This is a genomic window from Cryptosporangium minutisporangium (genome assembly GCF_039536245.1).
Lineage (GTDB): Bacteria > Actinomycetota > Actinomycetes > Mycobacteriales > Cryptosporangiaceae > Cryptosporangium > Cryptosporangium minutisporangium.
Genome location: NZ_BAAAYN010000012.1, coordinates 57,672 through 252,930, shown reverse-complemented (window position 1 = coordinate 252,930; position 195,259 = coordinate 57,672). Strand labels below are relative to the sequence as shown.

Annotated in this window: 181 protein-coding genes and 1 pseudogene; 76 read left to right on the top strand and 106 right to left on the bottom strand. The window is 70.9% G+C overall.

Features of this window, described 5'->3' with window-relative positions:
• The coding region (locus ABEB28_RS10815) for a DivIVA domain-containing protein (protein WP_345727876.1) at positions 1–652 on the bottom strand (652 nt) is incomplete at its 3' end.
• A gap of 434 nt (positions 653–1,086) precedes the next feature.
• On the opposite strand from ABEB28_RS10815, the gene folP reads away from it, so the two are divergent.
• The gene (gene folP / locus ABEB28_RS10810) at positions 1,087–1,899 is read left to right on the top strand and encodes a dihydropteroate synthase (RefSeq protein WP_345727889.1); all 813 of its coding nucleotides are present in this window, start codon (positions 1,087–1,089) and stop codon (positions 1,897–1,899) included.
• Here the strand turns inward: folP and ABEB28_RS10805 are convergent.
• The 9 genes from ABEB28_RS10805 to dapE form a co-directional block, all read right to left on the bottom strand.
• Positions 1,896–3,146 carry an MFS transporter gene (locus ABEB28_RS10805; protein WP_345727875.1) on the bottom strand — a complete coding sequence of 417 codons (1,251 nt, stop codon included), beginning with the start codon at positions 3,144–3,146 and terminating at the stop codon, positions 1,896–1,898. The two genes, folP and ABEB28_RS10805, sit on opposite strands and share 4 nt — an antisense overlap.
• Positions 3,147–3,286: 140 nt before the next feature.
• Positions 3,287–5,122 (bottom strand): HEXXH motif domain-containing protein, encoded by a 1,836-nt coding sequence (locus ABEB28_RS10800; RefSeq protein ID WP_345727874.1) that lies wholly within the window; start codon positions 5,120–5,122, stop codon positions 3,287–3,289.
• Positions 5,119–6,363, bottom strand: coding sequence for an FxsB family cyclophane-forming radical SAM/SPASM peptide maturase (locus ABEB28_RS10795; RefSeq protein WP_345727873.1), 1,245 nt, complete (start codon positions 6,361–6,363; stop codon positions 5,119–5,121). The genes ABEB28_RS10800 and ABEB28_RS10795 overlap by 4 nt, the downstream gene beginning before the upstream one ends.
• A 65-nt stretch (positions 6,364–6,428) precedes the next feature.
• A complete protein-coding gene (locus tag ABEB28_RS10790; protein WP_345727872.1) occupies positions 6,429–6,560 on the bottom strand; it encodes a hypothetical protein in 132 nt (43 codons plus the stop codon).
• Positions 6,561–6,632: 72 nt separating this feature from the next.
• Entirely contained in the window at positions 6,633–6,761 is a 129-nt protein-coding gene (locus ABEB28_RS10785; protein ID WP_345727871.1) for a hypothetical protein, read from the bottom strand.
• 536 nt (positions 6,762–7,297) lie between these two features.
• The gene (locus ABEB28_RS10780; RefSeq protein WP_345727870.1) at positions 7,298–10,285 is read right to left on the bottom strand and encodes an AfsR/SARP family transcriptional regulator; all 2,988 of its coding nucleotides are present in this window, start codon (positions 10,283–10,285) and stop codon (positions 7,298–7,300) included.
• A 268-nt stretch (positions 10,286–10,553) separates the two neighbouring features.
• Complete coding sequence (locus ABEB28_RS10775) at positions 10,554–11,165, bottom strand: LOG family protein (RefSeq protein ID WP_345727869.1); 612 nt, start codon at positions 11,163–11,165, stop codon at positions 10,554–10,556.
• Complete coding sequence (locus ABEB28_RS10770; RefSeq protein ID WP_345727868.1) at positions 11,166–11,954, bottom strand: LOG family protein; 789 nt, start codon at positions 11,952–11,954, stop codon at positions 11,166–11,168.
• A gap of 132 nt (positions 11,955–12,086) precedes the next feature.
• Entirely contained in the window at positions 12,087–13,148 is a 1,062-nt protein-coding gene (gene dapE, locus ABEB28_RS10765; protein ID WP_345727867.1) for a succinyl-diaminopimelate desuccinylase, read from the bottom strand.
• 33 nt (positions 13,149–13,181) lie between these two features.
• On the opposite strand from dapE, the gene dapD reads away from it, so the two are divergent.
• A complete protein-coding gene (gene dapD / locus ABEB28_RS10760; RefSeq protein WP_345727866.1) occupies positions 13,182–14,177 on the top strand; it encodes a 2,3,4,5-tetrahydropyridine-2,6-dicarboxylate N-succinyltransferase in 996 nt (331 codons plus the stop codon).
• A gap of 155 nt (positions 14,178–14,332) precedes the next feature.
• On the opposite strand, the gene dapC is transcribed toward dapD, so the two are convergent.
• Both dapC and fdxA read right to left on the bottom strand, forming a co-directional pair.
• Complete coding sequence (gene dapC / locus ABEB28_RS10755; protein ID WP_345727888.1) at positions 14,333–15,448, bottom strand: succinyldiaminopimelate transaminase; 1,116 nt, start codon at positions 15,446–15,448, stop codon at positions 14,333–14,335.
• Positions 15,445–15,771, bottom strand: a complete 327-nt coding sequence (gene fdxA / locus ABEB28_RS10750; RefSeq protein ID WP_345727865.1) for a ferredoxin — start codon at positions 15,769–15,771, stop codon at positions 15,445–15,447. The genes dapC and fdxA overlap by 4 nt, the downstream gene beginning before the upstream one ends.
• Positions 15,772–15,902: 131 nt before the next feature.
• Here fdxA and ABEB28_RS10745 point away from each other — a divergent pair, with 131 nt between their 5' ends.
• Positions 15,903–16,874, top strand: a complete 972-nt coding sequence (locus ABEB28_RS10745; protein WP_425558933.1) for a GNAT family N-acetyltransferase — start codon at positions 15,903–15,905, stop codon at positions 16,872–16,874.
• A gap of 78 nt (positions 16,875–16,952) precedes the next feature.
• Here ABEB28_RS10745 and ABEB28_RS10740 read toward each other — a convergent pair whose 3' ends face one another.
• The 3 genes from ABEB28_RS10740 to mshB form a co-directional block, all read right to left on the bottom strand.
• Positions 16,953–17,483: an acid shock protein gene (locus ABEB28_RS10740; protein ID WP_345727863.1), complete on the bottom strand. Its 531-nt coding sequence runs from the start codon at positions 17,481–17,483 to the stop codon at positions 16,953–16,955.
• 82 nt (positions 17,484–17,565) lie between these two features.
• Complete coding sequence (locus ABEB28_RS10735; RefSeq protein WP_345727862.1) at positions 17,566–18,006, bottom strand: hypothetical protein; 441 nt, start codon at positions 18,004–18,006, stop codon at positions 17,566–17,568.
• A 13-nt stretch (positions 18,007–18,019) separates the two neighbouring features.
• Entirely contained in the window at positions 18,020–18,895 is an 876-nt protein-coding gene (mshB, locus tag ABEB28_RS10730; RefSeq protein WP_345727861.1) for an N-acetyl-1-D-myo-inositol-2-amino-2-deoxy-alpha-D-glucopyranoside deacetylase, read from the bottom strand.
• A gap of 124 nt (positions 18,896–19,019) precedes the next feature.
• On the opposite strand from mshB, the gene ABEB28_RS10725 reads away from it, so the two are divergent.
• Positions 19,020–21,146, top strand: a complete 2,127-nt coding sequence (locus tag ABEB28_RS10725; protein WP_345727860.1) for a S9 family peptidase — start codon at positions 19,020–19,022, stop codon at positions 21,144–21,146.
• A gap of 124 nt (positions 21,147–21,270) precedes the next feature.
• Here the strand turns inward: ABEB28_RS10725 and ABEB28_RS10720 are convergent, their stop codons facing one another.
• The 6 genes from ABEB28_RS10720 to typA form a co-directional block, all read right to left on the bottom strand.
• Positions 21,271–22,272, bottom strand: a complete 1,002-nt coding sequence (locus tag ABEB28_RS10720; protein WP_345727887.1) for an ABC transporter ATP-binding protein — start codon at positions 22,270–22,272, stop codon at positions 21,271–21,273.
• A gap of 29 nt (positions 22,273–22,301) precedes the next feature.
• Positions 22,302–23,375, bottom strand: a complete 1,074-nt coding sequence (locus ABEB28_RS10715) for an ABC transporter ATP-binding protein (RefSeq protein ID WP_345727859.1) — start codon at positions 23,373–23,375, stop codon at positions 22,302–22,304.
• A complete protein-coding gene (locus ABEB28_RS10710) occupies positions 23,372–24,361 on the bottom strand; it encodes an ABC transporter permease (RefSeq protein ID WP_345727858.1) in 990 nt (329 codons plus the stop codon). Before ABEB28_RS10710 ends, ABEB28_RS10715 begins: the two co-directional genes overlap by 4 nt.
• 74 nt (positions 24,362–24,435) lie before the next feature.
• Complete coding sequence (locus ABEB28_RS10705) at positions 24,436–26,166, bottom strand: ABC transporter substrate-binding protein (RefSeq protein WP_345727857.1); 1,731 nt, start codon at positions 26,164–26,166, stop codon at positions 24,436–24,438.
• Positions 26,167–26,276: 110 nt separating this feature from the next.
• Positions 26,277–27,359 (bottom strand): ABC transporter permease, encoded by a 1,083-nt coding sequence (locus tag ABEB28_RS10700; RefSeq protein WP_345727856.1) that lies wholly within the window; start codon positions 27,357–27,359, stop codon positions 26,277–26,279.
• Positions 27,360–27,730: 371 nt separating this feature from the next.
• Positions 27,731–29,623 carry a translational GTPase TypA gene (gene typA / locus ABEB28_RS10695; protein ID WP_345727855.1) on the bottom strand — a complete coding sequence of 631 codons (1,893 nt, stop codon included), beginning with the start codon at positions 29,621–29,623 and terminating at the stop codon, positions 27,731–27,733.
• Between the two features lie 185 nt (positions 29,624–29,808).
• Between typA and ABEB28_RS10690 the strand changes: the two genes are divergently transcribed.
• The 5 genes and pseudogenes from ABEB28_RS10690 to ABEB28_RS10670 form a co-directional block, all read left to right on the top strand.
• Positions 29,809–30,099: a 4a-hydroxytetrahydrobiopterin dehydratase gene (locus ABEB28_RS10690; protein ID WP_345727854.1), complete on the top strand. Its 291-nt coding sequence runs from the start codon at positions 29,809–29,811 to the stop codon at positions 30,097–30,099.
• A 291-nt stretch (positions 30,100–30,390) separates the two neighbouring features.
• The gene (locus tag ABEB28_RS10685; RefSeq protein WP_345727853.1) at positions 30,391–30,726 is read left to right on the top strand and encodes a hypothetical protein; all 336 of its coding nucleotides are present in this window, start codon (positions 30,391–30,393) and stop codon (positions 30,724–30,726) included.
• A gap of 86 nt (positions 30,727–30,812) precedes the next feature.
• The gene (locus ABEB28_RS10680) at positions 30,813–31,655 is read left to right on the top strand and encodes a hypothetical protein (RefSeq protein ID WP_345727852.1); all 843 of its coding nucleotides are present in this window, start codon (positions 30,813–30,815) and stop codon (positions 31,653–31,655) included.
• A gap of 5 nt (positions 31,656–31,660) precedes the next feature.
• Positions 31,661–33,697: a fumarate reductase/succinate dehydrogenase flavoprotein subunit gene (locus ABEB28_RS10675; protein WP_376981962.1), complete on the top strand. Its 2,037-nt coding sequence runs from the start codon at positions 31,661–31,663 to the stop codon at positions 33,695–33,697.
• Positions 33,697–34,473: pseudogene (locus ABEB28_RS10670) on the top strand (succinate dehydrogenase/fumarate reductase iron-sulfur subunit); the annotation flags it as partial. The gene ABEB28_RS10675 and the pseudogene ABEB28_RS10670, both read left to right, overlap by 1 nt.
• A gap of 68 nt (positions 34,474–34,541) precedes the next feature.
• Here ABEB28_RS10670 and ybiA read toward each other — a convergent pair.
• Positions 34,542–35,102 carry a riboflavin biosynthesis intermediates N-glycosidase gene (ybiA, locus tag ABEB28_RS10665; RefSeq protein ID WP_345727850.1) on the bottom strand — a complete coding sequence of 187 codons (561 nt, stop codon included), beginning with the start codon at positions 35,100–35,102 and terminating at the stop codon, positions 34,542–34,544.
• A 54-nt stretch (positions 35,103–35,156) separates the two neighbouring features.
• Here ybiA and ABEB28_RS10660 point away from each other — a divergent pair, with 54 nt between their 5' ends.
• Entirely contained in the window at positions 35,157–35,909 is a 753-nt protein-coding gene (locus ABEB28_RS10660; protein WP_345727849.1) for an endonuclease V, read from the top strand.
• A 38-nt stretch (positions 35,910–35,947) separates the two neighbouring features.
• Positions 35,948–37,906 carry a CpaE/TadZ family protein gene (locus tag ABEB28_RS10655; RefSeq protein ID WP_345727848.1) on the top strand — a complete coding sequence of 653 codons (1,959 nt, stop codon included), beginning with the start codon at positions 35,948–35,950 and terminating at the stop codon, positions 37,904–37,906.
• 8 nt (positions 37,907–37,914) lie between these two features.
• On the opposite strand, the gene ABEB28_RS10650 is transcribed toward ABEB28_RS10655, so the two are convergent.
• Both ABEB28_RS10650 and ABEB28_RS10645 read right to left on the bottom strand, forming a co-directional pair.
• Positions 37,915–38,382 (bottom strand): SRPBCC family protein, encoded by a 468-nt coding sequence (locus ABEB28_RS10650; protein ID WP_345727847.1) that lies wholly within the window; start codon positions 38,380–38,382, stop codon positions 37,915–37,917.
• A 1-nt stretch (position 38,383) separates the two neighbouring features.
• Positions 38,384–38,851, bottom strand: a complete 468-nt coding sequence (locus ABEB28_RS10645) for a (deoxy)nucleoside triphosphate pyrophosphohydrolase (protein WP_345727846.1) — start codon at positions 38,849–38,851, stop codon at positions 38,384–38,386.
• A 165-nt stretch (positions 38,852–39,016) separates the two neighbouring features.
• Here ABEB28_RS10645 and ABEB28_RS10640 point away from each other — a divergent pair, with 165 nt between their 5' ends.
• Together ABEB28_RS10640 and ABEB28_RS10635 are read left to right on the top strand one after the other, a co-directional pair.
• Entirely contained in the window at positions 39,017–39,388 is a 372-nt protein-coding gene (locus ABEB28_RS10640; protein ID WP_345727845.1) for a thioredoxin family protein, read from the top strand.
• Positions 39,389–39,529: 141 nt separating this feature from the next.
• Positions 39,530–40,801, top strand: coding sequence for an EAL domain-containing protein (locus ABEB28_RS10635; protein ID WP_345727844.1), 1,272 nt, complete (start codon positions 39,530–39,532; stop codon positions 40,799–40,801).
• Positions 40,802–40,815: 14 nt separating this feature from the next.
• Here the strand turns inward: ABEB28_RS10635 and ABEB28_RS10630 are convergent, their stop codons facing one another.
• From ABEB28_RS10630 to ABEB28_RS10590, 9 genes are all read right to left on the bottom strand, one after another.
• Positions 40,816–41,922 (bottom strand): DNA alkylation repair protein, encoded by a 1,107-nt coding sequence (locus ABEB28_RS10630; protein WP_345727843.1) that lies wholly within the window; start codon positions 41,920–41,922, stop codon positions 40,816–40,818.
• Positions 41,923–41,959: 37 nt separating this feature from the next.
• On the bottom strand, positions 41,960–42,610 hold the full coding sequence (locus ABEB28_RS10625) for a TetR/AcrR family transcriptional regulator (RefSeq protein ID WP_345727842.1): 651 nt from the start codon (positions 42,608–42,610) through the stop codon (positions 41,960–41,962).
• Positions 42,611–42,612: 2 nt separating this feature from the next.
• Positions 42,613–43,494, bottom strand: a complete 882-nt coding sequence (locus ABEB28_RS10620; RefSeq protein ID WP_345727841.1) for an SDR family NAD(P)-dependent oxidoreductase — start codon at positions 43,492–43,494, stop codon at positions 42,613–42,615.
• Positions 43,495–43,526: 32 nt separating this feature from the next.
• Positions 43,527–43,931, bottom strand: coding sequence for a YciI family protein (locus tag ABEB28_RS10615; protein WP_345727840.1), 405 nt, complete (start codon positions 43,929–43,931; stop codon positions 43,527–43,529).
• A gap of 19 nt (positions 43,932–43,950) precedes the next feature.
• Entirely contained in the window at positions 43,951–44,337 is a 387-nt protein-coding gene (locus ABEB28_RS10610) for a VOC family protein (RefSeq protein WP_345727839.1), read from the bottom strand.
• A 110-nt stretch (positions 44,338–44,447) separates the two neighbouring features.
• A complete protein-coding gene (locus tag ABEB28_RS10605; RefSeq protein ID WP_345727838.1) occupies positions 44,448–45,212 on the bottom strand; it encodes a class I SAM-dependent methyltransferase in 765 nt (254 codons plus the stop codon).
• A gap of 46 nt (positions 45,213–45,258) precedes the next feature.
• A complete protein-coding gene (locus tag ABEB28_RS10600) occupies positions 45,259–46,089 on the bottom strand; it encodes a metal-dependent hydrolase (protein ID WP_345727837.1) in 831 nt (276 codons plus the stop codon).
• 137 nt (positions 46,090–46,226) lie between these two features.
• Positions 46,227–46,736 carry a methylated-DNA--[protein]-cysteine S-methyltransferase gene (locus ABEB28_RS10595; RefSeq protein WP_345727836.1) on the bottom strand — a complete coding sequence of 170 codons (510 nt, stop codon included), beginning with the start codon at positions 46,734–46,736 and terminating at the stop codon, positions 46,227–46,229.
• Positions 46,737–46,749: 13 nt separating this feature from the next.
• A complete protein-coding gene (locus ABEB28_RS10590; RefSeq protein WP_345727886.1) occupies positions 46,750–48,225 on the bottom strand; it encodes a DNA-3-methyladenine glycosylase 2 family protein in 1,476 nt (491 codons plus the stop codon).
• Between the two features lie 104 nt (positions 48,226–48,329).
• Here ABEB28_RS10590 and ABEB28_RS10585 point away from each other — a divergent pair, with 104 nt between their 5' ends.
• Positions 48,330–49,235 (top strand): alpha/beta hydrolase, encoded by a 906-nt coding sequence (locus ABEB28_RS10585; protein WP_345727835.1) that lies wholly within the window; start codon positions 48,330–48,332, stop codon positions 49,233–49,235.
• 147 nt (positions 49,236–49,382) lie between these two features.
• Entirely contained in the window at positions 49,383–49,571 is a 189-nt protein-coding gene (locus tag ABEB28_RS10580; RefSeq protein WP_345727834.1) for a hypothetical protein, read from the top strand.
• Between the two features lie 10 nt (positions 49,572–49,581).
• Here ABEB28_RS10580 and ABEB28_RS10575 read toward each other — a convergent pair whose 3' ends face one another.
• Positions 49,582–50,250, bottom strand: coding sequence for a response regulator (locus ABEB28_RS10575; protein WP_345727833.1), 669 nt, complete (start codon positions 50,248–50,250; stop codon positions 49,582–49,584).
• Complete coding sequence (locus ABEB28_RS10570; RefSeq protein WP_345727832.1) at positions 50,247–52,265, bottom strand: sensor histidine kinase; 2,019 nt, start codon at positions 52,263–52,265, stop codon at positions 50,247–50,249. Before ABEB28_RS10570 ends, ABEB28_RS10575 begins: the two co-directional genes overlap by 4 nt.
• Before the next feature lie 103 nt (positions 52,266–52,368).
• On the opposite strand from ABEB28_RS10570, the gene ABEB28_RS10565 reads away from it, so the two are divergent.
• The 4 genes from ABEB28_RS10565 to ABEB28_RS10550 all read left to right on the top strand — a co-directional run bounded on the left by ABEB28_RS10565 (position 52,369) and on the right by ABEB28_RS10550 (position 58,095).
• Positions 52,369–53,334, top strand: a complete 966-nt coding sequence (locus tag ABEB28_RS10565; protein WP_345727831.1) for a CPBP family intramembrane glutamic endopeptidase — start codon at positions 52,369–52,371, stop codon at positions 53,332–53,334.
• An 11-nt stretch (positions 53,335–53,345) separates the two neighbouring features.
• The gene (ychF, locus tag ABEB28_RS10560; protein WP_345727830.1) at positions 53,346–54,431 is read left to right on the top strand and encodes a redox-regulated ATPase YchF; all 1,086 of its coding nucleotides are present in this window, start codon (positions 53,346–53,348) and stop codon (positions 54,429–54,431) included.
• Between the two features lie 74 nt (positions 54,432–54,505).
• Positions 54,506–56,278 carry an ABC transporter ATP-binding protein gene (locus ABEB28_RS10555; protein WP_345727829.1) on the top strand — a complete coding sequence of 591 codons (1,773 nt, stop codon included), beginning with the start codon at positions 54,506–54,508 and terminating at the stop codon, positions 56,276–56,278.
• A complete protein-coding gene (locus ABEB28_RS10550) occupies positions 56,275–58,095 on the top strand; it encodes an ABC transporter ATP-binding protein (protein WP_345727828.1) in 1,821 nt (606 codons plus the stop codon). Before ABEB28_RS10555 ends, ABEB28_RS10550 begins: the two co-directional genes overlap by 4 nt.
• A 27-nt stretch (positions 58,096–58,122) precedes the next feature.
• On the opposite strand, the gene ABEB28_RS10545 is transcribed toward ABEB28_RS10550, so the two are convergent.
• Entirely contained in the window at positions 58,123–58,932 is an 810-nt protein-coding gene (locus ABEB28_RS10545) for a MurR/RpiR family transcriptional regulator (RefSeq protein WP_345727827.1), read from the bottom strand.
• 191 nt (positions 58,933–59,123) lie between these two features.
• Between ABEB28_RS10545 and ABEB28_RS10540 the strand changes: the two genes are divergently transcribed.
• Positions 59,124–60,272 carry a DNA recombination protein RmuC gene (locus tag ABEB28_RS10540; protein ID WP_345727826.1) on the top strand — a complete coding sequence of 383 codons (1,149 nt, stop codon included), beginning with the start codon at positions 59,124–59,126 and terminating at the stop codon, positions 60,270–60,272.
• Positions 60,273–60,301: 29 nt separating this feature from the next.
• On the opposite strand, the gene ABEB28_RS10535 is transcribed toward ABEB28_RS10540, so the two are convergent.
• The 3 genes from ABEB28_RS10535 to ABEB28_RS10525 all read right to left on the bottom strand — a co-directional run bounded on the left by ABEB28_RS10535 (position 60,302) and on the right by ABEB28_RS10525 (position 63,522).
• On the bottom strand, positions 60,302–61,885 hold the full coding sequence (locus tag ABEB28_RS10535; RefSeq protein ID WP_345727825.1) for a methyl-accepting chemotaxis protein: 1,584 nt from the start codon (positions 61,883–61,885) through the stop codon (positions 60,302–60,304).
• Between the two features lie 106 nt (positions 61,886–61,991).
• Entirely contained in the window at positions 61,992–62,963 is a 972-nt protein-coding gene (locus tag ABEB28_RS10530) for a 4-hydroxy-3-methylbut-2-enyl diphosphate reductase (RefSeq protein WP_345727824.1), read from the bottom strand.
• 151 nt (positions 62,964–63,114) lie between these two features.
• Complete coding sequence (locus ABEB28_RS10525) at positions 63,115–63,522, bottom strand: hypothetical protein (RefSeq protein WP_345727823.1); 408 nt, start codon at positions 63,520–63,522, stop codon at positions 63,115–63,117.
• Between the two features lie 221 nt (positions 63,523–63,743).
• Here ABEB28_RS10525 and xseA point away from each other — a divergent pair, with 221 nt between their 5' ends.
• A complete protein-coding gene (gene xseA / locus ABEB28_RS10520; RefSeq protein WP_376981225.1) occupies positions 63,744–64,994 on the top strand; it encodes an exodeoxyribonuclease VII large subunit in 1,251 nt (416 codons plus the stop codon).
• A 73-nt stretch (positions 64,995–65,067) separates the two neighbouring features.
• Here the strand turns inward: xseA and ABEB28_RS10515 are convergent, their stop codons facing one another.
• Complete coding sequence (locus tag ABEB28_RS10515; RefSeq protein ID WP_345727822.1) at positions 65,068–65,787, bottom strand: hypothetical protein; 720 nt, start codon at positions 65,785–65,787, stop codon at positions 65,068–65,070.
• Between the two features lie 197 nt (positions 65,788–65,984).
• Here ABEB28_RS10515 and ABEB28_RS10510 point away from each other — a divergent pair, with 197 nt between their 5' ends.
• The 3 genes from ABEB28_RS10510 to ABEB28_RS10500 all read left to right on the top strand — a co-directional run bounded on the left by ABEB28_RS10510 (position 65,985) and on the right by ABEB28_RS10500 (position 68,751).
• Positions 65,985–66,176, top strand: coding sequence for an exodeoxyribonuclease VII small subunit (locus tag ABEB28_RS10510; RefSeq protein ID WP_073258836.1), 192 nt, complete (start codon positions 65,985–65,987; stop codon positions 66,174–66,176).
• 197 nt (positions 66,177–66,373) lie between these two features.
• Complete coding sequence (locus tag ABEB28_RS10505) at positions 66,374–67,081, top strand: response regulator transcription factor (RefSeq protein WP_345727821.1); 708 nt, start codon at positions 66,374–66,376, stop codon at positions 67,079–67,081.
• A 110-nt stretch (positions 67,082–67,191) separates the two neighbouring features.
• The gene (locus ABEB28_RS10500; RefSeq protein ID WP_345727820.1) at positions 67,192–68,751 is read left to right on the top strand and encodes a sensor histidine kinase; all 1,560 of its coding nucleotides are present in this window, start codon (positions 67,192–67,194) and stop codon (positions 68,749–68,751) included.
• On the opposite strand, the gene ABEB28_RS10495 is transcribed toward ABEB28_RS10500, so the two are convergent.
• Complete coding sequence (locus ABEB28_RS10495) at positions 68,733–69,380, bottom strand: TetR/AcrR family transcriptional regulator (protein ID WP_345727819.1); 648 nt, start codon at positions 69,378–69,380, stop codon at positions 68,733–68,735. The genes ABEB28_RS10500 and ABEB28_RS10495 overlap by 19 nt on opposite strands.
• A gap of 112 nt (positions 69,381–69,492) precedes the next feature.
• On the opposite strand from ABEB28_RS10495, the gene ABEB28_RS10490 reads away from it, so the two are divergent.
• From ABEB28_RS10490 to ABEB28_RS10475, 4 genes are read left to right on the top strand one after another with little or no spacing between them, the layout of a single operon-like run.
• Complete coding sequence (locus tag ABEB28_RS10490) at positions 69,493–70,236, top strand: ABC transporter ATP-binding protein (RefSeq protein WP_345727818.1); 744 nt, start codon at positions 69,493–69,495, stop codon at positions 70,234–70,236.
• Entirely contained in the window at positions 70,233–70,964 is a 732-nt protein-coding gene (locus ABEB28_RS10485; RefSeq protein ID WP_345727817.1) for an ABC transporter permease, read from the top strand. Before ABEB28_RS10490 ends, ABEB28_RS10485 begins: the two co-directional genes overlap by 4 nt.
• Positions 70,965–71,019: 55 nt before the next feature.
• Positions 71,020–71,943, top strand: a complete 924-nt coding sequence (locus ABEB28_RS10480; RefSeq protein WP_345727816.1) for an ABC transporter ATP-binding protein — start codon at positions 71,020–71,022, stop codon at positions 71,941–71,943.
• Positions 71,940–72,734 carry an ABC transporter permease gene (locus ABEB28_RS10475; protein ID WP_345727815.1) on the top strand — a complete coding sequence of 265 codons (795 nt, stop codon included), beginning with the start codon at positions 71,940–71,942 and terminating at the stop codon, positions 72,732–72,734. Before ABEB28_RS10480 ends, ABEB28_RS10475 begins: the two co-directional genes overlap by 4 nt.
• A 204-nt stretch (positions 72,735–72,938) precedes the next feature.
• Here the strand turns inward: ABEB28_RS10475 and ABEB28_RS10470 are convergent, their stop codons facing one another.
• Positions 72,939–73,232: a GlsB/YeaQ/YmgE family stress response membrane protein gene (locus tag ABEB28_RS10470; protein WP_345727814.1), complete on the bottom strand. Its 294-nt coding sequence runs from the start codon at positions 73,230–73,232 to the stop codon at positions 72,939–72,941.
• Positions 73,233–73,481: 249 nt separating this feature from the next.
• Entirely contained in the window at positions 73,482–74,078 is a 597-nt protein-coding gene (locus tag ABEB28_RS10465; protein WP_345727813.1) for a DUF4245 domain-containing protein, read from the bottom strand.
• Between the two features lie 213 nt (positions 74,079–74,291).
• On the opposite strand from ABEB28_RS10465, the gene glpX reads away from it, so the two are divergent.
• Positions 74,292–75,338, top strand: coding sequence for a class II fructose-bisphosphatase (gene glpX, locus ABEB28_RS10460; RefSeq protein ID WP_345727812.1), 1,047 nt, complete (start codon positions 74,292–74,294; stop codon positions 75,336–75,338).
• Entirely contained in the window at positions 75,335–76,348 is a 1,014-nt protein-coding gene (locus tag ABEB28_RS10455; RefSeq protein WP_345727811.1) for a carbohydrate kinase family protein, read from the top strand. Before glpX ends, ABEB28_RS10455 begins: the two co-directional genes overlap by 4 nt.
• Positions 76,349–76,399: 51 nt before the next feature.
• Here ABEB28_RS10455 and ABEB28_RS10450 read toward each other — a convergent pair whose 3' ends face one another.
• Positions 76,400–77,587, bottom strand: a complete 1,188-nt coding sequence (locus tag ABEB28_RS10450; RefSeq protein WP_345727883.1) for an RtcB family protein — start codon at positions 77,585–77,587, stop codon at positions 76,400–76,402.
• Between the two features lie 382 nt (positions 77,588–77,969).
• Here ABEB28_RS10450 and ABEB28_RS10445 point away from each other — a divergent pair, with 382 nt between their 5' ends.
• Entirely contained in the window at positions 77,970–79,622 is a 1,653-nt protein-coding gene (locus tag ABEB28_RS10445; protein WP_345727810.1) for a fumarate hydratase, read from the top strand.
• A gap of 16 nt (positions 79,623–79,638) precedes the next feature.
• Positions 79,639–80,697 (top strand): winged helix DNA-binding domain-containing protein, encoded by a 1,059-nt coding sequence (locus ABEB28_RS10440; protein WP_345727809.1) that lies wholly within the window; start codon positions 79,639–79,641, stop codon positions 80,695–80,697.
• Here ABEB28_RS10440 and ABEB28_RS10435 read toward each other — a convergent pair.
• The 3 genes from ABEB28_RS10435 to ABEB28_RS10425 all read right to left on the bottom strand — a co-directional run bounded on the left by ABEB28_RS10435 (position 80,694) and on the right by ABEB28_RS10425 (position 84,233).
• Positions 80,694–81,266 (bottom strand): Uma2 family endonuclease, encoded by a 573-nt coding sequence (locus ABEB28_RS10435; RefSeq protein WP_345727808.1) that lies wholly within the window; start codon positions 81,264–81,266, stop codon positions 80,694–80,696. The two genes, ABEB28_RS10440 and ABEB28_RS10435, sit on opposite strands and share 4 nt — an antisense overlap.
• A gap of 115 nt (positions 81,267–81,381) precedes the next feature.
• Entirely contained in the window at positions 81,382–81,996 is a 615-nt protein-coding gene (locus ABEB28_RS10430; RefSeq protein ID WP_345727807.1) for a Uma2 family endonuclease, read from the bottom strand.
• A gap of 140 nt (positions 81,997–82,136) precedes the next feature.
• On the bottom strand, positions 82,137–84,233 hold the full coding sequence (locus tag ABEB28_RS10425; protein WP_345727806.1) for an HNH endonuclease signature motif containing protein: 2,097 nt from the start codon (positions 84,231–84,233) through the stop codon (positions 82,137–82,139).
• Between the two features lie 119 nt (positions 84,234–84,352).
• Between ABEB28_RS10425 and ABEB28_RS10420 the strand changes: the two genes are divergently transcribed.
• On the top strand, positions 84,353–85,744 hold the full coding sequence (locus tag ABEB28_RS10420; RefSeq protein WP_345727805.1) for a class II fumarate hydratase: 1,392 nt from the start codon (positions 84,353–84,355) through the stop codon (positions 85,742–85,744).
• Between the two features lie 70 nt (positions 85,745–85,814).
• Here ABEB28_RS10420 and ABEB28_RS43095 read toward each other — a convergent pair whose 3' ends face one another.
• The 6 genes from ABEB28_RS43095 to ABEB28_RS10390 all read right to left on the bottom strand — a co-directional run bounded on the left by ABEB28_RS43095 (position 85,815) and on the right by ABEB28_RS10390 (position 94,702).
• A complete protein-coding gene (locus tag ABEB28_RS43095; RefSeq protein WP_425558936.1) occupies positions 85,815–86,507 on the bottom strand; it encodes an aggregation-promoting factor C-terminal-like domain-containing protein in 693 nt (230 codons plus the stop codon).
• Positions 86,508–87,885: 1,378 nt separating this feature from the next.
• The gene (gene fabG / locus ABEB28_RS10410; protein ID WP_345727803.1) at positions 87,886–88,644 is read right to left on the bottom strand and encodes a 3-oxoacyl-ACP reductase FabG; all 759 of its coding nucleotides are present in this window, start codon (positions 88,642–88,644) and stop codon (positions 87,886–87,888) included.
• Positions 88,645–88,827: 183 nt separating this feature from the next.
• Positions 88,828–90,282 carry an RNA 5'-3' helicase PhoH2 gene (gene phoH2 / locus ABEB28_RS10405; protein WP_345727802.1) on the bottom strand — a complete coding sequence of 485 codons (1,455 nt, stop codon included), beginning with the start codon at positions 90,280–90,282 and terminating at the stop codon, positions 88,828–88,830.
• A 268-nt stretch (positions 90,283–90,550) separates the two neighbouring features.
• A complete protein-coding gene (locus ABEB28_RS10400) occupies positions 90,551–91,750 on the bottom strand; it encodes a PucR family transcriptional regulator (protein ID WP_345727801.1) in 1,200 nt (399 codons plus the stop codon).
• Positions 91,751–91,966: 216 nt separating this feature from the next.
• A complete protein-coding gene (locus ABEB28_RS10395; RefSeq protein WP_345727800.1) occupies positions 91,967–92,734 on the bottom strand; it encodes an isoprenyl transferase in 768 nt (255 codons plus the stop codon).
• 129 nt (positions 92,735–92,863) lie between these two features.
• Positions 92,864–94,702 (bottom strand): phosphoenolpyruvate carboxykinase (GTP), encoded by a 1,839-nt coding sequence (locus ABEB28_RS10390; RefSeq protein ID WP_345727799.1) that lies wholly within the window; start codon positions 94,700–94,702, stop codon positions 92,864–92,866.
• A gap of 407 nt (positions 94,703–95,109) precedes the next feature.
• Between ABEB28_RS10390 and trhA the strand changes: the two genes are divergently transcribed.
• The gene (gene trhA, locus ABEB28_RS10385; protein WP_376981231.1) at positions 95,110–95,784 is read left to right on the top strand and encodes a PAQR family membrane homeostasis protein TrhA; all 675 of its coding nucleotides are present in this window, start codon (positions 95,110–95,112) and stop codon (positions 95,782–95,784) included.
• A 154-nt stretch (positions 95,785–95,938) separates the two neighbouring features.
• Here the strand turns inward: trhA and ABEB28_RS10380 are convergent, their stop codons facing one another.
• The 4 genes from ABEB28_RS10380 to ABEB28_RS10365 all read right to left on the bottom strand — a co-directional run bounded on the left by ABEB28_RS10380 (position 95,939) and on the right by ABEB28_RS10365 (position 101,845).
• Complete coding sequence (locus ABEB28_RS10380; protein WP_345727798.1) at positions 95,939–96,565, bottom strand: hypothetical protein; 627 nt, start codon at positions 96,563–96,565, stop codon at positions 95,939–95,941.
• 161 nt (positions 96,566–96,726) lie between these two features.
• A complete protein-coding gene (locus ABEB28_RS10375; protein WP_345727797.1) occupies positions 96,727–99,018 on the bottom strand; it encodes an asparagine synthase-related protein in 2,292 nt (763 codons plus the stop codon).
• Positions 99,019–99,182: 164 nt separating this feature from the next.
• A complete protein-coding gene (locus tag ABEB28_RS10370) occupies positions 99,183–101,150 on the bottom strand; it encodes a thioredoxin domain-containing protein (protein WP_345727796.1) in 1,968 nt (655 codons plus the stop codon).
• Positions 101,151–101,209: 59 nt separating this feature from the next.
• Positions 101,210–101,845, bottom strand: coding sequence for a TetR family transcriptional regulator C-terminal domain-containing protein (locus tag ABEB28_RS10365; protein ID WP_345727795.1), 636 nt, complete (start codon positions 101,843–101,845; stop codon positions 101,210–101,212).
• A gap of 78 nt (positions 101,846–101,923) precedes the next feature.
• Between ABEB28_RS10365 and ABEB28_RS10360 the strand changes: the two genes are divergently transcribed.
• On the top strand, positions 101,924–102,322 hold the full coding sequence (locus ABEB28_RS10360) for an ester cyclase (RefSeq protein ID WP_345727794.1): 399 nt from the start codon (positions 101,924–101,926) through the stop codon (positions 102,320–102,322).
• A gap of 17 nt (positions 102,323–102,339) precedes the next feature.
• Here ABEB28_RS10360 and ABEB28_RS10355 read toward each other — a convergent pair whose 3' ends face one another.
• Entirely contained in the window at positions 102,340–102,774 is a 435-nt protein-coding gene (locus ABEB28_RS10355; RefSeq protein WP_345727793.1) for a hypothetical protein, read from the bottom strand.
• 116 nt (positions 102,775–102,890) lie between these two features.
• Here ABEB28_RS10355 and ABEB28_RS10350 point away from each other — a divergent pair, with 116 nt between their 5' ends.
• From ABEB28_RS10350 to ABEB28_RS10340, 3 genes are all read left to right on the top strand, one after another.
• Positions 102,891–103,592, top strand: a complete 702-nt coding sequence (locus tag ABEB28_RS10350; protein WP_345727792.1) for a phosphatase PAP2 family protein — start codon at positions 102,891–102,893, stop codon at positions 103,590–103,592.
• 38 nt (positions 103,593–103,630) lie between these two features.
• Complete coding sequence (locus tag ABEB28_RS10345; protein WP_345727791.1) at positions 103,631–103,897, top strand: hypothetical protein; 267 nt, start codon at positions 103,631–103,633, stop codon at positions 103,895–103,897.
• Positions 103,898–104,189: 292 nt separating this feature from the next.
• On the top strand, positions 104,190–105,527 hold the full coding sequence (locus ABEB28_RS10340; protein ID WP_345727790.1) for an MFS transporter: 1,338 nt from the start codon (positions 104,190–104,192) through the stop codon (positions 105,525–105,527).
• A gap of 44 nt (positions 105,528–105,571) precedes the next feature.
• On the opposite strand, the gene ABEB28_RS10335 is transcribed toward ABEB28_RS10340, so the two are convergent.
• Positions 105,572–106,768, bottom strand: coding sequence for a 4-hydroxybenzoate 3-monooxygenase (locus ABEB28_RS10335; protein WP_345727789.1), 1,197 nt, complete (start codon positions 106,766–106,768; stop codon positions 105,572–105,574).
• 231 nt (positions 106,769–106,999) lie between these two features.
• On the opposite strand from ABEB28_RS10335, the gene ABEB28_RS10330 reads away from it, so the two are divergent.
• The 8 genes from ABEB28_RS10330 (at position 107,000) to pcaC (ending at position 113,669) form a co-directional block, all read left to right on the top strand.
• Entirely contained in the window at positions 107,000–107,821 is an 822-nt protein-coding gene (locus ABEB28_RS10330) for a CoA transferase subunit A (protein WP_345727788.1), read from the top strand.
• Entirely contained in the window at positions 107,818–108,570 is a 753-nt protein-coding gene (locus tag ABEB28_RS10325) for a CoA-transferase subunit beta (protein ID WP_345727787.1), read from the top strand. The genes ABEB28_RS10330 and ABEB28_RS10325 overlap by 4 nt, the downstream gene beginning before the upstream one ends.
• A 94-nt stretch (positions 108,571–108,664) precedes the next feature.
• Positions 108,665–109,843, top strand: a complete 1,179-nt coding sequence (locus ABEB28_RS10320) for a thiolase family protein (RefSeq protein WP_345727786.1) — start codon at positions 108,665–108,667, stop codon at positions 109,841–109,843.
• Between the two features lie 9 nt (positions 109,844–109,852).
• The gene (pcaH, locus tag ABEB28_RS10315; protein ID WP_345727785.1) at positions 109,853–110,617 is read left to right on the top strand and encodes a protocatechuate 3,4-dioxygenase subunit beta; all 765 of its coding nucleotides are present in this window, start codon (positions 109,853–109,855) and stop codon (positions 110,615–110,617) included.
• On the top strand, positions 110,614–111,183 hold the full coding sequence (gene pcaG / locus ABEB28_RS10310) for a protocatechuate 3,4-dioxygenase subunit alpha (protein WP_345727784.1): 570 nt from the start codon (positions 110,614–110,616) through the stop codon (positions 111,181–111,183). Before pcaH ends, pcaG begins: the two co-directional genes overlap by 4 nt.
• Positions 111,173–112,516: a 3-carboxy-cis,cis-muconate cycloisomerase gene (gene pcaB, locus ABEB28_RS10305; RefSeq protein ID WP_345727783.1), complete on the top strand. Its 1,344-nt coding sequence runs from the start codon at positions 111,173–111,175 to the stop codon at positions 112,514–112,516. The genes pcaG and pcaB overlap by 11 nt, the downstream gene beginning before the upstream one ends.
• On the top strand, positions 112,513–113,295 hold the full coding sequence (gene pcaD, locus ABEB28_RS10300; protein WP_345727782.1) for a 3-oxoadipate enol-lactonase: 783 nt from the start codon (positions 112,513–112,515) through the stop codon (positions 113,293–113,295). The genes pcaB and pcaD overlap by 4 nt, the downstream gene beginning before the upstream one ends.
• A gap of 26 nt (positions 113,296–113,321) precedes the next feature.
• A complete protein-coding gene (gene pcaC / locus ABEB28_RS10295; RefSeq protein WP_376981229.1) occupies positions 113,322–113,669 on the top strand; it encodes a 4-carboxymuconolactone decarboxylase in 348 nt (115 codons plus the stop codon).
• Positions 113,670–113,713: 44 nt separating this feature from the next.
• On the opposite strand, the gene ABEB28_RS10290 is transcribed toward pcaC, so the two are convergent.
• Complete coding sequence (locus ABEB28_RS10290; protein WP_345727780.1) at positions 113,714–114,490, bottom strand: IclR family transcriptional regulator; 777 nt, start codon at positions 114,488–114,490, stop codon at positions 113,714–113,716.
• A gap of 128 nt (positions 114,491–114,618) precedes the next feature.
• Here ABEB28_RS10290 and ABEB28_RS10285 point away from each other — a divergent pair, with 128 nt between their 5' ends.
• The 4 genes from ABEB28_RS10285 (at position 114,619) to ABEB28_RS10270 (ending at position 120,401) form a co-directional block, all read left to right on the top strand.
• Positions 114,619–116,214 (top strand): AMP-binding protein, encoded by a 1,596-nt coding sequence (locus tag ABEB28_RS10285; protein ID WP_345727779.1) that lies wholly within the window; start codon positions 114,619–114,621, stop codon positions 116,212–116,214.
• On the top strand, positions 116,215–117,894 hold the full coding sequence (locus ABEB28_RS10280; protein ID WP_345727778.1) for a CocE/NonD family hydrolase: 1,680 nt from the start codon (positions 116,215–116,217) through the stop codon (positions 117,892–117,894).
• Positions 117,895–117,987: 93 nt separating this feature from the next.
• On the top strand, positions 117,988–118,554 hold the full coding sequence (locus ABEB28_RS10275) for an NADPH-dependent FMN reductase (RefSeq protein ID WP_345727777.1): 567 nt from the start codon (positions 117,988–117,990) through the stop codon (positions 118,552–118,554).
• A gap of 131 nt (positions 118,555–118,685) precedes the next feature.
• Positions 118,686–120,401: an MDR family MFS transporter gene (locus ABEB28_RS10270; RefSeq protein ID WP_345727776.1), complete on the top strand. Its 1,716-nt coding sequence runs from the start codon at positions 118,686–118,688 to the stop codon at positions 120,399–120,401.
• On the opposite strand, the gene ABEB28_RS10265 is transcribed toward ABEB28_RS10270, so the two are convergent.
• The 4 genes from ABEB28_RS10265 to mca form a co-directional block, all read right to left on the bottom strand.
• Positions 120,388–121,638 (bottom strand): L,D-transpeptidase, encoded by a 1,251-nt coding sequence (locus ABEB28_RS10265; protein WP_345727775.1) that lies wholly within the window; start codon positions 121,636–121,638, stop codon positions 120,388–120,390. The genes ABEB28_RS10270 and ABEB28_RS10265 overlap by 14 nt on opposite strands.
• A 213-nt stretch (positions 121,639–121,851) precedes the next feature.
• Positions 121,852–124,191: a putative bifunctional diguanylate cyclase/phosphodiesterase gene (locus ABEB28_RS10260; protein ID WP_345727774.1), complete on the bottom strand. Its 2,340-nt coding sequence runs from the start codon at positions 124,189–124,191 to the stop codon at positions 121,852–121,854.
• A gap of 1,355 nt (positions 124,192–125,546) precedes the next feature.
• Entirely contained in the window at positions 125,547–125,867 is a 321-nt protein-coding gene (locus ABEB28_RS10255) for a hypothetical protein (protein WP_345727773.1), read from the bottom strand.
• A complete protein-coding gene (mca, locus tag ABEB28_RS10250) occupies positions 125,864–126,727 on the bottom strand; it encodes a mycothiol conjugate amidase Mca (RefSeq protein WP_345727772.1) in 864 nt (287 codons plus the stop codon). The genes ABEB28_RS10255 and mca overlap by 4 nt, the downstream gene beginning before the upstream one ends.
• Positions 126,728–126,977: 250 nt before the next feature.
• On the opposite strand from mca, the gene ABEB28_RS10245 reads away from it, so the two are divergent.
• From ABEB28_RS10245 to greA, 3 genes are all read left to right on the top strand, one after another.
• A complete protein-coding gene (locus tag ABEB28_RS10245) occupies positions 126,978–127,379 on the top strand; it encodes a DUF4307 domain-containing protein (protein ID WP_345727771.1) in 402 nt (133 codons plus the stop codon).
• Positions 127,380–127,622: 243 nt separating this feature from the next.
• Positions 127,623–128,765 carry a hypothetical protein gene (locus ABEB28_RS10240; protein ID WP_345727770.1) on the top strand — a complete coding sequence of 381 codons (1,143 nt, stop codon included), beginning with the start codon at positions 127,623–127,625 and terminating at the stop codon, positions 128,763–128,765.
• A gap of 351 nt (positions 128,766–129,116) precedes the next feature.
• Positions 129,117–129,617 carry a transcription elongation factor GreA gene (gene greA, locus ABEB28_RS10235; protein ID WP_345727769.1) on the top strand — a complete coding sequence of 167 codons (501 nt, stop codon included), beginning with the start codon at positions 129,117–129,119 and terminating at the stop codon, positions 129,615–129,617.
• 24 nt (positions 129,618–129,641) lie between these two features.
• On the opposite strand, the gene ilvA is transcribed toward greA, so the two are convergent.
• Positions 129,642–130,910, bottom strand: coding sequence for a threonine ammonia-lyase (gene ilvA, locus ABEB28_RS10230; protein WP_345727768.1), 1,269 nt, complete (start codon positions 130,908–130,910; stop codon positions 129,642–129,644).
• 265 nt (positions 130,911–131,175) lie between these two features.
• Here ilvA and ABEB28_RS10225 point away from each other — a divergent pair, with 265 nt between their 5' ends.
• The 3 genes from ABEB28_RS10225 to ABEB28_RS10215 all read left to right on the top strand — a co-directional run bounded on the left by ABEB28_RS10225 (position 131,176) and on the right by ABEB28_RS10215 (position 135,771).
• Positions 131,176–132,138 (top strand): anti-sigma factor RsbA family regulatory protein, encoded by a 963-nt coding sequence (locus tag ABEB28_RS10225; RefSeq protein WP_345727767.1) that lies wholly within the window; start codon positions 131,176–131,178, stop codon positions 132,136–132,138.
• A gap of 154 nt (positions 132,139–132,292) precedes the next feature.
• Positions 132,293–133,747, top strand: coding sequence for a sigma 54-interacting transcriptional regulator (locus ABEB28_RS10220; protein WP_345727766.1), 1,455 nt, complete (start codon positions 132,293–132,295; stop codon positions 133,745–133,747).
• Between the two features lie 17 nt (positions 133,748–133,764).
• Positions 133,765–135,771: a vWA domain-containing protein gene (locus ABEB28_RS10215; RefSeq protein ID WP_345727765.1), complete on the top strand. Its 2,007-nt coding sequence runs from the start codon at positions 133,765–133,767 to the stop codon at positions 135,769–135,771.
• Between the two features lie 135 nt (positions 135,772–135,906).
• On the opposite strand, the gene ABEB28_RS10210 is transcribed toward ABEB28_RS10215, so the two are convergent.
• Complete coding sequence (locus ABEB28_RS10210) at positions 135,907–136,425, bottom strand: hypothetical protein (protein WP_345727764.1); 519 nt, start codon at positions 136,423–136,425, stop codon at positions 135,907–135,909.
• Positions 136,426–136,691: 266 nt separating this feature from the next.
• Here ABEB28_RS10210 and ABEB28_RS10205 point away from each other — a divergent pair, with 266 nt between their 5' ends.
• On the top strand, positions 136,692–137,243 hold the full coding sequence (locus tag ABEB28_RS10205) for a DUF2269 family protein (RefSeq protein ID WP_345727763.1): 552 nt from the start codon (positions 136,692–136,694) through the stop codon (positions 137,241–137,243).
• On the opposite strand, the gene ABEB28_RS10200 is transcribed toward ABEB28_RS10205, so the two are convergent.
• The 3 genes from ABEB28_RS10200 to yczE are packed head-to-tail and all read right to left on the bottom strand — an operon-like array spanning position 137,218 to position 140,310.
• Positions 137,218–138,579 (bottom strand): amidase, encoded by a 1,362-nt coding sequence (locus ABEB28_RS10200; RefSeq protein ID WP_345727761.1) that lies wholly within the window; start codon positions 138,577–138,579, stop codon positions 137,218–137,220. The two genes, ABEB28_RS10205 and ABEB28_RS10200, sit on opposite strands and share 26 nt — an antisense overlap.
• Positions 138,576–139,718, bottom strand: a complete 1,143-nt coding sequence (locus ABEB28_RS10195; protein WP_345727760.1) for a cystathionine gamma-synthase — start codon at positions 139,716–139,718, stop codon at positions 138,576–138,578. The genes ABEB28_RS10200 and ABEB28_RS10195 overlap by 4 nt, the downstream gene beginning before the upstream one ends.
• Positions 139,719–139,728: 10 nt before the next feature.
• Positions 139,729–140,310 carry a membrane protein YczE gene (gene yczE, locus ABEB28_RS10190; protein ID WP_345727881.1) on the bottom strand — a complete coding sequence of 194 codons (582 nt, stop codon included), beginning with the start codon at positions 140,308–140,310 and terminating at the stop codon, positions 139,729–139,731.
• 142 nt (positions 140,311–140,452) lie between these two features.
• Here yczE and yczR point away from each other — a divergent pair, with 142 nt between their 5' ends.
• The gene (yczR, locus tag ABEB28_RS10185) at positions 140,453–141,886 is read left to right on the top strand and encodes a MocR-like transcription factor YczR (RefSeq protein ID WP_345727759.1); all 1,434 of its coding nucleotides are present in this window, start codon (positions 140,453–140,455) and stop codon (positions 141,884–141,886) included.
• 87 nt (positions 141,887–141,973) lie between these two features.
• Positions 141,974–142,669: a peptide-methionine (S)-S-oxide reductase MsrA gene (gene msrA, locus ABEB28_RS10180; protein ID WP_345727758.1), complete on the top strand. Its 696-nt coding sequence runs from the start codon at positions 141,974–141,976 to the stop codon at positions 142,667–142,669.
• A gap of 56 nt (positions 142,670–142,725) precedes the next feature.
• Here msrA and ABEB28_RS10175 read toward each other — a convergent pair whose 3' ends face one another.
• Both ABEB28_RS10175 and ABEB28_RS10170 read right to left on the bottom strand, forming a co-directional pair.
• Positions 142,726–143,157, bottom strand: coding sequence for a type II toxin-antitoxin system VapC family toxin (locus ABEB28_RS10175; protein WP_345727757.1), 432 nt, complete (start codon positions 143,155–143,157; stop codon positions 142,726–142,728).
• The gene (locus tag ABEB28_RS10170) at positions 143,154–143,336 is read right to left on the bottom strand and encodes a hypothetical protein (RefSeq protein WP_073258907.1); all 183 of its coding nucleotides are present in this window, start codon (positions 143,334–143,336) and stop codon (positions 143,154–143,156) included. Before ABEB28_RS10170 ends, ABEB28_RS10175 begins: the two co-directional genes overlap by 4 nt.
• 595 nt (positions 143,337–143,931) lie before the next feature.
• On the opposite strand from ABEB28_RS10170, the gene ABEB28_RS10165 reads away from it, so the two are divergent.
• Complete coding sequence (locus ABEB28_RS10165) at positions 143,932–144,702, top strand: HAD family hydrolase (RefSeq protein ID WP_345727756.1); 771 nt, start codon at positions 143,932–143,934, stop codon at positions 144,700–144,702.
• A 161-nt stretch (positions 144,703–144,863) separates the two neighbouring features.
• On the opposite strand, the gene ABEB28_RS10160 is transcribed toward ABEB28_RS10165, so the two are convergent.
• The 8 genes from ABEB28_RS10160 to ABEB28_RS10125 form a co-directional block, all read right to left on the bottom strand.
• Complete coding sequence (locus tag ABEB28_RS10160; RefSeq protein ID WP_345727755.1) at positions 144,864–145,274, bottom strand: hypothetical protein; 411 nt, start codon at positions 145,272–145,274, stop codon at positions 144,864–144,866.
• Positions 145,275–146,092: 818 nt separating this feature from the next.
• Positions 146,093–146,362 carry a hypothetical protein gene (locus ABEB28_RS10155; protein WP_345727754.1) on the bottom strand — a complete coding sequence of 90 codons (270 nt, stop codon included), beginning with the start codon at positions 146,360–146,362 and terminating at the stop codon, positions 146,093–146,095.
• A 483-nt stretch (positions 146,363–146,845) separates the two neighbouring features.
• Positions 146,846–147,154, bottom strand: coding sequence for a YciI family protein (locus tag ABEB28_RS10150; RefSeq protein ID WP_345727753.1), 309 nt, complete (start codon positions 147,152–147,154; stop codon positions 146,846–146,848).
• Positions 147,151–147,636 carry an SRPBCC domain-containing protein gene (locus ABEB28_RS10145; protein ID WP_345727752.1) on the bottom strand — a complete coding sequence of 162 codons (486 nt, stop codon included), beginning with the start codon at positions 147,634–147,636 and terminating at the stop codon, positions 147,151–147,153. Before ABEB28_RS10145 ends, ABEB28_RS10150 begins: the two co-directional genes overlap by 4 nt.
• On the bottom strand, positions 147,626–147,958 hold the full coding sequence (locus tag ABEB28_RS10140; protein WP_345727751.1) for an ArsR/SmtB family transcription factor: 333 nt from the start codon (positions 147,956–147,958) through the stop codon (positions 147,626–147,628). The genes ABEB28_RS10145 and ABEB28_RS10140 overlap by 11 nt, the downstream gene beginning before the upstream one ends.
• Positions 147,949–148,305 carry a VOC family protein gene (locus tag ABEB28_RS10135; protein ID WP_345727750.1) on the bottom strand — a complete coding sequence of 119 codons (357 nt, stop codon included), beginning with the start codon at positions 148,303–148,305 and terminating at the stop codon, positions 147,949–147,951. Before ABEB28_RS10135 ends, ABEB28_RS10140 begins: the two co-directional genes overlap by 10 nt.
• A gap of 72 nt (positions 148,306–148,377) precedes the next feature.
• Entirely contained in the window at positions 148,378–149,877 is a 1,500-nt protein-coding gene (gene rox, locus ABEB28_RS10130) for a rifampin monooxygenase (RefSeq protein WP_345727749.1), read from the bottom strand.
• A 214-nt stretch (positions 149,878–150,091) separates the two neighbouring features.
• Entirely contained in the window at positions 150,092–151,516 is a 1,425-nt protein-coding gene (locus tag ABEB28_RS10125) for an aminotransferase-like domain-containing protein (protein WP_345727748.1), read from the bottom strand.
• A gap of 64 nt (positions 151,517–151,580) precedes the next feature.
• On the opposite strand from ABEB28_RS10125, the gene ABEB28_RS10120 reads away from it, so the two are divergent.
• Together ABEB28_RS10120 and ABEB28_RS10115 are read left to right on the top strand one after the other, a co-directional pair.
• The gene (locus ABEB28_RS10120; protein WP_345727747.1) at positions 151,581–152,681 is read left to right on the top strand and encodes a pyridoxal phosphate-dependent aminotransferase; all 1,101 of its coding nucleotides are present in this window, start codon (positions 151,581–151,583) and stop codon (positions 152,679–152,681) included.
• A gap of 89 nt (positions 152,682–152,770) precedes the next feature.
• Positions 152,771–153,229, top strand: a complete 459-nt coding sequence (locus ABEB28_RS10115) for a DUF4440 domain-containing protein (RefSeq protein ID WP_345727746.1) — start codon at positions 152,771–152,773, stop codon at positions 153,227–153,229.
• A 97-nt stretch (positions 153,230–153,326) separates the two neighbouring features.
• Here the strand turns inward: ABEB28_RS10115 and ABEB28_RS10110 are convergent, their stop codons facing one another.
• The gene (locus ABEB28_RS10110) at positions 153,327–154,004 is read right to left on the bottom strand and encodes a TetR/AcrR family transcriptional regulator C-terminal domain-containing protein (protein ID WP_345727745.1); all 678 of its coding nucleotides are present in this window, start codon (positions 154,002–154,004) and stop codon (positions 153,327–153,329) included.
• Between the two features lie 121 nt (positions 154,005–154,125).
• Between ABEB28_RS10110 and ABEB28_RS10105 the strand changes: the two genes are divergently transcribed.
• From ABEB28_RS10105 to ABEB28_RS10095, 3 genes are all read left to right on the top strand, one after another.
• Positions 154,126–154,644, top strand: coding sequence for a hypothetical protein (locus ABEB28_RS10105; protein WP_345727744.1), 519 nt, complete (start codon positions 154,126–154,128; stop codon positions 154,642–154,644).
• 145 nt (positions 154,645–154,789) lie between these two features.
• Complete coding sequence (locus tag ABEB28_RS10100; RefSeq protein WP_345727743.1) at positions 154,790–155,224, top strand: DUF1579 family protein; 435 nt, start codon at positions 154,790–154,792, stop codon at positions 155,222–155,224.
• A 17-nt stretch (positions 155,225–155,241) separates the two neighbouring features.
• Positions 155,242–155,637, top strand: coding sequence for a RidA family protein (locus tag ABEB28_RS10095; protein ID WP_345727742.1), 396 nt, complete (start codon positions 155,242–155,244; stop codon positions 155,635–155,637).
• Positions 155,638–155,643: 6 nt separating this feature from the next.
• Here ABEB28_RS10095 and ABEB28_RS10090 read toward each other — a convergent pair whose 3' ends face one another.
• Both ABEB28_RS10090 and ABEB28_RS10085 read right to left on the bottom strand, forming a co-directional pair.
• Entirely contained in the window at positions 155,644–156,612 is a 969-nt protein-coding gene (locus tag ABEB28_RS10090) for an ABC transporter permease subunit (RefSeq protein ID WP_345727741.1), read from the bottom strand.
• Positions 156,609–157,445, bottom strand: a complete 837-nt coding sequence (locus ABEB28_RS10085; protein ID WP_345727740.1) for an ABC transporter ATP-binding protein — start codon at positions 157,443–157,445, stop codon at positions 156,609–156,611. The genes ABEB28_RS10090 and ABEB28_RS10085 overlap by 4 nt, the downstream gene beginning before the upstream one ends.
• Positions 157,446–157,564: 119 nt before the next feature.
• On the opposite strand from ABEB28_RS10085, the gene ABEB28_RS10080 reads away from it, so the two are divergent.
• Positions 157,565–158,668 (top strand): sensor histidine kinase, encoded by a 1,104-nt coding sequence (locus ABEB28_RS10080; RefSeq protein ID WP_345727739.1) that lies wholly within the window; start codon positions 157,565–157,567, stop codon positions 158,666–158,668.
• Positions 158,665–159,312: a response regulator gene (locus ABEB28_RS10075; RefSeq protein ID WP_345727738.1), complete on the top strand. Its 648-nt coding sequence runs from the start codon at positions 158,665–158,667 to the stop codon at positions 159,310–159,312. The genes ABEB28_RS10080 and ABEB28_RS10075 overlap by 4 nt, the downstream gene beginning before the upstream one ends.
• Here the strand turns inward: ABEB28_RS10075 and ABEB28_RS10070 are convergent.
• Positions 159,305–159,727, bottom strand: a complete 423-nt coding sequence (locus ABEB28_RS10070; protein ID WP_345727737.1) for a MarR family winged helix-turn-helix transcriptional regulator — start codon at positions 159,725–159,727, stop codon at positions 159,305–159,307. The genes ABEB28_RS10075 and ABEB28_RS10070 overlap by 8 nt on opposite strands.
• A gap of 51 nt (positions 159,728–159,778) precedes the next feature.
• Here ABEB28_RS10070 and ABEB28_RS10065 point away from each other — a divergent pair, with 51 nt between their 5' ends.
• On the top strand, positions 159,779–160,435 hold the full coding sequence (locus ABEB28_RS10065; protein WP_345727736.1) for a TIGR03086 family metal-binding protein: 657 nt from the start codon (positions 159,779–159,781) through the stop codon (positions 160,433–160,435).
• Here the strand turns inward: ABEB28_RS10065 and ABEB28_RS10060 are convergent.
• Positions 160,414–160,929, bottom strand: coding sequence for a CGNR zinc finger domain-containing protein (locus ABEB28_RS10060; protein ID WP_345727735.1), 516 nt, complete (start codon positions 160,927–160,929; stop codon positions 160,414–160,416). The two genes, ABEB28_RS10065 and ABEB28_RS10060, sit on opposite strands and share 22 nt — an antisense overlap.
• Positions 160,930–161,071: 142 nt before the next feature.
• On the bottom strand, positions 161,072–162,643 hold the full coding sequence (locus ABEB28_RS10055) for a dolichyl-phosphate-mannose--protein mannosyltransferase (protein ID WP_345727734.1): 1,572 nt from the start codon (positions 162,641–162,643) through the stop codon (positions 161,072–161,074).
• A gap of 187 nt (positions 162,644–162,830) precedes the next feature.
• Here ABEB28_RS10055 and ABEB28_RS10050 point away from each other — a divergent pair, with 187 nt between their 5' ends.
• The 3 genes from ABEB28_RS10050 to ABEB28_RS10040 are packed head-to-tail and all read left to right on the top strand — an operon-like array spanning position 162,831 to position 164,787.
• Entirely contained in the window at positions 162,831–163,556 is a 726-nt protein-coding gene (locus ABEB28_RS10050) for a DUF4142 domain-containing protein (protein ID WP_345727733.1), read from the top strand.
• Positions 163,553–164,308 (top strand): class F sortase, encoded by a 756-nt coding sequence (locus ABEB28_RS10045; RefSeq protein ID WP_345727732.1) that lies wholly within the window; start codon positions 163,553–163,555, stop codon positions 164,306–164,308. The genes ABEB28_RS10050 and ABEB28_RS10045 overlap by 4 nt, the downstream gene beginning before the upstream one ends.
• A 56-nt stretch (positions 164,309–164,364) precedes the next feature.
• Positions 164,365–164,787 (top strand): VOC family protein, encoded by a 423-nt coding sequence (locus tag ABEB28_RS10040; protein ID WP_345727731.1) that lies wholly within the window; start codon positions 164,365–164,367, stop codon positions 164,785–164,787.
• 4 nt (positions 164,788–164,791) lie between these two features.
• Here ABEB28_RS10040 and ABEB28_RS10035 read toward each other — a convergent pair whose 3' ends face one another.
• The 3 genes from ABEB28_RS10035 to ABEB28_RS10025 form a co-directional block, all read right to left on the bottom strand.
• Positions 164,792–165,613, bottom strand: a complete 822-nt coding sequence (locus ABEB28_RS10035) for a DUF1206 domain-containing protein (RefSeq protein WP_345727730.1) — start codon at positions 165,611–165,613, stop codon at positions 164,792–164,794.
• Between the two features lie 106 nt (positions 165,614–165,719).
• Positions 165,720–166,826, bottom strand: a complete 1,107-nt coding sequence (locus ABEB28_RS10030) for a hemolysin family protein (protein ID WP_345727729.1) — start codon at positions 166,824–166,826, stop codon at positions 165,720–165,722.
• A 1-nt stretch (position 166,827) separates the two neighbouring features.
• On the bottom strand, positions 166,828–168,156 hold the full coding sequence (locus tag ABEB28_RS10025; RefSeq protein WP_345727728.1) for a hemolysin family protein: 1,329 nt from the start codon (positions 168,154–168,156) through the stop codon (positions 166,828–166,830).
• Positions 168,157–168,349: 193 nt separating this feature from the next.
• Between ABEB28_RS10025 and ABEB28_RS10020 the strand changes: the two genes are divergently transcribed.
• Positions 168,350–169,108: a DUF4253 domain-containing protein gene (locus tag ABEB28_RS10020; RefSeq protein ID WP_345727727.1), complete on the top strand. Its 759-nt coding sequence runs from the start codon at positions 168,350–168,352 to the stop codon at positions 169,106–169,108.
• A gap of 4 nt (positions 169,109–169,112) precedes the next feature.
• On the opposite strand, the gene ABEB28_RS10015 is transcribed toward ABEB28_RS10020, so the two are convergent.
• The 4 genes from ABEB28_RS10015 to ABEB28_RS10000 all read right to left on the bottom strand — a co-directional run bounded on the left by ABEB28_RS10015 (position 169,113) and on the right by ABEB28_RS10000 (position 172,887).
• Entirely contained in the window at positions 169,113–169,409 is a 297-nt protein-coding gene (locus ABEB28_RS10015; RefSeq protein ID WP_345727726.1) for a hypothetical protein, read from the bottom strand.
• A 178-nt stretch (positions 169,410–169,587) separates the two neighbouring features.
• Positions 169,588–170,943, bottom strand: a complete 1,356-nt coding sequence (ggh, locus tag ABEB28_RS10010) for a glucosylglycerate hydrolase (protein WP_425558935.1) — start codon at positions 170,941–170,943, stop codon at positions 169,588–169,590.
• A gap of 572 nt (positions 170,944–171,515) precedes the next feature.
• Complete coding sequence (locus ABEB28_RS10005; RefSeq protein ID WP_345727725.1) at positions 171,516–171,914, bottom strand: hypothetical protein; 399 nt, start codon at positions 171,912–171,914, stop codon at positions 171,516–171,518.
• 67 nt (positions 171,915–171,981) lie between these two features.
• Entirely contained in the window at positions 171,982–172,887 is a 906-nt protein-coding gene (locus ABEB28_RS10000) for an aminoglycoside phosphotransferase family protein (protein WP_345727724.1), read from the bottom strand.
• Positions 172,888–173,022: 135 nt separating this feature from the next.
• Here ABEB28_RS10000 and ABEB28_RS09995 point away from each other — a divergent pair, with 135 nt between their 5' ends.
• Both ABEB28_RS09995 and ABEB28_RS09990 read left to right on the top strand, forming a co-directional pair.
• Positions 173,023–173,667, top strand: a complete 645-nt coding sequence (locus tag ABEB28_RS09995) for a pentapeptide repeat-containing protein (protein WP_345727723.1) — start codon at positions 173,023–173,025, stop codon at positions 173,665–173,667.
• A gap of 58 nt (positions 173,668–173,725) precedes the next feature.
• Positions 173,726–174,589, top strand: a complete 864-nt coding sequence (locus ABEB28_RS09990) for an RDD family protein (RefSeq protein WP_345727722.1) — start codon at positions 173,726–173,728, stop codon at positions 174,587–174,589.
• On the opposite strand, the gene efeB is transcribed toward ABEB28_RS09990, so the two are convergent.
• From efeB to ABEB28_RS09950, 8 genes are all read right to left on the bottom strand, one after another.
• Positions 174,586–175,962, bottom strand: a complete 1,377-nt coding sequence (gene efeB, locus ABEB28_RS09985; RefSeq protein ID WP_345727721.1) for an iron uptake transporter deferrochelatase/peroxidase subunit — start codon at positions 175,960–175,962, stop codon at positions 174,586–174,588. The genes ABEB28_RS09990 and efeB overlap by 4 nt on opposite strands.
• Before the next feature lie 54 nt (positions 175,963–176,016).
• Positions 176,017–177,159 (bottom strand): iron uptake system protein EfeO, encoded by a 1,143-nt coding sequence (gene efeO, locus ABEB28_RS09980; RefSeq protein WP_345727720.1) that lies wholly within the window; start codon positions 177,157–177,159, stop codon positions 176,017–176,019.
• An 84-nt stretch (positions 177,160–177,243) separates the two neighbouring features.
• Positions 177,244–178,191: an iron uptake transporter permease EfeU gene (gene efeU / locus ABEB28_RS09975; RefSeq protein ID WP_345727719.1), complete on the bottom strand. Its 948-nt coding sequence runs from the start codon at positions 178,189–178,191 to the stop codon at positions 177,244–177,246.
• A 353-nt stretch (positions 178,192–178,544) separates the two neighbouring features.
• Positions 178,545–179,816, bottom strand: coding sequence for an adenosylhomocysteinase (locus tag ABEB28_RS09970; protein WP_345727718.1), 1,272 nt, complete (start codon positions 179,814–179,816; stop codon positions 178,545–178,547).
• Positions 179,813–181,612 carry a DUF2142 domain-containing protein gene (locus ABEB28_RS09965; protein WP_345727717.1) on the bottom strand — a complete coding sequence of 600 codons (1,800 nt, stop codon included), beginning with the start codon at positions 181,610–181,612 and terminating at the stop codon, positions 179,813–179,815. The genes ABEB28_RS09970 and ABEB28_RS09965 overlap by 4 nt, the downstream gene beginning before the upstream one ends.
• A gap of 142 nt (positions 181,613–181,754) precedes the next feature.
• Positions 181,755–183,491: a DUF2142 domain-containing protein gene (locus ABEB28_RS09960; protein ID WP_345727716.1), complete on the bottom strand. Its 1,737-nt coding sequence runs from the start codon at positions 183,489–183,491 to the stop codon at positions 181,755–181,757.
• A 207-nt stretch (positions 183,492–183,698) separates the two neighbouring features.
• Positions 183,699–185,162 (bottom strand): adenosylhomocysteinase, encoded by a 1,464-nt coding sequence (gene ahcY, locus ABEB28_RS09955; RefSeq protein WP_345727715.1) that lies wholly within the window; start codon positions 185,160–185,162, stop codon positions 183,699–183,701.
• A complete protein-coding gene (locus ABEB28_RS09950; RefSeq protein WP_345727714.1) occupies positions 185,159–185,683 on the bottom strand; it encodes a MerR family transcriptional regulator in 525 nt (174 codons plus the stop codon). Before ABEB28_RS09950 ends, ahcY begins: the two co-directional genes overlap by 4 nt.
• Before the next feature lie 184 nt (positions 185,684–185,867).
• Between ABEB28_RS09950 and ABEB28_RS09945 the strand changes: the two genes are divergently transcribed.
• A complete protein-coding gene (locus tag ABEB28_RS09945; RefSeq protein ID WP_345727713.1) occupies positions 185,868–188,567 on the top strand; it encodes an RNA polymerase sigma factor in 2,700 nt (899 codons plus the stop codon).
• Positions 188,568–189,210: 643 nt separating this feature from the next.
• Here the strand turns inward: ABEB28_RS09945 and manA are convergent.
• From manA to ABEB28_RS09915, 6 genes are all read right to left on the bottom strand, one after another.
• Complete coding sequence (manA, locus tag ABEB28_RS09940; protein WP_345727712.1) at positions 189,211–190,404, bottom strand: mannose-6-phosphate isomerase, class I; 1,194 nt, start codon at positions 190,402–190,404, stop codon at positions 189,211–189,213.
• Positions 190,388–191,380, bottom strand: coding sequence for a cation diffusion facilitator family transporter (locus ABEB28_RS09935; RefSeq protein ID WP_345727711.1), 993 nt, complete (start codon positions 191,378–191,380; stop codon positions 190,388–190,390). Before ABEB28_RS09935 ends, manA begins: the two co-directional genes overlap by 17 nt.
• Complete coding sequence (locus ABEB28_RS09930; protein ID WP_345727879.1) at positions 191,377–192,447, bottom strand: SIS domain-containing protein; 1,071 nt, start codon at positions 192,445–192,447, stop codon at positions 191,377–191,379. Before ABEB28_RS09930 ends, ABEB28_RS09935 begins: the two co-directional genes overlap by 4 nt.
• 65 nt (positions 192,448–192,512) lie before the next feature.
• A complete protein-coding gene (locus tag ABEB28_RS09925) occupies positions 192,513–192,734 on the bottom strand; it encodes a Trm112 family protein (RefSeq protein WP_345727710.1) in 222 nt (73 codons plus the stop codon).
• A complete protein-coding gene (locus ABEB28_RS09920) occupies positions 192,731–194,119 on the bottom strand; it encodes a phosphomannomutase/phosphoglucomutase (RefSeq protein WP_345727709.1) in 1,389 nt (462 codons plus the stop codon). Before ABEB28_RS09920 ends, ABEB28_RS09925 begins: the two co-directional genes overlap by 4 nt.
• A gap of 111 nt (positions 194,120–194,230) precedes the next feature.
• Complete coding sequence (locus ABEB28_RS09915; protein ID WP_345727708.1) at positions 194,231–194,587, bottom strand: DUF3499 domain-containing protein; 357 nt, start codon at positions 194,585–194,587, stop codon at positions 194,231–194,233.
• 124 nt (positions 194,588–194,711) lie between these two features.
• Here ABEB28_RS09915 and ABEB28_RS09910 point away from each other — a divergent pair, with 124 nt between their 5' ends.
• Entirely contained in the window at positions 194,712–195,176 is a 465-nt protein-coding gene (locus tag ABEB28_RS09910) for a metallopeptidase family protein (RefSeq protein WP_345727707.1), read from the top strand.
• The last annotated feature ends 83 nt before the right edge of the window (positions 195,177–195,259 follow it).

The following is a 195,259-nucleotide window of genomic DNA, read 5'->3' as shown; positions in this document are numbered from 1 at the left end:
GCGCGCGGGCGTCGGCGCGGGCGACGGCGGCGAACTCGGCCGCTGCGGCCGGGTCGGCGGGTACCGGGTCGGTGGGCTCTGTTCCCGTGGGCACCGTGCTGGCCGGTGGCGTGTCGGCGCCTTCGGCGGCGGGAGGGCCCTCGGCGGCGATCTCGCCGTCGGCGGACTTCGCCGACGCCGTGGCGGGCTTCACCGAGCTCAGCACCGACTCGCCGGGCTCGGGCGTGCCGTCCACCGACCCCGCGACCGCGTCCGCAGGCGGTGCGGTCGGGTCGGCAGGCGCTTCGGCACGCTCCTCGGCGTCCCAGGGGAACGCAAACGGGCGCTCGTCCTCCTCCTCGTCCGCGGCGGCGGAGGTGGCGAGCTGGTCCTCGAGGTCGATGATCCGGGCGTGCAGGAAGTCGAAGTCGTCCGCGACGCGCCGCAGGATCTCGTCGACCTGGTCCATCCGGTAGCCCCGGATTGCCGTGTCGAACCGTAGGTCCTCGACGTCGGCCCGGTCGAGCGGCCGGTCAGCGGGCAGGTCGAACGGGACGCCGTCCGGCCGCGGCGGGGTCAGACCACGATCACGACCCAGCGTGAACGCAGCGGCACCGAACACGATGCCGGACAGGACGATCGCGGCCACGACGATGAGGAGGAAGCTTCCCACCCCCGCATGGTGACACGTGCGTCACAGCGGCATGCAGCCAGACGCGAATCCCCCGCAATCAACACGCCGCAGCGGCACACAAGTTGAGCAAGGCCAGACGCGAATCCCCGCAATCAACACGCCGCAGCGGCACACAAGTTGAGCAAGGGCAGACGCGAATCCCCCGCAATCAACACGCCGCAGCGGCACACAAATTGAGCAAGGCCAGACGCGAATCCCCCGCAGGTTGAGCTCGGGGAGACGCCGATCCTCGACGGGCCAGGGACGGAGGACGGGGCCGACGGGCGGGGCCGGTGGCGCGCACGCAGAATGAGGGCGGGGTCGCCACCGTGCGGCGTCACTGCCGCTCGACGTCGAGAGGCTCTACCCACGGAGGAGGGGGCGTGCCACTACGGCTCGGCCGCCAGGTGTTCGCCGACACCGAGCTGCTGGTGATGGCCATCGTCAACCGCACGCCCGACTCGTTCTACGACCGCGGGGCCACGTTCACCGACGAGGCCGCCCTGGCGGCGGTCGACGCGGCGGTGCGGGACGGTGCCGAGATCGTCGACATCGGGGGTGTGAAGGCCGGTCCCGGCGACGCGGTGGACGCCACCGAGGAGGCCCGGCGCACGGTCCCGCTGATCCGAGAGGTGCGCGCCCGTTACCCCGAGCTGGTGATCAGCATCGACACCTGGCGGGCGGAGGTCGGCGAAGCAGCGGTGGAGGCCGGCGCGGACCTGCTCAACGACACGTGGTCGGGCGCCGACCCGGCCCTCGCGACGGTCGCCGCGCGCACCGGTGCCGGGTTGATCTGCTCGCACGCGGGCGGCCTGACGCCACGCTCGCGTCCGCACCGGCCGAGCTTCCCGGACATCACCGCGGACGTGGTGAGCACGGTGACCCGGCTCGCCGAGCGGGCGGTGGAGGTCGGCGTGCGGCCGGACGGCATCCTGATCGACCCCGCCCACGACTTCGGGAAGAACACCTGGCATTCGCTGACGCTCACCCGCGAACTCGAGGTGCTGGTGGCGACCGGGTGGCCGGTGCTGGTCGCGCTCTCCCGCAAAGATTTCGTGGGCGAGACGCTCGACCTGCCGCCTGCGGACCGGCTCGAAGGCACGCTCGCGGCCACGGCGGTCAGTGCTTGGCTCGGCGCCAGGGTGTTCCGCGCCCACGACGTACGGGCGACGCGACGGGTGCTCGACATGGTCGCGTCCATCCGCGGCGCCCGCCCCCCAGCATTCACCCGCCGAGGCCTCGCCTAGCCCGCCGTCACCGGTGCGACGGCCGCCGGAATGCGACGCAGTCGCGCGGTCAACAGCACGGCCCATCCCGCCCCGACCATGGCGAGCAACGTGAGCGACCCCTGGGCACCGAACACCGGCAGCGCGTATCCGGCGGCGAGGCCACCGAGCGGCACCGCTCCCATGGAGAGCGAACGGTCGACGCTGATCACCCGGCCGAGCAGGTCGGGGGGCACCGCCCGCGCCTGGTAGTTGGCCATCGCGACGTTGGTGTGCGCGGCGATCAGCCCGTAGACGAGGAACGCCGCCACCAGCGCCACGCCTCGATCGGCGAACGGCAGACAGCTCGCGAAGCCGGCCCAGGCCCACGCGACGGCCGTGAGCACCTGCCGGACGCTCCGCCCACGCAGCAGCGTCGGTGCGACCAACGAGCCCAGCACCCCGCCGCCGCCTCCGGCAGCCATCACCAGCCCGATGAACCACGCGGGAAGGCCCTGGTGAACGGCGCGGGCGATCACCACCAGGCCCACAGCTTGCATGAGAAAGTTCTGCAGCGAGTCATGGGCGATCGCGAGACGGATCAGCTGGTGCCGGCGTACCCAGGCCAGGCCGACACCCAAATCCGCCCGCAGCCGCGCGAGCGACATCGCGCCGGACTGCTCGGCACCTGTCCGCGTCGGCCCCCGCACGAACCCCGCCAGGACCGCCGCGGTCAGCGCGGCGACGACGTTGACGACGAACGGCAGGGCCCGGCTCAGCCCGTACAGCAGCCCTCCCAGCGGGCGCCCGACCAGCATCGCGAGGTGGAATCTCGCCTCGTTGCGGGCGATCGCGCCGGAGAGTGCCTCCGGTGGAACGAGCCGGGGCACCAACGCCGCCTCGGTCACCGCGTAGAGGGTCGCGCACGTGCCGTCGACGAACGCGACGATCGGGATCAGCAGCGCCCAGTCGTGGCCGGTGAACAGCATCAGCGGCAGCACCACCGCGGCCGCGCCGCGGACCGCCGCGCTGACGACGAGCACGATCCGCCGATCGAGGCGGTCCGCCAGTACGCCCGCCGGGAGATAGAGGAGCGTGGCAGGCAGCATCCCCGCGAACACCACCCAGCCGGCGAACACCGCGGACTCGGTCATCGCGAGGGCGAGGAGCGGATAGGCGAAGATCGTGCCGAGCCCGCCGAGCTGGGTGAGCGTGGTTCCGACCCACAGCAACCGGAAGTCCCGCCGCCAGGACGGCGCGGGGCCGGCCGCGTCGCCTCCCGGCTCCATCCCGCTCGCCGAAGGCCCGCTCGCCGAGGGCCCGCTCGCCGAGGGCCCGCCTGTCGAAGGCCCGCCTGTCGAAGGCCCGCTCCCGGACACTCCGCTCCCGGACACTCCGCTCCCGGAAAGCCCGCTCTCGGTGCGGCCGCTCATGAAAGGAGCAGCGCGAGCCGTCGCGCGGTCTCGTACGGCGACAGCACGACGGTATCGGCGACGAGCGCCTCGTGGACCGCGGCGACCACCTCGGGACGCGCACGCAGGAAGTCCGCGGCCGGCCCTGGCCGAGTGTGCGGATAACAGTGCACGAGCCCCACCCACGCCTCCCACACCGGGCGCCCCTCCGCGACGTCGTCCTGCAAGATCTCCGCCTCGTAGAGTCCTTCCGCGGTGGCGTAGTCACCGACCAGGCACGCCAGGTCGGCCTCCGACGCCTGGAACGCATCGTCGTCGGCCTGTGCGCCGCTCCGGAGCCGTTCGTAGAGGTCGGGGTGGGTCACCCGCGCGTACATCAGCCGCAGCCGGGCGCTCCACTCCCCCGTGCGGCCGTCCCGGCGGGCTCGGACGTCCACCGACGCCCCCAACGGCGCGACCGGCTCGACGCGCACCGCGGCCGCCAGCCGCTTCGCGTCCTCGGGCTCGAGGCGCATGTTGCGCAGGCGCCACCCGATCCGATGCTCGAACCGAGCGTCGCCGGCGAGTTCGTCGGCGCCATCCGGCACCGGCTCCCCCGCCCACTCGGCGAGCCGACCGGAGATCAGGTCCAGGAAGCGTCGGCCCTCGTCGTTGGCCACGCCAGACCGCGTCAGCTCGGCAGCGGCCTCCTCCGTCTGCTGGCGCCAGCGGACGAACTCCATGTGAGCGAACGTCGTGTCCTCCCCAAGGGCGGACCGGCGGTGGACCCGCCAGAAGTCGGCGACGCCCAGGTGCGCGTAGACGCCTTGCAGAACGGCCCCGAACGGACGCGGATCGTCCCGCCACGGCGCGTAGAACCACTCGTCCGAGTCACTGCGGTACAGCGCCCGGGAGTCGAGGAGTGCGGAGAGCTTGTTGTGCTGGAACTCGTGGATCAGGGTCAGCGCCAGTCCAGCACCGTCGGTGGGCGGCGTGGTGACCACCGACCCGAACGCGTCACCGGCCGTAAGGCTCGAGCTGCGCCCGCCGCCGAGCGGAACGAGCGGCACCAGGCTCTGCAGGCCGGCGCGTAGCCCTTCGGCATACGTCGGATGGTCGGCGACCAGCAACCCCCAGGCCTCGTCGAAGGCGCGCTGCCAGTCCGCTACCTCCGCCGGATCGAGCCGAGGGGCGAGATCGCGGGTCGGTCCGCAGGTCCGCGCAGGATCCTGATCGTCGAGTGCCACATCGAGGGCAGTCCCGTGCACGGCGCGCAGCCGCCGGATCGGCAGCCACCTGGCGGTCTCCTCGGAGAGGTCGGCGGGCAGCGGAATCTCCGTGCTCCCGTCGGTGATCCGGCGACCGGACGCGTCGACCCGGAGAATCCATGCCGGGGCGGCCTCTGCCGCGGGCGGCAGCACACACGTCCCGAGAGTGGGCAGGAAGACCCGATCCGCACGGGCGCGCAGCGGCACCGTGGCGTCGACACCTGCCCGAAGCACGGCCGAGGCCGCCAGCCCCGGGAGGTACTCCGGCTGAAGGTCCGCCCACGTGGCCGGGCGCTCGGCGTCGAGTCGGCGTAATCCGTTCGCGAGCCAGGCGCCGACGTGCGGGTAGAGCAGGAGCGCCGCTACCACTCGCGGGTGCGTCTTCTGCACGGTGAGCAGCGTTGCGTAGCTTTCGTCCGGGTAGGTCTCCCGCGTGATCTGCGGGTCCACGCCACGAGCCCGTGCGACGAGCGCTCGCAGGCGAGCGGTGCGCAGCCGGAGCTGGGCGGAGTACAGCCGGTTGATCGAGGCCGTGACGTCGGTCCCGGCGGCCAGGGTGACGACCAGATCGTCGGTCGACGAGGCGGCGTGCGTGGGGACGCTCATGACGGGGTCTCCCTCCGTGCAGCGCGGAGATCGGTTTCGACCCGGCTCTTGATGTGCGTGATCAGGCGCATCAGGTCCGGGCAGTAGACGGAGCGGTGTCGGAAGCCGGAGTGCTCGCGGTAACGGTGCGTGTAGTCGCCGCCTCCGCAGACGTCGCGGAGCGAGCACGACCGGCAGGTGGCACCGAGCGCCTCGACGCCGATCTGACGGGCCACGATCGAGGGATGCACGAGCGCCTCGTCGAACGTGTTGTCGATGACGTTGAGGCCGGTTTCCGGCGCCCCCGAGTAGGTGCTCTTCAGCGTGTCGACCTGCTGGAGCGTGCCGTCGGTCTCGATCACCAGCAGTCGGATCGCCGAGAGCCCGACGTGTTCGGTCACGGCGGTCCGGCCGAGGAGCAGCCGGATGATCGCGGTGAACAGCCGGACGGGCGTCGTCGGGTCGCCGCCGCCGTACCACTGCTCGAAGATCGGGATCAGCCAGTCCGCGTACGGCGTCGCGGCGGGATCGGGCGTGCGCCCCGGCGGCGGCGTCGCCCAGTTTCCGTGCGGCAGCAGGAAGTCGACCTTCGGGGGCTCCCACGAGGCGAGTTCACGGTAGGTGGCGAGCGGGTCGTTGGCGACGTCGATCGTGCAGAGCAAGCCGCTGAACAGCGGGCGGTACGCGTCGGAGGTCAACCGGCGCAGGCCCTCGGCGACCCGGTCGTAGCTGCCGCGGCCGCTCGCGTATCGCCGGTGGCGGTCCTGGCCGTCCTGGCCGCCGTCCAGACTCACGCCGACCCGGATGCCGTACTCGGCGAACAGGTCCAGGAACTCCGGGCTCAGCAGAATTCCGTTCGTCTGCACACCGATCTCGAGCCGGGCGGAACCGACGGCCGCTCGCGCCAATCGAGCGAAACGGCGGATCGCGGCACGGCCGGCGAGCAGCGGCTCACCGCCGTGCAGGACGACGTGAACCGCACGAAGGTCGTGTGCCGCGACGTGTTCGCCGATCCGGTCGCAGACGTGTCCCATCACCCGGTCCGGCATGACCGCCGGCTGCGCTCGCCAGCTCTGGTCGGCCATCTCGTACATGTAGCAGTAGTCACAGGCGAGATTGCAGCGGCTGTGTACCTTGACGACGAATTCCTGGAAAGGGAGCGGCGTCCAGCCGGCCCGAATTCGCCCGGCGACGTCCAGCGAATCCATCGGCCATTCACCGGCCGAATGAGGCGGGGCCTGCGCCGATTCGATCACGGCCATTCGATGCTCCTCGGGTGATTCGGTCGAGCTCGGGCGCGCGTCGCGCCCGAGCCCTTGATGGCCGATCAGACGAAACTGCTGAATGCGACGTGCACCTGCTCGATGCTCGCCGGGCCCTGCATCTCGGCCAGCTCGCCGGCGAGCGAGGCCGGAACCTCGTCGAGTCGGACGTCTTCGATGAATTCGAGATCCAGCATTCGATACTCCTGACGTGAGGCGATTTGATTCGGGTCGTCCAGCGCCTGGCCGTCAGCCCGCGCCGGCCGCTGTCACACGAAGCTTCCGAACGCGACCCACTCGGTCTGCTCCCGCACCTGGTCGACGGCGCAGAGCTCCTCGGCCAGGCTGGCCGGGACCGCCTCCAGCTTCACGTCCTCGACGAACTCCAGATCCAGCATTTCTCCACCTCCTTCCGGACTGAAAATTCTCGCGATTCGAATACTCGAAAGAGTTCGGGAATCGCCTTTCGCGGTGCAACTCCGCAGCATCGGCGGAGACGGTGGGTAACGCTAGCCGGATCGGCGGCGATGTAAAGAGCTGTGCGGCCTATTCGGAGAAGCTGAAACTATCCCCGAATCAACTGGCGCGCATACGGTGAGTCTTTCTGCTGGTCGGAACGGCGCGCCCCGTTCCCAGGACTCAAGTCTTAACGCGGCGCTGCGCCAAAGCTGAAAGCATGCTGAAAGAATCCTGAAGCCGGATACCTCTTCAACCGCCAGAACGATTCGCCTAGCCTCGATCGTGGGCGGGGCCGACTTCTGCCCCGTCTCTTCAGTCGCCGTCCAGAGGAGAGCGAATCATGGCCGGAAAGATCAAATGGGCCGCCCGCGCGCTACTCGTGGCCGTGTTCGTGGCAGTGCCGGTGGTCACGACCGCCGAACCGGCGTCGGCCCCTCTTGGACCGAACAAATGGTCCAAGCCCTTCGAATCCCCCTCACGCAACTGAGACTTCGGCCGACCCACGCAGGACCGTCCTGGCGAACCCGTTCGCCGAGGGGAAGCTCTTCATCGCGCCGGCCCGCACAGCGTCCCTGGCACCGCGCGTCCCCAGCGCCCGTTCGCAGGCCGTCAGGACGTCGGCTCGCAGCGTCTCGTCGCGTGGAGACCGGACGAGATCGGCTGCGGTCCGCACCGCGTCGGCGGCTCCCAGCAGGACGGCGGCATCCCGCGCGCTGTTCTGGCGGGCGCAGACGGCGGCCAGAACATCCAGATCGTGTGCGACAGCCCACGGATGCCCGATCTGCGCATGCCGATCGAACGCTTCCTCGGCAAAATCGGCGGCATCCGACCGGGCACCTCTCCGATGCACGGCGTCCGCCAGCAGCACCGCGGCCCGCGCGGCCTGCTCATCGCTCTCCTGGGCGCGGAAGACGTCGAGGGCAGCGGTCAACTCGTGCTCCGCCTCCTGATGGCGACCGTCGCTCAGCAGCGCCTCACCGATCAGCAGACGAGCGTCGGCCTGGCCGCCCTCGTCGTCAGCCGCCGCGAAAGCACGCATCGCGTCGGTCGCCCAGCGCTCGGCGTCCTCGATCGAGTTCGCCGCCAGCCAGTTGTACGCCACCGAGAGGCCACAGCGGCCGACCGCGTGCGGATCTCCGAGATCAGCGGCGAGGCGCCAGGCCTCGTTCGCCGCCTCCACCGCGTCGGCGAGGTCGCCCGCCTCGTGTGCGATGTCCGCCTGGTGCTGCAGCGCCCTCATCCGACCGGCGCGATCGCCGAGCAGATCAGCCGTCGCCTCGGCTGCGCGGGCGTAGCGCAGTGCCTCGGGTAGCACCAGGTACGACGCGATCACGGCCGCCGACAACTGGACCGGCAGCAACGATTCCGGCGCGAGGGGCGCGGCCGCAGTGGCCGCCGCGGACAGCACGCGCCGGTACCACTCCAACCCGACCTGGGGTGTGTTCGCCCAGTACCAACCGAGGTCGGCCGCCAGGGCCATCGCGAGGTCGAGCCGGCCGGAGCGTACTGCTTCGTCGAGCGTGACCCGCAGATCCTGCCGCGCGTCGTCCAACCGTCGGCACCACAGCATCCGGTCCGGGCCGTGCCGGGCCTCGGCCGCGCGGGCGACGAGATCCCGGAGGTAGTCGCTGCGGCGCGCGACCGCGTCGGCGGTTTCACTCTCCGAGAGGATCGATCGTCCGAACTGACGGACCGATTCGAGCATGCGGTACCGGCTCTCCCTGCCGGACACGTCGGCGATCACCAGGGAGGCGTCCACCAGGGCGTGGAGGACGTCGAGGACCGGAACGTCCGGTGGAGCGACGGCCTCGGCAGCGCGAAGCGTGAACGTGTCGGTGAACACGGCCAGCCGCGCGAACAGCATCCGTTCGTCGGGTGTGAGGTGCGCGCTCGCCGCCGTGAGCGCTGAGGAGAGCGACTCGTGACGGTCATCCGGTCGGCGGGAGATCGACCGCAGCGTCTGCAACTGGTCGCTGAGTCGCTCGACCAGCTCGGCCGGGCTGAGCACCTGGGTCCGGCTGCCGGCCAACTCCAAAGAGAGCGGGATGCCCTCGACGAGACGACAGATCTCGGCCACGACGGGCGCCATATCGTCGGTGAGCACGAATCCGGGTCGGAGTGCGCGTACGCGGGCGCAGAACAGGGCCACCGAGTCGACCCTCTCGATCTCCGCTGCGGTCCCGCTGTGCTCGGACGGAACCGCGAGAGGCGCCAATCGAATCGTCACCTCGCCTGCCGCGTGCAGCGGGCGCGTGCTCGTCGCGAGCACGCGCAGCGTCTCGTCCTCCAGAAGCTCGTCCCACAGCTCGACGCAGGCCGCGGCGACAGGATCGCAGTTGTCGAGCACCAGCAGCGCGGACGTGCCGAGCAGCGAGTACCGAATGCGGTCGACCGCCGGACGACGAATCACGGCCGCCGGCTGCGGCCCGAACGCGTCGGCCACAGCCGCAACGACCTCGGAGGGCTCGGCGACCCCGTCCAACCGGACGAACAGCGGACGGACCGATCCGGCTGCGGAGATCCGGGCTGCGACTTCCGCCGCGAACCGCGATTTGCCCACGCCCGGTGGCCCGGTGATCGTGACCAGACCGGGCTGGGCGAGCAGGCCCAGCGTCTCGGCGAGTTCCCCGGCCCGCCCGACGAAGTCGGCCGCTTCGCGCCCGACGACCCGGCCGATGGGGCGCGGCACTGGCGGCAGCGGTTCCGGCGGATCGTCCGCGAGGATCGCCCGGTACATGCGTGTCAGTCGGACGCCGGGCTCGACGCCACGGTCGCGCACCAGCCGGTCACGGAAGTCGGCGTAGACGGCCAGGGCCTCGATTCGCCGTCCCTCGTTCTGAAGCGCGTGCATCAGATGCCGCGTGAGCTGCTCGTCCAGCGGGCGCGTCCGCACCAGATCGCTCAGTTCGGCCGCCAGGCCGGGCGTGCCCAACGCCAGCTCGGCCGCGAACCGGTCGCTGAGCGCTCCGACCCGCGCGGCATCCATCGCGCCTGCGAACGCGGCGTACAGCGGCGTCCCGCGGAGATCGGCCAGCGGCGGACCCTGCCAGAGCGTTAGCGCTTCGGCCAGCGAAGCCGCCGCGGCCTCCCGGTCGCCGACGCGCCCGCTGCCGCGCGCCCGGTCGGCGAGAAGCTCGAACCGCAGCCAGTCCACCTGCTCTGGCCGGCCCGACAACCGATAACCGCCGGCTAGGCGGTCGAGACGAAACGGCCGCCCGGCGCTCTCCAACGCGCGGCGGACGCCGGAGAGGTACACCTGCACCGTGTTTCGGGCCGTCGCCGGGGGGTTCGCGCCCCACACGTCGTCGATCAGCTGCGTGGCAGGGACCGCGTGGTTGAGCCGCAGCCCGAGCGCGGCCATCACCACACGACTCTTCGTTCCGCCGAGTGGACGTTCGGAGTCCGGGGAGAGCAGGCTCACCGGTCCGAGTAGGCGTAGCGCGACGGACTTCGGTACGACCACGGGTACATCGTCTACAACGGAGTGAGTCCGAGGCAGCCAGTTCCGCAAGTTCCGTCATGAATTCGGTCGAACCGCGCGCCTGGGAACCAGGTGGCCAACGGCGGGACATGAGGCGCGCGCCGGGAGCCTGCCTACGGCGGGGTGGGCGGGCACGGGCGGACGCCCTACGGCGGGGCGTGGGCGGGCCCTGCCGGGGGACGCGAGGCGCGCGTCGGGAGCCATCGCTGCAGGAGCGGGCGTGCCTGCGGTGGTTCGCCGGGCGGCGTAATCAGTCTTGGACGCGGACCGGGGCAGACGGGCCCGCCTCGACGCGGGTCGCGTGGGCGATGCCGTCCTCGATCGCGTCGAAGGCGGCGGGTACCGAGTCCACGACCGTGAGCAGCGCGAGCGCCTCGGGGCGCACGAAGCCGCGGCCGGCCAGGTCGGTCAGCCACCCGAGCAGGCCGTCGTAGAAGCCCTCGGGGTCGAGCAGCACGACGGGTTTCGCGTGCATGCCGAGCGACCGGGACGTCCAGACCTCGAACACCTCTTCGAGCGTGCCGATCCCGCCGGGCAGGCCGAGGAACGCGTCGGCGCAGCCGTCCATCGCGGCCTTCCGCTCGCGCATCCCCGTGGTGACGATGAGCTCGTCGGAGTCGAAGTCGGCGATCTCCCGGCTGCTCAGCGCCTCGGGGATGACGCCGATCGTGCGTGCTCCCCCGGCTCGGGCGGCCGCCGCGACCGCACCCATCATCGAGACCCGTCCTCCGCCGGACACCAGCACGTGGCCGCGCCGGGCCAGCTCGGTGCCGACTTCGGCAGCGAGCGCGACGTGGCGGGGGTCGATCGACGTGGAGGACGCGCAGTAGACGCAGACCGCCGCCGGTCGAGACGAATTCACTCAGGCCTCCACCGGAGCTTCGTCGGCGCCGGTGGCCTGGTCCGCCGAGAGGGTCTCCGCGGACAGCACGGCGGCGACCGCCTCGTCGATGTCGTCGGTGAGCTGGATCAGGTCCAGATCTTGCTCGGAGATCTTGCCGTCGGCGAGCATGCTCTGCTGCAGCCAGTCGACCAGGCCACCCCAGTACCGGGTGCCGATCAGGACGACCGGGAACCGGGTCACCTTCCGGGTCTGCACCAGCGTGAGGGCCTCGAACAGCTCGTCCAGGGTCCCGAACCCACCGGGGAGCACGCAGAACGCCTGGGCGTACTTCACGAACATCGTCTTCCGGGCGAAGAAGTACCGGAAGTTCACGCCGACGTCGACGAACTCGTTGAGCTCCTGCTCGAACGGCAGCTCGATACCGAGACCGACGCTCACCCCGCCGGCCTCGCTCGCGCCCTTGTTCGCGGCCTCCATCGTGCCGGGGCCGCCGCCGGTGATCACCGCGAAACCGGCGCGGACGAGGGCATGGCCGAGCTGCTCGGCGAGCGCGTAGTCGGAGTGGTCGACGGGGGTCCGGGCGGAGCCGAACACGCTCACCGCCGGGCCCAGCTCGGCGAGCGCGCCGAAGCCCTCCACGAACTCCGATTGGATCCGCAAGACCCGCCACGTGTCGGAGTGGATGAAGTCCGCACGGCCGCTGCGGTTGTCGAGCAGCCGCTGGTCGGTGGTGCTCGTGGACGACCGCCGACGGCGGAGCGTGACCGGGCCACGCTGACGGTCGGGTTGCGGCACGGCGCCGGTCATGAGGCGTTCTCCACTGAGTTCCCCGAGGACGGCAGGAGCATCGCAGCGAGCGCTGGCGAGCGAGGAGCGCAGCGGAGCAGGGCGCCGGGGCACACGGTCATGCCGGTCACGGTATCCCGCAATCGGCGAACGCTAACCGGCAGTGAGGTAGCGACGAAGTGCCGCTGCGGCATCCGTGATCTTTCGGACGTCGACGTACTCGCCAGCCTGGTGCGCCAGGTTCGGGTCACCAGGGCCGAAGTTGACCGCGGGGATGCCGAGACCGGCGAACCGGGCCACGTCGGTCCACCCGAGCTTCGCCTGGACGGGGACCTTCAGGGCATCGACGAAGTTCGCCGCCGCCGGAGAACTGAGGCCCGGCAGCGCCCCGGGTGAGGAGTCGGTGATCGCGAGCTCGTAACCGTCGAACACCTCGCGGACGTGCTGCTCGGCGCCCTGTTCCGTGCGGTCGGGCGCGAACCGGTAGTTGACGGTGACGTCACACCGATCCGGGATGACGTTGCCTGCCACGCCACCCTCGATGCGCACCGCGTTGAGGCCCTCCCGGTAGACGAGGCCGTCGATCTCGACCGTGCGCGGTTCGTACTTCCCGAGGCGGGCGAGGATCTCGCCCGCCGCGTGGATCGCGTTGACGCCGAACCAGCTGCGGGCGGAGTGGGCGCGCTTGCCGCTGGTGGTGATCTTGGCTCGCAGCGTCCCCTGGCAGCCGCCCTCGACCGTCCCGTCGGTGGGCTCGAGCAAGATCGCGAAGTCGGCGGCCAGCCAGTCCGGGTGGTTGCGGCCGACCCGGCCCAGGCCGTTCTTGACCGCCTCGACCTCCTCGTTGTCGTAGCAGACCAGCGTCAGGTCGTAGGCAGGGTCCGGGATCGTGGCGGCCAGGTGGAGCAGCACCGCGAGGCCGCTCTTCATGTCGGAGGTGCCGCACCCGTAGAGGAGATCTCCGTCGCGCCGGGACGGCACGTTGTCGACGATCGGCACCGTGTCGAGGTGACCGGCGAGCAGGATGCGGTGTTTCCTGCCGAGATCGGTGCGGGCGACGACCGTGTCGCCGTCGCGGGTGATCCGGTAGTTCTTCACGCTGTTCAGCGCGGCTTCCACCGCGTCGGCGAGTGGGCCTTCCGCGCCGGAGACCGAGGGGAAGTCGACCAGGGCAGCGGTGAGGGCGACCGGGTCGCCGGCGAGATCCAACGTCACGGCCCGACATTAGCTCTCGATAAGGTGGACGCCGTGAGCATCTGGGGAGTGGGCCTGGCGACCGAGTTCGCCGGCCAGATTCTGGACGTGTGGTTCCCCGCAGGGAAGTTGGGGTTGGGCGCTCCCGGGGTATCAGACCTTGCGCCCGGCGTCGCGCGGCTGGATAAAGACACCGCCCAGGGAGAGGCCGCACTGCGAACTAAAGAGCTCTTGGGCTCTGAGTTGGCTGGTGCGGTTGGGTGGGACCCGCTGCGCGGCGTCGAGGTCGTCGCGGTGTCCGTCGTCACCGACCTGAACGCCGCGCCGGCGGACGCCGCGGACGCCTACCTGCGTCTGCACCTGCTGTCGCACCGACTGGTCCGCCCCCACGGCGTGAACCTCTCCGGGGTCTTCGGGGTGCTGGCGAACGTCGCGTGGACGTCGGCGGGGCCGGTTCCGGTGGCGGAGGTCGAGTCCGTCCGGGCACGGGCACGGGCGGCGCGGACGCACTTCGAGGTCTACGGGGTCGACAAGTTCCCCCGCATGACCGACTACGTGGTGCCTTCCGGGGTCCGGATCGCGGACGCGGACCGGGTGCGGCTCGGTGCTCACCTGGCGTCCGGCACCACGGTCATGCACGAGGGCTTCGTCAACTTCAACGCGGGCACGCTCGGGAACTCGATGGTCGAGGGCCGGATCTCGGCCGGGGTCGTCGTGGGCGACGGATCCGATGTCGGTGGTGGCGCGTCGATCATGGGGACGCTGTCCGGCGGCGGCACGACCGTGATCACGGTCGGCGAGCGGTGCCTGTTGGGCGCGAACTCGGGGCTGGGCATCCCGCTCGGCGACGACTCCGTGGTCGAAGCGGGGACGTACATCACCGCCGGGTCGAAGGTGACGCTGCCGGACGGCTCGGTCGTGAAGGCTGCGTCGCTGGCCGGTGCCGACGGGGTGCTGTTCCGCCGCAACTCGGTGACCGGGGCGCTGGAGGCGGTGCCGCGGGCCGGCCGGAGCTGGGGCGGGCTCAACGAGGCACTGCACCAGAACTGAGCGCGGGGCTTCCCGCGCCGGGCTCGGCGCGGGAAGCGGGGCGCCCGCGCGGGGCGCGGGGCGCGGGGCGCCCGCGCGGGCCGCGCTCGTTTACGCCAAATCCGCCTCCACGCGCGCTGTGGAGGCGGATTCGGCGTAACTGGGCGTGCGGGCGGTCAGGGAGTAAGGCGCTTGACCGCGGCGGCGACGCGCTCGTCGGTCGCGGTGAGCGCGACCCGCACGTGGTGTGCACCGGCCGGCCCGTAGAACGCGCCCGGCGCGACGAGGATGCCGCGGTCGGCGAGCCATCCGACGGTGTCCCAGCACGGCTCGTCCCGGGTGGCCCACAGGTACAGCCCGGCCTCCGAGTGGTCGATCCGGAATCCGGCGGCGACCAGCGCCTCCCGCAGAGCGACCCGACGCAGCGCATACCGATCGCGCTGCTCGGTGACGTGTGTCACGTCGCCCAGCGCCGCCGCCATCGCGGCCTGCACCGGCTCCGGCACGATCATCCCGGCGTGCTTGCGCACCGCCAGCAGCTCGCCGACGATCGCCGGATCACCGGCGACGAAGCCGGCTCGGTACCCGGCGAGGTTCGAGCGCTTCGACAGCGAGTGCACGGCGAGCAGGCCGGTGACGTTCCCGTCGCTGACCTCGTCGGAGAGCACCGAGACCGGCTCGACCTCCCAGCCGAGCTCCAGGTAACACTCGTCGGAGATCACGACCGCGCCACGCTCGCGAGCCCAGGCCACCACCTTGCGCAGGTGCGCCACGCCGAGCACGCGTCCGGTCGGGTTCGACGGGGAGTTCACCCAGATGGCGGCGACCCGGCCGGGCCCGGCGGCCACCGTGGCGTCCGACCGCACGCCGACCGCGCCCGCCAGCCGGATGCCGACGTCGTACGTGGGGTACGCCAGCTCGGGGAAGAGCACGGTGTCCGACGGCCCGAGCCCGAGCAGCGTCGGGAGCCAGGCCACCAGCTCCTTCGAGCCGATCGTGGGCAGCACCCCGACCTCGGCGGAGCACCCCAGCCGGTCCGCGGCCCAGCCCTGCACCGCGCCGCGGAGCGCCGAGTTACCAGCGGTCAGGGGGTACCCCGGTGCGTCGGCTGCCCCCACCAGAGCAGCCCGCACCACCGCGGGGGTCGGGTCGACCGGTGTCCCGACGGACAGGTCGACCAAGCCGTCCGGGTGTTCACGCGCCCGTCGCCCATAGGGCGCCAGCGTGTCCCACGGAAAATCGGGCAGCGACGCGGACAGTGCCCGCGTCGCTGCGGCCGCGTCCGTGCTCAGTGCCCCTCACCCATCGGCGGGAGCGCCGCGACCAGCGGAGCGTCGTGCTTGATCAGCCCGAGCTTGGACGCACCGCCCGGCGACCCGATCTCGTCGAAGAAAACGACGTTGGCGTTGTAGTACTCGCGCCACTCTTCCTTCACGTCGTCCTCGTAGAAGATCGCCTCGACCGGGCAGACCGGTTCGCAGGCGCCGCAGTCAACGCACTCGTCGGGGTGGATGTAGAGCATCCGTTCCCCCTCGTAGATGCAGTCGACGGGGCACTCCTCGATGCACGCCTTGTCCTTGACATCGACGCAGGGCTCGGCGATGACGTACGTCACGTAGGTAGTCCTTCCAGGCGCGGTGGCGGCTTCGCCTTTGGATCATTACGACAGAACCAACTCAGACGAGGTACCGCCTTAGCGGTATCTAGTATCGCTGGCTGCTGTTCGGGAATGCAGAGGTGGGTCAGATGTCGCTCCGCCCGACGGACGTCGGCCACCGTGTCGTCGTACGCAGAGTCCTCACCACTCCCAGCGCCGATCGACCGCAGTACGGCGACGTTCTCGGGGAGCTTATCGAGCTGGACGCAGAACGCCAGCGGGTAGTGGTGAGAACCGCAGCAGGTGACACGGTGGCCGTGGCGGTGGCAGACGTCGTGGCCGCCAAACGCATCCCGCCGCGGCGTTCCCCCCGGGTTGCCCGCATCGACGACCTCGAGCTGGAGCGGATCGCGTCGCTGGGCTGGCGCGGGCTGGACACCGCCGAGCTGGGCGAATGGCAGCTGCGGGCGGCCGGTGGGTGGACCGGACGGGCGAACTCGGTACTGCCGCTCGGCGACCCGGGATCGCCGCTCGACGACGCGCTGGCGTCCGTGCGGGAGTGGTACGCCGCCCGGGACCTGCCGCCGACGATCCAGCTGCCGTTGCCGGCCCGGGACGACCTGCGGCGGGCGCTGGCCGAGCGCGGCTGGACCGACCGGTGGGGTGCGCTGGTGCTAGTGGCGAGGGTGCGGGCGCTGCGGGCGGCGAACCTGTCGGTGCCGGGTCTCCCGCCGGTGACCGTCGCCTCCTCCCCCGACCCGGGATGGTTGGCGGCGTACCACTACCGGGGTGGTGGCGCACTCCCCGCTGTGGCCCAGGAGGTGCTGCGCTCGGGCACCGCGCCGGGATTCGTGGCGCTGCGGTTGGACGGGGCGCCGGTGGCGATCTGCCGTCTCGCGCTGGACGAGGGGTGGGTCGGGATCACCGCGGTCGAGGTCGACCCGGCGCACCGTCGGCGCGGACTGGCCACCCACCTGCTGGCCGGCGCCGTGGAGTACGCCGCCGAGCACGGCGCCGAGGGCGTCTACCTGCAGGTCGACTCGGACAATGCCGGAGCGCTCGCGATGTACGAGAAGCTCGGGTTCACCCACCACCACACCTACCGCTACTACCGGCCTTAGTGGGCGGCCCGCCGAGAACGACGCTGACGCGCGAGCGCGCCTCCTTATGACGCAACGACGTCGGCGGACTCCAGGTCCCTACGAACGCTTCGCGGACGTGCGCTTCTTGGCCGGCTGGGCCTTTTTGGCGGGCTTGGTCGTCGCCTTGCCGGGGCGGGTTGCCTTCGCGGGCAGCTTGACCTGCGACGCGTAAGCGCCCCACGCGCGGCTCTTGGGGTCGAGCCCGAACGCGATCGCGAGCAGCACACCGATCGCGCCGCCGACGACCAGCGCCCCGACGCACACCAGCAACTGGATGATCCACTGCCCGGCACCGGATCCGAACGGCGTGCCGCCGGAGACGAACGGCCCGACCACCGTCACCACCAGCGACGCGATCAGGATGTCGAAGAACAGGTCACCTGCGGTGACCGAGAGCAGGTACCGACGCGCGGTCAGGAACCCGGCGACCGCCACCACGAGCCCCATGCCGACGAGCGACGTCAACGCGGTCGTGAACTCCACGTCCTCGCTGGCGCCGTTGGCCAGCCGCAGCACCAACCGCGCGGCGAAGTTCACCACGACCAGCACCGCGACGACGACCCCGATCCGGGCCCACCTGTTCCGCACTTCCGACCTCCCACGTACCTCTACCGCGGGAACGGTAGGACATCACCACACCACCGCGTGCAGCCATTACCTAAATGAACGCCTATCCAAGTGAGCGTCGTGGTCGCGACATCGCCATGCTCACGGCCACCGTGCCGACGATCGCCAGCAGCCCCAGCAGCAGAACGCCGTATCCGACCCAGGTGCCCGGCACGACCAGGTCGCCCTCCGCCGTCGACGACGAGAGCGGCCACAGCACCAGGAACCAGGCGAGCGCGGGTACCGCCGTCGCGCCGGCGATCCCCGATCCGTAACGGGTGATCGTCACGCCGAGGACGACGCCGGCCACCACGATGACCCAGCTGATCGGTATCAACGTTCCACCGAGGCGGAACGGCGTGAGAAACGCGGCGATCACCTCGGTGGTCACCGTGATCACGGTTCCGACCAGCACCGCCGCGATGCGTAGGGCCCACTCGGCGACGGCGTCAGGCCCAGGGCCGGCGGCGGGTGCCGTGACGCCGGGAGGGGCGGGTGTCGTCACACCGGGAGAGTACTCACAGCCCCGCGAACAGATCGTCCTCCCACCCGTGCGGATCGGTGCCCGGACCGGCCTCACCGACCGCCCGGATGTAGTACTCGACACCGACCGGCTCCACACCCAGGTTCTCGGCGAGCACGTGCAGCCAGGTCCCGGGGTCGACCTGGGTCGCGTGCGCGCGCATCGCGGCCCGCTTCGCCTCCGCGTACGCGGAGGCGTCGATGCGAGCGCCCAGCTTCTCGTCCGGGGTGACGAACGGGAGCGCGTCGACGTCGCGCTCGCCGGCGAACGGGTTCTCCGCGGAGGTGGCGAACCGCTCGATGCCGCGGGCCAGCAGCGACCGGGGCTCGCTCGGCCAGTACACCTTGCGCACCCGCCAGGCGTCGCCGTCTTCTCCCGGCTGCGAGGCCAGCTCGATCGCGCGCATCGTCACGCGGTGGGCCTGGATGTGGTCCGGGTGTCCGTACAGTCCGTCCGGGTCGTACGTGACGACGACCTGTGGCCGCACCTCGCGGATCACCGCCGCCAGCTCAGCCGCCGCCACCGAGACGTCGGCCCGCCAGAACGCCCGCGGGTGATCGTTCTGCGGCGTGCCGATCATCCCGCTGTCGCGGTATCGCCCGGTGCCGCCGAGGAACCGCTGGTCGGTGACGCCGAGCGCGTCCAACGCCTTGGCCAACTCGCCGATCCGGTAGCCACCCAGCTGGTCCGCCTGATCCGACGCGAGCCCGGCCAGCGACGGCACGAGCACCTCGCCCTCCTCGCCGAGCGTGCAGGTGACGAGCGTGACGTGCGCACCTTCGGCCGCGTACCTGGCCATCGTGGCGCCGGTCGTGATCGTCTCGTCGTCCGGGTGCGCGTGCACCAGCAGTAGGCGGCGGCTCGGGATCATGAGGTCGACTCCGGAGTGAGCATCGTAGGGAGCCCTAGCGACGTCGGCCGGGGCGCATAGCCATGCGTCCCAGCGTACGGGCGCGCGGGGGGCCCACCCGAGAGCCGAGTGGCAGGATGGCGGAGTGAGTTCGCGCACCGTCGAGACCGATCCGGGCACGTCGTTCCCCCGCCTGGCCGCCCGGACCCGCACCTTCACCCTTGGAGCGCCGCGCACCGTCGCCGTCTCCCGGGACGGGGAGCGGGTCGTCTTCCTCCGCTCGTCCGGCCCGACCGATCCCGTGCACGCGCTCTGGGTGCTCGACACCGGGAGCGGCAGCGAGCGGATCGTGGCCGACCCCCGCGTCCTTCGCGACACCGACGAGGAGAACCTCCCGCCGGAGGAGAAGGCGCTGCGCGAGCGTCGCCGCGAGGCCGGCGGCGGCATCGTCTCCTACTCCACCGACGAGGACACCCGGATCGCGGTGTTCACGCTCGGCGGGAAGCTGTACCGGATCGGTCTGCTGCCCGGCGACGACCCGACCCCGGTCGAGCTGCCGGTCGCGGGACCCGTGCTCGACCCGCGACCGTCGCCGACCGGCGACCGGGTCGCCTACGTCACCGGGGGCGCACTGCACCTGCTCGAACGCTCCGCGGACGAGTGGACGGACCGCACGCTGGTCGCCGAGGACGGGGTCACCTGGGGCGTCGCGGAGTTCGTCGCCGCCGAGGAGATGAACCGGTTCCGGGGCTACTGGTGGTCGCCGGACTCCGAGCGGATCCTCGCCGCCCGGGTGGACGAGTCCCCGGTGCGCACCTGGTACATCGCCGACCCGGCCCAGCCCAGCCGGGAGCCCACCGCGATCCGCTACCCACAGGCCGGCAGCCCGAACGCGCGCGTCTCGCTGCACGTGGTGCCGATCGCCGCCGAGGCCGCGCGACTCGACCTCACCTGGGACGCCGACGCGTACCCCTACCTCGTCACCGGCGGCTGGGACGACAGCGGCTGCCCGCTGTTCACGGTGATGGATCGTCGCCAGACCAGGGCGCTGGTGCTCGGCGCCGACCCGGACACCGGTGAGCTGACCACGCACACCGAGGCGGCGGGTTCCCCGTGGCTGGAGCTCCTGCCGGGTACCCCGGCGTTGCTGGGTGACGGTCGGCTGGTGCTCGGCTCCGACGAGGGCGACGCTCGGCGGCTGGTCGTCGGCGGCGTGCCCGTCACCCCAGCGAGCCTCTACGTGCGGCGGTACGTGGGCCAGGACGGCGACGACGTGCTGGTCGAAGGCACCGAGGACGCCCCGGAGCAGAACGACGTCTACCGGGTGGGCCCGGACGGCACCGCACGCAAGGTCACCGAGGGCGCCGGGTGGTTCAGCGGCGTCTCCGGCGGCCCGACCCGGGTGGAGATCCGGCGGACGCTGGAGACGGCCGGCGTTACCTACGTCGTCCGCCGGGAGGGGCAGCCCGACCAAACGCTGGAGTCCTTCGCGGCCACGCCGCCGTTCCTCGCTGCCCCGACGCTCAGCCGGGTGACCGACCGACGGCTACCGGCGGCGGTGCTCTACCCGCGCGATCACGTGCCGGGCACCCGGCTCCCGGTGCTGATGGACCCGTACGGCGGTCCGCACCATCAGGAGGTGATGGCCGCCGGGACGATGTGGCTGGAGCCGCAGTGGTGGGCCGACCAGGGGTTCGCGGTGGTCATCGTCGACGGCCGCGGGACGCCCGGCGTCGCACCTTCGTTCGAGCACGCGATCCGTCTCGATTTCGCGGGGCCCGTGCTCGACGACCAGGCCGACGGGCTGCTGGCCCTGGCCAAGGAGCATCCCGACCTCGACCTGGGACGCGTGGGGATCCGCGGGTGGTCGTTCGGGGGGTATCTGGCGGCGCTGGCGGTGCTGCGGCGCCCGGACGTCTTCCACGCCGGGATCGCCGGGGCGCCGGTGACCGATTGGGTGCTCTACGACACGTTCTACACCGAGCGGTACCTCGGGCTCCCGGACGAACAGCCGGACGCCTACCGCCGCTCGTCGCTGATCGCCGACGCCGGGAAGTTGGCCCGGCCGCTGATGATCGTGCACGGACTCGCGGACGACAACGTCGTGGCCGCGCACACGCTGCAGTTGTCCTCGGCGCTACTGGCCGCCGGCCGCCCACACGAGGTGCTCCCGCTGACCGGCATCACCCACATGGCAACCGACGAGACCGTCAAGGAAAACCTGCTGCTGCTACAACTCGACTTCCTCCGCAAATCGTTGGCGGCCCGCTGAGAACGACGCTGACAGGCGAGCGCGCCTCGTTATGACGCAAGCCAAATGTCACGGCCTCGACGCGCTCGACTGCCAGACCCGCCCTCAACGGGCTCCACGTCAGAACGATGAGCGCCTGCGGCGCTCAGGTCTCTGGGAAGTGGCAGGCTGCCAGCGAGCCGCCGCGCTTGGGGGTCAGCGGGGGCACCTCCTGGGCGCACCTGTCCTGTGCCTTCCAGCACCGCGTCCGGAACCGGCACCCCGATGGCGGGTCCAGCGGCGTCGGTACGTCGCCGGCCAGCCGGATCCGCTTCGAGTCGACGTTCCCGATCTTCGTCACGTCCGGAACCGCCGACAGCAGCGCCCGCGTGTACGGGTGCGACGGCCGCTCGTAGATCGCCTCCCGGTCGCCGACCTCGACGATCTTCCCCAGGTACATCACCGCGATCCGCTGGGAGAAGTGCCGGACCACCGCGAGGTCGTGCGCGATGAACAGGAACGCCAGGTCCAGCTCGCTCTGCAGCTTGCGCAGCAGGTTGATGATCTGCGCCTGGATCGAGACGTCGAGCGCGGACACCGGCTCGTCGGCGACGATGAACTGCGGCTCGACGACGAGCGCCCGAGCGATACCGATCCGCTGCCGCTGGCCGCCGGAGAATTCGTGCGGGTACCGGTTGTAGTGCTCCGGGTTGAGCCCGACCAGTTCGAGCATCTCCTGGACGCGCTTCTTCCGCCCGCCCGGCGGGTCGATGTTGCTGACGTTCAGCGGCATCTCGACGATCCGGCCCACCGTGTGCCGCGGGTTCAGCGACGAGTACGGGTCCTGGAAGATCATCTGCATGTCCTGACGCAGGTGGCCCAGCGCCCGGCCGCGTGCCTTGGTGACGTCCTTGCCCTGGAACATGATCGTTCCGGCCGACGCCTCGAGCAACCGGATCACCATTCGTCCGGTCGTCGTCTTGCCGCAGCCGGACTCACCGACCAGCCCGAGCGTCTCGCCGGCGCTGACGTCGAAGTCGATGCCGTCGACCGCGCGGACCAAGGCCTTGCCGCGTCCGAACCCACCACCACCGACGGGGTAGTGCTTGGCCAGGCCACGGACCGAGAGCAGCGCGTCCTTCGCGGGAGGGCTGGGCTTCTCGGTCACCTTCGCGTCCTCCGCAGCAACAGCCTTGTTCACAGCGCCACCCCGGCTTCCGCAATGTCCCGCTGGTAGATCTCGCGCCGACGATCGGCAGGCAGGTGGCAAGCGACCGAGTGCCCGGCGTCGTCCAGCACGGGCAGCAGCTCGGGGACGTCGGTGAACGACCGGTCGCCGTTCTGCCCGGCGTACGGGCAACGGGGGTGGAACGCGCAGCCCGAGGGGCGGTTCAGCAGGCTGGGCGGGCTGCCCTGGATCGGGAGCAGGTCGGCTTCGGCGTCGCCGTGCAGCGACGGCACCGAGTTGAGCAGGCCCCAGGTGTAGGGGTGCTGCGGATGCCGGAGTACCTGCTCGACGGAGCCCTTCTCGACCGCTCGCCCGGCGTACATCACCAGCACGTCGTCCGCGACCTGGCTGATCACTCCGAGGTCGTGCGTGATGATGACGACCGCCGAGTTGAACTCGCGCTGCAGGTCCTCGAGCAGGTCGAGGATCTGCGCCTGGACGGTGACGTCCAGCGCCGTGGTGGGCTCGTCGGCGATCAGCAGTTCGGGGTCGTTGACCAGCGCCATCGCGATCATTGCGCGCTGGCGCATACCGCCGGAGAACTCGTGCGGATAGCTGTCGACGCGCTTGTCCGGGCGCGGGATCCCCACTCGGTCGAGCATCTCGATCGCGCGTTGGCGGGCGGCCTTCTTGCTCGCGTCCGGGTGATGGATCCGGTACCCCTCCACGATCTGGCGGCCCACGGTGTAGAAGGGGTGCAGCGCGGAGAGCGGGTCCTGGAAGATCATGGCCATCGTCCGGCCGCGCAGCTTCCGGACCTCCTCCTCCGGGCAGCCGACGATGTCGCGTCCGCCGACCGAGATCTGCCCGGTGATCTTCGTCCGGTGCAGGTCGTGCAGGCCCATCACGGCCATGCTGCTGACCGACTTGCCGGAGCCGGACTCGCCGACGATGCCGAGCGTCTGCCCGCGACGGACGCCGAACGAGATGCCGTCGACGGCACGGACCACACCGTCCGGCGTCTCGAAGCTGACGTGCAGGTCGTCGACCGTGAGGAAGTCGTCCTCGACCGACGGGGCCTGCGAAGAATCAGTAGTGGTCATCCGAGCCTCACCCGCGGGTCGATGGAGGCGTACAGCCCGTCGACGATGACGTTCGTCGAAACGATGAAGAACGCGGCCAACAGCACGGTGGCCATCACGATAGGCAGGTTGAGCTCCCGTGCGGCCTGGGTGGCGACGAAGCCGAGTCCCGGCATGCCGAACACGTTCTCGGTGATCACCGCGCCGCCCAGCGAGGCACCCAGGTCGAGGCCGAAGATCGTGACGATCGGCGTGATACCCGCACGGAGCGCATGTCGCAGATGGACCTGGCGCGGCGGCAACCCCTTTGCTCGGGCCGTCCGGACGTAGTCCTCGGACAGCGACTCGAGCATCTGGGCACGGGTCAGTCGGGCGTAGATCGCGGAGTTCAGGAGCGCGAGCGTCGTCCAGGGCAGGATCATCCCGACGAACCACTTCCCGAGATCCTCGAACGGGCTGACGTACTCGGGGGTCGGCAGCCACTTCAGCGTGTACACGAACAAGATCTGCAGGAGCAGACCGACGAAGTAGATCTGCATCGACGCGCCGGCGAGCGAGAAGCCGATCGCCGTCTTGTCGATCCAGGTACCACGGCGGAGGGCTGAGATGCAGCCGAGCGAGACGCCGAGCAGCGCCCACATGAGCACACCGCCGAGCACGATCGAGAGGGTGACCGGAAGCGCCCGAGCGACGATGCTGGTCACCGCTTCGCTGCTGCGGAACGACCAACCGAGGCAGGGCGCGTCGCACTCGATCGCGGTGTCGCCCTCACCGATCGTCCGGCCGGTGACGATGCCCTTCATGTATTCGCCGTACTGCTGCCAGACGGGTCGGTCCAGACCCAGCTGCTCCTCGATGTTCTGCACCTGGGAGGGGCGGCAGTCCCGCCCGCACTGCAGCTCGGCCGGGCTGGTCGGAACCGCGAAGAACATGAAGAACGTCACGACGCTCACGCTGAACAGCGTCAGGAGCGCGAGTGACCCTCGCCGCAGGATGAACCTGGCCACGTGTCTCTCCCAGCCGGGTGCTCCGGTCGGCCGTCAGCGCGACGACCGACCGGAGCAGTGGTGACTTACTTGACTTACTTGACGTACAGGTTGTTCAGACCCGAGTTGCCGTACGGCGCGCTCAGGTAGATACCGCCGATCTTCGAGCCGTACAGGGTCGTCTGCTTGTCGTAGATGACCGGGATGGCCGGCGCGAGGCGGGTCATGATGTCCTTGTCCAACTCCGCCCAGGCCTTGTCGGCCTCGGTCAGGTCGGACAGGCCGAGGATCCGATCGATCTCGGCATTGACCTTCGGGTCGTCCAGGTAGGAGTAGTTGTTGTTGCCCTCGGGCACGATCCGGTCGCCGTCCCAGAGCGGCGGGATCACGGTGCCGCCACCCGGCCAGTCCGAACCCCAGCCGGACATGTACATGTCGAACTGGTTGTCCTTCTTGCCGATGACTGTGTAGTACTGGTCCTCGTCGACCGGCTGGATGTTCAGGTTGACGCCGACCTGCTGGAAGCTGCTCCGCAGGAACGCGGCGATCGCCTGGTTGCGCTCGGTGTTCCGGTAGGCGTAGGTGAGGTTCAGCTTCTTGCCGCCGAGCAGTTCCTTGGCCTTCTCGATGTTGCCGTTCGTGCCACCGTCGTAGGCGTTGTACTTCTGGTAGCCCGAGGTGGTCGGCGACAGCAGCGTCGTGCCCGGGTCACCGGCGTAGGAGCCCCAGACCTTGAGCATGCCCTGGCGGTCGATCGCGTAGTTCAGGGCCTGGCGGACCTTGAGGTCCTTCACCCGCTGGGTGTTGAAGTTGATCAACCAGACGAACTGCGTCGGACCGGTGAGGATCCGGCTCTTCGCGCTCGTGTCGGCGATCGCCTTCGGGTAGACGCTCGCCGGGATCGTCATGTCCTGCATGGTCAGCGCCGCCTGGTTCGCGCCCTGGTCGGCGATCAGCAGCTCACTGGCCTGCTCGGCGCTGCGGGTGAAGTTGATGACGTACTGGTCCGGGTAGTTGTGCCGGATCGGGTCCGTCTTCGGGTCCCAATTCTCGTTCCGCACCAGCGTCATCTGCTGGCCCCGGCGGTACTCCTTGATCTTGTACGGACCGGACGAGAACGGCCGGTTGTCGTACTGGACCTTCGTGTCCTTCGCCTTCGGAACCGGCGACACCGTGGTCATCGCCGCCAAGAACGGCGTGTCCGCGTGCGGCTCCGGGAACTTGAAGATGATCGTCTTCGCGTCCGGCACCTCGACGTTCGGCGGAATCTGCGCGCCGCCGTCGTAGGGCCCCTTGTACTTGGCGTTGTAGTCCGCGTCGCCGGCCAGCCACTGCTGAGCGTAGTGCGGGCCGTTCGGCAGGTCGGGGCTGAACGAACGAGCGATGCCGTACGCGACGTCCTGCGCCGTGATCGGCGTTCCGTCCTCGTACTTCAGGCCGTCCTTCAGCGTGTACTTCCAGGTCTTACCGCCGTCGGACTCCTCGCCGGTGTTCGTGGCGAGGTCACCCACGACCTCCAGCTTGCCGTCGCCGTTCTCCCGGTACTGGGTCAGCGTCCGGTAGAGCAGGTTGGTGCCGGTGGTCTGCGCAGGCACGACGTAGTTCTGCTGCGGGTCGAGATGCTCGAAGTCGCCGCTGGTGTAGATCGTGACCGTGCCGCCCTTCTTGGCGCCGGGCACCTCCGGAGCGGGTCCGTCGGAGTTCTCCGCGAGCGTGGCGGTCTGCGTCGACGCCTCGGTCTGGTCTCCGGTCCCGTCGTCCTCACCGGTGTTTTTGCTGCATCCGGCGGCGGCGAGCGCCACCGCGAGGATGCTGACAGTCAGCATCCGTACTGGTCGTCGCACGAGTACCTCTCTTCTCCCAAGGGGCGCCCTTGAGCGGCCGTCCGTGGATCGGATCGTTCGCTCGAACACTGGGTTGGGCCCGTAACGACCGGTCATCGCGCAGACCGGGGATCTAGTGCGTCGCGCAGCGAGTCACCGAAGAGGTTGAACGCCAGCACGAGCAGGAACAGGGCGATGCCGGGGAAGAACGCGTACGCCGGGTCGACGGACACGTACCTGGTGGAGGTGAAGATCATCCGTCCCCAATCCGGCACCGGTTCGGTGACACCGATCTGGAGGAAGGACAGGGCCGCCTCGGTGGTGACGTACTGCGGCACGGCCAGCGAGAACGTCACCAGGATCGGTGCCCACAGGTTAGGCAGCAACTGCCGAAAAATAATGTGTCGAGTACCGGCGCCGGCCGCGCGGGCCGCGTCCACGAACTCTCGTTCGCGCAGCGAGAGAACTTGGCCTCGAACGAGGCGACAGGTGCTCATCCAACCGAACGTCACCAGCACACCGATGACGACGTAGATTCGCGTTTCAACGCTCGGTTGTTTCTGTACGGAACCGCTGATCAGCGTATTAATGATCGGTACAGCAGCCAGGCAGAAGATGATGAACGGAAACGCCAGCATCAAGTCGGTGACCCAACTGATCACCGAGTCGACGACGCCGCCGAGGAAACCCGACACCAGGCCGAGGATCACACCGATCACGGTGCTGCAGACTGCAGCCGCCAACGCGATCCCGAGCGAGGTACGGGCTCCGTACACCAGCTGGACGAAGATGTCCCGCCCGAGCTGCGGCTCCAGACCGAACCAGTGGTCACCGCTGACGCCGCCCAGATACCCCAGCGGGAAGCCCAGCGAGTCGAGCTTGTTCTGGAAGAGCTGGTCGCGATTAATTCCGTAGGCAGACACGATGAGGTCTGCGAAGATCGCCACCAGAAGGAAGAACGCCAGCACGATCGCGCTGGCGATCGCGACCTTGTCGTGGCGCAAGCGGGCCCAGGCCAGCTGGCCGGGAGACCGCCCCCGGACGTCGGAGGACTTGTCCCCTGGCTTGCTCGCGCCCGGCTCGGCCGCGTCGACCGGCACGAGGACGGCCTCCGTGTCGAGCGGCAGGACGGGACCGGAGCCACTCAGGCTGCCCGCACCGTCCGTCGAGGGCCGATCGCCGCCGACATGGCTCATCGTTGGCGTTCTCCTTCCTGCTGAGCTGGCGAACCAGCATCGGCATGGCGGCCCGTGTGGGCGCGGCTAGGCAGACGACCCGCAACGGTCGTCCGCTTGTGACGTGCACATGCCGATCTGCGCCGCCCGCCGAAAAGCTACGCGAATGTTCATAACGGCGAGGCGGCATGCGCCGACAATCGTGTAACAGCTCAATCACGAGCGCAGCGGCGATGACATAGCAGGGCGGAGTACTGCTCCGCATTTAACAGGAGTATCAATTAGCTAACGGGCGCCCCTGAACACACGACAGCCCCGAGCCAACCGGCCCGGGGCTGTCGTCACAAAAATCACTCGGCGTCACCTGAATCACTCCGGTGACACGGGCAGAATCACGCTGGCGGGTTGGCCCACTTGCGCCGACCACGGGTCTTCTCTCGCTCGTGCGCGGAGAGGACGACCTTGCGAATCCGCACCGTAGCCGGGGTGACCTCGATGCATTCGTCCTCGCGGCAGAACTCCAGCGCCTGCTCCATCGACATCTGCCGGTGCGGGATCAACGGCACCAGAACGTCACCGGAGGACTGACGCATGTTCGTCAGCTTCTTCTCCTTGGTCGGGTTGACGTCCATGTCGTCCGCCCGGGAGTTCTCGCCGACGATCATTCCCTCGTAGACCTCGGTGCCGGGCCCGACGAACATCGTGCCGCGTTCCTGCAGGTTGGCGAGCGCGAAGCCGGTGGTCGGCCCGCGCCGGTCGGCGACCAGCGAACCCGTGGGACGCGTCCGCAGCTCACCGTGCCACGGCTCGTACTTCTCGAAGACGTGGTGCAGCAGGCCGGTGCCCCGGGTGTCGGTGAGGAACTCGGTACGGAAGCCGATCAGGCCACGCGCCGGCACGAGGTACTCCATCCGCACCCAGCCGGTGCCGTGGTTGACCATCTGCTCCATCCGGCCCTTGCGCAGGGCCATCAGCTGCGTCACCACCCCGAGGTAGTCCTCCGGGATGTCGATGGTCAGCCGCTCCATCGGCTCGTGCACCTTGCCGTCGATCTCCCTGGTGACGACCTGGGGCTTGCCGACGGTGAGCTCGAAGCCCTCCCGGCGCATGATCTCGACCAGCACCGCGAGCTGCAGCTCACCACGGCCCTGCACCTCCCAGGTGTCGGGCCGCTCGGTGCTCAGCACGCGGATACTCACGTTGCCGACGAGCTCCGCATCCAGCCGGCTCTTCACCAGCCGCGCGGTGAGCTTCTTGCCGCTCTCGCCGGCCAGCGGGGAGGTGTTGATACCGATCGTCATCGAGATGCTCGGCTCGTCGACGGTGATCACCGGCAGCGGCCGGGGGTCGTCCGGGTCGGCGAGCGTCTCACCGATCGTGATCTCCGGGATTCCGGCGATCGCGATGATGTCACCGGGCCCCGCCGACTCGACCGGACGCCGCTCCAGCGCGTCGGTCATCAGCAGCTCGGTGATCTTGACCCGCTCGATCGACCCGTCGGCGCGGCACCAGGCCGCCTGCTGGCCCTTCTTTATCGTCCCGTTATGTACGCGGCACAGGGCCAGGCGGCCGAGGTACGGCGACGCGTCGAGGTTGGTGACGTGTGCCTGCAGCGGGACGTTCGGGTCGTACCGCGGCGCCGGAATCGTCTCCAGGATCGCGTCGAACAGTGGCTTGAGGTCCTCGGCGTCCGGCAGGCTCGCGTTGGCCGGACGTTCCATGGAAGCCCGGCCGGCCTTCGCGCTGGCGTACACGATCGGGAACTCGATCTGGTGCTCGTCCGCGTCGAGGTCGAGGAACAGCTCGTAGGCCTCGTCGACGACCTCGGCGATCCGGGAGTCCGGACGGTCGACCTTGTTCACCACCAGGATCACCGGCAGCTTGGACTCGAGTGCCTTGCGGAGCACGAATCGGGTCTGCGGGAGTGGGCCCTCGCTGGCGTCGACGAGCAGCAGCACGCCGTCGACCATCGAAAGACCGCGCTCGACCTCGCCACCGAAGTCGGCGTGGCCCGGGGTATCGATGATGTTGATCGTGGTTTCGCCGTACTTCACCGCGGTGTTCTTCGCGAGAATCGTGATGCCCTTCTCGCGCTCGAGGTCCATCGAGTCCATGACGCGGTCGTCGACGTCGCCCTGCTCCTTCTGGTGGGCGCTGAACGCGCCGGACTGCCAGAGCATGGCGTCGACCAAGGTCGTCTTGCCGTGGTCGACGTGCGCGACGATCGCGACGTTGCGCAGGTCGTCGCGGCGGGAGAGCACCGTGTCGTCGGAGTGGGCGGGCATGGCGAGGTCGCTCCTCGGTTGCATTGGTTGCGCCCGCGACTCATTGACACCGGGCCACCGTTCATTCTACGGGGCGCCGCAGTGCCGCCCCGACGACGCTGTTCGGCTGCCCGACGTCCGGACCGAGGGAACGGAAACCCTGACCAGGGGTTGCCCGCCGCGCGTGGGAGGTCCACGGTCGGACCATGGCTGACATGACCCTCAGTGCGGACGAAATCACCGCGGGGCTGACGGAGTTGCCCGAGTGGAGCGGTGACACCAGCGGGATTCGGCGGACGGTGGAGGCGGCGAGCTTTCCGGCCGCGATCGCGCTCGTCGACCGGATCGCGGTCGTCGCCGAGCAGCGCGACCACCACCCGGACATCGATATCCGCTGGCGGAAGGTCACGTTCGCGCTCGTGACCCACTCCGCAGGCGGCGTCACGGCGAAGGATCTGCAGCTCGCCGCGGAGATCGACGCCTGCGTCGAGACCTGATCGCCGGAGACGTCGATCCCGATCCCGGCGACGTGGATCCCGGAGACGTAGATCTCAGTACCGGAGCCGACCTCCGGGTCACCGATCGAGCCGGGCCGATAACGCGCCGACAACGGACTCGGCACGATTCAGCCCGATCCGCGGCACGCCGGTTTGGCCCAAACGCTTCCCGTGTGGCATGGATCACGGCAGACTGCGCGTACGTAGGGTCGACGCGCTGTCGACGCCGAGTGGGCTGCTGGACGCCCGCTACGTCGGGCTGCGCGCCGAGGCGCCACGGAGGTGGTCACGATGTCGGTGCGTGAACGCGGAGCGGGCCAATCGGCCGGAGGAGGGTCGACTCAACTCGACCCGGACCTCGCCCAGGTCCGGCGCGCGTTGGTCGAGCTCGAACGGGCGGTCGGCCACCTCAAGGCCCACCACACCGAGACGCTCGGCGTCCGCCGACTGGTGAGCGACGTCCGCCGCTTGATCGAGGACCTCGACGAGATCGGCGACCTGCCTCCCGCCCCCGCTGCGGACGACAGCGAGCGGCGCCTGCACTACGTCTCCGATACGCCGTACCCGCCTGACCTCTGGCGCGACTGCGACGACGAGGGCCTCGGCGGCCGCGGTAGGCACAGCTGAACATCCCGAATACGCGGTTCCCCCGCCCGGGCCGACCCTCGGCCCGGGCACACCCATGATCCCCGCACAGGAGAGCCACCCCAGGCATGAGTGCACCCCCCATACCCCCAGCTTCCCCAGCCAGTGGAACAGCCCCTCCTGGTGATCAGGCCCGAGCGCGCGCCAAGATCGGTGTCCGCACGCTCCGGACCGACCGATGGTGGCTGGCGCCGCTGCTCACCGTGCTCGGCCTGGTCGCCTGGCTGGCCTACGCGGTCACCAGGTCGTTCATGCAGGACTTCTACTGGGTGGCCGACTACCACTACCTGACGCCGTTCTACTCGCCGTGCGTCTCGAACGGCTGCGTCCCCGAGGCAGCGCACTTCGGCCGGGTGCTGCCCGACGTCTGGTGGCTCCCCTACGCCGCGTTCAGCCTGCCGTTCCTGCTGCTGTTCCGGCTGACCTGCTACTACTACCGCAAGGCGTACTACCGGTCGTTCTGGCTCTCGCCGCCGGCGTGCGCGGTGTCCGAGCCGCACCGGAAGTACACCGGTGAGACGCGGTTCCCGCTGATCGGCCAGAACCTGCACCGGTACGCGTTCTACGCGGCCTTCCTGATCTCGATCATCAACACCTGGGACGCGATCCTGGCGTTCCACTCGCCGGGCGGCGGCTTCGGCTTCGGGCTCGGCAACGTGATCCTGCTGGCCAACGTCGTCTTGCTCTGGGCGTACACGCTGTCGTGCCACTCCTGCCGGCACATCGTCGGCGGCCGGCTCAAGCACTTCTCCAAGCACCCGGTCCGATACCGGGCCTGGACCTTTGTCTCGCGACTCAACGCCCGGCACATGGCCCTCGCCTGGATCACGCTGGCATCGCTCGCGATCACGGACTTCTACGTGATGGCGGTCTCGGCCGAGTGGTTCTCCGATCTGCGATTTGTCGGGTGAGTGCGATGACGGACATCGAAAGGCACAACTACGACGTGGTCGTCGTCGGCGCCGGTGGCGCCGGGCTGCGGGCCGCGATCGAGGCCCGCCAGCAGGGCATGCGAACCGCGATCATCTGCAAGTCGCTCTTCGGCAAGGCGCACACGGTGATGGCCGAGGGCGGCGCGGCGGCCGCGATGGGCAACGTCAACAGCCGCGACAACTGGCAGGTGCACTTCCGCGACACGATGCGCGGCGGCAAGTTCCTCAACCACTGGCGGATGGCCGAGCTGCACGCCCGGGAAGCGCCGGAGCGGATCTGGGAGCTGGAGACCTACGGTGCGCTGTTCGACCGCACCAAGGACGGCAAGATCAGCCAGCGGAACTTCGGTGGTCACGAGTACCCGCGGCTGGCTCACGTAGGTGACCGCACCGGCCTCGAGCTGATCCGGACGCTGCAGCAGAAGATCGTCAGCCTCCAGCAGGACGACCAGCGCGAGCACGGCGACGCCGAGGCTTACCTGCGGGTCTTCCACGAGGTCACGATCACCGCGCTGCCCAAGGACGGCGACCGGATCGCCGGCGCGTTCGGGTACGCCCGTGACGACGGCCGGTTCATGCTGTTCGAGGCGCCCGCCGTGGTGCTGGCCACCGGCGGCATCGGCAAGTCCTTCCAGGTCACCAGCAACTCGTGGGAGTACACCGGTGACGGCCACGCGCTCGCGCTGCGGGCGGGCGGCACGTTGGTGAACATGGAGTTCGTCCAGTTCCACCCGACCGGGATGGTCTGGCCGCCGTCGGTCAAAGGCATTCTCGTGACCGAGTCGGTCCGGGGCGACGGCGGTGTTCTGACGAACTCCGAAGGCAAGCGCTTCATGTTCGACTACATCCCCGACGTGTTCCGCGACAAGTACGCGACCACCGAGGAGGAGGCCGACCGCTGGTACGCCGACGCCGACAACAACCGGCGCCCGCCGGAACTGCTGCCGCGTGACGAGGTGGCCCGCGCGATCAACTCCGAGGTGAAGGCCGGGCGCGGCTCCCCGCACGGTGGCGTCTACCTGGACGTCTCGAAGCGGCTGCCGGCAGACGAGATCCGCCGCCGCCTGCCGTCGATGTACCACCAGTTCAAGGAGCTGGCCGACGTCGACATCACGGCCGAACCCATGGAGGTGGGCCCGACCTGTCACTACGTGATGGGTGGGGTCGAGGTCGAGCCGGACACCGCGGCCGCGGTCGGCGTCGCCGGCCTCTTCGCGGCCGGCGAGGTGGCCGGCGGCATGCACGGATCCAACCGGCTCGGCGGCAACTCCCTGTCCGACCTGCTGGTCTTCGGACGCCGGGCCGGTGCGGGAGCGGCGGCCTACGTGGCGGGCCTGGAGGGCAGGCCGTCCGTGGTCCCGGACGACGTCGACGTGGCGGTCGAGTTCGCGCTGACGCCGCTCTCCCGGGAGGGCGGCGAGAACCCGTACAAGGTGCAGACCGACCTCCAGCAGACGATGCACGAGCTGGTCGGCATCATCCGCAAGGCGCCGGAGATCCAGCAGGCACTGGACAAACTCACCGAGCTGCGCGAGCGGAGCGAGGTGGTGTCGGCGGCCGGCGGGCGGACGTACAACCCGGGCTGGCACGTCGCGCTCGACCTGCGCAACCTGCTCGTCGTCGCGGAGTGCGTGGCGAAGGCCGCCCTGCTGCGGGAGGAGAGCCGCGGCGGGCACACCCGGGACGACTTCCCGGAGATGTCGGCGGAGTGGCGGCAGCGCAACCTCGTGTGTGCGCTGACCAAGGAGGGCTCCGGAGTGACCGTCCGGGAGCAGCCGCTGCCGACGATGCCGGTGGAGCTGCTCGGGCTCTTCGAGCGGAAAGAGCTGGCGAAGTACCTCACGGAGGAGGAGTTGTCCGTGCTCGCCTCGGAACCGGACGCACCGCCCGCCGTCGTCGCGGCGGCACGTCAACCCGCCGACGACGAGTCGCGGGACTCGTCGCCCACGACGGTGGCGGACGACCGAAGCACCACCGGGGACACGGTGGGCAGGAGCCACTCCGAGGGGAGCAGGGGCTGATGGGGTACCAGGCGCATTTCCGGGTCTGGCGCGGCGCCGGTCGACCCGACGAGACGATCAGTGCCGACGAGGCCGACGGGCAGCTGCACGACTACCAGGTCGAGGTCAACGAGGGCGAGGTCGTCCTCGACGTCATCCACCGGCTGCAGGCCACGCAGACGCCGGACCTCGCGGTGCGGTGGAACTGCAAGGCGGGCAAGTGCGGCTCGTGCTCGGCCGAGATCAACGGCAAGCCGCGGCTGCTGTGCATGACCCGGATGACGACGTTCGCCGAGGAAGAGACGGTCACGGTCACGCCGATCCGGACGTTCCCCCTGATCCGGGATCTGGTCACGGACGTCTCGTACAACTACGAGAAGGCCCGCGAGCTGCCCGCGTTCGCGCCGCCGCCGGGCGTCGCGCCGGGCGAGTACCGGATGGCACAGGTCGACGTCGAGCGATCGCAGGAGTTCCGGAAGTGCATCGAGTGCTTCCTCTGCCAGAACACCTGCCACGTCGTCCGGGACCACGACGAGAACAAGCCGGCGTTCGCTGGGCCGCGGCTGTTCATCCGGGCCGCCGAGCTGGACATGCACCCGCTCGACGACCGGACGGACCGCAAGGAGTTCGCGCAAGCCACGCAGGGCATCGGCTACTGCAACATCACCAAGTGCTGCAGTGAGGTGTGCCCGGAACACATCACGATCACCGACAACGCGATCATCCCGATGAAGGAACGCGTCGTCGACCGCAAGTACGACCCGATCACGTGGCTCGGCTCGAAGATCGGCCGCCGCAAGGGCTGAGTGGGCCGCGGATTTACGCCGAATCCGTCTCCACGGGTGCCGTGGAGACGGATTCGGCGTCATTTCGCGGAGAGTTCCGCGCGGACCTCCATCAGGGCGAATCCGAGGAGGTTCAAACCCCGCCACCGGGACGGCACCGCGGCCCGCGGATCGTCGTCGGCGAGCCCGATCCCCCAGATCCGGTCCAGTGGGCTGGCCTCCACCAGCACGCGGTCGCCGGTACCGACCAGGTACTCGGCCAACGCCGGATCGCTCCCGAACTTCGCCCGGTTGCCGGCGACGACGATCTCGAACCGGTGCGCCTTCCAGGTCGCGTCGTCGAAGTTGCGGACGCCCTGGCCGAGCTTCTTCACCAGCACCGGGTGGTCCGCGGCGAGGATTCGGTCGAGCGCCTCGTCGTCTGAGAACAAGCGGGCCTTTCCAGCCATCATCCAGTGCTCAGCGCTGCCGTACTCCACGCCGTCGACCGTGAACGCCTGCTGCCACCACTGGCTCAGGCATCCCGGGCCGGGGCGTCCAGCGGGGCCGGGCAGGGCCTTCCAGAAGTACAGGAAGTCCACTGCTTCGCCGGTGGCCTCGCGCTCGGCGAGAGCATTCAGGTAGTCGGCAGGGGTACGCACGTCCGAAACGGTGGCAGAAGCATGCGGCGGTCACCAGCGAAATAGCCTGGGGCGATGCGCGTGGAGCTGCCCGTCGACTGGCCGACGACCGAGACCGCGGCACTCGCCGTGCAGGACGCCTTACGCGGCCGGGTGGATCCCACCGGAGCGGTCGACGCGCGCCTGGTAGCCGGGCTCGACGTCGCCTATGACACCGGCTCGGACCAGATCGCCGGCGCAGCCGTGGTGGTCGACGCCGCGACGCTGGCCACGGTCGCCGAAAGCACGGTCGTCGGGCGGGCGACGTTCCCTTACGTTCCCGGGCTGCTGGCCTTCCGGGAGATCCCGGTTCTGCTGGCCGCGCTGGCCGATCTCCCGGTGACACCGGATCTCCTGGTCTGTGACGGCTACGGGCTCGCGCATCCCCGCCGCTTCGGGCTCGCGTGCCACCTGGGCGTGCTCACCGGGGTGCCGGCGTTCGGCGTCGCGAAGACCCGGTTCGTGGGGGTCGAGGCCGCGACGCTCGGCGCCGCCCGCGGCTCGACGACCGACCTGGTCGACGGTGGCGAGGTCGTCGGGCGGGCGGTTAGGACCCGGGACGGCGTCAAGCCGGTGTTCGTCTCGGTCGGGCACCGGATCTCGCTGGACCGGGCGTGCCGCGCGACGCTCGACCTGACCAGTGGATACCGGCAGCCGGAGACGACCCGACGCGCTGACGCCGCCTGCCGCGCCGCGCTCCGGGCAGCACTCGGGACGACTGGCGGTGCGACGCTGGAGGCCGGGAGCGAAAACGGCGGGCCCGGCCACTCGGTCGGCTCGCCTGGTTAGTCTGAGTCCGTATCGGAGAGGACGGAGAGACCCGAGCCGTGGTGAGTTCCCAGGACGCGCGGCAGGACTGGCAGGGCACTGTCCTGCGAGACCTGACGACCGACGGCGCGAACGGCCAGCACAGCGACGTTCCGTTCCCCCCTTTCCCCGTGGCCGGGCCGGCGGGTGGGCCGACGAATCCGGACGACCCGATCGAGTCCGACGATTCGACCGCGACCCAGGTCGTCGACCCGACCGCACTCGGGGTGACGCTGCCGATCCCGATGCAGCCACCCGCGGCCCCCGCGTCACAGACGCCTACTCCGCCGACGCCGGGCGCACCTCCCGCGGCGAGCGGCGAGCCGACGCCGGGCACGCAGAGCCCGGCGGGCACCCAGAGCCCGACGGGTGCGCAGACCTCGACGGGTGCGCATCCGGTTACGGGTGACGATCTGGCCGGGGAGCCGGCGACGACGGCCCTGGATCCCACGGACGCGACGCCACCGGGGACGCCGTCCGCGCCGTTAACCGCCTTCCCCGCTCCGCCTCCGTACGAGCCGGCTCAGCCGCTCCCGGAGGTCCCGCACGCTCAGCCGTTCCCGCAGGCCGAGGGGTTCCCCTCGGCGCCTCCGCAGGCCCAGCCCCTGCCGCAGCCGTTCCCACCGGCCCAGGCGGTGCCGCAGGCCCAGCCGTTCCCAGCGGCCCAGCCGTTCCCCCAGGCCCAGCCACAACCGCAGGCCGCCCAGCCGTTCCCGCAAGCCCAACCGGGCGAGTACCCGCCGGCTGCTGCCCCGCCGACCGGCTACCCAGCCCAGCAATACCCGCCGTTCCCGGCTGCGCAGGCCCCAGGAACCCCGCTGCCCGGGACCCTGCCGCCCGGAACCCAACCACAGGGAACTCAGCCGCCGCCGTACCCCGCGGGCCAGTACCCCGGCGCCCCGACCTACCCCGGCTACGCCGCGCCGCCTCCGGCCGCCGCGCCTCCGGCCGCCGCGCCGCCCGCGGCCGGTCCGCTCGCTGCAGCGGGTCCGCCGCCCGCGGCGAACGCGCCCGCTTACTCCGCGGCGCCCGGGCAACAGCAGCCGTCCAAGGTATTCGGCCCGGACGCGACCCCGGTCCCCCAGGAGTGGACGCCCGACGGTCTGCTGCGCATGCCCGACCACGCCGACAACCGGCTCCAGCGGCTGCGCACGAGCGTCCGCGGAGGCGGCGGCTCCGCTCGTGCCCGAGAAGCCGCCGGGCTGGCGCGCGAGCTGAGCCAGCCGGTCGCCACCGGCCGCCGCATCGCGGTCCTCGGGATCCGCGGCGGCTCGGGCAAGAGCACGGTCGCCTCTCTGCTGGTCAGCGCGTACGCGACGCACCGCGGTGACCGGGTGCTCGCGGTCGACGCCGACCCGGACCTCGGCTCGCTCGGCCTCCGCCTCGGCGCGAACTCCCCGACGTCGCTCGCGAACCTGGGCAAGGTGCCCCGGGTCTGGGCGACGCTCGACGACGCGGAACGCTGCCTGGGCCGGAGCCAGTCCGGCGCCTGGATCCTCTCCGGTGAGCGCGGTTCGGCCGCACCCGAGATCGTGCCGCCCAATGCCTACCTGGGCGTCCTGCACGGCATCAGCCGATACTTCGCGGTCACGGTCGTCGACGCCGGAGCCGGCATGGTGACGCCGCTCAATCAGTCGGTACTCGCCGACGCCCACGCGATCGTTCTCGCGACACCGGCGAGCATCGACGGTGTGGTCAGCGCGCGCCGAGCGCTGGAGTGGATCCGCGAGTGGGGACCGCACCGGCTCCCGCAGACGCTGATCGCGCTCACCGCGATGTCGCCCCAGGCCGCGGAGATCGACCTGAACCGCACCGCGGAGGCGTTCGCGCCGTACGGCGTCGTTCCTGCGCTCCTGCCGTACGACCGGCACCTGGCCACCGGGTCGACGATCGAGCCGTGGCGGCTCGGCGAGCGCACCCGCAACGCCGCGGTCCAGCTCGCCGCTGCGGCCCTCGCCAAGGCCCGCGCGCTCCCTTAGCCCGGCGGCTACAGCGTCGTCGCACGCACCTCCGCACGACGCTTCAGGTGCGTGTTCCGTGCGGTCAGGATCGACAGCAGCTGACGGCGGACGGCGATCTCGTCCGCGAGCCACCCGACGGGCCCGAGCGGCGACGCCCAGACGATCCGGTCGGTCATCAGCGTCCCGGCGCCGGTCTCGGCGAACACGTGGTCGTGCCGCAGCGAGCGGAACGGCCCACGGACCTGCTCGTCGGTGAAGCCGTGAGGCGCGTCGACACGGGTCACGCGGGAGTCCAGCGTCAGCCGGAGGCCGAAGTGCCGCGCCTGGAAGCAGACCAGGTCGCCCAGCTCCAGCCGGCCGGTCACGCGTCCCGGCGGCACGACTCGCTCCGCCGTGTGCGCCAGTGCGGCGGTGTGCTCCCGGACGTCCCGGGCCAGGTCGAACACCACGGCGGCCGGGGCGTGGATCAGCGTGGTCGTGCAGAGAACGGGCACGTCACCGACCCCACGAGCCCAGACGGGCCCGGAGCTCGTCGATCAGCGGTGCGTCGGCAGGCAGCCAGGCGACGTCGTCCAGCTGATCGGCGCCCAGCCAGCGCAGCTCCGCGTGTTCCAAGGCGGTCGGCTCACCCGCGGCGAGCCGCGCGATCCAGACCCGCAGCACCCCGCGGTCGCGCTGCAGCGGCAGGTCGGGCCCGAGGCGGTCGACCAGCTCGACTTCGACGCCGAGTTCCTCGCGGCACTCACGGACGATGGCCACTTCGTCGCTCTCGCCCGGATCCACCTTGCCGCCGGGGAACTCCCAGCCGCCGGCCAACGCGGGCGGCTCCGCACGCTGTGCGGCCAGGACCTGCCCGAGGTCGTTCACGATCGCGGCGCCGACCACCGTCAGTGAACTCTCTTCGACCGACGTCTGCTGAGGTCGCTTACCCTCCGAGAACGTCGGAGGTTGAAAAGAGTTCATCGGGCAGGTGAGACCGGTGGGAGGGGGGTGGACACCGCTCCAGCCTGCCAGAGGTTCCGGGCACGCCGTGCGGGGGCACTCCCCAAGAAGGCCGCGCAGTCGGAAGGTTCTGACCGACTGCCGCGTTGTTCGGAACGGAACGGCGCGACAACCGAGGGAGACACGATGGCGACGGTGGAGCTGACCACCGAGAACTTCAACGACACGCTGGCGCGCGACGGGATCACGCTGGTCGACTTCTGGGCTTCCTGGTGTGGACCGTGCCGGCAGTTCGCGCCGGTCTACGAGAAGGCCTCCGAGACGCACGAGGACATCGTCTTCGGAAAGGTCGACACCGAGGCGCAGCAGGAACTGGCGGCGGCGTTCGACATCCAGTCGATCCCCACGCTGTTGGTCGTCCGCGACCGCGTCGTGCTCTACGCCCAGCCGGGCGCGCTCCCGGGTGAGGTGCTCGATGACCTGATCGGGCAGGCACGGGCCGTCGACATGGACGAGGTGCGCCGCCAGGCGGCCGACACCGAGGCCAGCCAGGCCTGACCGGCGCCCCGACCTGAGAGTCGCGGACCTGGAGTCCGCAACTCTCAGGTTTTCTGTTTCCGGCCCGATGGGTTACCCGAGGTGTCCACCACGGAGACCAGGCGGAGGCCGGATGCACGACGTGGGTGAAGAGTCCGCCGAATGAGCACCGAGCTGGTCACAGGGCTCACGGGCGGGACTGACTACGACCCGCTGGACGACGCCGCGTCCTGGTGGGGCGGCCAGAAGAGCCGGTCGCGCCCGACGATGCCGCCTGACCCCGCAGAGGTCCGGCGGCAGCTGGCGTGGCGCCGGGCGATCCACGGGGTGCTGGCCGATCCGGACCAGATCCGCGTGGTGTTCCAGCCGATCGCCGACCTGGCGCGCGGAACGGTCGCCGGATACGAGACGCTGGCGCGGATCGACGTCGCGGTGCCCGGCATCGGTGACCGCCTCTCCCCCGACCAGTGGTTCAGTGCCGCCGAGGAGAACGGGCTCGGACCCGCGCTGGAAGGCGTCGTCATCACGCGGGCGTTGACCCGGCTCGGCGAGCTGCCGCCGAACGCGTTCCTCACCGTCAACGTCAGCCCGCACCTGCTCGGCACGCCGGAGCTGGACGAAGCGTTCGGGAGCGTTCCCGAGCTGTCTCGCGTCGTCGTCGAGCTGACCGAACACGTCGCCTTCGGCGACCTGGAGTCGATCACGGCCGAAACCCGCCGTCTGCGTTCCGCCGGTGCACTGATCGCGGTGGACGACGCGGGAAGCGGCTACGCGGGCTTGCAGCAGATCTTGGAGCTCCGCCCCCAGCTGGTGAAGCTGGACCGGGCGCTGGTGGCCGGGGCCGACCGCGACCCGGCGCGGGCTGCGCTCGCCGAGCTGCTCGGCCAGTTCGCCGGGCGCCTGGACGCCTGGCTGCTGGCCGAGGGCATCGAGACCGTGGGTGAGCTGGCGACGTTCTGCCGGATGGGCGTTCCGCTCGGCCAGGGATGGCTGCTGGGCCGCCCGGCGGATCGGATGATGCCGCTCGCCGACGAGGTGCGGGCACGGGTGCTGGCGGAGACGACCCGCGTCGCGGTGACCGACGCGATCGCGAGCGTGATGCTGAGCAAGGTCACGGTGACCACGGTGGACCGGGTCGAAGAGATGACGACGACGGAGCCGGCGGTGGTCGTGGACCGCTCCGGGGCGCCGGTCGAGATGCTGGCGCCGGATCCGAGGGACGGGGTGCTGCGGCGGTTGCCGGTGAGCCTGCGCGTGCTCGCCTCGGACGCCGCCGACGACGTGCTGCTCCGGGCGTTGACCCGGTCGGCGGCGCACCGCTTCGACCCGGTGGTCTGCACCGACTCCTGGGGCCAGGTGATCGGGCTGGTTCTGGTCGACGAGCTGACGCGTCACGTCGTCAGCTCGCGCGCCGCGAGCCGCACCAGCAGCTGAGCGCGCGGACGCCGTCATCCTGCCGGCGTCCGGCTCAGCGTGAACTCGCTCCGGCCGGCGACGATGCCGTTGAGCTGCAACTCGATCGCGTGCACCCCGGGGTAGTAGCGCCGCGTCGTGATCTCGCGGAACGAGTGGTCGCGGGAGATCTGCCGCTGCTCACCCGGGGCCAGCGTGGCGGTCGTGAGCTTGAACGTCTTGCCCGCGAGCCGTCCGTTGGCTTTCCGGTGGTGGACGATGTAGTCGACCGCGACGACGGCCGGCTCCGTCGCGGTGTTCGTCACGGTCGCGGTGAAGTGCACGGTGCCGCCGAACGGGACCTCGACCTCTGCGAGCGTCGGCCCGACGACGTCGAGTGTGGCTTTCGGGGTGAATCCCAGCAGCGCGAGCGCGCCCGGATGCCCCTTCTTCACGAGCGTCCGGAGGGCGTGCCGCACCAGCCGACCGGTGTTCGCGTCGGGCGCTGCGAGCCAGGCCGTCGCGGTCTCGACGACGAGGTCCGGATGCTGGCGGCTCACGTCGTTCAGGTGGTTGGCGACCGAGCGGCGGACGTACTCGCTCTCGTCGCGGTAGAGCGCCGTCAGGACCGGCAGCGTCGCCCGCGGCCTCGCCAGGATCGCCGGCACCCGTTTCGTCCAGGGCAGGAACGGCCGCGTGCCTTCCGACGCCAGCCGCCGCACGTGCTCGTCGGGGGACGCCGTCCACGAGTGGATGACCGGCAGCGCTCGGTCTAGGTCGTGCGCCAGCAGCGCGCGGATCGCGAACTCACTGGTCAACTGCGGTGTGAGCTCGGCGAGCAGCGCGAGTGCGTCGTCGAAGGCCGCGCCGTCCTCGGCTAGTGCCCTGGCCACCACCGCCGTGGTCACCGGCCAGATCAGCCAGCCGGTGAACGGTAGCGCGCCGTGCCGAGCCGCCCGAATCGTGGCCGCGAACGCCTCGTAATCGCCCGGTAGGTCGGCGAGCAGCGCGTCGCGGATCAGGTCGCTGCGCTCCCGCAAGGGCAGGCCGCCCAGGTCGACCGCACGGAGCGCGGCGAGCGGGTTGCCCGGCACCACCGCCGCCAGGGCGTCGGTCAGCGCGGCGAGAGCGGGCTCGCCCAGTAGTTCGTCGGCGAAAGGCATCGCGGTTCTCCCGATTCCGAGGCACCGCGATCCTGACCTAGGGGTGCGACAATTCCGGCTCGGGATCAGGCTCAGACTCTGGCGGAGGCTCGGCCGAGACACGGACCGACTGCCAGATCCGGTCCGGCAGTACCCGGATCGCCTCGTCGAGATCGAGCCCGGGAACGCCGGCCAGATACCGCCGCGCGGTCTCGGCGACCGGGCCGATGATCAGCATCTCCAGCAACGCTTCGGGCAGGTCGACGATGCGTCCGGCGCGGACGTGCGGCCGGGCCCACTCGAAGATCGGCTCGATCGCGGGCTTCTTCGCGGTGGCGACGGTCTCCGCGTGCGCGGCCAGGTAGCCGGAGGCCGACGACGCGTGGATGAAGCGCGCCGCGGCCGGTTGCTCCGCGACGAACGTCAGGTAGGCCGCCGCGATCGCCCGAACCCCCGCCCGTGCCGTGCGAGCCGTCACCAACGGCGCGGCGACCGCCTCCAGCAGCGCGACCATGCAGCGGGAGTAGAGCGCCGCGGCCAGGCCGTCGGCGCTCCCGAAGTGGTGGTACAGGCTGCCCAGGCTGACCCCGCTCGCCGCACTGATCGCCTGCACGGTGAACTGCTCGGAGCCACCCTCTTCGTGCACGGCCAGCGCCGCGTCCAGCAACCGCTGTGCGGTCTCGGCGCCGCGCTGCTGCTTGGGTGACACCGTCAGTTCGCCTCGGAGGCCGAATCCGGGAGTAGCGGTGCGCAGCCGGTCAGTGCGGCGGCCTGCGCCCAGACCCGCTCGGCCAGCGCCCGGTCGGCGGCCGGCCCCGCGAGCGGCGTCAGCTCGTCGAGGACGTAGTACCCGCCGGTGCCCACCGGCTCCGTCACGAGGCGGACGATCGGCCGCGCGCCCTCCTCGGGGGACGCCCACCGCCGCTTCGCCAGCCTCAGCACCAGGCCGAGGGGGCCGGAGCGCGCGCCGAGCCCGGTGCGGATCACTCCGGGATGGACCGCGTTGATCGTCACGCCCCGGTCAGCCCACCGCTGGGCGAAGAGCGGCAGCGTGAGGACGTTGCAGAGCTTGGTGTCTGCGTAGGTACGGAAGCCGCTGAAGTCGGCGCCGACCGGCGTGCGCTCGAGATCGACGCGTCCCTTGACGTAGATCCCGGCGCTGACCTGCACGACGCGGGCCCGGGCCGCCGCCAGCTCCGCCTCCAGCAGGTGGTTGAGCAGGAACGGCGCCAGGTGGTTGACCGCGAACGACTCCTCGACGCCGTCCGGGGTCAGCACCCGCCGGGACGGCCAGAGACCCGCGTTGTGCACCAGGACGTCCAGTCGCGGACAGGCGTCCCGGATCGCGTCCGCAGCCGCCCGGACGCCGTCCAGCGTGCCGAGGTCACCGACCACTGCCACCGGCAGCGGACCGGCAGCCACGCGAGTCAGTGCCGCCACCGCAGCGGCACCGCTCGCGGCTCCGCGGGTGACCAGCACCACGCGGTAGCCACGGCGTACGAGTTCTTCGCTGACGGCGTACCCGATCCCCCGGTTGGCTCCGGTGATCGCCACCGTCGGGACATCGCCGGCTGACAGAGCGTCCTCGACCATGAGGGGACCGTACGCGGGAACAGAAAAAGTTTCTAGAAAATCTTTCCGATCTCCCCCGACTCCCCGGCCAGGGGACGGATCTCGATCGCCGCGAAGCGGGCGTCGGGGATGCCGGACACGATCTCCGACGCCCGCTCCGGGCTCTCACAGTCCACGACCACGTACCCGGCGAGGTGCTCCTTGGTCTCGGCGTACGGCCCATCGGTCACCAGCCGGACGCCGGCGCGCACCCGGACCGTACGAGCGCTCGCCGGAGCGTCCAGCGCAGCACCGCCGAGGAGTTCCCCCGACTCGACGATCTCTCGCCCGAACACGTCAGCGCGCTCGGCGACCTCCGCACGCTCGTGCGCAGGCAGCGCCCGGAACCGTGGGTCGCGCAGGTAGGCCGGATGCCCCCAGGGCTCCGGGTTGCTGTAGATCAGCACCAGGTATTTCATGGATCCCCTCGCCGGGCTCCTACGCCGTCGGGCCCGCGACGCCGACCAGGTTGCCTTCGGGGTCGGTGAAACGCCCGACCGTGAAGTCTCCCCGAGCCGGCTCCGGGCCGAGGACGCGGGTGCCGCCGAGTCGCTCGGCCTCGCGCAGCGCCGCCTCGACGTCCGGGACCGCTACGTAGAACAGCACCGCCGGTCGGTGGCCCGGGCCACCGCCGACCCCGCCGTTGATCCCGGCACCGTCGCCGGTCGTGCTGCCGTCCACGAAGCCGTACTCCCCCGGCGCCGACACCTTCTCCGTGGTCGCATCGCCGACCCCGAACTCCCAGTCGAACAGCTTTCCGTAGTAGTCCCGGAGTGTCGCCGGGTCGGTGCCGAGGATCTCGAAGTGCACTACCGCGCGTCCCATGCTGGTCCTCTCCGCGCCGTCGCATCGGCGCTCTGCCGCGGCGCCGGATGGCGCCTCGACCGGGAGTCGGAGCCGAGGCGCCGTTCTCGACATCCCGGGACCGCGAGTTGTCAGAGCCGCGGCGCCCCAGGCTTCACCGCGACGAGGCGCAGGCGGCGGTAGTCGGCCCACCAGGCGCCGTTGCGCCAGAGCGTGTCGCGCACGCGGTCCTCCAGCGCCGGGAGGAACGTCGCCTCGTCGACGCCGTCCAACAGGAACGACGCGAACATCCGCAGCCAGTTCGCCAGCCCGGCGCTGCCGTCCAGAACCGTGGGACGGTCGAACAGCCAGGCGGAGCGCACCTCCAGGCCAGCACCTTCGACGACCGTCGCGTACTCGCCGACCGTCGGGTAGTACCAGGGCAGCGGCGCGGCGGGCAGCCCGGCTTCGGCCCGGACCTCCTGGGCGGCCCGGATGATCGTTCCGACGTTCCCGGCGCCGCCGAACTCGGCGACGAACCGCCCACCGGGACGCAGCGCCCTGGCCACCGAAGCCGCGACCCGCTCCGGCTCGGGCACCCAGTGCAGTACGGCGTTGGAGAACACCGCGTCGTAGTGGTCTTCGGCGGTCAACTCGCGGGCGTCGGCCACCGCGAAGTACGGGAAGTCGGGGTACTTGTCGGTGGCTCGCGCGATCATCTCCGCGCTGGCGTCGACGCCGTCGGCGACGACCCGCCGCGACCGCAGCAGCGCGACGTGGTCGCCGGTGCCGCAGCCGAGGTCGAGCACGCGCTCCCCCGGCAGCGCAGCCAGCAGCTCCAGCAGGTCCTGCCCGTAGGAGGCGACGAAGCCGTGGTGGCGGTCGTACAGCGCGGCGTCCCAGGTCTGCGTGCTCATGCCTCCGACCTTAGTCCCCGTCTCACGATACAGGAAGGTCTTCCCACTATGTGGATGAGGCGAGGTGGCCGAGAACGCGGCTGAGCAGCGCCGCGACCCCGGGCACACTGATGATCACGCCGAGCACGGCCAACACCGTGAACGCCGGCACCAGCACCGTGCGCTCGACGGTGCCACCGGCCCGGACCGCGATCCGGTCGGGCATACCGATCTCGCGCCAGCGCTCGCCGCGGATCGGCACCGGCCAGAGCACCGGACACCCGGCCTTGGTGATCATGTCGCCGAACGTGTGCACCACGCACCCGATGCCGACCGAGAGCCCGAGCAGCGGGTACCCCCGGCCGGCCGGCAGCGTGTCGATCGCCACGTAGGCGGCCGTCGCCGACAACGCGGTGACCAGAATCCACCCGGACGCCTTCGCCGCGTCGGCCATCAACCCCCGGATACCGAGCCCGAAGAGGAAGAACAGCGCGATGGCCACGGCCGTCTTGCCGTAGCTCTCGGCCAGGTAACCGACGCCGGCGCCGAGCGCTCCCGCGAACAGCCAGGTGTGGGTGAACGTCCGGTGGCCGTTGGATCGCTTGCCGTCCCGTTTGGACCGCGTCAGCTTGTAGATACCGAGTGACAGCTTCTCCACGCACTCCGCGAGGAACAGCGAGACGACACCGAACGTGCGGGCGACGGTCGCACCGCCCTTGTTGCGGGTCACCTTGCCGGACGTGTCCAGGTCGGGCAGTAACGCGGCCCCCGCGCAGGCGACCGTGTAGGTCGTCAACTCGATCGGAGACTGCATGTACCCGCCGAGCTGGGCCGCCACCGCGGAGCCGACCAGCCAGGCGGCGGCTCCGGAGATGGCATGGGTGGGCCCCATGACCATGCGCACTCACTTTCCACTGTGCACTACCTAGACCCACGGTAGATCCTGGGCGAAACCCGCACAGTGAAGCACGCAGCGTTCAACGAACCGGACAGCGACACACTGTTCTTCGCCGGAAAGGCACCCGGGGCGGTTCGTCAGCCGCGGCCATCGGCCTCGTGATCGAGCAGCCAGCGCTTGATCTGGACGCCCCATCGGAACCCGCCGAGGCTCCCGTCCGACCGCAGGACGCGGTGGCACGGAACGAACAACGCGGCCGCGTTGCGTGCACACGCCGACGCGGCGGCCCGCACCGCCAACGGATTCCCGGCGAGCTCGGCGTACTCGGTGTAGGTCACCGGCTCGCCCGGCTGGACCCGCCGCAGGACGTCCCAGGCAACGAGCAGGAACGGCCCGGACAGCTGCCGGACGGGGATCGGGTCGATCGCGGTGACGTCGCCCTCGTGGTACCGCAGCACCGCCTTGGTGACGTCGCCCAGCTCGCTGCGGGGCGACGGATCGAGCGGCCGGAGCGTGGGGTGGATGACACCCATCAGGTCGTCGATCGTGCTCGTCCAGCCGCTGGCGAGCACGGTGCCACCGGACTCGATCGCGGTGAACGGGCCGATCGGGGTGTCGACCGTGGCGTAGTAGGTCGGCGTGGACATCAGGTCAGTCCTTTCAGGAGGAGAGAGCATCGGACTCGGACCGCCACAGGTGCAGGACGGCGTAGGACCGCCAGGGACGCCAGCGGTTCGCCCACTCGTCGAGTCCGCGGGGGGAATCCGGCAGGCCCAGGTGAGCGGCGGCGCGCCGCACGCCCAGGTCGCCGGAGAGGAACACGTCCGGAGCGCCGGTGGCACGCAGGGCGATGTAGCCGGCGGTCCACGGCCCGATGCCGGGCAACTCCTGCAGCGCGGCCATCGCGTCCTCCGGATCCGTGCCGGCGTCGAGCACCAGGTCGCCGTCGGCCAACGCGGTGCAGAGCGCGATCAGCGTCGTGGCCCGGCTGGTCGGCATCGGCAGCGCCGCCGGGGTCAGCTCGGCGAGCGCGTCGACGCTCGGGAACACCCGCGCTCCGGCCGGCCCGTCGTGCCCGTCGAGCAGCGCCGGTTCGCCGTAGGCCTCGGCCAGGCGCCCGGCGATCGTGCGCGCGGCGGCCACCGAGACCTGCTGCCCGAGGACGGCGCGGACCGCGATCTCCGCTCCGTCCACCGCGCCGGGCACCCGGAGGCCCGGATGGTCGGCGACCAGCGGACCGAGCACCGGATCGGCGCCGAGCGCGGCGTCGACCGCCATCGGGTCGGCGTCCAGGTCGAGCAGGCGGCGGCAGCGCTGCACAGCGGTGCCGAGGTCGCGAAGGTCGGCCAGCGTCAGGTCGGCGCGGACGTGCCCGGCGGCCGGCGTCAGGGCGACCGTGCCGACACCGTGCGGTAGCCGCAGCGTCCGCCGGTACGTGTCGCCCTCCACCTCCTCGACGTGGGGCACCGCCCGCGCGCCGAGGAACGCCCAGAGCGCCGCCGCGTCGAACGGCTCCCGGTAGGCCAGCCGCAGCGTGATGGTGCCCGGCCCACCGCCGGACGCGACCTGGCTGCCTGTCGAGCGGCGCTTGGCGCGCAGCGCACTGGGCGTCGCCGCGAACACCTCCCGGATCGTGTCGTTGAACTGCCGGATGCTGTTGAACCCGGCGGCGAACGCCACCTCGGCGAACGGCAACGTCGTGGTCTCGATCAGCGTGCGGGCGATCTGCGCCCGCCGGGCCCGCGCCAGCGCCAGCGGGCCGACGCCGAGCTCCGCGATGAGCTGGCGGTGGAGGTGGCGGGCCGAGTAGCCGAGTCGCTCCGCCAGCCCGGTGACGCCGTCGCGCTCGATCACTCCGTCGCCGACCAGACGCATCGCGCGCCCGACCAGGTCGGCCCGGAGGTTCCAGTCGGGTGAGCCGGGCGCCGCGTCGGGGAGGCAGCGCAAGCAGGCACGGAAGCCGGCCCCCTGCGCCGTCGCCGGGGTCGGGTAGAAGCGCACGTTGGCACGCTTCGGGGTCATCGCAGGGCAGCTCGGGCGACAGTAGATGCCGGTAGACGTCACCGCCAGCACGAACTGCCCGTCGAACCGTGCGTCGCGGCTACGGGCGACGCGGTAGCAGAAGTCGGGATCCAGTAGAGCGGTCACGAGTCCGATCCTGCCCCTCGGACGCCCCGCTAGCTGGCGGGAATCGGACCTGTTGATAACCGCGGGTTGCGCGGGCTGCGATCCTGAGCGACGTGACACAGGCGGCATTCGAGTTCCACAGCGACGGGTTGGCCCTGGCCGGCGTGCTCCGGGTCCCCTCCGGCGCGGCACCGGACGGCGGCTGGCCGGCGCTGGTGTTCACCGGCCCGCTCTCCGGTGTGAAGGAGCAGGTCGTCGGCGGCTACGCCGAGCGGCTGACCGCTGCGGGTTACGTCACGCTCGCGTTCGACCACCGCAACTTCGGTGGCAGCGAGGGCGAGCCCCGCCAGCACGAGGATTCGGCGGGCAAGCTGGCCGACCTGCGCGACGCGGTGAGCGCGCTGACCATCCACCCCGCGGTGGACGCCGACCGGATCGGCGCGATGGGCATCTGCCTCGGCGGTGGGTACGCGCTCCGGTTCGCCGCGTTCGACCCGCGCGTCCGGGCGGTCGCCTGCGTCGCCGGTGGGTACAACGACCCGGCCGCGATGCGGGCCGCGATGGGCGCCGACGGGTACCGGGCCCAGCTCACGCGCTTCGCCGAGGTCGCCGGTGAGCAGTACCGCACCGGGCAGGTCCAGTACCTCGCCGCGGTCTCCTCGGACGAGACCGAACCGGCGGTGATGGCCGGCGCGGAGCCGTTCGCGTACTACGGCACCGAGCGGTCGGCCAGCCCGGGCTGGGCGAACCGGCTGACCGTGCTGACCGTGCGCGAGTTGATCACGGTGGACCTCGCGGTGGGCGCCGACTTCCTCGGACCGACACCGCTGCTCGTCGTCCACGGCACGACCGACGCGTTCTGCTCCCCGGACGGAGCGCGCGCCGTGTTCGAGCGGGCTACCGGACCGTCCGAGATCCTCTGGCTGGACACCACCAACCACATCGACCTCTACGACCGCCCGGAGTACGTCGATCCGGCGGTCGATCGCGCCGCCGAGTTCTTCGCGGCGCATTTGTAGACGAGTCGGGTGAGTTCCCCCTACGGCTGTGACGATTGTCCGCCAGATGGCTGACAGCATTCAGCTGTCAGGGGCGGCACAATAAGAGTTGCCGGAACACTCAGGCAGGACCCAAATCCTGCATTCCTCCGGGGGGTGGGATCGACCATGACGCTGGCGAACGCATCTACCGCCGCTCTCGGCGTCCGACCCGGCGACCACGCCGGCCCGGTCGACCTCGACCTTCCCCCGATTCTCACGCGCGCTGTCGACTGGGCGAAGCAGCGCCGCCGCCGCCGGTACGTCGCCGCCGTGAAGCGCCGGCTGCGCCGCTACGACCCGCCCGCCGGTCGCTGACCCCGGCCCGTCAGCCGGGTCGGCCCTTCGCGCGTACCACCCCGAGGTCGTAGGCGAGGATCGTCGCGCGCACCCGGTCACGGACACCGAGCTTCGTCAGTACCGCATTGACGTGCGTCTTGACGGTGCCGACGCCCACCCCGAGCTGCTCGGCCAGTTCCGCGTTCGACAACCCGGACGCCAGCAGCACGAACACCTCTCGTTCGCGGCTCGTCAACCCGGCCAGCGTCGCCTCGGCCTCCGGGCCGGGCGGCGGACCACCGTCCGCGAACGTGGCGATCAGTCGCCGGGTCACGGTCGGCGCGAGCATCGCCTCCCCACCGGCGACCAGCCGGACCGCCGCCAGCAGCTCCTCGGGCTCGGCGTCTTTGAGCAGGTACCCGGCGGCACCGGCCCGGAGTGCCTCGTAGACGTAGGCGTCCAGGTCGAACGTGGTGAGGACGACGACCGCGGGCGCGTCCGGACGGGCGGTCAGCAGCCGGGTCGCGGTGAGGCCGTCCATGCCGGGCATCCGGATGTCCACCACGACGACGTCCGGCGCGAGCGACGCGGCGAGTTCGACCGCGGTCGCCCCGTCCCCCGCCTGCCCGACGACGCTCAGGTCCGGCTCCGCCTCCAGGATCGCGACGAAGCCCGCCCGAAGGACCGGCTGGTCCTCCACCACCAGAACCCGGATCACGCCGGCACCGCCGTGGAGGCTCCCGCCGACGCCTGCCCGATCGGGACCCGGACCGCCTGGCCGACGCCGCCCGGCGGATCGAGCGTGGTCAGCAGCGTCCGCATCGCGCCCAGCGCGGCCCGGGCAGCGGCCAGCACCTCGTCCGGATCCCCTTCCTCGGCGGCGGCCACCACCCGCTCGGTGTGCTGCAGCACCTGACGTCGCAAACCGGCGACCAGCCGGGCCCGCTCGGCCCTCGCCTCGCTCTCGGCGGCGGCGACCGCTGCGGTGACCGCCGAGTGCTCGCGGCGCACCACGCCGTCGCGCCGCAACCGGACCGCGAAGCCCACCGCCCAGACCAGGGCGACCGGCAGCGCCAGCAATCCGCCGAGGAGCACGGTGACCACGAGCACGGCGGCCGGATCGGCGCGCTCCCCGTCCACCGTCCAGCCGTCGTCGGCCGCGATCCCGGCCATCGCCGCCACGGTCAGCACCGCGCAGCTCGCCGGGACCACGAGCAGGCTCGGCCATCGGTGCCGGGCGTGGGCGGCCACCGCGTAGATCGCAACGACCTCGGCGCAGAGCGCGAACACCATCGCGGCCGCGAGCTTGTCGGGCACCCCGCCGCCGGTCACCCACAGCGGCCAGAGTCCGCACGTCGCGAACACGGCGGCCCAGGTCAGCCAGGGTGCGTGACGGCGCCAGAGCAGAGGTAGCGCGTGGACGACCAGCAGGAGGGCCGGCCAGGTCCACAGGGCGGCGGGGTCGGCCGCCCAGGACTCTTCGTCGGGCATGACGAGCGCGCCGAGGGTGAGCGCCAGCAGCAGAACGACGACGGAGACGTCGACCAGCGGAGTGCGGTGTGCGCTCCACCAGCGTGCACCGGCCGGACCAGCTCCTCCCGCGGTCGGCAGCGTCGCGGCGACCCGCCAGCCGCCGTCCGCGCCCGCCCCGGCGGTCAGGCTGCCGCCGAGCGCGGTGGCCCGCCGCCGCAGGCCGATCAGCCCACGGCCGGACCCGATCCCGCCGGCCACCCCCGCGGCACCCGCCGCCCCGGCGGCGCCGTTCTCGACCACGATGCCCAGCTGCGGAGCGTCCCCCGGAGAAGAAGTAAGGGTCAGCCGGACGCTGACCGCGGCACCGGGCGCGTAGCGCATCGTGTTGGTCAGGGCCTCGCGAACGATCGCGTACGCCGCCTCGGCGACCGCCGGAGGCAGACCGTCGAGGTCCGGAGCTTCCACCGTCACGCGCTGCCCGAGCTGGGTGAACGCGTCGGTGAGCTCGGCCAGGCGGTCGGTCAGCCGTCCGTCGGCCGGCACCGGGCCCGCCTCGGCGAGCAGTCCGCGCAGATCGGTCAACGCGTCGCGGCCGGTGTCCGCGGCCGTCGCGAGGCTCTCGGCGAGCAGCTCGGGCCGGCTGCTCGCCAGCCGCCGTGCCGCGTTCACCGTGACGACGATCGACGTCAGGTGATGCGCGCTGACGTCGTGCAGCTCGGCGGAGAGGCGGCGGCGCTCACCGTCACCGGCCTCCCGGCGGGCGGTCTCGGCCTGGCGCAGCGCGTCGGCCGCGGCCTGCCGCCCGGCCAGCCACTGCCGGCGGGCCAGCCCGAGACCGGCAGCCACCACGTACCCGACCACGGTGAGCCCGGACTCGACCGCCCACTCGCCGCCGACGCCGTACTCGGCGAAGCCGATCCCCACCTGCCAGCCGGCCAGCAACCCCAGCGCCGCCGACGTGAAGCGCGGCGCCCTCACGGCGACCGAGTAGAGCGCGATCAGGTCGGCGATCGCGATGAGCATCGGCGCGTCGGTGGGCGTCGCGATCACCGCCACCGTGATCCCGCCGACGACCCCGGCGAGCGCGGTCACCGGGCGGCGGCGCCGCAGACCGAGCGCCCCGGCGGCACCGAGCGTCGCCAGCACCCCGACGGTCGTCGCCACCGGACCGGCGACGGCCGGATCGCCCGGGAACACGCTCCCCGGCCACCAGGCGAACTGCGCGGTGGCCAACAGGATCGGGAGCAACCAGGTCTTCATCGGCACCGACGATAGGGGTTCCGGCCGACTCTATCGCTGGGTAGAGACGGGGATCCTGCTCGCAGCCGACGAGATTCCACCGCGCCGACCGGACGCTGGACGCATGCTGACACCCCCTCTTCCGCGGACGCCTTACGACCGCCTCGCGCGCACGGCGACGAACCGGTGGTGGAAGACGCTTCTCGGGTTCGTGCTGGTCCCGGTCGCCTACGCGCTGATCGTGCTCTTCGGCGCACTCGCGGTCGTCGTTCCGTTCGCGCTCGCCGGCCGGGAGGATCCGCCGGACGTCGGGCCGCTCGCCGAGTTCGCGTTACTGCTCGGCTCGATCGTGCTCCTCCTGCCGCTCGTCCTTCTCGCCGCCTGGTGGACGCAGGGCCGCCGACCGGGAACGCTCTCCTCGGTGCGTGGCCGGATGCGCTGGCGCTGGCTGCTGGGCTGCGCCCTGCTGGCGGTGCCCGCGACGCTGCTCTCGCTCGGGCTGGCGCTCGGTCTGTCCGCGCTGAGCGGCGTCGAGGGCGCCGAGGAGTACCGGTGGGTGGGCTGGGCGACGTTCGGCCCGGCGCTGCTCGTGGTGCTCGCGCTGGTGCCGCTGCAGGCCGCCGCCGAGGAGTACCTGTGCCGGGGCTGGCTGCTGCAGTCGGTCGGGGCGTTCGTCCAGTGGCGGTGGGTCGCGGTCGGCGTCCAGACGCTGGTCTTCGCCCTGCTGCACGGCGTCGGAACCCCCTGGGGCTTCGCCGACCTGGTGGTCTTCGGTGTGGTCACCGGCTGGCTGGCGATCCGGACCGGCGGCCTGGAGGCCGGCATCGCGCTGCACGTGGTCAACAACCTGCTGGCGTTCACCCTCACCGTGAGCGCGGTGGGTGGCCTGGCCGCCGACGAGACGGCGGCCGACTCCGGCTGGGAGCTGGCGGTGGCCGACATCGTGGTGGTGATCGGGTTCGGACTGCTGGTGCGGTGGCTGGCGACCCGCTTCCGGGTCGAGACCGTGGCCCGCGGTGAGGTGGAGCTGGCGACGCCGGTCGCGGTCTCGGGCCATCCGCGTGGCGTGGGTCCCGGCGCCGCCGCGTAACCTTGGTCGACGTGAGCCTTACGCTGGGTATCGTCGGTCTGCCGAACGTCGGCAAGTCGACCCTCTTCAACGCCCTGACCAAGAACGACGTCCTCGCGGCGAACTACCCGTTCGCGACGATCGAGCCGAACGTCGGCGTGGTCGGCGTGCCCGACGAGCGCCTCGGCGCGCTGGCGAAGATCTTCGACTCGCAGAAGATCGTCCCGGCCGCGGTGAGCTTCGTCGACATCGCCGGCCTGGTCCGTGGCGCCAGCACGGGTCAGGGCCGGGGCAACGCGTTCCTCGCCAACATCCGCGAGGCCAGCGCGATCTGCCAGGTCATCCGCGCGTTCAGCGATCCGAACGTCGTCCACGTCGACGGCAAGGTGAGCCCCGCCGACGACATGGAGACGATCAACACCGAGCTGATCCTGGCCGACCTGCAGACGCTGGAGAAGGCGATCCCGCGGCTGGAGAAGGAAGCCCGGATGAAGAAGGACCGGGTTGCGGTCCTGGAGGCCGCGCGCGCGGCCTCTTCCCTGCTGAACGAGGGAACGACCCTCTACGCGGGTGCGTCCGGCGCCGGCATCGACGTGGCCCTGCTCCGCGAGCTCAGCCTGCTGACCACCAAGCCGTTCCTCTACGTCTTCAACGTCGACGAGGACGAGCTGGGCAACGAGGCGTTCCTGGACGAGCTGCGGGCCCTGGTGGCGCCCGCCGAGGCGGTGTTCCTGGATGCCAAGATCGAGTCCGAGCTGATCGACCTCCCCGAGGACGAGGCGCGCGAGCTGCTGGAGTCGGTCGGGCAGAACGAGCCGGGCCTCAACCAGCTGATCCGGGTCGGCTTCCGCACGCTCGGCCTGCAGACGTACCTCACGGCCGGCCCGAAGGAGGCCCGCGCCTGGACGATCCCGATCGGAGCGACGGCGCCGGAAGCGGCGGGCGTGATCCACTCGGACTTCCAGCGGGGCTTCATCAAGGCCGAGGTGGTCTCGTTCGACGACCTGGTGGACGCGGGGTCGATGCAGGAGGCGCGGTCGCGGGGCCGGGTGCGCATGGAGGGCAAGGACTACGTCATGCACGACGGCGACGTGGTGGAGTTCCGCTTCAACGTGTAGTGGGGGTCGGCGGGCGCCGTTGGGCGCCCGAAAACCATTCCGTTACTCGGTGACCCCCCGCCTATCGTCGGGGAATGCGCGCCGACGTGGGGGTGGCTCGGCCGGCCGCTAAGCCCCTGAAAACGCTGTTCCGACTCCGGACGTTCGCCCGTCCGCATGCCCGGAGCCTGCTCACCATGCTCGCCTGCGCCGCCCTGGGCCAGGCCTTCATGATCGTCGCACCGCTGCTCACCCAGCGTCTGATCGACGGACCGGTCGGGCACGGCACCACCGACGGCCTGGTGCTCCTCGCCGGGCTGGCGCTGCTCGCCAGCGTCGGGGTGATGGTCAGCGATTACGCCGGCCGCCGGGCGCACGCGACCGGCTCGATCGGCGTCGAGACGGCGTTGCGCACCGCGCTCTACGCGCACCTGCAGCGGCTCCCGCTGGCGTTCCACGAACGCTGGCAGAGCGGCCAGTTGCTCTCCCGTGCGACGTCCGACCTGCGGGCGGTCGGCAGCTTCCTGGCGTTCGGCTCGGTCTTCATCGTGCTGCAGGCAGGCACCTTCCTCGGCGTCTCGACAATCCTGATGACGATCCACTGGCAGCTGGGGCTGCTGGTGACCGCGGGCATGCTCCCGGTGATGGCGCTGACCTACGGGCTCAGCCGCGCCTACATCCCGCTGTCCCGCCAGCTCCAGGACGACGTCGGCGACCTCACCAGCCTGGTCGAGGAGTCCGTTCTCGGGTTCCGCACGGTCCGGGCGTTCGGGCGGCACCGCTTCCTGAACCAGCGTTTCGAGGACGCCGCCCGCACGGTCCGGACCACCGGTCTCGCCCAGGGCCGGGTGATCGCCTGGTCCTGGCCCGCGATCGAGGCGGTCCCCGGGATCCTGATGGCCGCCGTGCTCCTCGGGGGCGCGTACGCGGTGGCCGGCGGCTCGATGACGATCGGCGAACTGGTCGCGTTCATCGGCCTGCTCACGTTCGCGATCTGGCCGCTGGACTCGCTGGGCTGGCTGCTCGGCGAAGCCCAGCAGGCGGCGACCGCGGCGCAGCGCGTCTACGAGATCTTGGACGCCGAGGTGACCGTCGTCGACCGGCCGGGTGCCCGCACCATCGAGAGTCCGGTGGGGCGCCTCCGGTTCGAGGGCGTCGGCTTCCGGTACCCGGCCGAGGACTCCCCCGTGCTGCACGACGTCGACCTGGAGGTCCGGCAAGGTGAGACGCTCGCGTTGGTCGGCGCCAGCGGCTCCGGCAAGTCCACGTTGACGCTGCTGGTCAACCGCCTCTACGACGTCACCGAGGGACGGATCACCCTGGACGGCGTCGACATCCGGGACGTGACGCTGGAGTCGCTGCGCACCCATGTCAGCGCCGCGTTCGAAGACCCGACGCTGTTCTCGGCCAGCGTCCGGGAGAACGTCACGCTCGGCCGGCCGGGCGCCACCGACGAGGAGGTGGCCGACGCTCTCCGGATCGCTCAGGCGGAGTTCGTCCACGATCTGCCGTGGGGCCTGGACACCCGGATCGGGGAGAAGGGACTGTCGCTCTCCGGCGGGCAGCGGCAGCGGCTGGCCCTGGCGCGGGCGGTGGTCGGCCGGCCGCGCGTGTTGGTCCTGGACGACCCGCTCTCGGCGCTGGACGTCCAGACCGAGGCTCTGGTCGAGCAGGCGCTGCGCACGGTGCTCGCCGGTACGACCGCGCTGCTCGTCGTCCACCGACCGTCGACGGTCGCGCTTGCCGACCGGGTCGCCCTGGTCGACGACGGCACGGTCGTGGCGGTCGGGACGCACGAGGAACTGCTCGCCACGGAGCCCACGTACCGCGATCTTCTCGACACCGGACTACAGGGAGTGTCTCAGTGAGTAGCACCGACGCCTGGCACGGCGTCGCTGCCGAGCAGGTGGACGAGGTGCCGGACGAGGCCGGTGTCCGGTTGCGGCGGCGGAGCCGGGCGCTGCTCGGCAGCCTGCTCCGGCCGTACCGGGGTCGGCTCGCGATCGCCTCGCTCCTGCTGATCGTGCAGAACATCAGCGGTCTGGCCGCCCCGTACCTGATCAGCGTCGGCATCGACGCCGGCCTGCCACCGCTGGTGGACGACGGCGACGGCAGCGTGATCCTCGCGGTCGCGGGCGCGCTGCTGGCCGCCACCCTGATCGAGTACGTCGCCCGGCGCATCTACCTGGAGTTCAGCGCGCGGATCACCCACGGCATCCTCTACGACCTGCGGCGACGTGCGTTCGCGCACCTGCAGCGGCTATCCCCGGCGTTCCACGAGCGCTACACGTCCGGCCGGGTGATCTCCCGGCTGACCTCGGACGTCGACGCGCTGACCGACCTGCTCGACGGCAGCCTCGACGACCTGGTCATGCAGGTCCTGAACGTGCTGGCGATCGGCGCCATCCTGATGGTCCTGGACTGGCGGATGGGCCTGCTGACGCTGGTCGCCTTCCCGTTCCTGGCGCTGGTCATCGGCTGGTTCCGCCGCCGCTCGGGCCCGGCGTACCGGCGCACCAGGGAGAGCGTCGCGCTGGTCATCGTCCACATCGTCGAGACGCTCGGCGGCATGCGAGCAGTGCAGGCGTACCGTCGGGAGCCGCGGAACGACGTCCTGTTCGGCGGCCTCGCCGGCGCCCTGGCCGACGCCGACCGCAAGGTGCTGCGGCTGCTGGCGGTCTTCGTCCCGAGCGTATACGGGGTGTCCGCCGCGACGACCGCGCTGGTGCTGGGCGTCGGCGGCTGGCTGGCGGTGAACGGGAGCCTGCAGGTCGGCGTGCTGGCCGCGATCCTGCTTTACGTCCGCCGGTTCTTCGATCCGATGGAGCAACTGTCGGTCTTCTACAACAGCCTGCAGGCCGCGACCGCCGCCCTGGAGAAGATCTCCGGTGTGCTCGAGGAGCAGTCCGAGCTCACCCCGCCCGCCGATCCGGTACCGCTGCCTGCGCGGAACGGCCGGGGCCGCGAGCTGGAGCTGCGGGACGTCCGGTTCGGCTACCGCGGGGACCGACTCGTGTTGCCGGGTCTGGACCTGACGATCCCCGCCGGGCAGACCGTCGCGATGCTGGGGGCGACCGGCGCGGGCAAGTCCACGATCGCCAGGCTGCTCGGCCGGTTCTACGACCCGCTCGCCGGGTCGGTCCGGTTGGACGGCGTCGACCTGCGAGAGGTGGACGAGGACGCGCTCCGCGCGGCGATCGTCACGGTGACCCAGGAGAACTTCCTGTTCCGCGGGTCGGTCGCCGACAACATCCAATTCGGACGCCCGGACGCGAGCCGCGCGGAGGTGGAGGCCGCGGCGGCGGAGGTCGGGGCGGAGCGCATGATCCGCGCGCTCCCGGCTGGCTTCGATACGCCGGTCGGGCAACGGGGCACGCGGCTGTCCGCGGGGCAGCGGCAGCTGGTCGCGTTCGCCCGGGCGGTGCTCGCCGACCCGGACGTGCTGATCCTGGACGAGGCCACATCCTCACTGGACATCCCGAGCGAACGCGCGGTGCAGCAGGCCCTGCGGACGCTGCTGGCCGACCGGACCGCCGTGATCATCGCCCATCGGCTCTCGACCGTGGAGATCGCCGACCGGGTGCTGGTGCTGGACGGCGGACGGATCGTCGAGGACGGCCCGCCGACGGACCTGCTCGCCGCGGAAGGCCGATACGCGGCGCTGCAGGAGCTCGCCACCCGCTGAGCGACCCGGCTCGCTCAGCGGGTCGGGTCACGGCGCGTCCAGCTCCGTGGCGAGGGCCTCCGCCTGCTCCATCCGGTACGCGCCCTCGGGGCCGAGCCGGTCGAGAACGCCGCCGGCGATGGCCTCCACCAGCGCGACCGCGGGCGTCAGGGCCCGCGGCGACGCGTCGCTGGGAAGCACCACCTCGGCGTGCGCGGCGGCCGGTGACAGCCCGGCGGCGGTGAACAGGACGACCTTGGCGTGCTGCCGGGCGCCGTAGCGGGCCAGCGCCGTCACGGCCGGCTCGTAGGGCGGCAGGTCGAACACGACCAACACGTCCCGGCCGGTCAAGTCGGTCAGCGTGGTCACCGGTGGGCTCCCCACCAGATGGACACCCGGCCGCACCGTCGCCAGCAGCTGGTGGAGGTACCCCGCCAGCAGCGACCCCCCGACGACGTACACCTGACGACGGCGGTCGGCCAGCAACTCGACCGCCTCCGCGACGTCGTACGGCGGCAGTCCGACCACCGAGCGCACCATCGCCCTGGCGGCCGCGTTCACCGACTCGAGCAGCGGCGTGTGCCGGTTGGTGGGTATCCGGTCGACGACGGTCGTCTCGGTGCGCAGTCCGCGCTGGAAGTCCGGAAACCCTTGGAAGCCCAGCCGGGTGGCGAAGCGCACGACGGTCGGCCCACTCACCCCCGCTCGGGTGGCCAGCCGGGCCACCGTCTCGAAGCCGGCGGCCGGGTAGTCCGCCAGCAGCACCCGGGCGACTTTTCGTTCCGCCGGGCTGCACTCGCCGAGCCGCTGTCGTATGACATCGGCCAGCGTTTCGTCCGTCACTGGTTGTTCGGTCACGACGCCTCCCCCGCGTCCGGTGATCGATCAGCCGTGGGTGTCCCCCGACAACCGTCGGCTGCACTGCCCCCGTCTCTCTCTGACGGACGAAGGATTCTTAACAGCATTTATCGGACGTTTGAGCGAGAATCTGTCGCTGGGAATGGCGTGCCGAACGCGGAACCACGGGGCCGATGAGTCACGATGCGCTCATGTCCACCGCCACGCTTCTCGGCTTGATCGTCGTCGCGCTGGTGTGCCTCGCTGCCGGCGCCGCCGCGGGTTGGTTCGCCGCCATGGCGCGGAACGCGGCGGAGGTCGCCGGACTACGCGCCACAGTGGAGGCATCGCGGGCGGGCGAGGAGCGGCTGGAGCAGGCGCTGCGGGCGGTGTCCACCGAGGCGATCGAGCGGAACAACGTCGCCTTCTCGCAGTTGGTGAATCCGATCCGGGAGAGCATCGCGAACGTCGAGCACACCGTGGTGGAGCTGGAGCGCGACCGCGCGGTCGCCCACGCGGCGCTGCGCGAACAGGTCAACGCGATGCAGCAGACCTCCGACAAGCTGCGGGTCGAGACCGGCCAACTCGTCTCGGCGCTGAAGGCACCGCAGGTCCGCGGACGCTGGGGCGAGCACCAGCTCAGGCGGATCGTCGAGGTGGCCGGGATGGTCGAGCACTGCGACTTCGTCGAGCAGGCCGTCTCCAGCACGGAAGACGGCGTGCTCCGCCCCGACCTGGTCGTGACGCTCGCCGGCGGCAAGAGCGTCGTCGTGGACGCGAAGGTGCCGTTCGCCGCCTATCTGGAGGCGATGGAGGCCCGGGACGAGCGGGACCGCTCCGCCCGGATGCAAGCGCACGCCCGGCACCTCCGGACGCACGTCGACCAATTGGCGGCGAAGGCGTACTGGCAACGGTTCGAGCCGACGCCGGAGTTCGTCGTGTTGTTCGTCCCCGCCGACACGTTCCTCGACGCCGCCCTCCAGCGGGAACCCAACCTGCTGGAGCACGCGTTCAGCCGGAACATCGTCGTGGCGACGCCGTCGACGCTGATCGCGCTGTTGCGGACGATCGCGTACACGTGGCGCCAGGAGGCACTGGCCGAGAACGCGGCCGCGGTGCACGCGCTGGGCCGGGACCTCTACCAGCGGTTGTCCACGATGGGCGGCCACGTGGACAAGCTGGGGACCGCGCTCTCCGCGGCGGTCGCCCGGTACAACGACACGGTCGGGTCGCTGGAGGCCCGAGTTCTGGTGAGCGCGCGGCGGTTCACCGATCTCCAGGTGGCCACGAGCGACATCACACCGCCGCGGCAGGTCGAGGCGGTCCCGCGCGCACTCCAGGCCCCCGAGCTGGTCGACTGACCGGCGCCTCGACCACTACCACTCGACCACTACCTACGGAAGCCCGCGACCAGACGCTCGAGCTCGGCCGCCATCCCGGCGAGCTCACCGGCGGACGAGCGCGAGCCGTCCGCCTGGCCGCTGATCGCGCCCGCGGTGTCGGCCACGCCGCGGATCGTGTCCGCGATGCTCATCGTGCCGGTCGCCGCCTCGGCGACGCTCCGGTTCATCTCGGTCACGGTCGCGCTCTGCTCTTCGACCGCGGCGGCGATCGTCGTCTGGAACTCGTTGATCTGACCGATGACCTCGGCGATCTCCGCGATCGCGGCCACCGCGCCCTCGGTGTCGGTCTGGATCGCCGCGACCCGCTGCGCGATGTCGTCGGTGGCCCGGGCGGTCTCCTGGGCGAGGTCCTTGACCTCGCCGGCCACCACTGCGAAGCCCTTGCCCAGGTCACCGGCTCTGGCCGCTTCGATCGTGGCGTTCAGCGCCAGCAGGTTCGTCTGCTCCGCGATCGACGTGATCACCCGGACGACTTCGCCGACCTGAGCGGAGGACGAGCCCAGCCGTTCGACGGTGTCCCGTGCGCCGGCCGCGCCCCGGACCGCCGACGAGGCCACGTCCGCGGCGCGGGCCGCGTTCTGCGCGATCTCCTGGATCGAGACACCCATCTGCTCGGAGCCGGCGGAGACCGCCTGCACGTGCGCGGACACCTCCTCCGCGCGGCCCGCGACCGATCCGGCGGCGGACGCCGCCGCGGAGGCGGACGCGCTGATCTGCTCCCCGGAACCGACCAGGTCCGACGACGAGGTGGACAACCGATCCGCGGAGGTGGCGATCGACGCGGCGATACTCGCGACGTTGCCGACGGCTCGGTCGAGTTCGGCGCCGAGCCGGCCGAACTCGTCGCGTCCGGTAAGCGCGGCCCGCCGGGTGAGATCACCACCGGCCATGCCGACGACGACGTGCTCGATCGCTCGTAGCCGTCCGACGACTGAGCGGATCAACGTCGCCGCGACCGCGAGCACGGTGAGGGTGAGGAGGATTCCGGTCACCGTGATCGCGATCAGCGCGGATCGCCGGGCGTCGTCCACGCGCTCGGCGTCCCGGTCCGCCTGCGCCTCGACGCCGTCGGCGACCTCCGGGAGCGCCTGCTCGACCTCGGTGAAGGCGGTGGTGAACGCGGGAAGCAGGGCCTGGGCTCCGGCTCGGCTGGTGCTCGCCGCGGCCAGCACGGCCTCGGCGCGCTCGGTGTACGTGTCGATCGCGGTCAGCGACCGTTCGGCGGCGGCGGTGACGGCCGCGGACACGTTCGCGTCCCGTACCTGCTCCACCAGGCTGCGGAGCTCCGCCGCGTGGTCGGCGAACTCGGTACGGACGTCGGCCAGGTTCGCCTGCGGGTCGACCAGCGCGAGCAGGACGTCACCGCGGATCGCGTCGTGGTCCATGTCCGCCTGGAGCGTGGCCCGGGTGAGCGCGTTGGCGGCCAGCACCCGCTCGGCCGAGTCGTGCGCCACCGAGAGGCCGTGCACACCGGCGATCCCGACGCCGATCGCGCCCACCACTGCGAGGGCACCGAACGCCGTCAGCTTCTGACCGACCGAACGATCCGCGAAGAAGGAACGCAGTGACATGCGAGCGGCCTTCCGAGGCGCGAGAGTGCGGTCACTCCACAATCGGCCACGGATCGATGCGTCTGAGCCGTTCCGGCCCAGCCGACCGAGCGCCGCTCGGAGACGGCTACGCCGTGGGGAGGCCGGCCGCCTTGAGGTCGCGGCGCAGTTCCTGCGGGAGCGAGAACGCCAGCCGCTCCTGCGCCGACAGGATCTCCTCGACCTCACCGTAGCCGCGCTCGGCGAGCCACCCGAGCACCTGGTCGACGAGCTCCTCGGGCACCGACGCGCCGGAGGTCAGCCCGACCGTGGTGACGCCCTCCAGCCACGCTTCGTCGATCTGGTGCGCGAAGTCGACCAGCCGGGCGTCGTTCGCGCCGGCCTGCTTGGCCACCTCGACCAGGCGGACCGAGTTCGACGAGTTCGTCGACCCGACGACCAGCACGAGTTCGCACTGCGCCGCGATGTCCTTGACGGCCTGCTGCCGGTTGGAGGTGGCGTAGCAGATGTCGTCGCTCGGGGGAGACTCCAGCAGCGGGAACCGGGTCTTCAGGCGATCGACGGTGGTCATCGTCTCGTCCACCGACAGCGTCGTCTGGGAGAGCCACACGACCTTCGACTCGTCACGCACAGTGACGCTCGCCACGTCCTCCGGCCCGTCGACGAGGTGGACGTGGTCGGGCGCCTCACCGCTGGTGCCGATGACCTCTTCGTGTCCCTCGTGGCCGATCAGCAGGATGTCGTAGTCCTCTGCGGCGAATCGACGCGCCTCGTGGTGCACCTTGGTCACCAGCGGGCAGGTGGCGTCGATCGACTTCAGGTTGCGCGCCGCGGCCTCCTGGTGGACCACCGGCGCGACGCCGTGTGCGGAGAAGATCACCGTGGCGCCTTCCGGCACCTCTTCGGTCTCTTCGACGAAAACAGCGCCGCGCTTCTCCAACTCGGCGACCACGTGCCGGTTGTGCACGATCTGCTTGCGCACATAAACGGGCGCACCGTACAGCTCGAGCGCTTTCTCCACCGTGACCACCGCCCGGTCGACACCGGCGCAATAGCCCCGGGGCTTGGCGAGCAGGACGCGCTTGGCGGTCGAAGTCATGACCCCATGGTAGGCAGCAATAAACAGTGCGACAGCAGAGCGCCCCGACCACCTCGTGAGGTGGCCGGGGCGACGCTGGCGCCGAACCCGGTCGGGCCGCCACCCGGGCGGGATCGGTCGCCTACTTCATCGACGCTGCGGTGACGCAGAATCAGTCCTCGACGTAGAGCGCCCAGACGCCGTACCGGTGACCCCAACGGTCCCAGTCGTGGCCCCAGTTGCCCCAGCGGTTGTGCCGGTCCCAGCCACGGCGCCACTCGTTGCTGCGCACGCAGACGTAGTCGTCGCCGCGGTCCCAGCGGGTCTGCCACCGGCCGGCGCGCTCGCAGCCCCACCGGCTGTTGTAAAGACCGCGGAACTCCCAGCGGTTGTCGTCCCAACCACCCCAGCGGTTTCCGTGACCACCGTGACCGTGATTGGCGTCGCGAACCGCCTGGTTCTGCTGCGTCGCGCCCTGCGTGGTGCCGGCTGCGGCCGGGTTCGCCATGCCGAGCACGGCGCCCGAGGCCAGCGTCAGTCCGGCCAGCATGACCGCGGTCCGGCGGATCGTGGTTGTCATGTCAGTGCCTCCCTTGGTTGTTGCGGCAGAACGGAGCTAATCAGACAAAAAGTACTTTCAGGGAGTTTTTGCGTGGTTTTCTCCAGCACTAAGGGCATTTCGGCAATGTTCCGCCTTTGAGGACTAATCACACTTAACCGTTCGGATGATGTCGCCCTATCCGGGTGGACATGGGCGTTTGAGGCGGACGGTGGAGGGCGGTAGCCCCGTAGGCTCGCGGCGTGACCGAAGCCATCACCCCTCGGAGCACGACCGCACCGCGCACGCCGCAGAGCTCCGCCGAGGCGCCGTGGCCGGTGCGCGTCGTCAGCATGAAGATCGGGCAGTGGGTCGCCCGGCTCGGCGACGTCTGGGTCGAAGGTCAGATCGCCCAGGTCTCCCGACGTCCCGGCGCACCCACGGTCTTCCTCACTCTGCGTGACCCTGCGGCGGACATCAGCGTCCCCGTCACATGCGCGCGCGTGGTGTACGACGCCGTCCAACCGCCGCTGACGGAGGGCGCCCGGGTCCTCGTCCACGCGAAGCCCGACTACTACCTGCAGCGGGGGTCGCTCTCCCTGCGCGCCACCGAGCTACGAGCGGTGGGCATCGGCGAGCTGCTCGCCCGGCTGGCGCGCCTCAAGGAGTTGTTGGCCGCCGAGGGGCTCTTCGCCACCGAGCGCAAGCGTCCGCTGCCGTTCCTGCCGGGAACGGTCGGGCTGATCACCGGCCGTGCGAGCGCGGCCGAACGCGACGTCCTGGAGAACGCACGACGTCGCTGGCCTGCGGTGCGGTTCGCAGTGCGTCCGGTCGCCGTACAGGGCACCCAGGCCGTTCCGCAGATCCTCGACGCTCTGCGCGAGCTGGACGCCGACCCGGAGGTGGACGTCATCGTGCTCGCACGCGGCGGCGGATCGGTGGAGGACCTGCTCCCGTTCAGCGACGAGACGCTGTGCCGGGCCGTCTTCGCCTGCCGGACGCCCGTGGTCAGCGCGATCGGCCACGAGCCCGACACGCCGCTCGTCGACTTCGTTGCGGATGTCCGCTGCTCGACGCCGACCGACGCCGCGAAGCGGGTGGTGCCCGACCTGACCGAGGAGCGACAGCGCATCGACGCCGCCCGGCAGCGGCTGCTGCGCTGCGTGGTCTCCCGGCTGGACAGCGGGCAGCAATGGCTCGACGGCATCCGGTCGCGGCCGGCGTTCGCGCAGCCGACCGTGCTGGTCGACCAGCGCGAGGCGGAGATCGACGAGCTGCGGGAGCGGACCAGGCGCACGCTCGGGCACCGGCTCGACGCGGCTGGGGCGGAGCTGAGCCAGGTACGGGCTCGCATCCGAGCACTCTCCCCGCAGGCGACGCTCGACCGCGGTTACGCGGTGGTCCAGCGGGCCGACGGCGCGGTGTTGCGCGACGCCGCGGACGCCGCACCCGGCGACGAGCTCCGGCTGCGACTGGCGTCCGGCGAACTGCCCGCGGTGGTCAAGGAGCACTGAGCCGCCGACGGCCGCGCGGCCCCGGCTGTCCGAGGCCGCGCGACCGGTCATGGCGCGCGTGTTCGCCGGACGGTCAGCGCTCGTGGAAGTCCACGCGCGCGACCGGCTGGCCGGTCCAGAACCAGCGGGTGCCGAGCGCGCGGTCGAGCAGTTGCTCGCCGTCGCGGGTCAGCCGGAGGACGACGTCACGGTCGTCGGCCGCAGGCACGGCACCGCCGGTACCGCCTTGCCGGGCCCCATCGCGGTCACCGTTCCGGCCCCGGTCACCGTCCCGGTCACCATCGCGGTCCCGGTCACCGTCCCGATCCCGGTCACCGTCCCGGCCCCGGTTCCGGTCGTCGATGCTGAGCAGCGTCACGCGGTCCCGGCCCACGCTGAAGCTGACCGTGTCCCGCCGCAGGTCCACCGCCGGCCGGGACAGGAACAGGTCGGGCCGACGCGCGGTGTCGAGCAGCACACCACCCCGGTGCTCGAGCACGTCCGGCCGCGAACTGCGCGCGACGCGGAACGTGATCCGCAGATCGTCGCCGCGACCGCGCTGCTCGGCGTCGACCGCCCGCACCCGCACACCGAGCCGGATGAGCTGGGCGACCACCGAGCGGTCGAACGTCACCTCGGTCCGCACGACTCGGTTCCGGGCAGCGGGCTCGCGGTCGAGCTGAGGTGCGGCGTCGGCCAGTGCCGCGCCCGTGGGTGCGGCACTGGCCGGTGCCGCGGTGCCCATCACCCCTCCGGCGCCCAGCACCGCGACCGCGGCGAGGCCGCCCGCGAGGGCGCGAGTTCGAGTACGCATGAAGACTCCTTCCCTCGGCCGGCGCCGACTTCCTCAGCCGCACCGGCCACGGATCGTCAGCGGCACACATCTTCGCGAAGGTGATGTCCGAGCCTTTATGACACATTCACGATGAAAGCACTTCATTTGGAAAACCATCCCTCGGGTCGAGGTACGCCGCCTGGTCGACGCTCTCGCCGAGCCCTACGCTTGCGGCCATGGCGGAACGGCTGAGCTACGAGGACGCCCGCGCACAGCTCGTCGAGGTCGTGCAACGCCTGGAGGCGGGCGGCACCACTCTCGAAGAGGCACTCGCGCTCTGGGAGCGCGGCGAACAGCTCGCCACCGTCTGCCAGGAGTGGCTCGACGGCGCTCGCGCCCGCCTGGAAGCGGCCCGCGCGACGGACTGAACTCTGCCGAGTTCGTCCACCGCAACTCTCACAGCTCGGCCACAGATTGGGCACAGCAGTCGCTCAGGGTGCCTGGTCATCGTTGCGGACATGACGACGAAGACGCTCCACGCGATCCGGTCGGGCACGGCGTCCGGCCGAGCGCGGCACGATGTCCTTGCCTGCCACTCCGCTACTCGCGTGTCAGGCTGGACAGCATGAGCGAGCGTCCCGGACAGCGTCGAGTCCTCGTCGTCGACGACGAGGAGAACGTGTCGCACCTGGTGTCCACCGCGCTCCGGCTGGACGGTTTCACCACCGTGGTGGCCGACACCGCGCCCGGTGCCCTCGCCGCCGTGGCGGAGCACGACCCGGACTTGGTGGTCCTCGACATCATGCTGGGCGACGCCGGCAGCATGGACGGCGTCGGTGTCCTCCGCCGGCTCCGGGAGGCCGGTGCCGACGTCCCGGTGATCTTCCTGACCGCTCGGGACGCCAGCGGCGACGTGGTCGCCGGACTGCGCGCCGGCGCCGACGACTACGTGGTCAAGCCGTTCCGGGTGGAGGAGTTGCTCGCTCGGGTGCACGCCGTCATGCGTCGCTCGGTCCCGGACCCGACCCGTTCCGCGACCCTGAAGGTCGCCGACCTCGAGTTGGACGAGGAGAGCCGGGAAGTCCATCGGGCCGGCCAGGAGGTGCACCTGACCGCCACCGAGTTCGAGTTGCTGCGATACCTGATGCGGAACGAGCGCGTCGTGGTGAGCAAAGCGCAGATCCTCGAGCGGGTGTGGCGCTACGACTTCGGCGGGCAGTCGAACATCGTCGAGCTGTACATCGGCTACCTGCGCAAGAAGATCGACAACGTCGAGCCGCGGCTGATCCACACCGTGCGCGGCGCCGGCTACGTGCTGAAGGCGCCTCGATGACTTCCCGACTGGTCGGTCCGGCCGGTCACCCACGACGAACATCCTGAGGCGGCACCGCCGCCGAACATCCTGAGGCGGCACCGCGCCGCGACGACGACCGGAGGCCGGCGATGACGCGATGGTCACTGCGCACCCGCCTGGTGGCGGTCGTCGTCGCGGTGACGATCTTCGCCCTCACCGCCGGCGGCGCCGCGACCTGGCTCGCACTCCGCGCGTACCTCTACAACCGCATGGACGACCAGGTCCACAGCGCTAGCCGCGGCTACGCCATGGCCATGGACAAGACGATCGCCAAGGGCATCCCCAGCAACAGCACACTCGACTTCCGAGACGACGGACCCGGCCCGGCCATGGGCCATCCCGGTTCGGCGATCCGCGTCTCCCTCCTTCAGCCGGACGGCTCACCAGTGTTCGCGGACATCACGTCCACCAGCGCGTTCGGCTCGACGCGGAGCATTCAGCTCTCGCTCTCCGCCGACGACGTGGCCGAGCTGGTCGATGTCGCCGAGACGACGGACGACACCCGAACACTTCAGACCACCGACGGTCAATCGATGCGGGCGATGGCCCAGCCCGTCAGCGACGACTACATCCTTCTCACCGGGCTCTCCACCAGCGAGACCGATGCCAGTCTGAACCGGCTGCTCTTCCTGGAGCTGGCCGTCGGCGGCGCCGCGGTCCTGGCGGCGATCGGGCTGGGCACGTACGGCGTCCGTCGCGAGTTGCAGCCGTTGACACGCGTGAGTCGCACCGCGCACGAGATCGCGGAGAACCTCAAGTCGCACGGCAGCGGCCTGGAGCGGCGCGTGCCGGCGAGTGACCCGCGTACCGAGGTCGGTCAGCTCACCGAGGCGGTCAACACGATGCTGACCGAGGCACAGGTCGCCTACGCCCAGCGCGTCGAGAACGAGAATCGGATGCGCCGCTTCCTCGCCGACGCCTCGCACGAACTCCGAACGCCGCTGACCTCGCTGCGCGGCTACGCCGAGCTGGAGCGGCTCCGCGCCGGGACCATCGGCGCCGAGGACCCGGCCGCGACCCAGGACGCCCTGCGCCGGATCGAGACCGAGGGCGACCGGATGGCCCGACTCGTCGACGACCTGCTCCTGCTCGCCCGCACGGACCAGGGCTCGGCCGCCCCGCAGCTCGGGCCGGTCAACGTCGACGAGCTGCTCGACGAGGCCGCCGACCGCGCCGGCGCCGCACACCCCAACCGTCCGTTCGTCGTGGACACGGCGAACACCGGCCTGGTGCTGGTCGGCGATCGCGAGGCGATGCTGCAGGTGCTCGGCAACCTGCTGCGGAACGCGGCGATCCACACGCCCGGGCCGCGTCCGATCCGGCTCGGCGCCCGGCCGGACGGCACCTCGGTGCTGCTGCTCGTCGCCGACGAGGGCCCCGGCATGACGCCCGACCAGGCCGCGCACGCGTTCGAGCGGTTCTGGCGGGCCGACTCCGGCCGGACCCGTGCCACCGGCGGCAGCGGACTGGGCTTGGCGATCGTCCACGCGCTGGTCACCGCCCAGCACGGCTCGGTCGGCATCACCAGTGACGTCGCCACCGGCACGACGGTGCTGGTCCGGATGCCGGGGCTGGTCGACGACGGTGGCCGCCTGGTGCGCCAGCCCGCCATCGACGCGTACCCCACGGACTACGGCCGCACCCCGTAATCGGCGGGCACACCGTCCTCGATCAGGTCGAACGCGCGCCGGTACGCCTCCGCGGCCCACTCCTGGACGGCGGCGAACGGCTCACCGTCGAGTAGCCGGCGGCGCGCCTCGCCGACCACTGCCTCTCGGCTGCCGACGACGAGGCCGGCCACGACCAGCGGCAACGGGTCGTCGGGCCCGGCGTCCGTCTCGGCCGCGAGCGTCCGCGCGAGCGCGGCCAGGCTGCGCTCCCCCAGCTCCCGTTCCCGGGACCGCAGCGAGGGCGCGGCGTCAACCAGCCGGAAGAAGTCCACCGCGCCGTCCCAGATGCCGGTCGTCCAGTCGTCGGACGCCACCCCCTCGACCATCGCCCGCCGCAGCGCGCCCACCGCGCTCTCGCCGGGCCGCCGGTTCCGCACGATCGCGGCGAGCAGGTCCTCCACCTCGGCCTGCCGGTCGAAGAACAGGTCTTCCTTGGTCGGGAAGTAGTTGAAGACGGTGTTGACCGAGACGTCCGCGGCCCGGGCGACCTCGGCGACCGTCACGCGGTCGAAGCCACGCTCGGCGAAGAGCCCCATCGCGATGTCGGCGATCAGCAACCGGGTCTGCGCCTTCTTGCGCTCACGCAGGGAGGAACCACCAGCGGCCATACGCAAACGATAGCAAGCCCATTTTTGGTGTGGTTGCAAAATTGGTGTCACTCTGTTTTTCTGGGTCGCGCGCCCGGCAGTCGGCCGGGCGCCCTCCAGACAGGGAGACGCGATGCTGACCGTCCGCGGTTTGCGCAAGGACTATCCGGGTCCGGTCACCGCCGTCCGGAACCTCGACCTGGACGTCGGAGCCGGCGAGATCGTCGGGCTGCTCGGGCCCAACGGCGCCGGCAAGACGACCACGATGCGGATGCTGACCACGTTGCTGCGCCCCACGTCCGGTACCGCGACGATCGCCGGGGTCGACCTGGTCACCGACCCGGCCGGCGTCCGACGCCGGATCGGTACGGTCGGCCAGGGCGGGAGCACGGATCCCACCTTCACGATCCGCGAAGAGCTGGAGCTGCAGGGCAGGTTGCACGGCCTCTCCGCCGCCACCGCTCGGGCCCGGGCCGACGAGCTGATCGAACGGTTCGACCTCGGCTCGTCCGACGGTGGGGACCGCCCGACCGGCCGGCTCAGCGGCGGCCAGCGCCGACGCCTGGACGTTGCCCTGGGCCTGGTCCACCGGCCGACGGTGCTCTTCCTCGACGAGCCGAGCACCGGTCTCGACCCCCGCAGCCGCGCGACGCTGTGGGACTCCGTCCGCGCGGTTCGCGACGAGGGCACGACCGTCGTCCTGACCACGCACTACCTCGCGGAGGCGGACGCCTGCTGCGACCGGGTCGTCGTCATCGACGCGGGCCGTGTCGTCGCGGACGGCACGCCCGCCGCACTGAAGAGCGAGGCCGGCGCGAACTCCACCCTGGACGACGTCTTCCTGGCCCTCACCAACCGCACGGAGGAGCTGGCATGACCGCGACCTGGCTGATCTTCCGGCGCCACCTGCGACAGACCATGCGCACGAAGATCGGCGTGCTGTTCGGGGTCCTCCAGCCGATGCTCTACCTGCTGTTCTTCGGCCCGCTGCTGGACGAGCTGGGCGGCGGTTCGTGGCAACTCGTCGTCCCAGGGCTACTGGTCCAGCTCGTACTGTTCTCAGCCGGTCTGGCGGGCTTCGGGATCGTGTTCGACGCGCGGTTCGGAGTCCTCGACCGGTTGCGCGCCACGCCGGCCAGCCGGTTGGCGCTGTTGCTCGGCCGTGTCCTGCGGGACGTCGTGGTGCTGCTCGTCCAGGCCGCGCTGATCGTCCTGGTCGGACTGGTCCTGGGCTTGCGCGCTCCGGTGGGAGGGGTACTTCTCGGGCTGTTGCTGCTCGTTCCGCTGGCCGTGGGCGCCGCGGCCGCCTCGTACGCGGTCGCGCTCCTGCCGGACGCCACCGAGCTGTTCGCACCGCTGATGACGACGGCCGTGGTCCCGCTGGTCCTGCTGTCCGGCGCGTTCCTGCCGATGACGCTCGGCCCGCGGTGGCTGGACGTCCTGTCCCGACTCGACCCCTTCCGCTACGCGGTGGACGCCCTGCGGGACCTGTTCGCCGGCCGGTACCTCACCGGCCCGGTCCTGCTCGGCACCGCGGTGACGCTGGGGCTCGCCGCTGCGGCGACCGCGCTCGGCGTCCGCGCGTTCCAGCGGGACGCAGTCTGACCAGCGGCTGGGAATCCCGTCGAGAATTGTCGGGGTTCGTGCATACCGTGTAGCCGTGTCCCAGAGCGAGAGCGATCCCCCCGCGATCGAATTGGCCGGTGTCGTCAAACGATTCGGGGCGGTGACCGCGGTGAACGGTCTCGATCTGACGGTGCCTGCCGGGATCTGTCTCGGCCTGCTCGGCCCCAACGGTGCTGGAAAATCCACGACGATGCGAATGCTCACCGGCCAGGCCAGGCCCGACGCCGGTGACATCCGCGTCCTCGGTTACCGAGTGCCCGCCGAGTCCAAACACGCCCGCGCGCTGATGGGCGTCGTCCCGCAGCTCGACAACCTCGACACCGAACTGACCGCCCGGGAGAACCTCTCGGTGTTCGCCCGGCTCTACCGGGTGCCCGGGGTTGAACGGCGGGTCGCGGTCGACGCCGCGCTCGCCCTCGGGCAGCTCGTCGACCGGGCCGACACCAAGGTCGACGAACTCTCCGGCGGCATGCGGCGGCGGTTACTGATCGCACGTGGCCTGGTCCACCGGCCGCGGCTGGTCCTGCTCGACGAGCCCACGGTCGGGCTGGATCCGCAGGTCCGGCAGGAACTCTGGGGGCTGATCGACCGGCTCCGCCGGGACGGCACGACCGTACTGATGTCGACGCACTACATCGAGGAAGCCGAGCGGCTCGCCGACGCGGTCGCGGTGATGAGCGCCGGCCGGGTCATCGCGCAGGGCTCACCGGCGGACCTGCTCGCCGGCCACGCCGGGCGGTCGGCGGTGGAGTACAACGGGCCGCCCGACCGACTCAGCGAGATCGAGCGGATCGCGGCCGCGGCCGGCATGCCGACGCGCCGCACCGGGCCGAGCGTCTCCGTTCTCCGCGCGGAGGAGATGCCGCCGTCGGTCGCGGCCGCTCTCGGCCCCGGCACCCCGCGGCCGGCGAACCTCGAAGATGTCTTCGTCACGCTGACCGGGGAGTTCGTCGCATGACCACCCCACCACCCCAGCAGCGGTTGCGGTTCATCGAACCGGCGGCCCTGATCGGCGTCCTGGTGCACGACCTCGCGGTCTTCCGCCGCTACTGGCTGTCCACCACGTTCTCCTCGGTCGTGGAGCCGACGATCTACCTGCTCGCGTTCGGCTTCGGCTTCGGTTCGCTGGTCTCGGTCGTCGGCGGCTACCGGTACCTCGACTTCCTGGGCACCGGGGTGGTCGGCACGGCGGTGCTGTTCACGTCGGCATTCGCCGGGATGTTCCAGACGTTCGTCCGCCGAACGTTCCAGCACACCTACGACGCCGTGCTCGCCACCCCGGTCGACGTGCACGAACTCGTCTCCGGGGAGGCGCTGTGGATCGGTGCGAAGGCGGCGGTCTACGGCTGCGCCCCGCTCGGCGTCGCGGTGTTGTTCGGGCTCCGGCCTTCGCCGACGGTCGTGCTGGTCCCGGCCATCGGGTTCGTCACCGGGCTGGGCTTCGGCCTGTTCGGGATGTGGATGTCGGCGCTGGTGCCGAACATCGACAGCTTCAACTACATCATCTCGGCGGTGCTCACGCCGCTCTTCCTGGTGGCTGGCACGTTCTTCCCGCTGAACACCTTGCCGCCCTGGGCCCACACCGCCAGCCAGCTCAACCCGCTGTACCACTGCGTCGAACTCGTGCGTCACGCGGTGTTCAATCGACTCAGCCTCAATGACGTCGGGCACCTGGCCGCATTGGCGTTTTTCGCCGCGGCCATGTGGGTAGGGGCTGTCGTATTTCTCCGTCGAAAGCTGATCGACTAAAACAATTCATCGCGATTACCACTCGCCTCCCGACCCAAACGTCAGGCAATTCTCCGGCAGGTCACAATCTGGAGTAGGTCGGTTCTCGATCTCGTTCCATTCATGACCGACTCGGCGCCGGGGGGGCACAGCACGGAACGCGGCTGGGGCCGCTCCCCCGAGGGGGAGCGGCCCCAGCCGCATTCAGATGGTGAGTCGCTGAGGTCAGCGAACCAGCGGGCGACGACGACCGCTGCTCCGACCGTAGAAGCCGGCGACCAGGGCGACACCCACGGCGGCCAGCACAACCTGAACGGCCAGCTCACGCCAGTCGATGCCGCTCGTGGCAGTCGGGATGCCGATCGCCCGGGCGAGGGCGGTGCCGAGGAACGCCGCGATGATGCCGACGAGGATCGTCAGCCAGATCGGCATGGCCTGCTTACCGGGAACGACGAGCCGGCCCAGCACGCCGACGATGGCACCGATAATCAGCGCGGTGATGATGCCGGTGATGGTCATGGCTACTCCCTTTACTCCCTGGAGGTTTTCGCTCCCTGTCGGGTTGGCGTTGACCATCTGATGCCCGGGGGGCCGACTTCTCACACACGCGACCCAAGAAATTTTTGTGCGGAGGCTCTGATCGGAATTGCGGTAGGACCCTTTTCCCTGGTTGCGCGGGAGTGCCGCGCGACCGGCAGTTGCCGTGGGCAACAGTAAGGGTCGCGACGACCATTCGGGCAAATAACCGACAATCGTCGCAAATAACACCTACTGCAGGGAGCGGATCATCGTCCGAGCGGTGTCCAGCGACGCGTCACCCACGACGACCACCGTGACGTCCGGCTCGATCAACACGAGGGCGTTCTCCTTGCCCTCCCGGGCCGTGTACCGGGTCCAGCTCTCGCCCTCGATCTGCTCGACCCCAGCCGGCGCACCCCGGTCGATGATGCCGGTGATCAGCGTGTCGGCCGCCGCATTGCTCTGGACGAGCTGCACGTAGCGATCGTCCGGGGTCGAGTAGCTCACTCGGATCGTGAACCGCCCACCGGCGGCCGGGTTGTAGGCGGCGGCGGTCGGCCGCCAGTCGGAGAGCCCCTGCGGCTCGCGGACCCGGAAGGCCTTCTGCTCCCGCGCGGTCTCGTAGACCCGGCTCGGGTCGACGGTCGGCGAGTCCGACGCCTTGGGCTGGCAGAGCGCGACGAGCGTCACCAGCGGGATGACCAGGATCCCGAGGGCGATGGCGAGGTTGCGGACGGTGGCGTCCGCCCGGGTCGCCTTCGGCGGCGGCACGCTCGACCCCGCGTCGCTGCTCATCCCGACCGTGACATGGGTGGGCTCGGGAGCCGAGTCCACGATGTCGGCCATCCCACGGTCATTCCCCGCGCCGCCACTGCTCATATGCCTATGGTCGTACACCCGGTCCGAACCGCCACCCCCGGCACCCGACGGACCGTCTGAATCGAAACATTCGTGCGTTGTTCGTGGCCTACACCACCCCAAGCCCGATACGTCCCGGTGGTGTCACCTCGTTCTGCCAGGATGAGGGCCCACTACCGGGCGTCCGAGCGAGGAGCACCCATGTCGGTTGAACTCGGAAAGCAGCCTCAGAGCCCGAACCCGCAGGCGCCGGACCGGAACCTCGCACTCGAGCTGGTCCGTGTCACCGAGGCCGCGGCGATGGCCGCCGGCCGCTGGGTCGGCCGCGGCGACAAAAACGGCGGCGACGGCGCCGCGGTCGACGCGATGCGCCAACTGATCAACAGCGTCTCGATGCGGGGCGTCGTCGTCATCGGCGAGGGCGAGAAGGACAACGCCCCCATGCTCTACAACGGCGAGGAGGTCGGCGACGGCACCGGCCCCGAGGTCGACGTCGCGGTGGACCCGATCGACGGCACCACGCTGATGGCCAAGGGCATGCCGAACTCGATCGCGGTACTCGCGGTGGCCGAGCGCGGCGCGATGTTCGACCCGTCCGCCGTCTTCTACATGGAGAAGATCGCGGTCGGCCCGGACGCGGTCGGCGTCGTGGACATCAACGCGCCGATCAGTGAGAACATCCGCCGGGTCGCCAAGGCGAAGCGGACCGGCGTCCGGGACGTCACGGTCTGCATCCTCGACCGCCCACGCCACGAGAAGCTCGTGCACGAGATCCGGCAGACCGGTGCCCGGATCCAGTTCATCTCCGACGGCGACGTGGCCGGCGCGATCTCCGCCGCCCGTGAGCAGACCGGCGTCGACCTGCTGGTCGGCATCGGCGGTACGCCGGAGGGCATCATCGCGGCCTGCGCGATGAAATGCCTCGGCGGGGAGATCCAGGGCAAGCTCTGGCCCCGTGACGACGAAGAGCGCCAGCGGGCGATCGACGCCGGCCACGACCTCGACCGGGTTCTCACCACCGACGATCTGGTGCGCGGCGACAACGTCTTCTTCTGCGCCACCGGCGTCACCGACGGGGAGCTGCTGCGCGGCGTCCACTACCGGCGCGGCGGCGCGTCGACCGAGTCGCTGGTGATGCGGTCGCGCAGTGGCACGATCCGGACCGTGGGAAGCTGGCACTCGCTGACCAAATTGCGGGCATACTCGCTCATCGACTTCGGACATCGCAGCGACGACGAGGACGAGTGACGACAAACGCACCCGGCCGACTGACTCCACTCACAGTGGTCATCGGCGAGAACATCGTCGACCTGGTTCCGGACCAGGCTGACGGCGAAGACATTCCGTACCGCGCGCGGGCGGGCGGCAGCCCGGCCAACATCGCGGTCTCACTGGCGAAGCTCGGCTCCCGGGCGGCCCTGGCCGCCCGGGTGAGTCGGGACGTGTTCGGCGCGCGCATCCGCGCCCGGCTGGCCGATGCGGGCGTCGACGCTCGCTACCTGGTCGACGCCGTCGAACCGTCCTCGCTCGCCGTCGTGACGTTCGACGCCGAGCGCCGGGCCAGCTACGACTTCTGGCTCAACGGCACGGCCGACTGGCAATGGCGCGACCGCGACCTGCCCAACCCTCTCGACGACGAGGTCGGCGCCCTGCACATCGGGTCGCTCGCGGCCTACCTGTCGCCGGGCGCCGAGGTGATCGAGAAGCTGGTCGCGCGGGAGGGCTACCGGGGCCGCGTCACGTTGAGCTTCGACCCGAACATCCGCCCGACGATCGTCGCCGCGCCCGACGGCTCGCTGGACGCCGCCAGGGCCCGCACCGAGCGGCTGGTGCGGCTCGTCGACGTGGTCAAGGTCAGCGACGAGGACCTGGGGTGGCTCTACCCCGACGTACCGGCCGAGGATGCCGCGGCCGAGTGGGCGGAGATCGGCCCGGCTCTGGTGGTCGTGACCCGCGGCTCGGAGGGTGCGCTCGCGATCGGTCGGGCGGCCACCGTGACGGTCCCGGCGCCGGCGGTCACGGTCGCGGACACGATCGGGGCCGGTGACTCGTTCGCCGGCGCCCTGCTGCACGCGCTCGACGTCCGCGGCCTGTTGGGCCCGGGAGGTGCGGACCGGATCGCCGGGCTCGACGCCGACACCCTCGCCGCGGTGATCCGCACGGCAGCGACGGCTGCGGCCCTGACCTGCACGCGGGTCGGAGCCGTGCCGCCGACGGCCGAGGAGCTGGAAGCCGCCCTCAAGGAGTTCAGCGGCTGACCCATTCAGGGCTGACCGGGGCCCCGCCCTTCGGCGGGGCCCCGTGCCTCCTCAGCCCTTCACGCAGACCACCTGCTTGAGGTGGGCGACGACGTCGACGAGGTCGGTCTGCTGCGCCAGGACCGCCTCGACGTCCTTGTAGGCGCCGGGGATCTCGTCGACGACGCCGGCGTCCTTACGGCACTCGACGCCCGCGGTCTGGGCGGCCAGGTCCGCAGTCGTGAACATCTTCTTCGCCTTGTTCCGGCTCATCCGCCGGCCGGCACCGTGCGACGCGGAGTTGAACGCCTCGGCGTTACCCCGGCCGCGGACGACGTACGAGCCGGTGCCCATCGAGCCCGGGATGATGCCCAGGTCACCGGAGCCGGCCCGGATCGCGCCCTTCCGCGTCACCAGCAGGTCCACGTCGCCGTACCGCTCCTCGGCCACGTAGTTGTGGTGGCACGAGATCGGCTCGTCGAAGCTGACCTGCGGGAACGTCTTCCGGACCACCTGCTCGAACAGTCCGAGCATCAGCGCCCGGTTGCGCCGCGCGTACTCCTGCGCCCAGTACAGGTCACGCCGGTAGGCCTCCATCTCCGGCGTGTTCGCGAGGAACACCGCGAGGTCCCGGTCCGGCAGGTCGGCGTTGTGCGGCAGCTTGCGGGCGATCGCGATGTGCCGCTCCGCCAGCTCCTTGCCGATGTTCCGCGACCCCGAGTGCAGCATCAGCCAGACCCGACCGTCGGTGTCCAGGCAGACCTCGAGGAAGTGGTTCCCGCCGCCCAGCGTGCCGAGCTGCTTCCCGGCTCGTGTCCGCAGCTGCGACACCCCGACGTGCAGGTCGTCGAAGCCCTTCCAGAACGCGTCCAGGCCCTTCGTGTCGACGCCGCGGACCCGCCGCGGGTCGACCTGGTCGTCGTGCGTGTGGAAACCGACCGGGATCGCGTCCTCGATCGCCCGGCGCAGCGGACCCAGGTCGTCCGGCAGATCCTCGGCGGTCAGCGAAGTCCGCACCGCGGACATCCCGCAACCGATGTCGACGCCGACCGCGGCCGGCGAAACGGCCTGCCGCATCGCGATGACCGAACCGACCGTCGCGCCCTTACCGAAGTGCACGTCCGGCATGACCGCGACGCCCTCGACCCACGGCAGCGCACCGATGTTCCGAAGCTGCTTCGCAGCCTCCGGCTCGATCGTGTTCGGGTCCGTCCAGACCTTGACCGGCGCCCGCGTACCGGGCAGCAACGTGTACATGATTTCTCCTCTGCAGGTCGCGGGTTCCCCGCGGGTTACGACTTATGCGGACGCCACGGAGCCGGCCATCGGCGCGTCAGCGCCTGGCCGCCCGTCGGCGAGGGATGTCAGCGAGTGGGTTGGGAGTACCTGCCGAGCAGCGGGCAGCCGACGGTGCGGGCGTACTCGCCTCGCCAACCGTTCGGCATTCGCATCGCGCTGCTCCTCGTCAGGTCTTTCGCCGCGGTCCTGCGGCGGGAGTGCCCAGTGTGAGTGCCCAGTGTGAGTCGTCGGGCTGGCTCGGCGCGAGCGCTTTTCGGGTGGCGCAGTTCACTGCCCGGCACTCCCAGCGCCGGGGCGCGAGAAATTAACCTTGCGGCAACTCCCCAACGCCGCGAGGTTCCCGATGCCTGACTTCCGCTACTCGGATCTGCTCCCGCTCGGCCCGGACGAAACCACGTACCGGCTGCTCACCCGGGAAGGAGTGGAGCAGATCGACGTCGCAGGCGAGCCGTTCCTCCGAGTGGCGCCGGAAGCGCTGAGCACCCTGACCAAGGCCGCGATGCGGGACATCGCGCACTTGCTGCGCCCGGCCCACCTCCAGCAGCTGCGGAACATCCTGGAGGACCCGGAGGCCTCCGGGAACGACCGTTTCGTGGCGCTGGACCTGCTGAAGAACGCGAACATCGCGGCCGGTGGCATCCTGCCGATGTGCCAGGACACCGGCACCGCGATCGTCATGGGCAAGAAGGGCGAGCGCGTCCTCACCGGCGGCGGACCGATCGACGGCGAGGCGATCAGCCGGGGCGTCTACGACGCGTACACCGAGCTGAACCTGCGGTACTCGCAGCTCGCTCCGCTGACGATGTGGGACGAGAAGAACACCGGATCGAACCTGCCCGCGCAGATCGAGCTGTACGCCGACGGCAAGCCGAACGAGTACAAGTTCCTGTTCATGGCGAAGGGCGGCGGTTCGGCCAACAAGAGCTTCCTGTACCAGGAGACCAAGGCCGTCCTGAACCCGACGCGGATGATGCAGTTCCTGGAGGAGAAGCTCCGCTCGCTGGGCACCGCGGCCTGCCCGCCGTACCACCTGGCGATCGTCGTCGGCGGCACCAGCGCCGAGTACGCGCTGAAGACCGCGAAGTACGCCAGCGCGAAGTACCTCGACTCCCTGCCCACGTCCGGGTCCCTGTCTGCGCACGGCTTCCGCGACCTGGAACTCGAGTGGCAGGTGCTGGAGCTGACCCGGAAGTTCGGCATCGGCGCGCAGTTCGGCGGCAAGTACTTCTGCCACGACGTCCGCGTCGTGCGCCTCCCCCGCCACGGTGCCTCCTGCCCGGTCGCGATCGCGGTCTCCTGCTCGGCCGACCGGCAGGCGCTGGGCAAGATCACCGCCGAGGGCGTGTTCCTCGAGCAGCTGGAGACCGACCCGGCGCAGTACCTGCCCGAGACCACCCACGACGACCTGGACTCCGAGGTCGTGCAGATCGACCTCAACCGCCCGATGGCCGAGATCCGTGCGGAGCTCTCCCGGTACCCGGTGAAGACCCGGCTCTCGCTCACCGGCCCGCTGGTCGTCGCCCGCGACATCGCCCACGCGAAGATCGCCGAGCGCCTCGACGCCGGCGAGCCGATGCCGGAGTACCTGCGGAACCACGCGGTGTACTACGCCGGCCCGGCGAAGACGCCCGACGGCTACGCGTCCGGATCGTTCGGGCCGACCACCGCGGGCCGGATGGACTCCTACGTCGAGAAGTTCCAGGCGGCCGGCGGGTCGCTGGTCATGCTCGCCAAGGGCAACCGGTCGAAGCAGGTCACCGACGCGTGCAAGACGTACGGCGGGTTCTACCTCGGCTCGATCGGCGGTCCGGCCGCGCGGCTCGCGCAGGACTGCATCACCCACGTCGAGGTCCTCGAGTACGCCGAGCTCGGCATGGAGGCCGTCTGGAAGATCGAGGTCCGCGACTTCCCGGCGTTCATCGTGGTGGACGACAAGGGTGAGGACTTCTTCGCCGACACCACGAAGCCGGTGCTGACCATCGGACCTCGGGTCTGAGCGCGGGGCCCTGGACGTGGCTGACCTGAGCCGTCTCCGCGCCGAGTCGCAGTTACTCGGCGCGGAGCGGGCCACTGACACCGCGGGCGTCGTCGCGCGTCTGGGGGCACTGCAGGCCCAGGACTTGGCGGCGACCGCGCTCGCCGTCCGGGCGCGCACGTCCGGGCTGACCGCTGACCAGGTCGACCTGGACGGCGAAGGGTTCGTCCGGACGTGGCTGATGCGCGGGACGCTGCACGCGGTCGCCGCGGACGACGCCGGTTGGATGCTCGACCTACTGGGGCCGGTGAACCGAGCGAAGGGCGCACGGCGCCGGACCCAGCTGGGCCTGGACGACGAGCTGTGCGAGCGGGCGGTCGAGGTGCTGCCTGCGGTACTCGCGGACGGGCCGCTCGGGCGCGCGGAGGTGGTCTCCCGGCTCGCGTCGCACGGCGTCGAGATCAGCCCGGACGGCCAGGCCGCGCCGCACTTGCTGGGATACGCGGCGTCCCGCGGGGTGCTCTGCCTCGGACCGGAGCTGGGGCGCGGCAAGGCGACGTACCGGTTGCTCGAAGCGTCCTCCGAGCTGTCGCGGGAGGAAGCGCTGGCCGAGCTCGCCCGCCGCTATCTGCGCGGCCACCAGCCCGCCGGGCCGGCCGACTTCGCCGCCTGGTCGGGACTGAGCGCCCGCGACGCGAAGGCCGCGTTCGCGTCGCTCGACTCCGAGATCGTCCCGCTCGGGCCGTTCTGGACCCTCGGTGCGGCGGCCGAGGTGCCGTCTCCGGGCTCGATCCGCTTGGTCGGTCATTTCGACCCGTACCTGCTCGGCTACGCCGACAAGACCGCTGTCGTGCCGTCGGAGTACGTCGCCCGGGTGCGGACCGGCGGAGGCTTCGTGACGCCGACCGTGCTGGTCGACGGTGAGGCCGTCGCGATCTGGCGTCAGAAGGGTGCGGCTCTGACCGTGGAACCGTTCGAGCCGTTGGCGGACGACGTCCGAGCCGCCGTCGAAGCCGAGGTGACCGACATCGGCCGGTTCCTCGACACACCCGTCCGCCTGCAGATGGGGCACGGGCACCTGGGTGACGCGAACTAGGCGTCCGGATCGATGAGGTCCGCCAGGTCGACCGAGAACGGAAACGGCTCGGTCACGTCGATCCGCGGCCCGCGGGAGACCTCGACATAGGCGCCGTCCTCCAAGCGGTGGACGACCGCGATCAGCTCAGGCTCCAGCTCGATCCGCCAGTAGTACGGGATCTTGTAGTCGGCGTAGGGGATCGGCTTGAGCCTCCGGTCGTTCGCGCCGCTGGTCGGTGACTCGATCTCGATCGCCGCCGCGAGATCGTCGGCGAGATAGAGGCGGCGCTCGCTCGAGACCCCTGCGCGGACGATCAGGACGTCCGGGATACCGGTGGTCTGCTCACTGAGCTGGACGTCGACGGCCTGGTTGATCGTGTAGCCGTTGGCGCGTGCACTGGAGAGGCGGCTGATCAGCATTCCAGCAAGGGACTGGTGCCAGCGTGAGGCAGAGGGCGACACGGTCAGTGCTCCGTCGGTCAGCTCGATCCGGTAGGGGGTACTCCGGCATCGCGAGCAGATCCGCAACGGTAAAGCCGCCCGGGGGCATCTGGATGCTGAGGACGGGCTGGCCCTCCCCAGTTTCATCCTGCGTCAACACGGCCTCATCGTTGCACGCGGCGGGACGACGACGTCCTCCGTGCCTTCGCGTGCCTTGGTCTAACGCGGTGGTGCTCATCGGGTCAGCCCTTCCTGGTCGGGTTCAGTGCTCGCGCTTGGCCCGGTCGCGCTTGGCCCGGTCGCGCTTGGCCCGGTCGCGATTGGCCCAGTGGGGTAGGAGAGCAGCCAGCTCCAGGCGGAACGGGAACGGCTCCCGGACGTCGATCTGGCCTCCTCGGTAGGTCTCGGCGAACGTGCCGCCCTCGAGCCGATGGATCACTGCGACGAGTTCGTCGTCGCCCTCCACCTCGATGCGCCAGTAGTGCGGGATCCCGTAGCGCGCGTAGAGCGCCGGGCGGGTGATGCGCTCCTCGACGTGAGTCCCCGGCGACTCGATCTCGACGGCGAGCACGACGTTGCCCGGCGAGAACCAGCGTCGATCCGGCGCCGGCGTCCGCAGTACGACGACGTCGGGGATCCGGGTCAGCGAGGCGTCCAACCGAATCTCCGTGCCCCAGGTCGCACCGATCCCCGGTGGCGCCGCCTGGTCCAACCGCAGGCAGAGGGCACCGGCGAGGTACTGATGCAGCCCGGTCGGCATCGGACTGATGCTCAGCGTCCCGTCGGTGAGCTCCACCCGGACCAGCCCTTCGGGCATGCCATCGAGGTCGTCCAGCGAGAAGCCGCCCTCCGGCATGACCGGAAACGATGCCAACATTCCTGTTCCTCCCCCGCTCGACCAACTCATTGGCACGAGTGTTCCAGCTCAGCGCTCCCCGGGCAAGGACGACCGCCAAAGAGCACGCCGAATGCCGGGCCCACGTGCTGCTGTGTGGGCCCGGCCGACGCCCGTGCCGCTCAGAACGGCGGCAGGTCCTCCGCGCCCGGCGCGACCCCGACCGGCGCACCGTCGAGGCCCAGCAGGTCCGGGGTCAACGGCAGGTCCGGGGTCAACGGCAGGTCCGGGGTCAACGGCAGGTCCGGGGTCAACGGCAGGTCCGGGGTCAACGGCAGGTCCGGGGTCAACGGCAGGTCCGGGGTCAACGGCAGGTCCGGGGTCAACGGCAGGTCCGGGGTCAACGGCAGGTCCGGGGTCAACGGCAGGTCCGGGGTCAACGGCAGGTCCGGGGTCAACGGCAGGTCCGGGGTCAACGGCAGGTCCGGGGTCAACGGCAGGTCCGGGGTCAACGGCAGGTCCGGGGTCAACGGCAGGTCCGGGGTCAACGGCAGGTCCGGGGTCAACGGCAGGTCCGGGGTCAACGGCAGGTCCGGGGTCAACGGCAGGTCCGGGGTCAACGGCAGGTCCGGGGTCAACGGCAGGTCCGGGGTCAACGGCAGGTCCGGGGTCAACGGCAGGTCCGGGGTCAACGGCAGGTCCGGGGCCAACGGCAGGTCCGGGGTCAACGGCAGGTCCGGGGTCAACGGCAGGTCCGGGGCCAACGGCAGGTCCGGGGTCAACGGCAGGTCCGGGGCGCTCTGGGTCGTCTCATGCCGTGGTGCCTCGACGGTGTACCCGTGTCCGGCCGGGCTCGTCCAGGTGCAGGTCCCGGTCTCGCTGTCGTGCCGGAGCTGCCAGCCACCTTCGTCCTTCGCGCGGTGATGCCGGCGGCACAGCGGAACCAGATTGGCCGCGCTGGTGGGACCCCCGTCGATTCGGCGGACGTTGTGGTCGAGGTCGCAGCGGTACGAGGGCTGCGAACAGCCCGGGAACATGCAGGTGGGATAGGTCGCGCGCACCAGGTCGGCGAGTTCGGCGGACGGTCGGTACGTCGCACGCCCGAGGTCGGTGACGACGCCCCGGTGGTCGGTGAGCCACTTCTCCCAGCGTCCCGTGGCGGCCAACTCCCGGACGATCGCCGGCGGCACCGGGCCGTAGCCGGTGAGGTCGCCGGGTAGGTCGGTCGCGCCGAGCACCGTCGAGAGCGGCGCGACGAGCGCGACCCGGGGTGGCGCGGCACGCCTTCCGCTCAGCAGCGCGGCCCGAAGCTCGTCGGGATCGCGCTTCCGGTCCTGCGACCCGAACCCCGCATCAGACGGCCCGGGGCCAGCTGCGCAGGCATCGGCTGTGCCGGGGTCGGCTGCGCTGGGAGCGCCGGGGTCGGCGTCGGCGAGGTCGGCGTTCCCGGCCGCGGGGGTCACGGGAGTCGGGCTGTCCGTGGGAAGCAGGCCGGTCGTGACCGTGAAGATCCCCAGTTCACCGAGGGCCACCAGCGCGTCCGCCCGGCGTTGATCGATCGTGCGCTCGTCACCGCGGACCGCGGTGCGGCCGGCGATCCGGTCCAGCGCGACGCGTACCTGCGCGGCCCCGTCCGCCGGGAGGAACGCACGCAGCTCCGCCATCGCGTCCGGCAGCGGCGTGAACTCGACCCGGCGCCCGGCGCGGGCCTTACGGTGCCGTCGGTCGGCGCCGTCGGGGTCGGCCTTGATCACTTCCTTACGCGCGCGACGGGCCACTTGTGCTGCGGTCTTGTCCTCAGCAGCCGTCAGGAGCCGCGTCTCCGCGTCGGTCGCGTGATCGTCGTCCAGAGGCTCGAGACCCTTCACGATCTCCGCGGCGTGCCGGTAGGTGATCCGACCCTCGGCCAATGCCTGACGGGTGCGGAACAACCGCGTGTTCAGTACGCGGGCGACGTCGATACGTTCGGCCGCCGCCTGATTGGACCAGCGCAGTGCCGCCGCGACCTCCTCCCGACCCCAGTCCTCCTCCTCTCCCGGAGCGAGCCGCGAACCGGCCACCGCGAGGACCGCGGCGTTCAGCCGGGAATCGACCCAGGCGGCGACCCGCTGCCAGGCCTTCACGACGAGCACCTGCTCGGACGCGTCGGGCAGGATCTCCGGAACGCCCACCGCGTCCACCCGTCGGCGTGGCTCCGGCTGTAACGCGGCCAGGACCGCGACCAGCTCCGGCCCGACCGGAACTCCGTTGAGCTGCGAAAACACCCCGTGATCGGTCATGCCGAAACTCTGAACCCCGCCTACGACAAAACCCGCGCCGCCGGAGCCGTCCTGGGGACAAACGCGATTCACACCGGTCCACTGCGGCGCACCGGGCCCGAAAGGCGTAGGTATGACGTATGAGCGAGAGCGAATACCGGATCGAACACGACACGATGGGCGAGGTCCGGGTCCCGGCCGCGGCGAAGTGGCGGGCCCAGACCCAGCGGGCGGTGGAGAACTTCCCGATCTCCGGCGCGCCGCTGGAGCCGGCGTTGATCGCCGCGCTCGGCCGGATCAAGGCGTCGGCCGCGCGGGTCAACGCGCAGCTGGGCGTGATCGACGCGGACCTCGCCGAGGCCATCGCCGCCGCGGCCGAAGAGGTCGCAACCGGGCGCTGGAACGCGGAGTTCCCGGTCGACGTGTTCCAGACCGGCTCGGGCACCTCGAGCAACATGAACACCAACGAGGTGATCGCCACCCTGGCCACCGAGCGGCTGGGGAAGCCGGTCCACCCCAACGACCACGTGAACGCGTCCCAGTCGTCGAACGACGTGTTCCCGTCGTCGATCCACCTGGCCGCCACCGGCGCGGTGTCGGACGACCTGATTCCCGCGCTGGAGCACCTGGTCGCGTCGCTGCGGCGCAAGCAGGTGGAGTTCGCGGAGGTGGTCAAATCCGGCCGCACCCACCTGATGGACGCCACGCCCGTCACGCTCGGCCAGGAGTTCGGCGGCTACGCCACTCAGGTGGAGCTGGGCGTCGAACGGCTCCGGTCCGCGCTGCCCCGGCTGGCCGAGCTGCCGCTGGGCGGCACCGCCGTCGGCACCGGCATCAACACTCCGCCCGGGTTCGCCACCCAGGTGATCGCCGACCTCGCCACCCGGACCGGCCTGCCGGTCACCGAGGCGCGTGACCACTTCGAGGCACAGGGCGCCCGGGACGCGCTGGTGGAGGCCTCCGGCCAGCTCCGGACGATCGCGGTCGGCCTGGTGAAGATCGCCAACGACCTGCGCTGGATGGGCTCGGGACCGCGTGCGGGTCTCGCCGAGATCGCGCTCCCCGACCTGCAGCCGGGCTCGTCGATCATGCCCGGCAAGGTCAACCCGGTCATCCCCGAGGCGGTCGCGCAGGTCGCCGCCCAGGTGATCGGCAACGACGCGACGGTGACGTTCGCCGGTGCGTCCGGATCGTTCGAGCTCAACGTGATGCTGCCGGTACTGGCGCGGAACGTCCTGGAGTCGGTGCGCCTGCTCGCGAACGTGTCGCGGGTGCTCGCCGACCGCTGCGTGGACGGCATCGTGGCGAACGTCGAGCGGTGCCGGGAGTACGCCGAGTCGTCACCGTCGATCGTGACGCCGCTCAACCGGTACCTCGGCTACGAGGAAGCCGCCGCGATCGCGAAGCAGGCGCTGAAGGAGCGCAAGACGATTCGGGAGGTCGTCGTCGAGCGTGGCCATGTCGAGTCGGGCAAGGTCAGCGAGAAGGAGCTGGACGCCGCCCTCGACGTCCTGGCGATGACCCGGCCCTGATCAGCCGGGAGCCCCGCCTCGCAGTGCGAGGCGGGGCTCCGAGGCCGAGGCGGGGCTCCGAGAACCGTGCTCAGTACCAGCCGTTGGCCTGCGAGTGCGACCACGCGCCGCACGGCGTGCCGTACCGGTCCTTGATGTAGCCCAAGCCCCACCGGATCTGGGTGGCCGGGTTGGTCCGCCAGTCACTGGCGACCGTGGCCATCTTGTTGCCCGGCAGCGACTGCGGGATGCCATACGCCCCGGAGGACGGGTTCTCGGCGGTGGTCCGCCAGCCGCTCTCCTTCATCCAGAGCTTGTCCAGGCAGCTCATCTGGCTGGTGGAGAAGCCGTACTCGGAGAGCAGCGCACAGCCGGTCTTCTTGTTGCCGCTGTAGTTGTTGCAGTCCACCGGAGCGCTCGGCACCGGGTCGCCCGACGAGCCGGTCGACTCGGACTCGTCGTCCGACGCGGCGCTACGTTCCGCGCTGCGGGACGCACGCTCGTCCTCGGCCCGCTCGGCGTCCTCGGCGGCCTTCTTCTGCGCCGCTTCCGCCTTGTCCGCCGCGCGCGACCGGGCGGCGTCCAGGGCCTGCTGCTGCGCCTGCTTCTGCTGGATCTCGGCGCCCACCGGCTTGTCCTGCTCGGTGCCGGTGTCCGGGGGCGGCGTCGCCACCGTTACCGGGACGTCCGCCTTGAGCTCCTCCTTGACCTGGACCGTGTCCGGGTCGGTGTCCCGGAGGACCGTCACCGCCACCCCGATCGCCGCCGAGAAGACGAGCACCATCACCGCGGCGATCCGCAGGATCAGGTGCTTGCGCGGTAACGATCGCTTGGGGTCGGCCGGAGGCGCGATCGGCACCTCGGCGTCTGCGGCCGCCTGGAGGCGCTCGGCGCCCCTGAACTCGGTGTCGGCGTCCGGCCCGTACCCGGCCGGACGACGCTGGCCGGGGATCCCGTAGGCGGGCGGCACCGGCGGGAGCGCACTGGTGCGCGCCGGGGGGAGCTGCGCGGTGTCGTCGGCGTCCCGGCTGGACTCCCGGTAGGGCACGCCGGCCGCGGCCCGGAGCGCGTCCGCGTCCCAGGCGCTGCCTTCCGCGCCTCGGCCCACGCCCCACGGCTTCGCGTCCCAGGACGGTGTCTCGTCCTTCGGGCTCTCGAAGTTCCGGCCGCCGAAGGACGGTTCCTCGTAGTTGCGCCCGCCGTAGTTCGCGCGGTCGTAGTTGACGCCGCCGTACCCGTCGTAGGACTCGGCCGACCGGTCGTCCTGACGCGGCGGCGCGTAGCCGTCGACGGTCTCCTGCTCTCGCCAGGAGAAGCTGCGTGCCGCGGCGCCGTCCCGGCTGTCGGTCTCGCTCGACCGGCCCCACCAGTCGACCGACGGGGCCGGGTTCGCCGACATCGAATTCGGGGGCGTCTGGATCGGCGCACCGGCGGCCGGCGTCGCCGCGGTCGGCTCGTCGAACGAGTCGGCGTACCGGCGCCGAGCGCGCGGAGCCCAGTCGTCCGGGCGCTGGTAGGTGTACTGCTCCGAACCGGCGTAGTCGCTGGAGTGGGACCCAGAGCGTGGCGCTCCCGGCCGACGCCGGCCGGGTAAGTCGTCGCCCTGATCGCCGGAGGTGTCCTCCGGACCGTCCCATCCCCCTGCGCCGTACTCCTGATCGTCACGGAGGCGGTAGGTCATCGGCGCTGGCCCGTCCCCCGGTCCTCCGGTGCCTCGCACCGGAGGTCGTCACCGTCCAGGTGGCCGACGACTCCGGCCCTCCCGGCACCGGCCAGTAGGGAAAGTCCTGGCGCTGTCAACTGGGCGGGCAGTAAGCCCGTGCCCGGCAGCGCTGCATTCATGAGCACCTCTCGCGTCAGGTCGCGCCTCGAACCCCATCTGTCCGAGAGCTCGTCCGTCGCCCCTTGCACACTTCGAGCGAACGTACCGGACCTGGAGCCACGCGATCCTCGGCTGTGGCCACCTCTATACGTCTCTTACTGCTGCCTTAACAGTCCGTGGCGAGATGGTGTCGGCTATGCGAGATGCGGGGTGATTTCTCCCCCTGGTCGCGGCCATCCGGTGACCTGCCTCACCGAGGTCACCGGGGACTGGATCGAAACAGCGCCGCGCGGCCCCCACCGTAGGGAGCCACGCGGCGCGAAAGCCTTCAGACGAACGGTCAGTCCTTCGGACCGCCCGCGACGTAGATGACCTGACCGGAGACGAACGACGCGTCGTCGCTGACGAGGAACGACACCACGCCGGCGATGTCCTCCGGCACGCCGGGACGGCCGACCGGGATCATCGACGTCGCCGCCTTGATGAAGTCCTCGAACGGGACGCCGACCCGGGCTGCCGTCGCCGCGGTCATGTCGGTCTGGATGAAGCCCGGCGCGATCGCGTTCGCGGTGACGCCGTACTTGCCGAGCTCGATCGCGAGGGTCTTGGTGAAGCCCTGGAGGCCGGCCTTCGCGGTCGAGTAGTTCGCCTGGCCGCGGTTGCCGAGCGCCGACGTGCTCGACAGGTTGACGATCCGGCCCCACTTCTGCTCGACCTGGAACTTCTGCACGGCCCGGGTCATCAGGAACGCACCACGCAGGTGGACGTTCATGACCGCGTCCCAGTCGCTGTCGGACATCTTGAACAGCAGGTTGTCCCGGAGGATGCCGGCGTTGTTCACCAGGACGGTCGGCGCTCCGAGGCCGTCGACGACTTGCTGGATGCCGACCGCGACCTGCTCCGAATCGCTGACGTCGGCACCGACCGCGAGGGCCTTGCCACCGGCGGTCGTGATGGCGTCGACCGTGTCCTTGCACGCGTCCGCGTCGAGGTCGACAACGCCGACCGCGAAGCCGTCGCGGGCCAGGCGGATCGCGGTTGCGGCACCGATCCCCCGTGCTGCGCCCGTCACGATCGCTACCCGCTGCTCTGCGCTCACGCTTCCTCCTCAGTGCTGATCAGTGGCGATGCTGGCCAGTAGCCGAGACCGACCAGTACCAGTCAGGCCTGACCGCCACCTTACCGACGAGTCGGTCACTTACGGCCGTGACGGTGACCACCGCGGCCCGTGAACAACAAATGGGGGTCTCAGCCGCAGCCGAGACCCCCATTTGTTGTCATGTCAGTGCGGCAATTCCTCGAGCATCTCGGTGACGAGGGCCGCGATCGGGCTGCGCTCCGAGCGGGTCAGCGTCACGTGCGCGAAGAGCGGGTGCCCCTTGAGCGTCTCCACCACGGCCGCGACGCCGTCGTGGCGTCCCACCCGCAGGTTGTCGCGCTGGGCGACGTCGTGCGTGAGCACGACCCGGGAGTTGGCGCCCACCCGGGACAGCACGGTGAGCAATACGCCGCGCTCCAGCGACTGCGCCTCGTCGACGATCACGAACGCGTCGTGCAGCGAACGACCGCGGATGTGCGTCAGCGGCAGCACCTCGAGCAGACCGCGGCCCAGCACCTCCTCCACCACCGCGTCGCTGACCAACGCACCGAGGGTGTCGAAGACCGCCTGGCCCCAGGGGCTCATCTTCTCGGCCTCGCTGCCCGGCAAGTAGCCGAGTTCCTGGCCGCCGACCGCGTAGAGCGGGCGGAACACCACGACCTTCTTGTGTGCGCGGCGCTCCATCACCTGCTCCAGGCCGGCGCAGAGCGCGAGCGCCGACTTGCCGGTCCCGGCCCGGCCGCCGAGCGAGACGATCCCGACCTCGTCGTCGAGCAGCAGGTCGAGGGCGACCCGCTGCTCGGCCGAGCGGCCGTGCAGGCCGAACGCGTCCCGGTCGCCGCGGACGAGACGCACGGTCTTGTCCGGCCGGACGCGAGCCAGCGCCGAGCCGCGGCCGGAGTGCAGAACCAGGCCGGTGTGGCACGGAAGGCCCTGCGCCCCGGCCAGGTCGATCGTCTCCTCGCCGTAGAGGCGCGCCATCTCGTCGTCGCTGATGTCGAGGTCGACCATGCCGGTCCAGGGCCGCTCGGCGACCGACACCATCTCGGCGCGGTACTCGTCGGCGTTCAGGCCGACCGCACCCGCCTTGACCCGGAGCGGCACGTCCTTGGTCACCAGGACGACGTCCGCGCCCTCGGCGGCGAGGTTCAAGGCTACCGCGAGGATCCGGGTGTCGTTGGTCTCGGCCCGGAAGCCTTGCGGCAGGTTCTCGGTCGACGCGTGGTTCAGCTCGACGCGCAGCATGCCGCCCGCCTCGTTCACCGGCACCGGGACGTCGAGCCGGCCGTGCTTGACCCGCAGGTCGTCGAGCATGCGGAGCGTCTGCCTGGCGAACCAGCCCAACTCCGGGTGGTGCCGCTTGCCTTCCAATTCGGTGATGACGACGAGCGGAAGGACTACCTCGTGCTCAGCGAACCGCCCCAGCGCACCGGGGTCGGAGAGGAGAACGGAGGTGTCCAGGACGTAGACCTTGTCGCCGACGACGTCGGCTGGGTGTTCCTCCGTACGGGACGTCCGCTCGCGGGTGCGACGGGTCGGAACTGCGCCGTCCGATGCGGACGGTGCCGCCACGGGCGCGGTGACCTCCGTTGGAGCGGGGTCGCTCAGTGAGGTCTCTGGGGTACGACGATCGGACATGAAGTGCTCCTGGTCCCGCGGGCGCGCACCCGTGCGCCCACTGGCTCGCCGGGTCCGGTACCCGCCCTACGGGGCCGGGTGCCGGCCCCGCGACGAAGACAACCGATCGAAGGTTTCAACGCCTGGGCCTCCCGGGTGGGGATCGAGAGCCCCACCGGGACGAACGCTACGCCGTCGGACGGGGTTCCGGGTCCGTAACGCCCAGATCTGCCGTACCAGCATGTGAACATCCCGTAACAGGACAGGTACTCAACCGGTCAGACCAGGGTCAGGCGGGCACCGCTTGCTTGCTGAGTAATTGGTGACCACGGAGTGCCATCTCGAACTCCAGCCGGACCAATGGATCGCGCAGGCGGTCACCGAACAGGCTCTCCGCGCGCCGGAGTCGGTACCGGACGGTCTGCGGGTGCAGGTTCAGTATCCGCGCGACGGCCGGTGCGCCGTTCCGGCAGCTGAGCGACGCCAGCAGTGTCTCGACCATGCGGTGCTGCTGACGGGGCGTCAGCTGGCGCAGCGGACCGAGGTGCCGGTCGATCAGCATCTGCACGAACGCTTCGTTCTCCAACAGGACGACGCTGGCCAAATGCGACTCCGCGCGGACGACGCCCTGCTCCGGTTGCTCGACGATGCCGCGGTCGACCAGGTCCAGGCACCGGCGGGCGAGCTGGAGCGAGTTGCGGGCGGACCCGAGCGGCACCGCGGGGCCGGCCACGACCAGGCATCCCGCAGCGAACCAGCGATGGGCCTGGTCCAACCACGAACTGGCCGCGGGCAGCAGCAGGAACGGCCGCCCACCGCCGCTGCCGACGAGGATCTCGCGCGGAACGTCGGCGCCGACCCGCACCGGGCCCTGCGCGATCACGGCGACCACCTCCCCGGGCAACGGCCAGCGCGCCGCTCGCGCTGCCTCCGCGAGCGCCTCCGGCTTGGTGCCCGGCGTCAGCAAGAGCTTCAGCAGGCGGCCTCGGCGCCGGTCGTCGGGGGCCGAGGCGGCGGCGTACCCCTCCGTGGCGTGTTCGGCCAACTCGTCGATGTGGGCGAAGACCGCGTCCGCGATCCGGTAGATCTGTGCGGGCGGCACACCCGCGATGCTGCTCAGCTCCGCCCACCGCCGCCAGGACAGTCGAGCACCCACCCGGTACGCCGAATGCAGCGCGTCGAGGCTTCGACCGGCCCGACGCTCGGCCCGGCCGATCGCGCGATGGACCTCTGCGGCGGTCTCCAGGTCGCCGTCTCCCCGGCTCACCCGGCCGACGAACTCCTGCAGTGCCTGCTCGACGCCGCGCTGGATCGTGTGCCGGTAGTCCGCGTCACCAGGCCGGTCGTACTCCGGGACCTGGTGGGAGATCTCGCGGACCATCTCCGCGGCCAGGTCGGGGATCTCCCGGCGCATCAGCGGCGCCATGTCGCTCGGCAGGGTCGGCCACGGACTGGACAGATCCGGCCGGCTCGGAAGGGCCTGCTTCATCGCACACCTCACCATGCAGATCGCGCCGCTTCGCGCCCGGCAATAGGCGACACAGTTCACGACGAGAGTGAGCCCACGGTATCCACGCCGGGGTGATTTCACCGCTCCGAGGGCGCAGCTTTGTGCGGTCGCCCAGCCGGGCCAGGCACCACGAACGGCGGGCCCCGTCGGCTCTGCCGGTCCAGCCGGCTCAGCGGCTCCGCCGGTCCAGCCGGCTCAGACTCCGAAGCGACGATTGCGCTTCGCGTAGTCGCGGAGCGCACGGAGGAAGTCGGTCCGGCGGAAGTCCGGCCAGTGCGCGTCGCAGAAGTAGAACTCCGAGTGCGCGCTCTGCCAGAGCAGGAACCCGGACAGCCGCTGCTCTCCGGAGGTCCGGATGACCAGATCGGGGTCGGGTTGGCCCTTCGTGTAGAGGTGCTCGGCGATGTGGTCGACGTCGAGGACCTCGGCCAGCTGCTCGATCGGCGTCCCGAGGCTGGCGTGTTCGTGCAGCAGCGACCGCACCGCGTCGGCGATCTCCCGGCGGCCCCCGTACCCGACCGCGATGTTCACCGAGGTGCCCGTCTTCGAGTGGGTGCGCTCGGCGGCGTCCTTGAGGATCCGCGAGGTCTCCGCGGGCAACAGGTCGAGCGCGCCCACCATCCGGAGACGCCAGGGCTGGTCGTCAGCGGCGAGGTCGGTCGCGACGCCCTCGATGATCCGCAGCAGCGGCGCCAGCTCGCTCTCCGGGCGCGACAGGTTATCGGTGGAGAGCAGCCACAGCGTCACGACCTCGACGCCTTGGTCGGTGCACCAGCCGAGCACCTGCTCGATCTTCCGTGCGCCGACGTGATGACCCTCGTTGGGGTCGTCGAACCCGGCTTCCCGCGCCCAGCGCCGGTTGCCGTCGAGGATCACCCCGACGTGCCGAGGGCGCGGTGCGCCGGTCAGCTTGCGGACGAGCCGCCGCTCGTAGAGGGAGTAGAGGACATCCCGAACAGCCACCTCGGCAGGGTACGCCCCCGAACCGGGCACTCGGAACGACATGTCGGTTACCGATGCGCTACCGATCGTCGACGGCGCTCGGCCCGGTCAGCGGGAAACACTGACCGGGCCGGTTGCTCGAGCTAGTTCTTACTGCACGCCCAGCTTGCTCTTCAGGACGTCGAGCTCCGCCCACAGCACACCGGGCAGCTTGTCGCCGAACTTCTCGAACCACTCGGTGACCTGCGGGATCTCCGCGCGCCACTCGTCGGCGTCGACGGCGAGGGCGGCGGCGACCTGCTCGGAGGTCATGTCGAGCCCGGAGACGTCCAGCGCACCCGGCGCCGGCACGTGACCGATCGGGGTGTCGACGGCGTCCGCCTTGCCCTGGATGCGCTCGACGACCCACTTCAGCACGCGGCTGTTCTCGCCGAAGCCGGGCCAGAGGAACTTGCCCTCGTCGTCCCGACGGAACCAGTTGACGTAGAAGATCTTCGGCAGCTTCGACGCGTCGCCGGTCGGACCGCCCTTGCCCATCTCGATCCAGTGCCGGAAGTAGTCGCCGCCGTGGTAACCGATGAACGGCAGCATCGCCATCGGGTCACGCCGCACGACGCCGACCGCACCGGCCGCCGCCGCCGTGGTCTCCGACGACAGGGTCGCGCCGAGGTACACGCCGTGGTTCCAGTCGCGCGCCTCGCTGACCAGCGGGATCGTCGTCTTCCGGCGACCGCCGAACAGGATCGCCGAGATCGGCACGCCGTTCGGGTCCTCCCACTCCGGCGCGATGATCGGGCACTGCCCGGCCGGGGTGCAGAACCGCGAGTTCGGGTGCGACGACGGCTCGGACGACTCCGGAGTCCAGTCCCGACCCTTCCAGTCGGTCAGGTGCGCCGGCGGCTCGTCGGTCATGCCCTCCCACCAGATGTCCCCGTCGTCGGTCAGGGCGACGTTGGTGAAGAGCGAGTTGCCGCGCTCGATCGTCCGCATGGCGTTGGCGTTGGTGTCCCAGCCGGTGCCGGGCGCGACGCCGAAGAACCCGAACTCGGGGTTGAGCGCGTAGAGCCGACCGTCCTCGCCGAAGCGCATCCAGGCGATGTCGTCGCCGAGCACCTCGACCTTCCAGCCCGGGATCGTCGGCTCGAGCATCGCGAGGTTGGTCTTGCCGCAGGCCGACGGGAACGCGGCCGCGATGTAGTTGACCTCGCCCTGCGGGTCGGTGAGCTTCAGGATCAGCATGTGCTCGGCGAGCCAGCCCTCGTCGCGCGCCATGACGCTGGCGATCCGCAGGGAGAAGCACTTCTTGCCGAGCAGCGAGTTACCGCCGTAGCCGGAGCCGTAGCTCCAGATCTTCCGCTCCTCCGGGAACTGGACGATGTACTTCTCCGGATTGCACGGCCAGGCGACGTCCTGCTGGCCGGGCTCGAGCGGCGCACCGATGGAGTGCAGCGCCGGCACGAACTTGGCGTCCGAGCCCATCTTGGCCAGCACGTCCGAACCCATCCGGGTCATGATCCGCATGCTGGTGACGACGTAGGCGGAGTCGGTGATCTCGACGCCGAACATCGGCTCGGCCGCGGTGAGCGGACCCATGCAGAACGGGATGACGTACATCGTGCGGCCACGCATGCAACCCCGGTAGAGGTCGGTCATGACGGCCTTCATCTCGGCCGGGTCCATCCAGTTGTTGGTCGGGCCCGCGTCGGCCGGATCCACCGAGCAGATGAACGTCCGCTCCTCGACCCGGGCGACGTCGGACGGATCAGTCCGGGCCCAGAACGAGTTCGGTTTTTTCTCCGGATTCAGGCGGACCAGGGTGCCGGCTTCGACCAGTTCGTCGGTGAGCCGAACCCATTCTTCTTCCGAACCATCGACCCAGACGACGCGGTCGGGGGTGGTGAGCTCTGCGGTCTCCCGGACCCAGGCGAGCAGCTCCGCGTGGGTCGTCGGGGCCTCGGCCAAGCCGGGGATCGCGGTGGGGGCTGACATCGATCACTCCTCGGGTGGGCGCACACTGACCGGTTTCCCGTCCGTGGGGAACGCCAGAAGACCCGCTTGGGTGGCGGGGTTCAGGCGGGTGTGCCAGTCAGCGTAGACCCGACAGAACGGACTGTCGGCCGTCCGCATTGTGAGAACTTGCATAGGCATCGATTCAGTACAGGCGTTCGCTCACCAGCCCTGTGAGCAGTCCGTTCACCCCTCCGCGGGCGAGGTTTCATCAGCTTTGACGCATGCACAGCGCGCGCTCACAGCGGCCTAACCTACGGTGGCGTAACCTCGAACTCGTGCGAAGTGATGACGTGACGACCGAGGGTCTGACGACCGACAACCTGGCGGCCGGCGGCGTGACGATCGACGACGTCGCAGCGGAGGCTGCGGACGGCTCTCCGGTCCTGCTGAGCCGCTCCAGTTCACTCAAGCGGGGGCCTGACCCCCTGGGTCGGCCGCGAATGCGCGGCTGGCTGCACGTGTACGCCGTCGGCGTCGCCGCGGTGTGCGGAATCGTGCTGTGCAGCATCGCTGCGAGCCGTCCCGGCTGGAACTACTTCTACGGCTGTCTGGTGTACAGCCTGACCGTGTGCGGCCTGTTCGGCACCAGCGCGCTGTACCACCGGCGGATCTGGGGTCCACGGGGCTACGCCACGATGAAGCGCCTCGACCACTCGATGATCTTCGTGTTCATCGCCGGGACCTACACGCCGTTCTGTTTGTTCTTGCTCGAACCACCGAAGGCCGACTGGCTGCTGCTCGTGGTCTGGGTCGGAGCCGCGATGGGCGTTGCCCTGAAGATGGCCTGGCCGTCGGCGCCCAAGTGGCTGGGCACGCCGCTCTACATCGGGCTCGGCTGGATCGCCGTCCTCGTCCTGCCCGAGATCGGGCAGGCCAGCCTGACCGCACTGGTTCTCCTCGCCGTGGGCGGCGTGATCTACTCGGTGGGCGCGATCTTCTACGCGACCGGCTGGCCCAACCCGTGGCCGACCACGTTCGGGCATCACGAGTTCTTCCACGCCTGCACGCTGGTGGCGGCCCTCTGCCACCACATCGCGATCTACTTCGCGTTGTTCACGTAACTTCTGTCTAGATCGAACAGAAGGCCGACCCCTTCCGGGGGTCGGCCTTCTGTGTTCGGTGCGGGGCGGGCGCTTCCGAGCCTTCAAGCTAAGTCTTCGGACGCTTCGCCGCGCCGCTCCGCAGCACCGGTCCGCAGACGGCGTGAGTTTGCCCTCAGCCCGTGGCCTCCGCGCCGCCGTCCGCACCTGCAGCGTCCGCACCTGCAGCGTCGGGGCCGGCAGCGTCGGGGCCGGCGGCTCGGACCCGGTCGACCTCGCTCATCGCCGCGCGCAGCTGGTCGAGCCACTCGTCGGCGTTGCGCCCGACCAGGCGGACGCACCACGCCAACGCGTCCGAGCGGGAACGGGCCACTCCGGCGTCGACGAGAGTGTCGAGCACCTGCCGCTCGGGCTGCCGCAGGCGGGTCATCACCGGAGCGGAGTGCGTGGTGAACAGCTCCCGGGTGCTGCCGGCGACCGCGCCCCACGACACCTTGCGGCCGTAGCGGTGCTCTCCTTCGCGGGCGACCCGGATGCGGGCGTCGCGCGTCTCCTCCCGGAAGCGGGCGATCAGCCCTGCCTCGTGCGCCGCCCGGTCGGCGTCCGACGCGTCGGCAGCATGCTCGACCGGCAGCGTGCCCACCACCAGGATCTCGTCGCGGTCGACCGCCACCTCTGGTGGGCCGACGAACCACCCGTTGGGCAGCCGCCCGGCGAACCAAGCGTGAGCGTCCTCGGCCGGCGGAAGGTCAGCCTGCTGCCAGCCGCCGGATCGCCCGAAACCGCGTCCCTGTCCGCGCATGACGCCCTCCTTACCAACACCGTTACACCGATTACATGATTACAAGACCATGATTACACCCTTGCGCCACCGAGCGCCAGCAGCAGAACGGCCCCACCCGATGGGTGGGGCCGTTCTACGAGCCGAGGGTCTCGGCCGCCGCGGGAGAGGCGGGCGACGCCTTAGCCGACGCGCACCGCGACCGCGAGCGGCGTCTGCTCGCTGCCTTGGCCGAGGGGGTTGTCTCCGAACAGGTTCTCGAAGAACTCCTCCGGACGGTCGGCGTCGCTGCCGAGCACGTTCCGCCCGATGTCGTTGGCGTCGATCACGACGACTCCGGCGAGCGTCTGCGCCAGCTGCGGCAGCCCTGCGTCGGTGAGCGACGCGACGATCGTCGCCTTGAGCTTGGCAGAAACCCGGTCGGGGTGAGCAGGCGCGAGCTTCGCGGACACGTTCGCCGGGTATACCGAGTACTCCGTAGGGCCGTCGATCGCCCGGACCGAGTGGCCCGCCACCTGGTAGAACAGCCCGCGCTTGCCGACTGCCTTACCGGCCGCGCTGATGCCGGCCGCGAAGAGGATCCGCGGCAACCCGGCCTCCCGGATCGCGAGTTCCATCGTCCACGGGCTGCCGAGCCCGATGCCGTACGGCGTCTTCACGACGAACTTGGCCAGCGTCCGCGCCCACCAGGAGGGCTCGATGTCCCAGATGAAGTACGAGCGACCCTGCGAGATCGCGATGATCTTCTCGCTGACCAGCAGGTACCACGGGCCGTTGAACGCGGACAGGTACGTCCCGTCGGCCCGGACGTGGTTGACGAACTCCGCGACGTACGAGGTGATCCGGCGCGTGTAGTCGTCCCCGGAGGTGAACAGGTCGGTGCGGATCGGGAACCGCAGCCAGCGCTCACCGTCCACGGTGATCTCGAGCTGCTTGTTCGCGTTCGCCTCGAGCGGGCCCTTGATCCGAACCGGCTCCTTCTCCTCCGGCTTCGGGTCGAGGAACTCCTGCGCCCAGATCTCGACGCACCAGATCCGCCAGAACAGGTCGGCGTCGTGGTTGCGTCCCTTGATGAAGTCCTCGAACGCGACCAGGACGTTCTGCTGGTGGAACCACGGCCGGTTGACGAACGACTCGGCGAGGAACGTGCCGTAGATCCGGTTCTTCAGCCGGAGCAGCCAGTCGCGAACCGGCGCCGAGTTCCGGACGTCCCCGGGCGCACCGGAGGGCAGCGCGGCCCGCAGGGAGGCCCCGCCCTGACCGGCGTCGGCGACCGGGTTGGCGAACGGCGTGTGGATCCGGATCCCCAGCCGGGCCGCCGAGCGGTCGGCGGAGCGGCGTGCCTCGGCCAGCCGCGCCGCGCCCGACGCCGCCGGGCTGGGCGTTCCGTCCGGGGTGGTCGAGGCGGAACCCGTGGCCAGCAGCGTCGTCGGCGCCACCTCACGACGCGCCTTCTTGCCGGTGGCCTCCACCGTCAGGCCGTAGGCGGCGATCGCCCCGACCGGGTCGAGCAGCGCGTCGGCACCGCCCTCCTTGGCCGTCTTCGCGACCGCGTACTGCACGTACTCGCCGAGGTCGGCGACCGGCTCGCCCTGGACGCGGAGGAACTCCGGAAGGTCGGCCGCGAGCGTGTCCGCGTTCACCCGGACCGAGTGGACGGTGACGCCGAGCGCCGCGCCGACGGCGCCGGAGTAGAGGTCTTCGGTGGTGTCCATCGGCGCGAAGCTCGACGAGAAGAACGCCGACGCCGGGAGGTCCGGAGTGTTCTTGGCGGTCGCGGCCAGAGCGGCACCGGGCAGGCCGAGGCCGAGCCGGACCGCGGGCCGCTGGCTGCCTGCGAGCGCGCGCCGGGCCGCGGCCAGGCCGTCGACCGGCGGGGTGACCGCGTCGATCGACCGCGCGACCGCGCCGCTGGAGTCGACGACCAGCGCCTGCCCGACGGGCAACCGGCGGATCCCGGCGAAGAACGTCGCTTCGCCGTCCTCGCCGCCACCGGTGAGGACGAACTCCACCACCCGCTCGGTGTCCGGCGCGGAGGAGACCAGGCCGGCCTCGACGAGCGCGGCCGGTTCGGAGGCGAACGCCAACCCGTCCACGCCCGCCGCCGCGGGGGCGTAGTAGAGCGGCGCCCCGGCCGCGACGAGAACGAGCGCCTCCCGCGCGGGGTCGAGCAGCGCCGCGGTCCACGGCGTCGGCAGCGTCGCCAGCAGCTCGACGCCCCCGGCCGCGTACCGATCGGCGACGGCGGCCGGGTCGATCCCGGCGGCCACGACGACGGTGCCGTCCCGGCCGGTGAAGCTTGCTCCGGGCGCCCCGGCGCGCACGGCCAGGCCGATCCGCCCACGCTCGTGGCGCTCCTCCGCGCCGCCGCGATGGGCGAGAGCGCTGCCCAGAGCAGTGAGGGCGGCCTCCCGCCCCGCACCGTGGGGCGCACCGTAGTACCCCGCGATGCCGCCCGGCTGGTGGTCGGCCATCGGCGCTCCCGCCTGAGACCGTGCCGCGTCGCCGTCCGTCTCCGTCACGCCCATGAAAGCCGCCCACTCCAGCTGAAGCACAGTTCCCGTCTCGGCTGACCCCCGCGGAGGTCTCGCCGATCCTAGCGAGCCGGTTCGACCCGTCCCGCGCGACGGCGGGCGGGCTACCGCACCTGGGTGGCGAGGACCGCGGGATCGGTGGTGGGACGGTCGCACACGAAGCCGTGGCAGACGTAGGCCGCCGGCGCACCGCCGACGAGCGGACGGTCGGCGAGCAGCGGTACGCCCTCGGCGTCCGGCTCCCCGGCGACGACCACGGCACCCGGGGACGTCGCCCGCCAGGCGGTCCGCCGCAGCGCGTCCGCATCGGGGCCGGTACCGACGACCGCGACCTGCAGCGGTCCGGCGACCGCGGCCTCCCCGACCGCGCAGGCCCAGCCCGCGAAGCGGGCGAACCGCTCGGCGACCGGAGCCATCTTCGCCAGCGCGCCCTCGGCCGCCTCGCGGTGCCGGATCGACGCGGTGAGCGCGGCGTAGCTGAGCAGCGCACCGGCCACTGCGGAGGACCCGGACGGAGTCGCGTTGTCGGTGGGGTCCTGCGGGCGGCGGATCAGCGCCTCGGCGTCGTCTGCGGTGTCGAAGAAGCCGCCGGAGCCGTCGGCGAACCGGGTGAGCGCGGTCTCCAGCAGCCCACCGGCCGCCTCGAGCCAGCGAGCCTCGCCGGTGACCTGGTGCAGTGCCAGCAAGCCCTCGGCGACGTCGCCGTAGTCCTCCAGCACACCGGCGTGCTCACCGACCCGCCCGTCGCGGGAGGTACGCCGGAGTCGGCCGCCCACCAGGTGCACCCGCAGCAGCAGGTCGGCCGCTTGTGCGGCGGCGTCGACGGTTCGCTGGTCGTCGGTGAGCTCGCCGTACTCGGCGAGCGCCGCGATCGCCAGACCGTTCCAGGCCGCGACGACCTTGTCGTCGCGCGCGGGCTGCGGGCGCTTCGCGCGCGCCGCCAGCAGTCGCTCGCGGATCGCGGCCCAGCGCGCCGGATCGTCGGGATCCCGCCGGAGCTGCAGGACGCTCGTCCCGTGCTCGAACGTGCCTTCCGACGTGACGCCGAGCAGCTCCGTGGCCCAGGCGCCGTCCTCCTCACCGAGTACCTCGACCAGCTGGACGCGGGTCCAGGCGTAGGTCAGGCCCTCGACGCCGTCGGTGTCGGCGTCCAGTGCGGACGCGAAGCCGCCCTCCGGCGTGCGCAGGTCGCGCAGCAGGAACTCGGCGGTCTCGCCGGCGACCCGGCGGGCCAGCGGATCATCGGTCGCGCGCCAGAGGTGCAGGTAGACGCGGAGCAGCAGCGCGTTGTCGTAGAGCATCTTCTCGAAGTGCGGCACGGTCCAGGTCGCGTCGACCGCGTACCGGGCGAACCCACCGCCGAGCTGGTCGTACATCCCGCCGCGGGCCATCGCGTCGCAGGTTTCGCGGACCATGCGCAGCGAGTCGGCGCTTCCGGTGCGGGCATGGTGGCGGAGCAGGAACTCCAACCCCATCGACGGCGGGAACTTGGGCGCGCCGCCGAAGCCCTTGTGGACCGTGTCGAAGTCACGCTGGAACGTCGTGGCCGCGGTGTCGAGTTTCTTCACGTCCAGCGGCTGGCCCGGACCGAGGCTGCCGCCGGTCAGCGCCTCGACGACGTTGCGGCCCTGCGCCACCGCGTCTTCCCGCTTGGTGGCCCACGCCTCCGCCACCGCGACGACGAGCCGCTGGAAGTGCGGCTTCGGGAAGTAGGTGCCGCAGAAGAACGGCTCGCCGTCCGGCGTGCAGAACACGGTCATCGGCCAGCCGCCCTGACCGGTCATGGCCTGAGTGGCCTCCATGTAGACCGCGTCGACGTCCGGACGCTCCTCGCGGTCGACCTTGATCGGCACCGTGTACTGGTTGACCAGCGCGGCGGTCTCGTCGTCCTCGAACGACTCGTGCGCCATCACGTGGCACCAGTGGCAGGCCGCGTAGCCGACCGAGAGCAACACCGGGACGTCGCGGCGCTTGGCCTCGGCGAATGCTTCGGCCGACCAGGGCCACCAGTCGACCGGATTGGTCGCGTGCTGGACGAGATAGGGCGAGGTCGCGTCACCGAGCCGGTTCATGTCCGTAGCCTGCCACGCCCGATCGACACGAAACCCCGCGTCGCCCACCCGCCGCTCGATCACCCGGTGGAGGGCCGACCGAGCCGGGCACCGATCGCCCGCCGGGCCCGCTCGTGGGCCGTCGGGTCGTCCAGCAGGAGCGCCGCCGAGTTGGCCGCCGCCGCGACGGCGTCCACCTCGAACGCGACCTGCGCCGGATCGGTCTCCGGCGGCAACTCGCCCAGTTGGACGGCGTCCCGGATCGTCCCGGCCAGGAGCTGCAGCCAGTTCCGGCGAGCGGTGGAGAGTGCGTCGCGGACCGGGCCCGGCCGGGCGTCGAACTCCGCACCCACGTGCAGGAAGAAGCAGCCGCCCGGAAACAGACGGCGCTCGGAGTAGACGAGCCAGCCGTCGGTCAGCGCCTCGACCCGACCCAGCCCTGGCCGTACGGCGAGGGCCGGTTCCACCACCCGCGCGCGGAACAGGTCGACGGCCGCCTCGACGACCGCCAGATGCAGCCGCTCGGTGGAGCTGAAGTGCGCGAAGACCGCGCTCTTGCTCAATCCGAGGTCGGTCGCGAGCCGGCCGAGCGACAGCCCGGTGAGCCCGTCGACCGAGGCCACCCGGGCGGCGTGGTCGAGGATCTCCCGGCGGGTGGCCGCCCCGCGAGCGATCCGCCCGTCGCCGGACTTCGGTCGCCTTCGTTCCGCAATCACGGTGCCAGGGTAGGCGCCCGTGCGGCACACTAATTGCACGACCGTGCGATTAGTTCGGCCAACGCCCCGGAGGACGCCGTGGACATCGCCGCCCGCTTCACCGCCGTGAACGAGGCCTGGACCGGCCAACAGTGGGACGCGTGGCGCGCCACCTGCGCGCCCGCGTACACGTTCCGGCCGCTGCCCGGCTGGCAGCTCGACGTTCCGGAGACGCTGGCGTGGAGCCGGGCGGTGTTCACCGCGTACCCGGACTACCGGGAGACCGTGCGGCACCTGCACGTCGCCGGGGACACCGCGATCGCCGAGGTGGCCGGCACCGCGACGCATACCGGCCCGTTGCGCCTCTTCGACGGACCGGAGCTACCGCCGACCGGTCGCCCGCTGCGGCACGAGTACGTCAAGGTGCTGGTCTTCGACGACGCCGGGCTGGTCACCGAGGATCGTCAGTACCTCGACCTCGCGGCGTTCCTCGGCTAGGCGTCGGTAGTCCGGCGTCAGTAGTCCGGCGTCAGCAGGCCCTGGAAGCCGACGATGATCGCGATCAGGCCGAACACCGCCAGCAGCAGCGCGGCACCGGTGGGCGCCTGCACGACCGGCTCGGTGCGGGTCGCACCGGGCGGCTCCGGGCTCGGTGCCGCCCCGGCGCGGGAGGTAGCTCGCCCACGCAGCCGGTCCCAGAGCAGCGCGACCCCCACCCCCAGTCCGACGATCTCGAAGTGGAAGACGCGTGGCCCGTCGGTCAGGTGGACGAGCAGGTAGTAGCCCGCGGTGACCAGCGCCACGAGGCCGACGATCCAGCCGTAGGGCGCCGCTGCCCTGGCCGCCAGTCCGAGGTCGGGACCGACCTTCGGCAGGCGCTGCAGGAGGACGGCGGCCAAGAGCAGCCCGCCCGCGATCATGGCGAAGTCGAGCAGGAGCGCCATCACCATCGTCGGAGTCCTTTCGTCGTACCCGCGTGAGGAAGACGAGCCTCACCAGGAAGAACGAGCGACGCCCCGCGGTCGCCCAATCCCGGCCCGAACTCCGGTGAACGTAGCCTCTTGGCATGCCTCCGACCTGGGCCGCGGCCGACCCGCGCCGCGCGCGGCCGTGGGTCACGGCGGCGATCGCCGCAGCCGGGTTCCTCGCGATCACGATCGGCGTGGACAGCGGGCTGCTGATCGGATTCGACCGGTGGATGGCCGACGGCGACGCCGAGCGTCAGGGCTCAGCGCTCTACTGGCCGGCCCGCGCCGGGTTCTCGCTGGGGCAGAACTGGGTGTTCCCGGCGGCGTCCGCGGTCACGGCGGTGGTGCTCGGGATTCGCCGACGGTCGCTGCGGCCACTGCTGGGCGTGGTGGGAGTCTGGCTCGTCCACACGCTGGTCGTCGGCCTGGCGAAGCTCTGGGCCGGCCGCCCGCCGCCCGGGACCGGCGACCCACACCTGCACGCGGACGCCGCCGAGCTGAGCCTGCGGATGAGCTATCCGTCCGGCCACGCCGCGAACATCGTCGTGTTCAGCGCGACACTGGCCGTCCTGGTCGCCGCCCTGACCGAGGACCCCCGCTGGGTCAACCGCCTGCTGGCCGTCGGCGCGGTGAGCGCCGCGCTCTGCTGGGTCTGCATGGTCTACCTGGGTTACCACTGGGCCACCGACGGGTTCGCCGGCATCGCGTTGGGCGCCGTGGTGAGCGCGCTGCTCGTCCCGCTCCTCGCGTGCTTGACCGTGACCCTGCCGGAGCGTGATCTCGCGTGCGACAATGGGTAGTACATCAGTTCGGACGCGCGGCGGCTGCGAGGTGTGCCATGAAGGGCGACCGAGTCGAGATCGTCATCGATGCCGGCGAATCCACCCGCACCTACGAGGTCGTGGCGACCAGAGCCGGTCGGCGCGTCGACGTGACGCACGGCCGGGGCATCGTCGAGGTGACCGAGGTGACGCGGGGCGGAACGGCGGTCCGCACGGCCCGCTTCATGGCCGCCCGAGTCCTCGCCCTGGTCGAGCATCCGGCTCCTCGGGGCGCGCGGGCCGACGACGAACAGTCACCCTCCGCCCGGGTGTCGGCGGCCTGAGCTGAACGCTTTTGTCACTCTGCCGTAGTTAGTGCGCCACGCCACGTAGTTCCTCGTCATGAGTTTGTCGAATGGCGTTCGGGACGGCGTAACGAGGGAGCAAGCTCGTCTCACTGCACAGTGTTGTGCCGGGTGCGCTTGGCTTCCGACGGCACGGGGGGCAGGGTCGTACCCGGTTCCTCCGCGTCGCTCGGGCTCTCCGCATCCGGGCGGCGGGAGGAGACACGTGTATCCATCCGATGCTCTCGGAGTACCCATCGGCTACAGACCGGCGCGGGCGAACGCCCGCCCGATGGCCGGTCCGCGTGTGGAACAGCAGGTCGACGCGGTCACCCGGCGCCCGACCGGACGGGGTCTCCCCGCCGCCGGTCTGCTCTTGAGCACTGCGACCTGGTACACGCTCTTCCTGTTCGCCTCGGGCGCGCCCGCCATCCTCGGGCCGCTGTTCTTCACCCGGTACGGGGGCGCCACCGGGAACCTGTTCGCGCTGGCCACCGCCGGGGTCGCGTTCCTGGCCCGCCCGATCGGCGCGTTGATTTTCGGTCGGCTGGGTGACACCGTCGGACGGCGGCCCGCGCTGCTCTCCTCACTCGCGCTCGCCGGGACGAGCATCGTCCTGATCGGTGCGCTGCCGGTCGCGGACAGCATCGGCTCGCTGGCCCCGCTGCTGCTCGTCGCGCTGATGCTCGTGCACGGCGTCGCGATCGGCGGGATCTGGAGCGGGATGGCGCTGAGCCTCACCGAGGCCGCTCCCCCGCGCCGACGCGGGCTGGTGGGCGGTTTCGTGCAGGGCGGGGTGTCCTGCGGCGCGATCCTCGCGAACGTCGCGATCTACGCGGCGATCTCGGCCTTCGACGAGGAGACGTTCGAGAGCTGGGGCTGGCGAGTGCCGTTCCTCGCCGGCGGGGTGCTCCTCGCCGCCGTCGTCGTGATCGCGCTGCGCCCCCGCGACCCGAACCAGCAGCCGGAGCCGGTCGCGCATCCCCGGCCGATCCTCCACGTGCTGCGTCGACCCGGTCGCCTGCTGCTCGCCGCCGGCCTGTTGTTCGCCGCCAACGCCGCGTTCTACGTGACGATCACCGGCACGGTGGAGTACGGCGTCACCGAGCTGAGGCTGGCCCGCGCGGATCTTGTCGGCGGCGCGTTCGTCGCCGCGGTCGTGGGTGTCCTCGGCGCGCTCGGCGGCGGGGCGCTCGCCGACCGGATGGGCCGTCGCCCGGTCGTGATCCTCGGGGCGGTGGCCACCGGCCTCTGGGCCTTCCCGTTCTTCTGGTTGGTCAACACCGCCGCCGTCGAGCTGATCACGTTCGCGATGGCGGTCAGCGGACTCGCGTCCGCGCTGGGGTACGGCGCGGTCGCCGCGTACCTGACCGAGTTGTTCGACCGGCGGTCGCGCTACACGGGCACTGCGCTCGCCTATCACCTCGGCGCCGCGGTCGCCGGCGGCGCGGCCCAGGTGGCCGTGCTGAAACTTCCCACCTATGTGGAGAGCGGGGTGTCGTGGTTCCTGATCGGAGCGGCCACGCTCACCGTGCTCTGCGCACTCGCGCTGCCGGAGACCAAACCGCGCTCGGCCGAGCAGCAACGGTACGCGCGGCTGAAGGAGGGCTCCGGCGGCGGGCGCGGCTGACGCCGCGGCCCGCGCAGAAGGTCCCCGCTCGGAAGTACCTGGTCCTACGGCAGCGGCCAACCGGCGTAGTTCTCGGCGAGGTTCGTCGCGGCGGCCGTCGAGCTGACGATCTGGCGGAGCTGTGCGATCTGCAGGCGCTCCTGGAACTCCGCCTCCTGCGGGGAGGCGAACGACTCGGTGGGGAACTTGTGCAGCATCGACGTCATGAACCAGGAGAACCAGGTGCTGCGCCAGACCCGGGTGAGGCAGGTGTCGGAGTAGGCGTCGGCCAGGTCCGCCTTGCCCTCGACCAGCAGGCGGACCAGGGCGTCGGCGAGCACCTTGACGTCGGCGACCGCGAGGTTCAGCCCCTTGGCGCCGGTCGGCGGCACGATGTGCGCGGCGTCGCCGGCCAGGAACAGGCGGCCGTGGCGCATCGGCTCCGCGACGAAGCTCCGCATCGGCGTGATGCTCTTCTCGGTGATCGGCCCCTCGGACAGTGTCCAGCCGGGGTGCCCGAGGCGGAGCTGCAGCTGCTCCCAGATCCGCTCGTCGGACCAGTCCTCGATCTTCTCGTCCGGATCGACCTGGATGTAGAGGCGGCTCACCTCGGTGGAGCGCATGCTGTGCATCGCGAAGCCCTGCGGGGAGTGCGCGTAGATCAGCTCGTCGGTCGAGGGCGGGACCGTCGCCAGAATGCCCAGCCAGGCGAACGGATAGGTGCGCTCGGAGACGCGCAGGGAGGGGATCGCCGGCCGGGAGACGCCGTGGAAGCCGTCGCACCCGGCGATCGCGTCGCACTCGATCTCGTGGGTTACGCCGTCCGCGTCGACGAACGAGAGCACCGGGCGCTCGGTGTCGACGTCGCGGACCGCGGTCTCCGTCACCTCGAAGTGCAGCTGGTGGCCGGCCTCGAGGCCGGCGGCGATCAAGTCCTTGACGACCTCGGTCTGCGCGTAGACGGTCAGCGTCCGGCCGCCGGTCAGCGACGGGAAGTCGACGTGGTGGCGCTCACCGGCGAACTGCAGGTAGATGCCGCTGTGGGTGAGCCCTTCGCGCACCATCCGGTCACCCAGGCCGATCTCCTTCAGCAGCTCGACGCTGCCGTGCTCCAGGACGCCCGCGCGCTGGCGCTTCTCGCAGTACTCGCGGCTGCGGTTCTCCACCAGAACGGACTCGACGCCCTGCTGGGCGAGCAGATGCTGCAGGAGCAGACCGGCCGGCCCGGCGCCGATGATGCCTACTTGGGTGCGGGTACGCATCGCACGCTCCACTCGATTCGTTGGGGCGTTCAGGATTACGGGCGGATTGCCGATGCATGACCCGGCTCTTCCGTTAGCCGGAAGAGCAATCCCGCGGCCCGGTGTGCCGTCACTAGCGTGAGGTAACTCCGTACGAAACCCGACCGCAAGGGGACGCCCACGTGGCTCTGCTAGCCAACTGCAGCGACGCCATCGCTCCGCCGGCGCCCGCCCTCGAAGGAAGGCCTCCGCATGGCTGAGCTGATGACTCTCGCGGAAGCGGTGCGGAACCTCGTCCGTGACGGGGACACCGTCGCGCTGGAGGGGTTCACCCACCTGATTCCGGTCGCTGCCGGCCAGGAGATCATCCGGCAGGGTCGGCGCGACCTGACGCTCGTCCGGATGACCCCGGACATCGTCTACGACCAGCTGATCGGCGCCGGCTGCGCGCGCAAGCTGATCTTCTCCTGGGGCGGTAACCCCGGCGTCGGCTCTCTGCACCGGTTCCGGGACGCCGTCGAGCACGCCTGGCCGGCACCGCTGGAGATCGAGGAGCACAGCCACGCCGGCATGGCGAACCGGTACGTGGCCGGCGCGTCCGGGCTGCCGTTCGCGGTCCTGCGCGGCTACGTCGGTACCGACCTCGTCGACCAGACCGACACGATCAAGCCGATCACCTGCCCGTTCACCGGCGAGAAGCTGACCGCGGTGCCCGCGATCAACCCGGACGTCACGGTGATCCACGCCCAACGCGCCGACCGCGCGGGCAACGTCCAGGTCTGGGGCCTGCTCGGCGTCCAGAAGGAGGCCGTGCTGGCCGCCAAGCGGTCGCTGGTCACGGTCGAGGAGATCGTCGACGAACTGGCGCCGGTGCCGGGCGCGATCACGCTGCCGACCTGGGCGGTGACTGCGGTCGCCGAGGTCCCCGGAGGGGCGCACCCGAGCTACGCGCAGGACTACTCCGAGCGCGACAACGACTACTACCAGGCCTGGGACGAGATCAGCCGGGACCGGGAGCGGTTCACGCAGTGGCTCGAGCAGAACGTGCTGGACACCGCCGGGAGCGCACGATGAGCGACAGCTACACCTCGGACGAGATGATGACGGTCGCCGCCGCCGGGACGCTGCGCGAGGGCGCGGTCTGCTTCGTCGGCATCGGACTGCCGAGTACCGCGGCGAACCTCGCGCGACGGCTGCACGCGCCGAACCTCGTCCTGATCTACGAGGCCGGAGCGGTCGGCGCCAAGCCCGATCGGCTGCCGCTCTCGATCGGCGACGGCGTCCTCGGCGAGACCGCCGACGCGGTGGTCAGCGTGCCGGAGATCTTCAACTACTGGCTGCAGCCGGGCCGGATCGACGTCGGCTTCCTCGGTGCCGCGCAGATCGACAAGTTCGGCAACATCAACACGACCGTCGTCGGTGACTACGCGGACCCGAAAGTCCGGCTGCCCGGCGCCGGCGGGGCGCCGGAGATCGCCGCGTCGGCCAAAGAGGTGCTGGTGATCGTCCGGCAGAACCGGCGCGCGTTCGTGGAGAAGGTCGACTTCGTGACCTCGGTCGGGTACGGGGACGGTGCTGGATTCCGGGAGCGGCTCGGCCTGCCCGGCAAGGGGCCGGTGAAGGTGATCACGGACCTGGGCATCCTGGAGCCGGACCCGGAGACGCGGGAACTGACCCTCACTGCGGTGCACCCGGGGGTGACGCTGGACCAGGTGAAGGAGGCCACCGGGTGGGACCTCGCAGTGGCTCCGGACCTGGTCACGACCGAAGCACCCACTGACGAGCAACTGCGTGCCCTACGTGCTTTGAAGGAGGCTCGATGACCGACGCGTTCATTCTCGACGCCGTGCGGACGCCGTTCGGGAACAGCGACGGAGTCGCGCTGACCGGCGCCACCCGACAAGGAGGGCTGCGCTAATGGCCGACGCGTTCATTCTCGACGCCGTGCGGACGCCGTTCGGGAAGTACGGCGGTGCGCTGTCCGGCGTCCGCCCGGATGACCTGGCCGCGCACGTCGTCCGCAGCCTGGTCGACCGCTCGCCGGACCTCGACCCCGCGACCATCGACGACGTCCTGTTCGGCGACGCCAACGGTGCCGGCGAGGACAACCGGGACGTCGCCCGGATGGCCGTCCTGCTCGCCGGCCTCCCGACGTCGGTACCGGGCGCCACCGTCAACCGGCTCTGCGGCTCCGGGATGGAGGCCGCGATCGAGGCCAGCCGCGCGGTCGAGACCGGCGACGCGAACCTGCTGATCGCGGGCGGCGTCGAGTCGATGAGCCGGGCGCCCTGGGTGCTGCTCAAGCCTTCCCGGCCCTACCCCAGCTCGCACGAGACCTTGCACTCGACGACGCTCGGCTGGCGCATGGTCAACCCTCGGATGAACGACGAGTGGACCGTGTCGCTCGGTGAGGCCACCGAGCAGCTGGCCGACAAGTACGGCATCACCCGGGAGGCCCAGGACGCGTTCGCGGTCAGCAGCCACCAGCGCGCCGCCGCCGCATGGGACGCCGGGACGTTCACCGACGAGGTCGTCGCCGTTCCCGACACCGACCTCGACCGGGACGAGGGCATCCGCCCCGATTCGAGCATCGAGAAGCTGGCCCGGCTCAAGCCCGCGTTCCGCCCGGACGGCACGATCACCGCGGGCAACGCGTCGCCGCTCAACGACGGCGCCGCCGCGACGCTGATCGGTTCCGCGGAGACGGCCGCTCGTCTCGGCCGGACGCCGCTGGCCCGGATCGCGGGCCGGGGCGTCGCCGCGGTCGAGCCGCAGTACTTCGGAATCGGACCGGTTCAGGCCGCCGAGCGCGCGCTGCGCCGCGCCGGCATCGGCTGGGGCGACCTGAACGTCGTCGAGCTGAACGAGGCGTTCGCGGCCCAGTCGCTGGCCTGCCTCGCCGACTGGCCGGAGCTCGACCCGGAGATCGTCAACGTGAACGGTGGCGCGATCGCGATCGGCCACCCGCTGGGCGCCTCGGGCGTCCGTGTACTGGGCAGCCTCGCCCACGAACTACGCCGTCGCGGTGGCGGCTGGGGACTCGCCGCCATCTGTATCGGCGTCGGCCAAGGCCTCGCCGTCGTGCTGGAAGCCTGAGGAGGCTCCATGACCGAGACATCCGCGAACGCGGTCGAGAACCCCACCGACCGGCTGGCCTTGCCACGCTACCTGCGCGACGCCGAGGTGCACCCGCATCTGGACTTCGAGGGCTACAAGTCGACGGCGCTGCGCCACCCGAAGCAGCCGCTGGTCGCCCTACCGCACGCGTTCACCGAGATCACCGGGCCGCTGCTCGGTGAGGGGCGCCTCGGCGAACTGGACAACGACCTCACCCGGCAGCACGCCGAGGAGCCCCAGGGCCAGCGCATCATCGTGCACGGCCGGGTGCTCGACAGCGACGGCCGCCCGGTGCCGCAGACGCTGATCGAGATCTGGCAGGCGAACGCCGGCGGCCGCTACCGGCACGTCGTGGACAACTGGCCGGCGCCGCTCGACCCGAACTTCACCGGGCTGGGCCGGACGCTCACCGACGACCAGGGGCGCTACACGTTCACCACGGTCAAGCCCGGCGCTTACCCGTGGAAGAACCACCACAACGCCTGGCGGCCGGCCCACATCCACTTCTCGCTGTTCGGGCGCGCCTTCACCCAGCGGCTGGTCACTCAGATGTACTTCCCGGACGACCCGCTGTTCCCCTACGACCCGATCTTCAACTCGGTGCCGGACGAGAAGGCCCGGCAGCGCATGGTCTCGCGCTTCGACCTGGCCACGACCCAGCCGGACTGGGCGCTGGCGTTCGAGTTCGACATCGTGCTCCGCGGTTCGGAGCAGACCCCGTTCGAGGACGCACACGACGAGGACGAGGAATGACGCAGCTCGGCACTACGCCTTCGCAGACCGTCGGGCCCTACCTATCGATCGGCCTCACCTGGGACGACGGCGTGTTCGTCGCCCCCAAGGGCACGCCCGGCGGCTTCTGGATCCGGGGTCGGCTGACCGACGGCAATCGCGACACCGTCCCGGACGGCCTGATCGAGACGTGGCAGGCCGACCCCGAGGGCCGCTTCAACCACCCGGACGACCCGCGCGGTGCGGTGGCGCCGAGCGTCGAGGGTTTCCGCGGTTTCGGGCGCTCGGCGACCGACGCGAACGGCGAGTGGGCCGTCCACACGGTCAAGCCGGGCCGGGTGCCGGGTGTCGACGGTGCACTGCAGGCTCCGCACGTCGACGTCTCGGTGTTCGCCCGCGGCATGCTGCAGCGGGTTGTCACCCGGATCTACTTCGCCGACGAGGAGGCCGCGAACGCGTCGGACTCGGTGCTCGCGTCGGTGCCCGCAGCCGCCCGCGAGACGCTGCTGGCGACGCCGACCGAGGACGGCTACCGCTTCGACATCCGCCTCCAGGGTGACGGGGAGACCGCCTTCTTTGCGCTCTGACCTGTTCGATCCGCTCTTCGCCGACCCGGAAGTGTCCGCGCGGGTCGGCGATGACGCCGTGGTCCGCGCGATGCTCGACGTCGAGGCGGCGCTGGCCCGCGCGGAAGCGTCCGTCGGGGTGATCCCGGCGGACGCCGCGGACGCGATCACCGCGGCGTGCGGCGGGACGTTCGACGCCGCTGCGCTGGGCCGGGCCGCCCAGTCCTCGGGGAACCCCGTGGTGCCGCTGGTCCGCGCGCTGGAGAAGGTGCTGCCGGAGTCCGCGCGGCCCTGGGTGCATCACGGGGCCACCAGCCAGGACATCCTGGACACCGCGCTGATGCTCGTCGCCCACCGGGCGAGCGGGCGAATCCTGGACGCGCTGCGGACCGGCACCGACGCGCTGGCCTCGCTCGCGTCGGACCACCGGCGAACGCTGATGGTCGGTCGGACACTCGGCCAGCAGGCGCTGCCGACGACGTTCGGGCTCAAGGCCGCCGGCTGGCTGGTCGCGCTCGACACGGCGGCGAGTCGGCTCCGTACGGTGCGGGAGACGCGCCTCGCCGTGCAGTTCGGCGGCGCGGCGGGCACGTTGGCGGCCCTGCTCGACCGCGGCCTGACCGTCGGAACGGCGCTCGCCGCAGAGCTGGAACTGGCGGAGGCGGTGGTGCCATGGCACACCGACCGGCAGCGCGTCCTGGAACTCGGGTCGGCGCTGGCCGGCGTCGGTGCGGCGCTGGGCAAGCTCGCGCTCGACCTGACGCTGCTGGCCTCCTCCGAGGTGGCCGAGGTCTCCGAAGGCGGAGGCGGCGGTGGCTCGTCGGCGATGCCGCACAAGCGCAATCCGGCCGGGTCGATCCTGATCCGTTCGGCCTCGATCCGGACGCCCGGCCTGCTGGCGACGCTGCACACCGCCGCCGCGCAGCAGGAGCACGAGCGGGCGACGGGTGGGTGGCACGCCGAGTGGGAGCCGCTGCGCGACCTGTTCGACGTCGTCGGCGGGGCCGCGGCACGCACCGCCCGGATCCTGCCCGACCTGCGGGTGGACGCCGATCGCATGCGGGCCACGCTCGACGCGACCGGCGGCGTCCTGCTCAGCGAGAACGTCAGCGGCGCCCTCGCGCCCGAACTCGGCCGCAGCGGAGCGCATGATCTGGTGAAGAGTGCGGTAGCCAAGTCAGCGGAGTCCGGACGGCCGCTGCGCGCCGTCCTGCTGGACGAAGCGGACGGACGGATCGACGCCGACCGGCTGGACGCGGCGCTCGACCCGACTCGGTACCTCGGCAGCGCCGAGGCACTGGTCGACCGGGCGCTGGCCGCTCATGCCGACGTATGGAGAGGACCCGCGGGGTGACTGCTCGACTGGCCTGTACCTGGTACGGCCTCGACGACGTGCCGGTGGACGCCCCGGTCTTGGTGCTGGGGAACTCGATCGGCACCAACCAGGGCATGTGGGCGCCGCTGATCCCCGAGCTCGCCGGTCGGTTCCGGGTGCTGGCGGTGGAGACCCGGGGGCACGCCGGCTCCGAGGTGCTTCCGGGGCCGTACTCGCTCGACGAGTTGGGCCAGGATTTCCTGGCGCTCTTCGACGAGCTGCACCTCGGAACCGTGCGCTACGCCGGGCTGTCGCTCGGCGGCATGATCGGCATGTGGCTGGCGGCGCACGCGCCCGAGCGGGTCGAGCGGATGGCACTGATCTGCACGTCGGCCTACCTGCCGCCGGCCACGAACTGGATCGAGCGGGCCGAGACCGTCCGGGCCAAGGGCACCGGTTCCATCGCCGACGTGGCGGCCGGACGCTGGTTCACCGAGGGCTTCCGGGCGCGTGAGCCGGAGCGCGTCGCGGCCGCGGTGGCGATGCTGGAGGCCACCCCGGACGAGGGATACGCCGCGTGCTGCGAGGCGATCGCCGGCATGGATCTGCGCGGGGATCTGCCCCGGATCACCGCGGACACGCTGGTGATCGCCGGCGCCGACGACCCGGCCACACCGCCGTCGCACGCCGAGGCCATCGTCGGCTCGGTGCCCGGCGCACGGCTGCAGATCGTCCCGGACGCCGCCCATCTGGCCACACTGGAGCAGCCGGAGGCGATCGGTGCGCTGGTCGTCGCCCACCTGGGAGGAGCTCGGTGAACGACGAGCAACGCCACGCCGACGGCATGAAGGTGCGCCGGGAAGTGCTCGGGGACGCCCACGTCGACCGCGCGATCGCGAACACCACCGAGTTCACCGCCGACTTCCAGCACTTCATCACCCGCTACGCGTGGGGTGAGATCTGGACCAGGGAGGGGCTCGACCGCAAGACCCGCAGCTGTCTGACGCTGGCCCTGCTCACCGCGCTGCGTGCGGAGGGTGAGCTGCCGATGCACGTCCGGGCCGCGCGGCGCAACGGTCTGACGCCGGACGAGATCAAGGAAGTGTTCCTGCACACCGCGGTCTACGCGGGCGTTCCGGCCGCCAACGCCGCGTTCGCGATCGCCCAGAAGGTGCTCGCCGAGGAGGCGTGACGTCAGGTGGACCTATCCGGGGGCGCCGAAGGGTCCACTTGGTGTCAGAGTGCCGCGCCCAGAGCCCGGGAGATGCCGCGGGCGGCGGCGCGGACGGCGGGGACCAGCCCGAGCCGGTCGGCGCCGTCGCTCGGGACGACCACGGACAGGGCCGCCACCACGCCCACCGCTCCCGGCACCGCATCGGGCACGTCGTGCGCCGGACCGAGCACCGGCGCGGCCACCGAGAGCGTGCCCGGGTCGACCATTCGATCGCAGATCGCGATGCCACTCCGGCGCACCTCGGCGAGCACCTGGCGCAGCCGCTTCGGATCGGTGATCGTGTGCGGAGTGAACGGCTTGAGCGTCGTGGCCAGTACCTGGTCCTGGAACTCCGCCGGGGCGTAGGCGAGCAGCACCTGGCCGACCCCGGTCGCGTGCAGCGGCAGCCGCCCGCCCACCCGCGACACCACGCTGACCGCGTGCCGGCCGGAGATCCGTTCGACGTAGACCGCTTCGAACCCGTCCCGCACGGCGAGCTGGACGTTCTCGTGGGTGACCTCGTACAGGTCCTCGAGGAACGGCATCGCCCGCTCCCGGAGTCCGAGGCTGCGCGGCGCCAGCGACGCGACCTCCCACAGCCGCAGCCCGATCCGGTACCGCCCGGCGTCGTCGCGTTCCAGCGCACCCCACTCGGTCAGCTCCCCCACGAGCCGGTGCGCGGTGGTGAGCGGCAGGCCGGTCCGGCGGCCGATCTCGGACAGCGTCAGGCGTGGCTGCTGGGCGGTGAAGGCTGCGAGGATGCCCAGCGCCTTACTGGTGACCGACGGCGCCGCTTCCACGGCTCCAGGATCGCAGTCCGGCGCGCGGAACTCGTGGCCACCTCGAACATACGACAATCGATTGACGCTCGACACCGGCGAATATACGGTTTTCGCACCACGGCCCGGCACCTGACGAGGAGGTCAGCGTGGCCCGGATCCACCGCAGCCCGTACCCCCCGGTCGACATCCCCGACGTGTCCGTCAGCGACTACGTCCTGGCCGGCGCGGACGCGCGGGGCGGCCATCCGGCGCTGATCGACGGCGCCACCGGTGAGGAGATCGGCTTCTCCGACCTCGCCGACCGCGTGCGGTTCCTGGCCGCCGCGCTGGTGACGTCCGGTATCGGGCGGGGCGACGTCGTCGCGCTGGTCACCCACAACCAACCCCGGTACGCGGTCGCGTTCCACGCGGTGCTCGCGACCGGCGCCACCGTGACCCCGATCAACCCGCTCTGCACCGCCGAGGAGATCGCACGGCAGCTGGCCGCCTCGGGCGCGGTGCTCGCCTTCGCGGCGGCAGCAGTCGCCGATACGGTCCGGACCGCGGCCGCACGGCAGGCGACCGCCGACGGCGCGCGGTCCGACGTCCAGATGGATGTTGTGGTTTTGGAGGACGCCGCGTTCGACGAGTTGGTCGCCAACGGCGAGCGTGCCCTCACGAGCGGGGCGCGCCTGCCCCGGGTCGGGAGCGACGGAGTCGCGCTGCTGCCGTACTCCAGCGGCACCGGCGGAACCCCGAAAGGGGTGATGCTGACCCACCGCAACCTGGTCGCGACCCTCGCCCAGCACGCACCGCTGTACCGGCTGACCAGCGACGACGTGTGCGCCGCCGTGCTGCCGTACTACCACATCTACGGCACGACGATGATCCTCAACTACGCGCTGCGGGCGGGCGCCACCCAGGTGACGCTGCCCCGCTTCGGGCTGTCGGCGTACCTCGGGCTGGTGGCCCGGTACCGGGTGACCCGCGGTCACTTCGCCCCACCGCTGGTCCTGGCGCTGGCGAACGCACCCGAAGTGGACGCGTACGACCTGTCGTCGCTGCGGCTGGCGATGTCCGGCGCCGCACCGCTCGACGTGGAGGTCGCCGCCCGGGCCACCGCACGCACCGGCGTGCGGATCGGGCAGGGCTACGGGATGACCGAGGCCTCCCCCGGGCTCACGTTCGTCGCCGACGAGGAGGTCGGGGTCCTCTCGTCCGGGTGCGTCGGCCGCCTCGTCCCGAATACCGAGGCACGTCTGGTCGATCCGGCGACCGGCGAGGACTGCGACGCCGAGGACTGCGACGCCGAGGGCGAGCTGTGGGCCCGGGGTCCGCAGGTGATGGCCGGCTACCTGGGCAATCCGGCCGCCACCGCGGAGACGCTGGTCGAGGACGGGTGGCTCCGAACCGGCGACATCCTGCGCGTCGACTCCGACGGCGTCTGGTGGGTGGTCGATCGACTGAAGGAGCTGATCAAGTACAAGGGCCACCAGGTCGCTCCGGCCGAGCTGGAGGCGCTGCTGCTCACTCACCCGGACGTCCGGGACGCCGCGGTGATCGGTGTTCCGCACTCCGAGGGCGGCGAGGCACCCAAGGCGTTCGTCGTCGGGACGCCGGGCGAGGCCGAGCTCCTGTCCTGGGTCGCCGAGCGGGTGGCGCCGTACAAGCGGATCCGGGCCGTCGAGTTCGTCGACGCGATCCCCAAGTCTCCGGCGGGCAAGATCCTCCGCCGGGTTCTGCGTAACCGAGAGGGAGCCTGAATGCGCAAGCTCGACCGTGCGCCGTTAGCGGTCACCGCGGTACACGACCAGCCGATCCCGATGCGGGACGGCACGATCCTCCGGGCGGACGTCCACCGTCCCGCGGAGGGTGAGCCGGTGCCGACGCTGCTGGTCCGCAACCCGTACGGCGAGGGCCTGGGACGTGCCATGCCGGTGGTGCCGGCGCTGGAGGCCGGGTTCGCGGTCGTGATCCAGCACTGCCGCGGACGCGGGACCAGCGACGGGATGTTCGAGCCCTGGGCGGACGAGCCGTCCGACGGCGCGGACACGGTCCGGTGGGTCACCGCGCAGCCGTGGTCGAACGAGCTGGTCGTCGGCTGGGGCATCTCGTACGTCGCCGGCACCGCGCTGCAGACCGCGATCGAACGGCCCGAGGGTTACGTCGGCATCGTCGCGGCGCAGACACCCGCGGACTTCTACGACGACCTCACCTACATCGGCGGCGCGCTCGCACTCGGTTCGGCGCAGGGCTGGGCGGCGATGCAGGGGCTGCTCGGCGGCCAGCACGCGATGCTCGCCGGGGAGGACGCCGGGTCGCTGCTCGGCGCCGCGCTGCCCGCGATGTTCGACCCGGACGCCGCCCGCAGCGCGCTCCCGCTCCGGGACGCCCTCGGCCTGCCCGGCGCCTCGCCGTTCTGGGCCGACTGGCTGGACCACCCCAGCCGGGACGAGTACTGGACGAAGTTCGGCACCCCGCGGGACAACTACGCCGCGATCGACGTGCCGGTCTACCACGTCGCGAGCTGGTACGACCTGTTCCTCTCCGGGACGTTGGAGAACCACGCAGCGCTGGGTGGCCCGTTGGTCATCGGGCCATGGACGCACGGCGGTCTGCACGCGAACGGGGCGGGTGAGGCGTACTTCGGGCCCGGGTCACCGGCGATGATCCTGCAGTTGGAGGCCGATCAGCTCGGGTTCCTCCGGGAGGTCGTGACCGATGGGGAGCCGAACCCGGCGCGTCCGCCGGTGAAGATCTTCGTGATGGGCGAGAACGTCTGGCGGGACGAGCAGGAGTGGCCGCTCGCCCGTACGGTGTTCACTCCCTGGTACTTGCGAGCGGGGGGTTCGCTCGGACCGGCCACCTCGACCGGGACGTCGACGTTCGTCTCCGACCCGCGCGACCCGGTGCCGACGGTCGGGGGCAGCCTGCTCTTTCCGGAGTTCAACACCGCGGGACCGCACGACCAGCGCGTCCTCGACGGCCGGACGGACATCCTGCGGTTCGTCAGTCCGCCGCTCGACGCGGACCTGGAGGTGACCGGCCCGCTCACCGTCGTGCTGTACGCGGCCACCGACGCGGCCGACACCGACTGGACCGCCAAGCTGATCGACGTCCACCCGGACGGGACCGCGCTGAACGTCGCGGACGGCATCGTGCGGGCCCGGTACCGCAACGGGGTGGACGCCCCCGACCCGATCACTCCCGGGACGCCGTACGAGTACCGCATCGACCTGGTCGCCACCAGCCAGGTGTTCAAGGCGGGCCACTCGATCCGGGTCGACGTCGCGAGCTCCAACTTCCCCCGTTTCGACCGCAATCCCGGCAACGGAAAGCTGTCCGCGGAGGCGACCGAGGCCGATCTCACCATGCAGCACCAGACCGTGTTCCACGACGCGGAGCGGGCCTCGCACATCCTGTTGCCGGTCATCCCCCGGTGACGTCGTTCCCGCTCTCCGGAATCCACCCTCGCTCGGCATGGTTGGTTGGGGTAACCAAAGGGGGAACACCCTTACCGAGCAAGGAGCCACTCGATGTCCAGGCTGCAGATCATCGTCGCCAGCACCCGTCCGGGCCGGATCGGGCTGCCGGTCGGGCAGTGGGTGGAGACGGCGGCCGCGAAGCACGGCGGCTTCGACGAGATCGACCTCGCCGACCTGGGCGCGATCGACCTGCCGCTGCTGGACGAGCCAAAGCACCCGCGGCTCGGGCAGTACACCCACCAGCACACGAAAGACTGGGCAGCGCGGGTCGGCGCGGCGGACGCCTTCGTGTTCGTCCTCGCCGAGTACAACCACAGTTTCACCGCCGCGGTGAAGAACGCCGTGGACTACCTGCACACCGAGTGGCAGCACAAGCCGGCCGGGCTGGTCACCTACGGCGGTGTCTCCGGTGGCCTGCGCGCCGCCCAGGCGTTCAAGCCGGTTCTCCAAGCGCTCAAGGTCGTGACGCTGACCGAGGCCGTGACGATCCCGTTCGTGCAGCAGTTCGTCGAGGACGGACTGTTCACGCCGAACGAGTTGATCGAGGCGTCGGCCGGCACGATGCTTGACGAACTCGGCCGCTGGGGCAACACGCTAAGCCCGCTCCGCGCCTCCTGATCACCGCCTGTGGCGCGGGTTTTCGGGAAGACCACCTCGCCGCCGTCCCAGAGGTGGTCTTCCCGAAAATCGGCCAGCGCGAGCCCGTGGCGTGCGGGTGAGTGGGCGGAATGCTCCTTTTAGACTGAATCGTGACTAATCACGGGACGCCCGAGCGCGAAACTCCGTCGGGTGAGCTGACCCATCGGCAGATCGTCACGATCCTGATCGGGCTCATGCTCGGGATGTTCCTGAGCGCACTGGACCAGACCGTCGTGGCCACGGCGATCCGCACCATCGCGGACGACCTCAACGGCTTCGACCTGCAGGCGTGGGCGACGACCGCGTTCCTGATCACGTCGACGATCGTCACGCCGCTCTACGGCAAGCTGTCCGACATCTTCGGCCGCAGGCCCCTCCTGCTGGCCGCGATCGCGCTGTTCCTCGTCGGGTCGCTGCTCTGCGGGATCGCGTCGTCGATGTACGAGCTGGCGGCGTACCGGGCGATCCAGGGGATGGGGGCCGGCGGCCTGATGTCGCTGGCGTTCGCGGTCATCGGCGACATCGTCCCGCCCCGGGAACGCTCCAAGTACCAGGGCTACTTCATGGCGGTCTTCGGAACGTCCAGCGTGCTCGGGCCGGTCGTCGGCGGGTTCTTCGCCGGCGCCGACTCGTTCCTCGGCGCGGCCGGCTGGCGCTGGATCTTCTGGGTCAACCTGCCGATCGGTGCGGTCGCGCTGGTCGTCGTCTACCGGGTGCTGCACGTCCCGCACCGCCCCCGCGACCATCGGATCGACTGGCCCGGCGCGCTCGCGCTGGTGCTCGCGCTGGTGCCACTCCTGACCGTCGCCGAGCAGGGCCGGGAGTGGGGCTGGGGGTCCGGTCGGGCCGTGGGGTGCTATGCGGTCGGCGTTATCGGGATCGCGCTGTTCCTCCTCGCCGAGCAGCTCTACGGCGACGAGGCGCTGCTGCCGCTGCGGATGTTCCGGGAGCGGACGTACGCGGTGGGCTCGGCGGCCAGCCTGATCATCGGCATGGGCATGTTCGGGGCGATGGCGCTGCTCCCGCAGTACCTGCAGATCGTCAAGGGCTCGTCGCCGACGATGGGCGGCCTGCAGATGCTGCCGCTGGTGATCGGCATCATGGCCGCCGCCGGGGTCTCCGGCACGATCATCACGCGCACGGGGCGCTACCGGATCTTCCCGCTGACCGGCGGCATCCTGATGGCGCTCGCGCTGCTGCTGTTCTCCCGGATCGGCGCGGACACGCCGCTATGGGAGACGATGCTGATCATGGCCTTGTTCGGCGCCGGGCTCGGCGTCAACATGCAGCCGGTCATCCTCGCGGTGCAGAACGCGGTCGACCCGCGGGACATGGGGGTGGCGACCGCCGCGGTCACGTTCTTCCGCCAGATGGGCGGGACGCTCGGCACCGCGGTGTTCCTCTCGGTGCTGTTCTCCGGGCTGACCGGCGCGATCCGCGCGGCGCTCGCCGACGCCGAGAAGGACCCCGCGTTCCAGGCGGCGCTGGCCGACAACCCGAGCGAGGCGGCGACGCTGGAGATGGCCGACGGGTCGCTGTCGGACACGTCGTTTCTCGACACGTTGGACGACGTGGTCGCGCATCCGTTCAGAGTCGGCTTCTCGGACGCGATGAGCACGGTGTTCCTGATGGCCGCCGCGATCATGCTGGTCGGCGTCGCGATCCTGTGGCTGCTGCCGGAGCTTCCCCTGCGCCACCAAAGCGGGCTGCGGGCGCAGGAGGAGGCCGCGGCGGCTCGTGGGACGGAGCCCCCCGCCGGTCCGCCGGCCCCAGCGGCCACGGCCTCGGGAACTCCGGCGCCCGCTGCTGGCCCTAGCCCGTCGTGACGACGCCGCCCTTGGAGTGGGTCAGCCACTCGGTGAAGCTCAGCGACCATTCGCTGTACCCGTTGCCGAGCTCCACCCTCGTCTCGGTGTTCTTCACCGTGACCGGGTCACCGACCTGCAGCCGGTTGTAGAGCCAGACCGCGTTGTCCGGGCCGACGTTGAGGCAGCCGTGGGAGACGTTCCGCTTGCCCTGGTCGGCGACCGACCAGGGCGCGCTGTGGATGAACTCGCCGCCCCAGGTGAGGCGCATCGGGTACTCGACCTTGGTGCGGTAACCGTCCGGCGAGTCAACCGCCAGCCCGTACGTCGACGAGTCGAACATCGCCTCACGCCGCTTGTCGATGATCACCATCGTGCCGCTGCTGGAGGGGAACTTCGGCTTGCCCAGGCTGATCGGCATGCTCTTCACGACCTCGTCGTCCTCGAGCACCTTCATGGTGTGGGTCGCGGAGTCGGCGATCACCTCGCGCTTGGCGCCGATCTTGAAGTCGACGGTGAGGTCGGTCCGGCCCCAGACGCCGTCGGCGATCGCCCGGCCCGCGGTGTCCACCTCGACGTGCACCGTGCTGCCGGCTGCCCAGTACTCGGCCGGACGGAAATGCAGTTCGGTCGAGCTGATCCAGCCCCACGCACCGGTGGTCGTGGGGTTCGAGGTGACCTTGAGCATCTTCTCGAACTTGGCCCGGGCGGCGTCGCTCTTCACCGAGCGGCTGAGCTTCAGGATGATCGGCATTCCGACGCCGTAGGTCTTGCCGTCGCCCAGGATGCTCGACGTCCGTACCGAGCTGTCGCCGGACGGCGTCGGGACGGTGGAGAACTTCGAGGTGAGCGGCGTCGCCGACCCGGTCGTCGTCACCGAGACCGTGTAGGTCGCGCCGAAGGAGAGCTTGCCGGTGCTGGCCCAGCTGCGCTTGTCGGCGCCGACCGCGCCCTTCACCTCGTCGCCGTCGTCGGACTTCACCGAGACGGCGGTGATCGTGTCTTTGTCGATCGAGAGGCTGATCGGCGTCACCGGTGGGACCGCAGTGGCGTTGGCAGCCGGGGTGACGGTCAGCTTCGGTCCGGCGGGTGACGGGGAGGTGGTGGGGTCGCCGCCGCCGTTGCCTTCGTTGCCACCGCCGGACGAGGAACAGCCTGCTACCACCAGAGCGCTCGCCAGGAGCGCCACCAGCAGAGCCACACAGCGGCGCAGAGCCGAGGAGGAGGGGGACGCCGATGGCGGTGCGGGGGTGGTCACGAGCAACTCCGTGGGGAGACGTTGCGCCGCAGAACGGCGTCGGGGCGCGGTCAGCCGCTCCATCGTGCCTCAGCCGACCAAGTGCTCCACACGAGGCCCACCTCAACCAACCGAGTATTCCGGCAGGTGACGCCACGACGGAGCAAGATAAGGCGTAGTTAACGGTATTTGTCGATCCCGCTAAAGCTCAACCGTGGACGTTCGTGGGAACCGTCACCCACCGAACGTGCCGCGCCCAGCCAGCACGGATTTCGCCTCGTCCGGGTCGAGCGGCGGGTAGAAGAAGAAGCCCTGGGCGCCGTGGCATCCCAGCTTCATCAGCTCGGTGCGCTGCTGGGCCGTCTCCACGCCCTCGGCGATGGCCCGCAGCCCGAGCGTCTGCGCCAGGCCCACCGTCATGCGGACGACGGCCTCGGCCTGCCGGGAGCTGCCCATCGCGATGACGAACTGCCGGTCGATCTTGATCTCGTCGACGGTCACCCGCGCCACCGAAGTCAGCGACGAGAAACCGGTGCCGAAGTCGTCCAGCGAGAGCCGCACGCCCAGCGCCCGGAGCGCGCTGAGCACCTCGTCGACGACCTCCAGCTCGCTCATCATCGCGGTCTCGGTGATCTCGAGCACCAGCCGGTCGGGTGGCACGTCGAACTCGGTGAGCAGCCGGCCGACTTCCTCTGGCAGGTCCCGGTCCAGCAGCGAGCGGGCGGAGAGGTTGACCGCTACCGGGGCGTCCACGCCGTCGAGGAGCCAGGCGCGGTAGGTGCCGAGGGCGAGCTCGAACACCCTCCGCGTCAGCGGCGCGATCAGGTCCGTGTGCTCCAGGTCGGGGATGAACGCGGCGGGCGCCAGCATTCCCCGACGGGGGTGGCGCCAGCGCACCAGCACCTCGGCGCCGAGCGGGACACCATCCTCCAGGTCGACGCTCGGCTGCAGCTGGATGACGATCTGGTCGTCGGCGGCGAGCGCGGCCTGCATCTCCGATGCCAAGGCCAGGCGGTCGACGCTGGCCGTGTCGAGGGCCGCGTCGAACTCCAGCAGCTGCACGCCGCCCGCCTTCGCCCGGTACATCGCGGAGTCCGCCCGGCGGAGCAGCTCGACCATGTCGCATCCGCCGGTCTCGGCGGCCACGACACCGGCCGTCGCTTCGACCGAGAGCTCGACGCCGTCGACCACGAGCGGACCGCCCAGCGCGCCGAGCAACGCCTCGCCGCGCTCGTGCGCGTGCGCGGACGCCGCCGCCAGATCCGCCTGGCCGGGCATGAGCAGCGCGAACTCGTCGCCGTGCAGCCGGGCCAGCGTCTCCCCCGGCGACACGCGGGTGCCGAGCCGGTCGGCGACGACCCGGAGCAGCTCGTCCCCGGCTTCGTGGCCGAGGGTGTCGTTGACCTGGCGGAAGTGGTCGAGATCGAGCAGGAGCAGCGCGACCGTGCCGTGCCCGCTGGTGAGGACCGCGTTGCCCTCCGCCATCAGACAGGCCCGGTTTGCCAGGCCGGTCAGCGCGTCCTGCGTCGCCAGGTCGTGCAGCTGCTGGTGGACGTACGCGTTCTGCATGGTGCCGGCGAGTGCGCTGCCCAGTGACGCGAGGGCGAGCTGCTCGCGCTCGGGGAGCCGGACCTGCGAACGGAAGCACAGACGCAGTTCACCGAAGGACGGGCCGGACCCGTTCACCAGCGAGACGGGGTAGGCGCTCTGTTCGGGGCGGTAGACGCCGGGCTTGCCCTGCCAGATCTTGCCGGCAGCGTCACCGCGAGTGAGCACCGAGTCGCCGTTGGCCCGTTTCCACTCGACCTCGACGACGTCCGCGGAGAACAGCTTGGCTGATTCGACGATCGCGGTCCGCAATACCGCGTCGATGTCGAGGTGCCCCATCTCTCGGGTCGCCGCGGAAAGTCGCTGCCACATCCGGCGCTCGATCCGGGTTCGTACGCGACCGGCGAAGCCTTCGATCAACAACCAGGTGACCGGCGGCAGGACGACCAACAGGTACGGCGCGTACCGGGCGACCGCGAGAATCATCGCGCCGATCGCGAGATTCATCAGCAGGCCGAGCGTCCGGGTGCCGGCACCGTCGAAAACGACCGAACGGTAGGTGTCACCGCGGGAGAACGCGACCGCTCCCGCACAGGCCAGCTCGCTGACGACCGCCGAGATCGTCGCCATGACGGTGAGCGCCAAGGCACCACGCCAGCTGATCGGATCGGGCTGCGCGCCTGCGATCGCGATCATCACGGTCGCGGCGACGCTGACGCCGACGATCGTGGTGGCCACGTTGAACCAGGCCTTGACCGGGTCGAACCTCTTCCACGCCATGGCAACCGCGGTACCGAGCGCAGCGGTCAGCACGGTCCAGGCAGGCGGGAGCAGGACCAGGCCGACGATGAGGACCGCTTCTCCCCAGTCGACGAGAATGCCGCTGCCGCCGATGTACCGGCGCACGATCCAGAGGCGGCTGATCGCCACCATCACGGTGACCAGCGGGATGGCCCACCAGTCCGGGCCGGGCGCGGGCAATGTCAGCGCGACGCCGGCAATACAGACCGCCGCTAATACGGTCATACCTGTGATCAAGGCGCGAAGGCGACTGGGAAGCGACAATCGCTGGGCGCCGATAACCGCGTCCACGCCGCCTCCCTGGGTGCCGACCGCGTGACCGATACGGTCACGCCACGACGATCCTCTCCGACGGAGGGCGGGTGCGTCACGGGTTACGAGGCGATAGATGGGTGAGCTTTACCGACTCACGCGAAGGAAGCGCGATCATCCACGAATTTGTGAGCCGTGAATGACGGACTCACTACGCTGCGCAGTTTAGCCCCAGATGGCACCGCGACTCACGCAACTCCCTTCTACATGCACTTCCCGGCCCGGTTTCGGGTTCAGCCCCATGTCGCGCCACGCATGGCGATTCCCTCCATTCTCCGGAGTCACGAGATACCACTCTCGCCACAAACGGTGCGTTCAGCCCCACGTTGCGCCACGCACGACGTCCTCCTCACGCATCCCTAGGCACTCCACCGGCGTCCGTTCGGTTCAGCCCCACGTTGCGCCTCGCACTGCCAACACCTCCCGCCGATCTCGTCACCGAAGTCCACATCCGACTCTCAGCCCCACGTCGCGCCGCGCACGTCCTCACCTCCGTCGCCTCGGACCGAACAGACACATGCGGCCGAACTCAGCCCCAGGTAGCTCCACGCATCACTAAACACCTCCTGTCACACCGGTCCAACCATTCACACTGTTCCCTCAGGTTAATTTCAGCCCCACGTCGCGCCACGCATCGCCGGTACCCCCTCTCCGAGTTCCACCGCCGGCTGCCAACGACACCGATCCGTACACGTTCGGTTACGGAGGACGGATAACCCCCGTCCGCCGCGTTTCGCCATCCGAACGCCAGACAACGTAAGCCGAATTATCCGGTCGCAATTAGTTCGCTGTTTCCGACTCGACTCCCGAATAGCAGTACGCCGAGAGTAGTAGCGCTATCCCGATACGTGAAGTCGCATCAATGGTCAATCATTAATGTGCGTTCACCCGCTGGCACGAAAAGTGGCCGAACGCTAACGGCGTCCTTGCACGCGGCGTAATCTATTCATAGGCAAAGCGTTACCGGCCGGGCCTCCGCGGATGAACGACAGGTAAAAGACGCGGATTCGAATGCACCCGCGCGCTCTCAACCGAAGATTACTCTGCGTGCCCGAATAAGGGAAGTCGCCCAATTTCCGGCACAGGTGGAGACGCCATACGCGCAACGTCGGTTCGCCAATACGGCGAGTCACCGACGCGGGCGGCGGGCCGACCCTGCGTACAGGTCGTGTCACCGCCGAAGCGTCCGCCGAAATCAGGCCAGCGGGCCACGGAGGGGGCGATGCCCGGTCGGACGTACCTCTCGACCGGGACCGCCCCGTGCGTGGTCAGCGCTCGGTGGAACCGGCGTCGGCGCCGGTGGGATCCGCAGCAACGGCATCCGTGCGCGCCGCGGTCGTCTCGGTAGCCGCCTTCGCGGCTTTGTTCGTGCTCTCGGCCTCGTCCGGGGCTGTCTTCGGGTCTTCCGTGCGGTCGAACGACGCCGGCAACCGTTTGATCCGGGCGGTCATGTTCCGCCACAGCAGGATCGTCGCGATCGCCAGCAGGGCGACGACGGCGAGCGCCATCGGTCCCGCTCCGGCGCCCTCCCGCGTGTCACCGAAGTTGTTCGCCGCCTCGATGACGGTGGCCTGCGCTTCGACGATCATCGGGTCTTCACCGCCTCCCGTACTCCTGCGAACAAATCATCCTCCGGCAGCCCGCTCGCCACAGCCGACCGGGCCAGTTCGTAGTCTTCGGTCGGCCATACCCGCTGCTGGATCTCCAACGGCACGCCGAACCAGCGTCCGTTGGGGTCGACCTGCGTCGCGTGCGCCCGCAGCGCGTCGTCCCGCACCCCGAAGTACTCGCCGCAGTTGATCCGGGTGGTGACCCGCGACCCGGGGTCCGGCCGATCGTCCGGCCACTTCTCCAGCCACTCGGCGTACGGCGACTCGAGGCCTTCCGCCCGCATCGCGTCGTCGAGCGCGACGACCCGATCCTTGCTGAAACTCATGTGGTAATAGAGCTTCAACGGCTGCCAGGGCTCACCCTGCTCGACGTATCGGTCCGGATCACCGGCGGCCTCGAAGGCCTCGACCGAGACCTGGTGGCACATGATGTGGTCCGGGTGCGGGTAGCCGCCGTTCTCGTCGTAGGTGAGGATCACGTGCGGCCGGAACTCACGGACGAGCCGCACCAGCGGCGCGGCGGCCACCTCCAGCGGCTGCAGCGCGAAGCATCCTTCCGGGAGCGGGGGCAGCGGGTCGCCCTCCGGCAGTCCCGAGTCCACGAACCCCAGCCAGGCCTGGTCGACGCCGAGGATTTCGCGCGCCCGCTCCATCTCCACCCGGCGGATGTCGCTGAGGTTCGCCCAGACGTCGGGACGGTCCATCTGCGGGTTGAGCACCGAGCCCCGTTCGCCACCGGTGCAGGTCGCCACCAGCACCGAGACGCCGGCCTTGACGTATCGCGCCATCGTGGCGGCGCCCTTGCTCGACTCGTCGTCCGGATGAGCGTGCACAGCCATCAGCCGGAGTGAACTCTTTTCGACCGGCGACTGCTGCGGCCGCTCGACCTCAGCGACACCCGGGGGGTGAAAAGGGGTCATCTGCTCGGACACGCGCCGGTTCTCCCTCACCTCGGTGCTACCGCGCGGCGCACCGACCACCTCGTCCAAAGCAGGTCGGGATACGTTGCTGCGTAGCTGATAGATGAATTGTCCACGACCGGCGAGATCGCCGTGACAGCGGCTCGCCGACCCCTCTACCGGAGCGCTCGTGACCGCACCAGTATTTCCACCCGACCGGTACGGCCGGCGACGGTCACCACGCAGCTATCCCCGATGGCTGGTCCCAGCGCTGGTCGCGGTCGTGGTGATCGCCGGGATCGGCGTCGCCGGAAAGCTCTACACGACCTACGGCGACGACCACGTCGAGGCGCGGGTACTGCGCTACTCGGTGACGTCCGACCGTGCCGTGCGGATCGAGGTGGAGGTCTCCGGCGCACGCGAGACGCCGTTGCGGTGCGCGGTGCGCTCCCGGGCGGAGGACGGCTCCGAGGTCGGCCGGACGGAGATCTCGGTTCCGGCGGGCGACGCCGTCGTCAACCAGATCGTCACGCTCACCACGACGAAGCGGGCGATCAGCGGTGAGACGGCGGGCTGCAGGCCGGCGCAGTGAACCACGGAGGGCGCAGCGTCGTCGGGGTAGTGGAGGGGCGGGGGTGAACTGTGCCCGGAGGGCCATCCGTTCCCCCGAACGACGGACGGTCCCCTCGGGTAGCGGGATCGCATCGGGACAGCAGCCTCGCCGCTGACGATTTCCCGAGGTTACCTGGCTAGTGCGTGAGGGGGTCTTCCGCACGTAGCCGCCGGCTTTCGACGCTGACGGTTGTCACCACGACCGAGCGGAGACGTCACCCGTATGGCTGCTCGGCACTCCGCATCTCGTGATGGGGCGTCTCGTGATCGGGCGTCCCGTGATGGGGCGTCCCGGCAGGGGGCGTCTCGGCCCGGGGCGTCCCGGCACGGGGCGGAGACGGCCGACCCGCTCTACTGGGCCCGCGCCAGGGCCGCCGAACGCGACCGGGCCGACGCCGACGCTGCCGAACTCGACCGGGCCGGTTACGACGCCGCGCGGACCAGCGCGTACGACCAGCTCTCCGACGTCACCGAGGAATTTCCCGCAGTACCGCCGGAGTGGTCCGGGCGGTTGCCGTTGCCGCCTGTTCGGCCGCTCGGCGACGTCACGACCGACTCGCTCCCGGTGGTGCGCCGAGATCCGGACGACGCCACGACCGTCGACCTCCCCGCCGTGCCGTCCGCGGCCGAAACCGTCGACTACCGCGAGCACCCACTGGCCCTGGTCCCGCGCTCGGACCGGTCGGACGTGGCGCGGTACCCGGAGCGGTCGGGACGGGCCCGGCGCAGCTACACCGGACGGCACCGGCCACCCCAGTCCCCGGCACCGGCACGGCTCGGGCTCTCGACCGCCGGCATGACCGTCGCGGTCGGCGTCCTCGGCGTCACGCTGGCCATGCTGCACGCGCAGCCGAGCGACCGGGTCGACACCAGCGCACCGCCGTTCGCGGCGGTCTCCCCCAGCACCACCCCGGGACCGGACGGCGCACCGACCACGGGCACCCAGCCGACGCCCGGCCCGGACGGTCAGGTCGCTCCGCGCCCGACGACGACGGCGGGCACTCCGGGCGGGCCGGGTGCCACGCCGGGAGCCGCACGCCCCGGTGCTCCGGCGGCTCCACCCGCCGGCGACGACGGCGGACCCGACGAGGAGTCGGGCGCCGGGAACCCACCGACCCGCCCCGAGGCGCCCAGTCGGACCGGCCGACCCGGCCGCACCAGCCGTCCGGGCGCGGCCTCCCGCCCCACCCCGACCTGCGCGGCGGCCATGGCGGCCATGGCCGCCGACGCACCCGCAGCCGACGCACCCGCGTCCGCTACCGCGCGTCCCCTGGCCGACCCGACCGAGGAGCCGGACGAGACCACCGAGCCCAGCCCGGAGGAGTCGGCTGAGCAGCCCGCCCCCAGCGCTGAGTCCTGCCCCTGACCTGCGAAGCCCGAAACTTCGCCGTCCGCGTGGGCACTTCGGGGGGCGCCAATCGTTGAACGAAATGGCATGGGGATGTCATCCTGATCATCCGGTCGCCTGGGGGCGTCCTCCCGAGGCGGCGAGAGAGGTAGTCAGCGTGGTGAGACGCACGGCAGGCGATCACGCCAGGAGACGACGAAGGCTCGGTCCCTGGCGGGGTTGACGCGGTGCGCGCGGCCGAAAACGAATCGGCTGAGTAACCACGTGACTGCACTGGGCTTCCCCGAGCCCGGCCCGGAAGCGCTCTACCGGGCTATCCTATGAAGCTCCGTTCCACCCGATCTATCCGTTGACCCCCGAGGAGCACCCGTGTCTACGACCGATGAGGCGCGCGCAACCTGGCTCACCCAGGAGGCGTTCGACCGGCTGAAGGCCGAGCTCGAGGAGCTCAAGTCGAACCGCCCGGTGATCGCGGCGGAGATCAACGCGCGCCGCGAGGAAGGCGACCTCCGTGAGAACGGTGGCTACCACGCCGCCAAGGAGGAGCAGGGCAAGCAGGAAGGCCGGATCCGGCAGCTCGAGGACCTGCTCCGTAGCGCGCGCGTCGGCGAGGCGCCCACCACGGCGACCGTCGTCGTGCCCGGCACGGTGGTCACGGTCCAGTTCGACGACGACCCCGACGACACCGAGACGTTCCTGCTCGGTTCCCGGGAGATCTCGTCGACGACGGACCTGACCGTGTACTCCCCGGAGTCCGCGCTCGGCTCCGCGATCCTCGACCACAAGCCGGGCGACAAGGTGAGCTACGACGCCCCGAGCGGCGCCAAGATCAACGTCACGATCGCCAAGCTCGAGCCGTTCGGCGGCTGATTCCCGTTCACTGCGGGCCGCGGGTCACTCCACTGAGTAGCCTGCGGCCCGCAGTGCGTTGATCGTCCGGTGGGAGTGGTCGGGGCCGTCCGTCTCCAGCGTCAGCGACACCTCGACGTCGCCGACCCGCAGCGCGGCGTCGTGCCGCACGTGAGCGATGTCCAGAACGTTGGCCCGGTGCCGCGCCAGGACGCCGAGCAGCCCCGCCAACATGCCGGGACGGTCGGCGAACCGCACGGTCAGGTCGGCGTACCGGCCGGCGGCTGCCATGCCGTGCTCGATCACCCGGAGCAGCAGCAGCGGGTCGATGTTGCCGCCGGAGAGCACGACGACGACCGGCGCCTGGAAGGCTCCCGGGTCGGCCAGCACCGCGGCGAGCGCGGCCGCACCTGCGGGCTCCACCACCATCTTCGCCCGCTCCAGTCCGAACAGCAGCGCCTGCGAGAGCTGCTCCTCGGTGACCGTCCGCACCTCGGCGACCTGCGCGCTGATGTGGGCGAGGGTCAGCTCGCCGGGGCGTCCGACGGCGATGCCGTCGGCCATCGTCCGCATCTCGGCCAGCGCGACCGGGTGTCCGGCCGCCAGCGACGGCGGTACCGCGGCGGCACCCGCCGCTTGCACGCCGATCAGCCGGATGTCCGGACGCTCGGTGGTGACCACCGACGCGATCCCGGCGACCAGCCCGCCACCGCCGGTCGGCACGACGATCGTCCGGACGTCCGGGCACTGCTCCAGGATCTCCAGCCCGACGGTGCCCTGTCCGGCGACGACGTCCGGATGGTCGAACGGGTGGACGTAGACCGCGCCGCGCTCCCGGGCGAACCGGGTGGCCGCCGCCATCGCCTCGTCGATGCTGTTGCCGACCAGTTCGACGGTGGCGCCGTACTCGCGGGTGGCCGCCACCTTCGGCAGCGAGGCGCCCACCGGCATGAAGACGGTGGCGTGCGTCCCCACCTGGCGGGCCGCGAGCGCCACGCCCTGGGCGTGGTTGCCCGCGCTCGCCGCGACCACCCCGGTGGCTCGCTCCTCCGGCGAGAGCCGCGCCAGCCGCAGGTACGCTCCGCGCAGCTTGAACGAGCCCGCGTGCTGCAGGTTCTCGCACTTCAGGTACGCCGGTCCGCCGACCAGGCGGCGGAGCGGCTCGCACTCCTCCAGCGGCGTCCGCCGCACCACACCGGCGAGCGCGTCCCGCGCAGCCCGGACATCGGCGGGCGTCACCAGGACAGCGGGATCACCCGTCCCGGCAGGGGTGTCCACCTCGGCTGGGGTGTCCAACGAGTCGGTGCTCGGCATATCGACGATCGTGCCAGCACCCCGCTCCGGAGGACGGGCCGGACCCGCCTGGTCCCTGCCACTCTTGGGTGGTTGGTGTACCTCTGGTGCCGGGGGTGCTGCGAGGGGCGAAGAACGGTGGTTACCCTGACCGGCGCCGGTGCGATTACTAATCCGGTATGCGGGTAGTGCCGGTGCATCTGGGAGACGACGGGCAGGAGACGACTGTGCGCTCTGCGGTGGGAGCCGTTCAGCGGGTTCCCCGCCTGACTCCTTCGGGTCGGCCTTGACCGCCGCACAGATCGATGGCGATCCGCCCCCCGGCGCGGGGCCGATGCTCGAACACCACGCGCTCGTCTACTCCTCCGTCGACGATTTCCTCGGATGCGCGACCGAGTACGTCCGGCAGGGCATCGCTGCGGGTGACACCGTCGTGGTGGCGAGCCCGCGTGCCGCCGAGCTGACCGCGGCGCTGGGCTCCCTGGCCACCCGCGTCGAGGTGGTCGACGACCGGGAATGGCACCGCGTACCGGCCTGGACGATCGGCGGCTACGCCCGGCGGGCCGAACGGTGCGCGCGCCGTGGGCAGCGTCTGCGGGTGCTCACCGAGATCCGCTGGGACGACCGGACCGGCGGCGCGGAGTGGGAGGACTACGAGTCGGTGCTGAACACCGCACTCGCCGGCCTACCCGTCGACCTCTGCTGCGCCTACGACGCCAGCGTTCTCGACCCGGGAGTGCTGGAGGTGGCTCACCACACCCACCCCTCGACGATGGGCACGTCGGGCGTCTCGAACTCGTCGGTCTACGTCCCGGCGGCGGAGTTCCTGGCCGCGCGTCCGCAGCCGGCACGGCTGGTCGTACCGGCCGACGCGATGACGATCGAGTTCCACGCGGCGGAGATCCCGACCGTCCGGCAGGCCACGCTGGGCTGGGCGCGGGACGCCGGGATGGTCGAGGACGACGCGCAGGAGTTCCTGATCGCGATCTACGAGATCGCGAGCAACGCCGTCGAGCACGGCGGCGGCCTGGGCGTCGGACGCTTCTGGCGGGACGGCGACTGCCTGTACTGCGACATCTGGAGCGCCCAGCCGATCGTCAACTCGCTGGTCGCCGGGTACCGCCCGCCGGGGACTGCGCAGGAGCGGGGACGCGGCCTGTGGCTAGCCCGGCAAATCTGCCAACGAGTCACGATCTACGACGGAGACGGCGCGACCGTGCAATTGGTGCGTTCCATCTCGTCCCCGTGACTGCGTTCTTCGTAGCCCGTGACTGCGTTCTTCGTAGCCCGTGACTGCGTTCTTCGTAGCCCGTGACTGCTGAGGTCGGCTGAGGTCGAGGCGCCGAAGGCGGAAAAGGGTGCACAGCCTCGCAAGGCTCGGGATTCCGACGTAGCGTCGGACCGTGACGCGTGATGCCTCGGCGGCCGAGGCGGCAGCCCGGCCCGAACCGACCACTCTCGGCGCCCTGCGGGACGCCGGGACCCCCTACCGCGGCGTGAAAGCCGAAATCCGGCACAACCTGCTGGCCCGGCTGCGGGCCGGCGAACCCTCCGTCCCCGGAATCCTCGGATTCGACGACACGGTCCTCCCCGAGCTGGAGCGGGCTCTGCTCGCCGGCCACGACCTGGTACTGCTCGGCGAACGCGGCCAGGGCAAGACCCGGCTGATCCGGTCGCTGGTCTCCCTGCTCGACGAGTGGACCCCGGTGATCGCCGGCTCCGAACTCAATGACCACCCGTTCGCGCCGATCAGCGTGTACGGGCAGAACCTCGTCGCCGAACTCGGCGACGCCACACCGGTCGAGTGGCTGCACCGCTCGTTCCGCTACGGCGAGAAGCTCGCCACCCCGGACACGTCCGTCGGTGACCTGATCGGCGACGTCGACCCGATCAAGGTCGCCCAGGGCCGAACGCTCGGCGACCCGGAGACCATCCACTACGGACTGGTCCCCCGCACCAACCGCGGCATCATCGCCGTGAACGAACTCCCCGACCTGGCCGAGCGGATCCAGGTCTCGCTGCTCAACGTGCTCGAGGAGCGGGACGTCCAGGTCCGCGGTTACACGCTGCGCCTGCCGCTCGACCTGCTCGTGGTCGCCAGCGCGAACCCCGAGGACTACACGAACCGCGGGCGCATCATCACGCCCCTCAAGGACAGGTTCGGCGCGGAGATCCGCACGCACTACCCGCTCGACCTCACCGGCGAACTGGCCGTGATCGAGCAGGAGGCGCTGGTCACCTGGCCGGACGAGCCGCTGGGTGAGCCGGTCGTGCCCGACCACCTGCGGGAGGTCATCGCCCGCTTCACCCGGGAGGTCCGGGAGGCACCGCAGGTCGACCAGCGGTCCGGCGTCTCGGCCCGGTTCGCGATCGCCGCGCTGGAGACCGTCGCCGCCTCCGCGGTGCGGCGGGCGGCCCGGACCGGCGAGACACCGGTCGCCCGGGTCAGCGACCTGCCCTCGGTGGTTCCGGCCAGCCGGGGCAAGGTGGAGTTCGCCGATCTCTCCGGCGACCTGGAGGACGGCCGGGAGATCGAGGTCCTCGACCATCTGCTCCGTCGTGCGGTGGCCAGGACGTTCCGGCGGTACCTGGCCGGCGTCGACCTCTCCGGGCTGCAGACGAAGTTCGAAGGCGGCAGCACGGTGATGGCCGGCGAGAACGTCGCCGCCGCCGACCTGCTACACCAGCTCGGCACGGTGCCCGGCCTGGCGCAGATCCTCGAACGGCTCGGCGTGCCCGACGGGGCGGAGTCGCCGGGTCTGGCCGCCGCCGCGGTCGAGTTCGCGATGGAAGGGCTCCACCTCAACCGCCGGCTGGCCAAGGACGTGGCCGACGGTCAGACCCTCTACGGTTCCTGACCCCGAGGGGGTAGACGATGACCGCAGAACCGCTGGAACCCCCACCGCCCCCTCGCCGACGCGGCGGGTACCGGTACGGCCGCTGGTCGGGCGGTGCCGACCCGCTCGCGCCGCCGTTCGACGTCCGCGAAGCACTGGACGGGATCGGCGACGACATCCTGGCCGGCTCGACGCCGGCCGACGCACTGCGTCGGCTGCTGCAGCGCGGCCGGGACGGCCTCTCCGGGCTGGACGACCTGCGCCGACGGCTACGCCGCCGACGTGACCAACTGCGCCGTTCCGGGCGCCTGGACGGCACCCTGGAGCAGGTCCGGGAGCTGCTCGACCAGGCGCTCGAGGCGGAGAAGCGTGCGTTGTTCGCCGATCCCGACGATCTGGCGCGCTTCGACGAAGCCGAGCTGGACGCTCTGCCGAGCGAAACCGCGAGCGCCGTCCGCGCGCTGGCTGACCGGCAGTGGCGCTCCCCCGAGGCCGCGAGCAAGTACCAGGAGATCCAGGACCTGCTGCGCCGGGAGGTGCTCGACAGCCAGTTCTCCGGGATGAAGCAGGCGCTCGAGAACGCCTCGCCCGAGGACATGCAGCGCGTCCGGGACATGATCGCGGACCTCAACGATCTGCTCAGCAAGCACGCGCGGGGCGAGGCCGGTCAGGACGACCTCGACCGGTTCCTCGACCGGCACGGCGAGTTCTTCCCGGAGCGGCCGAACAGCATCGACGAGCTGATCGACCAGCTGGCGCGGCGGGCCGCCGCTACTCAGCGGATGATGGACGGCCTCACGGCCGAGCAACGGGCCGAGCTGGGCAGCCTGATGGACTCCATGTTCGGCGGGGACCTCGGGCTCTCCACCGAGCTGGAGCGGCTCAACCAGCAGCTCCGGGCCGCCCGTCCGGACCTGCGGTGGGGCGGCGACCCACGGATGTCCGGCCAGGAAGGCATGGGGATGGGCGACGCCACCAGCGCGATCGCCGAACTCTCCGACGTCGAGTCGCTGGACCGGCAACTCGGTCAGCAGTACGCCGGTGCCGGCTTGGACGACGTCGACGAAGAGCTCGTGCAGCGCGCGCTGGGGCGGGAGGCCGTCGACGACCTGGCCAACCTGCGACGGATCGAGCGGGAGCTGACCCGGCAGGGGTGGCTGCAGAACCGCAACGGTCAGTTGGAGCTGGCGCCGAAGGCGCTGCGTCGGCTAGGCGCCACGGCGCTGCGGCGGGTGTTCGCCCAGCTGCACGACGGGCCGCGCGGCGATCACGACATCCCGGACGCGGGCGGAGCGGGCGAGCTGACCGGCAGCAGCCGGGGCTGGCAGTTCGGCGACACCCAGCCGCTGGACGTCGTCCGCACCGTGCGGAACGCCGTCCTCCGCGCCGGGCCCTCGGCCGACGGCGTCGGGCTGATCGTGGACGACTTCGAGGTCGTGGAGACCGAGCAGCGGTCACGGGCGGCGGTCGCGCTGCTGGTCGACCTGTCGTACTCGATGGAGCTGAACGGGACGTGGGGCGCGGCGAAGTCGACCGCGCTCGCGCTGCACCACCTGGTCACCACCCGGTACCCGCAGGACTCGATCGAGCTGATCGGGTTCAGCCAGTACGCCCGGCCGCTGCGCCCGGCGGAGCTGGCCGGGCTGGACTTCGACCCGGTGCAGGGCACGAACCTGCAGCACGCGCTGATGCTGGCGCGGCGGCACCTGTCCCGGCACGGCGACGCCGAGCCGATCCTGCTGGTGGTGACCGACGGGGAGCCGACCGCTCACCTGGAGCGGGACGGCGAAGCGGTGTTCATGTGGCCGCCGATGCCGGAGACGCTGGCGCTGACGCTGGCCGAGGTCGACAAGGCCACCCGGTCGGGCATCGCGATCAACGTGTTCATGCTGGGCGAGGATCCGCGGTTGATCGACTTCATGACCGAGGTGGCGCGCCGGAACGGTGGCCGGATCTTCACGTCCGACGCCGACAACCTGGGCGAGTACGTCGTCCGAGACTTCCTCAAACGCCGCACCGCCATAGCCGCCGGCCGCCGCCGCTAGCAGCTCGGCAGTTGTAGTGCTACGGACCTGGAGCCCGTCCAGGGCGACGCTGGCATCCGCGCGCAAGGCCGCCTCGACCTTTGTGTGGTCTCAAGGCCTTGCGCGCGGCTGTCAGCGTCGTTCTGGGCGGGCCGCCTACAGGGTGAGGATCTCGATTTCGCAGATGTACCAGCCGCGGTCTTGGACGACCTGCATGCGCATGGGGAACGGGCGGTCGTCGGGCTCGCCGGTCCGTTTCTCCACGACCCTCAACGTGACGTCCATGTCGAGCTCGACCTCGTCCGCACTGCGACGGGTCTCCTTGGTGATGCGCCACGAGATGTCGTCCAGCTCCTGGCCGAAGTCGACCAGGCCGCTGTTGAACTCGCGCAGGATCGCGCTCGCCTGGTAGCGCTTCGGCTCGCAGAGCGCCTGCTCGAACTCGTTGATGCTGTTCTGCGCCATGCTGCGCAGCAACTGCTCGGCGGCGACCTTCGGGCTCTCCGGGCCGACCGTGCTGGAGCGATGGACCAGCACCGCGGTCACGGACGTGATCGTCAACGAGAACACGACCGCCGCCGCGCTCGCCAGCAGAATGCGCCGGCGGCGTCGGCGCTTCCGTCGGCGCTCATAGCTCCGGCTCCGCAACTCCGGGGGCGGAGGCGCAGCTCGCATGGGTCGCCCTCCAGGCCGTGACCTACGTCTCTCTTGTCAGCGGAGTTCACAGTAATACCGTCAACTTCCGCCTGTAGGGCAAATACACAGTCGTTACCGCGTGCTTTGTGACCACCGCACATGGGTAGTCAGCCGGGCAAACAACTCCTGGTTAAGGTGTCCGCCATGACCGTGTACCCCGGCCGCCTCCTCCGCTCCGCTCCTCGGGCGCTAGGGCGCCCTGCGATGCTCCCCCCGTCTGCTGCTAACACGGCGGAGGCGACCTCATGACCACGTTCGTGTTGACCTTGCACGTGCTCGCTGCGGTCTTCCTCATCGGACCGATGGCGATCGCTCCGATGATGGGGATGCGGGCCATCCGTCGGCACGACGCGCGCGGGGTCCACGAGGCGGCGCGCACGACGACGCTCTACACGCTGCTCTCCCTGGTGGTCGCGGGGCTGGGCTTCCTGCTCACCGCGGTCGGCAGCGAACGGTGGTCGTTCAGTGACGCGTGGATCGTCATCTCGATCACCCTCTACGTCATCGCGCTGCTCCTCGGCATCGGCGTGGTGGCGCCGGGACTGACCGGCGCCGCGCGCCTGCTCGACGCGTCCACGACGGTGCCGGCGACGCCGATCGATGCCGCCGGCGACTCCACGACGCCGGAGAGCGCCGCACCCGTCACCGAGCCGGCCGGAACCGATACGGCCACGATCGACGTCGAGGCCCGGCGCAAGGTCGACTCCGCCTACGGACGGATCGCGGCCTCCAGCGGCGTCGTCTCGCTGCTCCTGTTGATCATCGTCGTCCTCATGGTCGTGCAGCCGTTCGAGTGATCACCTCATCGGGGTGCCGCTTCCACGGCAGCACCTCGGCGAGCTGCGCGGCGGTGCCGAGCAGCAGGTCTTCGCTGCCGGGCGGGCCGACGAGCTGCACCGAGGCCGGCGCTCCGTCCGCGCGGACGCCGGCCGGCACCGCCAACGCCGGGAACGAAGCGAGGTTCCAGAGGTTGGGGTAGGGCGCCGTCCGGGTGGACATCTGGGCGTTCGTCCACCAGGGCTTGGTCGACCACGCCTCCGCCTTCGCCGGCGGACGCGCCAGCACCGGCGCGACCAGTACGTCGATGTCGTCGAAGAAGCTCAGCGCCCGTTCGCGCCACCGGTCCCGCTGGGCTTCGTCGACCAGTCCGGCCCGCAGGGCCGCGCGTCCGAGCGCCACGTGCGTCCGGGTGCGCGGCTGCAGCGCCGACTCGTCGATGTTCGCCGGCAGTTCGGCGGCCACGGCACCCACCCAGTAGGCCCCCGCCAGCGTCTGCAGCGACACGGGGACGCGCGGGTGCCGCGCGAACGTCGAGTGCCCGGCGAGCGCGAGCGCCCGACCGACACGGTGCAGGCCGGCGACGGTCTCCGCGTCCGGCGGGGCGAACACCACCGGCGTACGGGACGACACCGCGATCCGGAGCCGATCTCGCGGCCGTACCGGCGCGACCGGCTGGCCGGCCATCACGGCGAGCCCGAGCGCGATGTCCTCGACGGTCGTTGCGAGCACACCGTGCTCGGACAGGCCCAGCCAGCCCTCGCCGTCGACGTGCGGGGTGACGCCACCGCCCGGCTTGAGGCCGAGCAGGCCGCAGCAGGCGGCCGGGATCCGGATCGACCCCATGCCGTCGCTGCCGTGGGCGAGCGGCACCATGCCCGCCGAGACCGCGGCCGCCGCTCCGCCGGACGAGCCACCGGCGCTGTAGCGGGGGTCCCACGGACTGCGGGCGATGTCCTCCGGGTCATCGCTCGTCGGGAAGATGCACAGCTCCGGCACCCGGGTCAGCCCGATGACGACCGCGCCGGCGGCCCGCCACCGGGCGACCAGCGGATGATCCTCGGTCGCCGGCTCCCGTGAGGTGGCGAGTGACCCGTCGGCGCGGACTTCGCCGGCGACGTCGACGTGGTCCTTGATCGCCACCGGCACGCCCGCCAGCGGCAGGTCCGCGCGGTCCGGGCGCTGGTCGACGGCGTCGGCCTCGGCCAGCGCCTCGACGGCCCGCACGCGACGGAACGCGCCGTACCGGGGGTCGACGCGGTGGATGTGGGCGAGGTGTGCGGTGATCACTTCACGGGCGGTGGTGCGCCCCTCCCGAACCGCCGCGGCGATGTCGGTGGCGGTGGCACCGATCATGCGAGGGCCTGCAGCAGGTCACCGATCAGGTCGTCGACGTTCTCGATGCCCACCGAGAGGCGGACCAGGTCGTCCGGGACCTCGAGCGGGGAGCCCGCGACGCTCTGGTGCGTCATCTTGCCGGGGTGCTCGATCAGCGACTCGACGCCACCGAGCGACTCGGCCAGCGTGAAGAGTTTGGTCTTCGCGCAGACCTGGAGTGCGGTGTCCACTCCGCCGCGGAGCTGGATGCCGACCATGCCCCCGAACCGGCGCATCTGCTTGGCGGCCGTCTCGTGCCCGGGGTGCTCGGCCAGGCCCGGATAACGGACCGCGGCCACGGCCGGGTGGCTCTGGAGGGTCTCGACGATGCGCTCGGCGTTGTCGCAGTGACGCTCCATCCGGACCGCGAGCGTCTTGATCCCGCGCAGCGTCAGCCAGGAGTCGAACGGGCCGGCGATCGCGCCCACCGCGTTCTGGTGGTAGCCGACCTTCTCGGCGAGCGCGGCGTCCTTCACCACGAGGGCCCCGCCGACCACGTCGGAGTGACCGCCGATGTACTTCGTCGTCGAGTGCACGACGGCGTCCGCGCCCAGGGCGAGCGGCTGCTGCAGGTACGGCGAGGCGAACGTGTTGTCGACGACGAGCAGCGCGCCGGCGTCGTGTGCGATCCCGGCCAGCGCGGCGATGTCGGCGATGCCGAGCAGCGGGTTCGTCGGCGTCTCGCACCAGACCACGGCGGTCTCCGGGCGGATCGCCGCCCGTACCGCGTCGAGATCGGCCAGGTCGACCGACGTGTGGGTGATCCCCCAGTTCGACAGCACGCCGGCGATCAGCCGGTAGCTGCCGCCGTAGGCGTCACCGGGCAGCAGCACGTGCGCACCGGGCCGGGCCACCGACCGCAGCAGCGTGTCTTCCGCGGCGAGCCCGGACGCGAACGCGAACGCCCGGCTCCCGCCCTCCAGCGCGGCCAGGCACTCCTCCAGCGCCGCCCGCGTGGGGTTGCCGCTGCGTGCGTACTCGTAGCCGTTGCGCAGACCGCCGACGCCATCCTGCTTGAACGTCGAGGACAGGTGCAGCGGAGGAACCACGGCGCCGGTCGTCGGATCGGCCTCCTGCCCGGCGTGGATGGCGAGCGTCTCGAAGCCAAGTTCACTCATGGCGTCGAGCCTATGCCGCGGCGGGCAGGCCGCCTCCTTCGGAGGACGGCGGTTCGGTCGCCGACGTCGCTGCGCCGCCCACCGTGAGCAGCGGAAGGGTCACGTGGACGACCGGACCGATGCTGACGGCGTACAGCACGGTGCCGATGCCGACCGTGCCGCCGAGCAGCCACCCGACCGCGAGCACGGTCAGCTCGAGGCCGGTGCGGACCAGCCGGATCGACCAGCCGGTCTTGGCGACCACCCCGGTCATCAGGCCGTCCCGCGGCCCGGGGCCGAGCCCCGCGCCGATGTAACAGCCTCCAGCGATGCCGTTCAGCAGGATGCCCGCCACCAGGAACGTCCAGCGGCCGGGCAGCCACGTCATGGTGGGCAGCAGCCACAGCGAAGCGTCGACCGCCAAGCCGATCACCACGACGTTGCTGAGGGTGCCCAACCCGGGCCGCTGCCGCAGCGGGATCCAGAACAGCAGGACCGCTGCCCCGACCACGATCGTCACCGTGCCGAAGCTCCACGGGACGTGCGTCGCGATGCCCTGGTGGAAGGCGTCCCACGGGTCGAGACCGAGGTCGGCGCGGAGCATCAGGGCCATCGAGAATCCGTAGAGGGCGAGCCCGACGTAGAGCTGCGCGAGCCGGCGGGGCCGATGGTCGGAGGGCAACAGGCTGTTCACGGGCTCTACCGTTACCCCAATTGGCCTTCTATCCAATAGCCAATTTCGGGATAGTGGACTGGTGAACACCGATCGTCGGGTCAACGGCCTCCATCTGGTACGCCTCCTGGGCGACTGGCGCAGCGGGGCGGTGCCGACTGCCTACGCGGGTTTGGCGAGCCGGCTGCGGCTGCTGATCCTGGACGGACGGGTGCCGTTGCACACCCGCGTCCCGGCCGAACGCGAGCTCGCCGACGCCCTCGGCGTGTCCCGCACGACGGTCGCGGCGGCCTACGAGCGGCTACGGGAGGACGGTTTTCTGCACAGTCGACGCGGCGCGGGCACCTGGACCGATCTGCCGTCCACCGGGGTGTCGGCCGCCGGCCCGGTGGCGACGCTCGTCGACGACGACGACCTGATCGATCTCGCGCACGCGGCACCACCGGCGCCCGCCGAGTGGCTGCACGCCGCCGCGGAGTGCGCGATCACCCAGCTCACCCGCTACCTGCCCACCCACGGGTACGACCCGCTCGGGCTGTCCGCGCTGCGGTCCGCGGTCGCCGATCGGTACACCGCCCGCGGAGCGACCACCACTCCCGACCAGGTGCTGGTCACGGCCGGCGCCCAGCACGCGTTCGCGCTCACACTGCGCGCGTTGGCGTCGCCGGGCGACCGGATCGTGGTCGAGCACCCGACGTACCCGAACGCGTTGGAGGCGGTGCGGCGGGCGGGTTGCCGCCCGGTGCCGGTGCCGTTCGGACCGGACGGGTGGGACCTGGAGATGCTCGCGGCGACGATCCGGCACACCGCACCTCGGCTGGCATACCTGGTGCCGGACTTCCAGAACCCGACGGGTTTCTGCATGTCGGCCGAGGACCGGGCGTCGCTGGTGGCGCTCGCCGCGCGAACCGGGACGACGCTGGTGATCGACGAGACCGTGGCGGAGTTGTGGCTCGACCGGCCGACGCCGCCACCCGTGTCGTCGGAACTGGTGGTGACCACCGGCTCGGCCAGCAAAATGTTCTGGGGCGGGCTGCGGGTGGGCTGGCTACGGGCTTCCCCGACGATGGTGCGCCGGCTGGGGGCGGCCCGGGCGTCGATGGACCTGGCCAGCCCGATCCTCGAACAGCTGATAGCGACCGATCTGGTGCCTCGTACGGTCGAGATCGCGGAGGATCGCCGGGAGTGGCTCCGCTCCTCGCGAGCCCGGATGCACGAGCGGCTCGCGTTGCGGCTGCCCTCGTGGAAGCCGAACGCGCCGACCGGCGGACTGGGATTCTGGGTTGACCTCGGCGCGCCGATCGCCTCGGCCCTGGCCATCTCCGCGGAGCGGCACGGGGTGGCGCTGGCAGCCGGGCCCCGGTTCGGCCTGGACGGTGCGTTCGAGCGTTTCGTCCGACTGCCGTACACGCTCGACGCGGAGGCGCTCGACCTGGCGGTCGACCGACTGGCCGCGGCGTACCTCGCACTGGGCGGCGAGGTGCTGGACGATCTACCGTTGCGCGGCGTGACCTGAGTCTCCTGGAACAGCGGGCAGTGTCGCCGCGTTGAGCTGGACGTGGGCCGGGAAGACCCGGTCCCGCTGAATCGCAGGAGGCGAAACATGCTGTTCGGCCGCAGCAAGTCCGAGCTGATCGACGCGGCGAACGCGCTCCCCGGCCGGGCACAGCCGCTGCCGGTCGCCGACCGCCACACCGTGCTCGACACCCCGCTGACCGGCCCGTGGCCGGAGGGTTACGAGACCGCCGTCTTCGGGATGGGCTGTTTCTGGGGCGTGGAGCGCATCTTCTGGCGGATCCCCGGTGTGTACTCCACCGCGGCCGGTTACGCCGGCGGCTTCACGCAGAACCCCACGTACGAGGAGGTCTGCTCCGGGATGACCGGGCACGCCGAGGTCGTGCTCGTCGTCTACGACCCGGCGAAGGTCTCCTACGAGACGCTGCTCAAGGCGTTCTGGGAGAACCACGACCCGACGCAGGGCATGCGGCAGGGCAACGACCGCGGGACCCAGTACCGCTCGGCCATCTACACCACCACCGACGCCCAGGCCGCCGCCGCCGAGGCGAGCCGCGAGGTGTTCCAGCCGGTGGTCACCGCGGCCGGACTCGGCGAGATCACGACGGCGATCGCGCCGCTCGGCGAGTTCTATTACGCCGAGGACTACCACCAGCAGTATCTGTCCAACGCAAAAAACCCGAACGGCTACTGCAACCACGGCCCCAATGGGCTCAGCTGCCCCGTGGGTATCGCCAACGTGCCGGCCCAGACCTCCATCGAGGCTCCTGGCGCAGCGCACTGACGCACTAGCTGTCCCATGACGACGGGCGGTCCGGCACACAGCCGGGCCGCCCGTACTCAATCCGGAAGCAGCCTGAGGCGCTGACCCTTCGGCAGGTGTCGCGGCGCCACCACGCTGAAGTCGCGACGATCGAGCGCGGCGACCTCGCGAAGGTCTAATCGCTCGGCGAGCGCAACGACGCAGGCATCCACCGCCTGTAAGCGGAGTGATGCGTAGGTGCTGAGGAGCTCCGACATCCGCCGGTAGTCGTAGGGCGAGACCTCTACTACGCGCAACTCGTCCTCGGCGATCGCAGCGCAGAAGTCTGCCGCCAGCCCTTGACTCCCCCGCCGTCGCGGGTCGGACAGCAGGTGGCAGATCTCCGTCACCGCGAGCGACGGGACGACGAGTCTGGTCCAGTTCTCGACGAGGAACCGAGAGCATCGCTCGTGGTTGTCGTCCGCCTCGTTGAAGGCCGCGACGAGCGGCCCCGTATCGCAGAGGATCACGCCGAGGCTGCTCCGCCCGCCTGCTGCTCCTGCGGATACGCCAGGTATTTGTCGTGGTTCTGCGCGAGATCCGCAGGTCCACGCAGCGAACCCACCAGCCGGGCAAGGTGCCGGGGCAACTTTCGCTCGTTCGCAGGCTCTTCGTCGTCCCGCTTCGGCGAGTCCGGTTGGTCTGCCATACGTGGAGTGTAAGCGCCGGTCATCACGTCTCCAGCCGCCGAACGCCGACTTGTGGACAACCTGCTCGCTCACGGTGCTGGGGCCGCCCGCCCGCATCACTGACGCGCCAAGGCTAGACACAGGCAGTACGCCACTTCATGCCGCGGGGCGTGCGCCCGAACACCCCGGCATCAGCCCTCGACCGACCCGCCTTTGAGTTCCGCCGGGGCCGCAATGTTCACTCCCCCAGCGAAACGAGCCGGCGCGACCCGTCTCGTCACCGCAGCTCACAGCGCCACAGCTGCGCTAAAACAAACCGGACAAGTACCACCAGCAGTATCTCTCGAGTGCAAAACCCGAACGGTTACTGCAACCACGGGCCGAACGGGCTCATCTGCCCCATCGGTGTGGGAAACATGCCCGCCCAGACGTCGATCGAGGTCCCGGGCGCCGCGCACTTACGCGATAGCACTACGCACGACGACGGGCGGTCCGACGATCAGTCGGGCCGCTCGTTTCGTTCGCGGCCGATGACACGTGTCTCGGCGAGACTCACGACGCTGTCGGTCGGTCGGCGTCAACGAGTGGCCGCTGCGTTCGTCGCGCAGGCTTGCAGTGATCGCCCTCGCGCTGGCCCATGACACCCTAGAGGCCGTGGACGAACATCCAACGGATGATTCAGACCAAAGCCAATGGCCTGATACGGACCCAAAACAGCTCGACGTGCTGCTGAGCGAACCACGGCGCATCCTGCTCAGCTTCGACGGACCGGTCTGCGATCTCTTCCCCGGACGCTCCGCGCCTACGGTCGTCGATGACCTGCGCCTACTCGTCACGAACCTCGGGATGACGCTGCCTAACGCCTTCGACCGCGTCACCGACCCTCACGAATACTTCCGGTGGGCAGCTAGCAGCAGGCACCCCGATCTTCCTCACCTCGTCGACCAAATGCTGACCGCCGCCGAACTCCGAGCCGCAGTCACTGCCGAACCGACGCCTGGCGTGATCGACTTCCTGCATGCCTGCCAGACGTCCGGGCGAACCGTCGCCATCATCAGCACTCGGACCAGCGGCGAGGCAGTGAAATCGCTTCTCGCCAGGTTCGGGCTAACGCGACTGGTCTCGGACATAGCAGGACGACACCATCCAACAGCGGGAAGCAGCGAGCCAGTGAAGACTCCGGTGTGGCGCTTGCTTCGCACGCTCAACACCGAAGCGACCCACGCCGTCTTGATCGGCGGCTCGGACACCGACATCCGCGCAGCACACTTCGCCGGAATCCGATCAATCGGCTATGCGCCGAATCCCGACAAGAAAAAGCTTCTCGCGGGTGCGAGACCGACGATGATCGTCGCCGCGATGGAAGTTCTCACCGGACGTCCGTAGCAGCTTCGCCGAAGTAGACATCTACCACCAGCAGTATCTCTCAAGTGCAAGAACCCGAACGGTTACTGCAACCACGGCCCCAACGGGGTCATCGGAGCCAGAGCACGATCGCGGCGATGGTGAGTTCTGACTGGTAGTCGGCCATCCGTTCGGCGTAGCGGTCAGGCGGGAGGTAGGTGGCCCCGAGCGCTCCAGGCGGCCGTCGTGACTATCGTCGAGCCCACCGCCAGCCCGACGAACAGCAGACCGGCGCCGACCACCCACAGCCCCGTCACGTCCGCGGAGCCAGCCCACCGCGACCAGACACCGGTGAACGTCAGGGTCAGGACGACCGGTGGGATCCACGGCCACAGCGTCAACCCACCGACCACTGCGATCGCGACCAGCGTCAGGCCGCACCCGACGACCTGCCATGACTGATACGGCCCGGACGCATCCCCGGTCACTGGGTCGACCTGGTACTCGTTGTCCCAACCCAGCCAGGACCACCAGGTGACCGCGGTCGCCACCGCGACCGCCAGCGCCCCGGCCAGTTGGACCATCGGGCCGCCGCGCGCACTCGTCAACGTCATGGGCCGATCCTGGCCAGGTTTACGTCGACGCGGATGAGTAGAACTGCGGAGACCGACGCAGAGCGGGCCCCCGCCTGCTTATCCGTTGCCTCGCTCCGCAGATCGCGCCGGACTTCCCAGCAGAATCGGACGAACCAGCCCGCCGCCACCACAGCGCAGCCCGCGGCCAGCACTGTCTGCTGAAACGCCTCTCGGTGCCAGCCCGCCGCCGAGTAGGCCGACGCGGCGGACGAGCCCTGCCGCCCGGCAAGCGCCACCATTGCGAGGACGAGCACGGCGGTGAACCACGGGCCCAACAGGACATGACGACTCACGTAAGACCCCCGTCAGCAGGCCGCTCCCTGAGCTCAGGAAAGCACTCAGCTTCGACGTATGGCGTCAGCCCGGCAACCGCCCCTTTCGGGATCTCAACCGTTTGCCGACTCGTCAACGCATCGGAGCCCTGCGAGACGTTGCCTTCTCGTCAAATAATTGGACGTCGTCGCATGAAGCCCCCTACATGCAGCCGAGCGATGGCGGACCCGATTCCCCATTGCGTTCCAGCTAGCACGACGGAACGGCCACCCGCGGTTACCTCGTACTGCCACTTTTCAAGAGGTCGACCGCCGATCTCGCGGTGCCCCAGCGAGCCGTAGAGACGGTGCTGTCGCGCCGGGTTCACCGGCGCGGTTGGCCTCTCGGTGAGGACGATCCACGCTTCCCATGTGTTCGACTTCGCCGACTGACACAGGGCCTCCCAACCTTGCGCAGCTTCGGAGGTGGCGAACCGAGCCTCCCAACCTCCTGGCTTTCCGGGCGGCGCGACTCGGTCGCCGCGCTTAGCCGCCATCCGAGTCCGCTTCAACTGGGGCCGGGACCGGGCGGAGGTCATCGTTCAGCGGGCCGCTCAGCTGACGCAGGAGGTCGGGGTCGGCGTAGACCGTGGCCGTCGCCTTCCATCCTCGGAGCAGCTCCACCGGGACCGACCACTGGCCCAGTTCGGCGGAAATCCTTGCCGCCTTGATGAAGTCAGCCACGAACTGCTTGACGTCATCCGCCGGCAGAAGGCTCAGCCAGGCGAACTCCTCGGTCAGAGCCTCGGCCGCCACCTCGATCGGCGGATCGGTCCCGCAACTTCGCTCGGCAATGGGTCCTGATCCACTGGCGCGAGCACATACCGCCAGACCCCTGCTCGGAGTGCGAGTACGAGATCGAGCACGAGGACCCGGACGCCAGGCCCCTTTCGGGATCTCAACCGATTGCCGACTCGTCAACGCATCGGAGCCCTACGAGACGTTGGCTTCTCGTCAAACGATTGCGTCGCCATCGTCAGCCCTGTGGTACGCGCCGATCACTGTCACGAGCCGGGCAGCGGATGATTCGGGTGGGCCTCGGGTGTATCGCTCATTGGAACAAGCTAGGTGCGGCATCGAGGCTCTTGCGATTCCAGATGCGTGCAGCCGAGTAACCCGGTATCGCGAGAACTTCACCAGCACGACGCCTAGAACCCACCGCGGGCGGCCCAGCGAATTAGCCGGGCCGCCCGCGTCACGTCCGCCGTGCACGGACCTGGGTGGGCCTACTTCCCCAGGTCAGCGCGTTGCCGCTGGGACCGGGCGGACGAAGCCGCCCGGCATCGGATGGAACTTGGCGGTCATACCCGAGCGGACAGCCGGGTCATTGGCCGCGATCTGCTCGATGTGGGCCTGATCGTCGGCCTCGACCACGGCCAGGCCGTACGGGCCGGCCGGATCCAGCACCGCACCGAAGCACACCGCCACGCCGTCGGCCAACAGCCCTTTCCAGTACTCGGTGTGTGCTGCCATCGCGGCCTTCTCGTCGTCGGTCATGTCGGTGACGAAGCTCGGCCGAGGGGACAGCAAGTTGTAGGCGTAGATCATGAGGTGGACTCCCGGAAATGCTCGAGGATCAGGGACCAACCCGTGTTGTAGGTGCCGCCGAGATAGCCGCCGCCGGGCAGCGCGCAGTCCTTGGCCAGGTCGGCTTCGGACATGGCTTCCCAGCCGCGGTGTTCGACCTCGACGCGGGTCAAAGCCGGACCGAGCGGTTTGAACCGCAGCTCCACCTCGGTGGCTGCGCTGGTCATCCGCCAGTTCATGACGAACCTGCGCGGCGGTTCCCAGGCGACCACCTCGGCCCACTGCACGGTGGTGTCGTCGTCCCAGCGCTCGTAGACGGTGCCGCCGACGTGCTGCTCGAACACCACGTCCACGGCCCGGTCGGGGTCGGCGGACATCGGGCGCAGCGGCCACCACTGGCCGATCGTGCTGACGAACGACGAGAAGGTATGGGCGACGTCCCGCCGGACGAGCGTGGCCTGGCGGACCGGTGGGCGCAGCGACGCTACGGGTTCAGCCTGCACCGCGCACCTCCTGATCTGCCGCGTCGCCCTCAGCCAGGCCGCGCGCGATGTCCAGCGATGATGCCCACATGTCGTCGAGCAGGCGCCGCAGCGCGTCCAGGCCGTCCGGCCGGGCGCGGTAGAGCCGACGGGTCCCGTCGCGGCGCTCGCTCAGCAGCCCCGCGCCCTTGAGCACGGACAGGTGTTGGCTCACGGCCGTGCGGGTGACGTCGAACGCCGCGGCGATCTCACCCGCGGCCAGCTCGTCGCGCGCGACGAGTTGCAGGATTTCTCGCCGACGCGGTTCAGCTAGAGCTTTCAAGGTCTGATCGATCAGCTCCACAGGCCCACTTTGTTTCCGTCGGGATCCAGGAACATGGCGAATTTGCCGTAGTCGCCCGGCAGGTCCTGCGGCTCGACGATCGTGGTCCCGCCGAGCTTCGTCGCCTTCTGCAGGTAGGCGTCCAAGTCGTCGACGCGGGCGTAGATCCGGACCCCAGGTCCGTCCTCCTCGGACGCCGGCCCGATACCGCCCCCGACCGCGTCCTCCCCGTTGCCGGTGTCGACCAGCGCGTAACCGCCCATGGCCGGGTCCGCGTCGGTCGTCCAGTCGAAGAGCTCGCCGTAGAAGCGTCTTGCCCGCTCGGCGTCGTCGCTGATGACCTCGAAAAACACGATCGGCGCGCCCATGTGGCCTCCCTCATTGGTTAGTGATGACTAACGTTAGCCACTACTAACGCATTGGTCAAGGGCGCGTAACCGTCAGCCGGGCACTTCTCCGTTGGCGGGTTCGCCGAACCAACGGGCGAGGTGGTCGTCCAGGTCCGGCTGGTCGTCGCCGATCCAGGCGACGTGGCCGTCGGAGCGGAGGAGGACGCACGGAACGTCCAGTGCCGCAGTGGGATCCGCGAGGTAGTCGACCCGGTCCGCCCAGCCGCCGACCGTCAGGCGCTCGGTGCGGTCCAGCAGCAGGCCGCGGCCGCGATGCAGCAGACCGTAGAGGCGGCCCTGCTTCACGTCGATGTCGTGCAGGCGGCGGCCGAGCAGGTCGGGGCCTTCGCCGAAGTCGTACCGGATGCCGATCGCGGTGATCTTCTCGATCAGGTAGCGGTTCACCTCGTTGAAGTCCATCAGTTCGGTGAGCAGCCTGCGCACGGCCTGCGGGCCCGGCTCGCCCGCCGACAGTTCCAGCTGGGCACGGGTGTTCTCCAGCACGCTCTCGGCGACCGGATGACGCTCCGCGTGGTAGGTGTCGAGCAATGTGTCCGGTGCCCAGTCGCGGACCTGCGCGGCCAGTTTCCAGCCGAGGTTGAATGCGTCCTGAACGCCGAGGTTGAGGCCCTGTCCGCCGGCGGGTGGATGGATGTGCGCCGCATCGCCGGCCAGCAGCACCCGCCCGACCCGATAACGTTCGGCTAGCCGGGTCGCATCACCGAAGCGGGACAGCCAGCGCGGAGAGTGCGCGCCGAAATCGGTTCCGGCGATGGTGCGCAGCTGGTGTGTGAAGTCTTCGAGGGTGGGCGGTTCCGCGCGATCGCTGACTCCTGCAGCCGGGATCACGACGCGATAGACCCCACCGCCCGCGGGGCCGATGCTGAAGACCTGGTGGGTCTCGCGGATCTCGGTCACCGTGGCAGCGATCTCCTCCGGCGGCGCACCCATTTCCATCTCGCCCATCAGCGTCTCGCTCCGCGCGGGCTCGCCGGGGAAGCCGACGCCGAGCAGTTTGCGCACCGTGCTGCGCCCGCCGTCACAGCCGACGAGATAGCGCGCCCGCAGCTGTTCCCCGTCGGCCAGCTCGACGGTGACGCCCTCGTCGTCCTGCGCGAAATCGGCCACCGCACAACCTCGCCGGACCTGCGCACCCAGTGCGATCGCATGTTCTTCGAGCAGGCGAACGATGACCGGCTGCGGGATGCCCAGCAGATAGGCGTACTCGGAATCCAAGCCCTCGGGCACCGGCTTGGGGATCGCGGCGAAGAAGCCGGCGGCCGGGCGCTTTCTTCCGTGTTCGAGGATGCGCTCCAGCAGTCCGCGCATCGCCATCAGCTCGAGACTGCGGATGTGTAGACCGACTATGCGGACGAACGACGCGGGCTCGGTGTCCTTCTCCAGAACGAGGACCCGCACGTCGTGCAGCCGCAATTCGGCGGCGAGCATCGCGCCGGTCGGTCCGCACCCGGCGATGATCACGTCGAAGACGACGGGAGCACGATCGACGCCGGCGGCGGAGGGCTCGGCGGCGGAGGGCAGAGAGTGCATGGGCGTTGCCTTTCGGGAGGCCTTGGGTGAGGCGCTCCCGGCGACACCTACGTCAGTCGCCCGACCGTCCCGGGAAGAGGGAGCACCCACATCGAAACAGCGTTCATGGGTCTCACCTCCTCGGGTGGTTTCGCGGTCAACGGCAAGCTACAAGCCCGGCATCGTCCCGTCCAACCCTTTCCCCAGCCAACCCGACGGCACAGCTGGCACGTCTTCAGATCGCCAGTGGTGGCGGCCCGCCGATCCGATCGGAGGACGGCTCGTAGGCCTGCCACGCGGCAGCGAGACGCCGGACGGCCTCGCTCGACTCGTCCGGCGAAGCCAGGAAGTGCATGCGTACGTACTCCGTGCTGCCGCCGCTCGCGTCCAGACCGACGCCGGGCAGCACGGCGACCCCATAACGCAGCGCATGCTGGGCGAACGAGCCGCCGTCGCCGCGCGGGAGGCGAATCCAGAGGGTCTGACCGCCGCGAACCGCCGGTACCTCCCAGTCCGGAAGTGCGCGCGCGAGCTCGGCCCGGAGATGGTCGTGCCGGGCGCGACGTTGCGCGGCCCCGCGCTCGCGCACCGCGTCCAGATCAGACAGGAGCCTGGCCGCGGCGAGCTGTGCGGGCACGTTGCCTCCCAGGTCCTGCACGGCCCGCAGACGGCCCAGCCGGGCCACCATCGGGGTCGGAGCCCGCAGCCAGCCGATCCGCAGCCCGCCCCAGACCGTCTTGCTCAACGACCCGATCGTGATCACCTGGTCGCCGTAGGCGGCCAGCGGCGCCGGCGGGCGTTCGCCGGGAAACCCCAGGTCGGCGAGGACCTCGTCCTCGATGAGGACGACGCCGACCGCGGCGGCGTCCCGCACGAGCCGCCGGCGGGACGATTCGGGTAGTACCGCGCCCGTCGGGTTGTGGAACGTCGGGATCGCGTACACGAGGGTCGGGCGGTGCGTGGCGAGGGCGGCGCGAAGTCCGGGGAGCCCGATCGGCAGCGTGCGGAGCACGGCGGCCTCCTCGCGGAAGGCTTCCAGCGCCCCGGGATAGGTCGGCGCTTCCACGAGGACCCGGTCGCCCGGACGGAGCAGCGCGCGGGCGATCAGCGAGATGGCCTGCTGCCCTCCGGTGGTGATCAAGATCTGCTCCGACGCGGTGGGCACGCCGCGGTCGGTGTACCGGGCGGCGATCGCGCGACGAAGTTCCGCGTGCCCCAGAGGGTGGTAGCCGATGTCGCCGACCGTGTCCGCGAGCGCCGGCAGCATGCGGGCATAGGCGTCGACGAGTTCCGGCGGCGGCGCGTCGGGCGCTGCGCAGGCCATCAGGATCACGCCGTCCCGAGGCTCGAGCAGATGCAGGAACGCCGGCGCGTCGGTCGTTTGCCGCGCGGGCACGGCCGCAGGCCCCGCGACTCTCGTGCCGCTGCCCTGCCGACGGACGATGCGTCCCTCGACGGTCAACTGGTCGTACGCCGCGACGACCGTCGTACGCCCGACCGCCAGCGCGGCCGCCAACGCTCGATCGGGCGGTAGCTGGGCGCCCGGTGGCAGCTCGCCCTCGTCGATCAGTGTCCGGATCCGGGCGGCGAGCAGCAGGTAGAGCGGTCCACGCCCGGAGGACCACCGGCCGAGACGCTCCACGACGTTGATTGGCTCCATCGGCAAACCAATTTACCGTCATTGGATCTGCCGCACGCCGACGACCGCTCCGATCATCGAGGACATGACGACTCCCACCCTGAGCCCGATGACCGCCCTGATCGACCAGTCGGTGCGCTACGACCTGGCCGAGAGCACGGTCCCGGCCCTGCGAGTCGGCGACCTGGCCGAGATCTCGGCGCTCGCCGAGCTTCCGCTCGGCTACGGCACCACGCAGGGCGACGTCGAGCTGCGGGCGTTGATCGCGGCCGACGCGGGGATCGCGGCCGATCAGGTGTTGGTGACGGTCGGGGCGATCGAGGCGATGTTCCTCCTCGCCCAGGTCACGTGCCGTCCCGGAGACCGGGTGCTGCTCGCGGCACCGTGCTTTCCACCGGCCAGGGCGGTTCCCGAGGCGATCGGCGCGCAGGTCGACGTCGTGACGTTGTCGTTCGACGACGGCTACCGGTTGCCGCTCGACCGGATCGCCGGCGCCCTCACGCCGGAGACCCGGTTGGTGTCGTTGGCGTCCCCACAGAACCCGTCGGGCGTCCGATTCTCCGAGGAGGAGCTGCGCGGCCTGCTCGCCGCGGTGGCGAAGCGTGCGCCGAGCGCAGTGGTGCTGGTGGACGAGACCTACCGCGCGTCCACCTACGGCAACGCCCCAGTGCCCCCGTCGGCGGCCGGACTGTCGCCGCGCGTCGTCACCTGTTCGGCGCTGTCGAAGGCGCACGGCGCCCCTGGGCTCCGCATCGGCTGGCTGACCTCGAACGATCCGGAGTTCTACGCCCGACTGCGGGAAGCGAAGTTCCTCACCACGATCGCGTGCTCGTCCGTCGACGAGTTCCTCGCCGTGCAAGTGCTCCGTCAGCAGACGGAGATCCTGGCGCCTCGCGCGCAGCGCCTGCGGCGCTCGCTCGACCAACTACTGCGGTGGACGCAGGACCAGCCGGTGGAGATCGTTCGGCCGGACGGTGGCGCGCTCTGCTGCCTGCGTCTGCCTGCCGACAGATTCTCCGAGGACGCGGTCTCGACGTTCTACGCCCGCCTGGCAGCGCGGGACACGCGAGTGGCACCGGGCTCCTGGTTCGGCGAGCACGACCGGGTCTTCCGCGTCGGCTTCGGTCACCTCTCGACCGGCGACCTGGACGAAGCGCTCGGCCGAGTGGCGGAGGCGCTGGGCTGAAGGCATCCGCGCGATCACGATGAGATCCTTGTACGTAGTACGTTGTACACTGTACGAGGAACCTCCGATGCGCGTCCCCGAGGAGCAACGTGACCGAGCAGAACCCGCTCACCACCACCCCCTTCGTCCCGACGGACCAGGAGACAGACGCTCTGCTGGCATGGTTCGACCGCTACGACGCTCACGTCCGCCGCAACGACGTCCAGGCCATGGCCGACATGGCGCTCTTCCCTCTCGTCGTGATGACCAACGACTCGGCGGGCGAGTGCGTGGTCCGGGAGTGGGACCGAAGCACCTTCGTCCAGACCATGGACATGAGCGCGGACGGTTCCGACCCGTCGTCGATCACGATCGACAACCGCCGGCAGCCGGTCTTTCTCAACGCCGACATCGCCGTCGTGATCACGAACTCCGTCGTGACCGCAGGCGGCGAGAGCCACCACATGCGCTATGTGGACGTCATGGCCAAGAAGGCCGGCGAGTGGCGTTTCACCAGCATGGTCCAAGCGGGTTGGGGCGACGTGCTCCTGCACGCCGAGAGCGCCTGACGACATCGGGACCACGTCGGGCTCGGCGCCTCGATCGCGGGCGTCGAGCTCGGCTCGGGACAGTTCGACCGGGCCGATCGCGGTGTGTTCTTGCAGGTCAACGGTTCGATGCGCGGGACGCCTCCAGACCATCGAGGAGCGCGCGCAACCCGTGCTCGAACGTCTGCGCGGGTGCGGCGTTGTACTCCGCGGCCGGGCTGGTCAGTCGAGTTCGCAGCTGCGGGAACTGCATCGCGACCTCGGTCGCCTTGGTCAGCGTCTCCTGAATCAGCGCGTCGGCATCGCCGCCGTTGCGGCTCAATCGTCTGGTCAGTGACATCATGGCCGACGCGCCCAGCGCGTTGCCGAAGACGAACGTGAAGACGGCCGCCGCGGCCCGGTCGGCGTCCGGGCCGGCGAACCCACCTGCTTCGTAGACGGCGAGGCAGCGATCGTCGTACCGGGCTTTACCCGGGCCGTAGAACAGGTACGAGCCGAAGGCAGGCACCAGCCACGGGTGACGCATCAGCATGGCGTACAGCTCGGTCGCCAGCCCAACGGCCGGAGTGCGCCAGTCGTCCGGGTCCGGGGCGGGCAGCGCGATCTCGTTCCAGACCTCGTCGCCGGCGAGCACCATCAGCTTGTCCTTGTTGGACACGTGCCAGTAGACGGCGGTCGGCACGGCACCGAGGCGCTTCCCCAGCGCCCGCATGTTCAGGCCGTCCAGCCCGTCCTCGTCGAGCAGCTCGATCGCGGTCCGGACGATCTGCTCCTTCGTCAACACCTCGCGCGCCATGGCCTCACCCTACGACACGGCTTGAACTTAGTTCAAGACACCTCTTGCACTTAGTACAAGTCCACGGTTACGGTGGTCCTGCACTTAGTTCAAGTCGCCGTATCCGGCCCCGGAGGTCACCGTGAACGTGTTCGTCGCTGTCATGCAGGTGCTGGTCGCCGTCGCGTTCGTGAGCATCCCGGTGGTGCGTCGCCGCTACGGAGCCACCGCGATGGCCGGCGCCGAGGCCGAACTCGCGCGGCAGGGCGTCCGGAAGACCGTGCTCACCGAGCACGGGATGCGGTTCGACGCCGGAGGCCACGAGACCGCGGCTCCGGTCACGATCGCCGCGGTGATGCTGACGCTGGCGACGCTCAACCTGCTCGGCAGTGGTTGGTCCCATCCGCTGACCTGGGTGTTCCAGACGCTCGTCCTGCTCGGCAACGCGGTCATCCTGTACAGCAACCTGACCGCGGCGAAGTCCGTCCAGGCCGCCTTCGCCCGCAAGGGCGACCCGATGCTGGCTCGGATCGACGTTCCGGCCCTGCTCAAGGCTGCCGAGGACGGCTTCCCGGCCTGGACGTGGGTCCTGCAGAACGTCCGCCACGTGGTGGTCTTCGGGGCCTCCGCACTGGCCCTGGGCGCGCTCCTCGCCGCCTGACCCGTTCCGCCGTGCCCCGCCGGGTCTCCGGCGGGGCTCGCGGTCGCTTTAGTGGGACGAGGCCGGAACGTCGGCGGCGGAGATCGTCGCCGGGTTGCGGGCGATCGCCACCATGATCGAGAACACCGGCTGACTCGGAGGCACCATGGACAATCCCGACCTCAAGCCCTTCGAGCCACTCGTCGGCTTGTGGCGTTCGTCCGGCCGGACAGTGCCCGGCCGCTTCGGCCCGGCCGTCGAGATCGAGGGCACGGACGCCTACGAGTGGCTCGGCGACGGCTTCCTCGTGCACCACGTCGACGTCCGGATGGGCGACGAGCAGGTGCGCGTCATCGAGCTGATCGGCGAGTACGACCCGGCTAGCCGGACGTACGCCATGCGGGCCTTCGACAATGCCGGAACCGTGAGCGTGATGCGGGCGAGCGTCGATGCCGACGGCGTCTGGACGTTCGCGGACGCGAGCACCCGCGCCGTTCTCACGATCACCGCGGATGGCGGCACCATGGCGGCCCGCTGGGAGCGCACCGACGAGGACGGGAACTGGCACCACTGGATCGACATGCAGTTCGCCCGAGCCTGACCGCTAGGGTCCGCTTCATGACCGAGCGGCACACGATCCTCAGCGGTTCGACCTTCGAGGAGGAGATCGGCTACGCCCGCGCCGTCATGGACGGCGATCACGTCTACGTCTCCGGCACGACCGGGTTCGACTACTCCACGATGACGATCCCGGACGACGTCGTGGCGCAAGCCGAACAGTGCCTGCGCAACATCGGCGCGGCACTCGCCGAGGCGAAGTGCACGTTCGCGGACGTCGTCCGGGTTCGTTACCTGCTGCCGGACCGCAACGACTTCGAGCCGTGCTGGCCGGTGCTCCGCCGGTACTTCGGAGAGGTTCGTCCGGCCGCGACGATGCTCGTCGTCGGCCTCGCCGACCCACGCATGCGGATCGAGATCGAGGTCGACGCTCGCCGGCACACCCTGGCCGGGTAGCCGTCCTCAGGCCGGCCGACGGCGGACGCTCCACAGGGCGAGACCGGCGAGCAGCCCGGCTACGCCGACCAGCAGGCCCAGCTCGAGCCATTGGAACGTCCAGTACCGGTCGGCCGGGTGGTGGGCCACCCGGACGTGCAGGTCCAGCGCCTCCAGGCAGGCCGGTGCGCTCTCCGGCGACCGGGACACGCACGACCGGTAGGGGGCGAGGTCGACGACGTCGCCGTCCGGGCCGAGCAGCTTCGAGGTCGAGACCACCATGGCGCCCGGAATCGAGATCCCGCTGATCTCGGCGTCGGTCCCGAGGAACCGCAGGTTCGCGATTGCCTCCGCGGTCATCGGTACCGACGTCGTCACGGGTGTCCGCAGCTGCGGGCGGACGAGAGTCGGCACCACGATCTGCGCCACGACGACGAGCACCACGGTCAGCGCCATCGCCGGCAACGTCCGCCGGAGCAGCAAGCCGAGCGCGGCCCCCAGGACGAAGGCGAACAGCGGGTAACCGGCCGGAGCGAGGTTGCGCGTGCCGAACAGCAGCGCCGTGAACCGGTCGCCGGCGACCGCGTCGTAGGGGCTGGCAGCCCAGGTGAGCAGCGCGCTGAACAGCCCCGCGACCACCGCGCTCGCCACGCCGACGACCAGCAGTTTGACCAGCAGCCACCGTCGCCGGGTCACGCTCTGGTTCCACACCAGACGATGAGTTCCCGCCTCCACTTCCCGGGCGACCAGTGGAGCCCCCCAGAACGCCCCGATCACCGCCGGAAGCGCGAGCAGCCCGGCGTCGAGGAAGTAGAGCCGGTTCGCGAACCGGTCCTGGAACGGCGCGGCCAACCCACCGCAGTCGCTCTCGCACCGCACGAACGCGCTGTTCCGGATCTGGTACCCGACCACCACCAGGGTGACGGCGAGTGCCCCGAGCACGATGCCCGCGGCCAGCGCTTGCCCGCGGAACTGCCGCCAGCTCAGCCAGATCATCGGACGGCCCCCACAGCCCGGGTCAGGTAGGCCAGAGCGACGTCCTCCAGCGAAGCCGAGCGCGCCCCGGGCGGTGGCGATGCTGCCCGGACGACTCCGGCCGCGATCACGTCGGCGCCGGGTGGGACGGCGTCCACCCGGTGGTGGGAGGCGAGCAGGTCGCGCACGTCCCCCGCCACCTGGACCCGACCGTTCCCCAGCACGATCAGGTGATCGCAGACGCGCTCGACGTCCGAGAGCAGGTGCGAGGAGAGCACGGCGCTCGCGCCGAGCTCGGTGATCGACTCCCGCAGGTTCGCCAAGAACTCGACCCGCGCCAGCGGATCGAGAGCACCGGCCGGCTCGTCCAGGACGAGCAGCTCCGGACGCTTCGCCGCCGCCAGCGTCAGCGCGAGCCGGGCGCGCTGGCCGCCGGACAACCGGCCGGCTTTCTGGCCGGACGCCACCCCGGCCTCCGCCAGCCGCCGCTGGGCGAGCGGCGCGTCCCACCGCGGGTTGAGGTGGGCACCGAGCCGTAGGTGGTCGGCGACCGTCAGTCCGGAGTAGACCGGTGCGTCCTGGGCCACGAAGCCCACCTTGGCCAAGTGGCGGGCGTCGGACGCGGGGCGTGCGCCGAGCACCCGCAGCGAGCCGGACGACGGGGCGATCAGCCCGCACACGAGCTGGAGCAGCGTCGACTTGCCGGCACCGTTCGGACCGACCAGGCCGACGATCCGGCCGGCCGGAACCCGGAGGTCGCAGTCGACCAGGGCTACGCGGCGCCCGTAGCGCTTCCCGAGGCGCTGTGCCTCGAGGACGGGAGGCTGGGCCTCGAGGACGGGAGTTGGAGTCATGAGGGGCAGCCTCCGGCTCCGCAGGGGCTCGGAGCGCCCTGCCGACGGCTGGTTCCGCACGGCACCGGTCGTACTTTTGACCGGTTCGGGCTCGGCGGCGATTTCGTAGCCTGCTCGGTGTGAGAACTCCGGTCTGGGGCGACGCCGCGCTCGGTGTCCTGTTCGCGGTCGCGCTGGTGTACACCGCCGTCGCGATCCGGGTCAGCTGGGGCGGTGGCTACTGGGCCTTCGACGCGGCGGCCGGTGCGCTGGTGGCCGGATGTGCGCTTGCCCGTCGTCGCCACTTACCGGCGGCCGCCGGTGCAGGGCTGGTCGTCGCGGCGGGAGCGATCCTCGTCGCGTGGGTGGCTGGGTTGCCGCAGGAGCCGGGGCCGGTGGCGGTGCTGGCGCTGGCGGTGCTGGTCGCGACCGCCGTACGGACGCTTCCGAGCGGCCCGGCGGGAGCGGTGGCCTCGGGTGGGCTCGCCGTCGTGCTCGGCAGTTTCGCGGCGGGAGGCGCGGACGTCGTGCCGATACTCAACGCGCTCGGTTGGTCGTCGGCGGTCCTCGCCGGCTTGGCGCTGCGCGCGTGGGACGCCCAGCGGCGCGCGACGCTGGAGGACGTACGCCGGGAGGAACGTCTGGAGGTGGCCCGCGAGCTGCACGACGTCGTCGCGCACCACATCACCGGGATCGTCGTGCAGGCCCAGGCGGCCCGGCTCGCCACCCGCCGGGACGAGTCGCTGGCGCCGCTGGGGCCGTCGCTTGCCGGGATCGAGGACGCGGGCACCGAAGCGCTGGCCGCGATGCGCCGCGTCGTGGGCGTGCTGCGGACCACCTCGGACACCGCTCCCACCACCGCCGGCCCCGAGGAGCTGACCGCGCTGCTCGACCGGTTCGCGGCGCGGCACGGACCGACGGTCCACCGCCGGCTGCCGACCGAGCTCCCGGACTGGCCGCCGGAGATCGCGAGCACGGTCTACCGGATCGTCCAGGAGTCGCTGACCAACGTGTCGCAGCACGCCCCGCAGGCCAGCACGGTCGGCGTCCGGGTCACCGACGAGGGATCCCAGCTGATCGTCCACGTCACGGACGACGCGCCGCGTTACCACCGCACGGGGTATCACCGCACCGGCTACGGCCTCGCCGGCATGCGCGAACGGGTCGAGTCGCTCGGCGGAACGCTGCACGTCGGCCCCCGGGACGACGCCGGCTGGTCGGTGCGGGCGACGCTGCCGGTATGACGATCCGCGTCCTGCTCGCCGACGACCAGGCGATGGTCCGCGGCGGCCTGCGTCTGATCCTCGAGGACCAGTCAGACTTCACGGTCGTGGCCGAGGCCACCGACGGCGTCGAGGCGATCGCGCTGGCGCGGGAACTCCGGCCGGACGTCTGCCTCGTCGACATCCGGATGCCCCGGCTCGACGGCCTGGAGGTCACCCGTGCCCTGTCCGGTCCTGGCGTCCGCGATCCGCTGCGCGTCGTCGTCGTCACGACGTTCGACCTGGACGAGTACGTCTACGGCGCGCTGCGGGCCGGCGCCGTCGGCTTCCTGCTCAAGGACGCCGGCCCCGCGCTGCTCGTCGAGGCGGTCCGCGCCGCACACGCCGGGGACGCGCTGGTGTCGCCCTCGGTCACCGTGCGGCTGCTGCGCCACCTGAACGACGTCGGCCCGGCTCGTGCGCCACTCCCCCGGCCGCTGACCGACCGCGAGCTGGAGGTGGTCCGGGCCGTCGCCCACGGCCGGACCAACCGGGAGATCGCCGCCGAGCTGTTCATCTCGCTGAGCACCGTGAAGAGCCACGTCTCCGGGATCCAGACCAAGCTGGGGCTACGGAACCGGGTGGAGGTCGCCGCCTGGGCGTGGGAAAGCCGAGTGGTCAGGTAGGGCGCACGGCGGCGTGCAAGGCCTGCAGTGCGGCGACGAACGCGTCGCGCTGCGCCGCGGGCAGCACCGCCAGCAGTTGCTCCTCTTCGCGGCGGATCGCGGCCTGCACGGCGTCGCGGACCCGGCGGCCTTCCGCGGTGATCGACAGGACGCGGGCGCGCCGGTCGTCGGGAGCCGGACGCCGCTCGATCAGCCCGTCGGCCTGCAACTGGTCGAGCACCGCGATCAGCCGGGTCTTGTCGGCGCCGATCGCTTCGGCCAGCGCGGCCTGCGTCCGCACCGGTTCGTCGTCGAGGCTGGAGAGCACCGCGTACGCCCACATCGAGAGCTGGTGTTCCTGCAGGATCGGCCGCTCGAGAGCGACGAGCGCCCGTCCGATCGGGGCCATCATCGCGGCCAGGTCCGGTCGGCTCATCCCGCGAAGATACCTGTTGACAAATCATAAGCATGAGCACATCGTAAGCGCATGCGTATTGATTTCGACTGGACGACCATCCGGGACCTCGACACCCGGGCCGTGCGACTCAGCGTCGAACAGGTCGACGCCGTCACCACCGCAGACGTCGATCGCCCGACGCCGTGCACGGGGTGGAGCGTCGCCGATCTGCTGGGCCACCTGGTGGCGCAACACCGCGGCTTCGCTGCGGCCGCCGCGGGGCGCGGCGACGACCCCGCACCGTGGACGGTTCCGCATCTGGGAGACGCCGCCGTGGAGCAGTACCGCGCCGCCGCGGACGAGGTGCTCGCCGCGTTCGCCGCAGTGGACGCGCCGGACCGCCCGTTCCACCTGCCGGAGATCGCACCGACGCCGTTCCCGGCCGTGCTCGCGATCGGCTTCCACACCATCGATTACCTGGTCCACGCGTGGGACGTCGCGGCCGCGCTGGAGCGGGAGTTCACGCCGGACGAGGCGCTCGTCGACGCCCTGCTCCCGGTCGTACTGGCGCTGCCGGACGGCGCCGAGCGAACGGCGCCCGGCAGTCCCTTCGCGCCGGGCCTGCCCGCGCGGGACGACGCGTCACCCTTCGCCCGCCTCCTGTCCGCACTCGGTCGATCTCCGGAATGGCGCCCGGCCGCGGGGGCCCGCACACCGGGGCAGGCTCAGGAGACCCGCGCGCGGTGACGGCGGACGGCGTCCCGGTTCGCGCACGCCGGCGAGCAGTAGCGCTGGCGCCCGGTGCGGCTCACGTCGGCGAACGGACGGCGGCACTCGGCCACGGCACAGCGCCCCAGCCGGTGCATCCCCCGCCCGGCGAGGTGCAGCGCCGTACCGACGCTGATCAACGCCCGCAGAACGCCGGCCAGCGGTAGGTCTGGGTCCCGGTAGTGGAGGTGCCAGCCGTCCCCGGCGTGGTTGGTCAGCCGCGGGTACGCCGACGCTGCGGCGAGCAAGGCGTTCAGCCGGTCGGCTCGCGCGGCCTCGTCCGGGGCGTCGACCACCCCGAGCCACTCGTCCAGGAAGCGCCGCACGTCGTCCAGGTCCACCTCGCGGCCGGTCACATCGGTGACGCCCGCCGCACGGCACCGGGCGACCAAGTCGGCGGCGCTGGACGGCGGGTCGACGGCGAGCTCGACCGCGAACCGGACCGGATCTTCGCCGTAAGGGTTGATGTGCACAAGACCATTACAGCATGCTCGCGGACATGAGCACTCAGCACTTATGGCGGACGATATCGAGCCACCCGACCAGCGAAGGGCAGATCCACTATCAGCGCTGCGCTTGCGGACGCTGGCGGGTCACCCGTCACACCCCTGGCTCTCAGATCCAGGAGTCGAACCACATCCGGGTGTGCCAGGAGTCGTACGTCAGCTGCTCGCCGGTGTAGATCGGGTAGAAGTAGGCGAACGTCGCCGCGATCACCACCAGGTACGACGCCACCGCCACCGCGCCGACCAGCCGTCGATCCCGATCGGTCGGATCGGGCACCGTGCCGATCGGAACGTCAGCCGGATCGACCTTCCGACCGAGCCCGGGGCCGAGCACCATGCCGATCGCCAGCGTCACCGCGAGCACGAGGAACGGCAGCGCCGGAAGCGTGTAGAAGTAGAACATCGTCCGGCTCGGGTAGAGCGTCCACGGCAGGATGCCCGCACCGAGGCTCATCAGCAGGATCGTCCCGGCGCGCCAGTCACGGCCCGCCAGCCAGCGCCAGGTGATCATCAGCAGCGCCGGGATGAACGACCACCAGAGCAGCGGAGTGCCCAGCGCGAGCACCTCGGCCGAGCAGTTGTCGGTTCCGCAGCCCGGATCGCTGGAGTAGTAATACGCCACCGGCCGGCCGAGGATCAGCCAACTCCACGGCGTCGACTGGTAGTCGTGCTTGGCGGCGAGACCGGTGTGGAAGTCGTACGCGTGGACGTGGTACTCCCACAGGTTCCCGATCGACGACGGTAGCCACGACGGCCCCGGCCAGGGGTTGCCGTTGCGGTTCCAGCCGTCGTCGGAGAGGAACCACCCGGTCCACGTCGACAGGTAGACGGCGAGGATCACCACGCCGGAGAGGACCAGCCAACCGGTTTCCCAGGTGAGCGCGTCCCAGATCGGATGCCGCACGCCCGCGCTGCGCCTGGCTTGCACGGCCCACCAGAACGCGAGCGCGGCCAGCGCGATGATGTACCAGCCCGCGCTCCACTTGACGCCGAGCGCGCACCCGGCGCTCACCGCGGTCGCGAGTCGCCACCAGGGCACGCGGAAGCCGGTTCCGGCGGTCAGGTCTTCCCCGGCCTCGGCCCGGCGGAGCAGCCACGTCCGGGTCGAGTCCCGGTCGAGCAGTGCGCAGCCGAACGCGAGCAGCAGGAAGAACATCAGGTAGATGTCGAGGAGCGCGACCCGGCTCATCACGAAGTGCAGGCCGTCCAGCGCGAGCAACAGGCCGGCCACGCACCCCAGGAGCGTCGAGCCGAACAGGCGCCGCGCGATCCGCGCGAGCAGCAGCACCGAGAGCGCGCCGACGATCGCTGCGGAGATGCGCCAGCCGACCGCCTCGTAGCCGAAGACCTGCTCACCGGCGGCGATCAGCCATTTACCCAGCGGCGGGTGGACGACGTAGCCGGGACCGTTGCCCTCCTTGTCCCGCTCGACGCCGAACTGCAGGAGGTCGTAGGCCTCCTTGGCGTAGTAGACCTCGTCGAAGATCTTGTCGCCCGGTTTGGCCAGCCCGACCAGGCGGAGCACCAGGGCGAGCAGCGCGACCAGACCGGTCCACACCCACGACGACACCCGATCTGTCGGCAGCCCGGCGGCGAGCCGGCGACGCAGCGACGGGCGAGCGCCCGGCGTCTCGGCGAGCTCCTCGGGGGAGGACGGCAACAACGGTTCGGTCACGGCCACCCGCCGATCGTAGGCTCCCGGGACGAGTGGGACGCGTATGGACCGAACTCCGGGGGTAACACACAGCGTGTTGAACCGAACGCAGCGGTAGGGTCACTGGGAGGTATCCGGTACCTTCTCGGTGAACCACGGTGAGGACTTCTGCCCCCGCTGTCCGGATGATCGGGCTGCCCGGAAGGACGATGCCATGCGGCTGAGGGTCGTTTCCACCGATAGCCGCTTAGCGGCGCTGCTCTCGGTAATCATCGTCCTCGTCGGCGGGCTGGTCGTCGGAGCACTGGGGACGCCGGCCCAGGCGGCACCCGCGCCCGGGGTGAACGCGCAGGACCAGTCGTTCCTCCGCGGCGCGCACCAGGCCCACCTGAGCGCCATCGCCGCTGCTCGGATCGCCATCCGCAAGGCGACCGACCCCGAGACGCGGACCATCGCCAACCGCTGGCTCACCGATCACTCCCGCCTCGACAACGCGCTCCGGCCGGTCGCGAAGAAGCTCGGCGTCGACCTGCCTGCCCGCCCGGACGCCACCCAGCAGGCGATGCTCAGCCGCTACGAGCAGACCAGCGGCCCGGCGTTCGACGGTCTGTGGGTCACCACGCAGCGTCAGGCCCAGGCGTCGCTCCGGCGGCAGGTGGAGGCCGAACTGACCGGCGGCCAGAACGGTGAGGTCAAGCAGCTCGCGCGGCAGACCTCGCCGGTCGTGGCTCAGCACGCGCAGCTGCTCGACGACTCCGCACCCGCGGTGGGCGCGGCCCCCGGACAGGTGGAGGGCGGGCGGGGCATCTCGTCCGGGAACCGTCCGGTGATCGCCGGAACGCTCGCCGCGGTCGGCTTGGTGCTGGTTCTCGCCTCGGCATGGTTCTGGCGTCGCCGGTCCCTGACCGGCCCTGCCGAGAGTGGACACTCCGGAGCATGAGCGGGTCGCTCCCGACCCGGCGGTTCCTGCTGCCGACGCGTCGTAAGTTCCGGCTCCCTGCTCCGAATCGCTCCAGCCGGTGGCCGGCGTACGCCGGGCTCGCCTCCGGCATCGTCTGCCTCGCGGCCGCCGCGATCTACGCCCTGACGCCGCCGCCCGCCCCGCCGCTGCCCACCGAGGTGGGCGTCGTCCCTGGCGAGACACCACGAGCCGCCGCCCCGGCGAGCCCGACGCCGAAGCGCACCACACCGCGGACCGCGACCCGGTCCCCCGCACCGTCGCTCACCGTGCCGCCCGCCCCCGACGTGGCACGCCCCCGGCGTCTGGTGATCCCGGTGCTCGGTGTCGACGCGGCCGTCGAGTCGGAGAAGCTCGACCCGGTGGGTGGGCTGACGCTGCCGGACGACCCGCGCCGGGTCGGCTGGTGGTCAGCGGGTGCGGGTCCTGGCTCCGGTTTCGGATCGGTGATCCTCGCCGGTCACGTCGACGACCGGGAGCTCGGACGAGGGGCGCTGTACAAGATCGGAACGCTCTCAGTCGGCGACCTGATCTGGGTCGACGGCACGTCCGGACGGCGCGCCTACCGGGTGGCCGCCCGCCGGGTCTACCAGAAGGCCACCCTCCCGGGCGACGTCTTCGCGCAGGGAGTGCCGGAGCGGCTCGTGCTGATCACCTGCACCAGCCCGTACGACCGGAAAACCCAGTCGTACGCGGCGAACGTCGTCGTCTACGCGTCGCCCGCGACCGGTTAGCGCCGCGAAACCGGTCTACGTGGTTGCATGAGGCCCTCGAATTCGGAGGAGGGGCCATGACGACCGGACTGCAGATCGCGTTCGACACCGCCGACCCGCACGCCCAGGCGGCGTTCTGGGCGGCCGCGCTCGGTTACGAGGTCGAGGACCACACCGCGATCGTCGACCAGCTGGTTGCCGCCGGTCGGCTGCCGGAGGCCGAGACACTGACGCGGGACGGGCGGCGGTGCTTCGCCGACGTCGCCACGTGCCGCGACTCCTCGGGCGGCCGTCCGCGGCTGTTCTTCCAGCGCGTCCCGGAGCCGAAGTCCGCCAAGAACCGCGTCCACCTCGACCTGCACGTCGGCCCGGAGAACGTCGACGCCGAGGTCGAGCGGTTGCTCGACCTCGGCGCGACGAAGGGTTGGGAGACGGCAGACCGTGGTCCGCGGACCATCACCCTCTACGACCCGGAGGGCAACGAGTTCTGCGTCTCCTGAGGGGTCAGCTCTTGCGGTAGCGGGCGTCGAAGAAGCAGTAGACGCCGTAGCAGATGAAGCCGAGCGCCACCAGCCACAGGAGCAGCGAGCCGAACGGCTGCTCGGCGACGGTCTTCATGGCACCGTCCAGACCGGACGCCTTCTCCTTGTCGAACGTGACCGCCGCGGTGATGACCAGGCCACCCACGACGGCGTACGCCGCGCCGACCGCCATGTAGCCGACCTGGCCGAGACGTTCGGCGGTGCGCCGCGAACGGGCGTCGGCGTGCGAGAGGTCGAGGTCGTCGCGGAACCGCTTGGCCCAGCCGTGGCGGATGACGAACGCGGCGACCACGATGATCGCCAGACCGAAGACGATCACGAGCGCGCGGCCGAACGGCTGCTCGAGCAGCTTGCCGGTCACCGACTCGGTCTTGCTGCCCTTCTGCGGGGTTCCCATCGCGAACTTGCCCGCGGTGAACGCCAGGAAGCCGAACAGGAACGCCTCACCGGCGCTGGTCAGTCGCTTCACCGTGCGGCGCTTACCGGCGGACGCGTGGCCCCAGATCGCCTCGGCGATCTGCCAGATCGTCAGCGCGGCCAGGCCGACCGTGATGATCCAGAGCAGGGCCTGGCCGAACGAAGTCTGCGCGACCTCGCTCAGCGCGCCGTTCTTGTTCGCTTCCTCACCGGAGGACTCACCGGTCGCGACCTTGATGGCCAGGAATGCGATGAGGAGGTTCACCACCCCGTACGCAACCAAGCCCACGCGTCCGATCCGGGTGATCGTGTCGCTGCGGGCGGCGCGGCGTGCGGTGTTACCTGCTCCGCTCACCGTGGCGGTCATGGGGCCTCCATCCGTGGCTGTTCAGCAATGACCTCCGGTCGCGGTGACCGGGGTGCCTGGCTAAACAGTCGCCGTTGAGCTGCGATGCCAAACGCCTGGACGTCGGCTAATCGGTCGCAGCCCGGTTGTTGCCCGCGACGGGCGCCGGGTCCGGGTCGTCGCGGTCCGCGACCGGCGGCGTCTCGTTGAGCTGCCCCACCAGCTCCTCGAGCAGGTCCTCCAGCGCGACGACGGCCACTCGGCCGGCATCCCCATTGCCGTTGAAGGACACCAGCCCCAGGTGCGCTCCGCTCCGCCGCAGGACCTCGACCGCATCGGCGAGAGGCGCCTCGTGCTCCACGTCCGGCATCGTGCGGATCAGACGGGCGGGCAACGCCCCGTCGAGCTCGTCCGGGCGGGCGTCCAGCAGGTCCTTCGCGTGGACGTACCCGAGGAAGCCGTCGTCGGACGACCCCCGGACCGGGAACCGTGAGTACCCGGACGAGGCGACCAGCCGTTCCACCTCCCGTACGGTGGTGCCGTCCGGGACGACCTGCAGTTGCTCCCCCGCCAGCGCCACGTCGCCGGCGGTCCGCGCCTCGCTGGAGAGTGCCCGGGTCAGCCGCTGCTCGGCCTCCACGTCCAGGAAGCCCTCGGCGCGCGACTCCGCGACCAACTCGGTCATCTCCTCGCCGGTGTAGACGGTGTTCAGTTCGTCCCGCGGCGTGATGCCGCACAGCCTCAGGACGCCGTTCGCGACCGCGTTGAGGCTCACCACGACCGGCTTGGTGATCCGGCACCAGGTGACCATCGGCGGGCCGAGGAGCAGCGCTGCGCGCACCGGACCCGCCAGCGAGATGTTCTTCGGCACCAGCTCACCGAGCACCAGGTGCAGATAGGAGACGATCGAGAGCGCGACCGCGAACGCGATCGGGTGCAACAGCCCTTCGGGGACGTGGACCAGCTCCAGCGGCTTCTCGATCAGGTGGGCGACCGCCGGCTCACCGACCGCGCCGAGCCCCAGCGAGCAGAGCGAGATCCCCAGCTGTGCTCCGGCCAGCATCAGCGAGAGGTGCTCGACGCCGTAGAGCGCGGTCCGTGCGGCGCGCGAACCCTGGGCGGCCCGCGGTTCCAGCTGATCCCGCCGGCTCGTGACCAGCGCGAACTCGGCGCCGACGAAGAACGCGTTGCCCAGCAGCAGCACGCACGCCAACAGTATGAAGCCGAGGTCCATGTCAGCCCTCCCTCGGCTCGTGCTCGGTGCGCACCAAGCGGATCGACGCGATCCGGTGGGCGTCCATCGCCTCGACCGTCAGCTCCCAGGTCGCGGGGTCGATCGCGTCCTCCACCGTGACCGCGTCGCCGACCTCGGGCACCTTGCCCGCCCGGTCGAGGAACAGGCCGGCCAGCGTCTCGTACGGCCCGGACGGGACGTTGAAACAGATGCGCGTCGCCGCCGCGTCGTCCCGCAGCAGGCCGGACACCCGCCAGACGTCGTTGCCGAGCTTGACGACGTCCGGCTCAGGTGGACGGTCGTGTTCGTCCCGGACCTCGCCGACGAGTTCCTCGATCAGGTCCTCCAGCGTGACCACGCCGGCCAGCCCGCCGTACTCGTCGATGACCGCGGCCATCTGCAGCGGCTCCGCCCGGAGCTGGCCGAGCGCCTCGTCCAGCTCCAAGGTCTCCGGAACGACACCGAACGGCTCGATCACCTCCCGGATCGGCGTGCGGGCACGGTCCTCGTCCCGGTAGCGGAAGACAGACTTCACGTGGACGACGCCGAGGACGTTGTCCAGCTGGTGCTCGAAGACCGGGAACCGGGAGAAGCCGGTTCGGCGGCACTCGGCGGCCAGGTCGGCGACCGTACTGTGATCGGCCAGTGCGCACACCTTGGTCCGCGGCGTCAGCACGTCGGCGACGGTCCGGTCGTCGAACGCCAACGAGCGACGCACCAGCCGGGCGGTCCCGGGGGCCAGCGCACCGTGCTCGACCGACGCGCTGACCACGCTCCGGAGCTCGGCGCGGGACCGGCCGGCGCCCAGCTCGTCCTGCGGCTCGATGCCCAGCTTGCGGATCACCCAGTTGGCCGAGCCGTTCAGGGCCAGGATCAGCGGCTTGCAGGCGGCGCTGAAGGCCCGCAGTATCGGCGCGACGAGCCGGGCGGTGCCCAGCGGCTCGGAGACCGCCGCGTTCTTCGGGACCAACTCACCGAAGACCGTCTGCACGGCCGTCGCCAGGATGAGCGCCGCCAGATAGGACGCGGTCTTGGCGACACCGGCCGACAGGCCGGCCGCCTCGAACGCCGGGTGGAGCAGACGTCCGATCGAGGGTTCGGCGAGGTACCCGAGCACCAGCGACGAGACCGTGATGCCCAGCTGGCAGCCGGAGAGCTGGAAGGACAGCGTCCGAAGCGCGGCGAGGACCCGCGCGTCCCGCTCGCTGCCCCGATCCGCCAGACGCTGCACCCGGGGCCGGTCGAGGCTGGTGAGCGAGAACTCCGCCGCCACGAAAACTGCGTTCGCAGCGAGGAAGACCACTGCCGCGACGAAGACGGCCGCGATCACCGACGGTGCTTTCCGCGACGCGCCTCGCGGCTTGCGGGGCCGACCGCCTGGTGACGGAATCGTGAAAGCGCCGGGTGGGACGCGGCTTGGTTCATGGGGAGAGGGGTTGCCGGATCACCCCGTGTCCACACGCGGGACAGTCCGTCGCCTACCTTCCCTGCCGACACACCGGTCGGCCTGAGAGACTTGCCGCGTGGCCGCTGTCAGTTCGTTCTCCGATCGAGGGGGCAACCCGCAGGACGTCTTCGTCCGGCTCGGCGTCGCGCTCCCCGGACTCGACCTGCTCTTCCGCACTGGCACCGGGGTGCCGGTGTGGTCGTACCCAGTCGACGCCGGCGAAGGGTTCGACCACTGGCTGCGCCTGCGCCGGCTGCACGAGCGCACCGGGCTGTACCCGTTCCTGGTCGGGCCGGGTGACGAGACCGCCGACCTCGCGTACATGGCCGAGAACGACTGCGACCCGACCGCCGTCGAGCGGGGCCTGGTCCTCGACGGCGCCCGCCGGCTCGCCGAACTGGCCGCGGCGCAGGACACGATGTCCGTCGAAGACGTGTTCCAGAACCCGGACCTCGACGTCCAGCCCAGCCCGGAGCCCGAGTTCGTCTGGGACAAGCAGGAGACGCTGGTCGCGCTGATCCCCGCCCGGGCGGGTTACGAGGTGCCGGGCCTGCTGACCTGGCAGGGCGCGGTCAACTGCGACGTCGAGCCCGCGGACCACGTCGCGATCCTCAAGCGGTGGCACGACCTGTACGGCGCGCAGCTGGTGACGCTCTCGTTCGACATGCTGGAGCTGCTGGTGCCGACGCCGCCGATGGACCCCCGGGCGGCCGCGGAGACGGCGGTCGAGCAGTACGCGTACTGCCCCGACGCGGTCGACCAGGGCGTGGGCTCCTTAGCCGCACTCGCGGCGGGCCAGGTCCGCAGCCCTAGCTGGTACTTCTGGTGGGACTGACCAGCTAGCTGGCTGCTGGACGGCGGCGGCGGAGGTTCCACCAGGTCATCAGCGGGTCGAGCGCGGCGAGGACGTTCGGGTAGGTCCGCTCCCAGGGCAGGATCTCGCCGACCGGCAACACCCGCCACTCGTCCGAGTGCAGCCAGGTCAGTTCGCCGACGAGTACGGCGGAACCGCGGGAGGCGCCGCGAACCTGGTGGGGTCCGTAGATGAGCCAGCGGTCATGCGCGACGCGCAGCGTCATCCAGCCGGGCGGTAGGTACGTGGTCAGCGTGTCGGACGGGTGGCGGGCTACGTCCATGCACCTGAATACGGGCGCCGACCGTCTGCGGCTCGACCCATCTGCAATTCCCACCACACGATGGCGCGAAGTTGCTCGAACCTGGAGCCCGCGGAGGGCGTCGCTCGCAGTCGAGCGCGAGGCCGCCTCGACCTGGCTGTGGTCTCAAGGCCGCAGCAGCCGCCTGTGAGCGTCGTTCTCAGCGGGCCGTGCACCAGTCCAGAATTACGGCGGCGGTCCAGGATTGCATCCGGGAGCCGAGCGCCTCGCCGGTCACCGGCTCGTAGTACTCCGAGAACGCGCCGTCGCCGACCAGCTTCAGCGTCTCGGTGCGGAGCGTCGCCGCCGCAGCGGTGTGACCGTGTCGGGCGTGCGCCCACCCGAACAGCCACGAGACCACCGGCCACTGCGGACCACGCCAGTACTCGCGGGACTTGAAGCCCGCGGAGTCCGGCGAGACCGTCGGCGGCACCTTGGCCACCAGCTCGGGGTGCCCGGCCCACCGCGGCCCGTGCAGCGTCGCCAGCAGTGCTCGCTCGGCGTCGGCGTCGAGACCGCCACAGATCAGCGGCGCGAACCCGGCGAGGGTCTCGACGTCGATCCACTGACCGGTGCGCCGGTCGAAGTCCCGGGCCAGGCCGGTCTCCGGGTGGCACGAGGCAGCGACCGCCGCACGCGACCGGGCCGCCCAGGTCCGCAGCTCGGCGACGTGCGCCGCCGGCTGCCCGAACTCCTCACCGAGGTCGGCCAGGACGTCGGACGCGACCGCGAAGATCGCGCTGACAAAAACGTCGGCCACCAGGAAGCTGCACGTGTCGTACACCTTCACCGGGTCGTAGGAGGCGCGACGCATCTCCTCGATCAGCCAGAGGTAGCGGTCGTACTCCAGGTCGGTCGGGCGCTCGGCCCCGTCCCGCACCAGCTCCCGATCGAGGCGCACGTACGGCGGCAGGTCGGGGCCGGGAACGACGGCCGTGTACGGCTGGTCCCAGCGCGGCGAGTTGTCCATGCCGGATTCCCACCCGTGCACGACGGCGATCAGTCCGGTGCCGTCCGGGTCGCGGTACTGCGACAGCCAGGCGTGCCAGCGGTAGAGCGCGTCCCAGGAGTCCCGGACCAGCTGCTCCCCCGCGGCCCGGTCTTCCGCGCTCCCACGGCGCGCCACCTCGAGGATCCGACCGACCGCGATCGCGTGCACCGGCGGCTGGCAGATGCCGGACGTCAACGGTGCCTGCGGGGCGGACGCGGACAGCTCGGCGGTGCCCCACCGACCGGGCCCCGGGAAGTAGCCGCCCCGGTCGCCGTAGACGATGTGCGGGATCATGCCGTCCGCCCACTGGGCCGCCAGCAGCGTCCGGATCTCCTGCCCGGCCCGATCGACACCGAGGTGGGCGAGGCCGATCGAGATGAACGCGGCGTCCCAGCTCCACATGTGCGGGTAGAGCGCAGGCGCAGCGGTGACCATCGTGCCGATGTCGTTGGACCGCAGCACGTCGGCGGCGCCCATCGCGAGGTCGGTGACGTCGTAGGTTCGGCGGAACGCCCGGCGGACGATCCTGGCCGCCGGCGAGCCCGCGGCTTCCGCTGCGTCGAGGGCATCGATCGTGGTGGCTGCGCCGTGGGGTCGGCCGATTGCGGGATCCGCTCCACGCTCCTGACGGCTACGGGCAGACAACAGGGCAGGCTGGTCCGAGGGACCGGCGATCATGACTACTCCAACGCGACGACGATCGTTGTGGGCATCCCGGCCAGCCCGCCAGCGCGTCGACCACAGGGGGTCGTTGCGTTCAACAGGCACGGGGCATCGGGCGTCGCTAGCAACGACGCCGTGGCCGGATGTCGGGGGGCTCGACCGGCGGTAGCCGGCTGCGGATGGAGCCACTCCCTTGCGTCGACCTGCGATCCACCTGGTTGACACGTGGTGTTCCCGGTCGAGCAACAAGAACGTTACAGAGTTCGACGAGTTGGCGGTATGCCGTGCGGTCCGTCAGCAGGGCGGACCGGGTCAGCCGTTCGCCGTCCCCGGTTCGTCCGGCTGGTCATCACCGCAGGACGCCCGGGTGGTGCCGACGGCTCGTCGGTACCCGGCTGGCCGCCGCCTCGGCGCCGACGTGGCGGAGATCACCTTCATGCGACGCGCCGAGGATCGGAACCGCGAACCGGAGCGAGTCTGCCGCGAACAGAAGGGCTGATCAGAACGAACACGGTGGTCGCGATCGCCACCACGTGTGCGGTCACCCACGACCGGTGGTCCGCGGCGACACCGGCGTCGAGCACCTGTCGAACGCAGAAGGCCTCGTACCCGGAGATCACCAGCAGCAACAGCCACGGCACGAGGTTCGCGCCCCGCCAGATCCGGTAGAGCAAGAACATCTGCAGCAGGTACACCAGAAGCCCGACCGGAGAGTCACCCGCGTTCGAGATGAAGTACGCGTACGTATCGGCCAGCAGGACGCACAGCAGCAACGTCCCGGGGCGCCGGAGCACCGCGAGGAGCGTCGACGCCGATGCCGAGTCCGTGGTCATGTCTTCGTCATCGGTTTCCGTTCGGTCGAACGGAGGGAAGTACGGCCGCCCGCACCGCTTCTGCAACTCAGCCGCGGCGCGCCAGCCAGCGAATCGCCGCAGCAGCCTCGGCGAGCTGATACGACCGGACCTCCGGCGCGTACCACGGGGGCGGTTCGAGGCCGACCGTCACCAGGAACCCGGCGAGCGCCGCCAGCGTCGCGGTGATCGTCTCCGGCGCGACGTCCCTGGTCAGGGGATGGGTGCGGACGATCTCCTCGAGATCAAAATCGGCCCCGGTCGCCACCACGCCGGGCAGCAGGAACAGCAGGTCGAGCCAGGGCGCACCGACGCAGGCCGACGGCCAGTCGACGAACCAGACGTGGTCGTCGGTGAGCACGATGTTGTCGGCGCGCATGTCGCCGTGGAGCAGCGTGTTCCCGTTGGCGCCCACCGACCAACCGGCCTCCAGCCGCCCCAGCCGTTCGAGGTCGCGCGTCACCCAGTGGGTGTCCTCCGGCAGCACGGCTCGCAGCTCCGCCTCCGCCGACGGGCGGAGGGGGAGTTGCCGCCAGCCGGTCAGGTCGCCGGCCCAGTCGAGCACAAAACTCGGCCCCGGCAGCGGGCTCGGCGTCGTCGCCGCCGCGCACTCGGTGAGGGCGGCCAGCACCCGGTCGAGCTCCGGTCGCGTCCAGGGCGTCGTGGGCGGACGGCCGTCGACGTCGGCGCACGCCACCGCGGCCCACCGTCCGTCGTCGTAGGTGCCGAGCAGCCGGGGCGCCGGCACCTCCGGCGGCAGCGCGTCCATCACCCGCCCTTCGCGGCGCAGCTTCTCCACCGTCGAGGCACCGCGATGGACTCCCGCTGCCTTGACGAACACGCGTCGCCCGTCGTCCAGCACGAGCCGGGACGCCAGCCCCGGAGTGAGCCCCAGCGGCACGCTGCTCGCCTCCACGACCCGGGCACCGAGCATCCGTTCGACGCCGCTGCGCACGGCGTCAGGGAGTTCGGTCCAGGTCGGACGTGGACGAGCTCGACTTCCCGGTCCGGCCGGCGGAGCGCTCACCCGGCCATTCTCCCGGTACTCCGCCACCGCCCGACGCCGGATCACGTGGGTTACGGTTTTCCAGTGCCACCGACTGGGATCGCCCCTCGCCCGCCCCAGCTGGACGACGACGTCCTCGAGCCCTTCGACGGCCCGCTCGACGACGAGATCGACCTCTACCGCAACGTGCTGACCGGCACGTACGTCGGGATCGCCGGACGTGGCGAGATCGCGACGGTGCGGGCCGAGGGTGCCGACCTCTCCGGGACCAGGTTCGAGCCGCTCGACCTGAGCGACGTCCGGATCGAGCGCTCCGATCTCGCCGGCGCGCGCTGGGAAGGCGTCTCCGCCCGCCGGCTGGCGATCACCGACTCACGCCTGGTCGGCTGGCGCCTGATCGCCTCGTTCGTGGAGGACGTGCTGATCAGCGGCTGCCGGTGGGACGACGGCAGCCTGTTCGTACGCCGCGGCAAGGGCTCGATCGTGTTCCGGGACTGCACGTTCTCCGGCACCACTCTGCGCGGCGACCTCTCCGGCATCGTCTTCGACGACTGTGACCTGCAGGGCGCCGAGTTCGGCGCGGACGCCGCCCGCAAATGTGACCTGCGGACGTCCCGGCTGGCGGGCGCCAAGGGCCTGACGACGCTGCGAGGCGCCATGATCACGACCGACCAGGCCATCGCCCTGGCCGATGTGCTGGCAATAGAACTCGGCTTCACCCTCGCCTGACCACGCGCGACGCCGGGCACCCGGGCCGAGGCGAGCGGACATGTGCGAGGCTGAGCGGGTGAGCGCGCGGGCAGCGGATCAGCAGCGGCTGATCATCGGGGAGGCCGTCGAGGTCGAACTGCCGGTAGCCCGGCTCGCCACCCGGGCGGTCGCGATCGGCATCGACGCGTTCATCCAGATCATGCTGTACATCCTGCTCAGCACCCTGCTCGGCGCGGTCGCGGTGCAAGCCAACTTCGCGGTCGCGAGCACGCTCTCGGTGCTCGTGCTGGTGTTCACGTTCGTGGTCTGGCCGGTCAGCTTCGAGACGCTGAGCCGCGGCCGGAGTCCGGGAAAATTCGCGCTCGGACTGCGGGTGGTCCGCGACGACGGCGGCCCGATCCGGTTCCGGCACGCGTTGACCCGTGGGCTGATCGGCGTCGCGATCGAGTGGCCCGGCCTGTTCCTGCCGCCGCTGACCTGGATCTTCGGCTCCAGCTGCATCCTGTTCTCGGCCAGGGGAAAGCGGCTGGGTGACCTCGCAGCAGGCACGATCGTCCTGGTCGAGCGCCTGCCGGACCTGAGCCGCCAGCACCCGATCTCCATGCCGCCGGAACTCGCACGCTGGGCTCGCGACCTCGACCTGACCGGCATCGACGACTCCCTCGCGATGACGCTGCGCCAGTTCCTCACCCGCGCACCGCGCATGCGCGCCGAAGCGCGGACGTCGCTCGGGCGGCGGCTCGCCGACGAGGTGCTCCGCAGCACGACACCGCCTCCCCCGCCGGGCACGCCCGGCTGGGCCTACCTGAACGCGGTGCTCGCCGAGCGTCGGCGCCGGGAGGCCGAGCGGCTGGCCGCACGACGGGCGGTGGTGGCCCTCGGCGCACCGGCGCTGCCGACGCCCGTCCCCGGTCCAGACGGGTCCTGGAAGCCCTCTTAAGTGAAGAGCGTGTCGCCCCAGTAGCCGCCCTTCCGGACACCCGGCGGGCACGCGAACACCGCACTCCCGACGTGCTTCACGTACTCGTTCATCGTGTCCGAGCGGGCCAGGTTCCGCTGGATCGGGATGAACTGCTTCCGCGGGTCCCGCTGGTAGGCCAGGAAGAACAGGCCCGCGTCCAGACGGCCCAGCCCGTCCGAGCCGTCCACGAAGTTGTAGCCGCGGCGCAGCAGCCGCGCGCCGGCGTTCTGGTCCGGGTGCGCCAGCCGGGTGTGCGCATCCATCGCGATCACCGGCTCCGACGCACCGGTCACCGTGTCGAACTCGAAGTCGTCGAACTCGTTGTCGTCGGCGTCCACGCTCGTCGTCGGCGCTCCGGTGCCTTTGAACCGGCCGAAGATCGCCTGCTGCTCGGAGAGCGGGGTCCGGTCCCACGTCTCGATGTGCATCCGCATCCGCCGGGCCACCAGGTACGACCCGCCGGCCATCCACGGTGCGCCGTCACCCGGCGCGGCCCAGAGCTGCTCCTCGAGCAGCGCCGAATCCTCCGCCTTCAGGTTCCGGGTGCCGTCCTTGAATCCGAACAGGTTCCGCGGCGTGGCCTGGTCGCGCGAGGTCGACGACGTCCGGCCGAAACCGAGCTGCGACCAGCGCACCGCGACCGCACCGAAGCCGATGCGGGCGAGGTTGCGCACCGCGTGCACCGCCACCTGCGGGTCGTGGGCGCACGCCTGGATCGCGAGGTCACCGCCGGAGCGGGCCGGGTCCAGGGCGTCGCCCGGAAACGCGGGCAGGTCGACGAGGGCGGGCGGGCGTCGGGCCGCCAAGCCGAACCGCCGGTCGAACATCGTCGGGCCGAACCCGATCGTCAGCGTCAACTGCGACGCCGGGAGTCCGAGCGCCTCACCGGTGTCCTCCGGCGGCGCCTCGATCGGCCCGTCGACCGCTCCGGTGTCGCCGGCCGCCTCCCCCGCCGTCATCCGCTCGGCCGCCTTCGTCCACTCCCGCAGCACGTCGACCAGGTCGGCGCGGCTCGTGGTCGTGATGTCGAAGCTGACGAAGTGCAGCCGGTCCTGCGCCGGCGTGACGATGCCCGCCTGGTGGACGCCGTAGAACGGAACGGCCGCCGCGGCGTCGCTGCCGCTGGAGCGCGCACCCGAACGCGCGTCGGCGACGACGTAACCGCCGGCCGCCGCAGCACCCAGCCCGGCCAGGCCGGCGGCGCTCGCGCCCAAGAGTCGTCGCCGCGACAGCCCTCGCTGCGACGGCTCTCGCTGCGGCGCGGCGGGAGCCTCGGGTGTGGCCTCCGCCGGTGCGGCGGTGCCGTCCGGCGCGGGGATCCGGCCGGTGCCGTCCTCGGTGGTCCGTGCCATTCTCAGCCCTTCCTCGCGTCGGGGTGCTCCGCAGCCGGAGCGCCCCGTCACTACTCACTTCTGCGCGACGACCGCCGCGACCTGGCTCAGCGGCTCGCTCAACGCGTCGACCGCCGTGGCGAACTGCTTGATCTCGGCCTTGGTGAGCTCGGTGTACAGCTTGAAGCCGTCGTCGGTCGCCTGCGCGTCGAGCAGCTTCTGCACGGCGGCGAACTGAGCGTCGAGCTTCTTCACCAGCTCGGGGTTCCGCTCGACCAGCGTCGGACGCAGCGCGGCGATCGCCGCCTCGGAACCCTCCACGTTCGCCTGGAAGTCCCAGAGGTCGGTGTGCGAGTAGCGGTCCTCCTCGCCGGTGATCTTCCCGGTCGCGACCTCGTCGAGCAGTTCCTTGGCGCCGTTGGCCAGCTGCAGCGGCGAGAGCTGCACGGTGTTGGCCTTGTCGACGACCTCCTGGACGTCCGCCAGCAACTTGTCGGCGAGCGCGCCGTCCTTGGAGACGTCCTTGGTGATCCAGAGGTCCTTCTCGATCCGGTGGAACCCGGTCCACTCCGTCCCCGGCTCGACGTCGTTCTCCCGGGCGTCGATCTTCGGGTCGAGGTCGCCGAAGCTCTCCGCGACCGGCTCGATCCGCTCCCAGTACGTCCGTGAGACCGGGAACAGCGCCTTCGCCTTCTCGATGTCGTTGGCCTTGACCGCGTTCACGAACTCGGTGGTCTTGGTGATCAGCGCGCCGGTCTGGCTCTTCACGTAGCGCTGGTAGCTCTGGGTGGCCGCGGCGAGCTTGTCGTCGGTGGAGAGCGACTGGCTCGCGCCGGTGACCTCGAGCGCGGTACGGATCCCGTCGCCCCGCATCCCCGGCTTGCACGCGCCTTCGTACGCACCGGCCGGCAGCTCGACGATCAGCTTCCGCGACAGGCCGGGGCCGATGTTCTCGACCTCACCCATGATGCGGTCGCCTTCGGCGTACACGTAGAACTCGGTGACCTTCGTGCCGGTGTTCTTGATCTCGAACGTGCTGGTCCCGGCGTCGAGCTTGGTCTTACCGACCTTGCACGACGTGTCGGTGGCGGCCACCGAGATCGGACCGCCGGACGCGTCGCCCGACTCGTCGTCGTTGGAGCCGCATCCGGCCGCGCCGAGCAGCGTGACGCCCGCGAGCGCCAGGACGAGCACGGTGGAGGGTCTGGAAGTCCGCATGTGGGGGGTTTCTCCTGTTCGTTCCGGCGCACGGTCGGGCCGCGCCGGCGGGTGGGGATTCCGGCCTACGGCCGGTGGGAGCACTCAGGATCCGGTGGGAGCGCCCGTCACCGAGTTCTTGGTGGACGTGTCGTCGGCCGACGCCTCGACAGCGGCGCCGTCCCCGACCTGCGTGGTCCGCGAGTCGCCGCCGTCCGCGGCCACCGCGGTGGGTGATTTCGTCCGGCTGGGCCAGAGGAAGAACGTCAGCACCGGGACGAGGTACGCGGTCCAGGCGATCGCCTGCAGCACGGTCGTCTGCGGCTGGAAGTTGAAGATGCCCTTGAGCAGGGTGCCGTACCAACTGTCCGGCGGGACCTGGGCGCTGACGTCGAAGGCCAGCGTGTTCAGTCCGGGAAGGACCTCCGCTTCCTGCAGGTCGTGGAAGCCGTAGGAGAAGATGCCTGCGGCGACGACGACCAGCAGCGCACCCGTCCAGGTGAAGAACGTGCCCAGGTTGATCCGGACCGCGCCCCGGTACAGCGCGAACGCCAGCGCGACGGCGATCACGATGCCGGCCAGGAAGCCGAGCAGCGGCCCGAGCTCGCTCTCCGCCTGCTGGGCGGCGCTGAAGAAGAACAGCGTGGTCTCCAGGCCCTCGCGGGCCACCGCCAGGAACGCCATCAGCGCGACCGCCCCCGCGCCCATCGCGATCGCCGCTTCGAGCTTTCCGGTGAGGTCGGCCTTGAGGTGACGGGCCGTCCGTCGCATCCAGAAGATCATCCAGGTGACCAAGCCGACCGCGACGATCGACAGGAAACCACCGGCCAGTTCCTGCTGCTTGAACGTGTCCAGGCCGGTGATGGCGTAGGTGAGCAGCGCGCCGAACGCTACCGACACGGCGATCGCGGCGGCGACCCCTGCCCAGACGAGTGGGAGGCGGTTGCGGCGCTCGGTCTTCACCAGGTAGGCGACGAGGATGCTGACGACGAGCGCGGCCTCCAGGCCCTCGCGGAGGCCGATGAGGAGGTTCGGGAAGAAGTAGTCGAACATCCGCTGCCCCTCTGCGTCGCCGTCCGTCCAGGTGTCTGCCCACCCCGGATCGCACGGCCGGGGCGGACGGTCGTCGACGTGACGTGCTCCGACCACCACTCACGGTCTGGAAACGCCAAGGCAAGCCTCGCCACGGTAAGCCTTACCTATCTCGAACTCAACCGGGCAGGCCCCACTAACACATCACACAACTCTTTGTGGGCGGCCCGCCGAGGGGCGAGCCTGGCAGGCGAGCGCGAGGCCTTGAGACCACCACAAGGTCGAGGCGGCGCCTCGCGCTCAACTGCCAGCCTCGTCCTCGGCGGGCTCCACCTTCGTACCCGTTCTACAAGCGACCGTGTCTCGGGCGGCGCTCAGCTACTCCAGGACGTCAGGTAGGCCAGCTGGGTCTCGGTGAGGGTGTCGAGGGTGACGTCGAGGGCGGCGAGCTTGAGGCGGGCGATCTCGCGATCGATGCCCGGCGGCACCTCCAGCACCGCCGCAGGCAACGCACCCGGCTCGTTGCGGAGCAGCCACTCCGCCGAGAGCGCCTGGATGCCGAACGCGATGTCCATCACCGCGGCCGGATGCCCTTCGGCCCCGGCCAGATTCGCGACCCGTCCCTCGGCGACGAGCAGCAGCCGCCGGCCGTCCGCCTGGACGTACTCGTCGACGTGCGGGCGAACCTCCATACGCCGCTCCACGGCGTTCGCCCCGAGCCACGCCACGTCGATCTCCAGGTCAAAGTGGCCCGCGTTCGCGAGCACCGCCCCGTCCTTCATCAACGCGAAGTGCTCGGCGCGGATGACGTCCCGATTGCCGGTGACCGTGAGGAACACGTCGCCGAGCGGCGCCGCCTCGGCCATCGTCATCACCGCGTACCCGGAGAGCGTCGCGTCCAGCGCGCGGCCCGGGTCGATTTCGGTGACGATGACCCGCGCACCGAGACCGGTCAGCCGCGCGGCCAGACCCTGGCCCACGTAGCCGAACCCGGCCACCACCACGTTGGCGCCGGCCAGCAGCATGTTCGTGCTGCGCAGCAACGCGTCGATCGACGACTGGGCGGTGCCGATCCGATTGTCGACGAGGTTCTTCGTGGGGGTGTCGGTGACCGCGACGACCGGGTACCGGAGCGCATCGGCCGACGCCATCGCCCGCAGCCGCACGACGCCGCTGGTGGTCTCCTCGCAGCCGCCGCGCAGGCCGGGCAGGAGATCCTGGTAGTCGGTGTGGAGTGCGGTGGCCAGGTCGCAGGCGTCGTCCAGCACGAGTTCCGGTGCGCGGGCGAGGACCGAGTCGAGGTGCTGCCGGTAGGTGACCGAGTCGGAGCGGTGCCGCGCGAAGACGCTGACGCCGTACTCGACCACCAGCGCGGCCGCCGTGTCGTCCTGGGTCGAGAGCGGGTTGGACGCGCACAGCCGGATCTCGGCCCCACCGGCCTGCAGCGTGCGGACGAGGTTCGCGGTCTCCGCCGTGATGTTCAGGCACGCCGCGATGCGCACCCCGTCGAACGGACGCTGGGCGGCGAACCGGTCGCGGATCGCGCGCAGCACCGGCATCGACCGGTCGGCCCACTCGATGCGGCTGTGACCGTGGCCGGCGAGCCCGAGATCTGCGACGTCGTACTGGACTTCCGGTGCACTCACTGCGCGACCGCTCCGTTCGGAAGCCGTCCGTCACCGGTGACTACCGACGCCTCGGCGGGCCGCGCAGCCTGGCTGGGCGCCCCCGGGGTCGTCGGGGAACTCGTTCCGCCGTCCGTCGAGGCGGCGGCGGAATCCTCGGCTGCGGGCGACCCCACCACGGCCGGCGTCGGCCCGTCGGGCGTGCTGCCGTCGACGACACCGGCGGGACCCGCTCCGGCCGTCGCGAGCGTCGATGTGCTGTCGGAGAGGGCCGCCCCTTCCGCGGGGCCGGCCGGCATCCGCCGGACGATCCACAGCGCCAGCAACGCCAGCAGGGACACGCCGACCAGCTCGGCGAGCAGCGGTGCGAACGAGCCCAGCGGAGGCTTCCAGCTACCCCGCAGCGGGTTGAGGCCGTAGCCCTGTCCGAATTGGAAGCGCGTCTGGACCAGCAGCAACGCCCAGACGTGCAGCAGGCCGGTCACCACGGCGACGGCCGGCACGATCCGTCCGACGCCGGTGGGGCCCAACGCCCGCTCGACGCGCCGCAGCGAGACCGCACCGAGAACCAGCCCCACCCCGAACGGCATCAGGTACCGCCCGTGCTGCGACCAGCCGATGTTGCGCAGATAGGCCAGCTCCAGTGCGACCAGGGCGAGGAACGACGTCGCCAGGATCGCGAGCAGGACCAGCGCGTGGCGGCGCTTCACCACCGCCAGGGCCGGGCCGACCAGCGCGCCGACCATGAGGTACCAGGCGACGATGGTCCAGCTGGGGAGCGTGGTCTCGCCGTAGCTGAACTGGCCGACCAACTGGTTGACCCAGAACGTGACCCGGGTCAGCGAGAGCTGCCGCAGGGCGTCGGAGTACGGGATCGTGGCGGCGGCGTTGCCCTCCGCGCCTTCGCTGTCGGACAGGCCGGAGAGCAGCATCCAGCCGATCGCGTAGATGCCCACCACCGCTCCGACGCCGAGCACCCACCAGACGTCGTGCCGACGCACCAGCGCCATCACCGAGGCCCGCCGCGCGAGCAGCAGGCAGGCCAGCAGGATGAGGATGAGCAGTACCGGCCCGAGCGCACGAAGGACGAGCAGCAGCGAAGCGGTGACTCCCGCCAGGACGACCAGCGAGCGGGTGAACCGCTCGGACAGCTCGCCGGGGCGCGCTCGGAACAGCGTCAGCAGCGTGGTCCAGAGCAGCACTCCGGCCGCGATCTCCCATCCGTTCGGGTTGATCGCGCCGTTGAGGTTCATCGCCATCGGCGTCGAGACGACGATCAGCCCGGCGACGAGCAGCGGGCGCCGTCGGCGCACCGCGATGTAGACCGCCAGCCCGAGCATCACCGCCGCGCCGAGCGCGGACACCAGGCGGGCCGCGACCACGCCGGAGAGGTCGGGCGAGATCAGCAGGGGAACACCGACGACCGCGTAGTACACCGGGTTGTACCGGCCGGCGGCGCTGGCGACCCGTTCGGTGTCCCGGTCGTCGGGCGCCGGGTCCTGGCAGCTCGCCGCCACCCGGTTCTTCCAGGTGCAGTCGAGCTCGCCGGGCAGGAGGCTGCGGGGGACGTCGAACCAGGCGCCGCCGCCCCGGATCGCGTCCGTGGGCGTCGCGTAGACCTGGCCGCTCACCACCGCGTAGGCGCGCACCAAGTGCTGGGACTCGTCGTAGGTGCCGTTCACCGGCAGGGCGGCGGCCCAGCCGGCGCCCATCAGGAAGAACGAGACGACCGCGACGAGCAGTACCCACCGGCCACGGATGCTGCCCGGACCGGCTGCCTCCGACGCGGCGGCCACCGTTACTCCGGGACCGGCCACGACCTCATCCTCCCCGGCGGGAAACCCCTGCCCCGCCTCGTCTCGGACACACTAGTGGGCGGGTGCGACAGGGCCGCGCCCGGCGCGGCCTGTCGGCGCAGCGCGCGCCTACTGAACCGATCCCCTCGCCGGGCTGGAGCACTCAGGTCTCGGCGGGAACGTCCGCTTCCTCCGCCTTCGCGGCGCTCGATGTCGTCGAAACCCCCGCGGGAACCGCGGTCTTGTCGTCCGCCGAGGCCTCCGGGTCCGCGGTCTCCCGGGACGCCGCGGGCGGCGGGAGACGCCGCCCGGGCACGAGCACCTCGAACGCCGTTGCCAGGCCGGGTTCAGCGTGCGGGCGTGGCTGCCGGGTCAGCACCACGAGCGCGACGAGTAGCAGACCACCGAACGCGACCGTCAGCAGCGGGATCTGCGGCCCCACCGCGGGCAGCCAGGCGCCGTGCAGGGCGCCGAGGGCCTTGAACCGCTGCGTCACCTGGAAACGCGTCATCACGACGGCCAGCGCCCAGACGTGCATCGCGCCGGTCGTCACCGCGCAGATCATCACGAACCGCTTGGTCGCCACCTCACCGAGGCGGCCCTCCCAGCGTCGTAGGCAGCCGGCGAGCAGCAGCGCGCCGACACCGAACGGCAGCACGTACCGGCTCTGCTGCGCCCAACCGATGTGCTGGTAGTAGAGCAACTCGAAGCCGACGAGCAGGCCGATGCTGACCGCCGCGATGCCGATCAGGACGGTCGCCTGCCGCCAGGTGGCGAACAACAGCGTCGGCACCAGGATGAGCAGCGCGAGGCCGTACCAGGCGACGAGCATGCCGTTCGGCGCGGCCACCTCGCCGTAGCTGAACCGGCCGACCAGCTGCGCGACCCACTGGGTGAGCCGGTCGCCCATGATGTACGCCAGCTTCTCGGCGAACGAGAGGTGCGGCGGCGGGTTCTCCGCCGGCGGGTTGTTCAGAACACCCGAGAACAGCGTCCAGGCGACGCCGAACAGGCCGGCGATCGACACGCCGATGCCCACCGCCCGGGTGTCCCTGCGGATGAACAACTCCCGGTTCCGGCCGGGACGGGCGATCGCCATGCAGGCCAGGACCGTCAGCGCGAGCAGGAGCGGGCCGAGCGTCCGGATCGACACCAGCGTCGCGGCTCCCAGGCCTGCCGCGAGCAGTAGCTGGCCGGTCCAGCGGTCGCTCAGCTCCCCGGGGCGTGCCCGGACGAGCGTCAGCAGCGCGGTCCAGGTCAGCACGCCGGAGGCCAGCTCCAGGCCGCTCGGGTTGATCGAGCCGGCCAGGTTGAGCAGGTTCGGGCTGGCCGCGACGATCAGCGCGGCGATCAGCATCGGGCTGCGCCGCCGGACCGCGATCGTGACCGCCGCCGCCATCATGCCGGCGACCATCGCGCCGGACACCAGCCGGCCGAGGACGATGCCGCCCATGTTCGGGCTGAGCACCATCGGGAGCCCGACCGGCACGTAGTAGAGGGGGTTGTAGCGCCCGGCGGCGGTACCGACCTCGATGCGGCTCGGGTCGTCCGGCGGACGCTGGAGGCACGACGCCGGAAGCTCCCATCGCTGGGCGCAGTCGGCGTTCACCGGGAGCAGGCTCCGCGGCACGCTGTACCACGCGCCACCGCCCCGCGCCGCCGCCGCAGGCGCGGAGTACAGCTGACCGCTGGCCGCTCCGTAGGCGCGGACGATGTGTTCGTCCTCGTCGTTGGTGCCGTTGGTCGGCAGCGCGAGTGCCCAACCGGCACTGACGAGGAAGAAGGCGGCGAACGCGAGCAGGAAGACCGCCCGGGCGCGCAGCGGGCGGACCAGCCGCGGCGACCAGCCGCCGGCGGTGGACGGCCTGGTGATGACGGTTGGGGACCCGTCCTTGGACACAGCACCTCCTGGCGGCAGTGCCGCCCGGTTTACCCGGCGCCGGGACACCCGCGTACGGATGCCCCGGCGTGCCGACGAATGTCGGAGTCAGTGTTGCGACTGCGGGCAATGACCGCTGCCCGACTCAGCCCGGGTCTTCGACGGTGAGACCCCGACTGCGTGCCCCTACCCGCTGGTGGGCACGCTACTCACCGGCGATGTAACGGTTCAGTACCGGTAGTGGTCGGGCTTGTACGGCCCCTCCACCGGAACGCCGATGTAGTCGGCCTGGTCCTTGCGCAGCTCGGTGAGCTTGACGCCGAGGGCGTCCAGGTGCAGCCGGGCCACCTTCTCGTCCAGGTGCTTCGGCAGGACGTACACCTGCTTGTCGTACTCGGACGTCTTGGTGAACAGCTCGATCTGCGCGATCGTCTGGTTCGAGAAGCTGTTCGACATCACGAAGCTCGGGTGGCCGGTGGCGTTGCCCAGGTTCAGCAGCCGACCCTCGGACAGGACGATGATCGAGTGCCCGTCCGGGAACACCCACTCGTCGACCTGCGGCTTGATGTTGTTCCGGACGATGCCCGGGGTCTTCGCGAGACCGGCCATGTCGATCTCGTTGTCGAAGTGCCCGATGTTGCCGACGATCGCCTGGTGCTTCATCTTGGCCATGTCCTCGGCCATGATGATGTCCTTGTTGCCGGTCGTCGTGATGAAGATGTCGGCGTAACCGACGACCTCGTCGAGCGTCGTGACCTGGTAACCGTCCATCGCGGCCTGCAGCGCGCAGATCGGGTCGATCTCGGTGACGATGACCCGGGCGCCCTGGCCGCGCAGCGACTCGGCGGAGCCCTTGCCCACGTCGCCGTAGCCGAAGACGACCGCGACCTTGCCGCCGATCAGCACGTCGGTGGCGCGGTTGATGCCGTCGATCAGCGAGTGCCGGCAGCCGTACTTGTTGTCGAACTTGCTCTTGGTGACCGAGTCGTTGACGTTGATCGCCGGGAAGAGCAGCGTGCCCTGCTTGGCGAACTCGTACAGGCGGTGGACGCCGGTCGTGGTCTCCTCGGTGACGCCCTTGATCTCCGCCGCGACGTTCGTCCAGCGCTGCGGGTCCTCGCTCAGCGTCCGGTTGAGCAGGCGCAGGATGACGCCGAACTCCTCGCTGTCGGCGGTCTCCGGGTCCGGCGCGGAGCCGAGCTTCTCGAACTCGACGCCCTTGTGGACGAGCAGCGTCACGTCGCCGCCGTCGTCGAGGATCATGTTCGGGCCCTTACCGCCGGGCCAGGTCAGGATCTGCTCGGTGCACCACCAGTACTCCTCGAGCGTCTCGCCCTTCCAGGCGAAGACCGGGACGCCCTGCGGGTTCTCCGGAGTGCCGTTCGGGCCGACCGCGACCGCAGCGGCCGCGTGGTCCTGGGTGGAGAAGATGTTGCAGGATGCCCAGCGCACCTCGGCGCCGAGCGCGACCAGGGTCTCGATGAGCACCGCGGTCTGGATCGTCATGTGCAGCGAACCGGTGATCCGGGCGCCGCGCAGCGGCTGAGCGGCGGCGTATTCCTCACGGATCGACATCAGCCCGGGCATCTCGTGCTCGGCGAGCTGGATCTCCTTGCGGCCGAACGCGGCCAGGGAGAGGTCGGCGACCTTGAACGGGAGCGTTCCCGCAGGGGCGTCGGTGACGGCTGTCATCGGTTCTCCTCATGGTTCCGGTGTGCACCCGGACGGCGACCGGAGCGACTCCGGTAGTCGTCGTCCGCGATGTCCACAACCGGGTATGTCCCAGTGTCGTCCGGGATGTCTACGATCGGAAATGCCCCCGTAGGAGCGTCGACCGGGGCGGGGCGGGAGCGCTGCGCGACCGGGATCTCGGCCAGCAACTTCTGATGCTTGTCGTACTCCCAGCGCAGCCAGTCGTCGGCGGGAACGTCCGCCGGGGGAGCCGGGCGAGCCTGGAACCATTCGTCCAGCGCCGCCCGCAGCTCCTCGTCGCGGCGCAGCCGTAGCGCGAAGCCGACGTCGGTGAGCCCGATGTCGAAGCGCTGCAGCAGCTCCCGCAGCGTCCGGAGACGCTGGAGCTCGGCCGGACCGTACAGGCGGTACCCGCCGGCCGACCGCGGCGCGGCCACCAGCCCTACCTGTTCGATGTACCGGAGCATCCGCGGTGACCACCCCGTGGTCTCCGCCGCCTCCTGGATCGTGAGCGTACTCATGGCCATTTGAGGTTAGCAGCGTTCTGTGAAGGTTTCCGAATCGGGCGGGAACTGCAACCAACCCGCCCCTTCTGACGTCAATAGACCGACGGATGAGTCTGTTATGTGACAACGGCGGGGAACGTCCTCGGCCGCCTGGTCCAAGAGTGACATCATCAGAGAGCGACCGGAGGCGAGGAATTGGATGTCCACGAACAGCGACGCCCTTCCGTTTGGCTTACGTGACGATGCCGTGGTGCTCTCCGCCCTGCGCGAGAGCGACGACCCCGGCGCCGATGCCGTACCCGGAACACGAGCGAGCTGGGCCAGTGGGTTCCGCCGACACTCCACCTCCGTTGACGCCGACGGGATCGCCCAGGCCGGTCTGGACGCCCTCTTCGACCGTTACCACCGCTGGCTGTTCGGTTTGTTCATGCGGACGCTGCGGGACCGCGAGAACGCCACGATCGCGCTGGGGCAGGCCATCGGCAGCGTGGCCGCCGCCCGGCTGACCAGGCCGGAGCAGCTGCGGCTGGCGATGGCCCGGGCCGCGTACGAGAGCTGCCTGCGGGTCGGCGAGGGTCGCAGCCGGGTGACCCGGATCCGCCGGTCGCCGGACGCCACCACCCAGCTGCTGGTCGGGATCATGGACGCCGGCGGCGACGGAGAGCTGCGGCGTCTGGTCTGGCGCGCGATGGAGACGCTGACCTACCGCGAGCGCCTGCTGTTCGAGCTGGAGTGGCACGACCGGCTGGACGGACGCGACCTGGTCACCGTGATCGGCGGACGGAACGCGCAGGCGGTGCTGGCCCGGGCGCGGGACCGGATCCGCGCGACGCTGACCACGGCGGTGGCGGTCTGGTACGGCAGCGAGCGCTGCACCGACCTGCGCCGGTTGGTGCGGCACGCCGGTGCGGCCGAGGGACGCCCGGGCGTGATGCGCAGTGTGATCGAGCGGCACCTCTACGGGACGCGGTCCGAGGCACCGTGCCCGACCTGCCGGGACAGCCTGGACTCGTACGCGCTCGAGGTGCTCGGGGCGGCGCTCCCGGTCTTCGGCATCCCGCCGTTCCTCCGCGAGCAGGCGGTGGAGGTCGCGCTGGAGTACCGGCACGGGCTGCGCGCGCCGTTGGAGCACGGGGCGTTCGCGCTCGGCGCCGGTGCGGCGGCCGGCGCGGCGCCGTCCTTCGGCGCAGTGGCCGCCGGGAACGGCGGAGCTGCCGCTGTCGCCGGAGGCGCGGGCATGGGTGGCGCGGTTGCCGCCAGCGCGGGCATGGGTGGCGCGGTTGCCGCCAGCGCGGGCATGGGTGGCGCGGTTGCCGCCAGCGCGGGCATGGGTGGCGCGGTTGCCGCCAGCGCGGGCATGGGTGGCGCGGTTGCCGCCAGCGCGGGCATGGGTGGCGCGGTTGCCGCCAGCGCGGGCATGGGTGGCGCGGTTGCCGCCAGCGCGGGCATGGGTGGCGCGGTTGCCGCCAGCGCGGGCATGGGTGGCGCGGTTGCCGCCAGCGCGGGCATGGGTGGCGCGGTTGCCGCCAGCGCGGGCATGGGTGGCGCGGTTGCCGCCAGCGCGGGCATGGGTGGCGCGGTTGCCGCCAGCGCGGGCATGGGTGGCGCGGTTGCCGCCAGCGCGGGCATGGGTGGCGCGGTTGCCGCCAGCGCGGGCATGGGTGGCGCGGTTGCCGCCAGCAGCGGAATGGGCGGTGGCGCGGTCGCCGCGAGCAGCGGTGGGCTCGGCGCGGCGCTGACCAGCGGTCCCGGCCTGTCCGCCGCCCCCAGCGGCGCGGGCATGAGCGGAAACGCGGGCGGCGCGCCTGGCATGGGCGGTAGCGCGGTGAGCGGCCCCGGCGCCGGTGGTAACGCTGCGGGCGGCCCTGGCATGGGAGGTAACGCCGCGGGCGGCGCACCCGGGATGGGCGGCAACGCAGCCGGTGGCTCCGGCGCTGGTGGTAACGCCTTCGGCGGCTCAGGTGCGGGTGGCAACGCCGCAAGCGGTCCCGGCGCTGGTGGCAACGCGGCCGGCGGCTCGGGGATGGGCGGGAACGCCGCGGGCGGCCCGGGCGCCGGCGGCGGCATGGGCAGCCCAGGAATGAACGGCGGCGTGCACTCCGGACCCGGTGCGAGCGGATCGGCCGCGGACGGCATCACGATGCCGCACTCCGAGCTGCCCACCGCGATCAACCGCCTCGTCCCGAACGACGCCCCCACCCGGCCCCGGGCGGTGCGCAACGACGCGAATCCCGCGCCCCAGGGCGCTCGGCCGGGCAACGTCTACTCGGGCTCGCCGTGGGGCGCTCCGGAGGAGCTGCCCCCGAGCCACGCCTACCTCAACTCGGCCCCGACGTTCCCCGCTCCGACCGCCGGTCTGCGCCGCAGGCGCGTGGCCGCCGGTGCGGCCGCTGCGGTCGCCGCGATGATGTTCTCGATCGGCGCGGTCGTGCTGGCCCAGAACCAGGCCACCGACAACCCCGCCGACGTGCTCGCGGCCGCCAGCCCGTCGCCGCGCGCGGCGAGCACCCCGGACGGCCCGGCTCCGATGCCGCACGCACCGGACACGAACACCGGCGGCGGAAACGACCCGGACAACTACCAGATCGACACGAACACCGGGAATCAGAACCCGATCCCGATCCCCGACCCCTCGTCCGGCACGCCGACCACGCCGCCGCCCAGCCGGACGACGCCCGGGACCCGCCCGACGACCCCGACCAAGCCCCCGACGAAGACCCCGAGCAAGCCGCCGACGACCCCGCCGACGACTCCCCCGACCACGCCGCCGACGACTCCGCCGACCACGCCGCCGGACGACGATCCGACCACGACTCCGCCGCGGACGAGCGAACCCCCGGCGTCCCCGTCGACTCCGCGCACGCCGACGCCGTCGGACGTGGTGGTGGTCCCGGCCTGACTCAGGCCGTGGGTGGCTCGGAACGCCGTAGTCGCTAGGAACCCGTAGTCGCTAGGAACCCGTAGTCACTCGGAACCCGTAGTCACTCGGAACCCGTAGTCACTCGGAACCCGTAGTCACTCGGAACCCGTAGTCACTCGGAACCCGTAGTCACTCGGAACCCGTAGTCACTCGGAACCCGTAGTCACTCGGAACCCGTAGTCACTCGGAACCCGTAGTCACTCGGAACCCGTAGTCACTCGGAACCCGTAGTCACTCGGAACCCGTAGTCACTCGGAACCCGTAGTCACTCGGAACCCGTAGTCACTCGGAACCCGTAGTCACTCGGAACCCGTAGTCACTCGGAACCCGTAGTCACTCGGAACCCGTAGTCACTCGGAACCCGTAGTCACTCGGAACCCGTAGTCACTCGGAACCCGTAGTCACTCGGAACCCGTAGTCACTCGGAACCCGTAGTCACTCGGAACCCGTAGTCACTCGGAACCCGTAGTCACTCGGAACCCGTAGTCACTCGGAACCCGTAGTCACTCGGAACCCGTAGTCACTCGGAACCCGTAGTCACTCGGAACCCGTAGTCACTCGGAACCCGTAGTCACTCGGAACCCGTAGTCACTCGGAACCCGTAGTCACTCGGAACCCGTAGTCACTCGGAACCCGTAGTCGCTTGGAACACCGTGCCGGTGCCGGTCAGCGTGACGTCGCGGTGGCCGGCCGACACGTAGCCGGCCTGGCCACCGCGCAGCTCGGCCGGGTCGGTGCCGTCATCGACCGTCACGGCGCCCTCCAGACAGAACAGGATCCGCGGCCCGTCACCGGCGAGCGACGCCCGCCCTCCGGCCTCGTCCAGCACGACCCGGGTCAGCACGAACTCCGGCACCGGCGGGGCCCACACCCGGACGCCCGGCCCCGCCTCCACGGCCGGGAACGGCTCCGGCGGCATCACCTCGAAGCGCACGACCCGCAGCAGCTCGGGAACGTCGACGTGCTTCGGCGTCAGCCCGCCCCGCAGCACGTTGTCGGAGCACGCCATCACCTCGACGCCGACGCCGTGCAGGTACGCGTGCAGCACGCCGGCGGGCAGGAACATCGCCTCTCCGGGTGCGAGCACCAGGTGGTTGAGCAGGAGCGCCAGCACCACGCCGATGTCGCCGGGGAACTGGTCAGCCAACTCCACCGCCAGCCGGTAGTCCGGGGACTCCCCGATCACCGCGCGGCACGCGTCCGCAAAAGCGACGGCCACCTGGTCGGCGTCCGGGAGCGCGAAGAGGCCCGCCACGAACGTCCGTAGTCCGCCGCCGTCCGGCGTCAGCCGGAGCCCGTCGAGCAGCGGTTTGAGCGCGGGAACCGCGCTGACGACCGGCGCGAGCACGGCGACCGAGCGTTCGACCGACCGGAACCCGCAGAGCGCGGAGAACTCCCCCACCGCGCAGATCAGCTCCGGCTTGTGGTTCGGGTCGACGTAGCTACGGCGCGGATCACCGGCCGCGAGACCGGCCGCCTCGGCTGCGGCGAACCCGGTCCTGGCCTGATCCTCGCTCGGATGGGCCTGTAACGACAGCGGGGTCTCGGCCGCCAGGAGCTTCAGCAGGAACGGCATCCGCGCGCCGTGCGCGGCCGCCACCGATGCCCCGAGTTCCCCCGCGGGGTCGGCCGCGACGAGCGCGTCGAGTCCGTGCTCGGCACCGTCCCGGATGAGGCGGGACGGCGCCGACGGGTGGCCCCCCATCCAGAGCTCGGCCTCCGGCTCCCGGCTGGGCACCGGACGACCTTGCACGCGGGCGATCGCCGACGTGGAGCCCCAGGCGTACGTGCGGATCGGGTTAGTGAGTAGCTCCACGGGTCTCGGCGTCTCCCCCAGCAGGCGCGCTCTCCGCGGACTGCGCGGCGCGAACCTTCGATGCGTGATAAATGTCCGGCTCCAGGTAGATCACCCGGGCGACCGGCACCGCATCCCTGATCCGCGTTTCAGCGGCGTCGATCGCTTCGGCGACCTTACCCGCCGTCTCGTCGTGGTGGACGGCGATCTTGGCCGCGACCAGCAGTTCGTCCGGTCCCAGGTACAGCGTCTTCATGTGGATGATGCGCTGGACCGTGCTGTTCTCCGCGCAGATCGCCCGCTCGATCCGCTCCAGGTCCTCGGCGCTGGCCCCTTCGCCGAGCAGCAGGCTCTTCGTCTCGATCGCGAGGAACACCGCCACCGCCACCAGCAGGATGCCGATCGCGAGCGTGCCGATCGCGTCCCAGAGACCGTCGTGGGTGATCAGCGTCATGCTGACGCCGAACAGCGCGAAGACCAGACCGAGCAGCGCCGCGGTGTCTTCCAGCAGCACTACCGGGAGCTCCGGCGCCTTGGCCCGGCGGATGAACCGGACCAACGACACCGAACCACGGCTCTTGTTCGTCTCCCGGAGCGCGGTCGTGAAGGAGTAGATCTCCAGGCCGATCGCGACCAAGAGCACGACGACCGGCACCCAGTGCCAGGACTCGATCGGCTCCCGGTGCTCCAGCTTGTGGTAGCCCTCGTAGAGCGCGAACAGACCACCCACGGTGAACAGCACGATCGAGACGATGAACGCGTAGATGTAGCGCTCACGCCCGTAGCCGAACGGGTGCTCGGGTGTCGCCGCCCGCTTGGCCCTCCGACCGCCGAGCAGCAGCAGGAGCTGGTTGCCGGAGTCGGCCAGCGAGTGGATCGCCTCCGCCAGCATCGACGAGGAACTGGTCAGCAACCAGGCGACGAGCTTGGTCACTGCGATGCCCAGATTGGCGATCAGGGCCGCGACGATGGCCTTGACGCCGCCTTCGGTGCTCACGCGTTCGTTCGCTCCTTCAGTTCGGAGACGGCCCGAACCGCGATCGGGTCGAGGCCGTGCAAGAGGGCGAGGTATACCGACGCGAAGTCCGGCACCGCGATGAGCGACGCCAGCCGCTCGAGCTCGGAACCACCTTCCGCGTTCAGCACGCTGACCCCTATACCCCGTTCCCGAGCCAAATCCTCAATCGCGTTCGCGCGAGCTGCGTCGACCTCCGACTCGCCGTCGTCGCGCAGCAGCACCAGGCGCAGTTTGGTGGAGCCGGCCGAGTCGACCCGGTCGGCGAAGAAGTCGTCCGCGTCGTCGGCGAGCGACCCGAAGACGCCGTCGATCAGGCCGACGCGGCCACGGCCGGCCTCGATCAGGTTGCCGGCGATGGCGGGGTACCGGGCGTTCGCGGCGAGCTGGTCGGCGAACCGGTTGGCCGCGACCGTCGCCAGCGCGGACGTGCCCCACACCACCGGGATCGTGTTCGCCAGCTCGATCGCGAGCGACTTGCCCTCGTTGACGAACGACTCGGCGGTCGGACGGCAGCGCTCGGCGTCGTTGTCGAGCCGGGTCGCGGTCTCGGCGAAATCGGCCTCGGTGACCTGGCACATGCCCAGTGCCCGTCCGGCGAGCAGCACCGGGGCGGCGAGCGACCAGAACGCCACCCGGGCCGGGCGGCGCCGGGGCACCGGAACGAACAGCGCCCGCGCGCGCTCGGCCATCGACTGCAGCTCACTGTCGGGCGCGCCGATCGCGACCAGCCGGGCACCGCGGTGCATCGCGGCCTCGGCGGCGGCGAGCGCCTCCGGGCTACGACCGGAGGCGGAGACCGCGACGACGACGTCGGCGGCACCCACCCAGCCCGGCACGCCGCGGCTGCGATGCAGGACGACCGGCACCGGGCAGCGCGGACCGGCGACCGCGGACAGCACGTCACCGGTACGGGCCGCGGTGCCGACGCCGGCGACGACGAGCGCACGCGGCCGAATCTCCTCGGACAGCACGTGCAGGCCGGCCTCGGCGGCGAGCGAGACGGCTTCCCGCAGCTGCGGCCCGGCGCCCGCGGTGGCCCGGAGCATCTCCGCCGGGTCGGCCCCGGACAGAACGTCGGCGTCGTCCAGACGGGTCTCGTCGATCTGAGCAGTCACTGCGCGCCGCCGGCCGTGGTGTCGCCGGTCGCACCGCCGTCTTCCGCACCGCGGTGACGAGCCTCGTCGAGCAGCAGCACCGGGATGCCGTCCCGGATCGGGTACGACCGGTCACAGACCGTGCAGGCCAGCTCGCTCGCTTCCTCGTCCAGACGCAGCGGCGCGTGGTCGTCGCTGGGGCAGGCCAGGATCTCCAGAAGTGCGGAATCGACAGTCACAGTGCCTCCGGGGTAGAGCGGACCAGAGCCAGGACCTGGTCGCGGATCTCGGCCATCCGTTCCGGCGTCGCCGCCTCGACGTTCAGGCGGAGCAGCGGCTCGGTGTTGGACGCCCGCAAGTTGAACCATGCGCCGTCCGGGAAGGTGACCGTGGTTCCGTCGAGCGTGTCGACCTCGGTTTCCGGGCCCACCAGCGCGTCGAGCACCGCACGGACGCTCGCGGCCTGGTCGGCCACTACCGAGTTGATCTCGCCGGACGCGACGTAGCGCTGGTACTCCGCCCCGAGCTCGGAGAGCGGCCGATCGCTCTCGCCGAGGGCCGCGAGCACGTGCATCGCCGCCAGCATGCCGGTGTCGGCTCGCCAGAAATCACGGAAGTAGTAGTGCGCCGAGTGCTCGCCGCCGAACACCGCGTCGCTCTCGGCCATCTGGGCCTTGATGAACGAGTGGCCCACCCGCGTGCGGACCGGGTTCCCGCCGTGCTCGCGCACGATCTCCGGGACGGCCCGCGACGTGATCAGGTTGTGGATGATCGTCGCGCCCGGGTGCTTGGCCAGTTCGCGGACGGCCACCAGCCCGGTGATCGCGCTCGGGCTCACCGGCTCGCCCAACTCGTCGACCACGAAGCAGCGGTCGGCGTCGCCGTCGAACGCGAGCCCGATGTCCGCCTTGTGCTCGACGACCGCCTTCTGCAGGTCGACGAGGTTCGCGGGGTCCAGCGGATTGGCCTCGTGGTTCGGGAAGTTCCCGTCCAACTCGAAGTAGAGGGGGACGATCGTCAGCGGCAGGCCCTCGCCGAGCACCACGGGAACCGTGTGGCCGCCCATCCCGTTTCCGGCGTCGACCACGACGGTGAGCGGGCGGATGCCGCGGAGGTCGACGAGCGAGCGCAGGTACTTCCCGTACTCACCGAGCAGGTCGACGCTGGTGACCTCCGCGCTCGCGGTCGCCGCAGGCGCCCCTTCGGCGAGGATCTTCTCGGCCGTGGTGCGGATCGTCGTGAGCCCGCTCGTCTGCCCGATCGGCGTCGCGCCCGCCCGGCAGAGCTTGATGCCGTTGTACTGGGCCGGGTTGTGGCTGGCGGTGAACATCGCACCGGGCAGGTTCAGGTGGCCGGCGGCGAAGTACAGCAGGTCGGTGGAGCCCAGGCCCGCCTCGGTGACCGAGACGCCCTGGCTCAGCGCGCCCTCGGCGAACGCACGGGACAGGGGCACCGAGCTCTCCCGCATGTCGTGCGCGGTGACGATGCCGGTGCTGCCCTCGCCCCGGACGAGTAGGGCGAACGCGGCGCCCAGTGCCCGCGCCACGTCTTCGTTGAACTGTTCGGGTACGACGCCGCGGACGTCGTAGGCCTTCACCAGGCCGGACAGGTCATGGGGGGACACAGCGCGCGCTCCTTCGATGCGGTGCGTTGCTCGGGAGCCTATCCGGGACGGGCGACAGCGATGCGCTCGGCAGGTCGGTCGACCTGCTACCTGGCTGCTCGGCGGGACCGGTCAGCGGGGATTGGGCAACGCCCGCAGGTGCCCTCGTCGGCCGACCTGCGGCGGACCGTCCTTCGCCGGACTCTCGGCACTCGCCGGCCGAGCGGCCTCGCGAACCGCGTCGGCCAGGGCCGCCAGGTCGTCGCTGCTCGGTGGCGGCGCTGCCCAGTCGCCTTCGGCGCGGACCAGGTCCCAACCCTTCGGGGCGGTGAGCCGCTCGGCGTGGCCCTCGCAGAGGTCGTAAGTGTGTGGTTCGTGCGATACCGCGAGCGGACCGATCACCGCGGTGGACTCCGCGTAGACGTAGGTCAACGTCGCCACCGCAGGCTGGGAACAGCCGTTCTTGGAGCAGCGCCGGTGAGACCTCACGGCGGAACGGTATCGGGCGGCGGGCTCCGGCGCCAACGGTCGCCCGCGGTGTGGCGGGTGTGTCGCACATCAACCGGGGTGAATCGACCGGTCTGTTCTCCGCGATGCGCACTATCCTGCTGCCATGGCCTCGCCCGCCGAGCACCAGCGCCGTCCCGGCACGTCCCGCCGCGACCGGCGCGGTCGTGGCATGCGCGGACGCCTGGTACCCGCGACGGTTCCGCTCTCCCGCAGCCGTGCGCAGATCTTCGACGACCTCGTCCTGGACGCCGTCGAGCACCTGGAGCCGCGGTGGTCCACGCAGCTGCGCGACGTCGAGTTCGCGGTCGAGGACGTCCCGCCTGAGCTGCCCTCGTACGACTCGGACGTGCTCGAGGACGGCAACGTCCCGCTGGCGCGGTTGCTCCCCGGACGCGATGGCGGACGGGGGCGCAGCACGCCACCGCGGATCGTCGTCTACCGGCGTCCGCTCGAAGCGCGCGCGTACGACCGGGAAGATCTCGCCGACCTGGTCCACGACGTCGTCGTGGAACAGGTGGCGAACTTGCTCGGTCTCGATCCGGACGACGTCGACCCGCCCGGGCACTGAGCAGCGGCGGTGACGGCGGGACGCTGCGGCTTTCGGCGCCGAGCACCCTCGGGCTGCTCTCGTGAGCGTGTGATCCGCGCACG

What these genes read in the sequence shown, in the direction of transcription:
- ABEB28_RS10160 (WP_345727755.1), bottom strand. Translation starts at nt 145,274, where the DNA reads ATGACGTTGACGAGTGCGCGCGGCGGCCCGATGGTCCAACTGGCCGGG.
- pcaG (WP_345727784.1), top strand. Translation starts at nt 110,614, where the DNA reads ATGACGCAGCTCGGCACTACGCCTTCGCAGACCGTCGGGCCCTACCTA.
- ABEB28_RS09910 (WP_345727707.1), top strand. Translation starts at nt 194,712, where the DNA reads ATGGCCTCGCCCGCCGAGCACCAGCGCCGTCCCGGCACGTCCCGCCGC.
- ABEB28_RS10570 (WP_345727832.1), bottom strand. Translation starts at nt 52,265, where the DNA reads ATGAAGACCTGGTTGCTCCCGATCCTGTTGGCCACCGCGCAGTTCGCC.
- ABEB28_RS10555 (WP_345727829.1), top strand. Translation starts at nt 54,506, where the DNA reads ATGCGCGCCGACGTGGGGGTGGCTCGGCCGGCCGCTAAGCCCCTGAAA.
- msrA (WP_345727758.1), top strand. Translation starts at nt 141,974, where the DNA reads ATGCTGTTCGGCCGCAGCAAGTCCGAGCTGATCGACGCGGCGAACGCG.
- ABEB28_RS10120 (WP_345727747.1), top strand. Translation starts at nt 151,581, where the DNA reads ATGACGACTCCCACCCTGAGCCCGATGACCGCCCTGATCGACCAGTCG.
- ABEB28_RS10715 (WP_345727859.1), bottom strand. Translation starts at nt 23,375, where the DNA reads ATGACCACTACTGATTCTTCGCAGGCCCCGTCGGTCGAGGACGACTTC.
- efeU (WP_345727719.1), bottom strand. Translation starts at nt 178,191, where the DNA reads ATGTTCGACTACTTCTTCCCGAACCTCCTCATCGGCCTCCGCGAGGGC.
- mshB (WP_345727861.1), bottom strand. Translation starts at nt 18,895, where the DNA reads ATGATCCCGAGCCGCCGCCTACTGCTGGTGCACGCGCACCCGGACGAC.
- ABEB28_RS43095 (WP_425558936.1), bottom strand. Translation starts at nt 86,507, where the DNA reads ATGGTGCTCGTCTTCTCGGCGGCGATCGGGGTGGCGGTGACGGTCCTC.
- pcaC (WP_376981229.1), top strand. Translation starts at nt 113,322, where the DNA reads ATGAAGGTGCGCCGGGAAGTGCTCGGGGACGCCCACGTCGACCGCGCG.
- ABEB28_RS10580 (WP_345727834.1), top strand. Translation starts at nt 49,383, where the DNA reads ATGACGCTGGCGAACGCATCTACCGCCGCTCTCGGCGTCCGACCCGGC.
- ABEB28_RS10355 (WP_345727793.1), bottom strand. Translation starts at nt 102,774, where the DNA reads ATGGTGATGGCGCTCCTGCTCGACTTCGCCATGATCGCGGGCGGGCTG.
- ABEB28_RS10030 (WP_345727729.1), bottom strand. Translation starts at nt 166,826, where the DNA reads ATGGACCTCGGCTTCATACTGTTGGCGTGCGTGCTGCTGCTGGGCAAC.
- ABEB28_RS10425 (WP_345727806.1), bottom strand. Translation starts at nt 84,233, where the DNA reads ATGACCGATCACGGGGTGTTTTCGCAGCTCAACGGAGTTCCGGTCGGG.
- ABEB28_RS10495 (WP_345727819.1), bottom strand. Translation starts at nt 69,380, where the DNA reads ATGGCCGCTGGTGGTTCCTCCCTGCGTGAGCGCAAGAAGGCGCAGACC.
- ABEB28_RS10200 (WP_345727761.1), bottom strand. Translation starts at nt 138,579, where the DNA reads ATGATCGGTGCCACCGCCACCGACATCGCCGCGGCGGTTCGGGAGGGG.
- ABEB28_RS10535 (WP_345727825.1), bottom strand. Translation starts at nt 61,885, where the DNA reads ATGTCACTGCGTTCCTTCTTCGCGGATCGTTCGGTCGGTCAGAAGCTG.
- ABEB28_RS10790 (WP_345727872.1), bottom strand. Translation starts at nt 6,560, where the DNA reads ATGCTGGATCTCGAATTCATCGAAGACGTCCGACTCGACGAGGTTCCG.
- ahcY (WP_345727715.1), bottom strand. Translation starts at nt 185,162, where the DNA reads ATGACAGCCGTCACCGACGCCCCTGCGGGAACGCTCCCGTTCAAGGTC.
- ABEB28_RS10065 (WP_345727736.1), top strand. Translation starts at nt 159,779, where the DNA reads ATGCGTATTGATTTCGACTGGACGACCATCCGGGACCTCGACACCCGG.
- ABEB28_RS09945 (WP_345727713.1), top strand. Translation starts at nt 185,868, where the DNA reads ATGTCCACGAACAGCGACGCCCTTCCGTTTGGCTTACGTGACGATGCC.
- ABEB28_RS10135 (WP_345727750.1), bottom strand. Translation starts at nt 148,305, where the DNA reads ATGGGCGCGCCGATCGTGTTTTTCGAGGTCATCAGCGACGACGCCGAG.
- ABEB28_RS10430 (WP_345727807.1), bottom strand. Translation starts at nt 81,996, where the DNA reads ATGTTGGCATCGTTTCCGGTCATGCCGGAGGGCGGCTTCTCGCTGGAC.
- ABEB28_RS10785 (WP_345727871.1), bottom strand. Translation starts at nt 6,761, where the DNA reads ATGCTGGATCTGGAGTTCGTCGAGGACGTGAAGCTGGAGGCGGTCCCG.
- ABEB28_RS10700 (WP_345727856.1), bottom strand. Translation starts at nt 27,359, where the DNA reads ATGAGCCATGTCGGCGGCGATCGGCCCTCGACGGACGGTGCGGGCAGC.
- ABEB28_RS10680 (WP_345727852.1), top strand. Translation starts at nt 30,813, where the DNA reads ATGAGTGCACCCCCCATACCCCCAGCTTCCCCAGCCAGTGGAACAGCC.
- ABEB28_RS10525 (WP_345727823.1), bottom strand. Translation starts at nt 63,522, where the DNA reads ATGACAACCACGATCCGCCGGACCGCGGTCATGCTGGCCGGACTGACG.
- ABEB28_RS10375 (WP_345727797.1), bottom strand. Translation starts at nt 99,018, where the DNA reads ATGGCCGACCACCAGCCGGGCGGCATCGCGGGGTACTACGGTGCGCCC.
- ABEB28_RS10465 (WP_345727813.1), bottom strand. Translation starts at nt 74,078, where the DNA reads ATGGCCGACATCGTGGACTCGGCTCCCGAGCCCACCCATGTCACGGTC.
- ABEB28_RS10040 (WP_345727731.1), top strand. Translation starts at nt 164,365, where the DNA reads ATGACGACCGGACTGCAGATCGCGTTCGACACCGCCGACCCGCACGCC.
- ABEB28_RS10620 (WP_345727841.1), bottom strand. Translation starts at nt 43,494, where the DNA reads ATGGTCGAGGACGCTCTGTCAGCCGGCGATGTCCCGACGGTGGCGATC.
- ABEB28_RS10005 (WP_345727725.1), bottom strand. Translation starts at nt 171,914, where the DNA reads ATGACCACGGACTCGGCATCGGCGTCGACGCTCCTCGCGGTGCTCCGG.
- ABEB28_RS10605 (WP_345727838.1), bottom strand. Translation starts at nt 45,212, where the DNA reads ATGAGCACGCAGACCTGGGACGCCGCGCTGTACGACCGCCACCACGGC.
- ABEB28_RS10635 (WP_345727844.1), top strand. Translation starts at nt 39,530, where the DNA reads ATGAGCACCGAGCTGGTCACAGGGCTCACGGGCGGGACTGACTACGAC.
- ABEB28_RS10050 (WP_345727733.1), top strand. Translation starts at nt 162,831, where the DNA reads ATGCGGCTGAGGGTCGTTTCCACCGATAGCCGCTTAGCGGCGCTGCTC.
- ABEB28_RS10260 (WP_345727774.1), bottom strand. Translation starts at nt 124,191, where the DNA reads ATGACCGTATTAGCGGCGGTCTGTATTGCCGGCGTCGCGCTGACATTG.
- pcaH (WP_345727785.1), top strand. Translation starts at nt 109,853, where the DNA reads ATGACCGAGACATCCGCGAACGCGGTCGAGAACCCCACCGACCGGCTG.
- ABEB28_RS10215 (WP_345727765.1), top strand. Translation starts at nt 133,765, where the DNA reads ATGACCGCAGAACCGCTGGAACCCCCACCGCCCCCTCGCCGACGCGGC.
- ABEB28_RS10280 (WP_345727778.1), top strand. Translation starts at nt 116,215, where the DNA reads ATGCGCAAGCTCGACCGTGCGCCGTTAGCGGTCACCGCGGTACACGAC.
- ABEB28_RS10320 (WP_345727786.1), top strand. Translation starts at nt 108,665, where the DNA reads ATGGCCGACGCGTTCATTCTCGACGCCGTGCGGACGCCGTTCGGGAAG.
- mca (WP_345727772.1), bottom strand. Translation starts at nt 126,727, where the DNA reads ATGGCTGTGCACGCTCATCCGGACGACGAGTCGAGCAAGGGCGCCGCC.
- ABEB28_RS10240 (WP_345727770.1), top strand. Translation starts at nt 127,623, where the DNA reads ATGGCTGCTCGGCACTCCGCATCTCGTGATGGGGCGTCTCGTGATCGG.
- yczE (WP_345727881.1), bottom strand. Translation starts at nt 140,310, where the DNA reads ATGGCCCTGATGCTCCGCGCCGACCTCGGTCTCGACCCGTGGGACGCC.
- ABEB28_RS10660 (WP_345727849.1), top strand. Translation starts at nt 35,157, where the DNA reads ATGCGCGTGGAGCTGCCCGTCGACTGGCCGACGACCGAGACCGCGGCA.
- ABEB28_RS10630 (WP_345727843.1), bottom strand. Translation starts at nt 41,922, where the DNA reads ATGCCTTTCGCCGACGAACTACTGGGCGAGCCCGCTCTCGCCGCGCTG.
- ABEB28_RS10150 (WP_345727753.1), bottom strand. Translation starts at nt 147,154, where the DNA reads ATGATCTACGCCTACAACTTGCTGTCCCCTCGGCCGAGCTTCGTCACC.
- ABEB28_RS10510 (WP_073258836.1), top strand. Translation starts at nt 65,985, where the DNA reads ATGGCGGAACGGCTGAGCTACGAGGACGCCCGCGCACAGCTCGTCGAG.
- ABEB28_RS10390 (WP_345727799.1), bottom strand. Translation starts at nt 94,702, where the DNA reads ATGTCAGCCCCCACCGCGATCCCCGGCTTGGCCGAGGCCCCGACGACC.
- ABEB28_RS10805 (WP_345727875.1), bottom strand. Translation starts at nt 3,146, where the DNA reads ATGGAGCCGGGAGGCGACGCGGCCGGCCCCGCGCCGTCCTGGCGGCGG.
- ABEB28_RS10565 (WP_345727831.1), top strand. Translation starts at nt 52,369, where the DNA reads ATGCTGACACCCCCTCTTCCGCGGACGCCTTACGACCGCCTCGCGCGC.
- ABEB28_RS10600 (WP_345727837.1), bottom strand. Translation starts at nt 46,089, where the DNA reads ATGGTCATGGGGCCCACCCATGCCATCTCCGGAGCCGCCGCCTGGCTG.
- ABEB28_RS10110 (WP_345727745.1), bottom strand. Translation starts at nt 154,004, where the DNA reads ATGGCGCGCGAGGTGTTGACGAAGGAGCAGATCGTCCGGACCGCGATC.
- ABEB28_RS10100 (WP_345727743.1), top strand. Translation starts at nt 154,790, where the DNA reads ATGGACAATCCCGACCTCAAGCCCTTCGAGCCACTCGTCGGCTTGTGG.
- ABEB28_RS10205 (WP_345727763.1), top strand. Translation starts at nt 136,692, where the DNA reads ATGACCACGTTCGTGTTGACCTTGCACGTGCTCGCTGCGGTCTTCCTC.
- ABEB28_RS10505 (WP_345727821.1), top strand. Translation starts at nt 66,374, where the DNA reads ATGAGCGAGCGTCCCGGACAGCGTCGAGTCCTCGTCGTCGACGACGAG.
- ABEB28_RS10685 (WP_345727853.1), top strand. Translation starts at nt 30,391, where the DNA reads ATGTCGGTGCGTGAACGCGGAGCGGGCCAATCGGCCGGAGGAGGGTCG.
- ABEB28_RS10770 (WP_345727868.1), bottom strand. Translation starts at nt 11,954, where the DNA reads ATGACCGGCGCCGTGCCGCAACCCGACCGTCAGCGTGGCCCGGTCACG.
- ABEB28_RS09950 (WP_345727714.1), bottom strand. Translation starts at nt 185,683, where the DNA reads ATGAGTACGCTCACGATCCAGGAGGCGGCGGAGACCACGGGGTGGTCA.
- ABEB28_RS10275 (WP_345727777.1), top strand. Translation starts at nt 117,988, where the DNA reads ATGTCCAGGCTGCAGATCATCGTCGCCAGCACCCGTCCGGGCCGGATC.
- ABEB28_RS10420 (WP_345727805.1), top strand. Translation starts at nt 84,353, where the DNA reads ATGAGCGAGAGCGAATACCGGATCGAACACGACACGATGGGCGAGGTC.
- ABEB28_RS10485 (WP_345727817.1), top strand. Translation starts at nt 70,233, where the DNA reads ATGACCGCGACCTGGCTGATCTTCCGGCGCCACCTGCGACAGACCATG.
- ABEB28_RS10435 (WP_345727808.1), bottom strand. Translation starts at nt 81,266, where the DNA reads ATGAAACTGGGGAGGGCCAGCCCGTCCTCAGCATCCAGATGCCCCCGG.
- folP (WP_345727889.1), top strand. Translation starts at nt 1,087, where the DNA reads ATGGCCATCGTCAACCGCACGCCCGACTCGTTCTACGACCGCGGGGCC.
- glpX (WP_345727812.1), top strand. Translation starts at nt 74,292, where the DNA reads ATGTCGGTTGAACTCGGAAAGCAGCCTCAGAGCCCGAACCCGCAGGCG.
- ABEB28_RS10675 (WP_376981962.1), top strand. Translation starts at nt 31,661, where the DNA reads ATGACGGACATCGAAAGGCACAACTACGACGTGGTCGTCGTCGGCGCC.
- ABEB28_RS10335 (WP_345727789.1), bottom strand. Translation starts at nt 106,768, where the DNA reads ATGCGTACCCGCACCCAAGTAGGCATCATCGGCGCCGGGCCGGCCGGT.
- ABEB28_RS10490 (WP_345727818.1), top strand. Translation starts at nt 69,493, where the DNA reads ATGCTGACCGTCCGCGGTTTGCGCAAGGACTATCCGGGTCCGGTCACC.
- ABEB28_RS10470 (WP_345727814.1), bottom strand. Translation starts at nt 73,232, where the DNA reads ATGACCATCACCGGCATCATCACCGCGCTGATTATCGGTGCCATCGTC.
- ABEB28_RS10255 (WP_345727773.1), bottom strand. Translation starts at nt 125,867, where the DNA reads ATGATCGTCGAAGCGCAGGCCACCGTCATCGAGGCGGCGAACAACTTC.
- ABEB28_RS10475 (WP_345727815.1), top strand. Translation starts at nt 71,940, where the DNA reads ATGACCACCCCACCACCCCAGCAGCGGTTGCGGTTCATCGAACCGGCG.
- ABEB28_RS10075 (WP_345727738.1), top strand. Translation starts at nt 158,665, where the DNA reads ATGACGATCCGCGTCCTGCTCGCCGACGACCAGGCGATGGTCCGCGGC.
- typA (WP_345727855.1), bottom strand. Translation starts at nt 29,623, where the DNA reads ATGCCCGCCCACTCCGACGACACGGTGCTCTCCCGCCGCGACGACCTG.
- ABEB28_RS10745 (WP_425558933.1), top strand. Translation starts at nt 15,903, where the DNA reads ATGTCGCTCCGCCCGACGGACGTCGGCCACCGTGTCGTCGTACGCAGA.
- ABEB28_RS10705 (WP_345727857.1), bottom strand. Translation starts at nt 26,166, where the DNA reads ATGCTGACTGTCAGCATCCTCGCGGTGGCGCTCGCCGCCGCCGGATGC.
- ABEB28_RS10015 (WP_345727726.1), bottom strand. Translation starts at nt 169,409, where the DNA reads ATGGACGTAGCCCGCCACCCGTCCGACACGCTGACCACGTACCTACCG.
- ABEB28_RS10210 (WP_345727764.1), bottom strand. Translation starts at nt 136,425, where the DNA reads ATGCGAGCTGCGCCTCCGCCCCCGGAGTTGCGGAGCCGGAGCTATGAG.
- ABEB28_RS10795 (WP_345727873.1), bottom strand. Translation starts at nt 6,363, where the DNA reads ATGGCCGTGATCGAATCGGCGCAGGCCCCGCCTCATTCGGCCGGTGAA.
- ABEB28_RS10530 (WP_345727824.1), bottom strand. Translation starts at nt 62,963, where the DNA reads ATGACTTCGACCGCCAAGCGCGTCCTGCTCGCCAAGCCCCGGGGCTAT.
- ABEB28_RS10085 (WP_345727740.1), bottom strand. Translation starts at nt 157,445, where the DNA reads ATGACTCCAACTCCCGTCCTCGAGGCCCAGCCTCCCGTCCTCGAGGCA.
- ABEB28_RS10640 (WP_345727845.1), top strand. Translation starts at nt 39,017, where the DNA reads ATGGCGACGGTGGAGCTGACCACCGAGAACTTCAACGACACGCTGGCG.
- rox (WP_345727749.1), bottom strand. Translation starts at nt 149,877, where the DNA reads ATGCACTCTCTGCCCTCCGCCGCCGAGCCCTCCGCCGCCGGCGTCGAT.
- ABEB28_RS10170 (WP_073258907.1), bottom strand. Translation starts at nt 143,336, where the DNA reads ATGGCAGACCAACCGGACTCGCCGAAGCGGGACGACGAAGAGCCTGCG.
- ABEB28_RS10345 (WP_345727791.1), top strand. Translation starts at nt 103,631, where the DNA reads ATGAAGGGCGACCGAGTCGAGATCGTCATCGATGCCGGCGAATCCACC.
- ABEB28_RS10125 (WP_345727748.1), bottom strand. Translation starts at nt 151,516, where the DNA reads ATGGAGCCAATCAACGTCGTGGAGCGTCTCGGCCGGTGGTCCTCCGGG.
- ABEB28_RS10045 (WP_345727732.1), top strand. Translation starts at nt 163,553, where the DNA reads ATGAGCGGGTCGCTCCCGACCCGGCGGTTCCTGCTGCCGACGCGTCGT.
- ABEB28_RS10540 (WP_345727826.1), top strand. Translation starts at nt 59,124, where the DNA reads ATGTCCACCGCCACGCTTCTCGGCTTGATCGTCGTCGCGCTGGTGTGC.
- ABEB28_RS09930 (WP_345727879.1), bottom strand. Translation starts at nt 192,447, where the DNA reads ATGCTCCGGGCCACCGCGGGCGCCGGGCCGCAGCTGCGGGAAGCCGTC.
- ABEB28_RS10645 (WP_345727846.1), bottom strand. Translation starts at nt 38,851, where the DNA reads ATGAACTCTTTTCAACCTCCGACGTTCTCGGAGGGTAAGCGACCTCAG.
- ABEB28_RS10400 (WP_345727801.1), bottom strand. Translation starts at nt 91,750, where the DNA reads ATGAAGCAGGCCCTTCCGAGCCGGCCGGATCTGTCCAGTCCGTGGCCG.
- ABEB28_RS10035 (WP_345727730.1), bottom strand. Translation starts at nt 165,613, where the DNA reads ATGACCGCCACGGTGAGCGGAGCAGGTAACACCGCACGCCGCGCCGCC.
- ABEB28_RS10615 (WP_345727840.1), bottom strand. Translation starts at nt 43,931, where the DNA reads ATGAAATACCTGGTGCTGATCTACAGCAACCCGGAGCCCTGGGGGCAT.
- ABEB28_RS10350 (WP_345727792.1), top strand. Translation starts at nt 102,891, where the DNA reads ATGCCTCCGACCTGGGCCGCGGCCGACCCGCGCCGCGCGCGGCCGTGG.
- ABEB28_RS10380 (WP_345727798.1), bottom strand. Translation starts at nt 96,565, where the DNA reads ATGCGCGGACAGGGACGCGGTTTCGGGCGATCCGGCGGCTGGCAGCAG.
- ABEB28_RS10500 (WP_345727820.1), top strand. Translation starts at nt 67,192, where the DNA reads ATGACGCGATGGTCACTGCGCACCCGCCTGGTGGCGGTCGTCGTCGCG.
- ABEB28_RS10595 (WP_345727836.1), bottom strand. Translation starts at nt 46,736, where the DNA reads ATGTCCACGCCGACCTACTACGCCACGGTCGACACCCCGATCGGCCCG.
- ABEB28_RS10690 (WP_345727854.1), top strand. Translation starts at nt 29,809, where the DNA reads ATGGCTGACATGACCCTCAGTGCGGACGAAATCACCGCGGGGCTGACG.
- ABEB28_RS10090 (WP_345727741.1), bottom strand. Translation starts at nt 156,612, where the DNA reads ATGATCTGGCTGAGCTGGCGGCAGTTCCGCGGGCAAGCGCTGGCCGCG.
- ABEB28_RS10340 (WP_345727790.1), top strand. Translation starts at nt 104,190, where the DNA reads ATGGCCGGTCCGCGTGTGGAACAGCAGGTCGACGCGGTCACCCGGCGC.
- ABEB28_RS10330 (WP_345727788.1), top strand. Translation starts at nt 107,000, where the DNA reads ATGGCTGAGCTGATGACTCTCGCGGAAGCGGTGCGGAACCTCGTCCGT.
- ABEB28_RS10800 (WP_345727874.1), bottom strand. Translation starts at nt 5,122, where the DNA reads ATGAGCGTCCCCACGCACGCCGCCTCGTCGACCGACGATCTGGTCGTC.
- efeO (WP_345727720.1), bottom strand. Translation starts at nt 177,159, where the DNA reads ATGCGGACTTCCAGACCCTCCACCGTGCTCGTCCTGGCGCTCGCGGGC.
- ABEB28_RS10325 (WP_345727787.1), top strand. Translation starts at nt 107,818, where the DNA reads ATGAGCGACAGCTACACCTCGGACGAGATGATGACGGTCGCCGCCGCC.
- ABEB28_RS10515 (WP_345727822.1), bottom strand. Translation starts at nt 65,787, where the DNA reads ATGCGTACTCGAACTCGCGCCCTCGCGGGCGGCCTCGCCGCGGTCGCG.
- ABEB28_RS10095 (WP_345727742.1), top strand. Translation starts at nt 155,242, where the DNA reads ATGACCGAGCGGCACACGATCCTCAGCGGTTCGACCTTCGAGGAGGAG.
- ABEB28_RS10195 (WP_345727760.1), bottom strand. Translation starts at nt 139,718, where the DNA reads ATGAGTGAACTTGGCTTCGAGACGCTCGCCATCCACGCCGGGCAGGAG.
- ABEB28_RS10070 (WP_345727737.1), bottom strand. Translation starts at nt 159,727, where the DNA reads ATGAGCCGACCGGACCTGGCCGCGATGATGGCCCCGATCGGACGGGCG.
- ABEB28_RS10445 (WP_345727810.1), top strand. Translation starts at nt 77,970, where the DNA reads ATGCCTGACTTCCGCTACTCGGATCTGCTCCCGCTCGGCCCGGACGAA.
- ilvA (WP_345727768.1), bottom strand. Translation starts at nt 130,910, where the DNA reads ATGCCGAGCACCGACTCGTTGGACACCCCAGCCGAGGTGGACACCCCT.
- efeB (WP_345727721.1), bottom strand. Translation starts at nt 175,962, where the DNA reads ATGGCACGGACCACCGAGGACGGCACCGGCCGGATCCCCGCGCCGGAC.
- ABEB28_RS10610 (WP_345727839.1), bottom strand. Translation starts at nt 44,337, where the DNA reads ATGGGACGCGCGGTAGTGCACTTCGAGATCCTCGGCACCGACCCGGCG.
- ABEB28_RS10370 (WP_345727796.1), bottom strand. Translation starts at nt 101,150, where the DNA reads ATGAACCGGCTCGGTGACGCGACCTCGCCCTATCTCGTCCAGCACGCG.
- phoH2 (WP_345727802.1), bottom strand. Translation starts at nt 90,282, where the DNA reads ATGTCCGATCGTCGTACCCCAGAGACCTCACTGAGCGACCCCGCTCCA.